The 228887-nt window shown below is 63.8% G+C and carries 212 protein-coding genes, 8 tRNA genes, 1 other RNA gene and 1 pseudogene (2 of these 222 only partly in view); 117 read left to right on the top strand and 105 right to left on the bottom strand.

Going from position 1 to position 228887, the window contains the following annotated elements:
- The 4 genes in view from LHJ54_RS11835 to LHJ54_RS11820 are tightly spaced (at most 26 nt apart) and all read right to left on the bottom strand, a layout consistent with a single transcriptional unit that may run on beyond the window.
- Positions 1-578, bottom strand: partial view of a type-F conjugative transfer system secretin TraK gene (locus tag LHJ54_RS11835; protein ID WP_228244097.1) — the 5' portion only. 178 nt of this gene lie to the left of the window's left edge; only the first 578 of its 756 coding nucleotides appear in the window; it begins with the start codon at positions 576-578; its stop codon lies beyond the left edge, outside the window.
- Positions 575-1144 (bottom strand): type IV conjugative transfer system protein TraE, encoded by a 570-nt coding sequence (locus LHJ54_RS11830; protein WP_228244096.1) that lies wholly within the window; start codon positions 1142-1144, stop codon positions 575-577. The genes LHJ54_RS11835 and LHJ54_RS11830 overlap by 4 nt, the downstream gene beginning before the upstream one ends.
- Before the next feature lie 12 nt (positions 1145-1156).
- Positions 1157-1444: a type IV conjugative transfer system protein TraL gene (gene traL, locus LHJ54_RS11825; protein ID WP_011413833.1), complete on the bottom strand. Its 288-nt coding sequence runs from the start codon at positions 1442-1444 to the stop codon at positions 1157-1159.
- Positions 1445-1470: 26 nt separating this feature from the next.
- Positions 1471-1797, bottom strand: coding sequence for a hypothetical protein (locus LHJ54_RS11820; protein WP_173214078.1), 327 nt, complete (start codon positions 1795-1797; stop codon positions 1471-1473).
- Positions 1798-2160: 363 nt separating this feature from the next.
- On the opposite strand from LHJ54_RS11820, the gene LHJ54_RS11815 reads away from it, so the two are divergent.
- Both LHJ54_RS11815 and LHJ54_RS11810 read left to right on the top strand, forming a co-directional pair.
- Complete coding sequence (locus LHJ54_RS11815; protein WP_029140025.1) at positions 2161-2622, top strand: hypothetical protein; 462 nt, start codon at positions 2161-2163, stop codon at positions 2620-2622.
- A 1-nt stretch (position 2623) separates the two neighbouring features.
- On the top strand, positions 2624-2890 hold the full coding sequence (locus LHJ54_RS11810) for an AlpA family transcriptional regulator (protein ID WP_010412637.1): 267 nt from the start codon (positions 2624-2626) through the stop codon (positions 2888-2890).
- Positions 2891-2937: 47 nt separating this feature from the next.
- On the opposite strand, the gene LHJ54_RS11805 is transcribed toward LHJ54_RS11810, so the two are convergent.
- Complete coding sequence (locus LHJ54_RS11805; protein WP_010412642.1) at positions 2938-3324, bottom strand: helix-turn-helix domain-containing protein; 387 nt, start codon at positions 3322-3324, stop codon at positions 2938-2940.
- 82 nt (positions 3325-3406) lie between these two features.
- Here LHJ54_RS11805 and LHJ54_RS11800 point away from each other — a divergent pair, with 82 nt between their 5' ends.
- The 9 genes and pseudogenes from LHJ54_RS11800 (at position 3407) to LHJ54_RS11760 (ending at position 14749) form a co-directional block, all read left to right on the top strand.
- The gene (locus tag LHJ54_RS11800; protein ID WP_228244095.1) at positions 3407-3769 is read left to right on the top strand and encodes a DUF3703 domain-containing protein; all 363 of its coding nucleotides are present in this window, start codon (positions 3407-3409) and stop codon (positions 3767-3769) included.
- 8 nt (positions 3770-3777) lie between these two features.
- Complete coding sequence (locus tag LHJ54_RS11795; protein WP_228244094.1) at positions 3778-4422, top strand: class I SAM-dependent methyltransferase; 645 nt, start codon at positions 3778-3780, stop codon at positions 4420-4422.
- Positions 4423-4493: 71 nt separating this feature from the next.
- The gene (locus LHJ54_RS11790) at positions 4494-4838 is read left to right on the top strand and encodes a hypothetical protein (RefSeq protein WP_221572383.1); all 345 of its coding nucleotides are present in this window, start codon (positions 4494-4496) and stop codon (positions 4836-4838) included.
- 64 nt (positions 4839-4902) lie between these two features.
- The gene (locus LHJ54_RS11785; protein ID WP_228244093.1) at positions 4903-6141 is read left to right on the top strand and encodes a TolC family protein; all 1239 of its coding nucleotides are present in this window, start codon (positions 4903-4905) and stop codon (positions 6139-6141) included.
- An 11-nt stretch (positions 6142-6152) separates the two neighbouring features.
- A complete protein-coding gene (locus LHJ54_RS11780; RefSeq protein ID WP_228244092.1) occupies positions 6153-7316 on the top strand; it encodes an efflux RND transporter periplasmic adaptor subunit in 1164 nt (387 codons plus the stop codon).
- 46 nt (positions 7317-7362) lie between these two features.
- The gene (locus LHJ54_RS11775; RefSeq protein ID WP_228244366.1) at positions 7363-10584 is read left to right on the top strand and encodes an efflux RND transporter permease subunit; all 3222 of its coding nucleotides are present in this window, start codon (positions 7363-7365) and stop codon (positions 10582-10584) included.
- Positions 10584-13072, top strand: a pseudogene (locus LHJ54_RS11770) (heavy metal translocating P-type ATPase). Before LHJ54_RS11775 ends, LHJ54_RS11770 begins: the two are co-directional and overlap by 1 nt.
- Positions 13069-13707: a cation diffusion facilitator family transporter gene (locus LHJ54_RS11765; protein ID WP_228244091.1), complete on the top strand. Its 639-nt coding sequence runs from the start codon at positions 13069-13071 to the stop codon at positions 13705-13707. Before LHJ54_RS11770 ends, LHJ54_RS11765 begins: the two are co-directional and overlap by 4 nt.
- Before the next feature lie 523 nt (positions 13708-14230).
- Positions 14231-14749 carry a hypothetical protein gene (locus tag LHJ54_RS11760; RefSeq protein ID WP_228244090.1) on the top strand — a complete coding sequence of 173 codons (519 nt, stop codon included), beginning with the start codon at positions 14231-14233 and terminating at the stop codon, positions 14747-14749.
- 47 nt (positions 14750-14796) lie between these two features.
- On the opposite strand, the gene LHJ54_RS11755 is transcribed toward LHJ54_RS11760, so the two are convergent.
- The 6 genes from LHJ54_RS11755 to LHJ54_RS11730 are packed head-to-tail and all read right to left on the bottom strand — an operon-like array spanning position 14797 to position 21334.
- Entirely contained in the window at positions 14797-15879 is a 1083-nt protein-coding gene (locus LHJ54_RS11755) for a glycosyltransferase (protein WP_228244089.1), read from the bottom strand.
- A complete protein-coding gene (locus LHJ54_RS11750) occupies positions 15876-16967 on the bottom strand; it encodes a glycosyltransferase (RefSeq protein ID WP_228244088.1) in 1092 nt (363 codons plus the stop codon). Before LHJ54_RS11750 ends, LHJ54_RS11755 begins: the two co-directional genes overlap by 4 nt.
- Positions 16964-18076, bottom strand: coding sequence for a glycosyltransferase (locus LHJ54_RS11745; RefSeq protein WP_228244087.1), 1113 nt, complete (start codon positions 18074-18076; stop codon positions 16964-16966). Before LHJ54_RS11745 ends, LHJ54_RS11750 begins: the two co-directional genes overlap by 4 nt.
- A complete protein-coding gene (locus LHJ54_RS11740; protein ID WP_228244086.1) occupies positions 18073-19146 on the bottom strand; it encodes a glycosyltransferase family 4 protein in 1074 nt (357 codons plus the stop codon). The genes LHJ54_RS11745 and LHJ54_RS11740 overlap by 4 nt, the downstream gene beginning before the upstream one ends.
- Entirely contained in the window at positions 19143-20225 is a 1083-nt protein-coding gene (locus LHJ54_RS11735; protein WP_228244085.1) for an NAD-dependent epimerase/dehydratase family protein, read from the bottom strand. Before LHJ54_RS11735 ends, LHJ54_RS11740 begins: the two co-directional genes overlap by 4 nt.
- Positions 20222-21334 (bottom strand): NAD(P)-dependent oxidoreductase, encoded by a 1113-nt coding sequence (locus LHJ54_RS11730; protein ID WP_228244084.1) that lies wholly within the window; start codon positions 21332-21334, stop codon positions 20222-20224. The genes LHJ54_RS11735 and LHJ54_RS11730 overlap by 4 nt, the downstream gene beginning before the upstream one ends.
- A 243-nt stretch (positions 21335-21577) precedes the next feature.
- On the opposite strand from LHJ54_RS11730, the gene LHJ54_RS11725 reads away from it, so the two are divergent.
- The 6 genes from LHJ54_RS11725 to LHJ54_RS12780 are packed head-to-tail and all read left to right on the top strand — an operon-like array spanning position 21578 to position 26997.
- On the top strand, positions 21578-22174 hold the full coding sequence (locus LHJ54_RS11725) for a histidine phosphatase family protein (protein ID WP_228244083.1): 597 nt from the start codon (positions 21578-21580) through the stop codon (positions 22172-22174).
- Entirely contained in the window at positions 22171-22992 is an 822-nt protein-coding gene (locus LHJ54_RS11720; protein ID WP_228244082.1) for a TIGR04290 family methyltransferase, read from the top strand. Before LHJ54_RS11725 ends, LHJ54_RS11720 begins: the two co-directional genes overlap by 4 nt.
- On the top strand, positions 22989-23909 hold the full coding sequence (locus tag LHJ54_RS11715; RefSeq protein WP_228244081.1) for a beta-xylosidase: 921 nt from the start codon (positions 22989-22991) through the stop codon (positions 23907-23909). The genes LHJ54_RS11720 and LHJ54_RS11715 overlap by 4 nt, the downstream gene beginning before the upstream one ends.
- 21 nt (positions 23910-23930) lie before the next feature.
- Complete coding sequence (locus LHJ54_RS11710) at positions 23931-25040, top strand: inositol-3-phosphate synthase (protein WP_228244080.1); 1110 nt, start codon at positions 23931-23933, stop codon at positions 25038-25040.
- A 14-nt stretch (positions 25041-25054) separates the two neighbouring features.
- Positions 25055-26011 (top strand): zinc-binding dehydrogenase, encoded by a 957-nt coding sequence (locus LHJ54_RS11705; protein WP_228244079.1) that lies wholly within the window; start codon positions 25055-25057, stop codon positions 26009-26011.
- Complete coding sequence (locus LHJ54_RS12780) at positions 26008-26997, top strand: Gfo/Idh/MocA family protein (protein WP_228244078.1); 990 nt, start codon at positions 26008-26010, stop codon at positions 26995-26997. The genes LHJ54_RS11705 and LHJ54_RS12780 overlap by 4 nt, the downstream gene beginning before the upstream one ends.
- Before the next feature lie 164 nt (positions 26998-27161).
- On the opposite strand, the gene treS is transcribed toward LHJ54_RS12780, so the two are convergent.
- From treS to LHJ54_RS11680, 3 genes are all read right to left on the bottom strand, one after another.
- Positions 27162-30416, bottom strand: coding sequence for a maltose alpha-D-glucosyltransferase (gene treS, locus LHJ54_RS11690; protein ID WP_228244077.1), 3255 nt, complete (start codon positions 30414-30416; stop codon positions 27162-27164).
- A 241-nt stretch (positions 30417-30657) separates the two neighbouring features.
- Positions 30658-32193, bottom strand: coding sequence for an MFS transporter (locus LHJ54_RS11685; RefSeq protein ID WP_228244076.1), 1536 nt, complete (start codon positions 32191-32193; stop codon positions 30658-30660).
- A gap of 96 nt (positions 32194-32289) precedes the next feature.
- The gene (locus LHJ54_RS11680; RefSeq protein WP_228244075.1) at positions 32290-33318 is read right to left on the bottom strand and encodes a LacI family DNA-binding transcriptional regulator; all 1029 of its coding nucleotides are present in this window, start codon (positions 33316-33318) and stop codon (positions 32290-32292) included.
- Positions 33319-33558: 240 nt separating this feature from the next.
- Between LHJ54_RS11680 and LHJ54_RS11675 the strand changes: the two genes are divergently transcribed.
- From LHJ54_RS11675 to LHJ54_RS11650, 6 genes are read left to right on the top strand one after another with little or no spacing between them, the layout of a single operon-like run.
- On the top strand, positions 33559-36324 hold the full coding sequence (locus LHJ54_RS11675; RefSeq protein ID WP_228244074.1) for a TonB-dependent receptor: 2766 nt from the start codon (positions 33559-33561) through the stop codon (positions 36322-36324).
- Positions 36325-36382: 58 nt separating this feature from the next.
- Positions 36383-37885 (top strand): tryptophan halogenase family protein, encoded by a 1503-nt coding sequence (locus LHJ54_RS11670; protein WP_228244073.1) that lies wholly within the window; start codon positions 36383-36385, stop codon positions 37883-37885.
- Positions 37882-39726, top strand: a complete 1845-nt coding sequence (locus tag LHJ54_RS11665) for an alpha-amylase family glycosyl hydrolase (RefSeq protein ID WP_228244072.1) — start codon at positions 37882-37884, stop codon at positions 39724-39726. The genes LHJ54_RS11670 and LHJ54_RS11665 overlap by 4 nt, the downstream gene beginning before the upstream one ends.
- Positions 39723-41348: an alpha-amylase family glycosyl hydrolase gene (locus LHJ54_RS11660; protein WP_228244071.1), complete on the top strand. Its 1626-nt coding sequence runs from the start codon at positions 39723-39725 to the stop codon at positions 41346-41348. Before LHJ54_RS11665 ends, LHJ54_RS11660 begins: the two co-directional genes overlap by 4 nt.
- Positions 41345-43387 carry a glycoside hydrolase family 97 protein gene (locus tag LHJ54_RS11655; protein WP_228244070.1) on the top strand — a complete coding sequence of 681 codons (2043 nt, stop codon included), beginning with the start codon at positions 41345-41347 and terminating at the stop codon, positions 43385-43387. Before LHJ54_RS11660 ends, LHJ54_RS11655 begins: the two co-directional genes overlap by 4 nt.
- Positions 43384-44907 (top strand): tryptophan halogenase family protein, encoded by a 1524-nt coding sequence (locus tag LHJ54_RS11650; protein WP_228244069.1) that lies wholly within the window; start codon positions 43384-43386, stop codon positions 44905-44907. Before LHJ54_RS11655 ends, LHJ54_RS11650 begins: the two co-directional genes overlap by 4 nt.
- Before the next feature lie 6 nt (positions 44908-44913).
- On the opposite strand, the gene LHJ54_RS11645 is transcribed toward LHJ54_RS11650, so the two are convergent.
- Positions 44914-44988 (bottom strand) — tRNA-Gln (locus LHJ54_RS11645).
- 45 nt (positions 44989-45033) lie between these two features.
- Entirely contained in the window at positions 45034-45885 is an 852-nt protein-coding gene (gene yghU, locus LHJ54_RS11640) for a glutathione-dependent disulfide-bond oxidoreductase (protein WP_228244068.1), read from the bottom strand.
- An 89-nt stretch (positions 45886-45974) separates the two neighbouring features.
- Between yghU and LHJ54_RS11635 the strand changes: the two genes are divergently transcribed.
- The 6 genes from LHJ54_RS11635 to LHJ54_RS11610 all read left to right on the top strand — a co-directional run bounded on the left by LHJ54_RS11635 (position 45975) and on the right by LHJ54_RS11610 (position 52636).
- Positions 45975-46991 carry a DNA topoisomerase IB gene (locus LHJ54_RS11635; protein ID WP_228244067.1) on the top strand — a complete coding sequence of 339 codons (1017 nt, stop codon included), beginning with the start codon at positions 45975-45977 and terminating at the stop codon, positions 46989-46991.
- Positions 46992-47003: 12 nt separating this feature from the next.
- Entirely contained in the window at positions 47004-47567 is a 564-nt protein-coding gene (locus tag LHJ54_RS11630) for a CinA family protein (protein WP_373457079.1), read from the top strand.
- Positions 47560-49626, top strand: coding sequence for an NAD(+) synthase (locus LHJ54_RS11625; RefSeq protein WP_228244066.1), 2067 nt, complete (start codon positions 47560-47562; stop codon positions 49624-49626). Before LHJ54_RS11630 ends, LHJ54_RS11625 begins: the two co-directional genes overlap by 8 nt.
- Positions 49627-49785: 159 nt before the next feature.
- A complete protein-coding gene (locus tag LHJ54_RS11620) occupies positions 49786-50826 on the top strand; it encodes a type III polyketide synthase (RefSeq protein WP_228244065.1) in 1041 nt (346 codons plus the stop codon).
- A 38-nt stretch (positions 50827-50864) separates the two neighbouring features.
- Positions 50865-51518, top strand: a complete 654-nt coding sequence (locus LHJ54_RS11615; protein WP_228244364.1) for a methyltransferase domain-containing protein — start codon at positions 50865-50867, stop codon at positions 51516-51518.
- Positions 51515-52636, top strand: a complete 1122-nt coding sequence (locus LHJ54_RS11610) for an NAD(P)/FAD-dependent oxidoreductase (protein ID WP_228244064.1) — start codon at positions 51515-51517, stop codon at positions 52634-52636. The genes LHJ54_RS11615 and LHJ54_RS11610 overlap by 4 nt, the downstream gene beginning before the upstream one ends.
- On the opposite strand, the gene LHJ54_RS11605 is transcribed toward LHJ54_RS11610, so the two are convergent.
- Together LHJ54_RS11605 and LHJ54_RS11600 are read right to left on the bottom strand one after the other, a co-directional pair.
- Positions 52585-53667: a branched-chain amino acid aminotransferase gene (locus tag LHJ54_RS11605; protein WP_228244063.1), complete on the bottom strand. Its 1083-nt coding sequence runs from the start codon at positions 53665-53667 to the stop codon at positions 52585-52587. The two genes, LHJ54_RS11610 and LHJ54_RS11605, sit on opposite strands and share 52 nt — an antisense overlap.
- A gap of 379 nt (positions 53668-54046) precedes the next feature.
- The gene (locus LHJ54_RS11600) at positions 54047-54595 is read right to left on the bottom strand and encodes a hypothetical protein (protein ID WP_228244062.1); all 549 of its coding nucleotides are present in this window, start codon (positions 54593-54595) and stop codon (positions 54047-54049) included.
- A 34-nt stretch (positions 54596-54629) separates the two neighbouring features.
- On the opposite strand from LHJ54_RS11600, the gene LHJ54_RS11595 reads away from it, so the two are divergent.
- The 9 genes from LHJ54_RS11595 (at position 54630) to LHJ54_RS11555 (ending at position 64098) form a co-directional block, all read left to right on the top strand.
- Positions 54630-55367, top strand: coding sequence for a TlyA family RNA methyltransferase (locus LHJ54_RS11595; RefSeq protein WP_228244061.1), 738 nt, complete (start codon positions 54630-54632; stop codon positions 55365-55367).
- Positions 55368-55422: 55 nt separating this feature from the next.
- Complete coding sequence (locus LHJ54_RS11590) at positions 55423-56955, top strand: acyl-CoA carboxylase subunit beta (protein WP_228244060.1); 1533 nt, start codon at positions 55423-55425, stop codon at positions 56953-56955.
- The gene (locus tag LHJ54_RS11585; RefSeq protein ID WP_228244059.1) at positions 56952-57230 is read left to right on the top strand and encodes a hypothetical protein; all 279 of its coding nucleotides are present in this window, start codon (positions 56952-56954) and stop codon (positions 57228-57230) included. The genes LHJ54_RS11590 and LHJ54_RS11585 overlap by 4 nt, the downstream gene beginning before the upstream one ends.
- Entirely contained in the window at positions 57227-57679 is a 453-nt protein-coding gene (gene mce, locus LHJ54_RS11580; protein WP_228244058.1) for a methylmalonyl-CoA epimerase, read from the top strand. The genes LHJ54_RS11585 and mce overlap by 4 nt, the downstream gene beginning before the upstream one ends.
- A gap of 103 nt (positions 57680-57782) precedes the next feature.
- Positions 57783-59936, top strand: a complete 2154-nt coding sequence (scpA, locus tag LHJ54_RS11575) for a methylmalonyl-CoA mutase (RefSeq protein WP_228244057.1) — start codon at positions 57783-57785, stop codon at positions 59934-59936.
- Between the two features lie 85 nt (positions 59937-60021).
- A complete protein-coding gene (bioB, locus tag LHJ54_RS11570) occupies positions 60022-61050 on the top strand; it encodes a biotin synthase BioB (RefSeq protein ID WP_228244056.1) in 1029 nt (342 codons plus the stop codon).
- Positions 61047-61298 carry a hypothetical protein gene (locus tag LHJ54_RS11565; protein ID WP_228244055.1) on the top strand — a complete coding sequence of 84 codons (252 nt, stop codon included), beginning with the start codon at positions 61047-61049 and terminating at the stop codon, positions 61296-61298. Before bioB ends, LHJ54_RS11565 begins: the two co-directional genes overlap by 4 nt.
- Positions 61298-63316: an acetyl/propionyl/methylcrotonyl-CoA carboxylase subunit alpha gene (locus LHJ54_RS11560; RefSeq protein WP_228244054.1), complete on the top strand. Its 2019-nt coding sequence runs from the start codon at positions 61298-61300 to the stop codon at positions 63314-63316. The genes LHJ54_RS11565 and LHJ54_RS11560 overlap by 1 nt, the downstream gene beginning before the upstream one ends.
- Entirely contained in the window at positions 63313-64098 is a 786-nt protein-coding gene (locus LHJ54_RS11555; RefSeq protein WP_228244053.1) for a thioesterase family protein, read from the top strand. The genes LHJ54_RS11560 and LHJ54_RS11555 overlap by 4 nt, the downstream gene beginning before the upstream one ends.
- Before the next feature lie 22 nt (positions 64099-64120).
- On the opposite strand, the gene aroB is transcribed toward LHJ54_RS11555, so the two are convergent.
- The gene (aroB, locus tag LHJ54_RS11550; protein WP_228244052.1) at positions 64121-65263 is read right to left on the bottom strand and encodes a 3-dehydroquinate synthase; all 1143 of its coding nucleotides are present in this window, start codon (positions 65261-65263) and stop codon (positions 64121-64123) included.
- Positions 65254-65823 (bottom strand): shikimate kinase, encoded by a 570-nt coding sequence (locus LHJ54_RS11545; protein WP_228244051.1) that lies wholly within the window; start codon positions 65821-65823, stop codon positions 65254-65256. Before LHJ54_RS11545 ends, aroB begins: the two co-directional genes overlap by 10 nt.
- A 94-nt stretch (positions 65824-65917) precedes the next feature.
- Between LHJ54_RS11545 and LHJ54_RS11540 the strand changes: the two genes are divergently transcribed.
- The 5 genes from LHJ54_RS11540 (at position 65918) to LHJ54_RS11520 (ending at position 71424) form a co-directional block, all read left to right on the top strand.
- Positions 65918-66085, top strand: a complete 168-nt coding sequence (locus LHJ54_RS11540) for a hypothetical protein (protein WP_228244050.1) — start codon at positions 65918-65920, stop codon at positions 66083-66085.
- A complete protein-coding gene (locus tag LHJ54_RS11535; RefSeq protein WP_228244049.1) occupies positions 66085-67947 on the top strand; it encodes a hypothetical protein in 1863 nt (620 codons plus the stop codon). The genes LHJ54_RS11540 and LHJ54_RS11535 overlap by 1 nt, the downstream gene beginning before the upstream one ends.
- Positions 67934-68851 (top strand): tyrosine recombinase, encoded by a 918-nt coding sequence (locus tag LHJ54_RS11530; protein WP_228244048.1) that lies wholly within the window; start codon positions 67934-67936, stop codon positions 68849-68851. Before LHJ54_RS11535 ends, LHJ54_RS11530 begins: the two co-directional genes overlap by 14 nt.
- Positions 68852-68864: 13 nt before the next feature.
- On the top strand, positions 68865-69809 hold the full coding sequence (locus tag LHJ54_RS11525; protein ID WP_228244047.1) for an acetyl-CoA carboxylase carboxyltransferase subunit alpha: 945 nt from the start codon (positions 68865-68867) through the stop codon (positions 69807-69809).
- Between the two features lie 139 nt (positions 69810-69948).
- A complete protein-coding gene (locus LHJ54_RS11520; protein WP_228244046.1) occupies positions 69949-71424 on the top strand; it encodes a M48 family metalloprotease in 1476 nt (491 codons plus the stop codon).
- Between the two features lie 66 nt (positions 71425-71490).
- Here LHJ54_RS11520 and LHJ54_RS11515 read toward each other — a convergent pair whose 3' ends face one another.
- Positions 71491-71676: a Flp family type IVb pilin gene (locus LHJ54_RS11515; protein WP_228244045.1), complete on the bottom strand. Its 186-nt coding sequence runs from the start codon at positions 71674-71676 to the stop codon at positions 71491-71493.
- A 104-nt stretch (positions 71677-71780) separates the two neighbouring features.
- Positions 71781-72077: a Flp family type IVb pilin gene (locus LHJ54_RS12775; RefSeq protein WP_228244044.1), complete on the bottom strand. Its 297-nt coding sequence runs from the start codon at positions 72075-72077 to the stop codon at positions 71781-71783.
- On the opposite strand from LHJ54_RS12775, the gene LHJ54_RS11505 reads away from it, so the two are divergent.
- Together LHJ54_RS11505 and LHJ54_RS11500 are read left to right on the top strand one after the other, a co-directional pair.
- The gene (locus LHJ54_RS11505; protein WP_228244043.1) at positions 72064-72465 is read left to right on the top strand and encodes a (deoxy)nucleoside triphosphate pyrophosphohydrolase; all 402 of its coding nucleotides are present in this window, start codon (positions 72064-72066) and stop codon (positions 72463-72465) included. The genes LHJ54_RS12775 and LHJ54_RS11505 overlap by 14 nt on opposite strands.
- A gap of 51 nt (positions 72466-72516) precedes the next feature.
- A tRNA-Arg gene (locus LHJ54_RS11500) sits at positions 72517-72593 on the top strand.
- Between the two features lie 174 nt (positions 72594-72767).
- Here the strand turns inward: LHJ54_RS11500 and LHJ54_RS11495 are convergent.
- Positions 72768-73166 carry a metallopeptidase family protein gene (locus tag LHJ54_RS11495; RefSeq protein ID WP_228244042.1) on the bottom strand — a complete coding sequence of 133 codons (399 nt, stop codon included), beginning with the start codon at positions 73164-73166 and terminating at the stop codon, positions 72768-72770.
- Positions 73167-73234: 68 nt separating this feature from the next.
- Here LHJ54_RS11495 and LHJ54_RS11490 point away from each other — a divergent pair, with 68 nt between their 5' ends.
- Together LHJ54_RS11490 and folE are read left to right on the top strand one after the other, a co-directional pair.
- A complete protein-coding gene (locus tag LHJ54_RS11490; protein WP_228244041.1) occupies positions 73235-74785 on the top strand; it encodes a phospholipase D-like domain-containing protein in 1551 nt (516 codons plus the stop codon).
- Positions 74782-75390 carry a GTP cyclohydrolase I FolE gene (folE, locus tag LHJ54_RS11485; RefSeq protein WP_228244040.1) on the top strand — a complete coding sequence of 203 codons (609 nt, stop codon included), beginning with the start codon at positions 74782-74784 and terminating at the stop codon, positions 75388-75390. The genes LHJ54_RS11490 and folE overlap by 4 nt, the downstream gene beginning before the upstream one ends.
- Before the next feature lie 147 nt (positions 75391-75537).
- Here the strand turns inward: folE and LHJ54_RS11480 are convergent, their stop codons facing one another.
- Positions 75538-76017, bottom strand: coding sequence for a peroxiredoxin (locus LHJ54_RS11480; RefSeq protein WP_228244039.1), 480 nt, complete (start codon positions 76015-76017; stop codon positions 75538-75540).
- A gap of 173 nt (positions 76018-76190) precedes the next feature.
- Between LHJ54_RS11480 and ahcY the strand changes: the two genes are divergently transcribed.
- The 8 genes from ahcY to trxA are packed head-to-tail and all read left to right on the top strand — an operon-like array spanning position 76191 to position 89002.
- On the top strand, positions 76191-77615 hold the full coding sequence (ahcY, locus tag LHJ54_RS11475) for an adenosylhomocysteinase (protein WP_228244038.1): 1425 nt from the start codon (positions 76191-76193) through the stop codon (positions 77613-77615).
- 54 nt (positions 77616-77669) lie between these two features.
- On the top strand, positions 77670-80018 hold the full coding sequence (locus LHJ54_RS11470) for a PAS domain-containing sensor histidine kinase (RefSeq protein WP_228244037.1): 2349 nt from the start codon (positions 77670-77672) through the stop codon (positions 80016-80018).
- A complete protein-coding gene (gene tsaE, locus LHJ54_RS11465; RefSeq protein WP_228244036.1) occupies positions 80018-80461 on the top strand; it encodes a tRNA (adenosine(37)-N6)-threonylcarbamoyltransferase complex ATPase subunit type 1 TsaE in 444 nt (147 codons plus the stop codon). Before LHJ54_RS11470 ends, tsaE begins: the two co-directional genes overlap by 1 nt.
- Complete coding sequence (locus tag LHJ54_RS11460) at positions 80458-81432, top strand: aminoglycoside phosphotransferase family protein (protein WP_228244035.1); 975 nt, start codon at positions 80458-80460, stop codon at positions 81430-81432. Before tsaE ends, LHJ54_RS11460 begins: the two co-directional genes overlap by 4 nt.
- The gene (locus tag LHJ54_RS11455; protein ID WP_228244034.1) at positions 81429-82148 is read left to right on the top strand and encodes a nucleotidyltransferase family protein; all 720 of its coding nucleotides are present in this window, start codon (positions 81429-81431) and stop codon (positions 82146-82148) included. Before LHJ54_RS11460 ends, LHJ54_RS11455 begins: the two co-directional genes overlap by 4 nt.
- Positions 82141-85173 (top strand): double-strand break repair protein AddB, encoded by a 3033-nt coding sequence (gene addB / locus LHJ54_RS11450; protein WP_228244033.1) that lies wholly within the window; start codon positions 82141-82143, stop codon positions 85171-85173. Before LHJ54_RS11455 ends, addB begins: the two co-directional genes overlap by 8 nt.
- Positions 85170-88622 carry a double-strand break repair helicase AddA gene (gene addA, locus LHJ54_RS11445; RefSeq protein WP_228244032.1) on the top strand — a complete coding sequence of 1151 codons (3453 nt, stop codon included), beginning with the start codon at positions 85170-85172 and terminating at the stop codon, positions 88620-88622. Before addB ends, addA begins: the two co-directional genes overlap by 4 nt.
- A gap of 59 nt (positions 88623-88681) precedes the next feature.
- Entirely contained in the window at positions 88682-89002 is a 321-nt protein-coding gene (gene trxA / locus LHJ54_RS11440) for a thioredoxin (protein ID WP_228244031.1), read from the top strand.
- A 54-nt stretch (positions 89003-89056) separates the two neighbouring features.
- Here trxA and LHJ54_RS11435 read toward each other — a convergent pair whose 3' ends face one another.
- Complete coding sequence (locus LHJ54_RS11435; protein ID WP_228244363.1) at positions 89057-89863, bottom strand: inositol monophosphatase family protein; 807 nt, start codon at positions 89861-89863, stop codon at positions 89057-89059.
- Between the two features lie 2 nt (positions 89864-89865).
- Positions 89866-91092, bottom strand: coding sequence for a bifunctional glutamate N-acetyltransferase/amino-acid acetyltransferase ArgJ (gene argJ, locus LHJ54_RS11430; protein WP_228244030.1), 1227 nt, complete (start codon positions 91090-91092; stop codon positions 89866-89868).
- Positions 91093-91187: 95 nt separating this feature from the next.
- On the opposite strand from argJ, the gene LHJ54_RS11425 reads away from it, so the two are divergent.
- Together LHJ54_RS11425 and secA are read left to right on the top strand one after the other, a co-directional pair.
- Positions 91188-91466 carry a hypothetical protein gene (locus LHJ54_RS11425; protein ID WP_228244029.1) on the top strand — a complete coding sequence of 93 codons (279 nt, stop codon included), beginning with the start codon at positions 91188-91190 and terminating at the stop codon, positions 91464-91466.
- An 89-nt stretch (positions 91467-91555) separates the two neighbouring features.
- Complete coding sequence (gene secA, locus LHJ54_RS11420) at positions 91556-94324, top strand: preprotein translocase subunit SecA (RefSeq protein ID WP_228244028.1); 2769 nt, start codon at positions 91556-91558, stop codon at positions 94322-94324.
- Between the two features lie 349 nt (positions 94325-94673).
- On the opposite strand, the gene LHJ54_RS11415 is transcribed toward secA, so the two are convergent.
- Positions 94674-94748, bottom strand: a tRNA-Asn gene (locus tag LHJ54_RS11415).
- 87 nt (positions 94749-94835) lie between these two features.
- On the bottom strand, positions 94836-95621 hold the full coding sequence (locus LHJ54_RS11410; RefSeq protein WP_228244027.1) for an NAD kinase: 786 nt from the start codon (positions 95619-95621) through the stop codon (positions 94836-94838).
- 169 nt (positions 95622-95790) lie between these two features.
- Here LHJ54_RS11410 and LHJ54_RS11405 point away from each other — a divergent pair, with 169 nt between their 5' ends.
- Positions 95791-97074: a GGDEF domain-containing phosphodiesterase gene (locus LHJ54_RS11405; protein WP_241721444.1), complete on the top strand. Its 1284-nt coding sequence runs from the start codon at positions 95791-95793 to the stop codon at positions 97072-97074.
- Here LHJ54_RS11405 and mfd read toward each other — a convergent pair.
- Together mfd and LHJ54_RS11395 are read right to left on the bottom strand one after the other, a co-directional pair.
- Entirely contained in the window at positions 97071-100577 is a 3507-nt protein-coding gene (mfd, locus tag LHJ54_RS11400) for a transcription-repair coupling factor (protein ID WP_228244025.1), read from the bottom strand. The genes LHJ54_RS11405 and mfd overlap by 4 nt on opposite strands.
- Before the next feature lie 61 nt (positions 100578-100638).
- Positions 100639-100899 (bottom strand): succinate dehydrogenase assembly factor 2, encoded by a 261-nt coding sequence (locus tag LHJ54_RS11395; RefSeq protein ID WP_228244024.1) that lies wholly within the window; start codon positions 100897-100899, stop codon positions 100639-100641.
- A 55-nt stretch (positions 100900-100954) separates the two neighbouring features.
- Here LHJ54_RS11395 and recG point away from each other — a divergent pair, with 55 nt between their 5' ends.
- Positions 100955-103021: an ATP-dependent DNA helicase RecG gene (gene recG, locus LHJ54_RS11390; RefSeq protein WP_228244023.1), complete on the top strand. Its 2067-nt coding sequence runs from the start codon at positions 100955-100957 to the stop codon at positions 103019-103021.
- An 81-nt stretch (positions 103022-103102) separates the two neighbouring features.
- Here the strand turns inward: recG and LHJ54_RS11385 are convergent, their stop codons facing one another.
- Positions 103103-104458 carry an AarF/ABC1/UbiB kinase family protein gene (locus tag LHJ54_RS11385; protein ID WP_228244022.1) on the bottom strand — a complete coding sequence of 452 codons (1356 nt, stop codon included), beginning with the start codon at positions 104456-104458 and terminating at the stop codon, positions 103103-103105.
- Between the two features lie 57 nt (positions 104459-104515).
- A tRNA-Pro gene (locus LHJ54_RS11380) sits at positions 104516-104592 on the bottom strand.
- A gap of 111 nt (positions 104593-104703) precedes the next feature.
- Between LHJ54_RS11380 and LHJ54_RS11375 the strand changes: the two genes are divergently transcribed.
- The 5 genes from LHJ54_RS11375 to LHJ54_RS11355 all read left to right on the top strand — a co-directional run bounded on the left by LHJ54_RS11375 (position 104704) and on the right by LHJ54_RS11355 (position 109944).
- A complete protein-coding gene (locus LHJ54_RS11375) occupies positions 104704-105627 on the top strand; it encodes a thymidylate synthase (protein WP_228244021.1) in 924 nt (307 codons plus the stop codon).
- 67 nt (positions 105628-105694) lie between these two features.
- Positions 105695-106996 (top strand): 3-methyl-2-oxobutanoate dehydrogenase (2-methylpropanoyl-transferring) subunit alpha, encoded by a 1302-nt coding sequence (locus LHJ54_RS11370; protein WP_228244020.1) that lies wholly within the window; start codon positions 105695-105697, stop codon positions 106994-106996.
- Positions 106993-108045: an alpha-ketoacid dehydrogenase subunit beta gene (locus LHJ54_RS11365; protein ID WP_228244019.1), complete on the top strand. Its 1053-nt coding sequence runs from the start codon at positions 106993-106995 to the stop codon at positions 108043-108045. The genes LHJ54_RS11370 and LHJ54_RS11365 overlap by 4 nt, the downstream gene beginning before the upstream one ends.
- 4 nt (positions 108046-108049) lie before the next feature.
- Positions 108050-109411, top strand: a complete 1362-nt coding sequence (locus tag LHJ54_RS11360; RefSeq protein WP_228244018.1) for a dihydrolipoamide acetyltransferase family protein — start codon at positions 108050-108052, stop codon at positions 109409-109411.
- Between the two features lie 456 nt (positions 109412-109867).
- Positions 109868-109944 (top strand) — tRNA-Asp (locus tag LHJ54_RS11355).
- On the opposite strand, the gene LHJ54_RS11350 is transcribed toward LHJ54_RS11355, so the two are convergent.
- The 5 genes from LHJ54_RS11350 to LHJ54_RS11330 form a co-directional block, all read right to left on the bottom strand.
- Positions 109945-110196, bottom strand: a complete 252-nt coding sequence (locus tag LHJ54_RS11350; RefSeq protein ID WP_228244017.1) for a DUF2842 domain-containing protein — start codon at positions 110194-110196, stop codon at positions 109945-109947. It lies immediately after the preceding tRNA gene.
- Positions 110196-110768: a 5-formyltetrahydrofolate cyclo-ligase gene (locus LHJ54_RS11345; RefSeq protein WP_228244016.1), complete on the bottom strand. Its 573-nt coding sequence runs from the start codon at positions 110766-110768 to the stop codon at positions 110196-110198. The genes LHJ54_RS11350 and LHJ54_RS11345 overlap by 1 nt, the downstream gene beginning before the upstream one ends.
- Positions 110769-110806: 38 nt before the next feature.
- A non-coding RNA gene (ssrS, locus tag LHJ54_RS11340) (6S RNA) lies at positions 110807-110977 on the bottom strand.
- 10 nt (positions 110978-110987) lie between these two features.
- A complete protein-coding gene (locus LHJ54_RS11335; protein ID WP_228244015.1) occupies positions 110988-111461 on the bottom strand; it encodes a cell division protein ZapA in 474 nt (157 codons plus the stop codon).
- Positions 111458-111640: a hypothetical protein gene (locus tag LHJ54_RS11330; protein WP_228244014.1), complete on the bottom strand. Its 183-nt coding sequence runs from the start codon at positions 111638-111640 to the stop codon at positions 111458-111460. Before LHJ54_RS11330 ends, LHJ54_RS11335 begins: the two co-directional genes overlap by 4 nt.
- 195 nt (positions 111641-111835) lie before the next feature.
- Here LHJ54_RS11330 and tkt point away from each other — a divergent pair, with 195 nt between their 5' ends.
- The 8 genes from tkt to LHJ54_RS11290 all read left to right on the top strand — a co-directional run bounded on the left by tkt (position 111836) and on the right by LHJ54_RS11290 (position 120324).
- The gene (gene tkt, locus LHJ54_RS11325) at positions 111836-113848 is read left to right on the top strand and encodes a transketolase (RefSeq protein WP_228244013.1); all 2013 of its coding nucleotides are present in this window, start codon (positions 111836-111838) and stop codon (positions 113846-113848) included.
- 15 nt (positions 113849-113863) lie between these two features.
- A complete protein-coding gene (gene gap, locus LHJ54_RS11320) occupies positions 113864-114871 on the top strand; it encodes a type I glyceraldehyde-3-phosphate dehydrogenase (RefSeq protein ID WP_228244012.1) in 1008 nt (335 codons plus the stop codon).
- A gap of 100 nt (positions 114872-114971) precedes the next feature.
- Entirely contained in the window at positions 114972-116171 is a 1200-nt protein-coding gene (gene pgk / locus LHJ54_RS11315) for a phosphoglycerate kinase (RefSeq protein WP_228244011.1), read from the top strand.
- Entirely contained in the window at positions 116168-116635 is a 468-nt protein-coding gene (locus tag LHJ54_RS11310) for a PaaI family thioesterase (RefSeq protein WP_228244010.1), read from the top strand. The genes pgk and LHJ54_RS11310 overlap by 4 nt, the downstream gene beginning before the upstream one ends.
- A 70-nt stretch (positions 116636-116705) precedes the next feature.
- On the top strand, positions 116706-117593 hold the full coding sequence (locus tag LHJ54_RS11305; RefSeq protein ID WP_228244009.1) for a fructose bisphosphate aldolase: 888 nt from the start codon (positions 116706-116708) through the stop codon (positions 117591-117593).
- A 168-nt stretch (positions 117594-117761) separates the two neighbouring features.
- A complete protein-coding gene (gene thiE / locus LHJ54_RS11300) occupies positions 117762-118412 on the top strand; it encodes a thiamine phosphate synthase (protein WP_228244008.1) in 651 nt (216 codons plus the stop codon).
- 56 nt (positions 118413-118468) lie between these two features.
- Positions 118469-119683 (top strand): L,D-transpeptidase family protein, encoded by a 1215-nt coding sequence (locus tag LHJ54_RS11295; RefSeq protein ID WP_228244007.1) that lies wholly within the window; start codon positions 118469-118471, stop codon positions 119681-119683.
- Between the two features lie 17 nt (positions 119684-119700).
- Positions 119701-120324 carry a M23 family metallopeptidase gene (locus LHJ54_RS11290; protein WP_241721443.1) on the top strand — a complete coding sequence of 208 codons (624 nt, stop codon included), beginning with the start codon at positions 119701-119703 and terminating at the stop codon, positions 120322-120324.
- On the opposite strand, the gene LHJ54_RS11285 is transcribed toward LHJ54_RS11290, so the two are convergent.
- Positions 120293-120712, bottom strand: coding sequence for a hypothetical protein (locus LHJ54_RS11285; protein WP_228244005.1), 420 nt, complete (start codon positions 120710-120712; stop codon positions 120293-120295). The two genes, LHJ54_RS11290 and LHJ54_RS11285, sit on opposite strands and share 32 nt — an antisense overlap.
- Positions 120713-120850: 138 nt before the next feature.
- Here LHJ54_RS11285 and efp point away from each other — a divergent pair, with 138 nt between their 5' ends.
- From efp to LHJ54_RS11260, 5 genes are all read left to right on the top strand, one after another.
- Positions 120851-121414 (top strand): elongation factor P, encoded by a 564-nt coding sequence (gene efp / locus LHJ54_RS11280; protein WP_228244004.1) that lies wholly within the window; start codon positions 120851-120853, stop codon positions 121412-121414.
- A 10-nt stretch (positions 121415-121424) separates the two neighbouring features.
- The gene (locus tag LHJ54_RS11275) at positions 121425-122246 is read left to right on the top strand and encodes an inositol monophosphatase family protein (protein ID WP_228244003.1); all 822 of its coding nucleotides are present in this window, start codon (positions 121425-121427) and stop codon (positions 122244-122246) included.
- A 43-nt stretch (positions 122247-122289) separates the two neighbouring features.
- A tRNA-Leu gene (locus LHJ54_RS11270) sits at positions 122290-122374 on the top strand.
- 71 nt (positions 122375-122445) lie between these two features.
- A complete protein-coding gene (locus tag LHJ54_RS11265) occupies positions 122446-124260 on the top strand; it encodes an SLC13 family permease (RefSeq protein ID WP_228244002.1) in 1815 nt (604 codons plus the stop codon).
- Between the two features lie 168 nt (positions 124261-124428).
- Positions 124429-125757, top strand: coding sequence for an amidohydrolase (locus LHJ54_RS11260; RefSeq protein ID WP_228244001.1), 1329 nt, complete (start codon positions 124429-124431; stop codon positions 125755-125757).
- Between the two features lie 63 nt (positions 125758-125820).
- On the opposite strand, the gene LHJ54_RS11255 is transcribed toward LHJ54_RS11260, so the two are convergent.
- Positions 125821-126018 carry a hypothetical protein gene (locus tag LHJ54_RS11255; RefSeq protein WP_228244000.1) on the bottom strand — a complete coding sequence of 66 codons (198 nt, stop codon included), beginning with the start codon at positions 126016-126018 and terminating at the stop codon, positions 125821-125823.
- Between the two features lie 14 nt (positions 126019-126032).
- The gene (locus LHJ54_RS11250; RefSeq protein ID WP_228243999.1) at positions 126033-127616 is read right to left on the bottom strand and encodes an isocitrate lyase; all 1584 of its coding nucleotides are present in this window, start codon (positions 127614-127616) and stop codon (positions 126033-126035) included.
- A gap of 141 nt (positions 127617-127757) precedes the next feature.
- Here LHJ54_RS11250 and LHJ54_RS11245 point away from each other — a divergent pair, with 141 nt between their 5' ends.
- On the top strand, positions 127758-129128 hold the full coding sequence (locus tag LHJ54_RS11245) for a short-chain fatty acyl-CoA regulator family protein (RefSeq protein WP_228243998.1): 1371 nt from the start codon (positions 127758-127760) through the stop codon (positions 129126-129128).
- A gap of 9 nt (positions 129129-129137) precedes the next feature.
- Here the strand turns inward: LHJ54_RS11245 and panB are convergent, their stop codons facing one another.
- Positions 129138-130010 carry a 3-methyl-2-oxobutanoate hydroxymethyltransferase gene (panB, locus tag LHJ54_RS11240; protein ID WP_228243997.1) on the bottom strand — a complete coding sequence of 291 codons (873 nt, stop codon included), beginning with the start codon at positions 130008-130010 and terminating at the stop codon, positions 129138-129140.
- 134 nt (positions 130011-130144) lie between these two features.
- Between panB and LHJ54_RS11235 the strand changes: the two genes are divergently transcribed.
- Positions 130145-131722 carry an amino acid permease gene (locus LHJ54_RS11235; RefSeq protein ID WP_228243996.1) on the top strand — a complete coding sequence of 526 codons (1578 nt, stop codon included), beginning with the start codon at positions 130145-130147 and terminating at the stop codon, positions 131720-131722.
- A 79-nt stretch (positions 131723-131801) separates the two neighbouring features.
- Here LHJ54_RS11235 and LHJ54_RS11230 read toward each other — a convergent pair whose 3' ends face one another.
- Positions 131802-132329 carry a pyridoxamine 5'-phosphate oxidase family protein gene (locus LHJ54_RS11230; protein WP_228243995.1) on the bottom strand — a complete coding sequence of 176 codons (528 nt, stop codon included), beginning with the start codon at positions 132327-132329 and terminating at the stop codon, positions 131802-131804.
- Between the two features lie 163 nt (positions 132330-132492).
- Here LHJ54_RS11230 and LHJ54_RS11225 point away from each other — a divergent pair, with 163 nt between their 5' ends.
- The 3 genes from LHJ54_RS11225 (at position 132493) to LHJ54_RS11215 (ending at position 135932) form a co-directional block, all read left to right on the top strand.
- Positions 132493-133737, top strand: a complete 1245-nt coding sequence (locus LHJ54_RS11225; RefSeq protein WP_228243994.1) for a putative DNA modification/repair radical SAM protein — start codon at positions 132493-132495, stop codon at positions 133735-133737.
- Entirely contained in the window at positions 133734-135176 is a 1443-nt protein-coding gene (locus tag LHJ54_RS11220) for a UdgX family uracil-DNA binding protein (protein WP_228243993.1), read from the top strand. The genes LHJ54_RS11225 and LHJ54_RS11220 overlap by 4 nt, the downstream gene beginning before the upstream one ends.
- Positions 135177-135278: 102 nt before the next feature.
- Positions 135279-135932, top strand: a complete 654-nt coding sequence (locus LHJ54_RS11215; protein ID WP_228243992.1) for an extensin family protein — start codon at positions 135279-135281, stop codon at positions 135930-135932.
- On the opposite strand, the gene phoB is transcribed toward LHJ54_RS11215, so the two are convergent.
- The 9 genes from phoB to recJ form a co-directional block, all read right to left on the bottom strand.
- Positions 135933-136619, bottom strand: coding sequence for a phosphate regulon transcriptional regulator PhoB (gene phoB / locus LHJ54_RS11210; protein ID WP_228243991.1), 687 nt, complete (start codon positions 136617-136619; stop codon positions 135933-135935).
- Between the two features lie 26 nt (positions 136620-136645).
- Positions 136646-137335 (bottom strand): phosphate signaling complex protein PhoU, encoded by a 690-nt coding sequence (phoU, locus tag LHJ54_RS11205; RefSeq protein WP_228243990.1) that lies wholly within the window; start codon positions 137333-137335, stop codon positions 136646-136648.
- Entirely contained in the window at positions 137335-138126 is a 792-nt protein-coding gene (pstB, locus tag LHJ54_RS11200) for a phosphate ABC transporter ATP-binding protein PstB (protein ID WP_228243989.1), read from the bottom strand. Before pstB ends, phoU begins: the two co-directional genes overlap by 1 nt.
- Entirely contained in the window at positions 138120-139412 is a 1293-nt protein-coding gene (gene pstA, locus LHJ54_RS11195) for a phosphate ABC transporter permease PstA (RefSeq protein ID WP_373457078.1), read from the bottom strand. Before pstA ends, pstB begins: the two co-directional genes overlap by 7 nt.
- A complete protein-coding gene (gene pstC, locus LHJ54_RS11190; protein ID WP_228243988.1) occupies positions 139405-140787 on the bottom strand; it encodes a phosphate ABC transporter permease subunit PstC in 1383 nt (460 codons plus the stop codon). Before pstC ends, pstA begins: the two co-directional genes overlap by 8 nt.
- 27 nt (positions 140788-140814) lie before the next feature.
- On the bottom strand, positions 140815-141852 hold the full coding sequence (locus LHJ54_RS11185) for a substrate-binding domain-containing protein (RefSeq protein WP_228243987.1): 1038 nt from the start codon (positions 141850-141852) through the stop codon (positions 140815-140817).
- Positions 141853-141933: 81 nt separating this feature from the next.
- On the bottom strand, positions 141934-143172 hold the full coding sequence (locus LHJ54_RS11180; protein WP_228243986.1) for a cell wall metabolism sensor histidine kinase WalK: 1239 nt from the start codon (positions 143170-143172) through the stop codon (positions 141934-141936).
- Positions 143173-143260: 88 nt separating this feature from the next.
- Positions 143261-143335: transfer RNA gene (locus LHJ54_RS11175), tRNA-Glu, on the bottom strand.
- A 113-nt stretch (positions 143336-143448) separates the two neighbouring features.
- Positions 143449-145242, bottom strand: coding sequence for a single-stranded-DNA-specific exonuclease RecJ (gene recJ, locus LHJ54_RS11170; RefSeq protein WP_228243985.1), 1794 nt, complete (start codon positions 145240-145242; stop codon positions 143449-143451).
- Positions 145243-145328: 86 nt separating this feature from the next.
- Here recJ and LHJ54_RS11165 point away from each other — a divergent pair, with 86 nt between their 5' ends.
- A complete protein-coding gene (locus LHJ54_RS11165; protein WP_228243984.1) occupies positions 145329-145811 on the top strand; it encodes a flavodoxin family protein in 483 nt (160 codons plus the stop codon).
- On the opposite strand, the gene LHJ54_RS11160 is transcribed toward LHJ54_RS11165, so the two are convergent.
- The 4 genes from LHJ54_RS11160 to miaA form a co-directional block, all read right to left on the bottom strand.
- Positions 145767-146816, bottom strand: a complete 1050-nt coding sequence (locus LHJ54_RS11160) for a nitronate monooxygenase family protein (protein ID WP_228243983.1) — start codon at positions 146814-146816, stop codon at positions 145767-145769. The genes LHJ54_RS11165 and LHJ54_RS11160 overlap by 45 nt on opposite strands.
- Before the next feature lie 66 nt (positions 146817-146882).
- Complete coding sequence (locus tag LHJ54_RS11155) at positions 146883-147944, bottom strand: amidohydrolase (RefSeq protein WP_228243982.1); 1062 nt, start codon at positions 147942-147944, stop codon at positions 146883-146885.
- Entirely contained in the window at positions 147944-148597 is a 654-nt protein-coding gene (locus LHJ54_RS11150; protein ID WP_228243981.1) for a YceI family protein, read from the bottom strand. Before LHJ54_RS11150 ends, LHJ54_RS11155 begins: the two co-directional genes overlap by 1 nt.
- Positions 148598-148646: 49 nt before the next feature.
- Positions 148647-149570, bottom strand: a complete 924-nt coding sequence (miaA, locus tag LHJ54_RS11145; RefSeq protein WP_373457077.1) for a tRNA (adenosine(37)-N6)-dimethylallyltransferase MiaA — start codon at positions 149568-149570, stop codon at positions 148647-148649.
- Between miaA and serB the strand changes: the two genes are divergently transcribed.
- A complete protein-coding gene (gene serB, locus LHJ54_RS11140) occupies positions 149569-150450 on the top strand; it encodes a phosphoserine phosphatase SerB (RefSeq protein ID WP_228243979.1) in 882 nt (293 codons plus the stop codon). The two genes, miaA and serB, sit on opposite strands and share 2 nt — an antisense overlap.
- A gap of 57 nt (positions 150451-150507) precedes the next feature.
- On the top strand, positions 150508-151344 hold the full coding sequence (locus tag LHJ54_RS11135; RefSeq protein ID WP_228243978.1) for a ubiquinone biosynthesis protein COQ4: 837 nt from the start codon (positions 150508-150510) through the stop codon (positions 151342-151344).
- A gap of 50 nt (positions 151345-151394) precedes the next feature.
- Here the strand turns inward: LHJ54_RS11135 and purL are convergent, their stop codons facing one another.
- On the bottom strand, positions 151395-153641 hold the full coding sequence (purL, locus tag LHJ54_RS11130) for a phosphoribosylformylglycinamidine synthase subunit PurL (protein ID WP_228243977.1): 2247 nt from the start codon (positions 153639-153641) through the stop codon (positions 151395-151397).
- Between the two features lie 86 nt (positions 153642-153727).
- Between purL and LHJ54_RS11125 the strand changes: the two genes are divergently transcribed.
- From LHJ54_RS11125 to LHJ54_RS11080, 10 genes are all read left to right on the top strand, one after another.
- The gene (locus LHJ54_RS11125; protein WP_228243976.1) at positions 153728-153979 is read left to right on the top strand and encodes an exodeoxyribonuclease VII small subunit; all 252 of its coding nucleotides are present in this window, start codon (positions 153728-153730) and stop codon (positions 153977-153979) included.
- Complete coding sequence (locus LHJ54_RS11120; protein WP_228243975.1) at positions 153966-154889, top strand: polyprenyl synthetase family protein; 924 nt, start codon at positions 153966-153968, stop codon at positions 154887-154889. The genes LHJ54_RS11125 and LHJ54_RS11120 overlap by 14 nt, the downstream gene beginning before the upstream one ends.
- Positions 154890-154891: 2 nt before the next feature.
- On the top strand, positions 154892-155404 hold the full coding sequence (gene coaD / locus LHJ54_RS11115) for a pantetheine-phosphate adenylyltransferase (protein WP_228243974.1): 513 nt from the start codon (positions 154892-154894) through the stop codon (positions 155402-155404).
- 91 nt (positions 155405-155495) lie between these two features.
- A complete protein-coding gene (locus LHJ54_RS11110) occupies positions 155496-156173 on the top strand; it encodes a peptidylprolyl isomerase (protein WP_228243973.1) in 678 nt (225 codons plus the stop codon).
- 19 nt (positions 156174-156192) lie between these two features.
- Positions 156193-157221 carry a tRNA preQ1(34) S-adenosylmethionine ribosyltransferase-isomerase QueA gene (queA, locus tag LHJ54_RS11105; protein WP_228243972.1) on the top strand — a complete coding sequence of 343 codons (1029 nt, stop codon included), beginning with the start codon at positions 156193-156195 and terminating at the stop codon, positions 157219-157221.
- A gap of 42 nt (positions 157222-157263) precedes the next feature.
- On the top strand, positions 157264-158205 hold the full coding sequence (locus LHJ54_RS11100) for an ABC transporter ATP-binding protein (RefSeq protein WP_228244361.1): 942 nt from the start codon (positions 157264-157266) through the stop codon (positions 158203-158205).
- Positions 158202-158966: an ABC transporter permease gene (locus LHJ54_RS11095; RefSeq protein WP_228243971.1), complete on the top strand. Its 765-nt coding sequence runs from the start codon at positions 158202-158204 to the stop codon at positions 158964-158966. Before LHJ54_RS11100 ends, LHJ54_RS11095 begins: the two co-directional genes overlap by 4 nt.
- Before the next feature lie 48 nt (positions 158967-159014).
- Positions 159015-159983, top strand: coding sequence for a YdiY family protein (locus tag LHJ54_RS11090; protein WP_228243970.1), 969 nt, complete (start codon positions 159015-159017; stop codon positions 159981-159983).
- A 7-nt stretch (positions 159984-159990) separates the two neighbouring features.
- Entirely contained in the window at positions 159991-161115 is a 1125-nt protein-coding gene (gene tgt / locus LHJ54_RS11085; RefSeq protein WP_228243969.1) for a tRNA guanosine(34) transglycosylase Tgt, read from the top strand.
- Positions 161112-161810, top strand: a complete 699-nt coding sequence (locus LHJ54_RS11080; RefSeq protein WP_228243968.1) for an SDR family NAD(P)-dependent oxidoreductase — start codon at positions 161112-161114, stop codon at positions 161808-161810. The genes tgt and LHJ54_RS11080 overlap by 4 nt, the downstream gene beginning before the upstream one ends.
- A 5-nt stretch (positions 161811-161815) precedes the next feature.
- Here LHJ54_RS11080 and LHJ54_RS11075 read toward each other — a convergent pair whose 3' ends face one another.
- Complete coding sequence (locus LHJ54_RS11075) at positions 161816-161986, bottom strand: hypothetical protein (RefSeq protein WP_228243967.1); 171 nt, start codon at positions 161984-161986, stop codon at positions 161816-161818.
- A gap of 122 nt (positions 161987-162108) precedes the next feature.
- Positions 162109-162723, bottom strand: a complete 615-nt coding sequence (gene rpsD, locus LHJ54_RS11070) for a 30S ribosomal protein S4 (protein WP_228243966.1) — start codon at positions 162721-162723, stop codon at positions 162109-162111.
- A 214-nt stretch (positions 162724-162937) separates the two neighbouring features.
- Between rpsD and LHJ54_RS11065 the strand changes: the two genes are divergently transcribed.
- A complete protein-coding gene (locus tag LHJ54_RS11065; RefSeq protein ID WP_228243965.1) occupies positions 162938-163258 on the top strand; it encodes a chorismate mutase in 321 nt (106 codons plus the stop codon).
- On the opposite strand, the gene LHJ54_RS11060 is transcribed toward LHJ54_RS11065, so the two are convergent.
- The 8 genes from LHJ54_RS11060 to LHJ54_RS11025 all read right to left on the bottom strand — a co-directional run bounded on the left by LHJ54_RS11060 (position 163236) and on the right by LHJ54_RS11025 (position 171513).
- Positions 163236-163973 (bottom strand): RNA methyltransferase, encoded by a 738-nt coding sequence (locus LHJ54_RS11060; RefSeq protein WP_228243964.1) that lies wholly within the window; start codon positions 163971-163973, stop codon positions 163236-163238. The genes LHJ54_RS11065 and LHJ54_RS11060 overlap by 23 nt on opposite strands.
- 18 nt (positions 163974-163991) lie before the next feature.
- Entirely contained in the window at positions 163992-164210 is a 219-nt protein-coding gene (locus LHJ54_RS11055; RefSeq protein WP_228243963.1) for a hypothetical protein, read from the bottom strand.
- A gap of 3 nt (positions 164211-164213) precedes the next feature.
- Positions 164214-165536: a serine hydroxymethyltransferase gene (gene glyA, locus LHJ54_RS11050; RefSeq protein WP_228243962.1), complete on the bottom strand. Its 1323-nt coding sequence runs from the start codon at positions 165534-165536 to the stop codon at positions 164214-164216.
- Positions 165533-165982, bottom strand: a complete 450-nt coding sequence (rpiB, locus tag LHJ54_RS11045) for a ribose 5-phosphate isomerase B (protein ID WP_228243961.1) — start codon at positions 165980-165982, stop codon at positions 165533-165535. The genes glyA and rpiB overlap by 4 nt, the downstream gene beginning before the upstream one ends.
- Positions 165983-166034: 52 nt before the next feature.
- Positions 166035-166937, bottom strand: a complete 903-nt coding sequence (locus tag LHJ54_RS11040; RefSeq protein ID WP_228243960.1) for a sterol desaturase family protein — start codon at positions 166935-166937, stop codon at positions 166035-166037.
- Between the two features lie 179 nt (positions 166938-167116).
- The gene (gene rpoD, locus LHJ54_RS11035; RefSeq protein WP_373457073.1) at positions 167117-169195 is read right to left on the bottom strand and encodes an RNA polymerase sigma factor RpoD; all 2079 of its coding nucleotides are present in this window, start codon (positions 169193-169195) and stop codon (positions 167117-167119) included.
- A gap of 58 nt (positions 169196-169253) precedes the next feature.
- The gene (gene dnaG / locus LHJ54_RS11030) at positions 169254-171047 is read right to left on the bottom strand and encodes a DNA primase (protein ID WP_228243959.1); all 1794 of its coding nucleotides are present in this window, start codon (positions 171045-171047) and stop codon (positions 169254-169256) included.
- Positions 171048-171057: 10 nt separating this feature from the next.
- Entirely contained in the window at positions 171058-171513 is a 456-nt protein-coding gene (locus LHJ54_RS11025) for a GatB/YqeY domain-containing protein (protein ID WP_228243958.1), read from the bottom strand.
- Positions 171514-171654: 141 nt separating this feature from the next.
- Here LHJ54_RS11025 and carA point away from each other — a divergent pair, with 141 nt between their 5' ends.
- From carA to greA, 4 genes are all read left to right on the top strand, one after another.
- Complete coding sequence (gene carA, locus LHJ54_RS11020) at positions 171655-172821, top strand: glutamine-hydrolyzing carbamoyl-phosphate synthase small subunit (protein WP_228243957.1); 1167 nt, start codon at positions 171655-171657, stop codon at positions 172819-172821.
- On the top strand, positions 172818-173213 hold the full coding sequence (locus LHJ54_RS11015; protein WP_228243956.1) for a hypothetical protein: 396 nt from the start codon (positions 172818-172820) through the stop codon (positions 173211-173213). Before carA ends, LHJ54_RS11015 begins: the two co-directional genes overlap by 4 nt.
- Complete coding sequence (carB, locus tag LHJ54_RS11010; protein WP_228243955.1) at positions 173213-176539, top strand: carbamoyl-phosphate synthase large subunit; 3327 nt, start codon at positions 173213-173215, stop codon at positions 176537-176539. The genes LHJ54_RS11015 and carB overlap by 1 nt, the downstream gene beginning before the upstream one ends.
- Positions 176540-176650: 111 nt before the next feature.
- A complete protein-coding gene (gene greA, locus LHJ54_RS11005; RefSeq protein WP_228243954.1) occupies positions 176651-177118 on the top strand; it encodes a transcription elongation factor GreA in 468 nt (155 codons plus the stop codon).
- 216 nt (positions 177119-177334) lie between these two features.
- Here greA and LHJ54_RS11000 read toward each other — a convergent pair whose 3' ends face one another.
- From LHJ54_RS11000 to LHJ54_RS10980, 5 genes are all read right to left on the bottom strand, one after another.
- Positions 177335-177604: a DUF4170 domain-containing protein gene (locus LHJ54_RS11000; RefSeq protein WP_228243953.1), complete on the bottom strand. Its 270-nt coding sequence runs from the start codon at positions 177602-177604 to the stop codon at positions 177335-177337.
- A 120-nt stretch (positions 177605-177724) separates the two neighbouring features.
- On the bottom strand, positions 177725-178285 hold the full coding sequence (locus LHJ54_RS10995; protein WP_228243952.1) for a hypothetical protein: 561 nt from the start codon (positions 178283-178285) through the stop codon (positions 177725-177727).
- Between the two features lie 33 nt (positions 178286-178318).
- On the bottom strand, positions 178319-178660 hold the full coding sequence (locus tag LHJ54_RS10990) for a hypothetical protein (RefSeq protein WP_228243951.1): 342 nt from the start codon (positions 178658-178660) through the stop codon (positions 178319-178321).
- Complete coding sequence (locus LHJ54_RS10985) at positions 178657-179088, bottom strand: phage holin family protein (RefSeq protein WP_228243950.1); 432 nt, start codon at positions 179086-179088, stop codon at positions 178657-178659. The genes LHJ54_RS10990 and LHJ54_RS10985 overlap by 4 nt, the downstream gene beginning before the upstream one ends.
- A gap of 41 nt (positions 179089-179129) precedes the next feature.
- On the bottom strand, positions 179130-179732 hold the full coding sequence (locus LHJ54_RS10980) for a hypothetical protein (protein WP_228243949.1): 603 nt from the start codon (positions 179730-179732) through the stop codon (positions 179130-179132).
- Between the two features lie 137 nt (positions 179733-179869).
- Here LHJ54_RS10980 and eno point away from each other — a divergent pair, with 137 nt between their 5' ends.
- A complete protein-coding gene (gene eno / locus LHJ54_RS10975) occupies positions 179870-181159 on the top strand; it encodes a phosphopyruvate hydratase (RefSeq protein ID WP_228243948.1) in 1290 nt (429 codons plus the stop codon).
- On the opposite strand, the gene ribH is transcribed toward eno, so the two are convergent.
- The 10 genes from ribH to LHJ54_RS10925 all read right to left on the bottom strand — a co-directional run bounded on the left by ribH (position 181156) and on the right by LHJ54_RS10925 (position 190835).
- A complete protein-coding gene (gene ribH / locus LHJ54_RS10970; RefSeq protein ID WP_228243947.1) occupies positions 181156-181578 on the bottom strand; it encodes a 6,7-dimethyl-8-ribityllumazine synthase in 423 nt (140 codons plus the stop codon). The two genes, eno and ribH, sit on opposite strands and share 4 nt — an antisense overlap.
- A gap of 4 nt (positions 181579-181582) precedes the next feature.
- Positions 181583-182839 carry a 3,4-dihydroxy-2-butanone-4-phosphate synthase gene (gene ribB, locus LHJ54_RS10965; RefSeq protein ID WP_228243946.1) on the bottom strand — a complete coding sequence of 419 codons (1257 nt, stop codon included), beginning with the start codon at positions 182837-182839 and terminating at the stop codon, positions 181583-181585.
- Between the two features lie 115 nt (positions 182840-182954).
- Positions 182955-184142: a zinc-dependent alcohol dehydrogenase gene (locus LHJ54_RS10960; RefSeq protein ID WP_228244359.1), complete on the bottom strand. Its 1188-nt coding sequence runs from the start codon at positions 184140-184142 to the stop codon at positions 182955-182957.
- Positions 184142-184798 (bottom strand): SRPBCC family protein, encoded by a 657-nt coding sequence (locus tag LHJ54_RS10955; RefSeq protein ID WP_228243945.1) that lies wholly within the window; start codon positions 184796-184798, stop codon positions 184142-184144. Before LHJ54_RS10955 ends, LHJ54_RS10960 begins: the two co-directional genes overlap by 1 nt.
- A gap of 112 nt (positions 184799-184910) precedes the next feature.
- Positions 184911-184986 (bottom strand) — tRNA-Lys (locus tag LHJ54_RS10950).
- A 96-nt stretch (positions 184987-185082) separates the two neighbouring features.
- Positions 185083-186198 carry a rod shape-determining protein RodA gene (rodA, locus tag LHJ54_RS10945; protein ID WP_228243944.1) on the bottom strand — a complete coding sequence of 372 codons (1116 nt, stop codon included), beginning with the start codon at positions 186196-186198 and terminating at the stop codon, positions 185083-185085.
- Positions 186195-188279: a penicillin-binding protein 2 gene (gene mrdA / locus LHJ54_RS10940; RefSeq protein ID WP_228243943.1), complete on the bottom strand. Its 2085-nt coding sequence runs from the start codon at positions 188277-188279 to the stop codon at positions 186195-186197. The genes rodA and mrdA overlap by 4 nt, the downstream gene beginning before the upstream one ends.
- Positions 188276-188830, bottom strand: a complete 555-nt coding sequence (locus tag LHJ54_RS10935; protein WP_228243942.1) for a rod shape-determining protein MreD — start codon at positions 188828-188830, stop codon at positions 188276-188278. Before LHJ54_RS10935 ends, mrdA begins: the two co-directional genes overlap by 4 nt.
- On the bottom strand, positions 188830-189714 hold the full coding sequence (gene mreC / locus LHJ54_RS10930) for a rod shape-determining protein MreC (protein ID WP_228243941.1): 885 nt from the start codon (positions 189712-189714) through the stop codon (positions 188830-188832). Before mreC ends, LHJ54_RS10935 begins: the two co-directional genes overlap by 1 nt.
- 77 nt (positions 189715-189791) lie before the next feature.
- On the bottom strand, positions 189792-190835 hold the full coding sequence (locus tag LHJ54_RS10925) for a rod shape-determining protein (RefSeq protein ID WP_228243940.1): 1044 nt from the start codon (positions 190833-190835) through the stop codon (positions 189792-189794).
- A gap of 191 nt (positions 190836-191026) precedes the next feature.
- Here LHJ54_RS10925 and LHJ54_RS10920 point away from each other — a divergent pair, with 191 nt between their 5' ends.
- The gene (locus LHJ54_RS10920) at positions 191027-191479 is read left to right on the top strand and encodes a hypothetical protein (protein ID WP_228243938.1); all 453 of its coding nucleotides are present in this window, start codon (positions 191027-191029) and stop codon (positions 191477-191479) included.
- Positions 191480-191482: 3 nt separating this feature from the next.
- On the opposite strand, the gene LHJ54_RS10915 is transcribed toward LHJ54_RS10920, so the two are convergent.
- From LHJ54_RS10915 to LHJ54_RS10875, 9 genes are all read right to left on the bottom strand, one after another.
- Positions 191483-191941: a MaoC family dehydratase gene (locus LHJ54_RS10915; protein WP_228243936.1), complete on the bottom strand. Its 459-nt coding sequence runs from the start codon at positions 191939-191941 to the stop codon at positions 191483-191485.
- Entirely contained in the window at positions 191938-192735 is a 798-nt protein-coding gene (locus LHJ54_RS10910; protein ID WP_228243935.1) for a DUF1206 domain-containing protein, read from the bottom strand. The genes LHJ54_RS10915 and LHJ54_RS10910 overlap by 4 nt, the downstream gene beginning before the upstream one ends.
- 66 nt (positions 192736-192801) lie before the next feature.
- Positions 192802-193902 carry a redox-regulated ATPase YchF gene (gene ychF, locus LHJ54_RS10905; protein ID WP_228243933.1) on the bottom strand — a complete coding sequence of 367 codons (1101 nt, stop codon included), beginning with the start codon at positions 193900-193902 and terminating at the stop codon, positions 192802-192804.
- A gap of 64 nt (positions 193903-193966) precedes the next feature.
- Positions 193967-194962 carry an SDR family oxidoreductase gene (locus tag LHJ54_RS10900; RefSeq protein WP_228243932.1) on the bottom strand — a complete coding sequence of 332 codons (996 nt, stop codon included), beginning with the start codon at positions 194960-194962 and terminating at the stop codon, positions 193967-193969.
- Between the two features lie 37 nt (positions 194963-194999).
- Positions 195000-195569: an aminoacyl-tRNA hydrolase gene (pth, locus tag LHJ54_RS10895; protein ID WP_228243931.1), complete on the bottom strand. Its 570-nt coding sequence runs from the start codon at positions 195567-195569 to the stop codon at positions 195000-195002.
- Positions 195570-195681: 112 nt separating this feature from the next.
- Positions 195682-196332 (bottom strand): 50S ribosomal protein L25/general stress protein Ctc, encoded by a 651-nt coding sequence (locus LHJ54_RS10890; RefSeq protein WP_228243929.1) that lies wholly within the window; start codon positions 196330-196332, stop codon positions 195682-195684.
- Between the two features lie 133 nt (positions 196333-196465).
- Entirely contained in the window at positions 196466-197398 is a 933-nt protein-coding gene (locus LHJ54_RS10885; RefSeq protein ID WP_228243928.1) for a TraB/GumN family protein, read from the bottom strand.
- Between the two features lie 41 nt (positions 197399-197439).
- Positions 197440-197868 (bottom strand): hypothetical protein, encoded by a 429-nt coding sequence (locus tag LHJ54_RS10880; protein ID WP_228243926.1) that lies wholly within the window; start codon positions 197866-197868, stop codon positions 197440-197442.
- Positions 197855-198049 carry a helix-turn-helix transcriptional regulator gene (locus LHJ54_RS10875; RefSeq protein WP_228243925.1) on the bottom strand — a complete coding sequence of 65 codons (195 nt, stop codon included), beginning with the start codon at positions 198047-198049 and terminating at the stop codon, positions 197855-197857. Before LHJ54_RS10875 ends, LHJ54_RS10880 begins: the two co-directional genes overlap by 14 nt.
- A gap of 284 nt (positions 198050-198333) precedes the next feature.
- Between LHJ54_RS10875 and LHJ54_RS10870 the strand changes: the two genes are divergently transcribed.
- The 3 genes from LHJ54_RS10870 to ppdK all read left to right on the top strand — a co-directional run bounded on the left by LHJ54_RS10870 (position 198334) and on the right by ppdK (position 204174).
- The gene (locus LHJ54_RS10870) at positions 198334-199233 is read left to right on the top strand and encodes a glycine--tRNA ligase subunit alpha (protein WP_228243924.1); all 900 of its coding nucleotides are present in this window, start codon (positions 198334-198336) and stop codon (positions 199231-199233) included.
- A complete protein-coding gene (gene glyS / locus LHJ54_RS10865) occupies positions 199230-201413 on the top strand; it encodes a glycine--tRNA ligase subunit beta (RefSeq protein WP_228244358.1) in 2184 nt (727 codons plus the stop codon). Before LHJ54_RS10870 ends, glyS begins: the two co-directional genes overlap by 4 nt.
- Positions 201414-201486: 73 nt before the next feature.
- Positions 201487-204174: a pyruvate, phosphate dikinase gene (gene ppdK / locus LHJ54_RS10860; protein WP_228243923.1), complete on the top strand. Its 2688-nt coding sequence runs from the start codon at positions 201487-201489 to the stop codon at positions 204172-204174.
- On the opposite strand, the gene LHJ54_RS10855 is transcribed toward ppdK, so the two are convergent.
- Positions 204154-204921: a methyltransferase gene (locus tag LHJ54_RS10855; RefSeq protein ID WP_228243922.1), complete on the bottom strand. Its 768-nt coding sequence runs from the start codon at positions 204919-204921 to the stop codon at positions 204154-204156. The genes ppdK and LHJ54_RS10855 overlap by 21 nt on opposite strands.
- Positions 204922-204968: 47 nt before the next feature.
- On the opposite strand from LHJ54_RS10855, the gene LHJ54_RS10850 reads away from it, so the two are divergent.
- From LHJ54_RS10850 to LHJ54_RS10830, 5 genes are all read left to right on the top strand, one after another.
- On the top strand, positions 204969-205700 hold the full coding sequence (locus LHJ54_RS10850; RefSeq protein WP_228243921.1) for a ComF family protein: 732 nt from the start codon (positions 204969-204971) through the stop codon (positions 205698-205700).
- A gap of 247 nt (positions 205701-205947) precedes the next feature.
- Complete coding sequence (hisI, locus tag LHJ54_RS10845) at positions 205948-206313, top strand: phosphoribosyl-AMP cyclohydrolase (protein ID WP_228243920.1); 366 nt, start codon at positions 205948-205950, stop codon at positions 206311-206313.
- 31 nt (positions 206314-206344) lie between these two features.
- Positions 206345-206782, top strand: coding sequence for a MerR family DNA-binding transcriptional regulator (locus LHJ54_RS10840; RefSeq protein WP_228243919.1), 438 nt, complete (start codon positions 206345-206347; stop codon positions 206780-206782).
- 27 nt (positions 206783-206809) lie between these two features.
- Entirely contained in the window at positions 206810-208615 is a 1806-nt protein-coding gene (locus LHJ54_RS10835) for an acyl-CoA dehydrogenase C-terminal domain-containing protein (RefSeq protein WP_228243918.1), read from the top strand.
- Between the two features lie 180 nt (positions 208616-208795).
- Entirely contained in the window at positions 208796-209179 is a 384-nt protein-coding gene (locus tag LHJ54_RS10830) for a VCBS repeat-containing protein (protein ID WP_228243917.1), read from the top strand.
- 86 nt (positions 209180-209265) lie between these two features.
- Here the strand turns inward: LHJ54_RS10830 and cysK are convergent, their stop codons facing one another.
- From cysK to tyrS, 4 genes are read right to left on the bottom strand one after another with little or no spacing between them, the layout of a single operon-like run.
- Positions 209266-210186: a cysteine synthase A gene (gene cysK, locus LHJ54_RS10825; protein WP_228243916.1), complete on the bottom strand. Its 921-nt coding sequence runs from the start codon at positions 210184-210186 to the stop codon at positions 209266-209268.
- Positions 210183-211484: an MFS transporter gene (locus LHJ54_RS10820; protein ID WP_373457072.1), complete on the bottom strand. Its 1302-nt coding sequence runs from the start codon at positions 211482-211484 to the stop codon at positions 210183-210185. The genes cysK and LHJ54_RS10820 overlap by 4 nt, the downstream gene beginning before the upstream one ends.
- Before the next feature lie 45 nt (positions 211485-211529).
- Entirely contained in the window at positions 211530-211868 is a 339-nt protein-coding gene (locus tag LHJ54_RS10815; RefSeq protein ID WP_228243914.1) for a PilZ domain-containing protein, read from the bottom strand.
- A gap of 52 nt (positions 211869-211920) precedes the next feature.
- The gene (tyrS, locus tag LHJ54_RS10810; RefSeq protein ID WP_228243912.1) at positions 211921-213162 is read right to left on the bottom strand and encodes a tyrosine--tRNA ligase; all 1242 of its coding nucleotides are present in this window, start codon (positions 213160-213162) and stop codon (positions 211921-211923) included.
- A gap of 219 nt (positions 213163-213381) precedes the next feature.
- Here tyrS and LHJ54_RS10805 point away from each other — a divergent pair, with 219 nt between their 5' ends.
- On the top strand, positions 213382-213951 hold the full coding sequence (locus LHJ54_RS10805) for a DOMON-like domain-containing protein (RefSeq protein WP_228243911.1): 570 nt from the start codon (positions 213382-213384) through the stop codon (positions 213949-213951).
- Complete coding sequence (locus tag LHJ54_RS10800; RefSeq protein WP_228243910.1) at positions 213948-215147, top strand: exo-beta-N-acetylmuramidase NamZ domain-containing protein; 1200 nt, start codon at positions 213948-213950, stop codon at positions 215145-215147. Before LHJ54_RS10805 ends, LHJ54_RS10800 begins: the two co-directional genes overlap by 4 nt.
- Positions 215148-215175: 28 nt before the next feature.
- Here the strand turns inward: LHJ54_RS10800 and LHJ54_RS10795 are convergent, their stop codons facing one another.
- Positions 215176-215979, bottom strand: coding sequence for a lipid II flippase Amj family protein (locus LHJ54_RS10795; protein ID WP_228243909.1), 804 nt, complete (start codon positions 215977-215979; stop codon positions 215176-215178).
- An 85-nt stretch (positions 215980-216064) separates the two neighbouring features.
- The gene (locus LHJ54_RS10790) at positions 216065-217246 is read right to left on the bottom strand and encodes a VWA domain-containing protein (protein ID WP_228243908.1); all 1182 of its coding nucleotides are present in this window, start codon (positions 217244-217246) and stop codon (positions 216065-216067) included.
- Positions 217247-217334: 88 nt separating this feature from the next.
- Between LHJ54_RS10790 and LHJ54_RS10785 the strand changes: the two genes are divergently transcribed.
- Positions 217335-218726 (top strand): methyl-accepting chemotaxis protein, encoded by a 1392-nt coding sequence (locus tag LHJ54_RS10785; RefSeq protein ID WP_228243907.1) that lies wholly within the window; start codon positions 217335-217337, stop codon positions 218724-218726.
- 3 nt (positions 218727-218729) lie between these two features.
- Here LHJ54_RS10785 and LHJ54_RS10780 read toward each other — a convergent pair whose 3' ends face one another.
- From LHJ54_RS10780 to LHJ54_RS10765, 4 genes are all read right to left on the bottom strand, one after another.
- Positions 218730-219578, bottom strand: coding sequence for a MoxR family ATPase (locus LHJ54_RS10780; protein WP_228243905.1), 849 nt, complete (start codon positions 219576-219578; stop codon positions 218730-218732).
- A gap of 72 nt (positions 219579-219650) precedes the next feature.
- Positions 219651-219776: a hypothetical protein gene (locus LHJ54_RS10775; RefSeq protein WP_277754168.1), complete on the bottom strand. Its 126-nt coding sequence runs from the start codon at positions 219774-219776 to the stop codon at positions 219651-219653.
- Positions 219777-219834: 58 nt separating this feature from the next.
- A complete protein-coding gene (parE, locus tag LHJ54_RS10770) occupies positions 219835-221829 on the bottom strand; it encodes a DNA topoisomerase IV subunit B (protein WP_228243904.1) in 1995 nt (664 codons plus the stop codon).
- Between the two features lie 82 nt (positions 221830-221911).
- The gene (locus tag LHJ54_RS10765; protein ID WP_228243902.1) at positions 221912-223084 is read right to left on the bottom strand and encodes a penicillin-binding protein activator; all 1173 of its coding nucleotides are present in this window, start codon (positions 223082-223084) and stop codon (positions 221912-221914) included.
- A 37-nt stretch (positions 223085-223121) separates the two neighbouring features.
- Here LHJ54_RS10765 and rsmI point away from each other — a divergent pair, with 37 nt between their 5' ends.
- The 4 genes from rsmI to LHJ54_RS10745 are packed head-to-tail and all read left to right on the top strand — an operon-like array spanning position 223122 to position 225947.
- Positions 223122-223991: a 16S rRNA (cytidine(1402)-2'-O)-methyltransferase gene (gene rsmI, locus LHJ54_RS10760; RefSeq protein WP_228243901.1), complete on the top strand. Its 870-nt coding sequence runs from the start codon at positions 223122-223124 to the stop codon at positions 223989-223991.
- Positions 223988-224338 carry a YraN family protein gene (locus tag LHJ54_RS10755; RefSeq protein ID WP_228243899.1) on the top strand — a complete coding sequence of 117 codons (351 nt, stop codon included), beginning with the start codon at positions 223988-223990 and terminating at the stop codon, positions 224336-224338. Before rsmI ends, LHJ54_RS10755 begins: the two co-directional genes overlap by 4 nt.
- 10 nt (positions 224339-224348) lie before the next feature.
- On the top strand, positions 224349-225332 hold the full coding sequence (gshB, locus tag LHJ54_RS10750; RefSeq protein WP_228243898.1) for a glutathione synthase: 984 nt from the start codon (positions 224349-224351) through the stop codon (positions 225330-225332).
- 6 nt (positions 225333-225338) lie between these two features.
- Positions 225339-225947, top strand: a complete 609-nt coding sequence (locus LHJ54_RS10745) for a DedA family protein (RefSeq protein ID WP_228243897.1) — start codon at positions 225339-225341, stop codon at positions 225945-225947.
- On the opposite strand, the gene LHJ54_RS10740 is transcribed toward LHJ54_RS10745, so the two are convergent.
- The 4 genes in view from LHJ54_RS10740 to rph are tightly spaced (at most 16 nt apart) and all read right to left on the bottom strand, a layout consistent with a single transcriptional unit that may run on beyond the window.
- A complete protein-coding gene (locus LHJ54_RS10740; protein WP_228243896.1) occupies positions 225944-226852 on the bottom strand; it encodes a tyrosine recombinase XerC in 909 nt (302 codons plus the stop codon). The two genes, LHJ54_RS10745 and LHJ54_RS10740, sit on opposite strands and share 4 nt — an antisense overlap.
- On the bottom strand, positions 226849-228000 hold the full coding sequence (hemW, locus tag LHJ54_RS10735) for a radical SAM family heme chaperone HemW (protein ID WP_228243895.1): 1152 nt from the start codon (positions 227998-228000) through the stop codon (positions 226849-226851). The genes LHJ54_RS10740 and hemW overlap by 4 nt, the downstream gene beginning before the upstream one ends.
- Before the next feature lie 16 nt (positions 228001-228016).
- Complete coding sequence (gene rdgB, locus LHJ54_RS10730) at positions 228017-228646, bottom strand: RdgB/HAM1 family non-canonical purine NTP pyrophosphatase (protein WP_228243894.1); 630 nt, start codon at positions 228644-228646, stop codon at positions 228017-228019.
- Positions 228643-228887, bottom strand: partial view of a ribonuclease PH gene (gene rph / locus LHJ54_RS10725; protein WP_228243893.1) — the end only. 481 nt of this gene lie beyond the right edge of the window; 245 of the gene's 726 nt are visible here — the last part of the coding sequence; the start codon falls outside the window, past its right edge; it ends in the stop codon at positions 228643-228645. The genes rdgB and rph overlap by 4 nt, the downstream gene beginning before the upstream one ends.

Genomic DNA, 228887 nt, shown 5'->3' with positions numbered 1-228887 from the left:
CCTTCGTATTCGGCGACCTGCTGGACTTCGAGACTGTCGGTTCGGCGTGGTCGCGAGAGTTCGGCGCGGGCGCGAAAGCCTGGCAGAACGCTGTCGCTCGCCATCGCCTCGATCAGCCGAATCGCGGCCTCGTCGCGGGTCGGGGCTTGGCCTTCCCACTCGCTCGCCTGGGATTTGGCGAGCGCGGGATTGGTAACAAAGAGCTGGCTCGCCTCTTCGCCATCGACGCGGCACGCGAACTTGTAGACATAGCCCGCGCTGCTGGTGGCAAAGAAGCTGACCCTGGCGCTCGCATATTGCAGCGGCACCGAGACATAGATGTCGCCGCGCACCGGCTCGTGGGTCACCTCGAAATCGTTGTAGGGATAGCCGCTTGCCATCTTCGAGACATTGGCAAAACCATCCTCAATGAGGGCGATACGGGTCAGCGCGCCGCGCGCGAGCACGCAGTCGATCGCGGCGCCATCGGCGGCCTCGACGAACTGGTCGGCATGTGCCGGAGAAGCGTAGGCGGTCGTGGCGATTGCCAGCGCGAAGCTGGTCAGCGCGGCAGGGAATGGGCGGGATAGGAGCGTCATGGATTCGCCTCCTCGTTTTCGGTTGGGAGCTGGCGGAAGCCGGTGAGGCCGAGGCTGAGGCCGCGGCGGTTCCAGCTGAATTCGAAGCTGCGCTGCTGGCTCGCGATCACCTGCGCGCCGACAAAGGTCTTGAGCGTTCCGGTGACGGTCGCGGTGAGCGCCTGCGGGTCGACCTCCATCCGCGAGATGACGAAGGCCTGGCTGATGTCCGAGCCGCGTTGCTCGTCGACGATCTTGACGAGCTCGGCCTTGAGGCGGCCGTGCGCAGAAGGATCTGCCACCATGAGAACCTGCTCCATCCAGTAGTCGAGGCTCTCGGGTGCGCGATTGAGCAGCATCAGCGCGGTGTCGCGGGTGACAAGCTCGAGGTAGTGCGCATCGGTCGCGCCGCTGCCGAGCGTCAGGCGCTCGCTCGTGACAGGCACGAGGATCATGTTTTCCTCGCGCGTTGCCGCCGCGCCGACCGCCAGCAGGCTGGTAAGGCCGAGAACGGATGCCAGCGCGGCAAAGCGGTTACGCTGCTTGAGGTGACGCTGCGCTTCCTCGTAGGCGAATTCGTGTTTCATGGATGTCCTCCCTCAGCCTGCAAGCAGGCGACAGTGGGAGGGCGGCGTGGCTTTCAGCCCGAGGAAGCTCCCCGGCAGATACCAGTAGGCAGCATGCACCAGTTTCGACCCTGCACCTGAAGCTTTGGCCTTTCGAAGGGCGAACCAGGTCATGACCGATAGGCCGGTGCCGATGATGATGTGCTGCGCAAGGATGCCCCAGGCGAACGGGACGAGCAGTCCCGCAAACTCGTCGATGGTCCAGAAACCGATGAGCTCCGGATCGTCGAGCCGCCGTGGAACGAGGTATCTGTCGGCCATGCCGCCCTCCCGTCGTTAGACCGCGATCAGATGGTCGCGGTCACGACCGAGGTGACGATCGGCACACCGGTGCCGACGCCGATACCGACACCGACCGGGACCGCGACCTGCCCTAGGGCGAAGCGGCCCGAGGCGAGCGCGATAAGCCCGCCGGCAAGGCTGAGGACGGTGATGATTTTCCCGCCCGAACCTTCGAGGAAGTCGGTAAATTTCTGCAGCGCCGGATCAAAGGTCGTGTCGGCACCGGCATAGGCGGCACCGGCGCAGGCGAGCGCAATCGCGGCCGGAAGAATATAGTCGCGGGCACGAATGCCTTTAACGGATGGGCGGGGAAGGGTGATTGCATTGTTCATCGAGGAACTCCGTTTCGAACATTGGCAGCGATGCGTTCGCTGTATGTTCTTTCCTCGATTGGAAGGCAGGGTGTAGGAAAACGGAAACTGCCGCACGCGGCATTCCGACCAAGAGAAATCGTCGATTCTGGGCAATCTGACCGGGCTTTGCGCGACCGGTGCAGACATTGCGGCCAAGAATACCGATCATTGCGCCACCCATACCGAAATCTGAGATCGAGGGACCGGACTCTGCGCGAATCAAATCGTGTGACGATGAGCCAGTTTCCTACGAGTTCCTTATTTGTTCTTTTTCCTTTCCTACAGTTGGACGCGTCGCGTAGCCTGTTGGCGATTCGCTAAAGATCACCGGAAGCAGGAACAATGGCGCGAAACACAAACGACAAATGGGGAGAACTATCGCGAGGAGTCGCCGCTTTCCTCGACCATGCCGTGGACGAAAGTGGCAAGTCCCGGCGGACGATTGCCGCACAGACGAATATCAATAAGGACGCGCTCCGACGCATCCTCGCCGGGACAAGGTCAGCCACACTGCTTGAGGCGCTGGCCATCCTTGACGCGAGCGGTCACGCGCCGCGCACCTCCCTGATGCTGGCACTCGCGGGGTACTCGCAGCGTAGCAAGGATTGGCAGAATAGCGGCGTGCTGGAATTTCTTGAAACCTTCATAAGCGAGTTGCCGTCTGCTTTGGATCAAGCGCTGGGCGAGAGGCTGCTCGATGTGAGACCGCGCTGGGCAAAGGGGACCGCTCACCGCACCGCCGGTCTCCTGTCGGATCACCTCGCGCAACTGGAGCGGCAGGATGAACAAAGCTTCGCTCTCTGAAATGACGACTGGTCTCGAAACGGACGCGGAAGCCGTTCCTGTCGAGCCAACGCCAGACCGGCTCATTCGTCTTCCCGAGGTCATGGCGCGCGTGGGCCTGCGCCGAACGGCAATCTATCAGCGGATGCGCGAAGGCCGTTTTCCAAAGTCGCGTTCGCTCGGTCCCCGTTGCACGGTTTGGGTCGAAGCCGAGATCGATGACTGGATCGGTTCTGTTGTCGAACGCACCGACGAGATATGTCAGAACACGCCCCGAATTTCGAGATGATCATGTCTTGCGTCCCGTCACCGCTCGAATAAACGCGCGCTGTCCCGCTAGCCGGAAAGCACTTCGATTATCCGGCATTCGCCAACCGCTCCGTGCTGGCAGTCGTCGACCATATGGCGCAGTTCGGTTCGCAGTTTTCGCAAGTCACCAAGCTTCCGATCCACTTCGCGTAGGTGGAGGCTGGCAATAGAGTCCACGGCTTCGCACGATTGCGATGGATCATCCGACAAAGAAAGCAATTGGCGCACCTCCGCCATGGTGAAGCCGAGGTCGCGTGCGCGGCGGATAAACCGCAATCTGGCCAATTCGGTCGGGCCATAGTCCCGGTAGTTTCCGGCGGTGCGTGGTGGTTCCTCCAGCAATCCGGTCCGTTCGTAGTAGCGGATCGTTTCGGCGGTCGTGCCGGTCTTCCGCGCCAGGGCACCAATCTTCATGGGTTTCTCGCAATGCTTGACCTTGTAGCCACTACAAGGTGCATAAGACGATTCGAAGATGCAAGCAGAACGGTAAAACCCTGTGGCAAAGAAGGACATTATTGAACTTATCGAAGCTGAGCGGCGCGTTTTCCGTGCCGCCAGGCAGTCTGGTGACCGGGCTTTGGCTTGGACCGCGCTCGAGCGGGAACATATTCTGGGCCAGGGCTTCTTCGGGCCGCACCTTCGTTCACATATGACGATGCTGGGCTATGCAGTTGAAACCCGCGATGGCCGCGAAGTTCTGGGGCAGGTCATACGTCTTGCGCTCGCTCCCCTTGGTAATCTCACCGGACGGCTCCCCTGGGGCAATACCGGACGCGCAAACGTGAGCGCATTCGCGCCAATGCCATACCCCGATGACCTCGCGGAGGTTCTTACGATCTCTTCGGGCGAAGCTCGCTAGCTCGCGCCATGGCAATTCTATCCAACGAACAGGTTGAACGCCTCTACGACAAGAACGCGGGAATCTATGACCGATTGGTGTCGGGGTTTCGGTGGGCCGGTCTTGGTCGCTGGCGACGCGATCTGGTTAACCGGCTTGAACTCAACGCCGGCGACCATGTGGTCGATCTGTGTGCTGGCACCGGCGCAAACCTCGCGTTTCTGCTTGAGAGAGTAGGACCAAGCGGCAAGGTGACGCTGGTCGACCTTTCGCAAGGCATGCTCGACCAAGCCCGTCGACGAGCGAAGCGCCTGCGAGCTAGCAATGTCGAATTTGTGCAGTCAGACGTAGCCGCCTTCCGCTTTCCGAGCGAGACCAGCGCAGTCATCAGCACCTTTGGACTGGAAATGCCACCTGACTACGCCGCGATCATCGAGCGCGCCTCAGCTGCTCTCCCGACGGGTGGCCGGATGGCCCTGCTTGGCCTGAAGCACCCCGAGCGCTGGCCGCGATGGCTGATTGAAATCGGCATAGTGCTGACCAAACCATTTGGTGTGGCGCGGGAATATGAAGAGTTCCGCCCTTGGCTTCCAGCACGCAAAGTTTTGCGCGAAGTCCACTTCCGCGAGTTTCTGGCCGGTTGTGCGTATGAATTCGTCGGTGCCAAATCGTGATCATGAAAAGACAAGCGCTCAGGCAGCCGTGCTTGCGCAAGCTTTGCAAGGCTCCTAAAGGGTTGAGTAACATGCCGCGTCTTGTGTTCCCCTTCCTTGCGATCATCGCCATTCTTTTCGGTAGTGTCCTATCGTTACCTGACGCGCATGCTTCAGAAGGCGAAAGCTTCGTTCATGCGGCCGATCACGTTTATGCGCATGGGGCGGACCACTTCGATAGCAATGATCCCGAGCCGGACCATGATGGTCAGGACCATTCGGCAACGCATCATCACAATTGCAGCTTCAGCCTCGCCGATAGTGGAGTGTTCCTGGGGTCGCCCTTTGCGCGCACGAATAGCCTGAAGGGTCCGCTTGCGACTTCGATGCTCACCTCGCGCGCGCCGCCGGTTCTGATCCAACCTCCCAAAGCCTGACAGCAAATCATGTGCGAGTGCGCCTGCGCGTGCGCTCGATTGGTTTCAGTCAGGAGATACAATAATGCGGTGCTTTGCACTGGCCGCGGCCTTGGTTGCCGTGTCCACGGGTTCGCCAGTATTGGCACAGGAAACAGTTACACTCGAGCAAGCGCTCGCTCGAGCGGGCGTCGGCGTTGAAGGGGAAGATGACCCTTCCAGCAATCCACGGGTTTACGGCCCTCAGGCGGAGGCCGAAGCCGCGCGTGCGGCTATCGACCAAGCACGCCTCCGACCCAATCCCGAGTTATCGCTCGAGGCCGAGAACATCGCGGGCTCCGGCGCTTTCTCCGGGCTGCGATCGACCGAATATACCCTGGCGATCGGTCAGCCGCTCGAACTCGGCGGCAAGCGAAGCGCACGTATCGCGAGCGCACGCGCATCATCCGATTTCGCCGGCTTGCAGAGCAAATTTGCCTTGTCGCAACTCGCTTTGGGGGTGCGCGAGCGTTATGTGGAGGCTGTAGCCGCAGGCCAACGCCTCGTTCTCGCGCGGCAAATCGTCGAGCGAAACCGTGAACTGACGCGGATCGCCAACGTGCTTGTAGAGGTTGGGCGGGAGCCGCCGCTTCGAGCTATGCGTGCACAAGCTACGCTTGCCGAGGCGGAAGCCGAACTGCAGGCTGCAGAAGCGGCTAATGGGGCGGCTCGTCAGGCGCTCGCGGCACTCTGGGCGACCGGTCAGTCCAGCCCATCTGTTTCTGCCGCGTTTCCCGAACTATCGCCGCCGCTTGACCTGCCGAGTTCGGATGATCCCCTGCCGTTGCGGATTGCAGGGGCGAGAACTGCCTTCGCGCAGGCGGAGATCGCGCGCGAGCGCTCGCTAGGAGTGCCCGATCCCACGCTGTCCGCAGGCGTGCGGCGCTTTGAAGAAAGCAACGATCAAGCCTTCATCGTCGGCATTTCTATCCCGCTGCCTTTCCGCAATCGCAACCAGGGCAACATCGCAGCCGCTGAAGCGCAATATCGCGCGGCAAGCGCAAGCGAGGCAATAGCCGAGGCGGACTACCTGCTCGATTTCGAGCGAACCCGAACGCTTTATCTGGCCGCCGAAACGCGGGTGGAAACCCTTTCCAGCGCATCCCTGCCGCAGGCCGAGGAAGCGCTCAGGCTCGTCGAGATCGGCTACCGCAATGGCAGATTTCCGCTGATCGAAGTCCTGGCAGCTGCCGAAGCGCGCGACGCCATTCGTGAAAATCTGATCCAGGCAGAAGAGACCCGCGGCCTGCTCGCTGCGCGGCTCATCTGGCTCTCCGCACAGTGAGATCCCTTCCCATGAAACGTAACTATTTTATCGCGATAATCGGCATCCTTGTTCTGGTGGCCGTATCTGCTTGGGCCTTCTGGCCTTCAGGGTCAGTCGACCACTCTGAAGACGGGCATAGCGAAGAGGAAGGCGGAGCAGAAACCGCAGGTTCCGAAGGCGTTCTGCTGATAGACGAGAAGCAGATCGTGGCTTCGTCGATAGAAATCGAAGCTGTCCAATTCGGCGCTGCGACGGAGCTTGTATTCCCAGCGACCGTCGCCGCAGCGCCGAATGCCAGCGCGCGGATCGATGCACGTGCTTCCGGTGTGGTGAGGAGCGTGAACAAGACGCTTGGCGACTATGTCAGGCGAGGTGAGCCAATTGCCCGGATCGAAAGCGCAGACGCTGCCGGACTGGCTGCGCAGGTCGCTGCTGCGCGTGCCCGCGTCAACGAACTTTCCGCACTCTATGACCGGGAAAGGCGGCTGTTCGAGGCCAATGTGACGGCTCGGCAGGATCTCGAAGCTGCACAGGCCAATCTGCAGGTGGCAAGGTCTGAACTTTCCCGTGCGCAAGCCGCATCTGCAGCTGCCGGTGTCAGCGGGGATGGACGGTCGCTTGCTGTGACGAGCCCGATTTCAGGGCAGATCACCAGCGCGCCGATCGTGCTCGGCTCCTACGTCTCCGCCGGTGAAGAGATGTTCCAGATCGTGAACGCGAGCGGCTTGCAAGTGCAGGTGGCTCTGCCCGCCAGTGATGCTGCGAGAATTAGGCCCGGCGACGAGGCAACGCTGGAATTCGGAGAGGAGCGGGAGATCGGCGGACGTGTGCGCTCGATAACTCCGGCACTAGATCCGGAAAGCCGCAGCGCAACCGCAGTTATTTCGCTCGCTGGAGCGGTCCCCGGATTGCAGCCAGGCGCATTCTTGCAGGCGCGCATCCGACCCTCAGGTGAAACCGATGCGACCTCGATCTCGGTGCCTGAATCCGCAGTTCAGATGGTCGAAGGCCGGGAAGTCGTGTTCCTTCGCACGCGTACCGGCTTCCGGGCGACGCCTGTCGTGACGGGATCGCGCTCGGGAGGGCGCATCGTGATCGAGTCCGGCCTGCAAGATGGCCAACGGATTGCGACCGAAAACGCCTTCCTGCTCAAGGCCGAACTCGGAAAAGAGGAAGCCGAACATGGACATTGATAGTTCTGAAAGCGGCTTCGAAAAAGAGGCCGACAGCAATGGCGGCTTGATTGGCGGCGTGCTTGACTGGTCGGTGCGCAATCGCTGGGCGGTCGTAGCCCTTGCCCTAGGTGTTGCCATTTGGGGCGCGTTCAATCTTGCAAAACTGCCGATTGATGCGGTGCCGGACATCACCAATGTTCAGGTGCAGATAAACACCGAGGCACCGGCCCTCTCGCCCTCGCAGATCGAAACGCAGGTAACCTTCCCTGTCGAAACCGGACTAGCCGGTATCGAGGGACTTGAGATGACCCGCTCGATCTCGCGTAACGGCTTCAGCCAGGTCACCGCGATCTTCGAAGAAGGCACCGACATCTACTTTGCCCGGTCGCAGGTCGAAGAAAGGATCGCCAACCTGGCCTCTTCGCTTCCTGCAGGTGCGGAGCCGTCAATGGGTCCGATTGCAACCGGTCTCGGCGAGGTGTTGATGTATACCATCGAATTCGAGCATCCGGGTGGAACCGATGCGCCCAAGGGTGGTGCTGTTGGCTGGCAGAAGGACGGCAGCTTTCTCACGGACCGGGGCGAGCGATTGGACACGGCGGTGGCAAGAGCCGCCTATCTGCGCACGGTACAGGATTGGGTTGTCGCGCCGCTGATGCGTACGGCCAACGGCGTGGCGGGCGTGGACTCGATCGGTGGCTTTGAGAAGCAGTACTTGGTGCAGCCAGACCCCGACCGCCTCAACGGCTACGGCGTTTCGCTCGACCAGCTGATTACCGCGCTCGAAGCGGCGAACCAGGCCGAAGGCGCCAACTTTGTCGAACGGGCTGGCGAAGCTCTTCTTGCACGTGTCGATTCCCGGCTGAATTCCGTAGAAGACATTGCGCAGGCAGTGGTGGCAACGCGCGAAGGTGTGCCGATCCGCGTCGGCGACGTGGCAACGGTCGAAATTGGCGGCGATCTCCGCACTGGTGCAGCCTCGCTGAATGGCGAGGAAGCCGTCGTCGGTACTGTGCTGATGCGCGCAGGCGAAAACAGCCGGACCGTAGCTGCGGGTGCTGCCGACAGGCTCGACGAGATACGATCGTCGCTTCCGGCAGGAGTTGAAGCGGAGATCGTCTACAACCGTTCGACACTCGTCGATGCGACCATCGTGACGGTACGCAACAACCTGGTCGAGGGCGCGCTGCTCGTCATCGTCATTTTGTTCCTGCTGCTTGGAAACATCCGCGCCGCGATCATTGCAGCTCTGGTCATCCCATTGTCGATGCTGATGGCAGCTATTGGCATGAACCGGCTTGGCGTATCGGGCAATCTGATGAGTCTTGGAGCGCTTGATTTCGGCCTGATCGTCGATGGCGCTGTCATCATCGTCGAAAACAGCATCGCGCGCCTCGCCGCAAGGCAGGAGCACAAGGGACGTTTGCTCACACTGCGCGAACGCCTTGCCGAGACGCGGGCAGCGGCGCATGAGATGATCAAGCCAACGGTGTATGGCCAGGCGATCATCTTTCTGGTTTTTGCGCCACTCCTCACCTTCACCGGGGTTGAGGGCAAGACATTTTCGCCCATGGCCATCACGGTGATGCTGGCACTTGCCTCGGCATTCATCCTCTCGCTCACGTTCGTCCCCGCGATGATCGCTCTCTTGCTGAACAAGAAAATCAACGAGCAGGAAGCAAAGCCCATCCGAATGACAAAGGAGCGCTATGGTCCGCTGCTGCGCAGAGCGCTTGCCCGTCCATGGCCTGTCATCGGTACCGGAGTCGGCGTGTTCGCGCTCGCGGCGCTTGTCTTCAGCTTCATCGGCAGCGAATTTACACCGCAGCTCGACGAGCGTGATCTTGCTGTCCAGTCATTGCGTATTCCTTCCACCCCACTGGAGCAGTCGCTTACAATGCAGCGCCAGGTTGAAGCGCGATTGAAGCAATTCCCGCAGGTTGAGCTGGTATTTTCGCGCACCGGCACGGCAGAGGTCGCGACCGACCCTATGCCGCCGAACATCTCGGATGCCTATGTTATCCTCAAACCGCGCGAAGAATGGCCTGACCCCTCGCTGTCTAAGGATCAACTTGTAAGCGAGATGGAAGAGGCGCTCGGCAATCTCGTTGGCAATCTCTATGAATTCAGCCAGCCCATCGAGCTGCGCTTCAACGAGCTCATCGCAGGCGTTCGCGGCGATGTCGCGGTCAAACTCTACGGCGATGATCTCACGGCCATGACGGCAGCAGCCAATGAAGTTGCCACAGTTCTCCGCGGCGTTGATGGTGCGGCCGACGTGAAAGTTCAGCAAGTGTCGGGCTTTCCAACGCTCGATATTGCCTTCGATAGACCCACAATCGCGCGTTACGGCCTGACGGTCGAAGACGTGACACAGTCGGTCGCCATCGCCCTTGGCGGTCGCAAAGCGGGTCTCGTGTTCGAAGGTGACCGGCGGTTCGATGTCGTGGTCAGGCTGTCCGATGCGAACCGCAACGACTTTGACCAGCTTGGAACATTACCCATTGTCCTGCCCAATGGCGGAAGCGTCCCGCTTCGTGCTGTGGCAGAATTTCAGGTGATAGATGGGTTGGCCGAAGTCCGGCGCGAGCAAGGGCGCCGACTGGTGATTGTGTCCGCCAACGTCCGTGAACGTGATCTTGGGTCATTCGTCGAGCAGGCACAGTCCGAGGTTGCCGCGAATGTTGATTTGCCGTCCGCATCATTCATCGAATGGGGTGGCCAATATCAGAACCTGCAACAAGCTCAGCAGCGTCTGCTCATCGTGGTCCCGCTTGCCTTCGCGGTTATCCTACTGTTGCTTTATATGGCGGTCGGCGGTTGGGTCCCTGCGCTGGCGGTGTTCAGCGCAATCCCTATGGCACTGGCTGGCGGGGTCTTTTTCCTGGCTCTGCGCGGCATGCCCTTTTCCATCTCGGCAGCGGTGGGGTTCATTGCTCTCTCCGGAGTTGCGACGCTGAACGGCCTCGTCATGATCACAGCGATCAAGCAGCGTCTCGAGCAAGGCTTGGAACTGGGCGACGCGATCATCGAGGGCGCGATCGCGCGGCTGCGGCCGGTGTTGATGACAGCGCTAGTTGCATCGCTCGGCTTTGTTCCGATGGCGCTTGCGACGGGAACCGGGGCCGAAGTGCAACGTCCATTGGCTACGGTTGTCATTGGTGGGTTGATCACCGCCACGGCGCTCACCCTGTTCGTATTGCCAGCCATTGTAAGCCTGATCTTCGCGAGAAAACCGCGCGCGACCCAGGTTGAGACATCAGCAGCAGCGAGGAGCGACAGCTAGTGACACGGAATATCGAACTCGAACTATCGTCGCTTCTCCCGGACATTCCGAGCGACACCGACAGATGTATCGCTCGGCTGCAGTCGTTGCTCAGTTCGCGGGCAGGTGTGCGTGCGGTTGAGGTCGTTGAAGGATCGAACAGTGCACCTGCCCAGCTTGATCTTACGATCCCGATCGTCTCACGATCGCGCGGATCAGAGAACTCGCGCACGTAGCAGGAGCGGAAATTTCCGGGCGCTACGGGCATGTTGTGTGGCAAACCGAGGGCATTAATTCGGTGCGCCGGGCGCAGACAGTCGCAGAACTGGTAGCCCGCGAATCCGGCGTACTTGAAGCAAATGCCGATGCGAGCGGAAAGCTGGTCGCCGAGTTCGACCGCCGGCGTACCGATGAGACCGCGATTGCCAATGCGCTGCAAGAACTGGGGGTTTCAATCAAGGCCGACAAAATCGCCGCAAATGCCAGAGATGCTGAAGAACACCGCCATGACGATAAAGATCATTCCGGGCACAGTCACGGCGGCATCTTCGGCGCTAATACTGAACTCTTTTTCTCGCTCGCTTCGGGCGCATTTCTCGCCATCGGCTTCGGGATCGAGAAGCTATGGGACGGGCATCCGGTCTGGCTGCCGTTCGCTTGTTATATAGTGGCATATTTCTTCGGAGGTTTCTTCACTCTCCGAGAGGCGTGGGACAATTTGCGCCTCCGCCGGTTCGAAATCGACAGCCTCATGCTTGTCGCCGCTGCGGGCGCCGCCTTTCTCGGGGAATGGGCCGAAGGCGCGCTACTGCTGTTCCTGTTCAGTTTCGGCCACGCGCTCGAACACTACGCGATGGGGCGCGCGAAGAAAGCTATCGAAGCGCTCGCCGGGCTTGCCCCGGACACCGCACGGGTAAAGCGCGGAACTGACGTAGTTGAGATCCCGGTCGAGGAGCTTGCGCTAGGCGACGTGGTAATCGTGCGTCCGAACGAACGCCTTCCGGCTGATGGCTTCATCCTGGACGGCGTCAGTGCCATCAATCAGGCTCCGGTGACCGGCGAAAGCGTGCCGGTCGACAAGAGCGCGGTTTCGGATGTTGCTTCTGCGCGCGCCAACCCTGACAATCTTGCGGATGTCAATCGCGTCTTCGCGGGGACGATCAACGGATCGGGCGCGCTCGAAGTGGAAGTGACCCGGCGATCGAGCGATACGACCCTAGCCAAGGTCGTCCAAATGGTGAGCGAAGCCGAGGCTCAGCAATCTCCGACCCAGCGCTTCACGCAGCGCTTCGAGCGAATTTTCGTGCCTGCCGTGCTCGCTCTGGCCGGCCTGCTCCTTTTCGCATGGGTCGTCATCGACGAACCCTTCCGCGACAGTTTCTACCGGGCGATGGCGGTGCTTGTGGCTGCGAGCCCCTGCGCTTTGGCGATCGCGACCCCGAGCGCGGTCTTGTCCGGAGTGGCCAGAGCAGCGCGCAGCGGCATTCTGGTAAAGGGCGGCGCGCCGCTCGAAGATCTCGGTGCGCTCAAGGCCATCGCGTTCGACAAGACCGGTACTCTTACCGAAGGCGAACCCCGCATTACCGATGTCCAACCCGCGCAGGGCGTATCTGAAAACGAACTGCTTGCGATTGCCTCGGCGGCTGAAAATCTGAGCGATCATCCCCTGGCACAGGCGATTGTAAGGGACGGCAAGCAGCGGCTTGGCGATGAGACTCTGCCCGAAGCAACCAATCTCGAAAGCTTCACAGGCAAGGGCATCACCGCGCTTGTCGACGGTGAGCGGGTGTGGATCGGAAAGCTCGAAATGTTCGGGCAAGACGGGGTCCCTGCGCTCAGTGCCGAACTGTCGGATGCTATAGAGTCCATGCGCGAGCGCGGGCGAACGACGATGGGCGTTCGCTCGGAAACGCGCGATCTCGGAGCGATCGGCTTGCTCGACACGCCGCGCGCGGCGGCAAAGGCGACGCTCGAAGCGTTGCGCGGCCTCGGGATCACCCGAATGATCATGATCTCGGGCGACGACCAAAGAGTGGCCGATGCGGTTGGAAAGGAAGTCGGCCTCGACGAGGCCTGGGGCAATCTCATGCCCGACGACAAGGTCAAGGCCATCCGCAAGCTTGCCGGCCAGGACAAGGTTGCGATGGTCGGAGACGGGGTTAATGACGCTCCGGCCATGGCGAACGCAACGGTCGGAATAGCAATGGGGGCTGCCGGCTCGGACGTTGCATTGGAGACAGCCGATGTCGCGCTGATGGCCGATGATCTCGCCCGACTGCCTTTCGCCGTCGATCTGAGCCGACAAACCCGGTCAATCATCCGGCAGAACATGATCGTCAGTCTCGGAATTGTTGTCGTGCTCATCCCGGCAACCATTTTCGGTCTCGGGATAGGCCCCGCTGTCGCGGTTCACGAGGGATCAACGCTAATCGTGGTCGCCAATGCGCTTCGCCTTCTGGCGTATAAAGAGAAGGGCAGCGCAAAAGACATAGCGGAGAAGCCAGTATGAGCTGCAACGATGACTTCGATCTGGATTCGGCGGGCAAGCGACGCACATTGTGGATCGTATTGTGGCTCAACGTCGCAATCGCGGTTGGTTTCTTTGTCGTTGCCTATTTTGCGGACTCGAACGCGCTCTTGGCCAACGGGCTCGACAATTCATCCGATGCATTTGTCTACGCGCTCAGTCTTCTGGCTCTCACCCGTTCGCAATCCTGGAAACGAGGGGCCGCGCGTTTCTCAGGCATTATGCTCCTAGTCTTCGCCGGAGGCGTTATCGCCGATGCCGTCAGGCGTTTCATCGAAGGCTCCGAGCCGGGCGGCCTGATGATGATCGCCATGGCGGCCATCGCGGCGGTGGTGAACCTCATATGCCTGCGCATGCTCCAGAAGCTTCAGCAAAAGGATGTCAATCTGCGCGCAGCGACCACGTTTAGCTTCAACGATTTCATATCGAACGGCGGTATCATCGTCGCCGGGATCATCGTTATGATTACAGGCGCAAATTGGCCGGATCTCGTGGTTGGGATCGCGGTTGCTGGCATCGCCCTGTATGGCGGGATCGATATCCTTCGCGATGCGCACAGGGATAAGCATGAGGAAGCGGGCACCCAACATATCAAAGGCGACGAATTCCGAAGATGATGCTCGAATTTTGCATTTTGGCCGCTGGATTGCCTCGGCTCCTTATTCAGACTCAGCCTGCGGCAACGCATCGCCGTCCTGAAAAAACTGCATCCGGCGACCATCCACTTCCCGATCGCATAACCTGGCGTTTCGCCTTCTGATCGGCCCAAAAACGGCCGACGCTCCTTTCACCTGTCACTACGAATAACATGTCGTCGTTTGCCAAAGGCGCTTTATCTCATCTGTCCGATTTTGGGGGTATTGATGGGGGTATTTGCAAGGCGATTCAGAAAGTTAATAAGGTAAATCAGCACGTTATACGCTCCCTATATTTCCCTCCTCCGCTACCATTGCAGATTGCGCGGCCGATTGTCGCGCCGGCGTTGTCCGATCCCCTTCAATAACGTGCCTGCGGTGGTTGGCTGCCTGTGGCTACGCTGCAGCACAAGCTGTGATTTCTTAAGATTGCGCAGATACCTAGTGGCACCAGCAGCAGCTTCTGTATAGATGCTGCACGGCTTTTGCCAAACAGGGAGGGAACATGAAACGAGTTTTTGCGGCTGCGGTCCTCGCGGCCTCCGTCAGTCTTGCGGGCTGCGCCACGGTGATGAACGGGACGAATCAGCCCGTGGAGTTTCAGTCGGATCCGTCAGGGGCCAACGTGAAGCTGGTGAGCGGGCTGAACTGCGAAGCACCGTGCACCTTTGAAATGAAGCGTGGAAAAGATTCCCAGGCGACGTTCACGATGCCCGGGTACGAACCGGTGTCCGTGTTCATCCAGAGCCGGACTGGCGGCGGAGTTGCTGGGAACATGCTTGCCGGCGGCATCATCGGCGGGATCGTCGATGGCAGCAACGGGGCATCGAACCACCTGTACCCGGATCCGGTGTATGTGCGCATGGTGCGCCTGGGATCTGGCGGCGAAGCGGTGCTCCTCGACAAGAAGGGGGCGATCATCTCCACGGTGGCCGAGTACAACGCGCGGGTCGGCGATGACGTGCGCAAGGGCCTGCAGGAGCAGGGGGTGATGGCCGATGAAACGGCGGTAGCCGCCAAGTAAATCGGATTGAAGCGCCGGGTCGGATATCGCGACCCGGCAATTTTCTTCTAGCTGCCCACGGCTTCGCTACGCTGCCCCGCCGCACCTTCACGCGCCGACAGCAGCTCCGCCTCCAGCGTTGCAGCGCGGTGAGCGGCGGTATGGGCGGACAGGACGACCTGACGTGCCGCCTCTCCGACAGGGTGCAGGTCCCGGTTCAGTGCACTGATCACGTCCTGCGCATTTTCTGCCAGCACGATAGCCTTGCCTGGGGAGAAGAGTTCCTCGATCCCGTCCCACCTGTCCGAGATTACCGGCGTGGCGCACGCCGCTGCCTCGAACAGTCGGACGGAAGGAGACCAGCCCGCTGCAATCATGTCCGCTCGCGTGACGTTGAGGGTGGCGCGCGACTGGGCGTAGAAAGCGGGGTGATCGGCCGGCGGAACATGGTCCAGCCGCTCGACATTATCGGGCCAGGCGATCTGTGCCGGATACTGTGGTCCGGCGACGCAGAAACGTCTGTCCGGCAAGGCCTTTGCCGGTTCCAGCAGCAGTTTTTCCAAGGTCGGCTGCCGGTCGGCGCTGTACGTGCCAAGGTAGGTAAGGTCCCACCGCTTAGGCAAATCGCGTGGTTGATAGACTTGCGCATCGACGGAACAATACAGCGGCCTTGCTGCCGGCGCTCCGAATTCCTGCTCAAGCCGGGTCAGGGTGGGGCCGCCGGTGAAGGAGAAGTAAATGTCAAAGCCAGGGATCACTTCGGGCGAGACATATTCGTGATCGCCCCGCGCCAGTTTGGCGAGAGTGACCGGAGTGTCGATGTCGTAGAAGCAGGTGACCCCCCGCGCCGTCCGCTGTACCCAGCGGCTGACTTCGACGCCTTCCGGTACGTAGGAGCCGACCATGACCGCGTCGGCCGCCATCACCTCTGTGGTCCACTCCTCCAGCCCGCTGAGGCTATCGTAATAGGCGAGGCGGCAATAGTCCGGGTCGGGCAGGTCGCGATGCGCGGCATACCAAGGCTGGTCCCGCTCCAGAAACAGCACCTCGTGACCGCGCGCGGCGAAGGCGGAAAGAAGGGCGCGGAAGGTCGTTGCGTGGCCGTTCCCCCAGGACGACGACAGGCTGAGACCCAAGACGACGAGCTTCATCTTGCAGCTTCCGCCATCACGGGCGCGAGCTGGTGCAGCACCGCGTCGACCTCGGCGGCGCGCAGGTCGTATGTATGTTCCGCCAGAACGCGGCGCAGGGCCGCCTGACCAATTGCTTGCGCCCGTTCGGGGGTCAGTACCGCCAGATGCTCCGCCACGTCCTGACCGTCGCGGGCGACCAGCACCTCCTCGCCGGGCTGCAGGAACTGCTCTATGCCTTCCCACGCGTCGGTAATCAGGCACGCCGCTGCGCCAGCGGCCTCGAACACGCGGGTAGCCGGAGAAAAGCCGATATGCGCCATCGAGTCCCTGGCCACGTTCAGCACGGCGCGTGGAGTGCAGTTGAAGGCATTGTGCGAAGCGGTCCCGACGTGGCCGATTGCCTGCACATTCGCAGGGACGGCCTTGTCGTGCCAGCCGTTCCCACCGAGAAGGAAGCGCTTGCCGGGCAGGGCGGCGGCCGGTTTCAGGAAGAACTCTTCCACCCGCGCCTCGCGGTCGGGCAAACGGTTGGCGAGAAAGCCCAAGTTGGCCGCGAACCGGGAGTCCGGCGGTACGGGCCTGTGGGTGGCGGGATCGAGCGCGTTATAGATGGGTACGCAGCGTTTCGCACCCAGCGCCTCATAAGCATCCACCACCGGCGCTCCGCCGCCATAGGTGAACACAAGGTCGAGGCGGTGCAGGGCGCGGCGGATCGGATGGTCCGGCACCTCGCGAATTTCGTCCAGGGTCGCCGCCGCATCCACATCCCAGAAGGCCGTAAGCGCATCCGGCGCAGCATGACGCAGCACACCTTCGATCAATTCGTCGTCGAAGACACCGACACCGCTCGCTTTCACGACAAGATCTGCTTCTCGAGCGCCCTGCAAAGCCATTCTGAGTCCATCGGCCGTAGCCGGATAGACGACGCTTCTCGCCCAGTTGGGCGGCTCGATATCGCGGTGGCTCTGGCGGTCGAAGGCGTCAGGTTCGTAGAAGGTTATCTGGTGGCCGCGCTTGGCCAGGGCGTGCAGAATGCCCCGATAGTAGGTCGCGGCGCCGTTCCAGTAGGAGGACAGCAGGCTTGAGCCGTAGAACGCAATCTTCAAGCGAATTTCCTTTGCGGGTGTTCGTCGCGCAACCTGGTTGCGATATTCAGCAGTTCGTCGGCGCGGTGCGCACAGGTGTGGCGAGCGAGTATCGTTTCCAGACCATGCCGGGCGAATGATGCGCGCGCGTCCGCATCTTCGGCGAGGGCGCGAAGGTGCTGCTCCATCGCCGCTCCATCCTCCGCCACCAGATAATCCGTTCCCGGGCGAAACAGCCCTTCGCTATCCTCCCATGGCGCCGACACGAGCGGGATTCCGCAGGCCAGCGCCTCGAACACCCTGATCGTCGGGATGCCGGGCAGAATGTCACGATAGAAGCGGCGCGGGACGTGCACGGTGGCCTTGTGCCGGGCAAACAGTTCCGGGGCGTGGGCGTTGGGCGCCCAGCCAAAATAGCGCGCGCCGTATGCGCTCACCATCTGCTTGGCGGCCGAGGTGTAGCGTACGCCATATATATCGAGCGACTGGTTTGCCCGGCGGGCGGGGGCGAGCAGGAATTCCTCGATCTCCTGCGTACGTTCGCCATCGCCCCAGTTGCCGATCCAGATCAGGCCGTTCCGTTCGCGCTCTTCTTCGGGCGGGCGGAAGTGCCGCGTGTCCGCTGCTTCGTGCCAGGTCCACACGCGGTCACTCCACCCCCAGCCGCGGTAAACCTCGCTCAGGGTTTCGCCAAAGGCGAGCACCCCGTCGTAGCCGCTCAGATCGTAAGCCCGCATCTCGTCGGGCGCACTGACAGCGCGGTGATGCGTGTCGTGGAACAGAAGGGTAAAGGCCGCACCCCCCTTGCGCAGCTGACCCACCGCAGCGACCAGATCCGGCTCGTTCCACTCGTGCATGATCACCAGGTCTGCGCCATCGGTCAGCTCGGCGGGATCGGAACCCGGTTGGTAAACAGTGGCCACAAGATCGGGATAGTGTCGCCTCCAGGCGGCCAAGGCGTCGTCACCGTGGTCTTGCAGCAGGTTCTGAAGGCTCCAGGCGTTCGCCGGTTCAAGCGCAATAACATCGTGCCCCCGCGCCTGCAGTTCGCGAAGCACGCCGCGCAGGAAATGGGCATTGCCGTGGTTCCAGCAGGATTGCAGCGAATGGGTGAAGTACGCGATCTTCATGCGGCACGCCTGTGATCGAGCGCGCTTTCGATCACGCCCAGCATCTGGTCCGCCATGGCGGCAACTGTGTAGCGCTCGGCTCGTTTGCGCGCCGCCGCGCCGCTCGCCTGCGGGCGCTCGATGGCCCGGGCGAACCCGGCGGCGTCGTGTGGATCGACAAAGGTGGCGGCGCCGTCCCACAGTTCGCGGAAAGTCGCAATGTCGGCCAGCACGAGCGGACAGCCCGCCTGCGCTGCTTCCAGAACCGCCAGCCCGAACGGTTCGTACACGGCGGAGGAGGCGAAGACCGGCCGTGCTGCCAGAAGCTCGCCCAGGCGAGCCGGTGCCACGCTGCCGAGATATTCGAGATTGGCCATGGCGGCCCGTTCGCCATGGGGGCCGGTGCTGGCGCCCACCGCCCGAATGGGGACGAAGCTCAGCGACGCTGCCGCATCCAGTGTGCCGATGTTCTTGGCGCGGTCCCAGAACCTGCCGACCGTGAGGGCAAAGGCCGGCTCGTTCGAAGATGATGCACGGTCGAGCGGAACGCGGCCGTTGTGCACCGCAACAGGGCTCGCCTCAAGCTCATAACGACGCCTCACCAGCTCGCCGTAAGCGGCCGTCGGCGTCACAATGCGGGTCGCGCGCTTCAAACCTGTCCCGATCAGATCGACCAGCCAGCCGAAAGCGTCATCGATATCCCCGGAACAACCGACCGCATCCCACCACGTGGCGACTTCGCCATGCGCAACGGCGATGACCGGCACTCGGAAACCCCCAGTCGCGGCCAGCGCCGGGCTGTTGAGAAGCGCAAGGTCATAGCCGGCCGACAAGGTTGCCAGCTTGTCACTGCCTTCCCGCACTGCCTCGCCATCGGAGCACAGCCAATCCAGCGGCAACTCGTCGGGCAGGATGGACACACCTGCATCAGCCGCCTGCTCCAGCTGATCCGGCGACGGGGCAGGCCCGCAGATCGCCAAGGTCACGGCATGGCCCCTGCCTTGCAGTGCCGCTGCCAGATCGAGCGCGTAGGTCCACACGCCGCCGACGGCATCGGCGGTCATCAGGATGTCCAGTCTTGCGGCCTTCACGAAGCGAGGGCGATTGCGGACGCCCCTGTTTTGCAATGGACCGATCCGTTGCGTTCTTCGAGCCAGCGAGCCAGATCGCGCACACCTTCGCGCCAGTTCATGCGCGGCGACAGGTCCAGAGCGCGGTCCGCTTTGCGGGTGTCAGCAACGAACCACCGTTGATCTCCCGGACGCCAGTCGGCGAATTCGACAAGCGGCTGGCGGCCGGTCACGACGCCGATTTCCTTCACCAGCGTGAGCAGGCTTACCGCATTCGCGCTACCTCCGCCCCAGTTGAAGGCGCTTCCGCTTACCGCGTCGATCCGTTCCAGCAGTTTGAGATAGGCGTCGCAGGCGTCGGAAACATGGCATACGTCCCGGACCTGCTCGCCATCGCCGAAAAGGGTGATCCGCTTCCCGTTCAGCGCCTGGATCAGGAAATGCGCCACCCATCCCTGATCTTCCGTCCCCAGCTGGCGCGGGCCATAGATGCAGCTCATCCGCATGGCGGCGGTGCGCAGGCCGTAGCTGCGTGCGTAGTCGAGGACGTACTGGTCTGCCGCGCCTTTCGAGCAGCCGTAGGGGGTGTGAAAATCCAGAGGCCGCGATTCCGCGACGCCATGCGCGGCAAGCTCCCTGTCCTGCGGAACGTAGCCGTCGTCAGTCAGGTGCAGGTCGACGTCTGCCAGATCGCCGTAAACCTTGTTGGTGGACGCAAAGATCACCGGCGCGGCGGGCTGATTATGCCGCACTGCTTCCAGCAGGTTGAACGTGCCCTGCAGATTGGTGGCGAAATCGTCGACCGGGTCGTCCATGCTGGTGGTCACCGCGACCTGCGCGGCGAAATGGAAGACCGCGTCCGCTGCCCGCACTGCTGCCGCAACCCGGCTTGCATCGGTTACATTGGCGATCACCGGCTCGATCAGGTCACCGTGACGGCCGCTCAGCCACTGAAGGTTGCTTTCGACCCCTGGCCGCGCAAGCGAGTCCAGTATCCGCACCCGACCGCCTTTGCTGGCGATGCGGTCGGCAAGGTTGCTCCCAATGAACCCGGCACCCCCTGTGACGAGGATCGTTTGCCCTGCGCCCGCCGCCCTCATGCGACCAGACCCCGCCGCTCGAGTTCGCTGCGGGCGGCATCCACGCGGTCGAACGCGGTTTGCGTCGACACCCATTGCGCCAGTTCCTGCAGCCGTTTGGCGAAATCCTCCCGCGCTTCGAAGCCAAGCACTTCGCGTGAAAGGGTTGGGTCGCAGAAGCAGTGGCGGATGTCCCCGGTTCGTGCCTTGCCCACGACTTCCGCTTCGACGTCGCTGTTCATGGCGGAGGCAAGCGCGCTCGCCACTTCCTTGACCGAACGGTTCTGGCCCGACCCGATGTTGAAAGTGCCGCCAACGGCCTGTGGCAGTTCCAGCGCATCGGCAAAGGCGCGGGCCACATCGTTGACATGGACGAAGTCGCGCCGCTGTTCGCCATCTTCGAACACCAGCGGCGGCTGTCCGTTGAGCAGGCGGGAGGCGAAGATCGCCAGCACGCCGGTATATGGGTTGGAGAGCGCCTGACCCGGGCCATAGACGTTGAACAGGCGCAGGCACACGCTTTCGATACCGTAAGGAGCGCCCATGATGTGCGTCGTGCGCTCCTGCACGTACTTGTTCAGTGCATAGATCGAGGAAAGCGAGGGTCGCTTCCATTCCGGTGTTGCCACCGGCTCAAGCGGGCGACCTTCGGCATCGACGGGTTCCCAGGTCGCCTGGCCATCCCGCAGGGCGGCGCGTGATGCATCCTCCACCAGCGCGCCGTCGGCGCTGCGGTACAAGCCTTCGCCATAGATGCTCATGGAGGAAGCGGTGACGACCCGGCGAACCGGCGCATCGATCAACTGCTCGAACAGGACGGCGGTGCCAACATCATTGACGGAGGTGTAGCGCTCCACCTCGTACATGGATTGGCCCACGCCCACTTCCGCTGCAAGATGGATGACGCTGTCGCATCGCCGCACCGCACCGGCGACAGCATCGCTGTCCCGCACATCCGCGGTGATCAGTTCAACTTCGGCCGAGAGATCAGCGGGTCTTCGCCCGTCGCCATGAACTTGCGGGATCAGTGCGTCCAAGGCGATGACCTTGTGCCCCCGGTTCATCAATTCCCGGCTGACCTGCCGCCCGATAAACCCTGCTCCGCCCGTGACCAACACTGTTTCCGCCAAACGCCCACTCCCTCAGCTTCTTCTTCAACACGTCTAAACCTTGGGAGCAACTTTGTTCCCGCTGGCCTGTTCTGATGGCCCTCTTCAGCAATCGCATCATCTTGTAAACAGCCATGTTCTCCTACCAAGAAGAAGGGCGCTCTTTGCACAGCTTTATTCCGATTGTCTTTGAAAAAGAACGTTTCGTCGCAGAAGCGCGATGACCGGGTTGCTTCTACATACCTCATTCTAAACCGAAGACGGATGAGTGCGACCATTCTGCTTATCCGTCATGCCCCGCATGGGCATCTCGGCAGCATCCTGACAGGTCGCATGGAAGATATCGCGTTGACGGCAGAGGGGCGGCAACAGGCGCAGCGGCTGGGTGAGGCGCTGCGGCACGAACCTGTATCCGCCGTTCACTGCAGCCCTGCCCTGAGAGCCAGGCAAACCGCAGCGGCTCTGGCGCAGCTCGTCAACCTCCCGGTTGAGACGAACGGTGCGCTGGCAGAAGTGGACTTCGGCGAGTGGACGGGTCGACGCTTCACCGAACTTGCCTGCGACCCGGCGTGGCGGATGTGGAATGAACAGCGCGGAACCGCGCTGGCGCCGGGGGGTGAGGGGATGCTTGCGGTGCAGGAGCGGGCGTGGAAACATGTCACGGAAACTGCGCGCAAGTGCGGCAATGCCACGATTGCGATGGTCAGCCACTGCGACGTAATCAGGGCGCTTATCGCCCGGGCGCTGGGCCTGTCGCTGAATAATCTGCTACGGTTCGACATAGCGCCGGCGTCGGTCAGCAGGCTGATCATCGGCGAGTGGGGAGAGAGAGTCATCAGTATCAACGAGCGAACCGCGTGAGCGGCCTGTCATTGGCCAGCGCGCCTCTGGACCTGTCTGGGGACTGCCTGAGGGAGCGTGTCGCCGAACTGGCGCCCTGGTTCCAGAACATCGACCTGGGTAACGGGGTTCGGACCGCGCCCGATCATTTCCTTGGCAATTATCCGGCGTTCAAGTTCGATCGGTTCAAGCACGCGTTGCCGGACGACCTCGAAGGCCGCTCCGTTTTAGATATCGGATGCAACGCCGGTTTCTATTCACTCGAAATGAAGAAGCGGGGGGCGGGGCGCGTGGTCGGCATCGACAGCGACGAACGCTACCTGGCGCAGGCACGGCTTGCGGCGGACACTTTGGGATATGGCGATGTGGAATACCGGCAGTTGTCCGTGTACGACGTGGGCGCCCTGGGTGAACGGTTCGACTGGGTCATTTTCATGGGTGTGCTGTACCATCTGCGGCACCCGTTGCTGGCGCTGGACCTGATCAGGGAGCACGTGGCGGGCGGACACATGCTGTTCCAGACGATGCAGCGGGGCAGCGAAGACGTGCTGGATGCGCCGGACAATCACCCGTTCCACAAGCCCGGGACTTTTGACCCGCCGGAGTATTTCGACGATCCGGGCTATCCGAGGATGCACTTCATCGAAAAGGAATACGCCGACGACTGGACCAACTGGTGGGCTCCCAACACGGCTTGCAGCCGCGCCATGTTGCGCGCCGCGGGCTTCGCCGTAGAGTCGCAGCCCGAGGCAGAGGTCTATCTCTGCCGGGTGACTGATGTGCCCTACAGTGAATACGGCCCGGCCGCCGTTTACCCGGCCAGGGGAGCAGGCGCGTGATCGAAGCGGTGATGCTCTGGAACGAGCCGAACAACAAGTCGCACTGGAACCCCGAACTGGACCCCGACTGGTCGATCTACGCCGACACGGTGATCAGGGCGGGGCAGGCTGTGGCCGCAGTGAACCCCGGTTTGACGCGGGTGCTTGGCGGCATGTCTCCGATCGACCCGCACTGGACCGAGCGCATGCGGCGGCACGGGGCGCTCGACGCTGTCGATGTCGTGGCGGTGCATGGCTTTCCGCTCGACTGGAACCTCTGGCCCATTCACTCCTGGCCGGACCGGATCGCGGAGATCGAGGCTGTGGTGCCGGACAAGCCCATCTGGGCGACCGAGGTGGGTGTCGGCAGCTTCGGCGCTGAAGAGGTGCAGGTATTCGGCGTGAACCGGACCGCTGAACTGCTGGTCGGCCGTGTGCCGAACATCTACTGGTATTCGCTGTTCGATCTGCCGCAGAGCTGGGGCGCGGAAACCCGTCATCGGGAAGCGGAAGGGTCCAGCTATTACCGGCATTTCTACATGGGCCTCATCCGCGAGGACGGCAGCCCCAAGCTCGCCCTTGAGCATTACCGCCGCCACGCGGCTGACATGGGGCTGATGCAGTGGTTCCATTTCGAGGATCCGCGATTGGACGATGCGGTGCGCTGGATGAAGGATCTGGGTGTCAGAAAACTGCGCACCGGCCTGTCTTGGGCTGACAGCTTCCGTGAGGGCGCGCTCGACTGGTTCGACCGTCAAATGGAGGCGCTGAGCGATCTCGAGGTGCTGGTGACATACTGCTTTACCCCGGAACATCTGGGTGTCGAAGCGCACCACACCAGCGCCGCGAAGGATCCACAGGCCTTCGCCGATTTCTGCGCCTGGATGACGGAGAGGTACGCTCCGGCGCAGATGCTCCCGCAGGAGAAGCGGGCATGAACAACAGGGACGGAGACTGAAATGCTGGCACCGGACACCAGAGGCATCCGCGTGGCGCTGGTTGGCGTTGGCAATTGCGCCAGCTCGCTTGTCCAGGGGCTCGCCTATTACGAGGCGGGCGGCAACGATGCGACCGGGCTGATGCATCATGACCTCGCGGGCTATCGGCCGGCCGACATTCGCCTCAGCGCCGCGTGGGATATCGACCGGCGCAAGGTTGGGCGCGACGTGTCCGACGCGATCTTTGCCCCGCCAAACTGCACTGCCCGTTTCAGCGATCGCGTTACTCCCAGCGGCGTAGAGGTGCGGATGGGCCGCGTGCTTGATGGCATGGCAGATCACATGGCTCACTATCCTGACAACCGGACCTTCCTGCCGGCCGACGTTCCCCAGCCGCAGCAGGAGGAAGTGGTCGCCGTGCTGCGGGAGACCGAGACGGATGTGCTGGTCAATTACCTGCCAGTGGGGTCGCAGGCGGCGACCGAATTCTATGCCGGATGCGCATTGGAAGCAGGGGTCGCCTTCGTGAACGCAATACCCGTGTTCATCGCGAGCGATCCGGTGTGGGCGCAGCGGTTCCGTGACGCCGGCGTGCCGATTATCGGCGACGACATCAAGGCGCAGCTGGGTGCCACCATCGTGCACCGCGTCTTAACCGACCTTTTCCGCAAACGCGGCGTCAAGCTGGACCGGACGTACCAGTTGAACACCGGAGGAAACACGGATTTCCTCAACATGCTGGAGCGCAGCCGTCTGGCATCAAAGAAGGAGTCCAAGACCGAAGCTGTGCAGTCGGTCGCCGCAGCCCGGCTCGAGGACGAGAACATTCATGTGGGGCCTTCCGACTATGTCGCGTGGCAGAACGACAACAAGGTCTGTTTCCTGCGGATGGAAGGACAGCTGTTCGGCGGCGTGCCGATGAACCTCGAACTGCGTTTGTCGGTGGAAGACAGTCCCAATTCTGCCGGCGTCGCCATCGACATGATCCGCTGCGCCAAGCTGGCGAAGGACCGCGGACTGGCGGGACCGGTGCTCCCTGCCTCGGCATATTTCTGCAAGCATCCGCCCGAGCAGATGACCGACGATCTCGCCTGCGCCGAGCTGGAACAGTTCATCGCGGCCGAGACGTAGGCGTGACTACCACGATGAAGGCGGCGGTAGTGACCGGGCCGGGCGAAATGCGGGTGTTGGACGTGCCGCTGCCGGAGCCCGGGCCGGGCGAGGTGCGGATCAGGCTGGAAGGGTGCGGCGTATGCGCATCCAATCTCGAACCATGGGCCGGACCGGACTGGATGCAATTCCCGACCGAGCCGGGCAGTCTGGGCCACGAGGGCTGGGGTATAGTCGATGCAATCGGCGAGGGCGTCGGCGGATGGGCCTGCGGCGACCGCGTGACCTCGCTTGGTCACCGTTCTTTCGCCCAATACGACCTCGTCGCCGCCGAGGCCTTGGTGCGGCTTCCGCAGGAACTCGACAAATTGCCGTTTCCGGGTGAGCCGCTGGGGTGTGCGTTCAACATCTTCCGGCGCAGCGACGTGCAGGCCGGTCAGACGGTGGCAATCATCGGGATCGGCTTTCTGGGTGCGGTGCTGACCAAGCTGGTGAGCGACGCGGGCGCGCGGGTAGTGGCAATATCACGCAGGCAGGAGTCGCTCGACCTGGCCCGCCACTATGGAGCCGACCAGACGATTGTGATGGACGATCATTACGCCATCATCGAACAGGTGAAGGCGCTGACCGGCGACAGGCTGTGCGATCGGGTGATCGAATGCGTTGGCAAGCAATGGCCGCTCGACCTGGCGGGCGAAGTGGTGGGGTTCGGCGGCAAGCTGGTGGTGGCGGGTTATCACCAGGACGGGCCGCGGCAGGTGAACATGCAGAACTGGAACTGGAAAGGTATCGACGTCGTCAACGCCCACGAACGCGATCCCGCGGTGCAGATCCGCGGGGTGCGCGAGGCGGTTGACGCGGTGGCGAGCGGCCGCCTCGACCCTGCGCCTTTGTACAGCGCCGAATTTCCGCTGGAACGGTTGGGCGACGCGCTGGACGCCACGCGCGACAAGCCGGGCGCTTTCGTCAAGGCTCTGGTGACGTTCGCGTGAACCGGCCGCGGATCGGCTTTCTCGGCACGGGCTGGATCGGGCGCAGCCGGATGGAAGCGATTGTCGCGACGGGCGTGGTGGAGCCGGCGGTAATTGTCGAACCGGATGAAGGCTGCGCGGCAGAGGCGCTGAGGCTGGCGCCGTCGGCCCGGCTGCTGCCGTCCTATGCCGCCATGCTCGATGAGGGGCTTGACGGTATCGTCATTGCCACTCCCAGCGCGCTCCATGCGGAACAGGCGATTGCCGGTCTGCAAAGCGGCGCGGCGGTTTTCTGCCAGAAGCCGCTCGGCCGCTCGGCAGCCGAGGTAAGCGGCGTCTTCGATGCCGCAAAAAGCGCCGACCGCCTTCTGGCGGTGGATCTGTCCTATCGGCACACCGCAGCGATTGAAGCAGTGGCTGATGCTCTGGCGGCGGGCACGCTGGGCTCTGTGTTCGCGGTAGATCTGACGTTCCACAATGCCTACGGACCGGACAAACCGTGGTTCTACGACCGCGAACTGTCAGGCGGCGGATGTGTCATGGACCTCGGTGTCCACATGGTCGACCTCGCCATGTGGCTGCTCGCGTTCCCTCCGGTCGAGCAGGTTGCTTCCTCGCTGTTCGCCAAAGGTCGCCGGCTCGCTGCCGGGGCGCGGGAGGTAGAGGATTACGCCACCGCGACGATTGACCTTGGCGGCGGCGTCACCGTGCGTCTGGCATGTTCCTGGCACCTTAACGCGGGTCAGGATGCGGTGATCGAAGCTGCCTTCCACGGCACCGATGCAAGCGCGGTGATGCGCAATTTGAACGGCAGCTTCTACGATTTTGAAACGCGGATCAACCGGGGCACTCACGCGGAGGTGGTCGCCAGCGCCCCGGACGCGTGGGGCGGCCGCGCGGCTGCGCATTGGGCGCGCAGGCTGGCGAAGGGCGACCGGTACGACGCATCGGCCGAAACGAACCTGAAGGTGGCAGGCGTGCTCGACCGGATCTACGCTGGCGGCTGAGTGCATGCGGCAGACGCTGGCCGAGGCGCTCGCGCGGTAGGCCGCGCAGCGTCTCGGCCAACTGAAATCAAAAGCTAGCCTTCAGCCTGCCCCGCTTGCGAGAACAAATGGCTCGTTACCGGAGCCGCTGTCGGTCGCGCTGATCGGTCCTTTCTTGAAGGGGATCAGAGTGGCTCCCGCGACAACAGTCTTTCTGCAACGCGTATGAAACCGTCGGTTGGCACAGCCACCCAGTCGGGTCGGTTCGCATGCTCGTAATTCATCTCGTAAGCGGCCTTCTCGAGTATGAAGAGGTCGAGCAATGGATCATCCAGGCTGCCTGCATCACCGATGGCTTCGCTGTAGGCGTGAAGAAACTGGTCGGTGCAGCGGGTGCGAAATTCTTCAAGAACCTGCTGAGCGCGCGCCTCCCAGGTTTCTGCCGTGGCAGGCGCGTTACGGCTGGCAACTGCGGCAGCGTAATCGAATGACCGGACCAGGCCGGCGACGTCGCGCAGGGGCAAATCCTTCTTTCGCCGCTCGCTGAGCGGCCGGGCGGGTTCGCCCTCGAAGTCAATGAACATCACATCGTCGCCTGTGACGAGCACTTGTCCCAGGTGGAGGTCACCGTGAATCCGCGTGCGGGAGCGGCCGGTTGCCAGCCCTGCTGTGGCACGTACGCGGGCAAGCAGTTCATCCCGTCTGGCGGGCAAGGTTCTTTCGCCATTCTGCTCCCCACCTTTCCGCTGCATATGCGTCAGGTGGTCCAGCGCGCGATCGACCTCCGCTGTAACCCGCTCGGCAAGCGCGGCTGCGTCGGCGACGGACATGGTTTCAGGCGCAAAGGCGGGATTGTTGCAAGCCCGGCCAAGCAGGGAATGCATTTCGGCCAGCCTTTGACCAAGCCTGCGGGCGAACTGGTCCGTCACAGCGAAGCTCAACGGATTATCTGTGGCCATTCGTCCCAGCGTCGCGAGCGTCCACTGCCAGCCGTCGCCCTGGTTATAGGCAAACCGCTGCGCCAGCATGACGAGAGTTTCTTCCCCGTCGCGGCACTTGGTCACCGTGCCGAGAACGGGAGCAACATGCGCGAAACCTTGCTGCGTCAGGTAATCGATCATCTCGGCTTCCGGATGGATGCCAGCTTCAAGTCGGCGCAAAAGCTTGAGGGTAACCTGCTCGCCGACGGCCATTGTACTGTTCGACTGTTCGGCCGCCAGCCACTCAGGGGTTGCATCCGGCTCCACGTCCAAAGTCGCTCTGGCGGCGAAGCGCAGCATCCCGTCACCGGTATCCACCTCTGTTTCATGGCGCATCGCTGATAATGCCGCGTGGGCAAACTGAGGCAGGGCAAAGCCATCCGTGAGCAGGCCGACGTTCCGTTCGCGCCGTACCCTCGCAAGGGCCAGATTGGTGGCATAGGGGCCATGTTGCCGCCCGTCCCACGCAATGCCGATCGGCAGAGCGTAACGGGCGGTGCCACTGTCGCTGGTGGTGACGGCAATCTCGCCAAGCAGCAGATCCTCGGTATCTGGCATGGGAGCAAGAGAGGTGATCTCCAAATGCACGATCGTCTCGTGCTTGGCCCTGAACCAGCGGCGATGGGGGATGTAGTCAGGCAGAATACCCTGCTCGAGCACGGCGCGGCTTTCTCCCCGCGCAACATCGGCAAGGTCGGGGCGCAGAACAAAGGTGTGCCGCTCTGCTTCGAAATGAGGGGCAGTTGTCGCCCAGGCGGGGGCCGCCACGTCGGCGCTCAGGTGGAACCACAAGAAGCCATAGGGCGGCAGGGTCAGCAGGTAAGGCAGTTGCCCGATGGGCGGGAATGCCGCACCGCCCAGCAGTTCCACCGGCACCTGCCCCTCAAATTCGTGCAGGTCCAGTTCAACTGCCTGTGCGGTGCGCGACAGGTTGGCGACGCACAGGATGGCATCCTCGCCATGCTGCCGCAGATACGCGAGGATCCGGCGGTTGGCCGGCCGCAGGAATGTCTGCGTGCCACGCCCGAAGGCCTGATGCTCCTTGCGGACGGCCAGCATCCGCTTGGTCCAGTTCAGCAACGAATGACGGTCTTGCTCCTGCGCTTCCACGTTGACGGCAGCATAGCCGTAGAGTGGATCCTGGATGACGGGCAGGGTCAGACTGGCAGGATCCGCCTTGGAGAACCCGCCGTTCCGGTCGGGCGACCATTGCATGGGGGTCCGCACGCCATCCCGATCCCCCAGGAAGATGTTGTCGCCCATGCCAATCTCATCGCCGTAATACAGCACGGGGGTTCCCGGCATGGTCAGGAGCAGCGCATTCATCAATTCGATGCGACGGCGATCCCGCTCCATCAGCGGGGCGAGGCGGCGGCGGATGCCAAGGTTGATGCGCGCCCGGCGGTCGGCCGCGTACGTGTCCCAGAGATAGTCGCGTTCCGCGTCCGTGACCATCTCCAGCGTCAGTTCGTCATGGTTTCGCAGAAAGATGGCCCATTGCGCGTCATCCGGGATGGCCGGCGTTTGCCGCATGATGTCCGTTATCGGGAACCGGTCCTCTTGCGCTACGGCCATGTACATGCGCGGCATCAAGGGGAAGTGGAAGGCCATGTGACATTCGTCGGTGCGACCGTCTTTTTCCCCGAAATACTGCTGCGTCTCTTCTGGCCACATGTTCGCTTCGGCCAGCAGCATCTTGCCCTGATAGTGGGCATCGAGGTCAGCGCGGATTTTCTTCAGAACCTGGTGGGTTTCCGGCAGGTTTTCGTTGGAAGTGCCGTCCCGTTCGATGAGATAGGGTATGGCATCGAGCCGAAGCCCATCGACGCCTGCATCCAGCCAGAAATGCATCACCGCCAGTACTTCTTCCAGCACTCTGGGGTTATCGAAGTTGAGGTCCGGTTGATGCGAGTAGAAGCGATGCCAGAAATATGCCTGGGCCTCCTCGTCCCAGGTCCAGTTCGACTTTTCGGTGTCGAGGAAAATGATGCGCGTGCCGGAATACAGCTGCGCATTGTCGGACCAGACGTAGAAATCGCGCTCCGGGCTGCCCGGAGGAGCCTTGCGGGCAGCCTGGAACCAAGGGTGCTGATCGGATGTGTGGTTGATGATCAGCTCGGTTATGACGCGCAGGCCGCGCGCGTGCGCGGCGTCGATGAAGGTCCGGACTTCCTCCATCGTGCCATAGTCTGGCGATACATCGGTATATCTGGCGATATCGTAACCGTCATCGCGCCTGGGTGAGGGATAGAAGGGCAGAAGCCAGATAGCGGTCACCCCGATGTCGGCGATGTAATCCAGCTTGCTGATCAGCCCTGCGAAGTCGCCGATGCCGTCGTTGTTGCTGTCGAAGAAGCTCTTGACGTGCAACTGGTAGATCACTGCGTCCTTGTACCAGTAGGGATCCTCAGCGCCGGTGATCGTCGCTTCAAGCATACAGGTGGTGGCTTCCTCGTTCATGCCGCGCGCCCCGGTTGCAGTAGTCAACCGGAACGACCGGTTTCCAGATACGAAACAATTCGTCTGGGTCGAGCGCGATCTGCTGGTACGCGCCTGGCCAGACAAGAATGTAGCCGCCCAGCCGTTTTCGAAACGCCGGCGACGGCAAACTGGTAACTGGTGGCAAGGACAAATTGATCATGGCGCGACGGGCGGGTTCATTCCACAAAAGTTCGCTCGCGGCATTGTTCCGGCCTGTTCGTCAGCTCGCCTGCGGTTTGAGCATCGCCGGGGCGCCCGGTCTGTTCTCCTCTGCTGCCAGCTTCACGCGCAGCATGGCCAGGGCAGCGAGCGCCAGCGTTACGGCGGCGAATGCCATCGTCCAGATCGGTTCGGTCGGGAAAAACGCCTTCATCACCGTGCCCATCGCGGTTGCGACGATCAGCTGCGGCACGACGACGAAAACGTTGAACAAACCCATGTAGATGCCGAGCTTGTGCCCCGGCAGATTGGATGCGAGGATGGAGTAGGGCATGGCAAGGATCGAAGCCCAGGCGATGCCAATGCCAACTTCGCTCAGGATCAGCCAATTGGCATCCGGCATCACAAAGAAGCTGGCGAAACCGGCTGCCCCGCACATCAGGCAGGTCATGTGGGTCGCAACCTTGCCGATGCGACCGGCAAGCCATGGGATCAGCGTAAGCGCAGCGACGGCGGCAATTCCGTTATAAACTGCGAACAGGATGCCGACCCAGTTGCCGCCTTCCTGGTAGGCTGCGCTCGCCGGGTCGGTTGCGCCGAAGTAGTACTGCCCGACCACGGGAGTGGTGTGGATCCACATGATGAAGAGTGCGGACCAGCTGAGGAACTGCACCAGGGCGAGCCGCTTCATGATGTCCGGCATGGCGGAAAAGTCGCCGATGATACTGCCTAGCATCCCCGGAGCCCCGCCGCCCCGCGCGCGGCGGATGGCCAGCGCGCTGAGCAGGCCGTAGGCGATCAGCAGTGCGCCCAGTAGCAGCACTTCCTGCTCGAAACCGAACGCCTCGACGGCCAGCATGATCGCGGCGCCGATGATGATCCAGATACCTGGCGCGAGGAAGTTTCGGCTGGCAAGTGCGCCATTGCCGGGATCAGATGGCTCCGCATGCGCGGCGGTGAAGCCACGCAAATCGTCGGGCGAGTATTCCTTGGTCGTGATGACGGTCCACAGCACCGCCAGAAACAACGCCAAACCGCCCGCCCAGAAACTGTAGCGAACAGTGTCGGGAATGCCTCCGCCTGCCGCGACGTTGGATACCCCGAACTGATCGAGCAGCCAGGGAAACGCCGATCCCACCACCGCGCCTGTTCCGATGAACGCGGTCTGCACGGCATACCCGGCGGTATGTTGCGACTTGGGCAGCATGTCGCCGACAAACGCGCGAAACGGCTCCATCGACACGTTGAGACTGGCGTCCAGTACCCACAGCAGCAGCGCCGCCATCAGCAGCACACCTGATAACGGCATGAGGAACAGCGAAAGCGCCGCCATGACTGCGCCCAGCAGGAAGTAGGGACGGCGCCGGCCCAGCCGGCCCAGCCAGGTGCGGTCGGACAGATGGCCGACGATCGGCTGCACCAGCAGGCCGGTCAGCGGCGCCGCGACCCACAATGCCGGAAGATCGTCGATGGCGCTGCCCAGCGATTGGAAAACGCGGCTCATATTGGCGTTCTGCAGCGCAAAGCCGATCTGGATGCCGAAAAAGCCGAAGCTGATATTCCACAGGCCCGCAAAACCCTGCCGCGGCTTGTCCATCGATCGACTCTCCCCCTCGACCGGCCTTGCTTGCCGGCCTGTATGTGCCGCGCGGCACGCTGACACTCCGCGAAGCGGACCGCAAGCTGGAAAAGCTCAGCGCACCGGCGCTCTACGGGTGCTGCCGCGCGCGATCAGGCGCGTGGGCAGAACCAGTGTTTCCGGTGCGGAGCCGCCGATCTGCCGGACCAGCGCCTCCGTCAGCTGCTCTGCCGCCCGCGCGGTGTCCTGTTCGATGGTGGTGAGCGATGGAGAGGTGAGGGCGGCGGCCGGGATGTTGTCGAACCCGATCACGGCAGTGTCATCAGGTACGCGCAAGCCATGATCGGCCAACGCACGCAAGGCGCCACAGGCGATGAGATCGCTCCCGGCGAAGATCCCGTCCGGCCGATGCCCGCTGGCCAGCAGTGCCTGCACTGCGGCATAGCCGTCCGCCTCGCTGCTGAGCGCGCCTTGCTGCAATACGCCGTCCCCGACCGCTGCGCACAAACCGTTGAAGCGCGACAGAAACTCCGGATAGCTCGCGTTCGCCTGCCCGAGAAACGCGATGGTCCGGCATCCTTGGGCAAGCAGGTGCTCGCCCGCGGCGCGACCGGCGGCCAGGTTGTCCGACCCTACCACCGCTCCTGCCTCATGCGCCTCCAGCGGCCCCCACCGGACGAACCGCGTACCCTGCGCCGCCAGCTGCTCCAGCCTTTCCTGGTAGAGCATGTTGTCGCCATATCCGAGAAGGATCAGCCCGTCGGCCCGGTGGCTGTCCTGATAGCGGGTGTGCCAGTCATCCTCCATTCTCTGGAAGGACACAAGGAGGTCCAGGTTCCGCGCGCCTGCCGCGCGGGTAATGGAGCCGAGCATGGAGAGGAAGAACGGGTTGATGTGGCTGTCGTCCGGGGCCGGATCTTCAAAGAACAGCAGGGCGATGGTGTTGGCCCGCTGGGTGCGCAGCGCGGATGCGTTCTTGTCCACCGTGTAATTGAGTTCGCGGGCAATGCGTTCGATCCGCTCGCGGGTCGCCGGACTGACGGACCGGTCACCCCGCAGCGCACGGCTCACCGTAGGTTGCGAAACTCCGGCGCGATAGGCGATGTCGAAGCTGGTCACTTTGCCGGTGATGTTGATCGGCATTGCGGGCAAACTTTCCGTTCGGGGCGCTGAGCGAACAATAGCGCGGCATGAGTGTGCAGTCACGCGATTGCGACGTGCCACGATGTTGCAATCCGGTGACATCATGCACTGCAGCATCGATGCAGCATACGTATGCGTCCTGTCGTTCCGCGCGCGAGGCAGGCACACAGCACAGAGCGTTCGTGCACAGCACCGGCAAAGCGCCCGTCCCAGCGACGCTGCCGTGGGGGAGTAGTTTAGATGATCAACCGCAAGTTTCTCGCCGCGCTCGTGAGCGGTTCTGCCGTCGCCCATGCGCTTGCGCCGGCAAGCGCATGGGCGCAGCAAGCCAACACCCAGCCGCCGACCCCGGTCGATGCCGAAGCAGGCGATGACGACGCGGCCCGGCCGGTTGATACCGGCAACGAGATCCTGGTGACCGGTTTTCGCGCCAGCCTGGCCAGCGCCGTTGCCGAGAAGCGTTCCAGCGACCTTATCCTGGAGTCGGTTACCGCAGAGGATATCGGCAAGCTGCCCGACGCATCCATCGGCGAATCCATTGCCCGCCTGCCCGGCCTGACGTCCCAACGGCTGAACGGCCGCGCGAACGTCATCGCGGTACGCGGCCTTGGTCCAGACTTCTCGCAGACGCTGCTGAATGGGCGCGAACAAACCTCCACCGGTGACAGCCGTGCGGTGGAGTTCGACCAGTATCCGGGCGAAGTCGTCAATCAGGTCGTGGTGTACAAATCGCCCTCCGCCGAGCTGGTTGGGCAGGGGCTGGCCGGCACGATCGACATCCGCACCATCCGGCCGCTGGACCTGAGCGAGCGGGTTCTGGCAATCGGCGCCAAGGGTTCGTATGCCGATATCGGCGCCCTGAACGCCGGGTCGAAGGAATTCGGTTACCGCGTCAATGCAACCTATGTCGATCAGTTCGCCGACGACACCATCGGCATCGCCCTGTCCGCCGCCTATACCGACGAGCCTTATCAGCTGCAGGAATTCAACGCCTGGGGCTACGCCGGCGACGGCACGGCCGGCAATCCTTACGTTATCGGCGGTTCCAAGAGCTTCGTCACTTCCACCCAGTTGAAGCGGTTTGGCGTCACCGGCACCTTCCAGGCGGAACTGGCCGAGACGCTCACGCTGACGGTGGATGGCTTCTATTCCAACTTCGACGACGATCAGACGAAGCGCGGGATCGAATTGCCGCTGGGCTTCCAGGCGTTCGGCACCCAGTTCAATCCTGCGACGGCAACGACCAGGAATATTGGCAACGCGCTGTTCGCGACTTCCGGCACGTTCACCAATGTTCAGGGAGTTATCCGCAACGATATCTTCCAGCGCGAAGCCGACCTTTATTCCGGCGGGTTGAACCTCGCCTACGAAGGCAACGATGGCTGGAGCGCGTTTTTCGACTTCGGTTATTCGCGCACCGACCGCAACGAGCTGAGCATCGAGAGCTATTCCGGCACCGGCTACAACGTTGACGGCGGCGCAACGGATACGATCGGCTTCCGATCGGATGCGAACGGCACCAGCTTCAGCCCCGGCCTCAACTACAGCGACACCAATCTGATCCGCCTGACCGATCCGCTCGGCTGGGGCGGCGACCGGGTGCAGGCGGGCTACTACAACAACCGCATCGTCGACGACGAGCTGAAGCAGTTCCGCGTCGGTGTTGAGCGAGAGCTGGAAGGATTCTTCTCCGCCGTAAAGGTCGGGCTGAACTACACCAATCGCGACAAGAGCCTGACCCCGGACGAGTTTTTCGTGCAGCTGCCTGGCGGCGCGACAGAGGCACCGATCCCGGCTGGCTTCCTGCTGCGGCCGACCAACCTCAGCTATCTGGGTCTGGGGCCGATCGTCAGCTATGACCCGCGCGACGTGATCGCGTCCGGCGCGCTGATCCTCAACCCCAATCCCTCGAACGATATTCCGGCCAAGGCCTTCAACATCGACGAAGACCTGATGACGCTGTACGCCCAGCTGGACATCGAACAGGAACTCGGCCTGGGCGTCCTGACTGGCAATGTCGGCGTGCAGGCGATCAACGCCTCCCAGCAATCATCCGGCATCGCGTTCGCCAACGGGCAACAGGTCAACGTCAGCCTCGGTGCGGATTACTGGGATGTGCTGCCCAGCCTGAACCTGTCGCTCCGCTTTGACAGCGACTGGATCATCCGCTTCGCCGCGAGCCGGCAGATCCAGCGGCCGCGGCTCGATGACCTGCGGTCTGCGATCGGATACGGCATCAACACCAACGTCGGCGAAAGCCCGACTGGCGTGGCGCCCTTCATCAGCGGAGGCGGCGGCAACCCGCTCCTGCGTCCGTTCCGCGCCAACGCGCTCGACTTCAATGTCGAGAAGTATTTCAACGGCGGGACGGGCGTCCTTGCGCTGCAGCTGTTCTACAAGGACATCGTCAGCTACATCGACCGCGGGCGCCTGATCTTCGATTTTGCGGGGCTGCCGACGCCTGCCGGCCTTCCGCCAGCCACGACGGTCGGCTTCCTCGACGCCACGGTCAACACGCCCGGCGGCGACTTCTACGGTGTGGAAGCCTCATTTGTGCTTCCCCTGGATACGTTCACCGAGGCGCTTGATGGCTTTGGCGTCACGGGCGGCGTGGGTTACACCGACTCCAAGGTGGAGGACTTCAACGGAAATCTGGCGACCATTCCGGGCTATTCCAAGTGGACCGCCAATGGCACCGCCTATTTCGAAAAGTGGGGCTTCAGCGCGCGCGGCAGCGTCCGCTATCGCTCCTCCTTCCTTGCCGATTTCAGCGGCTTCGGCGGTTCACCGACTCGCCGCCGGGCGCGTTCGGAAATGATCGTCGATGCGCAGATCGGCTATGATTTCAGTGGCGGCGCGCTGAACGGACTGGCCATCTATATTCAGGGCCAGAACCTCACCAACGAGCCGTTCGTGTCGCAGTTCGATGTGCCGGTTCCCGAAGCCGTCATCGATTATCAGGAATATGGCCGCCGCTTCCAGGCCGGCTTCACCTACCGGTTCTGATGAGACAAGGAGGCGCCTGGCCGGTCCCCGGCGCCTCCACCGCGATGGCTTGCGATCAATGACCCACCCTGTCCGCTCTCTGGTAATCGTCGGCGGCGGGACGGCAGGGTGGATGGCCGCCGCCGCACTGTCGCGCTTCACCCCGTTCGCCATAACCTTGGTGGAAAGTGAGGCTATTGGCACGGTGGGAGTGGGCGAGGCAACCATCCCGCAGATCCGCCTGTTCAACGCCGCCCTCGGGATAGACGAAGGCGAGTTCCTGCGGGAGACGAAGGGCAGCTACAAGCTGGGCATCGAGTTCGCCGGCTGGGCGGGGGAGGGGGCCCGCTACATGCATGCCTTCGGCCCGACAGGCCATGCGCACGGCATCCTGCCTTTCCATCAGTACTGGACACAGGCCCACCTTGCCGGTCGAGCCGAAGCATTCGGCGCCTATTCGCTCAACGCAGTTGCCGCCTATGCGCTGAAGATGCAGCCGGACCGTTCAGGCGCGCCGGGGCCGATGCCTTACGCCTTCCACTTCGATGCCGGGCTTTACGCCGCGTACCTGCGCCGCCGAGCGGAGGCTGGCGGCGTCACGCGGCTCGAAGGAATAGTCGCGCAGGTGAACCGCGCCGACGCGGGAGAGCGGATCACTTCCATCACCCTTGCAGACGGCCGCACCGTTGCGGGCGATTTCTTCATCGACTGTTCGGGCTTTCGTTCCCTTCTCATGGAGGCGCTTGCCCCAGGTGAGTTTGCCGACTGGAGCGGATGGCTGCCGTGCGACCGGGCATGGGCGGTGCCTTGCGCGACCAGCGGCGACTTCACGCCCTATACCCGTTCCACCGCCCGGCCAGCAGGGTGGCAATGGCGCATTCCGCTGCAACATCGGATCGGCAACGGTCATGTGTTCTGCAGCCGTTTCATGGACGAGGAGGATGCGCGGACCATCCTCCTCGCAAATCTCGACGCTCGCCGCGATGCGGAGCCACGCCTGCTTCGCTTCACCACCGGCACGCGCGCGCGGCATTGGGTCGGCAATTGCGTCGCGCTCGGGCTGGCGGCAGGCTTCATGGAGCCGCTGGAGTCCACCAGCATCCATCTGGTCCAATCCTCCATCGCGCGCTTTCTCCAGATGCTGCCCGGCCAGCTTGCGGAACCGGCGCTGGCCGCAGAGTTCAACCGGCAGGCGGCTTTCGAATGGAGCCGTATTCGCGATTTCCTCATCCTCCATTACTGGGCCAACGGGCGGGAAGGGGAGCCGTTCTGGGATGCGTGCCGCCGGATGGAACTCCCGGACACTCTGGCCAGCAAGCTCGACACATGGCGCGCCACCGGCTTTCTCCACCGCGAGCATGAGGAACTGTTCACCGTAGAAGGCTGGTCGCAGGTTCTGATAGGGCAGGGCGTGATCCCCGGCGCGGTCAATCCGGCCACGCGGGAGTTGGCAGGCGATCAGCTTTCCGCGATGCTGACCGCGATAACCCAGCGCAACCAACGCGCCGCAGCCGCCATGCCCCTCCACCTCGCCGCGCTGCGCGCAGCGGTAGCGCCCCCGGAATTGAGGAAGACCGCATGAAACACATGACCCTTGCCGCTGTTGCGGCCCTCCTCTCAACGACCGCCTGTGCGCAGACCCCGCCGGTAACGCGCGGCCCGACGGTGCAAGCAGACAGCCAGACATTCCGCAACCGCCTGCCTCAGGACGAGATCATCTATTTCGTCCTGCCCGACCGGTTCGCCAACGGCGATCCGACGAACGATCGGGGCGGCCTGACCGGCGATCGGCTGGTGACAGGGTTCGACCCCACTCACCGCGGCTTCTACCACGGCGGCGATCTGAAAGGTCTGACCGAGCGGCTGGACTACATCCAGGGGTTGGGCGCGACCGCCATCTGGTTTGCCCCCGTATTCAAGAACAAGCCGGTTCAAGGACCGCCGGGGCAGGAGACGGCGGGTTATCACGGTTACTGGATCACCGACTTCACTCAGGTCGATCCGCATTTCGGCACCAACGAGGAGTTCAGGGCATTCGTTGACGCCGCACACGCGCGCGGGATGAAGGTGTACATGGACATCATCACCAACCACACCGCCGACGTGATCCGCTACCGCGAAGGCGACGCGACGAACTACGCTTACCGCAGCAAGGCCGATTACCCCTACTCCACGCGCGGCGGCCCCGATGGTCCTCGCATCAATGAAGGCTTTGCCGGCGACGACGTGCGAACCGGGGAAAACTTCGCGCGGCTGACCGATTCGACCTATGCCTACACGCCCTATGTTCCCGAGGCGGAGCGGGACGTGAAAGTGCCTGCCTGGCTCAACGATCCGATCTACTACCACAACCGCGGCGATACGTTCTGGGTCGGCGAAAGTTCGGTCGATGGCGACTTCGTGGGCCTGGACGACATCTTTACCGAAAACCCGCGGGTCGTGGCGGGTATGATCGACATCTACGGCGACTGGATCGACCGTTTCGGGGTCGACGGCTTTCGCATCGACACCGCCAAGCACGTCAATCCCGAGTTCTGGCAGGAGTTCGTCCCCGCCATGATGGAGCGAGCGCGGGCGCGCGGCATTCCCAACTTCCACATCTTTGGCGAAATCGCCTTCGATGTGCCGCACGCGACCCTGGCGGCGCAGGTCATGCGCGAAAGCGGCCTTCCCTCCGCGCTGGACATGGCGTTCGCCAAGGCAGCGCAGCTGGTCGTGTCGGGCCAGGCCAGTCCGCAGGTGATGGCGGAACTGATGGCGCAGGACGTCATCTATCCGGGTGGCCGGGAAGCGGCGGTGCAACTGCCAACGTTCCTCGGCAATCACGATTATGGCCGCTTTTCCATGTTCGTGAAGGCGGGCAACCCTGCCATGTCTCAGGACGAACTGCTGGCGCGCACCATGCTGGGCCATGCCATGATGCTGACGCTGCGCGGGGTGCCGACCATCTATTACGGTGACGAGCAAGGCTTTGTTTCGGACGGCAACGACCAGCTGGCGCGCGAGAACATGTTCCCCAGCCAGGTTGCGGAGTACAACGACAACGACCTTATCGGCACCGAGGCAACTACGGCGCAGGAAAACTTCGACGTCGCCCATCCGCTGTACCGGCAGATTGCCGGCCTATCGGCGGTGCGACGGAGCAGTCCCGCGCTGCGGCGGGGGCTGACGCAGGTTGCCGGGTTTGATCACGAGGGACCGGGACTGCTGGCGGTGGAGCGGTTTGACGCCGACAGCGGGGAGCGGGTCCTGGTCGCCTTCAACACCTCGGACCAGGCGATCGCCCGCAATGTCGCTGTCAACACCGCGGCCCGGCGACTATCGAGCCTGGCAGGCGAGTGCCCCAATATGGTCAGCGCGCCCGGCTCGGTCCGTTTGGTCATCCCGCCGTTTGGTTACGCTGTGTGCAGGCTGGAACGATGAACATCGACAAGGGCCCTGATGTGACGGCACAAGCCCATGGCGTCGGTGAACCCTGGTGGAAGGGCGCCGCGATCTACCAGATCTATCCGCGCAGCTTCATGGACTTCAATGGTGACGGCATCGGCGATCTGCCCGGCATCACGGCGCGGCTCAATCACGTGGCGCGGTTGGGCATGGATGCGATCTGGATCAGCCCGTTTTTCACCTCGCCTCAACTCGATTTTGGCTACGATGTCAGCGATTACTGCGATGTTGACCCGATATTCGGGACGCTGGATGACTTCGACAAGCTGGTGGCCCGCGCGCATGAACTGGGCCTGCGGGTGCTCATCGACCAGATCTATTCCCACACCTCGGACCAGCACCCGTGGTTTCGCGAGAGCCGAGCGAGCCGCGACAATCCAAAGGCCGACTGGTACGTGTGGGCCGATCCCAAGCCGGACGGCTCTCCGCCATCGAACTGGCAATCAGTTTTTGGCGGGCCGGCATGGCGCTGGGATGCGCGGCGTCAGCAATACTACCTGCACAATTTCCTCAGTTCGCAACCGCAATTAAACGGCCACAACCCTGCGGTGCAGGATGCCTTGCTGGACGTGACACGGTTCTGGCTTGACCGGGGCGTTGACGGGTTTCGCCTCGATGCGCTGAACTTCTTCATGCACGATCCGCAACTGCGCGACAATCCGCCGGCGACGACGCCCGGCAAACGATCGCGACCCTATGATTTCCAGCGCCGGATCCACAACCAGTCGCATCCCGACATTCCGCTTTTTCTTGAACGTATCCGCAGCGTCACCGACGAATACGGCGCAGTGTTCACGGTTGCCGAGGTAGGCGGGCGCGAGTCCATTGGAGAGATGAAGGCGTTTACCAGCGGCGACCGGCGGCTGAACTCCGCCTATGGTTTCGACTTCCTGTACGCGGGCGAACTGACCCCGGACCTCGTCTGCGCGGCAGCGGGCAAATGGCCGGGTGAACCCGGCGAGGGCTGGCCTAGCTGGGCCTTTGAAAATCACGACGCCCCCCGCGCGCTTTCGCGCTGGTGCGGCGCGGAACACAGAGAGGAACTCGCCCGGCTCAAGATTGCGCTGCTGACGGCTTTGCGCGGCAACATCATCCTGTACCAGGGCGAAGAACTCGGGCTGACGCAGGTGGACATCCCGTTTGAACAGCTGCGCGACCCGGAAGCCATCGCCAACTGGCCGCTGACGCTGTCGCGCGACGGCGCCCGCACTCCGATGCCGTGGTGTCGTGACACTGCCGATGCAGGCTTTGGCGCCGTTGACCCATGGCTTCCGGTCGGAGACGAGAACAAGGCGCGGGCTGTCGATGCGCAAGAGGCCGATCCTGCGTCGCTGCTGGCGTTCACCCGGGCGATGCTTGCCCAACGCCGCATGCAGCCGGTTTTGCTGTATGGAGCGGCAAAGTGTCACGCCGAAGGCGCATTGCTGCGCATCGACCGCATCTGGGAAGGGAAAACCATCACGTGCATGTTCAACACCTCCGCCGCGCCATTAACCCTGCCTCCACCGCATCAGGTGAACGGCACCGTGCTTGCCAGCGTGAACGGAGGCGGGCGGGAAGTTTTGCCGCCTTTCGGCGCGCTGATGGTGGCAGCGTGATCCGCCTGATCGCCGCGGCTTTGCTCGCGGGCAGCGCGCTGCCGCTGGCCGCCCAGGAGCAGATCGCATCCCCGGACGGGCGGATCGTGGTGACGCTCAACACCGACAATGACGGCGTCCCCTTCTACGAAGTGGCGCGTGACGCCAAGCCGCTTATCGCGCGTTCGCAGCTGGGTTTCCTGTTGACGGATGCCGATCCGCTGCGACGCAACTTCGCGCTGGCCAGCGCCACCCGAGCCCAAGGCAATGATCGCTGGGAAACATCATGGGGCGAGCGGCGGTTCGTCGATGATCGCCACAATCAGATCACCGTCATCTTCCGTGAAAAGACCCAGACGCCCCGCACGCTGACCGTTACTTTCCGCGTGTTCAACTATGGGGTGGGGTTCCGCTACGAGTTCGGCAACGATGCGGAACGGCCGGTGACGAACATCGGGGAGGAGCTGACCGAATTCAACGTCGCGCCCGAAGGTACCGCCTGGTGGATCCAGGGTGGCGACTGGAACCGCTACGAATACCTGTATCACCGTACCCCGATCGATGCGGTCAGCACCGCACATACCCCGATCACCATGCGGCTGGAGGATGGCACCCACCTGTCCTTCCACGAGGCTGCGCTGGTCGATTACTCGGCCTTCTGGTTCAAGCGCATGGATGGACAGCGGTTCCGCACGCATCTGTCCCCCTCCAGCCGCGGTCCCAAGGTATCGCGCACCGGTGCTTTCAACACCCCATGGCGCACTATCCGCATAGCCGACAGCGCCGCCGGGCTGGTCGAAAGCGACCTTGAACTCAATCTCAACGAACCCAACCGGCTGGGCGATGTATCCGGCTACTTCAAGCCGCAGAAATACATCGGCATCTGGTGGGGGATGATCCGTGGGGACTGGACCTGGGCGCAGGGCGATCGTCACGGCGCGACCACCGCGCGGGCCAAGCAGTACGTCGACTTCGCCGCGCGGCACGGGTTCGCCGGCGTCCTGATCGAAGGCTGGAACTATGGCTGGGACGGCAACTGGTTCGGCAATGGTCGCGATTACAGTTTCACCAGACCCTATCCCGATTTCGATCTGGAAGAGGTTGCCCGGTATGCAAGGTCCAAGGGCGTCCAGATCGTCGGCCACCACGAAACCGGCGGCAACATCAACGTGTATGAAAAGCAGCTGGAAGACGCGATGGCGTTGTACGACCGGCTGGGCATCCGGCTGGTCAAGACCGGCTATGTCGCGGATGCGGGCGGCATCATTTCATGCAACGCGGACGTTGCCGAACCCTGCGGCGCGGAAGTATTTGAGTGGCACGACGGGCAACGCCAGGTGCAGCATCACCTGAAGGTGGTCGAAACAGCCGCGCGTCACCGGATCGCCATCAATCCGCACGAGCCGGTCAAGGACACCGGCCTTCGTCGCACCTACCCCAACTGGGTCGCACGCGAAGGCGCGCGGGGGCAGGAATACAACGCCTGGGCGCGGTTCGGTAACGGGCCGGATCATGATCCGACCCTGGTTTACACGCGGATGCTGGCTGGACCGATGGATTATACGCCTGGCGTCTTGAGCCTGGTCGGCGACCGCGGGATGCCGTTCTCCTCCACCCTGGCAAAGCAGCTCGGCCTTTACCTCGCGATATACTCGCCCATTCAGATGGCAGCGGACTTCATCGAGAACCTGGCCGCGCACCCGCGCGAACTCGAATTCATCAAGCGGGTTCCCGCTGACTGGGCGCAGAGCAGGCTCATCGCGGGCGAGGTCGGGGATTACGCCATCTTTGCGCGGCAGGATCGGGCCAGCCAGGATTGGTACGTCGGCGGCGTGAACGATGGCACCGCCCGCGACCTGACGTTGACCTTCGACTTTCTGGAACCTGGCCGCGCTTACCGCGCGACGGTGTACAAGGATACCGCCGACAACACCTACGAGAACGAAAGCCGGCACGACATCGCTTATGACGACCTGACGATCCGGCAAGGCGACAGTTACTCCGTCCGTCTGGCGCCGGGCGGCGGTCTTGCCATACGGCTGGCACCGGCGCGGCGGTGAACGGGCGACCGCCCCGCTGCGTCGTGCTGGGCGGAGGCAGCGCGGGTTGGATCACCGCCTGCCTTCTCCATCAGGCCTGGGGCGGTCGCGGCGGCAGCGTGACTGTCGTGGAAAGCCCGGAGATCGGCATCATCGGCGTGGGGGAGGGTTCGACCCCGCAACTCAAGGCGTTCTTCGACCAGCTGGGCATCAGCGAGGCCGAGTGGATGGAGCCGTGCGAGGCGACCTTTAAACTGGGGATCCGCTTCACAGGGTGGAGCGAGCGGGCAGGGTTCGACAGCTATTTTCATCCGTTCCCCTCGCCGGTGGATCTGCATACCGAACCGGCGTTCGTCCAGAACTGCACCCTAGCGCGGCGCGGTTTCGAAGTTCCCGCTCACCCCGATGACTGGTTTCTTGCAACTCGCCTCGCGAACGATGCCAAGGCACCCCAGGCATCGCCAGGCTTTCCCTTTGCACCAAGCTACGGCTACCACTTCAACGCCTTCAAGCTGGGCGCGTACCTGCGCGATTGGGCGGTGCGGCGAGGTGTTGTTCACCGTCCCGTATCCGTGGCTCGGGTGGAGGTCAGCGAAGGCGGCGACGTCCAAGCGCTCGTCACCGCGGACGGAGAACGGATCGCAGGCGACTTCTTTGTTGACTGTTCCGGGTTCCGCTCATTGGTGGTCCAGGAAACCCTGGGCGAAAGGTTCATCCCGTTCGGCGATAATTTGTTCAACGATCGCGCCGTCGTCTTGCCGACGCCGCACCGCGGGCCATTGCGGCCGCAGACAGAAAGCATCGCAATGCGGGCCGGGTGGCGCTGGGCCATCCCGCTGACCAGCCGCGTCGGCAATGGCTACGTCTACGCCTCGCGTTACATTTCGGACGAAGAGGCGGAAAGCGAATTGCGCGCCGCGCTTGATACCACGGAGGGCGATGTGCGCTTTCTGCGCATGAAGGTCGGTCGGGTGGAGAACAGCTGGCGAGGCAATTGCCTCGCCGCGGGCTTGGCGCAAGGCTTCATCGAACCTCTGGAGGCAACCGCGCTCCACATCGTGATCGCCACCGCGACCGAGTTCATCCGCGCGCTCGAGGGGGGTGGCTTTACACCCCGGCACCGCGGCGCCTTTAATCGCAGCATCGCCGCGCGCTATGACGGGATCCGCGATTACATCGTCGCGCATTATCGGCTCAACGGACGAAGCGGCCTGCCATACTGGACCGATAATGCCGCCAATCAGAACCTGTCGGATAGGCTGAAGGCGGTCATGACCGCCTGGTTCACGCATCAGGACATGAACGAAGCGCTGCGCCAGATCTACGGGCCACAGTCGGCCTACAGCAGCCTTAGCTGGCATTGCCTGTTTGCCGGGTATGGCGCCTTTCCCGCCGCGGACAAGCAGCAGCCGTTGCCGCCCGGACTGCGAGGCGCAGACGCAGCACAGGTGAAACGGATCTTGACGCAGTCGGCAATGAACTTCGCGGGGTACGACCCGCTCGCCCGCGAGGCGCCGCCTCAGGCTGCTTCAGCGGCCTGATGAAAGTGGCTGGGGTGGGAGGATTCGAACCTCCGCATGGCGGTACCAAAAACCGCTGCCTTACCGCTTGGCTACACCCCAACTGGCGGGCCTCTATAACGCCTCCTTCCTCCTTGTGAAGGGGCGCTAGAGCCGCTTGCCGGCAAAATCGTCAGCCGAATGCCGCTCAGGCAGCTGTTGGTCCTCGTCACCCCAGTTCTTGTTGACGATGCGCCCGCGTTGCACCGCCGGCCGCTGTGCCAGCTCACCCACCCAGCGCCCCACATGCTCGTACTCGTCGATGGACAGGAAGGTGCGCGCATCATTGTAGATGGTGCCTTCCACAAACGGCGCGATCCAGGGAAAGGCCGCCATGTCGGCAATGGTGTATTCGTCGCCGGCCAGATAGCGCGTTTGCGCAAGTCGCTGATCCGCGACGTCGAACAACCGCTTCGTCTCCATGGCGTAGCGGTTGATGGGGTACTCATACTTTTCCGGCGCATAGGCATAGAAGTGGCCGAAACCGCCGCCAATGAACGGCGCACTGCCAACCTGCCAGAACAGCCAGCCCAGCATTTCGGCGCGCTTGGCCTCGTCTGACGGCAAGAACGCTCCGAATTGCTCGGCAAGATACAGCAGGATGGCACCGCTTTCGAAGACGCGCACGGGTTCGGCACCGCGCCTGTCGAGTAGCGCCGGTATCTTGGAATTGGGGTTCACGGCCACAAACCCCGACGTGAACTGATCGCCTTTGCTGATATTGATCAGCCATGCATCGTATTGCGCGTCCTCGTGGCCGGCTTCCAGCAATTCTTCCAGCATGATGGTCGCCTTGACCCCGTTCGGCGTGGCGAGAGAGTATAGTTGCAGAGGATGTGTTCCTACCGGCAAGTCCCGCTCTTCGCGCGCGCCTGCGGTCGGGCGATTGACGGCGGCAAACTTGCCGCCGTTTTCCGCGTCATGGGTCCATACCCGGGGCGGAGTGTACGTGTCGGCCATGATTGCTCCTCTTTGCGCGCAGCCTGCGCGCCTTTAGTGGGTGCGACGCCCAGGAACCGCAAGTCGGTGCCGGGGGTTTGCCCCTCACCATGCCAGACACATCAGCCAAGCTCATCTATGTTGACGACGAGCTCCCCGGCATCACCCGCAAACGCTCTGGCAAGGGCTGGTCCTATTACGATCCCGAAGGAAAACTGATCCGTGATGCGGTCGAACGCCGACGGCTGAATGCCGTCGCCTTGCCGCCTGCCTACAAGGACGCGTGGTTCTGTCCTGCGGGCAACGGGCACATCCTTGCAACGGGTTATGACGACAAGGGGCGCAAGCAGTACCGCTATCACCCGGACTTCCGCGCGCAGCAGGAAAGCATCAAGTTCGACAGCTGCACCGCTTTTGGCAACCTGCTCCCGCTTGTACGGAAAAGGGTGGAAGAGGATCTCGAGCAGGAGGAGATGACCCGCGAACGCGTGGTGGCGAGCGTCGTGCGCCTGCTGGACCTAGGCGCCCTGCGCATCGGAAACGAATGCTATGCCCAGAGGAACAAGAGTTTCGGCGCCACCACGCTGCGCAACCGTCACGCTACGGTCACCGGGCGGCAGCTGCGCCTTCGCTTCAAGGGGAAGCACGGAATACAGCGCGATCTCAAGCTGACCGACAACAATCTGGCCCGTATCGTGAGCGAGTTGCAGGAATTGCCAGGCCAGAGACTGTTTCGTTACGTGGATGACGATCAGGAATACCACGACGTGACATCGGCGGACGTGAACGACTATCTGCGCGAGACGATGGGTGAAGGGTTCACGGCCAAGACGTTCCGCACCTGGCACGGCAGCGTTCTGGCATTCGAAACCTTGGCCCATTCGAGCGGAATATTGACGATCAAGGCATTGACGCAGGAGGTGGCAGACAAGCTAGGCAACACACCGGCTGTCACCCGCAGAAGCTATATTCATCCCGCAGTATTCGAGCTTCTCGATCGACAGGCCGAATGGCGGGCCTCGCTCGAGCTTCCGCGAGCTACCAAATGGCTCACGCGGGAGGAGCGCGGTTTCCTCAAGCATCTGGAAAGCGCGCCTGAAACACTGGAACTGCTGACCGCGGCCTGAGGCCACCCGTAAATTGGACGTAAGAAGACAAGAAGGAGTGAAGCACTGGCTGAGGTTGTCGAGGAAATTCTGTCCCGCAAAACACAACAGCTTGCTCATGATTTTCTGCGCAAGGCCCACGATGCGGAGATCCGGCTAGCAACGGCGGAGAGTTGTACCGGCGGCTTGCTGGCGGCCTTGCTGACCGATGTGGAAGGGTGCGGTCATGTGTTCGACCGCGGTTTCGTCACCTATGAGGCGCAGGCGAAATGCGATTTGTTAGGCTTGTCCCGTGAACTGGTCGACCGAAATGCGGCTGTCACCGAACAGGTTGCGCTGGCCATGGCCGAAGCGGCACTTGCGCGGTCCCAAGCGGACTTGGCGGTGGGGATCACCGGGTTCGCCGGCAAGTGCGCAGACGATCAGGAGGAGGGGCTGGTCTTTATCGGCTGCGCCGCCAACGGTTTGCCCACGGTCGCGCGCGAATGCCACTTCGGCGCCGCGGGTCGTGATGTTGTCCGGCGCGAGGCGCTGCATGCGGCTTTCGAGATGATGGACGAGATGTTGCGTGCGCTGATAGGGCAGCGGAATGACTGATGCTGCCACCGATCACCCGTTCTTCGCTCTCCACACGCATGGCTTCGTCCGCTGCGCCGCGGCGACCCCGCAGGTTCGCACTGCCGATGTAGGCTTCAACACTGACGCCATGCTGGCCGAAGCGCGCAAGGCGCACAAGGATAGCGTCGATCTGGTGGTGTATCCGGAGCTGAGCATCTCGTCCTACGCCATCGACGACCTGCATATGCAGGGCGCGATGCTGGAGGCGGTGGAGCAGGCGGTGGCGCGCATTGTCAGCGAGAGCGCCAATCTTCGTCCGCTTCTGCTGGTCGGCGCTCCGCTGCGACGCAACGGCCGGATCTACAATTGTGCATTAGCTATCAAGGGTGGGCGGCTGCTGGGGGTCGTTCCCAAAAGCTATCTGCCCAACTACCGCGAATTTTACGAGAAGCGGTGGTTTTCCGACGGGCGTGCCTGTCAAGGTGCGACCATCAGGCTTGGTCAAGAGGATGTGCCGTTCGGCACCGACCTCCTGTTCGCTGCTGAAAACTTGTCCTCGTTCGCGGTTCACGCCGAGATCTGCGAAGACTTCTGGGCACCCATTCCGCCGTCGACCTATGGCGCCATGGCAGGTGCGACGATCCTGGCCAATCTGTCGGCGTCGAACATCGTGATCGGCAAGTCGGACGAAAGACATATGCTGTGCCGGTCGCAATCCGCGCGCGCCGCCGCAGCGTACATCTATTCCGCCAGCGGCCACGGGGAAAGCACGACCGATGTTGCATGGGACGGGCAGGGCATGATCTACGAATTGGGTGACCTGCTGTGCGAAAGCGAGCGGTTTACTCTGGAGCCGTCCCTTTGCATCGCCGATGTCGATACCGAACGTGTCCTGCTGGACCGCATGCGCATGGGCACGTTCCGTGACGCGGCGGATCACAGTGGCCGCCCTGAAGACCGGTTCCGCATGATCTATTTCCGGCACGAGGCGGCCGGCAACGTCGGCCTGCGCCGATCCATCCGCCGATTTCCCTTCGTGCCGGACCGGTCCGACAAGCTGGACGAGGACTGCTACGAGGCATTCAACATCCAAATCGACGGGTTGATGCGGCGGTTTCAGGCGACCAGCGGCGACAGCATGGTCATCGGCGTATCGGGCGGGCTTGACTCAACCCACGCGCTCATTGTCGCCGCCAAGGTGTGCGACCGCCTCGGCCTGCCCCGCACCACCATCCGGGGTTACACCATGCCCGGCTTCGGCACTTCCGAGGGGACGAGGTCCAACGCCTGGCGGCTCATGCGCGCCCTCGGCATCACCGCCGAGGAAATCGACATCAAGCCTGCCGCGCGCCAGATGCTGGCGGACATGGATCACCCCTATGCTCGCGGGGAGCCGGTTCACGACGTGACTTTCGAGAACGTGCAGGCGGGACTCAGAACGGACTACCTGTTTCGTCTGGCAGGCCATCACCGCGGCTTCGTGATCGGCACGGGTGATCTGAGCGAACTGGCGCTGGGGTGGTGCACCTATGGCGTGGGCGATCAGATGAGCCATTATGCGGTCAATGCCGGAGTGCCCAAAACGCTGATCCAGTATCTCATCCGCTGGGCCACCCGCACCGATCAGTTCGACCGCGACACCGATGCAGTGCTGGAAGACATTCTGGGACAGGAAATCAGCCCGGAACTCGTGCCCATAGGGGAAGATGGCGAAATCCAGAGCACGGAGGACAAGATCGGCCCATACGAGCTGAACGACTTCTTCCTGCACCATTTCATTCGCTTTGGCCAAAAGCCCAGCAAGGTTGCCTTTCTTTGCTGGCACGCATGGCGCGATGCGGAACGCGGGCTGTGGCCTGCGGGTTTTCCCGACAACCTCAAGAACGCATACGACCTGCCCACGATCGCGCGATGGCTTGACAGCTTTCTTCGACGGTTCTTCGCGTTCAGTCAGTTCAAGCGATCCGCTCTTCCAAACGGTCCCAAGGTTTCGCCCGGCGGCGCGCTGTCTCCGCGCGGCGACTGGCGCGCGCCGTCCGATGCAGTGGCGGATGTCTGGCTTGAGGAGCTTGCCAGGAACCTTCCTGCGGAAGCGTGACCGGCGCTGCTTCGGGTTCCAGCCGGTTGGTGACATGCCGGGGGCGGGCGCCGCCACAATCCTGCGGCGTCGAAGCCGCACAGTCTCCCGCCGCCTTCTTGTTCGGACCCTGCTTTGATCTATGCTGGACCCGAACCTGTTGCCGAAAGTTTCCTGACAATGGCGCGCATCACCCGGATCGCAAGCGCGGTTCCCGACCTGGATTTCGAGCAGGATTACCGGCGCTGGGCAAGCGCGCGGCTCGCCGGCACGCGCGAGGCGCGAGTGTATGCGCGGATGGCGGAACGCTCAGGTATCGAGCATCGCTGGTCAGTGCTGACACCGGAAGATGCCCGGCTGGCGGAAGGCAAAGGCATGTACGGCAGCGCCGAGCAGCCGGGCACCGCGCAGCGGATGGCGATTTACGCCGAAGAAGCGCCAAAGCTGGCGCTCAAGGCCATTGGCAAACTCGGTGACTTGGGGCGAATATCGCATCTGGTTGTCGCCAGCTGCACCGGATTTGTGGCGCCCGGCATCGACCAGATCATCGCCAGGCGGCTTGATCTGGGGGCCGCTGTGGAACGGGTGCTGATCGGCTTTATGGGATGCTATGCGGCTGTCACAGCTCTCAGGACGGCGCGTCATATCGTCCGCTCGGAACCAGCTGCGCGGGTGCTGGTGGTGACGGTGGAACTTTCCTCGCTGCATCATCAGGAAGATACATCGATCGAACCGCTGCTGGCTCGCGCGCAATTCGGTGACGGTGCCGCCGCTGCGCTGGTGACGGCCGAGGGTGAAGGGCTGGCGATCGGGGAGGGGCTGTCCGTGACGCTGGAGGAGAGCGATGAGCTGATCACCTGGCACATCGGGGACACCGGCTTCCGCATGCATCTTTCGGGCGAAGTGCCAGGCCGCATCGCCGCCGCTCTCGCCAGACCTGAAGTACGGGACCGGATATTCGCCGGACAGGCGACAGATGCCTACGCCATCCATGCCGGCGGCCGCTCTATCCTCGACGCGGTGGAACGCGCGCTGGAACTTGCCCCCGATGCACTCGATGCCTCGCGCACGGTGCTGCGCGAGTTCGGCAACATGAGTTCTTCCACTCTGATGTTTGTGCTGGAACGGCTGCTGCGACAGCGACCCGCGCGGGGGGTGGCGCTCGCATTCGGTCCGGGCCTTGCCATGGAAGGCTTCCGCTTCGGCTGGGAAGCGGCTTAGCGTTTGTGCTGACGCACCGTCTCCAGACCGAGGAGCTGATGGACAATCCGGCCTTGCCGGCGGATGTCTATGCGGCGGTGCTGCGGGATCTGGCGCGGGTGAACCGCATCACGCTCGCTTATCGCCCGACGCTCGCATTCATCCGCCGCGCGGTGGGTGGTCGGCAGAGTTTCTCGGTGCTGGATGTGGGCTTTGGCGACGGCGACATGCTGCGCTCGATCGCCAAGGCTGCGGCTGCGCGCGGCCAGCGGGCGCGGCTGGTCGGTGTCGACCTCAACCTCAACAGCGTCGCCGCGGCGCAGGCCGCAACGTCGCCCGACCTGCCGATTGCGTTTCGTCACGGTGACTACGCGGACCTGGCGGGGGAAGGCTGGGATTGCGTCATCTCCAGCCTTGTGGCGCACCACATGAGCCATGACCAACTGATCGCATTCCTGCGCTTCATGGACGCCGAGGCGCAGGCCGGCTGGTTCGTCAACGATCTTCACCGGCACGGATTCGCCTATCTCGGATACCCGGTGCTTGCCCGGTTGATGAACTGGCATCCGATCGTCCGCCGGGATGGGCGTACCTCCATCGCGCGCTCCTATCGTCCTGCCGAATGGCCTGCCATTCTTGCGGAAGCGGAAGTGGGCGGAGCGCGCGTGTTCCGCGCTTTTCCGTTCAGGCTTGGTGTGGAGAAGCTGCGATGAACCCGGTTGTCCTCGGCGCCGGCCCGGCCGGATGTACGGCCGCAATTCTTCTTGCGCGAAACGGTGCGCGGCCGTTGCTGATCGACCGTCATGCCGAGGCAGGGGACGCCCTGTGCGGCGGCTTCGTCAGCTGGCGCACCGCCGCCCAGTTGCGCCAGGTGGATTGCGACCCGGCTGGGCTGGGCGGCTGGCCGGTGCGGCGCCTGCGTTTGTTCGCGGACGGGCGCGCCGTGGAAGCGATGCTGCCGGCAACAGGCTTTGGCCTGTCCCGCCGCGCGCTGGATACCGCCATGCGGGCGGCTGCGGTGAAGGCCGGTGCCGACTTTCAGGTGGATCATGCCCGCGGCGTGGCGGCGGGCCTAGTCCAGGGCCGCAACCGGGATTGGTCCGCCGACGCGGTGTTCCTGGCGGCAGGCAAGCATGACGTGCGCGGCCTACCCCGCCCGCGCAAGGCGGCCGATCCGGCGCTGGGGTTGCGGGTGCGGCTCGACGGCGACCATCGCCTCGCGGCCCTGGTCGATGATGCCATCGAACTGCACCTGTTTCCCGGCGGCTATGCCGGTATCGTTCGCCAGGAGGGCGGCAGCGTCAACATCTGCCTGGCGGTGCGCAAGTCGCTGCTGAGCCAGGCCGGCGGCCAGCCGCTGGAGTTGCTGGCGCAGCTGGCGGTACGCTGTCCGCAGCTTGGCACCCGGCTTGTCGGCTTGAGCAGCGGTCATCGGGTGGATACCATCGCCTCAGTGCCTTACGGCTACGTGACGCAGCGCACTGATGCGGGGCTGTTTCGCCTGGGAGATCAGGCGGCGGTGATCCCGTCCTTGGCAGGCGAAGGGATGGCCATCGCCGTCGCCAGCGGCCTGGCAGCAGCCAGCGCCTATCTTGCGCATGGCCCGGGTGCCGCGCCGGCATATCAGCGCGCCTTTGCTCGAAGAGCGACGCGGCCGGTGCGTACCGCCGAAGTGATCTGGCACATCGCGGAACGGGGCTGGGGTGCACGCGCCCTGCTCGCGGCCGCCGGCTGTGCTCCGTGGCTCAGCCGGGCGGCCATGCAGCTCAGCCGGATCGCTCAGCCCAGCTTGGTCACCCAGCCATGGCAGTCTTCTATCGTGCCCAGTTGAATGCCCAGCAGCCGGTCGCGCATCCGCTGCGCCAGCTGCCCCGGCCCGCCGGTGCCGATGGTGAAGCGGGTGTTGCGGTCGACGACGGTGCCGACCGGCGTGACCACCGCCGCCGTTCCACAGGCAAGCGTTTCGACCAGTCGCCCGCTGCCGGCATCATCGCGCCACCGGTCGATGGAATAGGGTTCCTCTCTGACGGTCAACCCTTCCTCCCTCAGCAGGGTGATGAGGCTGTCGCGGGTGATGCCGGGCAGGATCGTGCCGGTCAGCGGGGGCGTCACGACGCTGCCATCGGCAAAGGCGAAGAACAGGTTCATACCGCCCAACTCCTCGATCCAGCGGCGTTCTACGGCGTCGAGGAACACGACCTGATCGCAGCCCTGAGCCAAACCCTCGCCGATCGGCACAAGGCTCGCCGCGTAATTCCCGCCGGTCTTGGCTGCACCCATTCCACCTGGTGCGGCGCGGGTGTAATCGCGGCTGACCCAGATTGTGACCGCCGGGGCACCCGACTTGAAGTAATTGCCGACCGGAGAGGCGATCAACAGGTACTTGTACTGCCGCGCAGGCCGCACGCCCAGGAACGCTTCGGTGGCGAACATGAAGGGCCGCAAGTACAGTGATCCGCCCGGCACCGGCGGGAACCACTCACCGTCCACCGCCAGCAGTTCGCGGATGGACCGCAGGAACAGTTCTTCCGGAAGTTCGGGCATGGCCATCCGCCGCGCGCTGACGTTCAGGCGGCGGGCGTTCTCCTCCGGCCGAAACAGGGCGAATTGTCCGTCCGGGTGCCGGTACGCTTTCATTCCCTCGAATATTTCCTGGGCGTAATGCAGGACGGCGGCCGCCGGATCGAGCGCGATCGGTTCGCGTGCCCGCAGCCTGGCGCAATGCCATCCGCCGCGATCAGCATCGTAATCGATTTCGACCATGTGATCGGTGAAGACGCGGCCGAAACCGGGATCGGCAATGGCCTGTTCCCGCGTCTCTGTGGAAGCAGGGGCGGGATGCGCTAGATGCTCGAACTGCATGGCCGGGCGGTTAAGCTGCTGCGGCGGAGAGGGCAAGGGGCCGGGCCTTGTGCTCCACATATGAGAAAGGCGGCCCCGGCCAAAGCCGAACACCGCCTTTCACATGGTCAGCGGCCGGAAGTGCCGCTTCGCGAAACCTCTAACGGAAGGAAATCACCGATAGTGCCTCGCGCGGAAACTTGCCGACCCCTCTGCTGAACCATGAGACATCGGATCACCTCCTTTCGCGCTTGTAAGCCAAGACCCGCACCGTTTCACCGGGGGTCAAGGACAGCGTGCACCGCTGACCTCAGGGCGTAATCTGTTGCGGAAGCAGGCGGATTGCAAGACCTGGCGCATCCTTTTCGACAGGGTTGGCTTTTCGACAGAGCTGGCCCGATCAGCCGCGGCAGTCTTCTACCACCCGCGTCACCTCGGGCCACGACGGCAGGTAGAGTGGCGGCTGTCCCGCCGCCTCCACCGCAAAACGACCCCTGCTTAGCGCCATCGCATCGAGCAGCGGATCGGTTGCCGGCAGCGTGACGCGCACGCCCCCAGCCTGGCCGGGAACCGCCTGTCCGGCGAGAGTGCGATTGAGCGCATCCGTGCGCACCACAACGGGCACCGCCCCACTCGCCTGTCCGGGTTGTTCCAGAACGATCTGGCGCTGCGACCGGTCGCAGCGCAGCGTGAAGCGGGTGCCACGCCCAGGATCGGCGTACAGCGCAGTGCCGCCACCCGGCGCAGGAGCATAGCGCCATTCACCGAGGGTTCGCGGCGCGTCCTTCCAGTTGGAAAACGCGGGCGCCGGTCCGGGCGCAGGCGGCAAGACGGTTGGCGCGGGAGCGGCCGGTGCGGGCGCGGGCGGCGCGGCGGCGCGTGGGACACAGGCGGCAACCCCGAAAGTCAGCACGAGGGCGGCGGTCAGGCGGGCGTAAACTGGTTTCATGCCGGCACAATGCCCGTTAATGCCGGCGGGGTCCATGACTAAGAAAATCCGCGTCGATCACCTGCTTGTCTCTCGCGGTCTCGCCGAAAGCCGCACAAGGGCGCAGGCGCTGGTCATGGCCGGTCTCGTGTTTGCGGGCGAGCAGAAGGTGCTGAAGCCGGGTCAAACCGTGCCCGAGGATGCGGCGCTGGAAGTGCGCGGACGCGATCATCCCTGGGTCAGCCGGGGCGGCGTGAAGCTCGCGCACGCGCTGGACCATTTCGCGCTGGACCCGGCTGGCGCGATCGCGATGGATATCGGCAGTTCGACAGGCGGGTTCACCGATGTGCTGCTGCAACGCGGTGCTGCCCATGTGTTCGCGGTCGACAGCGGGACGAACCAGCTGGCCTGGAAGCTGCGGCAGGATGCGCGTGTCACCGTGCTGGAGCAGACCAGCGCGCGTGTGCTGACGGCGCAGCAGATCGACAGGCCCTGCGATTGGGTTGTTTGCGATGCGAGCTTCATCGGCCTTGCCAAGGTGCTGGAAAGGCCGCTGCAGCTGGCCGCCCGGCGATGCACGCTGGTCGCGCTCATCAAGCCGCAGTTCGAGGTCGGGCGCGAAGAGGTCGGCAAAGGCGGGGTGGTGCGCGATCCCGACCTGCATCGGCGGGTCTGCGACGATGCGCATGCGTGGGCGGAACGACTGGGCTTTGTTGTTGCGGGCATCGTGGAAAGCCCGATCACCGGCCCTGAGGGGAACAAGGAATTCCTGATCGCCGCGCAGCGCGATTGACCCTGCGGCACTGTTCCGCCTAGTCGCCGAACTGCAACAAACCACGGAGCGCCCTTTGTCCGCCAACATCGCCGAAATGGAACGCCGCCGCGCCGCCGCCCGCATTGGCGGCGGGGAAAAGCGGATCGCCGCGCAGCATGCCAAGGGCAAGCTGACCGCCCGCGAACGGCTGGACGTGCTGCTCGATGAAGGAAGCTTCGAAGAACTCGACACCTATGTCGAACACGATTGCACCGATTTCGGGATGGATGCGCAGAAGATTCCCGGCGACGGCGTTGTCACGGGCAGCGGCACGATCAACGGTCGGCTGGTGTTCGTCTTTTCCCAGGATTTCACCGTCTTTGGCGGCTCGCTTTCCAAACGCCATGCGGAGAAGATCTGCAAGGTGATGGACATGGCGCTGAAGGTCGGCGCGCCGGTCATCGGCCTCAACGATTCCGGCGGCGCGCGCATCCAGGAAGGCGTGGCCTCATTAGGCGGCTATGCCGAGGTGTTCCAGCGCAACGTGCTGGCCAGCGGGGTGGTGCCGCAGATCAGCCTGATCATGGGGCCATGCGCGGGCGGCGCGGTGTATTCGCCGGCGATGACCGACTTCATCTTCATGGTGAAGGACAGCTCGTACATGTTCGTGACCGGCCCGGATGTGGTGAAGACCGTCACCAACGAAGTCGTGACGCAAGAGGAGCTGGGCGGGGCGGTGACGCACACCACCAAGACCAGCGTTGCCGATGTCGCGTTCGAGAACGATATTGAGACCCTGCTCGCCACGCGCGACTTTTTCGACTTCCTGCCGCTGTCCAACCGGGAAGGCGTGCCGGAGCGGCCGACCGCGGATCCTTGGGACCGGGAGGAGCCGTCGCTCGACACGCTGATCCCGGACAACGCCAACCAGCCCTATGACATGCACGAAGTCATTCGTAAGACGCTGGACGAAGGCGACTTCTTCGAAGTGCAGCCCAAGCACGCGGCGAACATCATCTGCGGGTTCGGCCGGGTGGAGGGGCGCACCGTCGGCGTTGTCGCCAACCAGCCGATGGTGCTGGCCGGCGTGCTCGACATCAACTCTTCGAAGAAGGCAGCGCGATTCGTGCGCTTTTGCGACGCGTTCGAGATCCCGATCATCACCTTCGTCGACGTGCCCGGCTTCCTCCCCGGCACCGCGCAGGAGCTGGGCGGGATCATCAAGCACGGGGCCAAGCTGCTGTTCGCCTATGCCGAGGCGACCGTGCCCAAGATCACTGTGATCACCCGCAAGGCCTACGGCGGCGCCTACGACGTCATGGCGTCCAAGCACCTGCGCGGCGACCTCAACTACGCCTGGCCCACCGCCGAGATCGCGGTGATGGGCGCCAAGGGCGCGGTCGAGATCATCTTCCGCAGCGAGAAGGACGACCCGGAGAAGATCGCCGCCCGGACCAAGGAATACGAAGACCGCTTCGCCAACCCCTTCGTCGCGGCCCAGCGCGGCTATATCGACGAGGTGATTTATCCGCACTCGACGCGCAAGCGTATCGCGCTGGGGCTAAGGAAGCTGCGGACGAAGCAGCTGGAGAACCCGTGGAAGAAGCATGACAATATTCCGCTGTGAGTGATGAACTCAAACAGCTGAAGGCCCTTCTGTGGGAAGAGTGGGACCCTATTGGTGTCAATAATGGCTCCGGTGGGCCTACTGACGAGTACGACAGCTATGCTCTAAAGCTGTACTCGATGCTGCAGTCCAACGCCTCCCGCGACGAGGTTCTGAACTACCTCGTCTGGGTGCGAACTGAGTACATCGGCATAGGTGAGAAGGGCGATCCACCTATTGAAGCAGATTGGATCGTCGCAGACAAAGCAATGCGAATTCACAAGGAAGCGCAATGAAACTCGGCCGCTTGAACCACATCGGGGTCGCCACGCCCTCCATCGCGGACTCGATCGCGTTCTACCGCGACGTGATGGGCGCGACCAAGATCCACACGCCCTTCGACCTCGAGGAGCAGGGCGTGAAGGTCTGCTTCGTCGATACCCCCGGCGCGGACGGGGCGATGAACGGCACGCAGATCGAGCTGATCGAGCCGTTGTCCGAGGCTTCGCCGATCCACGGCTTCCTCGCCAAAAACCCGCTCGGCGGGCAGCACCATGTCTGTTTCGAAGTGCCCGATATCGAGGAGGCGCGCGCGTGGTTCGAGTCCTTAAACAAGCGCATTCTCGGCCCGACCCGCATCGGGGCGCACGGGACGCCGATCTTCTTCCTCCACCCCAAGGACATGATGGGCGTGCTGACCGAGATCATGGAAACCCCGCGCGAGGGTTCGGACTGGTCGAACTAAGATGCCTTCGGCGTCATGCCGGACTTGATCCGGCATCCCGCTTCCTCCAACCCTGTGCTCTGAAAGCTGGACCCCGGATCAGGTCCGGGGTGACGAGAAAGATATGAACGAAAAACCAACTTCAAGCGACTGGCAGTCGGCCGCCGCCAAAGAGGTAAAGGGCCGCGATCTTATCTGGCACACGCCGGAGGGGATCGCCGTCAAGCCGCTCTACACCGCCGACGATACTGCCAACCTCGACCCAGGGCTGCCCGGCTTCGCGCCGTTCACGCGCGGCCCCTACGCCTCGATGTACACCGGGCGGCCGTGGACCATCCGCCAGTACGCCGGCTTCTCCACCGCCGAGGAATCCAACGCCTTCTACCGCCGGAACTTAGCCGCCGGTCAGAAGGGGCTATCCGTTGCCTTCGATCTCGCCACCCATCGCGGCTACGATTCCGACCACCCGCGCGTGGTAGGCGATGTCGGCAAGGCGGGCGTCGCCATCGACACGGTGCGCGACATGGAGATCCTGTTCGACCAGATCCCGCTCGACCAGATGAGCGTTTCCATGACGATGAATGGCGCGGTGCTGCCGGTGCTGGGCTTCTTCATCGTCGCGGCGGAGCAGCAGGGGGTGTCTCAGGACAGGCTGTCGGGGACCATTCAGAACGACATCCTGAAGGAGTTCATGGTCCGCAACACCTACATCTATCCGCCCGAACCCAGCATGCGGATCGTGTCGGACATCATCGCCTACACATCGGCGCACATGCCCCGGTTCAACAGCATCTCCATTTCCGGCTATCACATGCACGAGGCCGGGGCGACCGCGGTGCAGGAACTCGCCTTCACCATCGCCGACGGGAAGGAATACGCGAAGCGCGCCATGGCCGCCGGCCTGTCGCTCGACGATTTCGCGCCGCGCCTGTCCTTCTTCTGGGGCATCGGCATGAACTTCTTCATGGAGATCGCCAAGATGCGCGCGGCGCGCCAGATCTGGCACGACGTGATGACGGATCTGGGCGCGCAGAACCCCAAGTCCAAGATGCTGCGCACCCACTGCCAGACCAGCGGCGTGTCCTTGCAGGAACAAGACCCCTACAACAACGTCATCCGCACCACGGTGGAGGCAATGGCGGCCGTGCTGGGCGGGACGCAGTCGCTTCACACCAATGCACTGGACGAAGCGATCGCGCTGCCCACCGATTTTTCCGCCCGCATCGCCCGCAACACGCAGCTGGTGCTGCAGGAGGAAACCGGCATCACCCGCGTGGCCGATCCGCTGGGCGGTTCCTACTATGTCGAAGCCCTGACAGCTGAGCTGGTGGAACAGGCCGAAGCGCTGATCGCCGAGGTCGATGCGGCGGGGGGGATGACAGCCTACGTCGCCAGCGGCGCTCCCAAGGCCGCGATCGAACGCGCCGCCGCGGCCAAGCAGGCGAGCGTCGACAGGGGCGAGACGGCGGTGGTCGGGGTCAACAAGTACCGTCTGCCAGAAGAAGCGCGGATCGACACGCTCGACATCGACAACCACGCCGTGCGGCAAAGCCAGGTCGCACGGCTGGAGCAGGTGCGCGCCGGGCGGGACGAGGCGGCGTGCCAGGCCGCGCTGGACGCATTGCGGGAAGGCGCGCGAAGCGGAGAAAACCTCCTCGCGCTGTCCGTGGAGGCCGCCCGCCACGACGCGACCCTGGGCGAGATCAGCAGCGCGCTGGAGGACGTGTTCGGCCGTTACGACACGCTGCCCCGGCCCGTACGCGGCATCTATGCCGAGGCGTATGCGACCGACGCCCGTTACGCACAGGTGGTCGAGGGCGTGCAGGCGGTCGAGCGCCGGCTGGGCCGCAAGCCGAAGATCATGGTCGCCAAGATGGGACAGGATGGTCACGACCGGGGTGCCAACGTCATCGCCTCCGCCTTTGCCGACATGGGTTTCGACGTGCTGTCCGGTCCGCTGTTCCAGACACCGTCCGAGACCTGCCACATGGCGCTGGCGAACGACGTGGACGCCATCGGCGCGAGCAGCCTTGCGGCGGGGCACAAGACGCTGATCCCCGAACTGATCCAGCTCTTGCGCGACGCGGGGCGGGCCGACATCAAGGTGGTGGCGGGCGGCGTCATCCCGCCGCAGGACTACGATTTCCTGCGCGAGGCAGGGGTGCAGGGGATTTACGGACCGGGAAGCAATGTGGTGGAGTGCGCGGCGGACATGCTGCGGCTGTTGGGGCACAACATGCCGCCGGCGGGTGAGACGATGGGAGAAGCGGCGGCGTGATATTCTACCGCCTTGTTATTCGTCACCCTGAACCTGTTTCAGGGTCTATGTTGCGGCCGAGAACTAGGGTTGAGGGGATACATTGATGCTGAAACAAGTTCAGCACGACACGGTGCGCACCGACTGGACCCGCGACGAAATAGCCGCGCTCTTCGACCTGCCGTTCACCGAACTGCTGTTCCTGGCGGCCACCGTTCACCGCGCGAACCATCCGCCGGACCAGATCCAGCTCTGCACGCTGCTCTCCATCAAGACGGGCGGTTGTCCGGAGGATTGCGGCTATTGCTCGCAAAGCGTGAAGGCCGACAGCGGGGTTCAGGCGACCAAGCTGATGGAGGTGCAGCAGGTCTTGCAGCGCGCGGCGCAGGCGAAGGATGCGGGATCACAGCGGTTCTGCATGGGCGCCGCCTGGCGCAACCCCAAGGACCGCGACATGCCGGCGATCGTCGAAATCGTGAAAGGCGTCCGCGCGATGGGGCTGGAAACCTGCATGACCCTGGGAATGCTGACCTCGCGGCAGGCGGACATGCTGGCCGAGGCGGGGCTCGACTACTACAACCACAACATCGACACCGGGCCGGAGTATTACGAGCGGGTGATCACCACCCGCCGTTACGAGGACCGGCTGGACACGCTGGCCAACGTCCGCGCGGCGGGGATCAATGTGTGCAGCGGCGGGATCGTCGGCATGGGCGAGACGCGGGAGGACCGCGTCGGCTTCATCCACACGCTCGCCACGCTGCCGCAGCATCCCGAGAGCGTGCCGGTCAACGCCCTGGTGCCGGTGAAGGGCACGGTGCTGGGCGACATGCTGGCCGACACCCCGCTCGCCAAGATCGATGACATCGAGTTCGTCCGCACCGTCGCGGTGGCACGGATCACGATGCCGCTGTCGATGGTGCGCCTCTCCGCCGGCCGAGAGAGCATGAGCGAGGCGACCCAAGCGCTGTGCTTCCTCGCCGGCGCGAACTCGATCTTCACCGGCGACAAGCTGCTCACCGCGCCGAATGCGGGCGACGACAGCGACGCGGCGCTGTTCGCCAAGCTGGGGCTGACGGCGCTTCAGGGCGAGGAGCCGATACGGGCGTGCCGAGTGGCGGAGGCGGCGGAGTGAGTTTTTCCGATCAGCAGCCACTAAGCACAGGACGCAAAATTGGCTGCATCGGCTTGGCGTTCGGGCTTGTCATTTTGAACGGATGGCTGCTTGCGGGGGCGGCAATGGGGCACTGCGCCCCAAAAGTAGATGGGGCAGGATGCGAGCGCGACGAGCTGATCCGCTGGCTCATGTTTCCGGGGTTCCTGTTCGTATCAATAGCCATAATGGTTTTAGCCGGTTGGCTGGCACTGAAGAGAAAAGACTGATGTTCTCCAAAATCCTCATCGCCAACCGGGGCGAGATCGCTTGCCGGGTGATCAAGACCGCACGCCGGATGGGTATCCAGACCGTCGCGGTCTACTCCGACGCCGATGCGCGCGCGCCGTTCGTGCGGATGGCGGACGAGGCGGTGCATATCGGGCCTTCGCCGGCGTCCGAGAGCTACCTGGTCGCGGAAAGGATCATCGCCGCCTGCAAGCAGACCGGGGCCGAGGCCGTGCATCCGGGCTATGGCTTCCTGTCCGAACGCACCACCTTCGCCGAGGCGCTCGAGCGTGAGGGCATCGCCTTCATCGGTCCGCCGGTCGACGCGATCGCGGCGATGGGCGACAAGATCGAATCCAAGAAGCTCGCCAAGCAGGCGGGCGTCAACGTCGTCCCCGGTTTCGTCGGCGAGATCGAGGATACCGAGCACGCGGTCCGCATCGCGTCCGAGATCGGCTACCCCGTGATGATGAAGGCGTCGGCCGGCGGCGGGGGCAAGGGGATGCGCCTCGCATACAGCGAGCAGGACGTGCGCGACGGGTTCGAGGCGGTGAAGCGGGAGGGGCTGAACTCTTTCGGCGACGACCGCGTGTTCATTGAAAAGTTCATCCTCAATCCGCGCCACATCGAGATCCAGATCCTCGGCGACCGGCACGGCAACATCCTCTATCTCAACGAGCGCGAATGTTCGATCCAGCGCCGGCACCAGAAGGTGGTGGAGGAAGCGCCGTCGCCCTTCGTCACGCCGAAGATGCGGGCCGCGATGGGCGAGCAGTGCGTCGCGCTGGCCCGCGCGGTGGGCTACTACTCGGCCGGCACGGTGGAACTGATTGTCAGCGGCGCTGATCCGACCGGCGAAAGCTTCTACTTTCTCGAGATGAACACCCGCCTGCAGGTGGAGCATCCGGTGACGGAATGCATCACCGGCATTGACCTCGTCGAACAGATGATCCGCGTGGCGGCTGGCGAGGAGCTTTCCTTCAAGCAGGACGACATCGGCATCAACGGCTGGTCCATCGAAAACCGCGTCTATGCCGAGGATCCTTATCGCGGCTTCCTGCCCAGCACGGGGCGGCTGGTCCACTATCAGCCGCCGCCGGCCCTCACGCATCAGCAGCCGCTGCTGTCCACGCCTGACGAGGCTTATGTGCGCCTCGACGACGGGGTTGCCGAAGGCGGCGAGGTGTCGATGTTCTACGACCCGATGATCGCCAAGCTGATCACCTGGGCGCCGACCCGCGACGAAGCGGCCGCGTTGCAGGTGCAGGCGCTCGACCAGTTCCGGATCGCGGGACTTGGGCATAATGTCGACTTCCTCAGCGCGATCATGCAGCATCCGCGCTTCCTCGCCGGTGATCTGACCACGGGCTTCATTGCGGAAGAATATCCAGACGGCTTCAAGGGCGCGCCGCTCACAGTCGATCTGAAGCGGGTGCTGGCGGCGGTGGGCGCAATTGTGGCCACTGCCGATGCCGACAGGGCGCGGCGGATTGATCAGCAGCTTGGCGGCGGTACTCTGGCGCCGGGTGACTGGGTAGTGCGGCTGGGGGATGCCGATTATGCTGTCACTCTTGAGGAGGAAGCCGACCTTGTGGACGGGGAACCGGTGGAGGTCAGCTTCGCCTACACGCCAGGAGACCGGATGGTTGAGGTCGACTGGGAGGCGGAGCGGCTGACACTTCAGGTGGATCGGAGCCACGCCGGCTACGCGGTCACCACGCGCGGCGCCCGGCACCACCTGCGCGTCCTGCCGGCGCATGTGGCTCCGCTAGCGCAGCACATGATCGAAAAGGTGCCGCCCGATACGTCCAAGCTGCTCATCTGTCCCATGCCCGGCCTGCTGGTGAAGCTGCACGTGACCGAAGGCGAGGAGGTGCAACCCGGGCAGCCGCTCGCCACGGTGGAAGCGATGAAGATGGAGAACATCCTGCGGGCGGAGAAGCAAGGCACGGTGGCCAGCATCAACGCAGGCGAGGGCGACAGCCTGGCGGTGGACGCAGTGATCCTCGAACTCGCATGAGCTTTGCCGCGGTGATCGCGTCCGCCCGAGAGCGGGAGGGTGGCGGCATGGAATTGACCGTGCCGGAAACCTGGCTGCAGGGACGCACCGCCTATGGCGGGCTTTCGGCCGCCCTGGCGCTGAATGCAGCCAAGCGGAGCAACCCGCAGCTCCCGCCGCTGCGTTCCGCTCAGATCGCGTTCGTTGGCCCATTAAGCGGGCAGGTGTCTGTCGCACCCCGCCTGTTGCGGAGCGGGCGGAATGCCACCTGGATCGCAGTAGAGGTGACGGGTGAAGGCGGTTGCGGCCTCGTCGCGACCTTCGTGTTCATGCACAGACTGCCGAGCGAAACGCAATTAAAGCCCACCGCGGCACCAGCCGGCATCATCCCGCCGGTCGACGCGAGGCCGGTGGGGGGTCACGAACGACCCGCCTTTCTGCAACATCATTTTGAAACCCGCTTCGCGCTGCCGAAGAAGGAGGCGAAAGAGCCGGACATCTGCCTGTGGGCACGCTTGTCGGAGCGTGAGGGGTTAGATGTCGAGACCGAGCTGATGCTGGTTGGTGATGCGCTCCCGCCGGCAGTGGTGCCGGTCATGCCGCAGCGTGGGCCGGTTAGTTCAATGACCTGGCAGATCAACTTTTTCGTAGCGCCCGTCCAGGCTGATGGCGACAATTGGTGGCTGCTGCGCTCCCGCGCGGACGAGGCGGGTGCTGGGACGTCCAGTCAGCACATGATGCTTTGGGATGAAGGCGGCAACGCCCGCGCCGCCGGCACCCAGACGGTCGCCGTCTTCGCCTGACCGGCGCAGCCGTTTTGCGCGTTCAGAACGGCGGATCGCGCAGTTCCGCATCGAGAAAGCTGGCAACATCGTCCAGCGGCACATCGCGCGCGAGATAAGCCGCGCCAATGTCCCGCAGCAGGACGAAAGGCAGGGTGCCGCCTTCCATCTTCTTGTCGTGCCGCATCAACTCTGTCAGTTCCCGGCCGCTGGCGGCAAGGTTGATGTTGTTCAGTCGAACCGGCAATCCTGCCTGTTCCACAGCCCGCTCGATGCGGCTGGCGGCAGATGGAGGCAGATCGCCCCTCTGCACCGAGAAACGTGCCGCCAGCACCATGCCCAATCCCACCGCTTCGCCATGGAGGAGTCGTTCGCCAAATCCTGTCGCCGCCTCCAGCGCATGCCCGAACGTGTGACCAAGGTTGAGCAGAGCGCGCCGTCCGGTGGTCTCCCGCTCGTCCTGCGCGACGATTGCGGCCTTGGCAGCCACGCTGCGGGCCACGGCTTGCGTCAGCCAAGGCTCTTCGCCGGAGATGACCTGGGAACCGTGCTCCTCCAGCCATGCAAAGAAGTCTCTGTCGCCCAGCACACCGTATTTCAGCACCTCCGCATATCCGGCGCGCATTTCCCGAGCGGGAAGGGTGGTCAGGCACGTGGTGTCCGCCAGCACCAGCGATGGCTGGTGGAAGGCGCCGACGAGATTCTTGCCGGCCTTGGTATTGATTGCCGTCTTGCCACCCACCGAGGAGTCCACCTGCGCCAGCAGAGTGGTCGGCAGTTGCACGAAGCCGCAGCCGCGCTTGAGGATGGCGCAGGCGAACCCGGTCAGATCGCCTACCACGCCTCCGCCCAAGGCGAACACACGGTCTTTGCGGGTGATCCCCCGGGCGAGCAGCCAGTCGACAAGGGCTTCCAAGCCTTGCCAGCTCTTTGCCGCTTCGCCCGGCTCGACCAGATACCAGTCGATATCGTAATTTTCGGATGCAAGGGAATGGGCGAGCCGGTCGCCGTGATGTCGGTAGGCGTTCCGGTCCGCCACCACCGGCACTTTGCGCCGCGCGGAGTGTCCGCCAGCATGGTAGGACTCGATGAAGTCTCTCGCCTGTACCATGGCGTCGGCAATGAGGCCGCTGCCGATCAGTACATCGTAACCTGATCCGGCCGTGTCGACCCGCACTATTTCCATGAAGCGAGTGCTTCCAGAATCGCGTGGACGGTGCGGGAATGCGGCCCGCCCTGCGCCTGGACGTGGACGTGCGCCTGCGCGTAAAGTGGCCGGCGCTCTTCCGCGAGCCGCGCCAGCACCTCGCGCCGATCGCCGTCTCTCAACAGCGGGCGAGTGTCCCGCCTGCCGGTTCGTTCAACCAGCGTGTCGACATCGCAGTCGAGCCACACGACGCGGGCATGTTCCAGCAGCATCGCCCTCGTCTGCGGTTGGCAGAACGCGCCTCCTCCGGTCGCGATCACTCCGGCACCCTCGGCCAGAAGGCGCCTGATCACCCGCCGTTCTCCATCCCTGAAATAGGCCTCGCCAAAGGCATCGAAAATCTCGCTTATCGACAGGTGGGCCGCCGCTTCGATTGCGGCATCCGCATCGATGAAGCCCACGCCCAGCTGCGCCGCAAGCCGCCGGCCCACGGTTGTCTTGCCGACTCCCATGAGACCGACAAGCGCGATCGGCCGCAGCGCCAGAGCCGACTGCGCCCTGACGCCGGCTTGAGGGTTTTCTGCACCGGCCACAGTCATTGCAGATGGCGTTAAACATCGGCTAAGGCGGGTGCAAGTTGAACGGGTGATCGTAAGCTTGGACAAAAAATTCGGGGCGTTACGGAGGCCCGGTGTGCTGATTGGCGCGACGTTGCTCCTTCTTATCATCATTGCGGCATATATCGACGGCGGAGACGAGGCTGTGCGCCCCATTGAACACGAAATCCAGGTGCCGCTGCCCTACAAACCGGAACCCTTGACGGCACTTCGGCTCCTTGCGCCGGGCGGGAGCGTCAACTGATGCGTAAGCGCGTTTTCATCGGAGGTGCGGCGCTTGCGCTGGCGTCGGGATTGGCCGTGGCTCAGGATGCACCGCGGTCCATCCTGCCGCCCGGCTTTCAAAGCCCGCCCAGTCCGGCGCCAACCGCCACGGCAACTGCCGCCCCCGCGCCGGCGCCCGGTGGCGAGGAGCCGCCGCGCAGATCGGGCGAGATCGTGCAGCCACTGCCGGAGCCTACCGCACGTTCCACTCCGCGTCCCGTGGCTCCGGTCCAAATTCCGCCTGATGTGCTTCAGTCGCTTCCTACGCTGCAACAGCTGGAAGGACTGTCCACCAGCGAACTGGACGAACTGCTGGGCCTGAAGCCGCGTTCCGACATCCCTCCCGCCGCACGCCGGTCCACTGCGCGAATTGGTGTGGTGGGCGCTGATCTCGGCGGCCTGCCGAGCGAGACGCTGGCGCGGCAGCCGGCACCGCTGGTTCGTGCGGTACTTCAGGGTAACGGGGGGCGCTATGTATCCCGCTGGGGCCACATCGTCATGCGGCGGGCTCTGGTCAGCCGCCTGGCAGCGCCCTCCGGCATGGACCCGGTGGAATTCGCCGCGCTGAGGGCAGCGCTGCTCAACCGGATGGGAGAGTTCCAGGCCAGCCGGTCGCTCGTGCAGGCGGTGGATACCGCCGACTGGAACGGGGCGCTGGCCGGCGCGGCGGTCGCAGCCTATCTCGGCACGGCCGACGTTCTTGGAGTCTGCCCAGCCACAAACACCGGCCGTTTGCAAAGCGCGGGCAGCGAGTGGAACATGCTCTCTGCCATCTGCAGCGCCTATGCCGGGGAAGCAACGCGGGCCCAGGCGGACCTCGAACGGATGCGGCGGCGCGGCGATGCTGAGCGGATCGATATCCTGCTGGCGCAGCGTTATGCCGCCACGGCAGGAGTTGCCCGGCGAGCCTTTAATGTAGAGTGGAACAACGTCGGGGAGGTCACTCCGTGGCGTTTCGCCCTTGCTAACGCACTGAGCGAACCTTTGCCGCAGGAACTGGCCGCCAACCTGCCGCCCGCGTATCGGCGCATGCTTGCCACCATGCCGATGCTGTCCGCATCGGAACGCGCGGCCGCAGCTCCGCTAGCGGCAGAGGTCGGAATCCTGTCGGCAGACGCCATGGTTGACCTGTATTCCCAGCTCTACGCGGATGGAGAAGACCGCAACACCGTGCCGGGCACGGCAGCCGCGAATCTGCGCACCGCCTATATCGCCCCGTCACCTGCGGCGAGGCTGGCCGCAATCCGGCAGATCTGGGGCGAGGGCGATGCAACGGATCATGGCCTGCAGGTGCTGACTGCATATGCGGCTGCTCGCGTCACACCGGCCGAGGAACTGGCGGACGATGCGGCTCCGCTGATCGCCTCGATGCTGACCGCTGGCCTGGACCGCAACGCGTTGCGCTGGCAGGGCGTTGTTGCGGAAGGGAGCAGGGCGTGGGCCCTGATTGCCCTGGCCAGTCCCACCGCCAGCGGCACGGTGCGAACTGGCGCGGTGGACGATTTTCTGGGCGACGATGACAGCACGCAAGGCCGCGCCGGCGCTTTTCTTGTCGCCGGGCTGGCTGGGCTTGGCCGCTTGGACCAAGGCGCGGTCAGCCAGTTCAGCGAGAACTTGCGGTTGGACTTCAGGCCGCACACCCGCTGGGCTCAGCTGATCAGTCAGGCGGCTGCGGCCGACAACAAGGGTCTCGTCACGTTGCTGGCCGGACTGGGCATGCAGGGCGACGGATGGGAGCGGATGACGGCACGGCAGCTGTATCAGATTGTCTCGGCCCTGAACCGGGTTGGCATGTCGGCAGAGGCGCGCTTGATCGCCGCCGAAGCGGTTGCCCGGGCCTGACCCCGACGTGGACAGCGGCACGGGCAAACCTGACCCGATTGCCGCCTTTCTGGTTATGATGGCGGCCGAGCGGGGGGCTGCGGCGAACACCCTCGCGGCTTACGCGCACGATCTGAGGCAGGCCGAAATGGTCATCGGCCCGCTGGCGTCGGCCGACAGGCAGGACATGAAGCGTCTGGGCGCCGCGTGGAGCCAGCTCGCCTCGAGCTCACTTGCCCGCAGGATCTCCGCGATGCGGCAGTTCTACGGGTTTCTGATGGATGAGGGGATGCGCGCGGATGATCCTTCCCGCGCTCTGCCACGTCCTGCTGTTCGTCGCCCACTGCCGTCCGTGCTGTCAGTTGCCGAGGTCGACCAGTTGCTGGGGCGGGCCGAATCCGAAGCAGCCGGCGGAAAAGCGCCTGCGGTACGAATGCTGGCGTTGCTGGAACTGCTGTATGGTTCCGGCCTGCGCGCGACGGAGCTTGTGTCGCTGCCGATCATCGCCGTGCCGCGCGATGCGCCGTTTCTTTCCGTGACCGGCAAGGGTGGTCATTCCCGGATGGTCCCCGTCGGAACCAGGGCGCAGGCCGCCTTGGGGCGCTGGCTGACGCTGCGACCCGCAGGAAGCCGGTTCGTCTTTCCGTCCCGCGCCGGCCACCTGACGCGGGTACGGTTATATCAACTGCTCAAGGAATTGGCGACACGGGCCGGTCTGCCGCCTGAACGGGTGGGACCGCACGTTCTGCGCCATGCCTTTGCCAGCCACCTTCTTGCCGGCGGAGCGGACCTGCGCGTGCTGCAGATGCTGCTGGGCCACGCGGATATCAGCACCACCCAGATCTATACCCACGTGGATGCTGACCGGCTGGTGAAGCTGGTCAACGAGCGACACCCTCTTGCCGCTGGCGTAGCCGTGGACTAGCGCCCGCGAGCTTATGAAATCCTATCTAGAATTCGAGAAGCCGGTCGCGCAGCTTGAACAGCGCATTGCGGAACTGCGCGCCGCCGAAGGCGACGCAGCCGTCGACATCGGTGCCGAGCTGCACCGGCTTGAGGCGAAAAGCGAGGAACTGCTGGCCACGACCTACGCGAATCTGACGCCGTGGCAGAAAACCCAGGTGGCAAGGCATCCGCAGCGGCCGCATTTCCGCGATTACGTGGCGTTTGCCTTTGACGAGTTCATCCCGCTCGCCGGGGACCGCAACTATGGCGACGACCAAGCTATTCTGGGCGGTTTCGCCCGGCTGAACGGCCGCCGGGTGATGCTGATCGGGCATGAAAAAGGCAGCGATACGCAAAGCCGTCTGCGCCACAACTTTGGCATGGGCAAGCCGGAGGGCTATCGCAAGGCGATCCGGCTGATGGAACTTGCCGGACGGTTCGGACTGCCGGTGGTCACGCTGGTCGATACGTCCGGGGCCTTTCCCGGTATCGAGGCGGAAGAACGGGGGCAGGCCGAAGCCATTGCCCGTTCGACCGAGGCGTGCCTCGCCCTGCCGGTGCCGATCGTGGCGGCGGTAGTGGGTGAAGGCGGCTCGGGCGGCGCGGTGGCGCTTGCAAGCGCTGACCGGGTGCTGATGTTCGAACATGCGGTTTATTCGGTCATTTCCCCTGAAGGATGCGCATCGATACTCTGGCGCACGGCGGAAAAGGCGCCGGACGCGGCGGAAGCGATGAAGGTTTCCGCGCAGGATCTGCTGCGCCTCGGCGTGATCGAGCGGATCGTGACTGAACCGGCCGGCGGTGCGCATCGCGACCCCCCGGCGGCCGCGCGCACCCTCGCGAACGCCATCGGGGAAGAGCTGGATACTCTGGCCCAGCTGTCGCCAGCAGATTTGCGCACCGCGCGGGAAGACCGGTTCCTGAAGCTGGGCGCCTGACGGCGTTCGCCGGACTTCGGTTCCCGGCAGCTTCTTCGGGGAACCTCCCCCGGCTACAAACGCTGAACTGCGCAGAACCATAAAGGTCGCGCTGCAACGGGTGGGGTTTGCGCGCGGCGTGAACAAGAGGGCCATTCGCATGCCAAAATCCACAGTTCTTGCCGTATCGTCCGCCACTGCGCTTGCGCTTACTCTCGCGGGTTGCACCAGCTTGGCAGATATCCCAGGACCCAGCGCCCCGATCAGCCAGACAGAAGCGCAGCAGGGCGCGCAGCTGCACCCGCAGCTTCTGGCGGAATTTGGTGGTGCCATGACCGGCCCGCAGGCGCAGTATGTGGAGCAGGTTGGACAGCGGATCGCGGTGCAATCCGGCCTCGGCAACGCGGAGAGCGCGTTCACCGTCTCGCTGCTCAATAGCCCGGTGAACAACGCTTTCGCCATTCCCGGCGGCTATGTGTACACGACCCGGCAACTCGTGGCGCTCATGAACAACGAGGCGGAATTGGCCGGCGTTCTGGGCCATGAGGTTGCCCACGTCGCAGCGCGCCACTCGCAGCGGCGGCAGGCCAATGCGCAGCGCAACACCCTGCTGGGCGTCGGGGGCGCGATCCTGTCCGGCATCCTTTTGGGCAACAGCGGCATCGGCCAGCAACTGGGCCAGGCCGCACTGCAGGGGTCGCAACTGCTGACCCTCAGCTTCTCCCGCTCGCAGGAGATCGAGGCGGATCAACTGGGCATCCGCTATCTTAGCCAGGCGGGCTATGACCCGCGCGCGATGAGCACCGTGCTGGCAAGCCTTGCCGCGCAGAACCAGCTCGATGCGCAGCTACAGGGGCGGGGCGGGGCGTCGCTGCCGGAATGGGCTTCGACCCACCCCGATCCGGCCAGCCGGGTGCGAGGCGCATTGACCACCGCCCAAGGTCTGCCGGGTACGACGACCAACCGCGACACGTTCCTGTCGCGCATCAATGGCCTGCGTTATGGAGACGACCCGGCGCAAGGCGTGATCGAGGGTCGCGAGTTCCTGCATCCGGAATTGCGCCTCGCCTTTGCCGCGCCGCAGGGTTTCACCATGATCAACAGCACCCGTGCGGTCGGAATCCAGGGGCAAGCCGGGCAGGCGCAGTTCACCTTTGCGCCCTACAGCGGCAATCTAGACACCTACGTGCAGAACGTGTTCCGCGCGCTGGGCGGGCAGCAGCAGCAGCTTGCCCCCCAGAACCTGCAGCGCACGACCGTCAACGGCATTCCGGCGGTTGTCGGAACAGCGCGGGTTAACAGCGGCAATCAGCAGGTGGATGTCGTGGTGTTCGCTTACGAATTCGCGCGCGACCGGGCGTATCACTTCACCGCCATCACCCCGGCGGGCCGGGCGGCGGTGTTCAACCCGATGTTCCAGTCGTTCCGCCGGATCACCGCGCAGGAAGCGGCGCAGGTCGTGCCGCGCAGGCTGGAAGTGGTGCAGGTGCGCGCCGGCGACACTGTGCAGTCGCTCAGCCGGCGGATGGCCTACGACAATGCGCAGGAAACGCGGTTCCGCGTGCTGAATGGCCTTGCCTCAACGGACCAGTTGCAGGCTGGCCAGCGCGTCAAGATCGTGGTGCGCGGCACCTGACGATCTGCACGGAAGGAAAGCAAAGAAAAAGGCGGCGGGATCGCTCCCGCCGCCTTATAGAGAATTTTAAACGCCAGCTTGAGTGTTGGCCGTGTTGAGGTCTGTGGACACCTTCTGGAAAGTTCCGCTCAAGCTGGTGCCGAGCGCGCCCAGAGCGGTGATCAGGCCAACGGCGATCAGTGCCGCGATCAGGCCGTATTCGATGGCGGTCGCGCCGTCTTCGTCACGGGCAAGCTTGTTGATGAAAGTCATAATTGTTCTCCTGGTTTAATCTACCCCGCCGTGCCCGCTGTTCCCGGTTCTGGCTGAAGTCGTTCTGCAACAGATTTCTTGAGAAATGTTTAAGGGAAGGAAAATTAGACGCCGATGGCAACGGTGATGCGGGTACTGATTAGATCCCACATATTGTTCACGCTGCCGCCGAAGCTGGACAGAGCCCCAATGATCGCCACGCACAGCAGCGCGATGATCAACCCGTACTCGATTGCAGTCGCGCCTGATGTGTCGTCGACCAGACGGTTCAGTAATGCCGGCATCAGCCGCTCCCCCTCGACCAGCGCGGATGCACCGGCGGCACGAGCATAGGCGCGGGAAGTTAAGATTTGCTTTTGCGCCCGGTCAAAGCCAGTCCGCATTCGCATGATGATCGTCACCGCCGCCGCTCTGGTCGGCCCGGATAACCGCCACTTCCTCCACCGCCGTCCGGCGCACAAGCATCACGGCGGGCTGTGGGAGTTTCCCGGCGGCAAGCTGGAGGCGGGCGAGACGCCGCGCGAGGCGCTGGCCCGCGAACTGTCCGAGGAACTGGGCATCACCGCGGAACCGGGCGACTTCCATCCCGCCGGGTTTGCAGAAAGCGCGGCGGACGGCGCGCAGTCTGCGATACTGCTGCTGCTCTACCGCTGCAATCGCTGGCAGGGGGAGCCGCAGGCGCTGGAAGGCGGCGCGGTCGGCTGGTTCAGCGATACCGAGATGCGGGCGTTGCCGATGCCTCCGCTCGACCGGGCGCTGCTGGCGATGCAGAAAGCCTGTGACGGATGAACACGGGGGATTGCCAAGCCGGACAGGCGCCCGTATGTGCCGCCGCATAGCGCGCCCGTAGCTCAGCTGGATAGAGTACCCGGCTACGAACCGGGCGGTCGGAGGTTCGAATCCTTCCGGGCGCGCCAGAAAGAGCCATCCCGCTGGGGTGGCTCTTTCTGGTTCTGCCTTTGGCAGGTTCGAACGGTTCGGAGTCGAAGCGAAGCGGAGACGGCTGGAGCGCCAGCGAAAGCCTATCCTTCCGGGCGCGCCACTTCCCCAACATCTTCCGCCCCGCTGCGACAAGGCGGCTCGCGCGGGAGCTATGCCTCTTCTTCCAGCCAGTGCATGTCGTCGTCGGAAAAGCCGAAGTGGTGCCCCGCCTCGTGGATTGTCACATGGCGGATGAGGTCATCCAGTTCGACCCGCGTTTCGTGCCATTCGGCAAGAAGCGGTTGCCGGAACAGGGAAATGGTCGGCGGCAGGTCGCCCGAGGACCAGATCGACTGGTCCGGCAAGGGTCGGCCATGATAGAGGCCCGACAGCTCCCACTTGTCCGCCAGGCCCACCGCCGCCAGCTGATCCGCGGTGGCAAACTCGGCCACCTCAAGCGCGATGTCGGTCAGTTGTGCTCGGAAGTGAGCGGGCAGCGCGTCCAGCACCGCGCGGGCCTGCGCCATGAAGTAGGCGGCATCCGGGCCGTGGAGCAGTGGGGTATCCATGCTTGACATTATCGTGCCCCCGCTGTCTCCCGACAAGGTTGCGGCGGTGTTTGCCCGCCAGCGGGAGGGTGAGGGTGATATTCGGCTCGGATAAGGACGACTCATCGCAGGTATCGCGTCTTGCCGACGGGATAGAGCCAGGCGTCTGGCGCTATACCAAGGCAGAGCGGGTCAGCGTGATCGTCGACGCGGCCGATTACTTCGCCGTCATGCAGCAGGCCATGCTGAAGGCGCGCCGGCGGATCTTCCTGATTGGGTGGGATTTCGACACGCGCATTCACCTCGCCAGGGGTCGGCGGTGGTATCAGAAGGGAAGGCGAGGCGGGTATCCGTCGCGGCTGGGCGGGTTCTTCGTGTGGCTGGTCCGGCATCGACCTGAGCTTGAAATCCGTATCCTCAAATGGAGTATCAGCGTATTCCAGTTCGTCTTTCGCGGGGCGATGTGGATGGACCTTGTGCGGTGGTGGCCGCACCGGCAGATCGACTTCAAGTTCGACAACGCGCATCCGATCGGCTGTTCGCATCACCAGAAGATCGTGGTGCTCGACAATCGACTGGCGGTGTGCGGGGGCATCGACATGACAGTGAAACGCTGGGACACGCGGGAACATCTGGAACATGACCGCCGCCGCAGGCTGCCGGGCGGCAAGCGGCATGGCCCCTGGCACGACGCCACCATGATGCTGGAAGGCCCGGTGGCGCGCGATCTGGCCGAACTGGGCGAGGATCGCTGGCTCAGGGCGGGCGGCAAGCCACTGGATGAAGTGACGCCCGCATCGGAAAGCCTGTGGCCCGACGATCTGGCCGTGCAGTTCGAGAACGTGGAAGTCGCCATCAGCCGCACTCGCGCCTGTTATCGGAACTGGAAGGCCGTCCACGAGATCGAGCAACTGTTCGTCCGCCACATCGGCCGGGCGAAACGGTTCATCTACGCCGAAAGCCAGTACTTTGCCTCGCGCGCCATCGCCGAGGCGATAGTCAAGCGTCTTGCCGAAGATGATCCGCCGGAGATTGTCATCGTCCACCCGCCCCATGCCGATGGATGGCTGGAACAGCAGGCGATGGACCATGCCCGCGCGCAGCTGGTCCGCACGATCGAGGCGGCCGACCGGCACGGACGATTTTCGCTGTGGATGCCGTTCACAGGCGAGACGTCGATCTATGTCCACGCCAAGATCTGCATAGTGGATGATGAGATCCTGCGCATCGGTTCGGCAAACATGAACAACCGGTCGCTTGGCCTCGACAGCGAATGCGACGTCAGCATCGACTGCGCGCGTCCGGCGAACGGGCATTGTGGCCCGGCCATCAGGAAGCTGCGTCATTCCCTGCTGGCCGAACACTGCGATGTTCCCGAGGAGGATGTAGACGCCCTGGTACAACAGGCCGGATCGCTGCGGGCCTTCATCGAAAAGGCCGCAGAACAACCGGGCGCCCGCCGGACGTTGCGGCGTTATCATCCGCCGGAACTGACGGCGGTGGAAGAGACGTTGGCCGATTCAGCTCTGCTCGACCCAGAACGGCCGGAGGACATGTTTGAACCCTTTGCCAAAGGCGGGCTGTTTCGTGAAGGTTCGCGCCTGCGCCGCATTCGGGAGCGACTGAGGAGAAAAAGATGAGCAGTCTGGTCGGACCCGACGAAGACGATCAGCGCGGCAAGCCGCCGGTGCCCGCAGAGGTGCAGGACGCGGTGCGCACCCTGATCCGCTGGGCGGGCGACGATCCAACACGCGAGGGGTTGCGGGACACGCCGGCGCGGGTAGCGCGGGCATGGCGCGAATACTGCCTGGGTTACACCGAAGATCCTGCCGTGCACCTTTCCCGCGTGTTCGAGGAAGTGGGCGGCTATGACGAGATCGTGCTGCTGCGGGACATTCCGTTCCAGTCGCATTGCGAACATCACATGGCGCCCATCATCGGCAAGGCGGCCATCGCCTATTTGCCCCGCGATCGGGTGGTGGGCATCAGCAAGCTTGCCCGCGTGCTCCACGGGTTTGCCCGCCGGCTGCAGATACAGGAGCGTCTGACGGCGGAGGTCGCCAACTGCGTCTGGGATCATCTGCGGCCGCACGGGGTCGCGGTGGTGATCGAGGCAAGCCACGCCTGCATGACCGCGCGCGGGGTCAGGACACCGGGCGTGCAGATGGTGACGAGCAAGCTGCTCGGCTCATTCCTGGAGGACGAGCGCAGCCGGAAGGAAGTGCTCAGCCTGATGGGGTATTAGGGCGGCTGCGAGACAGCGGTGCGTGCCCTTCGCACTTAGTGACCTCTGCACTAGATCCCCTGTCCAGCAGGGGTGGCTGGTGTAGCATCTCCCGCTGGCGTTCGCCCGAAAAGGCTTCCGGAGTGCCAGCGGGAGACGGTGAAGTTTTTACAATTGGCCCAGCAGATGCTCCGCGCTCGACACCTCGAAGGCGCCCGGCTGCTCCACGTTGAGTTCGCGTACGACGCCGTCATCGACGATCATGGACCAGCGTTGTCCCCGTTTGCCCATGCCAAAGCCGCTGCCATCCATTGTGAGACCGAGGCTTTCGGCAAAGTCACCGTTGCCATCGGCCAGCATGGTAACCGCGTCCGCGCCATTTTCCTTGCGCCAGGCGGACAGGACAAAAGCATCGTTGACCGCGGTGCAGGCGATTTCGTCCACACCCTTGCCCTTCAACGCGCCGGCCTGTTCGATGAAGCCGGGCAGGTGCTTGGCCGAGCAGGTGGGTGTGTAGGCGCCGGGAACGGAGAAAAGCGCGACCTTCTTGCCGGCGAAGTACTCGGCCGTCTGGATCTTTTCCGGACCGTTTTCACCCGCTTTCACGAGCTGCACATCGGGGAGCTTGTCGCCTACGCTGATTGCCATTGTCTGGAGTTCCTCTGGTTGAAGGGTTGTACCTGGCCGACCAGATAAAGGTGCCGCCGGGCAAAGCAAGCGGAGTGCTCCGGTTGCCCTCCTTCCGCCCTGGCGCTAGTGGCGGCGCCAACAATGCCGCGGCCGGCCTGCTTGCCGCAGGCGGTTTCTTGAAAGGATTTGCTTTGACCCGCACGCTCGACGCCAGCACGAACGACTACGTCATCAAGGATATCGGCCTTGCCCGATACGGCCGCGATGAGATCGCCATTGCCGAAACCGAAATGCCGGGGCTGATGGCGCTGCGCGAGGAATATGGGGTGGCCAAGCCACTTGCGGGGGCGCGGATCACCGGCTCGCTCCACATGACCATCCAGACCGCCGTGCTGATAGAAACCCTGACCGCTCTCGGCGCGGACGTGCGCTGGGCCACCTGCAACATCTTTTCGACGCAGGATCATGCGGCCGCTGCCATCGCCGATACCGGGGTGCCGGTATTCGCCATCAAGGGCGAAAGCCTGGCGGATTACTGGGACTATGTCGGCCGCATCTTCGACTGGTCCACCGACGAGGACCGGGATCGCACCGCCAACATGATCCTGGACGATGGCGGCGATGCGACCATGTTCGCTCTCTGGGGTGCACGTATCGAAGCGGGCGAAACCCTGCCCGACCCGCAGAACGCGGAGGAGATCGAGTTTCAGCGAGCTTTGAAGGCGTTCGTCGCCGATCGCCCCGGCTATCTGACCAAGTCGGTGCAGAACATTCGCGGCGTTTCCGAGGAGACGACCACGGGCGTGATGCGGCTGTACCAGATCGCCAAGCAGGGCAAGCTGCCGTTCCCCGCGATCAATGTGAATGACAGCGTCACCAAATCGAAGTTCGATAACCTTTACGGTTGCAAGGAATCGCTGGTCGACGCGATCCGCCGGGCGACCGACGTTATGTTGGCCGGGAAGGTGGCCTGCGTCGCCGGTTATGGCGATGTCGGCAAGGGTTCGGCGGCTTCGCTGCGCAACGGCGGCGCCCGGGTCATGGTGACGGAAATCGACCCCATTTGCGCGTTGCAGGCAGCGATGGACGGGTTCGAAGTGGTCACGATGGAAGAGGCCGTGAAGCGAGCCGACATCTTTGTCACCGCGACCGGCAACGAGGACGTTATCACCGCCGAGCACATGAAGGCGATGAAGCCGATGGCCATTGTCTCCAACATCGGCCACTTCGACAGCGAGATACAGATCAGCGCCCTGTCGAACTACGACTGGAAGGAAGTGAAGGAAGGGACCGACATCGTCACCTTCCCGGACGGCAAGTCGATCATCATCCTGGCCAAAGGGCGGCTGGTGAACCTGGGCTGCGCGACCGGGCATCCCAGCTTCGTGATGAGCGCGAGCTTCACCAATCAGGTGCTCGCGCAGATCGAGCTGTTCACAAAGGCGGGCGAATACAGCAACCAGGTGTACGTGCTACCCAAGCATCTCGACGAAAAGGTGGCGGCGCTGCATCTGGAGAAGCTGGGTGTGCAGTTGACGCAGCTGAGCCAGCGACAGGCGGATTACATCGGTGTGCCGCAAGCAGGTCCGTTCAAACCGGAGCACTACCGTTACTGAACCGCTCGCGCTTGCCTCTTGCGGAGGCCGGCGGTGGTGAATAGCGGCTAGGGGATGGAAATCTCCGCCACTGTGCTTGTGCTGATCGGCCTCCTGCTGGCGTTGTGGACAGCCGGAGCGGCTTGGCTGATGATCCGGGCAAACGCCCGGGTACTTGGGGCGGACACGGCGCGCCGTGCTGTGGTCCGCCTGTCACGGATCCTTGAGGAGGCGCCTGCCGTTCCGCTTCTTGTCCGGACTGATGGGCGCGTTGAGGCGCCGCAACGGCTCGCCCGCTGGCTGGGTCTTGAACGGATGCCGGAATACTTGACCGAGCTGGCGGGCGACGGCGAAAGCGGTCTGACCGAAGCGCAGGTGGAGCAACTCACCACCATGGTGCGCCGGACGCAGCGCACCGCCGCGCCGTTCAAGCTGGCCCTGACGCCGCCAGGGTCCAAGCGCACCCTGTCACTGCGCGGCGTGATCGCCGACCCGGAAATCTACCCCAGCGCGGCGGCTCTCGTGTGGGTGTTCGACTTCACCGAAAGTCATGAGGAACTGAACTACCTCAGGCAGGAAGCGGACCGCGCGCGCGGCGACTTCGCCGCGCTGGTTGGCCTGATTGAGGCTGCGCCGATGCCGATGTGGTTTCGCGGCCCCGATGCTCGCCTGCGGCTGGTCAACGGCGCCTATATCGAAGCGGTGAACGCGCCGAATGCGGAAGCCGTGATCGCCGAGCAGATCGAGCTGGTCGAGCCGCAGGGGGGTCGAAGCGCCTCTCAAACCGCTCAGCAGGCAGCCGACAAGGGTGCTCCGATAGAACGGATAGTGGCGGCCACTGTGCGGCAGGAACGCCGATCGCTCAGGGTCACTGATCTGCCGCTGGGGGCGGAAGGTATAGCCGGCTATGCCATCGACATCGAGGAGATGGAGGAGCAGTCGCGCCAGTTCCGCGCCTTTCGCGAGGCGCAGCGGCAGATGCTGGACCAGTTGTCGGTCGGCGTCGCCCAGTTCGATCCCCAGCGCCGGCTGACTTTCGCGAACCAGCCGTTTTACCGCGCATTCGCGCTGCCTCCCGCGGCGGTATCGGATCGCCTGCCGTTCGAGCAGGTCCTTTCGCTGGCGAGAGACGCAAACCGCACTCCGGTGGTGCGCGACTTTCCGTCATGGCGGCGCGAGTTGGCGGATTGGTTTGCGCTCAGCTCGGCCCGGGAAGAGGCCTGGCCATTGCCGGACAAGACGCACCTGCGCGTTATTGCCCAGCCAATGCCCGATGGCGGCCTGGTCGTTATCGCGGAAGACCGGACCGAACAGCTTGCCATGTCCGCCATGCGCGACACGCTGTTGCGTACACGCAGTGCGACATTCGACAACCTTTACGAAGCGCTGGCGGTGTTTGCGCCCAACGGAAAGGTCGAGCAGTGGAACCGTAGCTTCGCCGGGACATGGGGGCTCGACCCTGAACTGCTTGAGCAACATCCGGCGGCCGAGGAATTGTTGGCGGCGATCGCGCCCAATCTGCGCAATGCGAAGCAGGCCAAGGTCATAGGCACCACCATTCGCGCCGCCACCCTCGACCGGCAAAAGCGGCATGGCCGGGTGGACATGGCCGACGGGCGCACGCTTGAGTATGCAGGCATGCCGCTGCCCGACGGCAACGGAATGCTGACGGTGCTGGACGTCACCGCCGCGCGGCAGGCCCAGGCCGCCCTGCAGGAGCGCGCGAGGGCGCTAGAAGAGGCCGACGCGGTGAAGACCCGCTTCCTGGCGAACATGTCGTATGAATTCCGCACGCCGCTCACCTCGATCAGCGGCTTTGCCGAACTCTTGGCAAGCGGGTCGGCGGGCCCGTTGACAGAAACGGCGCAGGATTACGTGACCGCTATCCGGGATGCCGCGGGGCGGCTGATAGACCAGGTGGAAAATGTTCTCCACCTGTCGCAGAGCGAGGCGGGACTTCTGCCGCTGTCGAAGGAGCCCGTTGATCTGCTGCCTTTCATGACGGAGACGGTGCGTGCCCGGGAAAGCGACATCGTGGCTGCCGGACAGAAGCTGGATCTCAGGGGAAATCCCGGCCGGACGGTGTCAGCTGACCCGCAGCAGCTGCGCCGCGCGATCAGCCACCTTCTGGACAATGCCCTCAAGGCAACACCCCGGGGCGGCCGCATCCATATCGAACTCAAGGAGAAGGGGGACACCGTCCGGATCGTCATTTCCGACAATGGCCAAGGGATGAGCCAGGCGGAACTTGCCCGTGCAATCGACGGACTGCGGCCACTGACCGACGGGTCGGGGGTGGAGCGGCGACAGGGGCTGGGCATACCCCTGGCCCGCCAGTTGATCGAGGCGCATGGCGGCAGTGTGGACTTTCAATCACGGACCAACGTCGGCACCACTGTCACTATAACTTTGCCGCTGCAGTGATGACACTCGACCTGCCCGATCTGGACGCGATGGCAGCCTTGGGCCGCGCAGTTTCAGCCGTGCTGAGGCCGGGCGACGTGATTGCCTTGTCCGGGGCATTGGGGGCAGGCAAGACCACTCTGGCTCGCGCCATTCTGAACGGGGCGGGGTACGCCGGGGAGGTTCCGTCGCCAACCTTCACCATCATGGAACTGTATGAACCGCCAGCTGTCGATTTCACGGTTATCCACTCCGACTTCTATCGCCTTGCAGATGCTGGGGAACTGGAGGAGTTGGGTCTGTCGAGCCTGAGGGAGAATGCCGCCCTGATCGCGGAATGGCCGGAGCGGGTCGGCGGCTTCGGCCACGAGCCGGGCTGCCTTAGCATAGAGCTGCTATTGAAGAACGGGGGGAGAACCGCAATCGTGACCCGCGGGACCGACTGGGAAGGACGCAAGCTTTGACTGAGTTACCTGAAGGGGCAGCTGCCTTTCTCGAACGCGCGGGCTGGCCGGCCACGGCGGTGCGGCCGTTGCCCGGCGATGCTTCCTTCCGGCGGTACTACCGGATCTGGCGGGACGACGCCTCAGCGATGCTGATGCACGCGCCGCCTCCGCACGAGGATCCGGCCCCGTTTCTCCACGTGGGCCGCTGGCTGCTGGAGCGGGAGATCCGCGCGCCGATGATTATTGCCGAGGATGCCGCGCAGGGCTTTATCCTGCTGGAAGATTTCGGCGACGACCGGCTGCGCGAACGGCTCGACGCGGACAGTACCGTGGAGCGCGCCGCCTACGGCGAAGCCGTGGACGCGCTGATTGCGTTGCAGGGTCACGGGGCCGGACCTTTCCCGCCCTATGACTTTGCCACATACATGCGCGAAGTGGACCTCCTCGTCGAATGGTTCTGTCCAGCGAACGGGCTTGAGGTCGACCGCGCCAGCTGGACAACGGCGTGGGCTGTCGTGCTCGAACCGCTGCTGGAACGGCAGCAGCCAGGTGTGACCGTGCTGCGTGACTACCACGCCGAAAACATCATGTTGCCGCCCGCTGGCGGGCAGGGAATCATCGACTTCCAGGATGCACTGGTGGGTCATCGTGCTTATGATCTCGTGTCGCTGCTGCAGGATGCTCGCCGGGATGTGGCTGAGGAGCTCGAGTCGGCGATGCTGGACCGCTACATCGCTGCCGTGCAGCCGGGCGAGGACTTCCGGTCCGACTACGCCCGGCTGGGGGCGCAGAGGAACGCCAAGATCATCGGCATCTTCGCCCGTCTGGACCGCCGCGACGGCAAGCCCCGCTACCTGTCCATGATTCCGCGCGTGTGGGAACTACTTCAGCGCGATTTGCGTCATCCGGCCTTGCGCCCCGTGGCGGACTGGTTTGCCAGCAACATCCCGCCAGACATCCGCCGACAAGGCGGAGGCGCGTTGCCATGACCGCGAACCTTGCCAGCGACACGGCGATGGTCATGGCAGCCGGCCTTGGTAAACGGATGCGGCCGCTGACCGCGACTCAGCCCAAACCATTGGTGCGGGTGGCGGGCAAACCGCTCATCGACCACGCGCTGGATCGGCTGGCGGCCGAGGGGATTGCCCGGGCGGTCGTCAACGTCCACTACCTCGCCGATGCTCTGGAAGCGCATGTGGCTGACCGCGCCCGCCCCAGGGTGACGATTTCAGACGAACGCGATCAGTTGCTGGAAACGGGCGGGGGAATGGTGCGGGCACTTCCACATCTTCCCGATCCGTTCTTCTGCGTGAACTCGGACAACATCTGGCTAGACGGTCCGACCAGCGCGCTGACGGAGCTGACGCGGCGGTGGCGGTCCGACGAGATGGATGCGTTGCTGCTGGTCGTTGAACACGGCCGTGCGGCGGGGTTCCGGGGGCAGGGCGACTTTTCAATGGATGCAAGGGGCGGGCTGTCCCGACGGCTGCCCGGCCGGGTTGCGCCCTTCATCTATACCGGGATCCAGCTGGTTTCGCACCGCCTGCTTCGCGACGCGCCGGAAGGACCGTTCTCGACCAACGTTCTGTGGAACCGCGCGATGGAGGACGGCCGCCTGTTCGGCGTCGCCTTCTCCGGTCTCTGGTTCGAGGTCGGCACGCCGGAAGCAATCAAGCCAACGGAGGAGGCGCTGGCGAGTGCCTGAGCGCCCCGGCCCCACCGTCTATTCCATCGCTGCTCATCGCGGCTTTGCCGACGCCTTGGTTGCAGGGTTGGTGCCGCGCTACGAGGAGCCAGGTCTGGGTCTTGCGCGCCTGACCCTGTTATTGCCCAGTCGCCGGTCGCAAAGGGTACTGACCGAGGCGTTTACGCGGCTGTACGGTGCCCAGGGGCGCGGCGGGCTGTTGCTGCCGCGCATGGCAGTGGTCGGCGATCTCGATCTCGACGAAACGCTGGGCAGCCTGCTCGACCCTCTGGGTGCCGCCGACATTCCCCCTGCCGTCGATCCGATGCGCAGATGGCTCATGCTGGCCGATCTTCTTGCCGAGGAGATGGGGCGGAACGCTCCGGAAGGCGCGGCGCGCCTGCGCATGGCGCGACAGATCGGACAGACCATGGACCGGCTGCTGGTCGAGGAAATCGCGCCCAACGATCTGGTCGGGCCGCTAGTGCTTGACCTTCTAGGCAATCTTTCCACCCACTGGCAGCGGTCGCTGCGCACCTTCATCGGCGTGCAGGACCGGTGGCTCGCCCAATTGAGGCAGTGGGGGATGGTGGACGCGGCGCAGCGCCGCAATCTGCTGTTCGCACACGCCGTTCGCTGTTGGCGGGAGCGGCCGACCGACAGGCCGCTGGTCGCAGCCGGCGTCACCAGCGCCGCGCCCGCACTTGCCAGAATGCTGCGGGCAGTTGCGGACCTGCCGCAAGGGGCGGTGATTCTGCCCGACCTCGATCTCGCCTTGAGGCCGGAGGTCTGGGATGAGCTGGGCTGCGCTGGCTGCGCTCCGGGCGAAGGTGAACACGTCTTTGCCAGGGGTGATGCCGTGACGCACCCGCAGTACCATCTGAAGTTGCTCCTCAACCGGATGGGGGTGGCGCGCGAAGAGGTGCGGCAATGGCACCGGCGCGGTGTCCGAGCCGCGCCGCCAGAACGGACACAAGCGATCAGCGCGTTGTTCCTGCCCCCGGTCGCCAGCCGCATCTGGGTCGATCTTCCGGCCGGCAAGAGACGATTGGCCGGCGTCAGGACCATGCAGACCGCAAACCCCGACGCCGAGGCTCAGGCGATCGCGGTGCTGGCGCGGGAGGCTCTGGAGGAGCCGGAGAAGCGTGTCGCCATCATCACGCCAGACCGGTCGCTCGCGCGAAGGGTGGTGCAGCATCTGCGCCGCTGGAACATAACCGCCGATGACTCCGCCGGGCAACCGCTGACGCACACCGCCGCAGGCAGGCTGTTCCTGCTGCTCGCCCGTGTCGCGTCGGACCAGGCTGCGCCGGTCCCGCTGCTCGCGCTGTTGCAGCATCCGCTGGTGGGTGCAGGGACGGACCGGCGGCAATGGCTGGCGTTTACGCGCGAACTGGACCTGGCTCTGCGCAAACCGCGACCCGCGCCGGGGCTGCCGCCGCTCAGGCGCATCGTTGAACAACTCACCCGCCTTGAGGACCACTCCGCAATGCTGGATTGGTGGGGTGCGGTAGAAAACCGGCTGAATGCCCTGTTCGCCTGCGCATGCGAAGAGGAAGCGCCCTTGGCCGATCAGGTCGACTGCCTCGCCCGAATCGCGGAGGCGTTCTGCGGACTGGATCTGTGGGCGCGGGAAGATGGACGAGCGCTGTCCACCTTTGTGGAAGCGCTGCGCGAACACGCACGCGCGGCCGGTACCCGTCTTGCCCCGCGGCATCTGGCGTCGGCGTTGCGCGATGAAATGGAATGCATTGCCGTGCGCCCGCCATACTTGGGACATACCCGGGTGGCGATCTACGGCCTCATCGAGGCGCGCATGACCCGTGCCGATCTCGTCATCTGCGGAGGTCTCAACGAAGGCACCTGGGCATCACCGGCAGCACGCGACGCGCTGCTCGCTCCGGCGGTGCTACGGGCGCTTGGCGTGCCAGGCGTTGATCATCGTATCGGCCTGTCCGCCCACGATCTCGCCGGAGCGTTGGGCGCGCGTGAAGTAGTTTTGAGCCGCGCCCGCCGTGATGCGAGCGGTCCGGCTATCCCGTCGCGCTTCCTGCTGCGCGTTCAGGCTCTGCTGGGCGAGCAGGCGGAGGCGCACATTGATGCGCGTACTCCGCTGCTCGGCGAAGCGGTCGATGCGCCAAGGGCATCGCCCAAGCCGTACCCGCGCCCCGCGCCGCGCCCGACCGCCCAGCAGCGCGGCGTGGCAATCGCCGTGACCGCGCTCGACCGGCTGCGCGGCGATCCGTATCAGTTCTACGCCGGCGCCATTCTCGGACTGCGACCTCTGGACCGAATGGACGCCGAGCCGAGCCCGGCGTGGCAGGGCGAGCTGGCGCACAAGATCCTGGAGCGTTGGCACGCGGCGCGCAAAAGCGATCCGGCAGCCAGGCTTCGGCCGATTGCGTCCTGCGTGCTTGAGGAGATGAACGCCCATCCCGTCATGCGTGGATTGTGGCGGCCACGCCTTCTTGCTGCGTTGGACTGGGTGGAAAGTTCGATAGCGGCCGAGCCGCAACGCACCCCAATTGCAGTGGAGCAGCGCGGCAAAATGCGCCACCTTGACGTGCAGATACATGGACGCGCCGACCGGATCGACCGGATGCCTGACGGAACGCTGGCCGTAGTGGATTACAAGACCGGTCGCCCGCCCAGCCGGCAGATGGTGGCAAAAGGGTTCGCCCTGCAACTCGGCCTGATTGGCCTGATCGCGCGCAGTGGCGGGTTTGATGGCGTTCAGGGGGAGCCTGAGTGTTTTGAATACTGGTCACTTGCCCGATCGGAAAAGAGCCGGACAGGCTTTGGCTTCGTCGACACACCGCTGAAGATCGGAAGCAGGAAGACGGGGCTTGAACCGGAACAGTTTCTGCCGCTCACAGAGCAATACCTCGCTGACGCGATCACGCGCTGGATCAAGGGCGATGAACCATTCACCGCCCGGCTGGAACCCGATTACCAGGGCTACAATGATTACGATCAGCTGATGCGGCTGGACGAGTGGCAGGCGATTGCCGAGGCACCTTCTGCCGCGGGAGAGGCGGCCGCATGAGCGGGAGGGTTTATCGGCTGGAAGGCGCACAACGCGCAGCCGTCGACCCTATGGAAAGCGTCTGGCTGTCCGCTTCGGCGGGCACGGGCAAGACGCAGGTTCTGTCCGCCCGCGTCCTGCGCCTGTTGCTGAGACCGGACACTCGGCCCGAAGAAATCCTCTGCCTGACCTTCACCAAGGCAGGTGCGGCGGAAATGGCGGTGCGGGTGAACGAGGTTCTGGCGCGATGGGTACGTCTGCCGGATGAGGAGCTTGGCGCAGAGCTGATCGCTGTCGGCGCGCCCATCGATCAGGCCACGCGGGATCGTGCGCGGTCCCTGTTTGCCAACGTGCTCGATACGCCGGGCGGTGGACTGCGCATCGATACGATCCATGCCTTCGCCCAATATCTGCTGGCCAGTTTTCCTGAAGAAGCACGGCTGACGCCCGGCAGCCGCCCGATGGAGGATCGCGAGCGCGACCTGCTCTCCCGCCAGGTGCTTGCCGATATGCTGACCGAGGCCGAGCGGCACGACGACGTGAACACCCTGACCGCGATCGAGGCGTATAGCTGTCGCTACGGCCCGGACGGGGTGCGCAAGTGGCTGATGCGCTGTGCCGAAGCCATCGATCTTTGGTGCGGGCCGAACGCCTGGGTGCCGCCATTCCGCGACCGCGTGCACCGCACACTGGGGTTGCCCGCTACGGCAACGCTGATCGATGCGGCCACATTGTGCGCCGATGACCGCTTTCCGGTAGGTCATTTGCGGCAGATCAGCGAGGCGTTGCGTGGCTGGGGCACAAAGACGGGACTGTCTGCAGCAACCTTCATCGACGGCTGGCTGGCGGAAGAACCTGCGGCGCGATTGGCGTCGCTGGACGAATTCAACACCACAATCTTCAGAAAGGATGGGGAGCCGCGCGCCTTTGCCAAGATCGAGGCGGGGGATCCGGAATTCGGCGCGCGGTTGCACGATGTTGCGCAGGCGGTGCGCGGCATACGCGAGTTCCTGAGCCTTCTCGCGCTGGCCGATTTTCTCACCCCGGCGCTGGAACTGGGCCGCAGCTTTGCGCTTCGGTGGGAGGAGGCAAAGGAGCGGGAAGGCCTGGTCGATTTCGATGACCAAATCCGTCTCGCCGCGCGGCTTCTTGAGGACAGCGACATGGCGGCGTGGATCCGGTACAAGCTGGACCGCCAGTTCGACCATGTCCTGATCGACGAGGCGCAGGACACAAACGCGGACCAGTGGGCGATCATCTACGCTCTGATCGATGATTTCTTCAGCGGATTAGGCGCGCAGGACGGCAAGGTCCGCACCATTTTCACAGTTGGCGACTACAAACAGGCGATCTTCGGTTTTCAGGGGACGTCGCCGCGCAACTTTGCGGAGGCACGCGACCGGGTGGCCGGATGGATGGCCAGCACGGCGGAGGCTGCCGCACAACTGCGCGGCGGACCCCAGCCGCGCTATCTTCAGGACTACGACCTTGACCAGAGTTACCGCACGGCTGCGCCGATCCTGACATTTGTGGACCGGGCCATAGCCGCGGTAGGTCCGCAGGAGTTCGGACTTGATCACGCAGCGGAGCCGCACCGCGGCATGGAACGGCCCGGTCTCGTGACCCTCTGGAACCCTGTTGCGACGGGCGGCGATGGCGATGAAGAGGCGGACGAAGGCGAACAGGACTGGCTTGCCAAGCACGACCGGCAAATGGCGGACCGGCTGGCGCAACAGATCGCCGGGTGGTTGCGCGACGGATATCCGCTGCACAAGCCCGCAGTGGCCCGCAACGCCGGGCCGGGCGACATCATGGTGCTGGTGCAGCGGCGGCGCGATCTCGCCGCGCTGATCGTGGCGCGGCTGCATGCCCGGGGAGTTCCGGTCGCCGGGGTTGACCGGCTGCGGCTGGGCAATCCGCTGGCGGTGCGCGATCTGATGGCGGCGCTGCGGTTCGGCGCGCAGCCGCTCGACAATCTCACACTGGCAGCGCTGCTAGTATCTCCGCTGCTGGGTTGGACACAGGATGATCTGCTCAGCTACGGCTATCGCCCGGAAGGCGTGCCCCTGTGGCACCACCTGCGCGACAGCAAGGAGCCGGCGGTGCAAGCGACGGTCGCGCAACTGCGCGACCTGCTCGCGAGGGTGGACTATGAAACACCGCTCAGCCTGCTGCACTGGATCCTGGTCGGACCGTGGTCGGGCCGCCGTTGTCTGGTGGAGCGTCTGGGCCACGAGGCGAATGATCCGATCGACGAGCTGCTGAACGCTGCCGAGGCGTTCGGCGCGACCCAGTTCATCAGCCTGCAGGGCTTTATCCACTGGTTCGACGCAGGCGACGGAGAGCTGAAGCGCGAGGCGAGCGAGGCCGGCGGCCAGGTGCGGGTGATGACCGTGCACGGGTCCAAGGGGTTGCAGGCGCCGATCGTGGTTCTGGCCGATGCAACCGGGGTTCCGGGCGGCGCGGGTCAGCTGACTTTGACCGAACCGCTGCCGCCGTCAGCCGACGCCTCGCCCCCCGTTCCACTGCCGCCGCTCGGAAAGGACGAACGCGTGGGCCCGGTCGCCGCCGCATACGCGGCCGCGACCGCTGCCCTTATGCAAGAACATTGGCGGCTGATGTATGTCGCTATGACTCGGGCCGAGGAGGCGCTGTTCATCGGTGGATCGCTGACGCCGCGGGAAAAGGGGCAGCCCCACCCCGACAGCTGGTACGCCCGCCTGCGGCCGCTGTTCCGGGAAGAGCCGGTGGAAGACGCGATCTGGGGCGCTCGCCTGGAATGGGGCGTCGCGCCGGCACCCGTCAGCACGGCGCCGCGTGCCGCGCAAATTGTACCGCCGGCGGTGCCTGACTGGCTGCTGAGTCCCGTGGCGCCCGAACCGCGTCCGCCGCGCCCTCTCGCGCCGTCAGGGCTCGGGGACATGGAAGCGCCGGACCCACCGTTTGCGGCAGACGCGGGGGCCGTTGCTGCCCGCCGTGGGGTGATGATCCACCGGCTGCTTGAAAGGCTGCCTGACGTGGAGGCGGCCGAGCGGGACGAGCGCGCCCGGATGTGGATGGACCGTCAGGCGGCTGATCTGCCGAAGGACGTGCGGGATGAGGTCGTGCGCTGCGCCTTGGCGGTTCTGCAGGAGCCAGGGTTCGCTGAGGTGTTCGGCCCAGGCGCGCTGGCGGAGGTGCCGTTCTCGGCCGTCGTCGGCGGAGCGGTGGTCGCAGGCTCTGTGGACCGGCTGCTGGTGACGGACGAGGTTGTGCGGGTGGTCGACTACAAAACCGCCCGCCGTCCGCCGGAGCGGGTCGAAGACGTGCCCCCAACGACCTTGCGGCAGATGGCCGCCTATGTCGCCGCGCTGGAAGTGATCTACCCAGGCCGCCGGGTGGAGGCCGCTGTCCTCTATACCCAGAATGCGCGCCTGTTCACCCTTCCCGGCAGCGTGCTGGAACCATTCACGGGCGATCTTGCTGGTTGAGGAAGGGTCATTGGCAATCGCGCGCCAGACCACCAGATAACAGTTGAAGGAGAACAAGAATGCCAACCAAGGCCGTCACAGACAGCAGTTTCCAATCCGATGTTCTTGATGCGGATAAGCCGGTGCTGGTTGATTTCTGGGCCGAGTGGTGCGGCCCCTGCAAGATGATCGCTCCGGCTCTGGAAGAACTCAGTGACGAGCTTGGCGGGCGGGTCACGATCGCCAAGATGGATATCATGGACAACCCGGAAACGCCGGGACAGCTGGGCGTGCGCGGCATTCCCTATCTGGTGCTCTACAAGAACGGGCAGAAAGCCGCCGAACTGCAGGGTGCCCGGCCGAAGAGCCAGCTGAAGGCGTGGCTGGAAGAGCAGCTGTAGGCTGCCAAAGGTGCTTGGCAGAACAGCCGGCGCTTTGCTCAAAGATGCGCCGCGCTAGGCAGACAAGGCATAGCGCGCGGCCAGTTCTTCCCACAGGACCGGACTGGCCGCGCCCAGCAGGCCGGTTCGCGATCCCTCATCCACTCGGTAAGGCGACCCGTCCGGCCGGGCGGCCTTGCCGCCGGCCTCGTTGAGCCACAGCACACCGGCGGCGTGGTCCCAGGGCAGGGCGCGCTCAAAGACGGACACGTCGTTCACGCCCAGCGCCAGTCGGGGATACTGCTCTGCCGCGCAGCGCGGAATGTCGACCAGGTCGTAATGCGGCATGATGTGGCGGCGCAGCGCCTGCCGCCTGGCTTCTTCTGCGAATACCAGCGAAATGGCGGCAACCGGCGGCGTGCGCCCGCTTGGCCGCGCCACCACCCGTTCACCGTCAACGAATGCACCGCTGCCGCTGTGCGCGGCGCAGAAACGGCCGGTCAGGCAATCGTAGATCCATCCCGAGCGGGGAATGCCACCGTCGGCGAGCGCGATAATGATGCCGAACGGCGGCTTGCCGGCGGCGAAGTTGTTCGTGCCGTCCAGAGGATCGACGATCCAGCAGGAACCCGCAAGCGCCGCCAGCACGCCTGCGTCCGCATGCGCGGCCTCTTCGCCGACGATGGCGATGCCCGGATTAAGCTTCGCCAACCCTTCGGCCAGCATGGCCTCTGCTTCGGTGTCGGCCACGGTGACGACGTCGATGACACCGCTCCTGTCGGGCTTGCGGGCAATGTCCTTGGTGGCCAGTTGCTGGTAACGGGGAAGGATTGCCGCTTCACTGACCTGCCGCATCAGGGCGAGCAGTTCCCGGTCCAGCATGCTCACGAACGGTAGTCCGCGTTGATGGCGACGTAGCCATGGGTGAGATCGCACGTCCACACCGTCGCCTGCCCGTCGCCAAGGCCAAGGTCCACCGCGAGGTCGATTTCCTGTCCCTTGAGATGCGCGGCAACGGGCGCTTCGTCAAAGCCCGCGACGACCTGTCCCGCGCGCGCGACCCAGTGTCCGCCGAACGCGATGGCCAGACGATCGCGGTCCGCCGGCTCGCCCGCCTTGCCCACCGCCATCACCACCCGACCCCAGTTGGCATCCTCTCCCGCAAGCGCGGTCTTGACCAGCGGGGAATTGCCGATCGCAAGGCCAATCCGCCGCGCGCTGTCATTGTTGACCGCGCCGGTGACGCGGATGGTGACGAACTTCGTTGCTCCCTCGCCATCGCGCACCACGAGCTGCGCCAGCCGGCGACATACATCGAGCAACGCGGCGAAGAAGGCATCGGCACCGGGGCTGTCCCACCCTTCCAGCCGGACGTTGCCTGCTGCGCCGGTGGCAAACAGCAGCACGGTGTCGCTGGTCGATGTGTCGCCGTCGACAGTGATGCAGGAAAATGTCTGCGCATTTGCCGCGAGCAGCATCTCCTGCAGCAAAGCTGGGTCGACAGCGGCGTCGGTAGCGATATAGCCCAGCATGGTGGCCATGTCCGGCGCGATCATGCCGCTGCCCTTGATGATCCCGGCCACATCGACCCTGACGTCGCCCAGGATGGCTTGGGCGTTCGCGCCTTTGGCAAACGTGTCGGTGGTGCCGATCGCCTGCGCTGCTTCTTGCCAACCGCAAGGCTCCGCCGCGAAGGCTGCGGCGAGGCCAGTGCGGGCCAGATCCTGCGGAAGCGGGACGCCGATGACGCCGGTTGAAGAGACGAATACTTCGCCTGTGTCGCATCCCATTTGCGCCGCCACTGTGCGTTGAATCACTTCCACTGCCTGCCGCCCGCGGTGCCCGGTGAAAGCGTTTGAATTGCCGGCATTCACCACCAGCGCCCGCGCCCGGCCTTGGCGCACCTGCTCGCGGCCGGACTCCACCTCGAAAGAGGCGCAGGCGCTCCGGGTGAATACGCCGGCGACGCAGGTATCTGCCGCCAACGTCGCCAGCGTCAGGTCGGGCCGGTTCCAGGCCTTGTACCCGGCTCGCGCGACACGCCACTCAAGGCCAGCGATCACTGGCAGGTGCGGGAACGGAAGAGCCAGAGGAGAGGGGGCAAGGTCCATGCTCACCGCACCTAGCGGGGCCGTGGCGCGACGTAAATCGGCCGGCAGAGCAAAGCAGTCAGTGGACGATTAACCCATTCTCTCTATATAGGCGCATGATGCTCCATCGTCTGCTTGCCTGCTTTGCGCTGCTGACCGGCCTTGCGATCGCCGGTACACCTGCCCTGGCGCACCGCTCGGACATGGCTCATTCGGCCGTCGAGGGGCAGGCATGTTCCTCTATCGTAGCCGCACAAGGTGTGGCCGCTCTCGTGCTGGAACAGCAGGGCGCTGCTGGCGGAACGCCCGATGATCGTGTGCGCCCCGCCGCATCCGGACAGTCGACGACGCAGACTGATTGCGTGCTGCTAGGGATTGACCGCGCGCACGAATAGGCGCCGACGCCCGCCGCAGCTTTTTTGTTCTCCGCAGCCCGATGGCCGGGGGACGTTTCCCGTTTCTTCAGCGCCAGGAGCGCCGTTTCATGTTTCAGACCATCGCTAAATCCATCTTCGGTTCCTCCAACCAACGCTACGTCAAGTCGCTGGGCAAGATCGTCGCTCAGATCAACTCGCTGGAGCCGCAGCTCCAGGCTCTGTCGGACGAGGAGCTGTCAGCGCAGACGGACAAATTCCGTCAGCAGCTTGCCGGGGGCAAGAAGCTTGACGACATTCTTCCCGAAGCCTTCGCAACGGTGCGGGAGGCGTCCGTCCGCGTACTGGGTATGCGGCACTTCGATGTGCAGTTGATCGGCGGCATTGTCCTCCACCGCGGAGAGATCGCGGAAATGCGCACCGGCGAGGGCAAGACCCTCGTGGCGACGCTTGCCACCTATCTCAACGCCATCGAGGGCAAGGGCGTCCATGTCGTAACCGTCAACGACTACCTCGCGCGCCGCGACGCTGAATGGATGGGGCAGATTTACCGGTTCCTTGGTCTGAGCGTCGGCGTGATCGTGCCGAACCTGGACGAGCAGCAACGGCGCGAGGCGTATGGTTCCGACATAACCTACGGGACGAACAACGAGTTCGGCTTCGATTATCTGCGCGACAACATGAAGCACGACCGGAGCCAGATGGTCCACCGGCCGTTCAATCACGCGATTGTGGACGAAGTGGATTCGATCCTCATCGACGAAGCGCGCACACCGCTCATCATTTCCGGTCCGACCGAGGACAAGCAGGATCTGTATATTTCGATCGACGAGATCGTGAAGCAGGTCGACCCCTCTTTCTACGAGGCGGACGAAAAGACCAAGAATATCAGCTGGACCGAGGAAGGCACGGACGCCATCGAACGGATGCTGGATGAGGCCGGGTTGTTGCAGACGCCCAACCTGTACGATGTCGAGAACACGCAGGTCGTCCACCACCTGGACCAGGCGCTCAAGGCCAATGTCATGTTCAAGCGTGACATCGATTACATCGTCAAGGACGATAAAATCATCATCATCGACGAGTTCACCGGCCGGATGATGGAAGGTCGCCGCTGGTCCAATGGCCTCCACCAGGCGGTCGAGGCCAAGGAGGGAGTGAAGATCGAGCCGGAAAATCAGACAATGGCGTCGATCACCTTCCAGAACTATTTCCGGATGTATCCCAAGCTGTCGGGCATGACCGGCACCGCCGCCACCGAAGCCAGCGAGTTCTGGGACATCTACAAGATGAACGTGGTGGAGATACCCACCAACGTCCCGGTCCAGCGCATCGACGAGGACGACCAGTTCTACAAGGACACGCAGGACAAGTTCAAAGCTATCGCCAAGGCGATCAAGGAAAAGAACGACATCGGCCAGCCGGTGCTGGTGGGGACCGTCTCCATCGAGAAATCGGAGCTGCTCTCCAGCTTCCTCAAGAAGGAGGGGGTCGAGCACGAGGTTTTGAATGCCCGCTTCCACGAACGCGAGGCGCATATCGTGGCTCAGGCGGGCAGGCTGGGTGCTGTCACCATCGCCACCAACATGGCCGGGCGCGGCACCGACATCCAACTCGGCGGCAATGCCGAGTTCCGCATCGAGGACGAGCTGCGCACTATGCCCGACGGTCCCGACCGCGACGCAGCCGTCGAGCGGATCAAGGCAGAAGTCGCGGCAGAACGCCAGAAGGTAAAGGATGCCGGCGGACTGTTCGTGCTGGGCACCGAACGCCATGAATCGCGCCGTATCGATAACCAGCTGCGCGGTCGGTCGGGCCGGCAGGGCGATCCCGGCCTGTCGCGCTTCTACCTGTGTCTTGAAGACGATCTGCTGCGCATCTTCGGCCCTGACACCCTGTTCTCCAAGATGATGAACTCCACTCTTGAGGATGGAGAGGCCATCGGTTCCAAATGGCTCTCGAAAGCTATCGAAACGGCGCAGAAGAAAGTCGAAGGGCGCAATTACGAGGTGCGCAAGCAGGTCGTTGAATACGACAACGTGATGAACGATCAGCGCAAGGTCATCTACGAGCAGCGTTCCGAGATCATGGATGCCGAAAGCGTCTCTGAGACGGTCGTCGACATGCGGCGTGAAACCGTTGCGACCATCGTAACCGCAGCATGCCCGCCCGGGTCCTACCCGGAACAATGGGATATCGACGGGTTGAAGCAGCAGCTTGAAGAAAAGCTGGGACTCACCATGCCGGTCGATGCCTGGATGCAGGAGGACCAGGTCGAACCGGACCTGTTCGAGGAGCGGATCAACGCCGAACTCGACACCCGGATGGACGCCAAGATCGAGAAGCTCGATCCATCGCTGTGGCGCTCGATCGAAAAGTCGGTGCTGCTTCGCCGCCTCGACCACCACTGGAAGGAGCACCTCGCCACGCTGGACGCGCTGCGTCAGGTTATCTGGTTGCGAGGGTTGGCGCAAAAACAGCCCATCAACGAGTACAAGCAGGAAGCGTTCATCCTCTTTGAACGGATGATCGAGTCGATGCGCGAGGACGTCACAAGTGAACTTGCCAAGCTCGACTTCCGTCTGCCCGAGCCGCAACCGCGGATGGCTCTGCCCGATCTGCCGGCGTTTCTCACCGGCCATATCGATCCCCTGACCGGGCTGGATAACAGCGACGACGGTGATGGTTCGGAACGGCGGCCCGAACTGTTCGGCGCCCTGGCTGGCAGTCCCATGGCGGCGGCAGGCCCGGGCGGCGCCTTTGTCGAGGATCTCTACGCCGGGCAGAATGTCAGCCGCAACGCCCCGTGCCCGTGCGGATCGGGCAGCAAGTACAAGCATTGCCACGGCGCTGTGGGGCAAAAAGCGCCTGCGGCATGATCGTGGAGCGGCTCCATTCCTGGAAAAACCAGGATCGGAGCCGCTCACGCCAGGCGATCTGCCACTGAAGAGCTGGCTGACGATTTTACATGGGTTTGTCCGCGTCGGCGGACAGCGCTGTAACGTGCGCGCAGCAGCCAACGGCCGCTCAAGTTGTGCCGGGCGCTTCCGAGGGCGAATGGATTCGGCCTCCTCCGTCATGTCGAGCGGTTAGCCTGCGCTCAGAAAATGAGTAGAGGGTGAGGGTTAGGCTGTCCTTTGGACAGGCGCGTCGGAACGTGAGCGCCGAACACTTGCCGAGTGGCGCTCGTTCTGGGTGATGACTAATCTGATGAACTAAGAAGAAATATGGCTCCCCGAGTTGGATTCGAACCAACGACCAAGTGATTAACAGTCACCTACTCTACCGCTGAGCTATCGGGGAGCAGCCCTCCAAGCGGTATGGAGGAGGGCAGGCCGGCGCTATATGAAGGGCAACGGCGCTTGGCAAGGGGGCGTGTGCCCTCTGGCATTAAAACTGGAACTGTTCGGCGACGATCCGTTCATCCAGGGCGTGGCCCGGATCAAACAGCAGGTGGAGCGGGTCGCGTTCCGCTACAGCCAGGGTGACTTCGGCCACATCGCGTACCTCCTTCTGGTCGGCAACGACGGAGACCGGCCGCTTGGCCGGCTCAAGCACACGGAAAGTCACCTGACTACGGTCTGGCAGGATTGCGCCCCGCCACCGGCGAGGACGAAACGGGCTGATCGGCGTCAACGCCAGCGTTCGTGATCCCAGCGGCAGGATGGGTCCGTTGGCCGAGTAGTTATAGGCGGTCGACCCGGCTGGCGTGGCCAGCAGGACGCCGTCGCACACGAGCTCTGGGATGCGCACCTTGCCATCCACCTCTACCGCAATCTTGGCGGTCTGACGCGTCTCGCGCAGCAGCGACACTTCGTTGATGGCGCAATATGTCTCTTGCTGGCCATTGCGTGTGGTGATCTGCGTGACCAGCGGTGCGACCGCGACTGATTTCGCTTTGCCAATTCGCTGCAAGGTTTTTGCGGCATCGCGGTACCGGTTCATCAGAAAGCCGACCGTGCCCAGGTTGACGCCGTAGGCGGGAACAACCCGTCCGTGGTCGAGCATGGCGTGCAATGTCTGCAGCATCAGCCCGTCGCCGCCCAGGACCACGACGAGGTCTGCATCTTCCAGCGGGTGCCACTCGGCGAGCGCACGAAATGACGCCGCCGCCTCGGCGGCGCGGGGCGTGTCCGCCGCGACCAGCGCCAAGCGGTGATAGTCCGGCTGTGTCATTGACGGCCAATCCCCCGCTGCCGACGTGCTGCCACGCCATTCTTTCGGCGCGATTTAACTAAGCGGCAAGACCTTGTTTGGCAATAACGGCGCCGATGAGACAGGGCGGCTCCTTTTCAGGCGGGCGGACATGATCCCGGCGCCTTCCGCCGCGCAGCCAACCGGGCCCATGGGTGCTGCAGACAGCTTGACCGGACTTCTTGACGAGGTGCAGGCCAGAACGAAGCTGGGACAGTGGCAGGCGGTCGACGGGGGAAATGTTCAGGCGATGCTGATCGCTCTGGGAGAGTTCGGCGCGCTCAATACTGCCTTTGGCCGCAAGGCTGGCGATGCGATCCTGATGGAAACCGCGCGCAGGATAGCATGGTTCGCGGCAGAAGAGTTCGCGGGGCGTCCCGTGCTTCTGGCCCGCCTTGGCGGCAGCAGTTTTCTGGTCGCGGTGCAGGGGGATACCAGCCGCAAGAAATGGCAATGGCTGGCCGAGGCGCTGGCCGATCTGCTGGCAAGGCCGCATCAGGCTGGCGAGAACACGGCCAGCATCCGGTTATGGCCGCGTGTGGTGCTGGCGCGGGCGGGCTGGCAAGAGGCACCGGCGGATCTGCTAGACAAGCTGGCCGAAGGGTTGAACCGCCTGAAAGAGGCTGGTGCCGCGCGAACAGCATGGGTGGGGGGAGAGTCCGGCCTGTTCGGCGCGGTAAGGCGCCAGCTGGAAACCGACCTTCTCTCCGCCCTCGATCGAAATGAGATCAGTGTTGTTTTTCAGCCTCAGTATTCTTGCCGCGATGGACGTCTGATCGGGGCAGAGGCGTTGGCCCGGTGGAACCATCGCGAGGCCGGCCAACTGGGTGCCGCAACTCTGTTTGCCGTGGCAGAACGGATCAACTTCGGCGCTCACTTGTCGCGGCACATCATTGCTCTTGCACTGCGGGAGGCGGCCGGTTGGGCAGGCCAGATGCGCCTGTCGGTCAATGCCACTGCCGGCGACCTGGCCGCTGGCAGCTTCGGAGACGAACTGGTTCGCCTGGCCAGCGCTGCGCGTTTTCCGCTGCACCGCCTGACGGTAGAGATCACCGAGGAAAGCCTGTTGGGCGACATCGCCGAGGTTAGCGCATCACTGGCGAGGCTAAGCGCGCAAGGTGTCTGCATCGCACTTGACGATTTTGGCGCCGGCTTCTGCAACTTCCGCTACCTCAAACTTTTGCCGCTCGGTCTGCTGAAGCTGGACCGCGCCATGATCGATGGCGTTGTTGAAGATGCGCGCGATCTGGCAGTGCTGCGCGGCATCATCGCCATGGCCAAAGCGCTCAGCCTCGACGTGATGGTCGAAGGTGTGGAAAACGAGGAGCAGCGCGCGCTCGCCGCCGCCGAGGGCTGCGTGTACTACCAGGGCTTTCTGGGTTCCGGCCCGGTGGATGGGCAAACGTTCGTCAAACTGGCGGCAGCCAGCGTTTAGGCCGGCTCGCGCTGTTTCGAGGGCTGGCCCTTGGCGGCCGCCTTGCGAACAATTCCGCTCAACCCCTTGGTGAGTTGCAGCAAGCCGTTCAGGCGGGACTGGGGGTCGTTCCAGGCACGGTTGATCACCAGTTTCATGTCGGGGCGCAGCTTGGCCGTGCCTTTAAGGCGTTCGACATAGGCAAGCAGGCCGGCAGGATCGGCAAACTCGTCCTTGTGGAACGTGACCAGCGTTCCCGCCGCTCCGACGTCGATCTTGGCGATGTTCGCGACGATGGCCTGCGCCTTTATCTCCAGCAGTTTGACCAGATTGGCGGTAGCTTCGGGCAAGGGGCCAAAGCGGTCGATCATCTCCGCCGCCAACGCATCGATTTCCGCCGGATCGGCAGCATCGTTCAGCCGCCGGTAAAGCGCCATTCTGACGGTCAGATCGGGAACGTAGTCGTCGGGTATCATGATCGGCGCATCGACGGTGATCTGCGGGCTGACGCTTTCCCGCCTCGCTTCCAGCCCGGCCTCACCGGCCTTGACGGCCAGAATCGCATCCTCAAGCATCGACTGATAAAGCTCGAACCCGACTTCGCGGATGTGGCCGGACTGCTCGTCGCCCAACAGATTGCCGGCTCCGCGGATGTCTAGATCGCGGCTGGCAAGCTGAAAACCGCCGCCCAGCGAATCCAAATCCGACAGCACTTTCAAACGTTTTTCCGCCACGTCGGACAGTGCAGTGCCAGCCTCCCAGGTAAGGTAGGCGTAAGCGCGCAGCTTCGCCCGCCCGACGCGCCCGCGTAGCTGGTACAGCTGTGCCAGGCCGAACCGGTCGGCGCGGTGGATGATGATGGTGTTGGCGCTGGGGATGTCGAGACCGCTTTCCACGATGGTGGTGGAAAGCAGCACGTCGTATTTGCCTTCGTAGAAGGCGCCCATGCGGTCCTCGACCTCGTTGGCGCCCATCTGACCGTGCGCGGTGATGACCTTTACCTCCGGTACATTCTTGCCCAGCCACTCTTCGATGGGGGTCATGTCGGCGATGCGCGGCACCACGATGAAGCTTTGACCGCCCCGATGATGTTCACGCAACAGCGCCTCGCGCATGATAACGTCGTCCCACTCACTGACGTACGTACGCACCGCCAGCCGGTCGACCGGCGGGGTCTGGATGGTGGACAACTCGCGCAAACCGGTCATGGCCATCTGCAGCGTGCGTGGGATCGGTGTGGCGGTCAGCGTCAGCATGTGCACGTCTGCGCGCAGCTGCTTGAGCTTCTCCTTGTGGCTGACGCCAAACCGCTGTTCCTCGTCAACGATGACCAGACCGAGATTTTTGAAGGCGGTCGATTTGGACAGGATTGCGTGGGTGCCGATGACGATATCGATGTCGCCATTTGCCAGCCCCTCGCGCGTTTCCTTCGCCTCCTTGGCGGGAACCAGCCGGGACAAGCGCCCCACCTTGAGGGGAAAGCCGGCAAAACGTTCCGAAAAGTTGCGATAGTGCTGCCGGGCGAGCAGGGTGGTGGGCGCGATCACCGCGACCTGATGACCGTTCATCGCGGCAACGAACGCCGCCCGCAAGGCTACCTCCGTCTTGCCGAAGCCGACATCCCCGCACACAAGGCGGTCCATCGGGCGACCTTCTTCCAGGTCGCTCAGCACATCACTGATCGCGCGGTCCTGATCGTCCGTCTCTTCCCAAGGAAAGCGGTCGGTGAATTGCCCGTACGGCCCTTCCTCGACCTCCAACACCGCTGCCTTGCGCAGGGCGCGGGCGGCGGCCGTATGCATCAACTCGCCGGCGATGGCGCGAATACGTTCCTTCAGTTGCGCGCGGCGGCGTTGCCACGCCTCGCCACCCAGCTTGTCGAGCCGAACCGCTTCCTCCGTGGAGCCGTAGCGGGACAGCACCTCCAGGTTCTCCACGGGAATGTAGAGCTTGTCCCCGTTGAGGTATTCCAGCATTACGCAGTCATGCTGGGACTTGCCGACCTTGATCGGCTCCAGCCCTAGATACTTGCCGATCCCGTGGTCGGTGTGCACGACCAGATCGCCCATCTCCAACGCCGCCAGCTCCGCGAGGAAAGCGTCGGAATTCTTGCGCTTCTTGCGCCGACGCACCAGGCGGTCGCCGAGAATGTCCTGCTCGGTCAGCAGTTCCAGTTCGGCATTGGCGAACCCGGTATCAAGCGGCAGGATAAGGGCGGCAGTCTTGCCCTTGGCCGCCAGACCAAGCGCCTCTTGCCAGCTATCTGCGGCGACAGTGTCCGCGCCTGCCTCGCCTAGTATGGAGGCAAGACGCGCCCGCGAACCTTGCGAATAGGCGGCGAGCAGGGATCGCTTGCCGGATTGGCCGACTGCCTTGAGGTGGCTGGCCGCGGCCTCGTACACGTTTTCTCCCCGACCCCGCTCGGCCGAAAACTCCCGGGCGGAGGAGAAGCCGAAGTCGACGGTCTGGGTCCCTTCGGCCTGGTCGAAGATGACGGCGCGGTGCACCGGGGCGCTCTCCAACGCAGCGCTGAACTCCTGTTCCGACAGATACAGCGCGTCCGCGCCGAGCGGGCGATAGCTGCCGGCCTTTTGTCCCGTTGTCGCTGCACGGGCCTCTCGAAAATCGGCAATGTCGGACAGGCGGTCGCGTCCGGCCTGCACCGCTGCCTGGTCAATCACCACCACATCGTGCTTACCCAGGTGGTCGAACACCGTGGCGAGACGTTCCTCGAACAGTGGCAGCCAGTGTTCCATGCCCGCCAGGCGGCGACCTTCGCTCACCGCCTCGTACAGCGGATCCTGCGTCGCCACGGCTCCGAACTGTTCGCGGTAGCGGCTGCGGAAGCGCTTCACCGTGTCATCATCGAGCAGCGCCTCGCTGGCAGGCAGCAGGAGATGGCTTTCCAGCGTGCCGGTTGTCATCTGGGTAGATGGATCAAACAGCCGCAGCGATTCCAGTTCGTCACCGAAGAAGTCCAGTCGCAATCCGCTGCCGAGCCCTGACGGATAAATGTCCACGATGGATCCGCGCACCGCGTATTCGCCCGCATCGACCACTGTGTCGACCCGGCTGTAACCTTGCCGGGTCAGCAGTGCCGCCAGGCTGTCCCGGCCAATCTCTGTGCCGGGTTTGAACTCGCGCACGGCTTCGCGGATGCGGAACGGGGTGAGTACCCGCTGCAGAACGGCGTTCACCGTCGTGACCAGCAGCTGGTTTGCGGAACCCTTGTGCTGGAGGCGGTAGAGTGCAGATAATCTTTCGGCGCTGATCGTCAGCGCAGGGCTGGCGCGGTCGAACGGCAGGCAATCCCATGCCGGAAGCTCTATGATCTCAAGCTCAGGCGCGAAGTAAGCTGCCGCATCCGCTACGCTGCGCATCCCTGCCTCGTCCGGCGCGATGAACACCGCGCGTTGCTGCGCGGCGCGGGCGAGATCGGCCATGACGAGAGGCTGGCTGCCGCGGACCACGCGGGCCAGGGTCAGCGGCGCCTTGGCGGACAGAATACGGGCTATGTCGGGCATCAACGTTTCAGCGGCTCACGTGAAAAAAGGTTTCCGGCCCGGACTGTGGGACCGGATGTAATCAGATGGTGACGTAGTCGAGTTGCTGCAGCAGCTTGAGCTGAGGCCCGATGAGATGTTCCGGCGGCTCCTGCGTGCCCAGAGCCCATGCCATCGCATCAACGTCGTCAGCGTCCAGCAGCGCCTCGAACCAGGCGAGATCGTCCATTGACCAGGTGGAATGATAGCGGTCGAAGAAGCCGCCGATCATGTAATCGGCCTCGCGTGTGCCACGGTGCCAGGCGCGGAAACGCGCGCGGGCGAGGCGGGTCTGGTCAGGCATGGCGCGGCGGTACGGCACTCGCCTTGCGCGTGCAAGCCGGTATACAGGACCGCCGATGCGCCCCGCAATTCTCAATCCGCTGTTTACCGAGGTGGAGACGCTGGAGGGTGTCGGGCCCAAACTGAAAAAGCCGCTGGCGCGCCTCGGTCTGGAGCGCCTGCGGGACATGCTCTACCACCTGCCGGAACGGTTCGTGACCCGGCGTGCAGTGCGCGATCTGGACGAAGCCCGGGTGGGTGAGCACATCGTGGTCGCGCTCACGCCGACAGAGCATCGGAGCAGCGGTTCAGGCCGTGGCCCTTACCGGGTGCTGGCGGCGGACGCGGCCGGCAACATCTGCGCGCTGACCTACTTCGGCAAGGCGATGTACACCGCCAAGAAGCAGTTGCCGGTCGGTGAAAAGCGCTGGGTTGCGGGACGGCTCGACCAGTACGGGCAATCGCTGCAGATCGTGCATCCCGACCACGTGCTGGAGGCGTTCGAGGAATCTGGCAGCCGGCTCAGCGAGCCTGTTTACGCGCTTTCCGAGGGGCTGACGCAGCCGAAGGTCGCGCATCTTGTGGAGCAGGCCCTGGACCGCGCCCCCGTCTTGCCGGAATGGATCGAACCAACGCTCCTGCAGCAACGCGGCTGGCCCGCATGGCGCGACGCGCTCGGCCTTGCCCATGCAGGTGAACATTCAGCGGCGCGGGATCGGCTGGCCTATGACGAACTGCTGGCCAACTCGCTGGCGCTGTCACTGGTGCGGGCGGACCGAAAGCGCAGGAGAGGAGTGGCGCTCAAGGGTGATGGACGGTTGCGTTCGCGCCTTGATCTGCCCTTTGCGCTGACGCAGGCGCAGAAGCGGGCCATTGCAGAAATCGACGGCGACATGCGGCAGGAAGCGCCCATGCTGCGGCTGCTGCAGGGAGATGTGGGTGCAGGCAAGACGGTTGTCGCGCTGGAAGCGATGCTGATTGCGGTGGAGGCAGGCGCTCAGGCGGCGATGCTGGCGCCGACTGAACTGCTGGCCCGCCAGCATTTTGCGACATTGCGGCAGCTCGCGACGCCTACCGGCGTCACCATCGCCCTGTTCACCGGCCGCGACAAGGGACGCGCGCGAGAGTCGATCCTGATGGGGCTGCTCGATGGCTCCATCGACATCGTCGTCGGCACCCACGCCATCTTTCAGGAAGCCGTCAGCTATCGCAATCTCGGGCTTGCCGTCATTGACGAGCAGCACCGTTTCGGGGTTGCGCAGCGGCTTATGCTGGCAAGCAAGGGCCGCCGGACGCCGCATACCCTCGCCATGACCGCAACCCCCATCCCGCGCAGCCTCACCCTGGCACAATATGGCGAACTGGATGTCAGCCGACTGGATGAGTTGCCTCCGGGACGCCAGGCCATCGACACCCGCGTCGCTCCGCTCGACAGGCTCGAAGAGGTCGTGGAGGGGCTCGCCCGCCACATATCCGACGGCAAGCAGGCTTATTGGGTGTGTCCGATGGTGCGCGAGGCCGAGGATCTGCCCGAAGACATCGCTGCCGCAGAAGCGCGCTACGCCGCCCTCAAGGAGCGGTTCGGTGACGCGGTGGTGTTGGTGCACGGCCAATTGCCCGCTGACATCAAGGATGCTGCGATGGAGCGGTTTGTGTCCGGGGATGCCAAGCTGCTCGTCGCCACCACCGTTATAGAGGTTGGGGTCGATGTGCCCAACGCGAGCCTGATGGTGATCGAACAGGCGGAACGGTTCGGCCTGGCGCAGCTTCATCAGTTGCGCGGGCGGGTGGGGCGCGGAGCGGCAAAATCCGTGTGCCTTCTTCTACGCGGCGAGACATTGTCGGACACCGCGCGCGAGCGGCTGGCGCTGATGCGGCAAACCCAGGATGGTTTCCTGCTGGCCGAAGAGGATCTGCGCCTGCGCGGTGGCGGCGAACTGCTGGGCACGCGCCAGTCCGGCGATGCGCCGTTCCGGATCGCCACCATGGACCAGGTGCGCGACCTTCTTCCTGTAGCGCATGACGATGCCCGCCTGCTGATGGAGCGCGACGGCGGCCTGACAAGCTCGCGGGGCGAAGCGGCCCGAGTTTTGCTCTACCTGATGGAACGCGACTGGGGTGTGCAGCTGCTTCGGGGCGGGTGAGGCGAGGTCTCCCCTATCACCTCGCTCGCCCGACTGTCGCTTCTACTCTGCCTTGCGGCGCAGCCCGGCATCTTCGCCCATCTAACCGAAAGCGGATTGACGCTCACTTTCCCGCAACGCCCGCGTCAACACTGCGCGAACATCCACCCGAGCCTTCAGCCGGGCACCGAGCAGCGCCGTGCCGCTCACCTTTCGCTGCACGAACAGGGTCTCGACCGGCGGAAGGTGCCAGCTTTGCCGATCCTGCGCCATCGGCATCGCGAGTTCACGGATCTGCGGAACGAATGAACGATCACCAAAGTCGAGCGGGCCAGGCCGGTTCATTTCAGTTACGACGATTTCGATGATCTGGTCGAACGCTGTCCGGTGACGTTCGGCCGCGCTTTCGTTGATGAACCCTGCGGCAATCACCTCGCGGCGGACGCGTGCATTGTCACGCGCCAAACCAGCTTCGACAAGCTTGCGGTACACGCCCGCGATGTTCGCGGCGACCGGCCGCGCCGCGCCAAAGTCAAGCAGCACGATCCGACCCGTCGCGCGTTGAAAGCGGTAATTCGCGAAATTAGGGTCAGTCTGCATCAGCCCGAACACGAACAGCTCACGCGCGACCAGCTCGATCAGGTGGCTGAACACCTCATCGCGGAAAGCCTGCGGCTCACTCGCCAGCGCTTCAATTGGGTCTCCTTCGATAAATGCCATTGCAAGAACGCGCGACCGGGTGTGCTCCGCATCCAGCTTGGGCACGATGAACCGGGCGTCATCATCCAGCAGCGCGCCATACCGCTCCATCATCCGCCCTTCGCGCAGATAATCCGCCTCCTCGTGCAACTGCTCCTTGGCCGCGGCAAGCAGCGGGGCGACATCCAGCTCCTTTGGCAGGAGGCCTGAGACGTGCAGCAGGGTTGCGATGTTGTCCACATCCGAGTCGATGCTCCGCGCGATGCCCGGATATTGCACCTTTATCGCCAAGTCGCGCCCGTCCAGCGTCTGCGCCCGATGTACCTGGCCGATTGACGCCGCCGCAAGCGGGCGCGGATCGAAGCGCCTGAACCCCTTGCGCCAGTCCGCGCCCCATTCCTCTCGCAGCACGCGGTCAAGCTGCGCCGGGGGCATGAAGTTCGCCCTGTCGCGCAGCGTCGCCAGGATGTCCGCCAATTCCGGGGGCAGGAGATCGCCCGCATCGAGAGAGAGCATCTGGCCCATCTTCATCGCGGCGCCACGCAGCTGCGACAGCTGTTCGGTCAAGCGGGTGGCATTGGCCGGCGTGAGAAGCAGCTGGTTCATGCTGGGCCGCTGGCCCCGCGCCAGCTGTTGTGCCCCGCCGGTCAGGACGCTGCCGGCGACCCCTCCGGCGAGTTTACCGAAGCTGGACAGGCGGGACAGCCTACCCGCCGGAACGGCGCGGTGGCGGGCGGGACGGTCATCATCATCGGCCATGCGCAGCGATATGGCCACGCCGGTGCCCGGGGCAAGATCACGGCAAAGAAAGTGAAGTGGTCGGGGAGAGAGGATTCGAACCTCCGGCCCCTGCCTCCCGAAGACAGTGCTCTACCAGGCTGAGCTACTCCCCGACCGATGCCGCCACACCAGCATCGCTGGCTTGGTGGCGCAAGGCAGGGCGGCGCTATAGGAGGGTCAAGGCAGGGTGGCAAGGTGGCAATCCACACGCTAGGCGACCAGTGATGAACAGGCACTACGAACACCAGTACCTCGACCTGATGCGGGATGTGTGGGAACGAGGAAGCGAGCGGATGGACCGGACGGGGATCGGCACAAGGTCGGTGTTCGGAGTGACGCTGCGTTTCGACCTTGCAGGCGGCGCAATGCCGCTTGTCACCACGAAACGGGTTTACTGGAAAACAGCGACGCGGGAACTGCTATGGTTCCTCAGCGGCTCAACAAACATCCGCCCGCTGGTCCTGCAGGGCGTGAAGATCTGGAACGAGTGGCCGCACGCGCGCTATCTGCGTGAAACTGGAGAAGACATCAGCCTGGAGGAGTTCGTCGGACGCATCGGTGATGACGAGGCCTTTGCCGTCCGGTGGGGAGAGCTTGGGCCTGTCTATGGCAAGCAGTGGACCGACTGGCCCACGTGGCGCTACCGCAAGGACGGCCTGTATGAACGGGGCCATGGCATCAACCAGGTGGCCGAAGTGGTGCGTTCCTTGCGGGAAAATCCCGGCAGCCGCCGGCATATCATTGAAGGGTGGAACGTTGCGGAACTCGACCGGATGGCCCTTCCGCCATGTCATAAGACATATCAGTATCATGTTGCCGATGGGCGGCTGAACTGCGCCCTTTACCAGCGCAGCTGCGATGTGGCGCTGGGTTTGCCGTTCAACCTGTGGGCTGCGGCTTGCCTGCAGCGGATGCTGGCGCAGCAGACGGAACTGGAGCCGGGCGAGCTGGTGTGGATGGGCGGCGACGTGCATCTGTATCTGAACCATGGCGCGCTGGTTGAAGAGCAATTGTCACGCCAGCCTTCGGGCAATCCCAGGCTGGATCTGACCCGGAAACCGCCATCGATCTTCGACTACGCGATAGATGATTTCGTGGTCCGCGACTACGCGCCGCAGCCGCCGATACAGGCGCCTGTCGCCGTTTGATGGCGCCACTCTCGACAAGGCGGCGCAATCATATTAGCGCCCTGCGACATGAAGTTAGAGCCTCGCGATGACTGACCCGGCTGATCCAATGGACGGCAAGACAAACCGGCCCGCATTGTCGCTGCACGTGCCGGAGCCGCGTTTCCGGCCCGGTGACGCAGTTGACTACAGCCACCTGGCCATTCCACCCGCAGGGGCGCAGCCGCGGCCTGACGAAGGATGCGCCGCGGCAGAGACGGCACCCCTGTGCCACGACCTGATCCGCGTGTTAGGCGATGACGACCGCGCGCATGGGCCTTGGGATCCGAAGCTGGACGCGGATACCTTGCGCACGATGCTGGGGCACATGGCGCTGACCCGCGCGTTCGACGAACGGATGTTCCGGGGGCAGCGCCAGGGCAAGACCAGCTTCTACATGAAGTGCACCGGGGAAGAGGCGACCAGCATCGCTGCCGGCATGGCTCTGGCGGCCGACGACATGGTGTTCCCGTCGTACCGCCAGCAGGGCATCCTGATCGCGCGCGGCTATCCGCTGGTCGAGATGATCAACCAGATCTATTCCAACCGCGGAGACAAGCTGAAGGGGCGACAGCTGCCCATCATGTACTCCAGCCGGGAACACAGCTTTTTCAGCATCAGCGGCAATCTGGCGACGCAGACGCCGCAGGCGGTTGGCTGGGCCATGGCCAGCGCGATCAAAGGCGACAGCCGCATCGCCGCGACCTGGGTGGGTGAAGGGTCAACCGCCGAAGGGGATTTCCACAGCGCCTGCACCTTTGCCGCCGTGTATAACGCACCGGTTATCCTCAAGGTTGTCAACAACCAGTGGGCGATCAGCAGCTTTAGCGGGTTCGCCGGTGCGGAGCGCACCACCTTTGCCGCACGCGCTTTGGGATACGGCCTGGCCGGGCTGAGGGTTGACGGCAACGACGCGTTGGCTGTCTATGCCGCGGAGCGCTGGGCGGCGAACCGTGCCCGCGCAAACGCGGGGCCCACGCTAATCGAATATTTCAGTTACCGCGCGGAAGGGCATTCTACTTCTGATGATCCCTCCGGATACCGCAGCGCGCAGGAGCGCGAGGAATGGCCGCTCGGCGATCCGATCATGCGGCTTAAACGTCATCTCATTGCTCTGGGAGAATGGGACGAGGAGCGGCAAGAGGCGATGGACCGGCAATGCGCCGAACAGGTCAAGGCCGCGACCAAGGAAGCCGAAAAGAACGGCATTCTGGGCCACGGGATGCATCAACCGTTCCGCACCATGTTCGAAGATGTTTTTGAAGAACTGCCGTGGCATCTGCAGGAACAGGCGGAGCAAGCGGAGCGCGAACGCAAGATCAAGTTTCCCGAAGGATTGCCCCGGCAATGACCCAAGTTGCGGAACGTGAGGCCGAGGCGGACACCGATCGCCGCCTCAACATGATTGAAGCCATCAACGAAGCGCTCGACATCATGCTCCAGCGCGACTCGGACGTGATCGTCATGGGCGAGGATGTCGGCTACTTCGGCGGCGTGTTCCGCTGCACGGCAGGGCTGCAGGCCAAACACGGCAAGACGCGGGTCTTTGATACGCCGATCAGCGAATGCGGCATCATTGCCGTTGCGGTTGGAATGGGCGCTTACGGCCTGCGCCCCGTGCCGGAGATCCAGTTCGCCGATTACATCTACCCCGGTCTTGATCAGCTGGTCAGCGAAGCCGCGCGACTGCGTTACCGTTCGGCGGGGGAGTACATTTCGCCGATGACGGTGCGGTCCCCGTTCGGGGGAGGCATTTTCGGCGGGCAAACGCACAGCCAAAGTCCGGAAGCGATATTCACCCACGTCGCCGGTCTGAAAACGGTGATCCCCGCCACGCCTTATGACGCCAAAGGACTGCTCATCGCGGCGATAGAGGACAACGACCCCGTTATCTTCTTCGAACCCAAGCGCATCTACAACGGTCCGTTTTCCGGCTATTACGACAGACCGGTGGAGCCGTGGAAGCGGTTCGATGATGCGCGGGTGCCGGGCGGGTACTATCGTATACCGCTGGGCCAGGCGCGGACCGTGCGCGAAGGCGAGGCGATGACCGTGCTGACCTACGGCACCATGGTCCACGTCACCGAGGCGGTTGCGCGGGAGAAGGGCGTAGATGCCGAGATTCTTGACCTGCGCACGCTTGTGCCGCTCGACATAGAGGCTGTGGAAAAGTCTGTGCAGAAAACGGGGCGGTGCCTCATAGTGCACGAGGCGACCCGGACCTCCGGCTTCGGCGCTGAACTTTCCGCATTGGTGCAGGAACGCTGCTTCTACCACCTCGAGGCGCCGGTCGAGCGGGTTACAGGTTTCGACACGCCGTACCCACATAGCCTTGAGTGGGCATATTTCCCCGGTCCCGTCCGCATCGGCGAGGCGATGGACAAACTGCTTCAGGATTGAGCACATGGCAAAGTTCACCTTCAACCTGCCCGATATCGGTGAAGGCATCGCCGAAGCCGAGATCGTCGCGTGGCACGTAAAGCCCGGCGATCGGGTGGAAGAGGACGACCAGCTTGCGGACATGATGACCGACAAGGCGACTGTCGAAATGGAATCGCCGGTCAGTGGAACTGTCCTTGAAGTCGCCGGCGAGGTGGGTGACACCATTGCGATCGGTTCCATGCTGGTGGTGATCGAAACGGATGCGCAGGGCGACGGTCAGACAGTACCTTCCGCCCGAGACACGGCGCCTGCCCCGGCGCCCACAGCGCCGCAGGTGGAAGAGCGGATCGAGGTTGAGAACCCCGATGCATCGGACGCTGACAATGCCATTGCCGCCGAAACGTCCGCCGCACAGTCCGTTCGCGACGAACCCGCCGCAGAAGCGCCGACGTCCGTTGCCGCGGGTTCTGCGAAGAAGGCTGACGCACCCGATCCCGCACGGGATCAGTCCGGCGCAAGGGTGCTTGCATCGCCCGCGGTGCGTGCGCGGGCGAAAGACCTTGGAATCGACCTTTCCCAGGTAAAGCCGGCAGACGAAGGGCGGGTGCGGCACAGCGACCTGGACCAGTTCATCGCCTACTCCAGCGGCGGCTTCGCGCCCGCTGGCAGCGCCCGTGCGGACGAGCAGATCAAGGTCATCGGCCTGCGCAAGCGCATTGCGCAGAACATGGCCGCCGCCAAGCGGAACATCCCGCACTTCACCTATGTGGAGGAATGCGATGTCACGGAACTCGAACGCATGCGGGCCCAGCTGAATGACGGGCGGGGCGATCGGCCCAAGCTGACGATGTTGCCGCTGCTGATCACCGCCGTATGCAAGCTGATCCCCCGCTACCCCATGCTCAACGCGCGCTACGATGACGAGGGCGGCGTCGTCACCCGTCACGGCGCGGTGCACCTGGGAATGGCGACGCAGACCGACGGCGGTTTGATGGTGCCCGTTATCCGCAACGCCCAGGCAAAGAACCTCTACCAGCTTGCCGGCGAGATCACCCGCCTGGCCGCCGCAGCGCGCGAAGGTTCGGCCAAGTCCGAGGAGCTGAGCGGCTCCACCCTCACAATCACCTCGCTGGGGCCGCTGGGCGGAGTGGCGACAACTCCGGTCATTAACCGACCGGAAGTGGCGATCATCGGGCCAAATCGCATCGTCGAGCGTCCGATGTTCGTGCCTGACGGAATGGGCGGCGAGCGGATCGAGAAGCGCAAGCTGATGAACATTTCGATCAGCTGCGATCACCGGGTGGTGGACGGCTGGGACGCAGCAAGCTTCATCCAGGACGTGAAACGCCTGCTCGAAGCGCCAGCCGGGCTCTTGATGCCCTGAGCGGCGCGGCGCGCCACCCGGGCGGCTGTCTGTATCGCCTGGCCCGCTTTCTGCCTGCCCAGACCCATCTGACATCCGCTTGTTGTGGAGCAAGGCCGCGTTGCGGCGGGACCAGGCTGGCAGATGGTGCGTACAGCATCACAAGCTCGTGACGAAGCGCGTCAGCAGTGGCCGATGTTTCGGCCGGGGTGGCTGATCAGCGGGCGCTCGAGTCCCTTCGCGCGCCAGGTCGAAAGAAATGCAATCATTCTTTGCTGATCGCCACAACGAGTGCCCACCGCCGTTCGGTGCGGCTAACTGGACGGTGCGGGCAGGATGCTGCGCGCTTCGTCAAGCAAGCCGACAACCGTCCCTCAATCAGCGAGAGGCACACTATTTTTGCGCGCTTGATGCGTTGACACTCCGCAGTGCTTGGCCTAGTGGCGCGGCTCCCTAGCGGTGCTTCCGCCTTAATGCGCGGGTGTAGCTCAGTTGGTTAGAGTGCCGGCCTGTCACGCCGGAGGTCGCGGGTTCGAGCCCCGTCACTCGCGCCACTAGGGTTCTTCTGCGGCTTCTGTCTCAATGGGCGGAGCCGACAGGCGTCCTGTTTCCATCCAGATGAGAAAGCGTCTGAGTGGAAGCAGCCATGCGAGACCGAGGGCAAGGTACACCAAGGTCTGCAGCAAAACCGGCCAATCAGCGATAATGTCCGGCAGATAGCGGGCGATCACGACCCCATAAACCGTCAGCGCTGCCAGCAGAACGAGCAGACCGACCGGGATCCGCCAGGTTGGTTCACTGCGCATCAGAACGGTCCATACAGACGTGTCGGGGTGACGACGTAATTCATTCGCATGTCGTGCTCCTCGATCGGCAGTTGCGCCACAAGCTGCGCATCCCAGGCCAAGCCGATGGTCACAGCGTCGGGGTGTTTCGCAAGATAACGATCATAATGTCCTCCGCCTTGGCCGATCCTTGCTCCATCCTGGGTAAAGCCCAGGAGCGGAACGAACAGCACCCCGGGCTTCAATGCCTGGGCGTCTGGCGCCGGCTGCAGAACGCCGAACGGACCGATCTCCAGATCGCTCTCCCCAAAAGGATCGGTATGCCGGGCGAACACCATCGGCGCGCCACGATGTGCGAAGCGCGGCAAGGCGACGGTCCAGCCCTGTTCAGCGAAGTACCGCGCATAGCCAGCCGCAGGCGCCTCATGCGGCGTCGCGCTGTAGATGCCGATGATATTGCCGGACAGCAGCGGGATGAGCGGCGCTGGCGGGCGCCGGAACAGCAGGGCGCGCGTGGTATCCTCCAGGGCTGCCACATGCGCCCGCCGGGCCAGTCGCAATTTCCTGCGCAATTCGGTCTTTTCGCTCTTCACCCGGCCTCCATGTTTCCGGACTTGCCTGGCATGCGAGTGACGGAACCACCGTGGGTCGTTGCCGGGAAATCCTCTGACGCCTTCACGTCAGGTGGGCGCCGTGTACCCCGGTCCCCGGGACAAACCCGGTCGCCAAGGCAGGGACAGCTCCCAAGGATTGCTTATAGCCTCAGGGATGTTCGCTGACGGCTCGTGCCGAGCAGTCCCGCCACCGCCAACTTAGTGCGCGCCGCGCGCGCTCTCAAGCAACAATGCGCATCGTTCCAGCTTTTCCGCCAAACCTTCGATCTGGTCGGCTACCTCATCTTCACGTTCGGTCGACGACGAAGCAGCCTCCAGCGCGCTGCTTTCTTTCAACCTGGCATTGGCGTTCGCAAGGTGCAGGCGCAGCCGCTCCGTTTCATCCTCGGCTTCGCTCAGCCGTTCTTCCAGTTCGGCAATCCGGGTATCAGAGCCGTCGGCCACTTCATCCATGCCGGCTGCACCAGCCTGCAGCCGCAATTCCTGCAGTTCGTCAGCCAGCATCAGGGCCGCGAAAAGCATGTTCTTCGCGTCGTTGAGGGAAAGGTTCGCGCCCAGCCGGCGCAGACGCGCATCGACTTCATCGCCCAGAGAACGCACATGATCTTCTTGCCCTGGATCGCAGCGCAAGGTGTAAGTACGCCGGGCGATCTCCAATGTCACCTCGCTCACCTTGCCAGTCCTTCAAGCAGGGTTTCCAGTTCGCCCAAGGCGTCTCGCACCGCCTGTCGCTGCGAACTGTCAAGAGGTTGTTGAGACTTGCTCGCCCGCAGATTGTGCGTGGCCGCTTCGATGCGTTCTGCGGCACTTGCCAGGCGCGCAAGGGCGATGGTGGTACGGTCGTGATGCATTTGCCGGAAAGACTTACCCTGCTAGTTTCGGAGTGGCAAAGGCGGCCACTGTGCCCCCTACAACTGTCCAAAGGTCGAACAGGTCCAGCGCGGCCACCTTGACCCCTGCTTGCTGGTCCGCAAAGGCAGGCTGCATCAACGAATCATGCCGGCGTGGCTCGTTTTGCCGTCCCGCCGTTGCCTGGAGCCATCTGCATGGAACTCGACACCGCCCGGCTCAAGCGTATGGCCGATGCCGTACGAATGTTGTCGATCGATGCGGTGGAGGCGGCAAATTCCGGCCATCCGGGCATGCCGATGGGCATGGCCGATGCGGCAACGGTTCTGTGGACCCGCTATCTGAAGTTCGACCCGGACGCACCCGCATGGCCGGACCGTGACCGGTTCGTGCTCTCTGCCGGGCACGGCTCGATGCTGCTTTACGCCCTCCTGCATCTTAGCGGCTACCAACGGCCGACCCTGGACGATATCCGCAACTTCCGGCAACTGGGCAGCCCCTGTGCCGGGCATCCTGAGAATTTCCTTCTGCCCGGGGTGGAAGCGACCACCGGACCACTGGGGCAAGGGCTGGCCATGGCGGTCGGCATGGCGATCGCAGAGCGGCACCTTGCTGCGCGACTGGGTTCCGATCTGGTCGACCACCGCACCTGGGTGATCGCAGGCGACGGGTGCCTGATGGAAGGGATCAACCACGAGGCGATCGGCCTGGCCGGTCATCTGCGCTTGGGGCGCCTGAATGTCCTGTTCGACAGCAATGCGATCACCATCGACGGATCGACCGACCTGTCGACGTGCGAAGACATCGCAGCCCGATACCGGGCAACCGGGTGGCACGTTACGGGATGCGACGGCCACGACTTTGCCGATGTGGACCGCGCGCTGGCAGAGGCAAAGGGCCATGGGGATCAGCCATCGCTGGTCATCTGCCGCACGGTGATCGGCAAGGGCGCGCCAAACCTGCAGGGCACCGAGAAGCTGCATGGCTCTCCCCTGGGTGCAACAGAAGCGGCCGCGACGCGGGCGGCGCTGGACTGGACCGATGCCGCTTTCATCCTGCCCGCCGATGTGCGGCATGATTGGCGCGAAGCGGGCCGACGCGGGCAAGCAGCGCACCGCGAGTGGCAGAAGCGAGCATCAACCAACCCGGACGCGCCGGCTTTGCTGGAGTCCGGCACAGATGTGTTAATACGGGCGGCAGAGGCGCTGCAGCCGCTCATCCGCGACCTCGCCGCCAAACCCCAGGCAGTCGCCACTCGCAAGGCATCGCAGATGGCCCTGGAGGTGCTCAACCCCGCGATCGAGCAGTTGATCGGGGGATCAGCGGATCTGACCGGCTCCAACAACACCAAGACCGCCGCGCTAAAGGCGCTCACCAGCGAGAGCTTCGGCGGGCGCTATGTTTATTACGGCATTCGCGAGTTTGGCATGGCGGCCGCCATGAACGGAATGGCGCTGCACGGCGGAGTCATACCGTACGGGGGCACCTTTCTCATCTTCAGCGACTATTGCCGCAACGCGATACGCCTGTCCGCCCTTAGCGAGGCGCGGGTGGTTTATGTCCTGACGCACGATTCTATTGGCCTGGGCGAGGACGGTCCAACCCATCAGCCGGTCGAGCAGCTGATGAGCCTGCGCCTCATACCCAATCTCAACGTCTATCGCCCGGCAGATGCGATCGAGACGGCGGAATGCTGGGCATTGGCGCTTGCCACCACCGGAACGCCTTCAGTGCTCGCCTTGTCCCGCCAGAACCTGCCGCAACTGCGGGGGGACGGGGACGAGGCATGGGACGCGGTCAGCAACCGTTCGTCCCGCGGTGCCTACCGGTTGCGATCAGCCAAGGCAGAGCGCAAGGTTGTTCTGATCGCAACCGGGTCCGAAGTGCAGCTGGCCGCAGACGTCGCTCAGCGGCTTGAAGATCAGGGTATAGGCGCGGACGTCATCTCGATGCCCTGCATGGAGCTGTTCGCGCAGCAGGACGAGGCGTACCGGCGTGACTTGCTGCCGGACCTTCCGCCCGAACAGCTGCTGCGCGTGTCCATCGAGGCAGGCGCCACACTGGGTTGGGAAAGATATACCATGGCCAATGGCCTCCAGATCGGATTGGACCGGTTCGGGGCATCGGCACCGGCGGAGGATCTGTTCGCCAAGTTCGGCTTCACCGTGGACGCTATTGTCCCCAAAATCTTGCAGAAATTGAACAGCTAAACGGGAGTTCTTTTTATGGCGACTAAGGTTGCGATCAACGGGTTCGGACGCATCGGCAGATTGGTGGCACGAGCCATTCTGGAGCGGGATGATCACGATCTTCAGCTCGTCTCGATCAATGATCTCGCCGACACGAAGAGCAATGCGTTGCTGTTTCAATACGACAGCTCTCACGGCCGCTATCCCGGCAAGGTGGAAACCGACGGGGACGATCTGGTGGTGGATGGTCACCACATACGCGTGACCGCGGAACGGGATCCGGGCAAGCTGCCGCACAGGGAGCAGGGCATCGATATCGTTCTGGAATGCACCGGCTTCTTCCAGTCGGACGAGGCATCGCGGCCACACTTGGCCGCCGGAGCTAAAAAGGTTCTGATCTCGGCCCCGGCCACGGGCGTGTCCAAGACCATCGTTTTCGGCGTCAATCAGGACACCCTGACAGCAGACGATGACATCGTGTCGAACGCCAGCTGCACGACCAACTGCCTCGCGCCGGTGGCCAAGGTGCTACACGACGCGATTGGCATCGAACGCGGCTTCATGACGACGATCCACTCCTACACCAACGACCAGCGTATGCTTGACCAGATCCACAGCGATCTGCGGCGTGCTCGGGCGGGTGCGCAGAACATGATTCCAACCACGACCGGTGCAGCGCGAGCCGTCGGGCTGGTTCTGCCGGAATTGAAGGGCAAGCTGGACGGGTCGAGCGTGCGGGTGCCGACGCCCAACGTCAGTCTGGTCGACCTCGTCTTCGTGCCGGGGCGCGACACTTCGGTAGAGGAGATCAACGGCGCCCTGAAGCAAGCGGCGGAAGGGTCCATGAAGGGCGTGCTCGACTATACCGACCAGCCGCTCGTTTCCTCGGACTTCAACCATTATCCGGCAAGTTCCACTGTAGACAGTCTGGAGACATCTGTGCTGGAGAACAAGCTGGCCCGGGTGGTCAGCTGGTACGACAATGAATGGGGTTTCTCCAACCGGATGATCGACACCGCGGGAGTGATGGCGAAGTTCATCTGATCCTCGACCTGCCTGCGGCGACCGGCATTGCCTCCGGTTCGCCAAGCGGCCTTTCCCATGTTCCGGCTGCGGACCATGGGAGGGCATCACGGAGTTGCACATGCCCTTCAAGACTCTTGACGACCTTCCGGCCGATCTCACTGGCAAGACGGCACTGGTCCGCGTCGATCTGAACCTTCCCATGCACGAAGGCCGCGCCTCCGACCTGACGCGGGTCGAGGCCGTCAAGCCGACCATTCTGGAACTGGCTGACAAGGGTGCCAAGGTGCTTTTGCTCGCGCACTTCGGGCGGCCCAAGGGGCGGCGTCATTCGACGATGTCCACCAGCCTGGTGCAAGGCGACCTTGAACGGGCGCTTGATCGCGAAGTGATGTTCATACCGGAAGTCGCAGGGCCAGTGGTGGAACAGGCTGTCGGCATTCTGCGGCCAGGTGACATTGGCCTGCTGGACAACGTCCGGTTCTGGCCCGGTGAGGAGGCCAATGACCCGCAGTTTGCCAGTGCCGTAGCCGCGCGTGGCGATATCTACGTAAACGACGCTTTCTCGGCAGCGCACCGCGCCCATGCGTCGACGGAGGGTCTCGCTAAGCTGCTGCCCGCTTTCGCCGGCCGCGCGATGGAACGCGAACTGCAGGCGCTGGAGCGCGCGCTGGGCAGTCCCGAACAGCCGGTGGCTGCGGTGGTCGGAGGGGCCAAAGTGTCCACCAAGCTGGCAGTGCTCGAAAATCTGGTGGGTAGGGTGAGGCATCTCATCATCGGCGGAGGCATGGCCAACACCTTCCTTGCAGCGAGAGGCGTGGACGTCGGCCAATCGCTGTGCGAGCACGACCTGACGGAAACGGTGATCGCGATCCTCAACCGGGCAGACAGCGCGGGATGCATCGTGCACCTGCCGTACGATGTCCTGGTCGCGAAGGAGTTTGCGGCAAATCCCCCGTCGATGCGCATTGTTAACGTGCATGAAGTTGCGCCAGACGAAATGATCCTCGACATCGGACCGCAGGCGGTAGAGGCACTCGCCGATGTGCTGAAAACATGCCGGACGCTGGTGTGGAACGGACCGCTCGGCGCTTTCGAATTGCCACCTTTCGACCAAGCGACCGTGGCGCTTGCCCGGACGGCTGCAGCGTTGACGCAAGATGGCTCGCTCGTTTCGGTGGCGGGCGGCGGGGATACCGTCGCTGCGCTGGCCCATGCCGGCGTAGCGGACGAGTTCACCTATGTTTCCACTGCCGGTGGCGCCTTTCTAGAATGGATGGAAGGCAAGCGGCTGCCCGGCGTAGCGGCCTTGACGCAATGAGCGAGAACGAAGGGGTTGGCGAGCCGGTGGGCGCGGGTGGCGGACTGGTTCTCGTCACCCAGGGCGATTGGGCCGGCTGGCATGTCTGGCAGAGCGACGCGTTCGAACAGCGCGCCGGTCCCTTTTACGAGCGCGTTGATGCATCAGGTCGCCGCGTCTCCGCGTTCCGGGCCGAAAAGCGCCACATGAACGGCGGCGGTTTCATGCACGGCGGGTGCCTCATGACGTTCGCTGACAGCGCAATCTTCACGATTGCACGGGATGCGCTTGGCGGCTCCCACGGTGTGACCATGAACCTTTCAGGCGACTTCCTCGATGCCGCGCGCGAAGGGCAGCTGATGGAGGCGCGCGGTGAAGTAACTCGCGGAGGCGGCAAGACGATTTTCGCGCGCGGCCTGATCACCGCCGACGCGAACCCGGTGCTCAGCTTCACCGGGATCATTCGAAAAGTCGGCAACCGTTGAGGTCCGCGCGAGCGCGCCACTAGGGGCGTACCGGGTACAAATCGTAAGTGACAGAACAGGGAAGATGACGATGACCTTCGAAGAGATGAAGCAGCAGATGGCAACCGGGCAAGGCTTTATTGCCGCGCTCGATCAGTCGGGCGGCTCCACCCCAAAGGCGTTGCGCGGCTACGGCGTGGAAGACAGCGAATGGTCGGGCGAAGAGGAGATGTTCGGTCAGATTCACAAGATGCGTTGCCGCATCATCAACAGCCCCAGCTTTGGCAGCGGAAAGGTAATCGGGGCCATCCTGTTCGAACGGACCATGGAAGGCTGCAGCGATGATGGCACTCCGATCCCGGCCCTGCTTGCCCAGCGCGGAGTTGTGCCGTTCCTCAAGGTAGATCAAGGCATGCATGAGGCGGAGAACGGGGCGCAGCTGATGAAGGATATGCCGCGCCTCGCAGAGATGTGCGCGCGTGCCAGGGAGCTGGGCGTGTTCGGCACCAAGATGCGCTCGGTCATCCATGACGCCAACAAGGAAGGCGTTCGCAACAACATCGCCCAGCAGATGGATTTCGGTCTCGAAATACTGGACCATGGCCTCGTCCCGATCCTCGAACCGGAGGTTTCGTTGCAGAGCGAGACACGAGCCGAAGCCGAAGCCATGCTCCTTGACGCCGCGCTGGAACAGCTTGACCGTGTACCTGACGGCCAGCAAGTCATGTGGAAGCTGACGATACCGGCGGAGGCGAACGCCTACAGCGCGTTGATCGAACACCCCAAGGTATTGCGGGTCGTGGCCCTGTCGGGCGGTTACAGCCGGGAAGACGCCTGTCGCGAATTGGCGAAGAACAACGGCATGATCGCCAGCTTCAGTCGCGCTCTGCTGCAAGAACTGCGCGTCGGCATGGACGACGCGGAGTTCGACCGGGTGCTGGGCAACGCCATCAATTCCATTGCCGACGCCAGCTGCTGAGAGAGAACGAATACGCCATTTGCCAGGGCCCGGGTGGCGATTACACCCGGCGCTCTGCGCGGACATGATGCTGCACTGGCCGTGTGCGTAGGCTGGCGCCCGCAACTGCCACCATCTCGTTCCGCAGCCGGAACTTGCCGATTCGATGGGGTTCGCTAGAGCGGCCTCATGGCAAACCAGAAATCAGTATCGGGTGGTCAGCTCTATCTAATCTCGCCACCCGAAGTCGGTGGATCATTTCCGGACCGGCTGGAGCGCGCCGTCCGAGCGGGCAAGGGCTTGGTTGCCGCTTTTCAGCTCCGCCTGAAGGGGGTCGACAGTCACGAAGCCGCTCGGCTGGCCGGACCTCTGCAGGAAATCTGTACCGCGCATGATGTGGCCTTCATTGTCAATGACTCGATCGCGCTCGCCAAACGTCTGCAGGCCGACGGAGTGCACCTCGGGCAAGGTGATGGTGACGTGCGCGAGGCGCGCGATGTGCTGGGGCGGGAGGCGCAGATCGGCGTCACCTGCCACGCGAGCCGGCACCTGGCGATGGAGGCGGGCGAAGCCGGGGCCGATTACGTCGCGTTCGGCGCATTTTTTCCCAGTCTCACTAAAAGCAGCGAACACCGACCTGACCCCGAAATCCTTGCCTGGTGGAGCCGGTTGTTCGAACTTCCCTGTGTGGCCATCGGCGGCATCGACCCATCCAATTGCGCCCCGCTGGTCGCGGCGGGCGCGGACTTCCTGGCAGTGAGCGGCGCGGTATGGAGCGGAAACGAAAGCGAAGCCGTTGAACGGTTCCGACAGGTGATGGACGCAACATCAGGAGGATAGTTTCGCGTCCTGAGGAGTTTAGAGACGAACGGTTCTGTCAAAGGATGCTTTCACCGATGCGTTTATCTCTTCTGTTTGCCTCCACGCTGGTTCTGGCGGGTTGCAACATCAACTTTTCTGATGAGCCCGATGGCGCGGCGCAGCAATCGTCCACTGCCCCCGCGCAAACGACCGACAACCTTGCCGACAGCATGGCATCCGCCGACTACGGTGCGCGCGATGGAGACGTGCCTGATATTGCCGATCCTGAGCAGCGCCCGATGATGCAGGCGCAGGTCACACTGGACCGGCTGGGGTTCGGTCCCGGGGTAATCGACGGGCAAATGGGCATCTCCACACGCAATGCCCTCGAAGGGTTTCAGGAAGCGTCCGGTCTGCAGGTGACAGGCCAGCTGGATGAGCCAACACGCCAGGCTCTAGGGCAGGGGCAGCAATTTGCCGCGACGCGCATTGTCCGCATTCCACAGGATTGGGCGCAGGAGCAGTATCGACCGCTTCCCGACGATCCGGCCGATCAGGCGCAGCTTGACCGGATGGGCTACACCTCGCTCGATGAACGCTTGGCGGAGCGGTTCCATACGACCGTCGATGTGCTGCGGGCTCTCAACCCGGGTGGCACTCCGGCTGGTATGACCCTACCGCAAACCGGCGGCACGGGCGGGCAGACGGCATCCCCGGCGCCACAGGGAACGCGCTCGTCAGCGAGCGAAGCGGGAACGGTGGGAGCTGCAGTTTTCCGTCCGGGCCAGCTTGTCAGGGTTCCAAATATCGGGGCGGACCGCATCGTGCCCGGCGCGGTGCAGGATGAAAGCTGGCAGGCCACCCTTGCTTCTCTCGGTGTCGGATCGGATCAGCCAGAGGCAGCTCGCATCGTAGTGAGCAAGAGCAAGAACACGCTGCGCGCTTATGATTCCAACGATCGGTTGATCGCGCTGTTTACCGTCAGTTCGGGTTCGGAACAGGATCCACTGCCTTTGGGTGACTGGAAGATCCTGGGCAAGGCGTATAACCCGGACTACTCCTACGATCCGACGCTGCTCCGTAACGCGCCAGACAGCGACGACAAGCAGCGGTTGCCCCCCGGACCCAACAACCCAGTAGGAGTCGTGTGGATCGACCTGTCCAAGGAGCATTACGGCATCCACGGAACGCCCGAGCCGCAAACAATTGGACGCGCGCAAAGCAACGGGTGTGTGCGCCTGACGAATTGGGATGCTGCCAGACTGGCGCAAATGGTCAGCACAACGACCAAGGTCGAATTCGTCGCATGACGGGGCCAAGCTGAACCATGCGGCTGAGGGAGCATCTCAAGACAGCGTTTGTGACCTTTCTGCTCACCTCAGCCGGGTGGATCGTTGCGGGTATCCTGCTCGTTGGCCCCAGTGTGCAGGTTTCGGCGCCCGCAAACTTCCTTGCCAGGGAGGAGAGTGCCGCTCCTGCCAGATCCTCGAGGACGGCTGACGCGATCGCCGGCAGTGGCCAGTGGATTATACCCGTGGCCGGGGTAGAGCGCGGCCAACTGGTCGACACGTATACCCAGTCACGCGGCGGCGGTGCGCGCGTTCACAACGCCATCGACATCGCCGCGCCGGCCGGTACTCCAATCGTGGCGGCGGCTGCGGGCCGGGTAGAGAAGCTGTTCCTGTCGAATGACGGCGGCAACACTGTATATATCCGTCTGCCTGGCGGCGAAATCCTCACCTATTATGCCCATCTCGATGCCTATGCGCAGGGGCTGCGAGAAGGGCAGCCGGTGAAGCAAGGTCAGTTCATTGGTACGGTCGGCAGCACAGGGAATGCAGATCCCGCTGCGCCGCACCTGCATTTCGCCATTTACCGCATGGCACGGGGGAGTGCCTGGCACGATACCGGTGAGCCGGTTAATCCCTTTCCGCTTCTGACCCAGCGTTGACGGCGCTGTCGATCCGGTAGGCACGGCGGTTGCATACCAACTGTTCGTTGGTTTCCGCCGCCGCGACAACAAGGCGCAGGCGGTTGCGGTCTTCACGCTGCAGCGACAAACCCTTCAACGGTCCGCGCGTGAACGTCACCGTCGTTCCGGTCAGCAGGTAGGTGCCGCTCCCCTCGCGCGTGTAATATGCCGAATTACGCCTGGTGACAAAGCTGCGCCGATCGTCGACGATCAGGGCGGAACCCATCGCATCGCCCGGAACCCCGCACTGCCAAAAGCCCAGCGGCAGGACGCCAAGCCTCCCGCCCGGTGCAGCGGCGGCAGCGTCGATGGTCGGAGCGGGCAGAGTGGTCAGAGCGGTCAGAAGCAGAATGCGGAATATGGTCATCGTCGCGTCTTAGCGCCCGGTTTGTCGCGCCGCCAGCCGCCTTGCCGTCCGCGGCACGAGCCGCTAAGGCCGCGCCTTTCATGCCGAGGCGCGACATGCGCCCTCAGGCAGCATCCTCAGTCCGGAGCCAGCAACTACATGAAAATCAGCGGTGTCGACATTCGCCCCGGCAACATCCTCGAATATGAAGGCGGGATCTGGAAAGTTGCCAAGATCCAGCACACGCAGCCCGGCAAGGGCGGGGCATACATGCAGGTGGAAATGAAGAACCTGCAGGATGGACGCAAGACCAACGTGCGCTTCCGCAGCGCCGACACGGTGGAGCGGGTGCGGCTCGACACCAAGGAATACCAGTTCCTCTACGAAGACGGCGAACAGCTGGTGTTCATGGACGGCGACACGTTCGAGCAGATCAATCTTCCATCCGACCTGCTGGGCGATGCCCGCCCCTTCCTGCAGGACGGGATGCAGGTAACGCTGGAGCTGTGGGACGAAAAGCCGATCAGCGTCGCGCTGCCGGAACAGGTGGAGGCCACCATTGTCGAGGCGGATGCCGTGGTGAAGGGGCAGACGGCGTCCTCCAGCTTCAAGCCTGCAATCCTGGAGAACGGGGTGCGGGTCATGGTTCCGCCGCATATCGAAAGCGGAACGCGCATCGTGGTTGACGTGTACGAGCGGACCTACATCGGCAAGGCGGGCTGAGGGGCAGATCATGGCCCAGCTTCCTGGCATCATCCGCGTCATGGAGCGCGCCGCGCGCAAGGCGGGCGGTCGGCTCAGGCGCGACTTCGGCGAGGTCGAGCATCTGCAGGTCAGCCGCAAGGGGCCGGCGGATTTCGTTTCCAAGGCAGACCAGATCGCCGAACGGACCTTGTGGGACGAGTTGCGAGAGGCGCGGCCTGGCTGGGGCTTCGTACTGGAAGAAGGCGGCGTGATCGAAGGGGAGCCGGACAAGCCGCGCTGGATCATCGATCCGCTCGACGGCACCAGCAACTTTCTGCATGGAATTCCGCACTTCTCGATCTCCATCGCCGTGCAGGAGCCGAAGCTGGGAGGTGGCGGCTGGGGCGAGGTGACAGCAGCCGTGGTGTATCAGCCGGTGACGGACGAAACTTTCTGGGCAGAGAAGTCCCGCGGTGCGTGGCTGCACGACGGCCGGCTGCGCGTGTCTGCCAGGTCGCGCATGGATGAAGCGCTGGTCGCGACGGGCATCCCCTACGGCGGGCACGGAGACTTTGCCGAGTGGAGCAGGATCTTTGCCGCCATCGGCCCGCAAGTGGCCGGCATCCGCCGGTTCGGTTCTGCGGCACTGGATCTTGCGTGGGTGGCGGCCGGCAGGTTCGACGCGTTCTGGGAAAGCGACCTGTCGATCTGGGACACGGCGGCCGGCTGTCTGCTGGTGCGCGAAGCGGGTGGCTTTGTCACCGATTATCGCGGCCGTTCCCAGCCGGTTCATTACGAACAGGTGCTGGCGGGCAACGACAAGCTGCATTCCAAGCTGCACAAGGCTCTGGTGGCTTCGCTCAAGACTTGAACGAGATAGAGCCTCCCGCTAGAGGCGCGGCTTCCCCGACAGTGCCCCTGTGGTGGAATTGGTAGACGCGTTCGACTCAAAATCGAATTTCTTCGGAAGTGCCAGTTCGAGTCTGGCCAGGGGCACCACCGCAGCAGATGGTGCAGCACTCTGTGAATGCGCTAGCGGCTTGCCCTGCTTGTGGCCATAGGCCGCCGTGATGTCTCTCCTTCCCGAATCGTGGCACGCGGCGTACTCTGCGCAAATTGGTCTCATCATCTTGGCAATGGTTTTTGCAGCCTTTGCCACCGAACGGCGGCCGCCGGTCGTGATCGCAGTCGTAGGTGCGGGCCTGATGATGGCTCTTGGCTTTTTGCCAGTGAGCGACGCGTTGAACGTGTTCGGCAACTCCGCGCCCATCACGATCGCCGCAATGTTTGTGCTGTCTGGCGCGCTTCTTCGCACCGGCGCACTGGAAGAGGTGACGGGCTGGGTGATCCGGCGCACCATGCGCAGACCCCGCGTGGCACTGGCAGAGGTCGCCGGCGGCACCATGCTGGCGTCCGCCTTCATGAACAACACGCCAGTGGTCATCGTCATGATCCCCATCATCCAGCGGCTGGCGCGGGTTCTGAAGACATCTGCCACCCGGCTGCTCATTCCGCTGTCCTACGTCTCGATCCTGGGTGGAACTTTGACGCTGATCGGAACCTCAACCAACCTTCTGGTCGCCGGCGTGGCGGAGCAGCAGGGCTTGGCACAATTCGGCATTTTCGAGATCACCGGCGTCGGCATGTTCGGTGCGGCGGCGGGACTGCTGGTGCTGGGCCTGCTGGGGCGCTGGCTTCTGCCAGATCGCGGGCCCCGGGCGACGGACGAGCAACGTGAAAGCGATATGTACCTGTCGCATCTGGTGGTGAGTGCGCAAAGTCCGCTGGATGGCAAGATGCTGACGGATACTTCCATTTTCCGCCGCTCCGGCGTGCGTGTCATCGGGGTGCAGCGCGGCAAGCAGGTGGAGCGCAAGCAATACGACAACTGGGAACTGAGGGTTGGCGATCAGTTGATCGTCGCCGCCAACCCTGCCGAGCTCGCGTCGCTGGCTGAAACAAGTGGCTTTCGCACAGGTCTCACAGGGGTTGGCGGCGATGTCGCGATGGCCGGACCCAATCGTCCTGCGGACCTGCGGCTGGTTCACGCGGTGATCTCGCCATCGCATCCGATCATCGGGCGGCGGCTGGCCGAAATACCGCTTCTTTCGCGCTTGCGGGTGCGCGTGCTGGGCCTCTCCCGGCCGCGCCACCTCGCCGGCCCCGATCTGGCCAATGTGCGCGTCCGGGCGGGCGACCGTTTGCTGATCGCCGGAGGAGACGATGCGGCGCAGGCGCTTCAGGCAAACATCGGGTTGGCTGATGTGAGCGAAGCACCGGTGCGGGCGTTCCGACGCGTTCGGGCTCCAGTCGCCATCGGGACGCTGGCGGGCGTGGTCGTGCTGGCCGCGCTGTTCAATATTCCCATAGTCGGGCTGGCGATCGTAGGGGTGGCGGTGGTGCTGGCCACCCGCTGCATCGAACCGGAGGAGGCTTGGGCGGCGATCGACGGCAACACGCTGGTGTTGATCTTCGCGATGCTGGCGTTCGGGCAGGCTCTGGAGAACGCGGGAAGCCTGAAGCTGATCGTGGAAACCTTGCGCCCGGTGCTGCTGGCCAGCTCTCCGTTTATTCTGCTTGTAGCGGTGTATGCAGTAACCAGTGCACTTACCGAGGCGGTAACCAACAATGCGGTGGCCGTCATCATGACGCCCGTTGCCATCGGCATAGCGGAAACCGCCGGCGTCGATCCGCGCGCCATCGTGTTCGTGGTGATGTTCGCGGCGAGCGCCAGCTTTGCGACGCCGATCGGCTATCAGACGAACACGCTGGTGTACGGGGCGGCGAACTATCGCTTCATGGACTTCGTTAAAATCGGTGTTCCGATGAATATCGGGGTTGGGCTCGCCACGTGTTTCGCGATCAGCATGCTCAAGATGGGATAGGCATCCACCCAGCGAAACCGGACGGCGGCGCTGGCTTGCCGCCTGCATCCGCACCTCGCTGGGGGTGCAGGTTGCGGCAGAGCAACAAGGTTCTATCGTGACGGTGTCCGCGACTCGAGCAGCGCGATGCGCGTTGCCCCAGCGGCGCTGGCTCGAAAGGAACATCGGATGAAAGCACGCTTGTTGATCTGCGCCTTAATGCTGAACGTCGGGATCAACGCGCCGGCTGCCGCCCAGGATCTGCGCACGGCCATCGCGGCCGATATGCCGGACCTGATGACGCTCTACCGCGACCTTCATGCAAATCCTGAACTCAGTTTCGAGGAGCGGGAAACGGCCGCCAAGCTGGCGCAGCGGATGAAGGCTTTGGGTTTTGAAGTAACCGAAGGGGTGGGCAAGACCGGCGTGGTCGCTGTGATGAGGAATGGCGGTGGGCCGACCGTCCTCCTGCGGGCCGACATGGATGGGCTACCGGTGGTGGAACAGACCGGCCTGCCCTTTGCATCAAGGCGACTGGCGACGCCGGCCAGCGGCGTAGAAACCGGCGTCATGCATGCCTGTGCCCATGACACGCACATGACCGCGTTCATCGGAGCGGCTCAGTTACTCAGCGAACGCAAGGCTGAATGGCAGGGCACGCTGGTCATGGTGCTTCAACCTGCCGAGGAAGTGGGGCTTGGCGCGCTCGCCATGCTGGAGGACGGGTTGTACACCCGCTTTCCCAAGCCCGACTACGCCGTCGCATTCCACAATGCCGCGCAGTTCCCCGCCGGAACCATCGGCTATTCCCCGGGCTACGCGCTCGCCAATGTGGACAGCGTCGATATCACGGTAAAGGGTGTTGGGGGTCACGGCGCCTATCCGCACACCGCGAAAGACCCGATAGTGCTGGCCAGTGCGATCGTCATGAAACTGCAGACGCTGGTCAGCCGCGAATCCAGTCCGCTTGACCCCGCCGTCGTCACCGTTGGCAGCTTTCACGCCGGAGCCAAGCACAACATCATCCCGGACGAGGCAAAGTTGCAATTGACGGTGCGTTCCTATTCCGACGAATCGCGCAAGCTGCTGCTCGATGGAATTGCCCGCATCGCGCGGGGCGAGGCCATCGCGGCCGGTCTGCCCAGCGACCGTATGCCGGTGGTGACGGTGGAGGATACATACACGCCCGCCACCTTCAACGATCCCGACTTCACGCAGGAAGTCATGGCGCGTTTTCGTCAACGGTTTGGGGAAGATCGGGTGATGCAGGTTCCATCGGTCATGGGTGGGGAGGACTTCGGACAGTTCCGACGTGCTGCCCCCGACGATGTGCAGTCGCTCATTTTCTGGGTCGGCGGGGTGCCGCAGGAACAATGGCAAAAAGCGCAGCGGGGCGAGGTGGAATTGCCATCCCTCCATTCCCCGTTCTGGGCGCCTGATGCCGAGGCGGTGATCGCAACCGCCACCGAAGGGTTAGCGGCAGCGGCCCTCGATCTCATGCCCCGCCCCGGCGGGTAAACCGATGGCGCCGCCGGAGGGTTCACCCCGGCGGCGCGCTTCTCCTCCCCAGGAGAAACCTGCTTATTCGGTATCCGGCACGTAATTGCCCAGCCGGTGGTGAAGCGCATTGATCTTCGCCAGTTCCTCACGGTCATCGGTCTGCCGGGCGTGGCTGGCGAGAGCCGCGCGCAAAAGGCGGAAATCCGCGGTTGAAAACAGCGCGCGGGCACGCCCTGGCTCGGCAGAAGTCTGGGAGTGCGGGTCGGTGGCAGCTTGCATTTCCTGTCTCCTTGTCAGGCGGCGAACTGATTCATCGTGTTGTGCTTGCCGCCGGCCTTCAGGGCCGCTTCGCCGGCAAAATACTCCTTGTGGTCGTCGCCGATGTCCGATCCCGCCATGTTCTGGTGCTTCACGCAGGCAATGGCCTGCCGGATTTCCTCGCGCTGCACGTTCTTTACGTAACCGAGCATGCCGGCGGCGCCAAAGTACTCGCGCGCCAGGTTGTCGGTGGACAGCGCGGTGGTGTGGTATGTCGGCAGGGTGATGAGGTGGTGGAAAATGCCCGCCTCCCGCGCTGAGTCCGCCTGGAATGTCCGGATCCGCTCATCAGCTTCGGCGGCGAGGTCCGTTCCGTCATAATCCACACTCATCAGCCGGCTGCGATCATAGCCGGAGACATCGCGGCCGTCCTGTGCCCAGGCGTCATACACCTGCTGGCGGAAGTTGAGGGTCCAGTTGAAGCTGGGCGAATTGTTGTAAACGAGCTTTGCGTCCGGAACTGCTTCGCGGATGCGCCTGACCATGCCGCCGATCTGGCCAATGTGCGGCTTCTCCGTCTCGATCCACAACAGGTCCGCGCCATGCTGAAGTGCCGCGATGCAGTCCAGCACGCAGCGATCCTCCCCTGTGTCCGGGCGGAACTGGTAAAGGTTGGACGGCAGCCGCTTTGTCTTCATGAGTGCTCCGTTCCGGCTGATCAGAACATCGCCATGGCCCACGCTGGCCGGATCGACCGCGTCGCAATCGAGGAAAGCGTTATACTGGTCCCCCAGGTCGCCGGGCTCGCGCGAATACGCGATCTGCTTGGTCAGCCCGGCACCAAGCGAGTCCGTGCGGGCCACGATGATGCCATCCTCGACGCCCAATTCTAGAAACGCGTAACGGATGGCGCGCAGCTTCTGATGGAAGTCTTCATGCGGAACAGTGACCTTGCCATCCTGGTGCCCGCACTGCTTCTCGTCGGAAACCTGATTCTCGATCTGGATCGCGCATGCACCCGCCTCGATCATCTTCTTGGCAAGGAGATAAGTCGCCTCGGCATTACCGAACCCAGCGTCGATATCGGCGATGATTGGCACCACATGGGTCTGAAAGCTGTCAATCGCCCTGAGGATGCGCTGCTCCTCCACCTCGTCACCGTCATCGCGCGCCTTGTCGAGGCTGCGAAACAGCATTCCCAGTTCGCGCGCATCTGCCTGGCGCAGGAACGTGTAGATCTCTTCGATCAGCGCAGGAACGCTGGTTTTCTCGTGCATTGACTGGTCGGGCAGGGGACCGAACTCACTGCGCAATGCGGCGATCATCCAGCCGGACAGATAGAGATAGCGGCGCTTCGTGCTGCCGAAGTGTTTCTTGATGGCGATCATCTTCTGCTGAGCCACGAACCCGTGCCAGCACCCCAGCGACTGCGTGTATTTGGCTGGATCCTGGTCATAGGCGGCCATGTCGTCGCGCATGATGCGGGCGGTGTACCGGGCGATCTCCAGCCCCGTTTGAAAGCGGTTCTGCAAGCGCATGCGGGCGATGTTTTCCGAGCCGATGTTCCCGGCAGTCGTGTTGCTGGCCGCCAGATCGGCTACAGTCTGATAATAGGTCATTCATGGCTCCCGTGTGTGTCTGCACATCTAAAGCATGACCGGCACCTCACGAACGACCGGAAGTTACAAAAAGTTTGTTCATTGCGGGACAGAGCCCGCTGCATCTCTTGTCCGAATGTCATAATTGATACAAACGGGGTTATGACACGAGCAGACCTGTATGCCGGGCCCGCTTTGCGGAAGCTGCGCCGGCACGCGGACCTCACCCAAGGTGCGATGGCCGCCCGCTTGGGCATCTCAGCCAGCTATCTCACCCTGCTTGAGCGTAATCAGCGGCCACTCAGCGCCCGCGTTCTGATGCAGCTTGTATCCGAATTCGAAGTTGATCCCTTGTCACTGCGGCCCGATGACAGCACCGGCGGCATCGATGGCATGGCCCGGCGTCTGACCGACGCGCGGTTTGCTGATCTCGCGATCGACCGGCGTGAGGTCGAGGAATTGCTGGCGACAGCACCCAGCGTCGCTGCGGCTTTTGCTCGTCTGTACGATGGCCAATCGCCTGCGGCCGGCGCGCCGGACGACCCGGGGGCCATTGCCCGCCAGGCGATTGAACAGTGGCGCAACCACTTCGCCGATCTGGACCATTCCGCCGAACAGCTCGCCGACGAGCTGCGATTGTCGCGGGGCGACAGCGCAACCGCTCTGATCGAACATCTGCGGCAGCGGCACCAGCTGTCGGTCAGGGTGGTGCCGGAGAGCGTGATCCCGGGCCTGACGCGGCGACTGGACCTGCATGCACGGCAGGTGCAGTTGTCCGAGATGCTGGCACCAGCGGCGCGGACCTTCCAGCTTGCCAAGCAGCTCGCCATCCTTGAACAGCGCAGCGCAGTGGAGGCAATCGCCGCCGGATCGGGCATCGCGCCAGGCAGCACTGCGCGCATCCTGTTCGAACGATACCTGTACAGTTATTTCGCCGCCGCTCTCGTGATGCCCTACAGCCGCTTCGTGCGGGCGTGCCAGGCCACCGGCTATGACCTGCCGATCCTGCAGGGGCGGTTCGGCGTCAGTTTCGAACAGCTTGCCCACCGGCTGACCACTCTGCAGCGGGTGGGAGAGCGCGGCTTGCCGATCTTCATGGTCCGGGTGGACGCGGCCGGGCAGTTTTCCAAGCTGCTTGCCGGAGCAAGCGGGGCCACCTTCCTGGATGTGAGGGGGAGCTGCCCTCTGTGGCGTCTCCACAGCGCGCTGGGGCGGCCGGGTGAGTGGCATGTGCAGCAGGTGGAGGTCGACAGTGCCAGTCCGGCAGACTGGATCACCATCGCCCGCTCTTCCGGCGACACCGACCGCGACAGGCGGTTCGCCATTGCCATCGGACTGGAAACCCGGTTTGCGGGCGAACTGGCTATGCTACAGCGCATGCCTCAGCTTGTCAGGACACCCACCGGAATGGGCTGCATCCGCTGCCGCCGGGTGGGCTGCCATCAACGCTCCCTTCCGCCAACCGGGTTGAAGCTGGCGCCTGACCGCATGACACAGGGCGCCACGCCTTTTTCTGCCGTATCGTCCGGCTGACACAAGGCGTCAGGTGGTCGGCTGATAAGTCTGCGCCGCACCGGGAAATTGGCGGCTGCGCACTTGGGACGCGTATGTTGAAGCGGCCTCCTCAATGATGCTTGCCAGATCGGCGTAACGCTTAACAAAGCGGGGCACCCGTTCGAACAGGCCGAGCATGTCTTCGGAAACGAGCACCTGCCCATCGCATTGGGCCGACGCGCCGATGCCGATCACGGGGGCGCAAACGGCCTGCGTCACTTCCAGCGCGGTGGGTTCGACCACCCCTTCTGCAACGATCGCAAACGCCCCGGCGTCATCCAGCGCTTTGGCATCGCGCACGATCTTCTGCGCCTCCGCGTCGCTCCGGCCGCGCGCCGCATAGCCGCCCAGCACATTGACCGCCTGCGGGGTGAGCCCGACGTGCCCCATGACCGGTATGCCGCGCTGTGTCAGGAAGGCGACCGTTTCGGCCATCGCCTCGCCGCCTTCCAGCTTCACCCCTGCCGCGCCGCTGACCTTGAGAAGGTGCGCGGCGCTGGCGAAAGCGGCTTCGGGCGAGGCTTCGTAGCTGCCGAACGGCATGTCGACGATCACAACGGCATGGTATGATCCGCGCACCACCGCCGCAGCATGGTTCGCCATCATCTCAAGCGTGACCGGCACGGTGGACGGAAGGCCGTAAATCACCTGACCCAGCGAGTCCCCTACCAGCAACAGGTCGCAATGCGCGTCCAGCAGTTGCGCCATGCGCGCGGTATAGGCGGTCAGCATCACGATCGGTTCGGCAGTGACGCCGTCCGTCTTGCGCTTTCTGATGGCGGGGACTGTCAGCCGCTTCATCGGCTGCGGCGTGGGAGAGGCGCGACTGGTCGCGGTGTCGAGCTGGAAGGTGGTGGACATGGCCGTGCTAGTTACACGCTGACTCCTATCTGTAAAAGCGCGCAGTTCTGCCTTGCCAAGCAGCAGCTTTTCGCTAGCTTCCGGCCAAACATCGGACGGGCGGCGCCCTGCCGCGCCGTATGGGGGATAAACGAATGCTGTTTGGCCGGGTAAAGCCGCTTGATGCAATTTTGGCGACTGCCAGGAAAAAGGCGTTGCCGCGTACGCTGGGTGCGCTGCAGCTGACTTTGTTCGGGATAGGCGCCGTGATCGGCACCGGGATCTTCGTTCTCACTTCGGAAGGCGCGCAGAAAGCCGGACCCGGCCTGATGCTGGCGTTCGCCATCGCGGGGGCGATCTGCATCGTTGCCGCCCTGTGCTATGCGGAAATCGCCTCGATGATACCCGTGTCGGGTTCGGCGTACACCTACACCTACGCCACAATGGGCGAACTGCTCGCCTGGACGGTGGGTTGGGCCCTCGTTCTGGAATACGCGGTTGCGGCATCGGCTGTATCGGTGGGATGGTCCGGCTATTTCGTTGGAACATTACGCGAATTAACGGGGCTGGCATTGCCGACATGGCTGACTGCCGGTCCGCTGGTGCTGGGCGGGGCGGAAGGCGGGTTCATCAACCTGCCGGCGGTCGTGATTGCCCTTGCTGTTACATGGCTGCTGGTTATCGGCACCACCGAAAGCGCGCGTGTCAACGCCGTGCTGGTTGCGATTAAGGTGATCGCTCTCACCGCCTTCATCGCCTTGACCCTGCCGAGCGAGGAATTCAGCACCGGCCGGTTCAACCCGTTCCTGCCCGCCGGCGTCTTTGGCGGCTTTGGAACAGGCCTTGGCGCGGTGGGCGCAGCCGCGATCATCTTCTTCGCCTATGTCGGTTTTGACTCCGTCTCAACCGCGGCGGAAGAAACCAAAAATCCTCAGCGCAACGTGCCTATCGGATTGATCGGCAGTCTGCTGTTCTGCACCGTGTTCTACATTCTGGTGGCAGCAGGCGCCATCGGGACAATCGGCGGGCAACCCATCATGGGGCCCAACGGCATACCGTTTCCGGCAGGCTCTGCGGAGCTGGCCCGGCAGTGCGCGCTGCCGCAGTATTCCGAAATGCTGGTCTGCTCTAACGAAGCACTGGCGCATGTCCTGAGGCAGATTGGCTATTCGACGGTTGGCAACTTCGTCGGCCTCGCCGCGTTCATCGCGCTGCCCTCCGTGATCCTCATCCTGCTGTATGGCCAGACGCGCATCTTCTTCGTCATGTCGCGTGATGGCCTTCTGCCGGAAAGGCTGTCGACCATTCACCCCAAATGGAGGACGCCGTACATCGTCACGATGATCACCGGCTCGGTCGTGGCATTCGCCGCCGCGTTCCTGCCCGTAGGCAAGCTGGCCGAGATTGCGAATACCGGCACGCTATATGCCTTTCTCATGGTGGCGGTTGCGGTCCTGATCCTGCGCGTGAAGGAACCCCACCGCGAACGGTCGTTTTCCGTCCCCGGCGTATGGTTTGTCGCCCCGGCATCGATCCTCGGCTGCGCCTTCCTGTTCTTCAACCTTCCGTATCACGCCATGCTGGTCTTCCCGGTTTGGGGCGCGGTTGGACTGCTCATCTACTTCTCTTACAGCCGCAGCCGCAGCCACCTGGGCCGCGGCATCATCGAAGTCGTGGACGATATCGAGGGCGAGGAAACCATGCTGCCGATCGATCCGCCCCGCGCGGTCTGACGCGCAACGAAAAACGCCGCCCGGTCGACCGGGCGGCGCTTGTACGGCAAGGCAGATCTATTCGCCTTCGTACGAGAAGCTAGAGTTGAACCTCTGCCGTGTGTTTGGGCATCTGGTCACGGACATCACCGCCCAAAATCATCTTCGTGTTGTAATAGAGCCCCAGATCGCTGTCCCAGATCTGCGCCTCTCCAAGGTCCATCCTAAGCATGAGGAGGTTAGGGTCATCCTTCCCGCCGTCGAACCACGCGGCGGTTATCCGGTCCCATTCCTTGTCTAGCCGTTCGCGGCTTGTCTCTTCGGACAGCCGGCCATCGAACCGGGCGAAGACGTCATGCCCCTTGCTCGCGAACGTGCACACTGCCTCACCCATCTGAGCGAGTGAATTGCTGCGCTGGGTAAAAAACCAGATTGCGCTGTTCGCGTCCGGGTCGAGCTTTGCCGTCATGACCACACCTTCGCCGGGTTCGGCCTTTCGTTCCAGAAACACGAAGGGCGAATCCGCCAACGCCTTCCAGAATTTCTGCTTCAACTCTTCCGGGTCGGCTTCATTGTGATGCATCGCTTTATTCCTCCTTTGCAGGGCGGAACGGGCGGTGCCGGGCATTAGTTCCTCCACCTGCGGACCAGTCTTGCCCCGCGACGGCCACGGTCCCGCGCTGTACCGCAGGAACGCGCGGGCGCCGCAAGCGCTTTCGTCAGGAACGTCGCGGCAGCGGAGCCAATGATTAGCTCTGGCCAAACACGCGGCAAGAACATACATAGAACGAATGACCGAACAGACGATCCTTCAGAAGCTGGAAATCCTCGCCGACGCGGCGAAATACGATGCGTCCTGTGCGTCTTCAGGCACCGCTAAGCGGGATTCCCGCAGCGGGAAGGGTGTTGGTTCGACTGAGGGAATGGGCATTTGCCACGCGTATGCTCCGGACGGCAGGTGCATTTCCCTGCTGAAGGTTCTGCTGACAAACCATTGCATTTTCGATTGCCATTACTGCATCAATCGAAAAAGCTCGAACGTGCGACGTGCCCGGTTCTCGCCGCAGGAGGTCGTGGACCTGACGCTGAACTTCTATCGGCGCAATTATATCGAAGGTCTGTTCCTGTCGTCGGGTATCATCAAAAGCTCCAATCACACCATGGAACAGCTGGTTGAGGTTGCCCGCCTGCTACGTGAAGAGCATGATTTTCGCGGCTATATCCACCTCAAGACCATCCCCGATGCCGACCCGGAACTGGTTCATCAGGCGGGATTGTATGCAGATCGCGTTTCCATCAACGTCGAACTGCCGACCGACGCCGGACTAACTCGGCTGGCCCCGGACAAGGACGCTCGCCAGATCGAAGGCGCGATGGGCGGCGTGAAATTGGCGATCAGTCAGGCTCGGGACGAAAAGAAGCGGTTTCGACATGCCCCGCGGTTTGCTCCCGCCGGCCAATCAACCCAGATGATTGTTGGGGCAGACAGTGCGACGGACGCAGATATCGTTGGCAAGGCTAGCCGACTGTATGACAGCTATCGGCTGCGCCGGGTCTATTATTCCGCGTTCTCGCCCATTCCTGATGCCAGCGCGGTCTTGCCCCTGAAGCGGCCGCCGCTGATCCGCGAACATCGCCTTTATCAATCCGACTGGTTGATGCGGTTCTACGGTTTCGCGCCTCGCGAAGTGATGCAGGCAACGGAAGATGACGGCAATCTTCCGCTCGACATCGATCCGAAACTGGCCTGGGCGCTCAAGTTCCGGGAGCAGTTTCCGCTTGATGTAAACCGGGCGAGCAGGGAGCAACTGCTCCGCGTACCGGGGTTGGGCGTTCACGCTGTCGATCGGATCCTTGCGTCCCGCCGTCATCGCAACCTGCGGCTGGAAGATGTTGGCAAGCTGACGGTTTCCATTGGCAAGGTGCGCCCTTTCATCTGCGCGGCCGATTGGCGTCCGACCGGGTTGACGGACAAGGTCGATCTGCGCCGCCTGCTGGCGCCTAAAGCCGAGCAGCTGGAGCTGTTCGCCGCATGAGTGCCGGGCACCCCGCGCTGGCAAGCGACGTGGCCGGCTCCTATACTGTTGAACTACCTGCACCGGACGACTTCGATTTTTGGCGGGATCGCGCACGCGTTCTGTTGCAGTGCGATGTACCGCCCGATCAGGTCGTCTGGATTGAGCCTGGGGCAGGCGGAGATCTGTTCGCAGTTACCGCTCGCTCTCTTCCCGTGCCGCAGGATCCGCACAGAACGGTGCGCGCTTCCAAGCGGTTCCTAACCCTTGCCAAGAATGTTGCCCTTCATTCCGATGCGGACCGGTTCGCGCTGCTTTACCGGCTGTTGTGGCGCCATCGTAGCAATCCCCGCATCATGGAAGACAGGGCGGACCCAGATGTTCGGCGCGCGGAAGAGCTCGACAAGGCGGTGCGCCGCGACAGCCACAAGATGCACGCCTTTGTCCGATTTCGCCTGCTCGATGAGGGAGGGGAGGAGCATTACGTCGCTTGGTTCGAACCTGAGCACCACATTGTCCGGGCCAACGCCGGTTTCTTCATGCGCCGGTTTGCCAACATGCGCTGGTCGATCCTGACGCCCAAAGGCTGTTTGCATTGGGACGGGGTCACGATGCGAGAAGGACCTCCTGCGAGCCGCTCTGATGCACCTGACGGGGATCCGGTGGAGGACCTTTGGCGCAGTTACTACGCGTCGATTTTCAACCCGGCGCGTTTGAAGGTCGGCGCCATGCTGAAGGAAATGCCCAAGCGGTATTGGAAGAACATGCCGGAGGCGTCGTTGATTCCGGCACTCGTCGCCGGGGCACAGGCAAGGGAAAGCCGGATGGTGGAAGCCGGAGCGCTGGAGTTCGAGGAAAAGCCGGACACGCTGGAGGGGGTCAGCAAGGCGATCCATGGTTGCCGCAAGTGCCCGATAGGCTTGTTGGAAAACACCGCCGTGATGGGCGAAGGGCCGCGCGAAGCCATGCTGATGATTGTCGGCGAACAGCCGGGCGATCAGGAAGACCAGAGCGGACGGCCATTCGTCGGGCCAGCCGGTCAGCTACTCGATTTTCATCTGCAGAAGGCCGGGATCGACCGCAGCCAGGCTTACGTCACGAACGCCGTGAAGCATTTCAAGTACACGCCGCGCGGGCGTCGCCGCATTCACCAGTCGCCCGCGGCGAAGGAGATCGACACGTGCCGGTGGTGGCTGGAAAGCGAGCGGGCGTTGGTTCGTCCCAAGCTGATCCTGGCCATGGGGGCCAGCGCGGCGCGCGCACTGCTGGGCAAGACGGTCAGCATCGCCCGGGTCAGGGGGCAGCCGCAGATGCTGGAGGACGGGAGCGAGTTGTGGATCACGGCGCATCCGTCCTACCTGTTGCGCCTGGACGGGCCCGCGCGTGACGCGCAAACCGGCATGTTCGATGCAGATCTGCACGCGGTGCGGGAACGATTGCGGGAGCTGGAGGGTGTATAAGAGCTAACCCATCGAGCATCAAAAGGCGCCTCAAGTCTGAAGTTCTCCCGTCACATCGGCCGTTTCAGGGGTGATCGCGCGGTTTTAGGCGTGCTCGTAATCATGGCTGGAGTGCTAGCGGCGAGAGCTTGGCTGGCGGCCCATCCGCAGCACAACCCGTGGGCGCCGCTCGACCTGGGCGATCCGCCCGGTTGGGCGACAAGTTCCAAGCTGGTTTCGCTGAAGGAGGATGCGGAGCTTTGCCGAACGGTTCTGACCAACAGCGAGATCGAGTTTCGCCTCCTACCACCGGCGGGAGATGGCGAATGCCTGCGTGAAGATCGTCTGCAGCTGACGCAGTTTCCCCTGCAACCTCAGGAGCCCGTTGCGACCTGCGCCGTCGCCGCCGGAATGGAATATTGGCGGCGTCACTCCCTCGACCCCGTGGCTCAGGAACTGTTTGGGACGGGCGTGGAAGAAATCATGCATCTGGGCACGTTTTCCTGCCGCCGGCTGTACGGCAGATCGGACGGCGCCTTCAGCGAACATGCGACCGGCAATGCGATAGACATTTCCGGCTTCCGACTTGAAGACGGAACCGTAATCAGCGTGTTGAACGACTGGGAAGACCCGGCCGCAAAAGGCGCGTTTCTCAGACAGGTGCGTGATGGCGCCTGTTCCGCTTTCGCAACGGTGCTTTCACCCGACTACAACGCCGCTCACGCCGATCATTTCCACTTCGATCAGGCGTCGCGCTGGGGCTCGTTCTGCCGCTGATCAGGGTTCCAGTGCGTAGCCCGCGGAACGTACGGTGCGGATCGGGTCGTCGACCCCTTCTATTTCGATAGCTTTCCTGAGACGGCGGATGTGCACATCGACCGTGCGCAGTTCGATGTCGCTGCCGGTGCCCCAGACGCCGTCGAGAAGCTGCCCGCGGCTGAACACCCGGCCTGGACTTTCCATGAAAAACTTCAGAAGCCGGTATTCGGTTGGGCCAAGCTGCAAGGCCTTGCCGCGGCGCTCTACCTTGTGGCCGACCGGGTTGAGACGGATATCGCCCACCTCGATGATTTCGCCGGCTAGGGCAGGGCGGATTCGCCGCATCACCGCCGCCACCCGGGCCAGCAACTCGCGGGGTGAAAAAGGCTTGGTGATGTAGTCGTCGGCGCCCGTGTCCAGCCCCCGTATGCGATCGTCCTCGTTCTCGCGGGCGGTCAGCATGATGATGGGGGTGCGCGCGGTCGCCTTGTCGCGCCGCAACCGGCGGCAGACCTCGATCCCGCTGGTCCCTTCGATCATCCAGTCGAGGATGATTAGGTCTGGCGTTTCCTCAGCCGCCATGACCAACGCTTCGTCACCGTCGGCGGTGGTGCGAACCTTGTACCCTTCGTTGGTGAAGCGGTATTCGAGCAGCTCGGACAACGCCGGGTCGTCCTCTACCAGCAGCAGTTTCGCGGCGCTCATTTCGATCCCCTCCGAACGCTGGCAGACTAGTCGTTCACGGGCGTCATGCGCTCGTCGCTGTCGGGCGGGTATTCGCCGGTGGCGGCGTAGTGCACCATTTCAGCCACATTGGTCGCGTGATCGCCAATCCGTTCGATGTTCCTGGCGATGAAGAGGAGTTGTGCCGCGCTGGAGATGGTGGAAGGGTTTTCGACCATGTGGCTGACCAGGTTGCGGAAGATGCTGTTGTAGAATGCATCGACCTTCGCGTCGGTACGGATCACTTCCAGCGCCAGTTGCGGATCGCGCGCAGCATATGCGGTAAGAACGTCGTGCACCATTTCGCCTGCGATCTCGGCCATTGCGGGCAACAGCGTCAGCGGCTCGAACCGGCCTCGCCCTTCGATGCGGCCGACCCGCTTGGCGATGTTCTTGGCGTAATCCCCAATCCGTTCAACCACGCCGCCGATCTTCAGCGCGGCGATTACCTCGCGAAGGTCGTCTGCCATGGGCGCGCGCAGCGCGATGATCCTTACCGCCAGCCGGTCGACCTCGGCCTCCAGCGCATCCAGCTTCTTATCGCGGGCAACGACGGTGTTGCCGAGCTGCTCGTCCCCCTTGACCAGAGCTTCCAACGCTTCCTGAAGGGCGACTTCGGCGAGGCCGCCCATCTCAGCGATCAATCCCCGCAGCCGGGTAATGTCTTCATCAAATGCCTTGACGGTGTGTTCAGCCATTACCCGTAACGTCCTGTGATGTAGTCCTGGGTCCGTGCTTCCCTGGGATTGGTGAAAATTTCCGAGGTGGGACCATACTCGACCATGCGGCCGAGGTGGAAGAAGGCGGTGCGTTGCGACACCCGTGCGGCCTGCTGCATGGAGTGGGTGACGATCACGATGGCGTACCGTTTGGCCAAGTCTGCGATCAGTTCCTCGATCTTGGCAGTCGCAATCGGGTCTAGGGCGGAACAGGGTTCATCCATCAGGATGACTTCCGGGTCAACCGCAATGGCGCGCGCAATGCAGAGCCGCTGTTGCTGCCCGCCGGACAGCGCGGTGCCAGGTTCGGTCAGCCGATCCTTCACCTCATCCCACAAGCCGGCCCGCTGCAGCGAGCGTTCGACCACTGTATCGAGTTCCGCCTTGGTTTCCGCAAAACCGTGGATGCGTGGTCCATAGGCGACATTTTCATAGATCGTTTTGGGAAACGGGTTCGGCTTTTGGAACACCATACCAACCCGCGCCCGCAACGCGACCACGTCCATACCGGACTGGTAGATATCTTCTCCATCGAGCAGGATCTGCCCTTCCATGCGCGCAGACGCGATGGTGTCGTTCATCCGGTTCAGCGAACGAAGAAAGGTCGACTTGCCGCAGCCGGACGGACCGATGAACGCGGTAACGAAGGCGCCGGGAATGTCGATCGATACATCATCGATCGCCTTTTTGGTGCCGTAATAGATCGATACGTCGCGCGCCTGCATCTTCACGTCGGCGCGTACGTCCACGTCTTGAATCGCTGTCACCATCTTTTCTCAAACTTGTTGCGCAGGTAGATTGCCGACGCGTTCATGGCGAGGAGCACCAGCAGGAGCACGATGATAGCCGCGCTGGTGCGTTCCACAAAGCCCCGGTTCACCTCATCCGACCAGAGATAGATCTGAACCGGCAGGACGGTTGCCGGCGAAGTGAAGCCATCGGGTGGATTGGCGACGAACGCGCGCATGCCGATGAGCAGCAGGGGTGCGGTTTCGCCCAACGCCCTGGCCATTCCGATGATCGTGCCGGTGAGGATGCCCGGAAGAGCCAGGGGAAGAATGTGGTGGAACACCACCTGCACGGGACTCGCGCCAAGTGCTAGCGCCCCGTCGCGAATGGACGGAGGCACCGCCTTGATGGCGTTGCGTCCGGTGATCACAATCACCGGCATGATCATCAGCGCCAGTGTCATGCCCGCGATCAGCGGCGCGGACCTGAGGTTGGGGAACAGGGTAAGAAAGACCGCCAGACCCAGCAAGCCAAAGATGATCGACGGCACCGCGGCCAGGTTGTTGATCGACACTTCGATAATGTCGGTCCAACGGTTCTTGGGGGCGTATTCCTCCAGATAGAGGGCGGCGAGCACCCCGATCGGGAACGCCAGCACCAGCGTGACGATCATTGTCAGGATGGAGCCTTTCAGCGCCCCCCAAATGCCTGCGTCCTGGGGTTCAGTCGCGTCGGAACGGGCAAGGAACCCAGCGTCGAACCGCTTGTCCAGCAAGCCTTCTGACTTCAGCCGCGCCGCGAGCCTCTGCAGCTGCGGATCTCCCGCGCCCGAGTACGCTTCGGCAAGGTTGCCTTCGACGGGGAGCCAGAACGTCTGCTGGGTGCGCAGCAGCGCGGGGTCGTCGGCAATCTTCTGCGCGACGGCGCGCCAGGCTCCTGGCTGAACGTATTCGGCAGCCGCCGGGTCCAGCCGCTCTGCCGCGGCGGACACGACCTGCGGCAATCCCTGCGCCTCCAGCGACTGGATGGCGCCCGAACCTGCCAGCGTAGTGGCGTCTCCCGCGATGCCTGAATTGGCGAGGTCGACCGGAACCGCCAATTCGACCCGCTGAAAACCGCCCACGCCCTTGACCGCGATCGTGACCAGCAGCACCACAAGCATGGCTATCGAGATCGCGATGGCTGTCAGCCCGGCGACGCGAAACCGCCTTTCCGCGGCATAGCGTTGCCGCAGCCGCTTCTGAAAGGCGGCGCTTCGCGTCGGGCCAGCGTCGCCCGGCGTGAAGCCGGGTTCCATCGTTGCAGGGGAGGGCAGGCGATCACTCATACGCTTCACGGAACCGTTTCACCACACGCAGGGCGATGAAGTTCAGCGCCAGCGTCACCAGGAACAAGACGAATCCAAGCGCAAATGCGGCCAGCGTCGCGGGATGATCGAAACTGCCTTCGCCTGTCAGCAGCGCGACGATCTGGAACGTCACCGTGGTCATCGCCTCCAACGGGTTGGCGGTCAGGTTCGCGGCCGCGCCCGCCGCCATCACCACGATCATGGTTTCACCGATGGCGCGGCTGACCGCCAGCATGATGCCCGCGACAATGCCGGGCAGAGCGGCGGGAATGAGAACGCGGCGAATGGTTTCCGAACGGGTCGCGCCAAGCGCGTAGCTGCCGTCGCGCATGGCGCTGGGCACTGCGGCAATGGAATCGTCAGCCATGGAAGACACAAAGGGGATGATCATGATGCCCATCACCAGGCCGGCGGCGAGGGCGCTTTCGCTCGACGCGTTGCTGATCCCCGCGGACACGGCAAGGTCGCGAATGGCCGGAGCCACGGTCAGCGCGGCGAAATAGCCGTAAACCACCGTCGGCACCCCTGCCAGCACTTCAAGCGCCGGCTTGATCCAGGTGCGCCAGCGCGGCGGCGCATACTGCGTGAGGTATATCGCGCTCATCAGTCCCAGCGGAATGGCCACGATCATGGCGATGATCGCCCCGATGTAGATAGTGCCCCAGAACAGGGGCACCGCCCCGTAGCGGTCCGACCGGATCGCATCCGGCGCGACCATAGGATCCGGCCCCCACTGGAACCCTGTCAGGAAGCCGAGGGGGGACACCATGCCGAAAAAGCGGATCGTTTCGAACAGCAGGCTGGCAAGGATGCCGAAGGTGGTCAGGATCGCCACCAGCGATGCCAGAAGGAGGATGCGCATCACCAGCGTCTCCACCTTTGTGCGCGCGGCGAAGTCGGGCTTCAGCCGAAGAAATGCATGCGCGCCTCCGGCGAAGGCGATGAGTATGGCCGCGACGAACCCGATCCATTCGTATCGCCCCAGCGCCGCCCGAAACGGTTCGACCAGAGGCTGCGCCGCCGGGTTGAACACGGCCGGCGCCGCCCCGGAAGCGACCGCGCGCGCTTCGGACAGGATGGCTTCACGCTGGAAGCCGAAGGCCGGCAACTGGCTTGCGGCGGGATCGGCCAGAACCGCCTGCATCACCAGCTGCGGCTGCGCCCATCCCCAGACCGCGATGAACGCGGCCAGGGGCAGGACGATCCAAGCGGCGACATACCAGGCATGGTATTGCGGCCGCGCCCGCAGTCTGGCGGAACCTTCCGTTTGGAAGCTCCACGCGCGCGCACGTCCGGCCAGCCACCCGGCGAGTCCGAAGCCAAGCGCAAGCAGGAAGAGCAGGCTCAACGACACGATCTGCGCCCTAGGCCGGTTTTCAGCTCAACTCAATTCGTTCGCCGCAAGCGAGGGAAACTCTGTTGCGCGGCGGGCATTTTCCGCTGCCACGTCCGGCGGCGTGGCGACGAGGCCCCTGCGCGCGAGAGTGCCATCGCGACCCCAGCTCGCCGCCCACTGGGCAACGAACTGCCGCAATCCGGGAATGGCATCGAGGTGCGCCTTCTTGACGTAAATGTACATCGGGCGCGCGCCGAGGTACTCGCCCGACGCGATGTTGTCATAGTTGGCGGCGACGCCGTTCACCGGCAGATCCTGCAGCCGGTCGAGGTTCGCTTCGAGGTAGGAAAAACCGAATACACCAACGGCCTGCGGATTACCTTCGATCTTCTGGACGATCAGATTGTCCTGCTCGCCCTGTTCGACATAGGCGCCGTCATTGCGCACTTCTGTGCAAATCCGCTCATGTTCATCCGCGTTCTGATCCTTGAGCTGCGCCATGGCCGGGTTGGTGTCACAGCCGGGGATAAGCACGAGTTCTTTCAGCGAGTCACGCGTACCCGATGTCGCCGGCGGCCCGTACACAAGGATGCGCTGGTTGGGCAGCGAGGGATCGATGTCGGACCAGTTGCGCGCGGTCTGTTCCTGTCCGTACGGGCGAGCAGCCAGGGCGCGATAGATGATGTCGGGCGTCAGGTTCATCGTGATGCCGTTCTTCGCCGACGCGAAGGCGATGCCGTCCAGTCCGACGTTGATTTCCACGATGTCAGTAACGCCATTGGCCTGACAGGTCGCGAACTCCGACGGCTTCATGCGACGCGATGCGTTCGCGATGTCCGGTGTGTTCGGCCCGACCCCCTGGCAGAACAGGGCAAAGCCGGCGCCCGTCCCGGTCGATTCGATGATCGGGGACTTGAAGTTGGTATTGGCGCGAGTGAAATCCTCGGCGACGATCTTCGCGAACGGCAGAAGCGTTGATGAGCCGACCGCGCGTACCGAGTCGCGTGAGGTTTCGGCGGTTCCGCACCCCGCCAGCATGAGCGCTGGCAGCGCGGCAATCGCGAGCTTGGTAAAAACAGACATGCAGAAAGGTCCACTTGCAAAGGGGTTCCAGACCCTAAACGCTGGCATTGTTACAACTTGGAGACAAGCGGGGGAGGCTAGTTACCCCGGCTCCGCAAGGTTCGACGGAACGATAGTCTCAGCGCCGGCATCCGTGTTCCCGATGTGTCCAACCAGCGGCAGGCGCACGGTCACGGTGGTTCCCAGTCCGACCTCACTGCTGATATCCAATCTGCCGCGATGCCGTTCCACAATGTGCTTTACGATGGCCAGGCCAAGGCCGGTGCCCCCGGACGTGCGGCTGCGCCCAGGGTCGGTTCGGTAAAAGCGACGGGTGAGATGCGGGAGATGCTCCTTGGGGATGCCGGCACCTTCGTCCGCCACGGTCAGGCGAGCATAACGCATGCCGTCCGCAGTCAGTCCGACGCGAACCCGGCCGCCCTCCGCGGCATATTTCAATGAATTGTCGACGAGATTGCGGACAAGCTGTTCGAGTTGCGGCTCATCCCCGGCAACCAGCAGACCGCTGTCCAGGGAGAGATCCACCCGGGCGGCGCGGTCGGGCCCTGCCGCATCCATCGCGGCGCGCCGGACGGTACCGGCAAGCGCCACCCGGGACGATGGCGCGTCGTGCTTTTCCGCCTCGACACGGGATAATGACATGAGGTCGCTGACCAGATCCTGCAGCCGCCGCGCTTCCCTGTGAATATGCGACAAGAAGCGGTCTGCCGTGGCTGGCGCAATGGCGCCATCACCTTCGCGCAGGGTTTCGACATAGCCGATGATCGCAGCCAGCGGGGTGCGCAGTTCGTGGCTGGCATTCGCCACGAAGTCAGTGTGGGCGCGTTCGACCACCACCTCTGCCGTCCGGTTGGCCAGTTCAATCAACGCCAGTCGCTCGTCAATGATCTGGCGCCGCATCTGCCAGCAGTCCTGCGGCCGGGCGAAGTTGCGAATGGTGCACACGCCGCTGTCTTCGCTGTTGAGTAGTTCGATGGCTTCCGGGTGGCGGAACGCCACGCGGGCGTCCTGGCCTGCGATGTGGGCGCCGATGATCTGACGTGCCGCCTCGTTCACCACGACAACCTTGCCGTTTTCCGTGAGCAACTGCGGCGAAGCGGATAGCGCTAGCACCGCTTCCACATTGTCCTGGGAAAACGGCGACGGCTCTCGCCGCGGCGTTGATCGCGGCGGTTTGGCAGTGCTGAGCCAGAGCGAGCCGAGCCAGATCAGCAAGATCGCTGCCGCCACCGTCCACGGCCAGCCGCTGCCAATCAGGGCAACGGCCGTGGCGATGGCACACGCTGCGCCGAACCATGAAAATGCGCGCTGCCGTTCCATCGCGGCCGGGCTGTAAACGCAAGCGGGCGAGAGCGCCAGCCCACCCACACGCATGCTGACGATTACCGGAGTTCCGCCGGTCCGGTGGTGGTGACCCCTACGGGAATCGAACCCGTGTTTCAGCCGTGAAAGGGCCGCGTCCTAACCGCTAGACGAAGGGGCCAGCTTGCCTTTGCTGCCAAAGGTCCGGTGGCGTGGCACTTAGGCGGCGGGCCGCGAGCCGTCAACCCTGTCGAGAACGGCAACAGGCGATTGTTGCCCCGTCCTTGCCCGCATCTAGTTGACCCCAGCGAAGGCGGCGTCGTCGAGATGCAGTTCGGCGGCCGGGTGACTGCCCCAGTCGTCCACCTTGACGCGCCCGGCAAGCCACAGGCGCCGCTGTGCGCTTCCATGCAGCAGGGTTTGCCCAAGTTCGCTTTCCGCCATGCGGAACCCGATCGCCTTGAAGCTGTGCCCGTCATCGCCGCGCGCGATCAGGCGAACGTGGGACTGCCCGACCACATCCGCCCTGATCAGGGAAACCGACCCGACGGCAATCCGCGGCGACGGCCAGCCCACGCCATACGGCCCGGCCCCCTCCAGCTGTTCTGCGAGATACGGGTTCAACCCGCGCGGCGCAACGGTGAGGTCAAGCGCGACCGTTTGTCCCATCTGCGCGTCCGCCACTCGGGACGCGAGACGCTCCTCCATAAAATCGGCAAATTGGCCGAGCTTGTCGGCGGAAACCGTCAACCCTGCCGCCAGGGCGTGACCGCCACCGGCCACGAGAAGGCCGGCCTCGCGCGCGGCGATAATCGCGGCGCCAAGGTCCACACCGCTGATTGAGCGGCCGGACCCTTTTCCGGTCGCACTGGCCGGATCAAGCGCGATCACCAGTGCGGGCCGTCCGGTCTTTTCCTTGATTCGTCCGGCGACGATGCCGATCACCCCCGGATGCCAGCCTGCACCGGCAAGCACGTGGACCGCCCGGTCCTGCTGCCCGGTGAGTTGCGCCTCTGCCTCTTCCTGCACCGTCTGCTCGATGGCGCGGCGCTCTTCGTTGAGCCGCGACAGCTGTTCGGCCAGAGCGCGGGCTTCGTCCGGGCTTTCGGTGGTCAGCAGGCGGACACCCAGAGTTGCCTCTCCCACGCGACCGCCGGCGTTGATGCGGGGGCCGAGCGCGAACCCCAGATCGCTGCACACCGGAGCGCGCGACAGCCGCGACGCATCGATAAGCGCGGCAATGCCGGTATTGCGGCGCTGCGCCATGATCTTGAGGCCCTGCGCCACGAAGGCGCGGTTGAGCCCGTGGAGGGCGGCCACGTCAGCGACAGTGCCGAGCGCCACAAGATCAAGGAGTGCACGCAGATCGGGTTCTTCCCGGTCAGAGAAGAAACCGTGTGCGCGCAGCGTGCGCACGACCGCCACCGCCAGCAGGAAAGCCACGCCGACTGCCGCCAGATGCCCGTGTCCGGCCGCTTCGTCACCCTCGTCCAGACGGTTGGGGTTCACCAGCGCCACGGCGCGGGGCAGGGCGTGTGCACATTTGTGATGGTCCACCACCACCACGTCGAGCCCGGCGTCATGCGCCTGCGCCAGCGCCTCGTGCGCCATGGCGCCGCAATCGACCGTCACAACCAGGCTGGAGCCATTGTTCGCCAGCCGCACCAGCGCCTCTCCCGACGGGCCATAACCTTCCAGCAGGCGATCGGGGATGTAGAAACCTGCGCTATGGCCGAGCATGGCGAACAGCCTGACCAGCAGCGCGGCACTTGTCGCGCCGTCGACATCGTAGTCGCCATAGATGGTCACGGCTTCCCGGCACAGCACGGCCTGCGCGATCCGTTCCGCCGCCACGTCCATGTCGCGGAAGCAGGAGGGATCGGGCAGAAACGTGCGCAGCGTGGGACTGCGGTGGCGCAGCAGGTCGTCCGGACCGACGCCGCGTGCGAGCAGCAGCTGGTCGACCAGCGCATCGCCCGCCAGGCCGCCGCCGTGCGACAGGTCCATGTTTCCACCGCGCCAAACCCATCGTTTTCCGCTGATGGACCGGGCGACGCCGCAGGCATGTTGACGGGATTCGGTTGTCATCTGCCGGACACTAGCGTTGCCTGCGCCCAGAACAAAGGTGGAAACCTTGGCTTGGCGCGCTTGCCCCGGTGCGATAGGAAGCGGGCATGGCGGCCCCGCTCCTGATCGTATGGCACAGCCGTACCGGAGCCAGCGAACAGTTGGCGCAGGCGGCAAAGGCGGGTGCGGCCGATCTGGCAACGCTGGTTCCGGCTGCGGAGGCGTCCCCCGCGCATTTCATGGCTGCGGCCGGCTTTCTCTTCGTCTGCCCCGAGAACCTGGGCAGCATGAGCGGGCTGATGAAAGAGATGTTCGACCGCTGCTACTATCCATTGCTGGGTGAGCTGGAAGGCCGCGCCTATGCAACGGTGACGGCGGCGGGGTCGGACGGCAGCAATACCGTGCGCCAGATCGACCGGATCGTCACCGGCTGGCGATTGCGGCGGGTGGCGGAGCCGGTCATCGTCAACCTCCACGCGCAGACAGCCAGCGCCATCCTGGCCCCCAAACGGGTGGAGGGCGCCATGCTGGATGACGTCAGTCGACTAGGCCAGGCGCTCGGCGAGGGGTTGGCGAGCGGCATCTTCTGACTGCGCGCCGTCCCGTTCACCCCAGCTGCGGCTGAACGGCCGGGCCGCGGCATCAAGCGCCGTGCGGGCGTGGTGGTATTCGCGCTCGATCCGGGCGACGAGTTGCTCGACCGGCTCGACGCTCTTCACCGGACCGATGCCCTGACCAGAGCCCCAGATGTCCTTCCACGCCTTGGCCTGCGTGTTTCCGCCGCTGCCGAAGTTCATCTTGCTGGGATCGCTTTCCGGCAGGCGGTCCGGGTCGAGTCCTGCCCCCTCGATGGAGCTGCGCAGGTAATTGCCATGCACGCCGGTGAACAGGTTTGTGTAAACAATGGCTTCGGCGCTGCCCTCAACGACTGCCTGCTTGTAACGGTCGTCTGCCCGGGCCTCGTCAGTGGCGATGAAGGCGCTGCCGATATAGGCGAAATCGGCGCCAAGCGCCTGTGCGGCCAGAACAGAGCGGCCATGCGCGATGGAACCGGACAGGGCGACCGGCCCGTCGAACCACTCGCGAATCTCCTGCATCAGCGCGAACGGGGATTGGGTCCCCGCGTGACCGCCCGCGCCCGCCGCCACCGGAATGAGGCCGGTCGCTCCCTTCTCGATCGCCTTGCGCGCAAACCGGTTGTGGATGACATCGTGCAGCGAAATACCGCCCCAACCCCGGACCGCCTGAAACACCTCCTCGCGCGCGCCAAGCGAGGTGATCACCAGCGGCACCTGCCACTTGGCGCAAGTGGCCATATCCTCTTCCAGGCGGTTGTTCGACTTGTGCACGATCTGGTTTACGCCGAAGGGCGCCGCCGGCCTGTCCGGGTTTGCGCGATTATGCGCGGCCAGTTCTTCGGTGATCTGATGGAGCCATTCGTCCAGCTGCGCCGCCGGCCGTGCGTTCAGCGCCGGGAACGACCCGACGATTCCCGCCTTGCATTGCGCGATGACCAGTTCAGGACCCGACACGATGAACAGAGGCGATCCGATCACGGGGAGGCGCAGGCGGTCGAACGGTGCAGTGAGGGGCATGGGCAACTCCGCTTGGGACAAGGCACGCCTGCCTATGCCTCCGCCGGCACGCTGTCGAGAGTGCCGTTACGTAAGCAGATCGGACAGACCGTAGAACCGCGCAGCGGTTCCGGCGAATAGCTCGCGCTTTTCCTGGGCCGAGGCACCGCGCGCCAGATGCTTGAAGGCATTCCAGATCGTCCGGTACTCGCCCGCCCAGCGATCGACCGGATAGTTGCTTTCGAACATGGCGCGTGACGGTCCGAACGCCTCGATGCAGGTTTCGATGTAGGGCCGCCACAATCGGGCAAGTTCGGCGGCATCACGACGCCGGGCCAGCCCGTCTTCGGGCAGGGCGCAGAACGACATCCCCAGACCGCCGAGTTTCACAACCACGTTTTCGCACCGGGCGAGCTCGCGCACCTGATCGCGCCAGATACCGAACCGTTCCGACAGCCTGCCCCCGTATGGCCCGCAGCCAAGCGGGGTTCCGCAGTGGTCGAGGCAGATCGGCTGACGGGGAAACGCGCGGGCGAGGGCGATCACGTCACCCAGCTGCGGCTCCAGCACCCAGGCGTCGAAGGTGCATTGAAAATCGCCCAGCGCGGAAAACCCCCGGCGAAACGCGTCGGAAAGATAGAGGCCGGCCGGCGCATGGAACGGCGGCCCGAGCACCTCAGGATCGGCGTCCCATGCGCCCTGTTGCCGGATGCCCCGAAAGCGCGGGAATCGCTGCGTGATCTCGGCAAGCGTGTCGCGGACGCAATGTTCATCCGCCGTAAGATCGACATGACCGACGATGCCTGCGCATGGCCGCACCGGGCCATACAGGCCGCTCGCCCCCTGTGCCGCGACACCGTTCACAAACTCGATCTCACCCAGAACCTTGCGCGCTTCGCCGTAGGTTGGGTTGTAGAAGGCGCCGCATTCCATGAACACTGTGGCGATGACATTGTGGCCGCTGCGCAGATCGGTCAGGAGCTGGTCGAAGGTGTAGTGCGCCGCCCCGGCTATGGTTTCGATGAAGGAATGACGCGGCTGCGGAAAAGCGGGCAACAGCGCACGCAGGTCCCACAGGTGATGATGCGGATCGATGATGGGCAGGTCTGGCTCGAGGATTTCCTCGGCGACCTGCCCCGCACCGCTCATCACTGTTGCCGTTCGAAAGCGGCGGTAATCTGCAATTCAACCTCGTCGCCGATCATCGGAACGGCATAGGGCATATTGAATTGCGAGCGCATAATCGATGTCGTGCCGGTGAAACCAACAGTTTGTTTCTCGTTCATCGGATTGGCGCCGGCGCCGGTAAACTCGGCGCTGATGGTTACCTGCCGCGTCACACCGTTCAACGTGAGATCTCCCGCTATGTCGGCGGTGAGATCGCCAGTGCGACGCACCTCGGTGGAAACAAAGCGGGCGGGCGCGGGCGACGGACCGAAAAAGTCCGGTTGGCCGCCATTCTCGCCGGGACGAAGCATGTGCTCGCGCAACCCTTCGCTGACAACGGCCAGCGAGGTGATTGGGAGCGTCACCTCCAGCCTGGTCGCTCCAAGGTTGGTCGGATCAAGCTGCAGCGTGCCTTCCACATCGCCGAATAGTCCGTAATAGGGATTGAAACCGAAATGGCTGACGCTCCACTGCACCAGCGTATGGGCGGCATCGACGGTGTAGGTGCCGGCCGCGACGCGGGAGGGATCAACCTGCCCTGGCATCTGCTGCGTGGCAGGCTGCGCATTGATCGCGGCGACACTGCCCAGGCCGGCAAGCATGGCTATCGGGATGAGCTTTTTGGATAACGGCACGGTTCTTCTCCTGCGGGCAAGACTGAAGGTATAGGAACGGTCAGCGGCATCAAGGGTTCACGGGTGCTTCGATAATCTGCCGCCAATCTGCGGGCGGTTGCCGCCGGAACCAGGTGTACTGCCGCTTGGCGTAGCGCCGTGTCGCCATCTGTCCCGCCGCAATGGCCTCGTCCAGCGACCGATCGCCTCTGACATAGGCTGCCAGTTCCGGCACTCCGATGGCGCGCATCACCGGCAGGGCCGGGTCGAGGTTGCGGGCGAGCAGCGCTTTCACCTCGTGCACGGCGCCGCGTTCTACCATCTGGGCAAAACGTGTGTCGCAGCGTGCATACAGCGTCTCGCGGTCGGGCAACAGAATGCGCGCGTCGAGCGATACGTGGGGGCCGATACCGCCCGCCGTTTCCGCCCGCCAGGCGGAGATGGGTCGCCCGGTGGAGCGCACCACTTCGAGCGCGCGCTGGGTACGGGCCCGGTCGGCAGGTGCAAGGCAGACAGCGCTGTCAGGATCCTCATGTTCGAGCGCCAGACGTGCCGACGCCTGCGGCAGCGCGCGCACCTGCGCCCTCACATCCGGATCGATCGGCGGCACCGGCGCCACGCCGTCGAGCAGGGTGCGCAGGTACAGCCCGCTCCCGCCCACCAGCACAGGCACCCCGCCAATCGCGTGCACCGCTGCAATCTCGCGCTTGGCGGCCGTGGCCCAGTCGGCGGCGGAACAGGCGCTCGCGCCGTCCCAGGTGCCGAACAGCCGATGGACGATTCCCCCCATCTCGCTGTCAGATGGCCGCGCGCTCAGAACGGCGAGGTCGGCATACATCTGCGCGCTGTCGGCGTTGATCACGACTGCAGTAACGCCCGCAGCCTGGACGCCCTGCGCCAAGGCCACGGCATAGGCGCTCTTGCCGCTGGCGGTCGGCCCTGCGATGACCGCGACCGGCGGCTTGTCGCCGGTGAATTGCAGAGGTTCATGAATGCCCACAGCCCGTGTGATAGCAGAGCCAGCCCGGCTTGAGGCAAGCCTTGAACAAGCGACCGCCGCTTTGGCCCGGCGCGGCTGGGCGGTCGCTGTCGCGGAGCTTCTGGAACATGACGGCGCCGTGCTGCAGATCGGGCTGCCTGCCGGAGACGCGGTGGCGGTGAGGGAGGTGCTGTCGCAAGCCTTTGCTCCGTGCGACGCGTTGGCGGCGGCGGGCCCGATCGAACCGCCGCAGCTTTTAGTATCCGACATGGATTCCACCATCATCGGGCAGGAATGCATTGACGAACTGGCGGATTATGCCGGGCTGAAGCCGCAGATCGCCGCCATCACCGAACGGGCGATGCAGGGGGAACTCGATTTCAAAGCCGCGCTGCGGGAGCGAGTCGCACTGCTCGCCGGACTTGAGGAAGCCGCCATCACGGCCTGCCTTGCCGAGCGGATCAGGCCGACGGCGGGAGCAGGAGAACTGGTGCAGACGCTGAAAGCGAACGGGTGCCGCACAGTGCTGGTCACTGGCGGGTTTCACCATTTTGCCGATGCGGTGGCGGATCAGCTTGGCTTCGACAGGGTGGTGGCAAACCGGCTGGCCGTGACGGATGGCAGGCTGACCGGGCAGCTGGTGGGTCGAATCATCGGTGCGTCAGCCAAGGCCGCAGTGCTGGTCGAGGAGCGCCGGCAGCTGGGTGCCGACAGCATTGTTCTTGCCCTGGGTGACGGAGCCAATGACGCGCAGATGCTGAAGGAGGCGGATTACGGCATTGCTTATCATGCCAAGCCCGCTGCGCGGCAGGTGGCCAATGGTGCCATCGATCGCGGTGATCTGACCAGCGTGGTGCAGCTGCTGGGGCTTTCGCCAACGAACATGCCGACTTGAGGGTTGGCACAAGGGTCGTCACGTCTTATTAACAGGTCTGTCAGTAGTGGAGCCGCTATGAACGACCTGAGCCGATCCGTACCCGAGGCGCTGGAATGCGCCAGCGATGGCACCATTCTGCGCGACCCGCGCCGGACCCCGCCGCGCTACAGCCTGCCGCGCGCGGTGCATCACTTCCGCGAGTTGCTGAAGGATAAGGAAGAGACGAGCCACGTCTTCCACATCTTTGACGCGTTGCCTTCGCAGACATTCATGCCGCGGGTCAGCAGGCTGGGGCTGTCTCCCCATGGCGAGGCGCTCCGCCGGTCAGAGCCGTCGCTGCCGCCATTGCTTGACGATCATGCCGCATTGCGCCGTACTCCGCCCGGCAGCGTCGGCCATGCTTATTGCGACTTCATGGAGCGTGAGGGTCTGACCGCGGCCGGGCTTGTGGCTGAGGCGGAGAAGCTGAACCGCCCGAAGTTCGACGATCTGGTGCAGTGGTACGCCGACCGCAGCCGCGACGTGCACGACCTCATGCATGTGCTCACCGGATACGGCCGAGACCCTCTGGGCGAACAGTGCGTGCTGCTGTTCACCCACGGACAGCAGCCGAGCCAGGGGCATCTGCTGATCGGCTGGGCGGGCGCGGCGCACATCAAGCGCATCACCCGGAGCAGTGCTCCGGTGTTCAAGGCGGCATTGCAGGCGCAGCGGACGGGCAAGGCGTGCCCCCCGCTGACGTGGCTGCCGATCCGCGATATGCTGGAACTGGATTTACGTGAGGTCAGGACGATGCTCGGCATACCCGATCCGACCTGGTATCAGCGGTGCCACGCTGTCTGGCGGAGCGAGGGGATCGATCCCTACAAGCTGATCGCTCCCGAAAAGGATCAGAACCGTCTGATGGCCTGAGCGTCCTTGCTGGCGCTTTGCAGGGGTTGGGCGGACGCAGGCCTGCTCTTTTATCCCTCCATCCAGTCCCGGAAGAAGCTGTCGTGCGCTTCCCGCATGTCGTGCAGCGGAACGCCGAGCAGGCTGCGTCCCCCGACGGTTCCGATCCTGCGGAAGCCGATCTGCGCCGTTTCGCTGTCCCTCGTGCCCCGGGCCACCGCGGCGTTGAGCGCATCTGTGTCCGGTACGCTGATCACATACCGTCCCTGATCCTCGCCGAACCACCATTGCGCGGGTGTGTAGGCGTCGTTGGCTTCGACTTCGGCACCTATATCGCCCGCCAGCGCCATTTCGGCCAGAGCGACTGCCAGACCGCCATCCGACAGGTCGTGTACCGCGTTCACCAAGCCGTCGGCAATCAGTTCGCGGATGATCTCGCCCGCATTGCGTTCGATGGTAAGGTCGGTCGGCGGGGCGCGGCCAGCATCCATCCCCTTCACCTCGCGCAGCCACAATGACTTGCCAAGGTGCGAACGGGTCGGGTCCGGCCGCGCCCAGTGTTCCGGGCCGACGAGGTAAAGCGTGTCGCCTGCGTTGCGGAAGGCCATCGTCATCATGGCGGCATGGTCCGCGATGAGGCCGACGCCGCCGATCGCGGGCGTGGGCAGGATTGCCGATCCGCCGCCGGTGGCCTTGCTTTCGTTGTAAAGCGAGACATTTCCGCTGACCACCGGGAAGTCGAGCACCCGGCAGGCATCCGCCATCCCTTCGATGCAGCCGACGAACTGCGCCATGATTTCCGGACGCTGCGGATTGCCGAAGTTGAGGCAGTTTGTAATCGCCAGCGGCTTTGCGCCCACCGCGCAGAGGTTCCGGTACGCTTCGGCCACCGCCTGCTTGCCGCCCTCGTAGGGATCGGCGTAGCAGTAGCGCGGCGTGCAATCCGTGGTCATTGCCAAAGCCTTGCGAGTGCCATGCACCCGCACTACCGCTGCATCGCCGCCGGTCTGCAGCGTATCGGCGCCCACCTGGCTGTCATATTGCTGCGCGATCCAGCGCCTGGATGCCAAGCTAGGCGACGCCAGCAACGTCAGCAGGTCCGCACCCACGTCCGTGCTTTGCGGAACCTCGGCCAGCGGCTTTACCCCGGCCCAGGCCCTGTACTCCTCTCGCGTCATGGCCGGACGGTCATAGAGTGGCGCGTCCGCCGCCAGCGGACCGAGCGGAATGTCGCACACCACGTCGCCGTTCCACTCCAGCACCATGTGGCGGGTATCGGTGACTTCGCCGATGATCGCGAAATCCAGTTCCCACTTGCGGAAGATCGCCTCCGCTTCGGCTTCCCGGCCGGGCTTAAGAACCATCAGCATGCGTTCCTGCGATTCGGACAGCATCATCTCGTACGGCGTCATGCCGTCTTCGCGGCAGGGCACCTTGTTCATGTCCAGCCGGATGCCCGCCTTGCCATTGGTCGCCATCTCGACCGATGATGACGTGAGGCCTGCCGCGCCCATGTCCTGAATGGCCACTATGGCGTCCGTTGCCATCAGCTCCAGGCATGCCTCGATCAGCAGCTTCTCGGTGAACGGGTCGCCAACCTGCACGGTTGGCCGCTTGGCCTCCGCGTCTTCGGCGAAGTCTGCGCTGGCCATGGTGGCGCCGTGGATTCCATCGCGCCCGGTCTTGGACCCCACATACACAATCGGGTTGCCCACGCCGCTGGCGGCTGAATAGAAAATCCGCTCGGCATCCGCGATTCCCACCGTCATCGCATTCACCAGAATGTTGCCGTCGTATGCAGGATCGAAGTTCGTCTCCCCGCCAACCGTGGGTACACCCACGCAGTTGCCATAGCCCCCGATGCCGGCAACCACACCTTTCACCAGATGCTTCATCTTGGGATGGTCTGGGCGCCCGAAACGCAGCGCGTTGAGGTTCGCCATCGGCCGCGCGCCCATGGTGAACACGTCGCGCAGAATGCCGCCGACGCCCGTCGCCGCCCCCTGATACGGTTCGATGTAGGAAGGGTGATTATGGCTCTCCATCTTGAAAATGGCCGCTTGGCCATCGCCGATGTCGATAACCCCGGCATTCTCGCCCGGTCCGCAGATCACCCACTCGGCCTCGGTTGGCAGTTTCTTGAGGTGGATGCGGGAGGATTTGTAGGAGCAGTGTTCCGACCACATCACCGAAAAAATGCCGAGTTCGACCACATTGGGTTCCCGGCCGAGAGCGTGCAGAACACGCTGGTATTCTTCCGGTGAAAGGCCGTGCTGTTCGACGATTTCCGGGGTGATTTGCTGCGCCGTGTCGTTCATGCCCGCGTCTTAGCGAGGCAGCGCGCGATGCGCTACTCCTCCACGGCGCTTGACCGTGCCAAGCTGTCGAGCCATTGCTTGGCGCGATGCAGGACCATGGCGCGCCGATAGACAAGCTCAGTTTCGAGGAGGCGCTGACCGCGCTGGAGCAGGTGGTCAAGCGGCTGGAAAGCGGGGAAGAGCCGCTGGACCAGTCGCTGGCGCTCTACGAACAGGGCGAGCGGTTGCGGCGACACTGCCAGGCGCGGCTCGATGCGGCGCAGATGCGCATTCGGCAGATCGTGACGGACGGCGATGGTCGCGCGGCGGGAACCAAGCCCTTCGATGAGGACGGTTGAGGCGGTGGGCGGCGACGCAGCTTCGCCATCGCTGACCCAGGCGATGGCGGCGATACAGCAGGAGATCGACACGGCGTTCGACCTGCTGCTGCCCGTCCCGGATGATGCGCGCGCGCAGTTGGTGGAAGCGATGCGCTATGCCACCATCAACGGCGGCAAACGGGTTCGTCCGCTCCTGCTGACCGAAGTGGCGGGATTGTTCAACGTCGATCGCAGCACGGCAATTCGCGCCGGCTGCGCGGTGGAAGCGATCCATGTCTATTCGCTGATCCACGACGATCTTCCGTGCATGGACGATGATGCCATGCGCCACGGACGCCCCACGCTCCACATCCAGTATGACGAGGCGACCGCGGTGCTGGCCGGAGATTCGCTGCATGCACTGGCCTTCGAACTGCTGACCGACAGCCGCCTGACCGGCGATCCCTTTGCCCGCGCAGAACTGGTGGAGTGCCTGGCCAAGGCCAGTGGGCACAACGGCATGGCCGGCGGGCAGATGATGGACATGCAGGCTAGCGCTTCCGAATACGACCTGGCCGCCGTTACTCGCCTGCAGCAACTCAAGACGGGCGCGCTGTTGGGCGCGGCGGTCGAGATGGGGGCGATCCTGGGCCGCCTGCCCGCGGAGGGGCGTGGACCTTTGCGGGCTTATGCGCGCGACATCGGACTCGCGTTCCAGATTGCCGACGATCTGCTCGACGTTGAGGGCGACGAAGGGTTGGCGGGCAAGGCGCTGCGCAAGGATGGCGAGCAGGGCAAGCAGACCTTCGTCACCCTGCTCGGGGTGGAAGGCGCGCGGGCGCGGGCGCGGTTGCTGGCAGAGCAGGCGGCCGCACACCTTGGCAGCTTCGGCGACAAGGCCGACGTGCTGCGACAGCTGGCGTTTTTCATCGTGGAACGGGATCGCTGAGGATGGGTGAACGGATCGGCATCTATCCCGGCACTTTCGACCCCATGACGCTGGGTCACGCCGACATCATCCGGCGCGGCAGCAAGCTGGTGGACCGCCTGATCGTCGGCGTCACAACCAATCCTTCCAAAAACCCCATGTTTTCCACGCAAGAGCGGCTTGCCATGACGCAGCGGGAAATCGCGGCGATCGGTCTGGAGAACGTGGAGGTACAGGCGTTCAACGCCCTGCTGGTGAAGTTCGCCCGTCGCATGGGTGCAACCGTGTTGATCCGCGGACTGCGCGCGGTCGCGGACTTTGAATACGAGTACCAGATGGCGGGCATGAACCAGCAGCTCGACCATTCCATCGAAACCGTTTTCCTGATGGCGGACGTGTCCCTGCAACCCATCGCCTCCAAGCTGGTAAAGGAGATAGCCATCTTCGGCGGGGATGTGTCGCCGTTCGTCAGCGAAGCGGTCGAGAGGGACGTTGTTGCCCGCGTGGCCCAGTCAGGTCGAAAGGGCGATTACTGAGGCAAAATGTTCATGGCCACGAAAGTCGCCGCCAGCTAGGGGCGCCAGATTACGCGGGCTGTCGAACCGCTCCACTTGACCGGGATTGTGTATGCTGAAGCAGATTACCACGGCGATTGCCGCCGCAACCCTGTTTGCAATGCCTGCTGCCGCGCAGGAACAGGCCGCGGCGCCCGCGGCGGCAGGAGCCGTAGATTACACGGCGAGGGTGAACTTCGATCTGGCGGCCGACCGTGACAACATTCTGCTGCTGGACCTTTCGACCGGGCAGCGGGTCGCCATCCGATTGATGCCGCAGTGGGCGCCAAACCATGTCGACAGGATCAAAACGCTGGCTCGGCAGGGTTTCTACGACGGGATCGTATTCCACCGCGTGATCGATGGCTTCATGGCGCAGACCGGCGATCCCACGGGCACCGGGCAGGGCGGATCGCCGCTCCCCGACCTTGCGGCCGAATTCAACCCGATGCCGCACGTTCGCGGCACGGTGGCGATGGCGCGGGCGGCGGCTGACGACAGCGCCAACAGCCAGTTCTTCATCGTCTTCTACCCTCGGTTCAGCCTGGACAAGCGTTACACCAACTTTGGCCGGGTAATTGCCGGAATGGACGCGGTTGACGCGATTGAACGAGGCGAGCCGCCGGCCAACCCGACGCGCATCGTGCAGGCATCCATCGCCAGCGACAACCGGCCTGTTCCGCCGCCGCAGCCGGTCGCGCAGCAGCCGGTAATTACCGCCGACGACCTGAACGCGCCGCTGCCGAACTGATCGGCGGCGGAGCACGGCCATGCGGGTGGAGCTGTTCGATTTCGACCTCCCGCCTGAACTGATCGCGCTTCGCCCCGTCAGTCCGCGCCATGCGGCGCGGCTGCTGGTGGCCGGCTCTGCCGGGCCCTTGCAGGACCGGCGTGTGCGCGATCTGCCGGAAGTGCTGCGGCGTGGTGATGTGCTGGTGTTCAACGACACCCGCGTGATCCCCGCGCAATTGGAGGGGCGCAGGGGAGAGGCCCGGATCGGCGCCACCCTGCACAAGCGTGTGGACCTGCGCCGGTGGCAGGCGTTCATCCGTAATGCGAAGCGGCTGAAACCGGGCGATCGGATAGCGTTCGGGGGCGATGTGAACGCCTTGGCCGAACACCGCCTGCCTGATGGTGCGTGGCTGCTGTTCTTCGAAGGTGACGAGCCGGTCGAAGCCTTGCTGGATCGGGCCGGCACCATCCCCCTGCCGCCCTACATCGCGGGAAAGAGGCCCGCGGACCAGCATGATCGCGACGATTACCAGACGATGTTCGCGCGGGAGGACGGTGCCGTTGCCGCGCCGACGGCATCGCTGCATTTCACTCCCGAGCTGATTACCGCGCTGGATGCGGCGGGTATTGAGCGGCACACGCTGACGCTGCATGTCGGGGCCGGCACGTTTCTTCCGGTCAAGGTCGACGACACCGCCGACCACCGGATGCATTCCGAATGGGGCCGCATCGATCCGGCGGTTGCGGCAGCGCTGAACCGTGCGAAGGAGAGGGGAGGCAGGATCATCGCTGTCGGAACCACCAGCCTGCGCCTCCTCGAAAGTGCGGCAGCCGAGGACGGCAGCCTGCACCCGTTCGCCGGTGACACCGACATCTTCATCACCCCCGGCCATCGTTTCCGCGTGGTGGACGGGCTGATGACGAACTTTCACCTGCCCAGGTCCACCCTGATGATGCTGGTGAGTGCGCTGATGGGGCGCGAGCGGATGATGGAAGTCTATGCCCATGCCATCGCGCAGGAATACCGTTTCTATTCGTATGGCGATTCCTCGCTGCTCATCCCCTGACATGCTCTTGCTATTCGCCTCTGCGTGGCCGATGTGGCAGCGGTGGCGGACCCGATCCTCAAAATCGACAAGCTGAGCAAGATCTATCCCGGCGGCCTCAAGGCGCTGGACGAGGTCAGCCTCGAGATACGCCGTGGCGAAATCTTCGGGTTGCTGGGCCCGAATGGCGCGGGCAAGACGACGCTGATTGGCGCGGTATGCGGCATGGTGCGGCCCACTTCCGGCACTATCCACGCCTTCGGATCAGATCTGGCCCGGAACTGGAGGGGGCTGCGGAGCCGTATCGGGCTGGTGCCGCAAGAACTTGGTTTCGACATGTTCGACACGGTCGAACGACAGGTTGGCTACTCGCGCGGTCTGTTCGGATGCGCACCGGATCGCGGCCGCGTAGAGGAAGTGCTGCGCTCCCTGTCCCTGTGGGACAAGCGGGGAGAGCAGATCAGGAAGCTGTCGGGCGGCATGAAGCGGCGCGTGCTGATCGCGAAGGCTCTGGCGCATGATCCCGATCTCCTGTTCCTGGACGAGCCGACCGCCGGGGTCGACGTCGAACTGCGCCGCGACATGTGGCGGCAGATCGATACGCTGCGCGAACAGGGCGTGACGATCATCCTCACCACCCATTATCTGGAAGAAGCGGAGGAGATGGCCGACCGCATCGGCGTGATCGACAAGGGGCGTGTGCTGCTGGTCGACGACAAGCATGCGATGATGCGGCGGCTTGGCCGGACGGAGGCGCGGTTCACCCTGGCGGATCGTATGGACGTGCTGCCTGCTTATCTCGACCCGTTCGGCCTGACCCTTGATCCCGCCGGCACCACGCTGTGCTATCGCGGCGGGGACGGCACCGGACGGGGGAAGCAGGAAGTGGCGCAGATTGCCCGCCTGCTGACACAACAAGGCATCCTGTTCACCGCTATCGAGCAGCGGGAGTCGACGCTGGAGGATATTTTCGTCGATCTGGTCGAGAACGGGGTGGCGGCATGATCAACTTCCGTTCGACCTGGGCGATCTACCTTAACGAATTGGCGCGCTTTCGCCGGACCATCTTCGGCTCTTTGGTGGGGCCGGTGCTTACGACCAGCCTGTACTTCATCGTGTTCGGGGCCGCGATCGGCGGACGCATGACCGACATCGGCGGTGTCGAATACGGCGCCTTCATCGTTCCCGGTCTGCTAATGCTGACGCTGTTGTCGGAAAGTACCAGCAACGCGAGCTTCGGCATCTACATGCCGCGCTTCACTGGCGCCATTTACGAATTGCTGTCGGCGCCGGTGGGCGTTGCCGAAACGCTGATCGGGTTTGTGGGCGCGGCGGCAACCAAGAGCCTCATTCTCGCGGCCGTCATTCTGGTAACCGCCATGCTGTTCGTGGATTACCGGATTGCGCATCCGTTGCTGGCCCTGCTGTACATCATGCTGGTGGCGGCGAGTTTCTCCCTGCTCGGCTTCATCCTGGGTATCTGGGCGGAAGGATTCGAGAAGTTGCAGCTGGTCCCGCTCCTCATCCTGACGCCGCTCACCTTTCTGGGCGGCACTTTCTACTCAATCGACATGCTGGCAGAGCCGTGGCGGACGGTCGCGCTGTTTAATCCTATAGTCTATCTCGTCAGCGGGCTGCGCTGGACCTTCTACGGTCAGGCTGATGTGAATATTCTCGTCTCGTTCGGCGTCACAGCCCTGTTTCTGGCGGTATGCGTGACCATCATCGCTGTCATTTTCAGAACCGGTTGGCGGCTGCGCAGTTGACAGCGGGCTTGATGCGCGGTGCTTCGCCGCGCTAGCCGTGGGGTGCCCATGCCGAGACTCTCTTTGCCGATCGCCGCCCTCTGCTTTCCCGCGCCCGCCGCGGCGCAACTGGCAGAACCGGTGCGCGCCATGGTCGAAGCGGCCATCGCCAATGGGGATCCAGCCCAGATAGAGGCCGTCGTCGCCATCGCCAGGCAGACCCAGCCGGAGGGCCACGCCGAGATCGACGCCCTGTACCAAGCATGGGTCGAGGCACGTCAGCGTGCGGAGGCGGAAACGGACAGCGCGACGCCCGCGACCAAACTCGCCGCCGCAGAACCGGAGGCGCCAGCCCAAGCGCAACAACCGACACGCTGGTCGGGCAGGGGGGAAATAGGCGCTTTTCGGGCCACCGGCGGCAGCAACGATATCGGCGCATCAGGCGCAATCAACGCGACCTGGCAAGGCGACAGATGGAGTCACAAACTGAGCGGCCGGGCCGATTATCAGGCGGCGAACGGCCGCACCACGCGCGAGCAGATGCTGCTCGCCTACGAGCCGCGCTACACCTTCAGCGATCGCCTGTTCGCCTACGGTCTTGCGCAGTATGAACGAGACAGGGTGCAGGGATTTGCCGCGCGCTACGCCCTATCCGGGGGCGTCGGATACCGCGTGATTGATGCCGACGATATGGACCTGTCGTTGAAAGCCGGCCCGGCAGTTCGCGTCAATCGGCTCATAAATGGCGGGGGAGAAACCCGTCTTGCCGGCTTGCTGGGCGTGGATTTCGACTGGCGCATCACCGACCGGCTGACGTTCACCCAAGACACCAACGCGGTTGCCGAGACCGGCGGGTCGGCGCTGCTGATCGTGGATTCGAATAATACCAGCCTGAATCTGGTGACCGGGCTTGAGGCAAAGATAAGCGACGCGCTGTCGACCCGCATGACCTATCAGGTTGATTACAACAGCAACCCGCCCGCCGGACGGGTGAATACCAGCACGTTGTCGCGTTTCACGCTGGTGTACGGGTTCTGAGGCGCATGTGACACGCTTTTTGTTCAGCATCGCCGCCACCGATGGCCTTGCGCGGACCGGCGCCGTGACGATGGCGCGCGGCGTCATCCGCACACCCGCCTTCATGCCGGTGGGGACCGCCGCAACGGTGAAGGCGATGCGGCCTGCCGATGTGCGGGCCACGGGTGCGGACATCATCCTGGGCAACACGTACCATCTCATGCTGCGTCCGGGGGCGGAACGGATGGCGCGGCTGGGCGGGCTGCATCGCTTCATGGGGTGGGACCGACCGATCCTGACGGACAGCGGCGGCTATCAGGTGATGAGCCTGTCTGACCTGCGCAAGCTGACAGAAAACGGTGTTGAGTTCCGCAGCCATGTGGACGGATCGCGCCATCTGCTGACGCCGGAACGCTCGATGGAAATCCAGCGGCTGCTCGGCTCGGATATCGTCATGGCCTTCGACGAATGCCCCCGCGCCGACCAGCCGCGCGAGGTGATTGCCCGCAGCATGGAGCTGTCGATGCGCTGGGCGAGGCGCAGCCGCGATGCCTTCGATGCAGGCGCGGAACACGCGGGCCGCGCGGCGCTGTTCGGCATTCAGCAGGGCGCCCTAGACGAGCAGTTGCGCAGGCAGTCGGCGGACGCGCTGGTGGAGATCGGCTTCGATGGTTACGCGGTGGGCGGGCTTGCGGTCGGCGAAGGACAAGAGGCAATGTTCGCCACATTGGACTTCGCGCCGCAGCAGCTACCCCGTGACCGGCCGCGCTACCTGATGGGGGTCGGCAAGCCCGACGACCTAGTCGGGGCGGTGGAGCGCGGCATCGACATGTTCGACTGCGTGCTGCCGACACGTTCGGGCCGCAATGGGCAGGCATTCACCTGGGCCGGGCCGATGAACCTGCGCAACAGCCGTTTCGCGGAGGATCAGGAGCCGCTGGACGCGCGCTGCACCTGCCCGGTTTGCGCCACGTGGACGCGCGCTTATCTGCATCACCTGATCAAGGCCAAGGAGATGCTGGGGGCCATGTTGCTGACCCAGCACAACCTTTCCTTCTACCAGCAGCTGATGGAGGGGATGCGTGGCGCCATCGCCGGTGGCAGGATGGGCCAGTTTGCGGGCGAATTCAGGCGGAACTACTTCGGGACATGATTTGGCGACGGGCGGCGGTGATTGGCGCCAGCGGCGGTATTGGCGGCGCGCTGGCCGATGCGCTTGAGCGGCGCGGATGCGAGACGATACGGCTGTCGCGCACGGCCGCTGCGACAGATCATCAAATTGATCTGGAGGACGAGAGCAGCATAGCCAATGCAGCAGGGCAGTGCGCAATGGGCGGTGCCCTCGATCTCGTGATTGTCGCGACGGGCGTGCTGCAGCCGGACGGACGGCCGCCGGAGAAAAGCTGGCGCGATCTCGACCCCGCCAGCCTGGCCCGCATCTTCGCCCTGAACGCGTCCGGTCCCGCGCTGGTCGCCAAACATTTCCTGCCGCTTCTTCCGCGGGAGGGACGGGCGGTCTTCGCCGCCCTGTCGGCCCGGGTGGGAAGCATCGGCGACAACCGGCTGGGCGGCTGGTACGGGTATCGCGCCAGCAAGGCGGCCTTGAACATGCTGCTCCGAACGCTGGCGATCGAGCTCGCCCGCAAGCGACCGGATGCGGTGTGCGTCGGGCTGCACCCGGGAACCGTGGACACGGCGCTGTCCAGACCGTTCCAGCGCAACGTGCCGACTGACAAGCTGTTCACTCCCGCGGATTCAGCGCGCAGTCTGCTCAGGGTTCTCGACAAGCTGGACCCTGAAGATAGCGGCGGGTGCTTCGCGTGGGATGGGCAGCGGATCGCTCCCTGAACGGATCACGAGCGGCCGCTGTCCCGCAGTTCCAGCACCGTGCCGCGATAGGGCGTGAACGAGCCGGCTGGACAGAGAAATCCAGCGCCGATCGCCATCGCCGATCGCTGCGCGTCGGCCAGGGATCGATACCATTTGCCGACCCTGTTGGGGGTGATGAACCGGTACTGCATCATAGTATTGAAGGAATGATGAAGCTGCGGCCCGGGTTCCCACCGCCAGTGGTTGTTCGTCGCACCATTAAGGCATGAAAAAGGCGGCAAAAAGGCCGCCTTTTTCCTTCAAATATGGCTGCTACTCAGCGCGAGTAGAACTCGACCACCAGGTTCGGCTCCATCGTGACCGGATAGGGTACTTCATCCAGCTTTGGCACGCGGGTGTAGGTGACCTTGTCGGTGCCGTCAGGCGCGACGTAATCGGGGATGTCGCGCTCAGGCAGGCTCTGTGCTTCGATGATGAGCGCCATCTCCTTGGCTTTGCTGCCGAGGCTGATCACATCGCCCACATCGACCCGCCGGCTGGCGATGTTGCACTTCTCGCCGTTAACCAGAATGTGACCGTGGTTGACGATCTGGCGTGCCGCAAAGATCGTGGGCGCGAACTTCGCACGGTACACCACCATGTCGAGACGCCGTTCCAGCAGGCCGATCAGGTTTTGCCCCGTGTCGCCCTTCATCGCGCTGGCATCCTTGTAGGCGCGCTTGAACTGCTTTTCGGTAACGTCGCCGTAGTAACCCTTCAGCTTCTGCTTGGCGCGCAGCTGAAGGCCGAAATCGCTGACCTTGCCCTTGCGGCGCTGCCCGTGCTGGCCGGGGCCGTACGAACGCTTGTTGACCGGGCTGTTCGGCCGGCCCCAGATGTTTTCGCCCATGCGGCGATCGAGCTTGTGCTTGGCGCTGGTGCGCTTTGTCATGGTATTCTCCGTATCTGCTGACCAGACCTGGCGTCTGGCGTCCAACCCGGCATCGCACCGCCCGGACAGATGCCGGGCGCGGCCGCCGCTTCACCGGGGTGCGGGGCCAATTCGCGTGGCCGTGCCCTTAGCAGACACTGGCTGCGGGTCAAGGTTGACCGGGCTGCGCAGCCGGGCCTCGACAACCGCGGCGCAGCGCGGCAGTTGAGGTGGCATGAAAACCAGCATTCTTCCCGAACAGTGCCACTGCATGTCCGAAGTCCGCCGCGGCGTGGATGCGACGGATCGCGAACTGTTGCAGCTGCTCGCCCGAAGGTTCGGCTATATGCGGGCGGCCGCGCGCATCAAGGAGGAGCGGGGGATGGTGCGGGACATGGACCGCAAGGCCCAAGTGATCGCCAACGCTCGTGCCGATGCGCAGCGGCTTGGCGTGCCCGTGGAAGTGATCGAAAGCTTGTGGGACCAGCTCGTCGAAGCATCCATTGCCTACGAGATGGACGAATGGGACCGGATCAGGAACCGATCTGCCGTTTGACGGCAGACAGCACTCCGCGCAGGGTGCGTACTTCCAGATGATTCCAGGCGGGCTTGGTCAACAGGTTGCGCAATGTCCGGCGGGTCGCCTCCGCCCGATCTTCCGGATGGAAGTATCCGGCCGGCTCCAGCATGCCTTCCAGCTCCGCAATCAGCCCCTCAAGCTCAGCTTGCGGAGCCGGCGGCAGACTTTCTTCCGCGGTTGGTTGCTCCAGCCGATTGGCGCCCGCCGCGGTCTTGGACCACTCGTAGGCACACAGAACGACAGCCTGGGCAAGGTTGAGCGAACCGAACGCAGGGTTGATCGGCACGGTGATGATGCTGCGCGCAAGCGCCACGTCCGCCGTTTCAAGGCCGGAACGCTCTGGACCGAACAGGATCGCGCTTTGTCCCTGTACCTCGTGGATCTGCCGGGCCGCCTCTTCGGGCGTGAGTACCGGTTTGGTGACTCCGCGCTTGCGAACCGTGGTGGCATGGACATGGCTGCAGTCCGCGACAGCATCCGCAACGGAGGCGAACAGCCGCGCCCCCGTTAGCACTTCGTCCGCACCGGCCGCGGCAGGTCCGGCGGCAGGGTTGGGCCAGCCGTCGCGCGGTTCAACCAGCCGCAGGTCCGTAAGGCCGAAATTCAGCATGGCGCGCGCTGCCTTGCCGATGTTCTCACCCAGTTGTGGGCGCACGAGCACTATCGCAGGCTGCTTCGCGCCCGCTGTCATTGCCGCCTTGACCCCGGATCAGCGTTTGATGCGATTGTAGAATGCGTAGCCAGCGCCCGCCAAGACGCCGATCGGCAGCGTCACCACCGGCAGCAGCGCACCTGCAAGTCCGCCAATCACGGCACCGGCAAGGACGGGCTTGGTCGACGGGTGGCTCATCCCTCCCTTGGCCATTGCGGACGCTTCCGCCTTGGCATCATCAAGGAGGTTCGGCTTGCGATAGGGGTCGTTATTCATGGCTTACATTCCTGGATAGACGGGGAAACGCCCGCATAGTTGAGTGACCTGGGTCCGTACATCTTCCTCTATGGCGGCATCACCGTCCGGGCCATTTGCGGCCAATCCATGCACCACCTGAGCGATCAGATGTCCGATCTGGCGGAACTCTGTCGGACCGAAACCGCGGGTCGTGCCGGCCGGCGTTCCCAGCCTGATGCCACTGGTGATGAATGGCGAGCGGGCATCGAACGGGATGCCATTCTTGTTGCACGTCAGCCATGCCCGATCGAGGCCATGTTCGGCGGCCTTGCCGGTGACGCTGCCGTCGCCTGCGCCGGTCAGGTCCACCAGCATGGAATGATTATCCGTCCCGCCGGAAACGATCCGCAGGCCGTGTTCTTCCAGGCTGGCGGCAAGGGCGCGGGCATTGTCGACCACCCGGCGAGCGTAGAGCTTGAAGTCCGGCCTCAGCGCTTCGGCGAAGGCCACTGCCTTGGCGGCGATTACATGGACCAGCGGCCCACCCTGCAGGCCAGGGAAAACGGCCGAGTTGAATTTTTTGGCCAGCGCCTCGTCATTGGTGAGGATAACGCCCGATCGCGGGCCGCGCAGGCTCTTGTGCGTGGTCGTCGTGACGACGTGGGCGTGGGGGAAGGGCGATGGATGTGCTCCACCGGCAACCAGGCCGGAGATGTGGCTCATGTCGCACAGGAGTGTCGCGCCGACCTCGTCCGCGATCGCGCGGAACGCCGCAAAGTCCCACAAGCGTGAGTAGGCTGTGCCGCCGCAGATGATGAGCTTTGGCCGGTGCTCCCGCGCGGTTGCGGCCACGGCGTCCATGTCGATCAACTCGTCTTCACGCCGCACGCCATAGCTGACCGGGTTGAACCACTTGCCGCTGATGTTGACCGGGGAACCATGGGTGAGGTGTCCGCCGGAGTTGAGATCGAGCCCCATGAACGTGTCGCCCGGCTCCAGCAGGGCCAGGAACACCGCCTGGTTCATCTGGCTGCCGCTGTTCGGCTGCACATTGGCGAACTGGCAACCGAACAGACGCTTCGCCCGTTCTACGGCAAGGTTTTCCACCGCGTCAGCGTATTCGCAGCCGCCATAGTAACGCTTGCCCGGATAACCTTCGGCATATTTGTTGGTAAAGACGCTGCCCGTCGCTTCCAGCACCGCACGGCTTGCGATGTTTTCCGACGCGATCAGTTCGATGCGCTCCTGTTGCCGCTTCAGTTCGCCCCGCACTGCGGCGAACACCTCCGGGTCGGCCTGTTCCAATGTGTCGGTCCAGAAGCCGCTGTTCGGCAGGTCGTCTGTGTAGGCGGCGGCGGTGCTCATGATCGGGCCTCGGCAGATGGATGGGAGAGCTTGTCAACGCGCCGCTGATGCCGGCCGCCGGCAAACTCCGTCTGAAGGAATGCACTAACACACGCCTTGGCCATGTCGAGGCCAATCAATCGCGCCCCCAGCGCCAGCACGTTGGCGTCGTTGTGTTCCCGCGCAAGCGTGGCGGACAGCGGCTCTCCCACAAGGGCGCAGCGGCAGGCTGGGTGGCGGTTCACACTGATGGAAATGCCGATGCCCGACCCGCACAGCGCGATCCCGCGATCGGCGGTGCCGTCCGCAACCACACCCGCAAGCTGATAGCCGTAGTCGGGATAATCAACGCTGTCGCCATCATGGGGGCCAAGGTCGGCCACCTGATGCCCTTCCTCGAGCAACCACTCGTAAAGAGCTGCTTTCAAGGCCAGGGCCGCGTGATCGGAAGCAATCGCTATGCGCATGCGTGCCACCTAGTGAATTGGCGGCGGAAACTCCAGCGGCGAAGCTTGCCCGTCAGGCGGTCGCCTGCATCGCACCGTATTTGGGGCACTCGCTGCGACATACGCCGTCATGCGTCCACTCAGGCGGCCGCCAGAGATAAGCCAGCTTGTCCTGCCACCGGTCGGCCATGTCGATGCGTTCCTTGAGCTGCTTCAGCCCCGCGAACTGCGCGGTGAAAGGATTGTTGTCGTCCACCGGCTTGACCAGCCCGACCACGGGTTCCCGTTCGATGAGAGTGTAGCTGTCGAACAGCCGGTCGTAGAGCAGCGTCACCTGACTGTAATTGCGATCGATGTACTCCGGCTGGTTGGCGTGATGCACCTTGTGCATCTTGGGCGTCATCAACAGCCGGTCAAGCAGGCCGAGACGCGGAACATAGCTGGCATGGTTCCAGATACCGTAAGCATTCATGACCACCGTGACGGCAATGTACACGACCGGATCCACTCCGATCAGCGCACCAGGCAGGGCGAGCAGGTGCTTGATCTGACCATCCAACGCGAAACCGCGCGCCGCCGTCGAATGGTTGAACTCGTTGGAGGAGTGATGAATGGCATGAAACGCCCATAGCAGCCCCACCCGGTGCGCCAGCCGGTGATCCCAGTAGTAGGCGAATTCCTGGATCAGCCATGCCAATGGAATGGCCAGCCACAACGCCATGCCGTCGACCAGTCGGAGGTTGTCAAAGACCAGAACATACAGCGCCAGCGGAACCAGCACTGCGAAGATCAGGTTCAGCGTGCTGGAAATGAGGTTCAGGCCAACGCTGCACCAGGCGTCCGCGCTGTTGTAGCTTTGCTGTTTGACAACGTACCAGACCCGTTCGGCCACAAGCAGTCCGAAATAGACACTGGCCAGGATCCACAGAGCGGCCGGTCCGCCGATGAAGTCAATTGCGTCGCGCAAGCTGTCCATGTTGTTTAGCTACGCAAATCTTCCTTAATGTGCAATCTTTATACACCGCCGCGAGCTCAGAAATAGATATCGTGCGTCGAAGCAGGCGAGGCGGGTCTTCGGCAATCGAACCGGTCCGGCCAACCTACAGCGGGCCACCGCCCCGTTCCCGCATAGAGCGTAGCCCGCCGCGTGAACCGCTACTGATCCAGGAAGCTGCGCATTTTGCGGCTGCGGCTGGGATGCTTCAGCTTGCGCAGCGCCTTGGCTTCGATCTGGCGAATGCGTTCGCGCGTCACGCTGAATTGCTGCCCCACCTCTTCCAGGGTGTGATCGGTGTTCATGCCGATCCCGAACCGCATCCGCAGAACGCGCTCCTCGCGCGGGGTCAGCGAGGCGAGTACCCGTGTCACCGTTTCCTTCAGATTAGCCTGTATGGCCGCGTCGACCGGAATGATGGCGTTCTTGTCCTCGATGAAGTCGCCAAGGTGCGAATCTTCCTCGTCCCCGATCGGCGTTTCGAGGGAGATCGGCTCCTTGGCGATCTTCATCACCTTGCGGACCTTTTCCAGCGGCATCGACAGCTTTTCAGCCATCTCTTCCGGCGTTGGCTCCCGCCCGAAGTCGTGCAGGAACTGGCGGGATGTGCGCACCAGCTTGTTGATCGTCTCGATCATGTGCACGGGTATGCGGATCGTGCGCGCCTGATCGGCAATCGACCGGGTAATCGCTTGCCGGATCCACCAGGTGGCATAGGTCGAAAACTTGTACCCGCGCCGGTATTCGAACTTGTCGACCGCCTTCATCAGCCCGATGTTCCCTTCCTGGATGAGGTCAAGGAACTGCAGGCCGCGGTTGGTGTACTTCTTGGCGATGGAGATGACCAGGCGCAGGTTTGCCTCAACCATCTCCTTCTTGGCAATGCGGGCCTCGCGTTCGCCCTTCTGCACCATGTTAACGATGCGGCGGAACTCGGGCAGCGCCATCCCGGTTGCGCCCGCGATGTCCGCGATTTCCAGCCGGATGCGTTCGATTGCGTCCGCCTCCCGTTCTGCCAGAGCGGCCCACTTCTTGTCCTTCTTCGCCCGCTCCGTCAGCCAGTTCTCGTCAAGTTCGTTGCCGACATAGGCGTCCAGGAAGTCCCGCCGTTTCACCTTGTGCCTTTCGGCCAGACGCAGCATCTGGCCGCCCAGGGTCGTCAGCCGGCGATTAAAGGCGTAAAGGTTGTCGACCAGAAACTCGATCTTGTTGGCGTGGAACTGCACGCTTTCCACCTCGGCGGTCAGTTCTTCGCGCAGCGCCTCGTACTTGCGTTCCTTGGCTGCGGGGTATTCATCGCCCCGGCCGAGCACGTCGACGCGTTCCTGCTGAATCTTCTCGAATTTGCCGAACAGATCGGCGATGCGCGCGAACCGCTCCAGTGCCTCCGGCTTCAGAGCGGCCTCCATCTGGGCGAGGCTCAGCGTATTGTCTTCCTCCTCGTCATCGTCGCGGCGCTGCGGCTTGCCTTCGCTCTCACCATCCTCGTCGCCGGCTGCTTCGGAGTTATCCTCGTCCTCGTCCTCATCGTCCCGGATCGTGGGACCGGCGGTCGCTTCGGAAATCTCGCCGTCGTCTTCCTCGTCGTCGGCATCATCGGTCATCTTCTCGACCGGAGGCTCCTTAGACAGCATCGCATCAAGATCGAGTATCTCGCGCAGCTGCATCTCCCCGTTGTTCAGCGCTTCCGACCACTGGATGATCGCGTGGAAGGTGATCGGGCTGTCGCACAGGCCCATGATCATCATGTCCCGGCCTGCTTCGATGCGTTTGGCAATGGCGATCTCGCCCTCGCGGCTGAGCAGTTCCACTGCGCCCATTTCGCGCAGGTACATCCGGACGGGATCGTCGGTACGCCCTTCCGTTTCCTTCTTCTTTACCGGTGCCGCCACCTTGCGCGGTTCGAGTGACAGTTCGCCGTCCTCGTCATGCGGGCCGCCTTCGTCCTGATCTTCTGCGTCCGGGTCACCGTCGCCTTCGCCTTCCGCGTCGGCCTCGTCATCATGTTCGACGATCTGAACGCCCATTTCCGACAGGGCGGTCTGGATATCCTCGATCTGATCGGGGCTCATCTGATCCGACGGCAACGCTTCGTTCAGTTCGTCATAGGTGACGAAGCCGCGCTTCTTCGCTCGCGCAATCAACTTCTTGATGGATGCTTCGTTGAGATCGATGAGAGGAGCGTCATCTTTTTCGGCGATATTGGTGTCGGCTGCCATGCGTTGTTCAAATCCGTTCATTTCCGCGCGCCTCGAAGGCGGCGACAATCAAGGGGTGGTGGCCTGAAGATCAGGGTGTTCAGCTGCGTATGTGGCGCACTCGCGAGTCGATTTCCAGCTTTCGTTGCAAAAGCCGCTGTTGTTCCGCGAACGCGCCTTCCGGATCTTCGGCGAAGCGGGCGGTCGCGGCGGCGAGGGCGAGTTCCATCTCCGGCGCTTCCACCAGCAAGGTTACCGCTTCGCGCAGGGCGGATCTGGCGTCCTGTTCGTCGACACCATCGGCAAGGAAGCGATAGCGGCCGGGTTCGGCGGGCGCGGGCAGGTCAGGAACCAGCTGGGGCGACTCGCTTGACTCCACCTGCTGCGACTCAGACAGCTCCAGCAACTGTTCAACCGCGGGCGCATGATCGGGGTGCCGTCGCGCATACCGGATCAGCAGTTCGGCGCAGGAGTCGATAAGGCCGGGGTGGCGCGCAAAGCCGTGCACTACAGCACAGGCAAGCTCATCCTGCCGCGACAGACCCAGATGGCGTTTCAGGGCCGCCGACGCGGATTTTGCGACCGGGAAACCGGCGGTGCGTTCCGGCCGTTGCTGCCGCGCGGTACGGGGAGGAAAGGCAAATTCGGAGAAACGGGCCAAAAGGTCGCGGCGGTACAGCGCTTTAATGTCGGGATGGGCGATCGTCTCCACGTGACCCAGCAGTCGCTCCTTCAGCCCGGCCTTTGCTTCAGGGCCATCCAGTGGCGCTGCACCGAATTCACCGTGCCACAGCAGGTCGGCAAGGGAAACCGCCTTCGCCAGCACGGCTTCGACCGCCTGCCGTCCCTGTTCCCGGACGAGATCGTCGGGGTCCTTGCCAGCGGGCAGACGCGCGACGCGCAGGGTATGGCCGGGGCGCAGCAGGGGCAGGGCGCGGATGGCCGCCCTCATCGCCGCGCGCTGTCCGGCCGCATCGCCGTCGAAGCACAGCACCGGGCATTCGGTCTGGCGCCACAAGAGCTCGATCTGCGTTTCCGTAAGAGCAGTGCCCATCGGCGCAACGGCTTCGGCGATCCCCGCGTTGGCCAGCGCGATGACGTCCATGTAACCTTCCGCCACGACAATCCGCCCGGTCTGCCGCGCCGCCGGTGCCGCGCGGTCGAGGTTGTAAAGGTTGCGCCCCTTGTCGAACAACGGCGTGTCGGGAGAATTGAGGTATTTGGGTGCGTTGTCGCGCTGCTCCAGCAGGCGACCGCCGAAAGCGATCACCCGCCCGCGCACGTCGCGGATCGGCAGCATCAGCCGGTCGCGGAAGCGGTCGTAGGGCGGCTTGCCTTCCACCTGGATGAGCAGGCCTGCTTCGATCAGCAGCGCGTCCCCGAACTGGGCCAGAGCCTCTTTCAGGCCGGTCTTGTCCGCAGGCGCGTAGCCGAAGCCAAACGCCTTCAGCGTGTCGGGTGTAAAATTGCGCGTGGCAAGGTAGTCCCGTGCCCGGGCACCCGCCGACGATTGCAGGTTCAGCGCGAACCATTCCTGTGCCGCCGCCATGACGTCGTGCAGGCCGGCGCGGCGCTGGGCCTGTTCCGCCGTGCGCGGGTCGGGTACGGGCAGCTCCATGCCGGCCTCCACCGCCAGTTCCTTCACCGCGTCGATGAAGGGAAGGCCGCGCTGGTCGGTCAGCCAGCGGATGACGTCGCCATGTGCCTCGCACCCGAAACAGTGGTAAAAGCCCTTGGCGTCATTGACGTAGAAGCTGGGTGTCTTCTCCTCGTGGAAGGGACAGCACGCCCGGTATTCCCGTCCCGCCTTCTGCAACCGGACTGTCCGCCCGATCACCGTGCTGAGCGTCACCCGCGCGCGCAACTCGTCCAGCCATTGCGGGGAAAGCGTCATGGCCTTCAGCTTACGCGGAAAGCGACTCTTTCACCAGCGCGCTAGCCCGCGTCATGTCCAGCGATGCGCCATGCCGCGCCTTCAGTTCCGCCATGACGCGCCCCATGTCTTTGAGGCCGGCGGCGGCAAGATCGCTCTTGATCGCGGCGATCGCGGCTCTGGTTTCGCTCTCGTCCATCTGCCGTGGCAGGAACTCTTCGATAACGGCAAGTTCGAAGCGCTCCTGGTCCGCCAGTTCCTCGCGCCCGCCATCGTCATACATGGCAATCGACTCGCGCCGCTGCTTCGCCATCTTGAGCAGCACATCCTGCACCAGTTCGTCATCGGCCGGGGTGCTTGCGGCCGTCCGCTGCTCTATATCGCGGTCCTTGATCTTGGCCGTGACAAGGCGCAGCGCGGCCGTGCGCTTCCTGTCGCCGCCTTTCATCGCCGCGACGACTTCCTTCTGGATGGTTTCCCTGATCATGTGCGTTCCTGTGGATGAGTCTGCTTGAGGGCGGCATAGCCTATCCCCGCGCGGTGTCACAGGGTTGACGGGTCCGGGCCGAAAGCCTAGCGGCTGGGACTTAGCGCACATCGCTGGTCCACCTCTTCAACGGAGCGCCCCATGGCCCCTTCCGCACCCGCCCACGCGCAGCCGCCCGGCGCGACCGGGTGTCTTGTTATGGCCGATGGCACCGTGATTTGGGGTCACGGGTTCGGCGCTGTCGGAGAAGCCGTCGGCGAAGTCTGCTTCAACACCGCCATGACCGGTTATCAGGAGGTGATGACCGACCCGTCCTATGCCGCGCAGATCGTCTGCTTCACCTTTCCGCACATCGGCAATGTCGGCGCCAATCCGGACGATATCGAAAGCGAGGGGCACGGCGCGGTCGGGTGCATCGTGCGCGAACGGGTCACGCCCCACTCATCATTCCGTGCAGAGACGCACTTTTCCGACTGGCTGCGCGATCATGGGCGCATCGGGCTCGCGGGGGTGGACACCCGCGCGCTCACCCGGCGGGTGCGGCTGCACGGCGCGCCGAACGCGGTGATCGTGCACAATCCCCGGCGCGAGTTTGACATACCGGCGCTGATCGAACGGGCGCGGGCCTGGCAGGGGCTGGAGGGGCTGGATCTGGCCGCCCTGGTCACGCGCGACGAGAACACGCGCTGGCTGGGCGGTCCGTGGTCGCTGAACCGGTCGGGTGAAACGCCGGAAGGCGGTGACGAACGGCCGCACATCGTCGCCATCGATTACGGGTCCAAGGACAACATCTTCCGCAATCTGGTGCGCGCCGGCGCGCGGGTGACGGTGGTGCCGGCGCGCGCGACGCTCGACGAAATCCTCCGGCTTCAACCGGCGGGCGTGTTCCTGTCCAATGGTCCCGGCGATCCGGCGGCCACCGGCGAATACGCGGTGCCGGTGATCCGCGGCCTGCTGGAACGCGACGTGCCGATCTTCGGCATCTGCCTCGGCCACCAGCTCCTCGGCCTCGCCGCCGGTGCGAAGACGGCCAAGATGCACCAGGGGCACCGCGGCGCCAACCACCCGGTCAAGCGGCTGTCTGACGGCGCGGTGGAGATCACCAGCATGAACCACGGCTTTGCTGTGGATCGCGACACTCTGCCCGAAGGGGTGGAGGAAACCCACGTCTCGCTCTTCGACGGCTCCAACTGCGGTATCAGCCTGCGCGGCAAGCGCGCCTTCGGGGTGCAGTACCACCCGGAGGCGTCGCCGGGGCCGCAGGATAGCTTTTACCTGTTCGAGAGGTTTGTGGGGATGGTGACGTGAGTCCCTCTTTTCGGCAGTTTGCTGATGATGTTCTTTGTCATGCCGCACATCTTCAGCGGTTGCATGAAGTTTCTGAGGTCGACCTTATCCATGCATTGTCGAGTATGAAGGTTGATTACGATGACGAGTGGAGTGGTATTGCAATCCAGTACTTGGTTCAGCAAGGCTTTGCGGTTGATGGAAGCACTATGATCGATCGTCGACTACGTGTCACAGGCGAGGGCTTCGCTGAAGTTGAGAGGATACACGAGAGAAGAAAGCCTCCCACGATCTCAGATCGTTTAGCAAGCGACAAGTTTCAGAAAGTTGGAGGTCTCGCGGTTTCAACCCTGTCGCTTCTAATTTCCATCGGAGCGCTGCTGGTAGCCATTTTTGCTTTGAGTAAAACTTGATGCCTAAACGCACTGACATCTCCTCCGTCCTCGTCATCGGCGCTGGCCCCATCATCATCGGGCAAGCGTGCGAGTTCGATTATTCGGGCACGCAGGCGATCAAGGCGCTGAAGGAGGAGGGGTATCGGGTCGTCCTGGTGAACTCCAACCCGGCGACGATCATGACCGATCCGGACATGGCCGACGCCACCTATGTCGAGCCGATCACGCCCGCCATCGTCGCCAAGATCATTGCCAAGGAACGGCCCGACGCGCTGCTGCCCACGATGGGCGGGCAGACGGCGCTCAATTGCGCGCTGGCGCTCTACAACGACGGCACGCTGGAGAAGTACGGCGTGCACATGATCGGCGCCAACGCCGACGCCATCGACAAGGCGGAGAACCGCCAGCGTTTCCGTGAGGCGATGGACCGCATCGGCCTTGAAAGCGCGCGCAGCGGGGTGGCGAACACGGTGGAACAGGCGTTCGCCGTTCTGGAACGCACCGGGCTGCCCGCAATCATCCGACCTTCCTTCACGCTCGGCGGCACGGGCGGGGGCATCGCTTATAACCGGGCCGAGTTCGAGCGGATCGTGCGCGAGGGTCTCGCTGCGTCGCCGACCACCGAGGTGCTGATCGAGGAGTCGCTGCTCGGGTGGAAGGAGTTCGAGATGGAGGTGGTCCGCGACCGGGCGGACAGCTGCATCATCGTCTGCTCCATCGAGAACGTCGACCCGATGGGGGTGCACACTGGAGATTCGATCACCGTTGCCCCCGCGCTGACCCTGACGGACAAGGAATACCAGATCATGCGTTCCGCCAGCATCGCCGTGCTGCGCGAGATCGGGGTCGAGACGGGCGGGTCGAACGTGCAGTTCGCGGTCAATCCCAGGGACGGGCGCCTGATCGTGATCGAGATGAACCCGCGCGTATCGCGCTCTTCCGCGCTGGCGTCCAAGGCGACCGGCTTTCCCATCGCCCGCGTCGCGACCAAGCTGGCGGTGGGTTACACGCTGGACGAGATTACCAACGAGATAACCGGCGCCACTCCGGCCGCGTTCGAACCGACGCTGGATTACGTGGTGACGAAGATCCCCCGCTTCGCTTTCGAGAAGTTCAAGGGCGCGGACAATTCGCTGTCGACGGCGATGAAGTCGGTCGGAGAGGTGATGGCCATCGGGCGCAACTTCGCCGAATCGCTGCAAAAGGCTCTGCGCGGGCTGGAGGCGGGTCTGGATGGCTTCAACCGGGTGGTGGAGCTGGAGGGCGCGGCGCGCGACGTCATTACCGCTTCGCTCGCGCAGCAGACGCCCGACCGGCTGCTGAAGGTCGGGCAGGCGTTCCGCGAAGGGCTGACCGTGGAGGAGATCCACGCGGTCACGGCATACGACCCGTGGTTCCTGCGTCAGATCGAAGCGATCATCTATGAAGAGCGGATGCTGGGCCATAACGGTTTGCCCAATACGGCTGACGATCTGCGGCGGCTGAAATCCATGGGTTTTTCGGACAAGCGGCTGGCAACGCTGGCGGTGCGTTCCGTCGGGGTAGCAGGCGGGCTGGGCGAAACAAAGGCGCGCCATTCCGGGCTGCTGCACACGGCGCTGCGCGCAATGGCCGGCGCCACCAGCGAGGCCGAGGTGCGGCAACTGCGGCACAGGCTGGGTGTGCGTCCCGTGTTCAAGCGCATCGACAGCTGCGCGGCGGAGTTCGAGGCGGTGACACCGTACATGTACTCCACCTATGAAGCGCCATGCTTCGGCGGCGAGGAGGACGAGGCGCAGCCCAGCGACCGGCGCAAGATCGTCATCCTTGGCGGCGGACCGAACCGCATCGGGCAGGGGATCGAGTTCGACTATTGCTGCGTCCACGCCTGTTTTGCCCTGGCAGAGGCCGGGTTCGAGACGATCATGGTGAACTGCAATCCGGAAACCGTCTCCACCGACTATGACACTTCAGACCGCCTGTATTTCGAGCCGCTGACCGAAGAGGATGTGCTGGAAATCCTGCGGGTGGAGCAGTCCCGCGGCGAGCTGGTCGGCGTGGTCGTGCAGCTTGGTGGACAGACTCCGCTCAAGCTGGCGAAGGCTCTGGAGGACGCGGGTATCACGATCCTCGGGACGTCGCCGGACGCCATTGATCTGGCGGAAGACCGCGAACGCTTTGCCCGCCTGGTCAGCCAGCTCGGGCTTGAGCAGCCGGAAAACGGCATCGCCCGCAGCCGGGACGAAGCGGCCGCAGTGGCCCGCAAGATCGGCTACCCGGTGCTGCTGCGGCCTTCTTATGTGCTGGGCGGCCGCGCGATGGAGATCGTCGACAGCGAGGCGCAGCTGGACAACTACATCGCCACTGCGGTCAGCGTGTCCGGCGACACTCCGGTTCTGGTCGATCAGTATCTGCGCGATGCCGTCGAATGCGATGTGGACGTGCTGTGCGACGGCGAGGAAGTGCGCGTCGCGGGCGTGATGCAGCACATCGAGGAGGCTGGCGTCCACTCCGGCGACAGCGCGTGTTCGCTGCCGCCATACAATCTCCCCCAGGAACTCATTGCCGAGATGGAGAGGCAGGCCGCAGCGCTGGCAAGAGCGTTGAACGTGCGCGGCCTGATGAACGTGCAATTCGCCATCAAGGACGGCGCCGTTTACCTGATCGAGGTAAACCCCCGCGCGAGCCGCACGGTCCCGTTTGTGGCAAAGGCGATCGGCGCTCCCATTGCCAAGATCGCGGCAAGGATCATGGCAGGCGAAAAGCTGAGCGGCTTTGCACAGTTTGACATCACGCCGCCCTATATGGCTGTTAAAGAAGCGGTCTTTCCGTTTGCCCGCTTTCCCGGCGCTGATCCTGTCCTGTCGCCGGAGATGAAATCGACCGGCGAGGTGATGGGCATCGACACTGATTTTGCGACCGCCTTCTACAAGTCTCAGCTGGGTGCAGGGGTGACACTTCCGGATCGCGGAACGGTGTTCGTGTCGGTCAAGGATGCTGACAAGGCGGCGATTGCACCGGCCGTCGCGATGCTGCTGCAACAAGGCTTCAGCGCCATCGCAACAGGGGGTACGCAGGCTTTCCTGGCAGCCCAAGGCCTGCAAGTGGAACGGGTCAACAAGGTTGCCGAGGGGCGGCCGCATGTGGTGGATCGCATCATCGACGGCGACGTGGCGCTGATCTTCAACACGACAGAGGGGTGGCAGAGCCACCTTGACTCCCAATCGATCCGTTCTTCCGCGCTGGCGGTCAAGGTGCCTTATTTCACGACGGCCACCGGATCGCTGTGCGCTGCGCAGGCAATCGTTTCGGTCGACCCGGTCGCGCTTGAAGTCACGCCATTGCAGGCTTACTATAACCGCTGAAATTTAATCAGCTTATCTTCCGACAACTCCGGTCCATGTGGTCTAGCGATGAGCGGGCCCGTTCGGTTCTGGTCGGAGGAGCAGCTGTTTGCCTAGGAAAGGTCCGGTTCGATGGAAAAGGTTCCCATGCTGGCAGAAGGCTATGAAAAGCTGACCGCCGATCTCAAGCAGTTGCGGGCGGAACGGCCAAAGATCGTGGATGCAATCGAGGAAGCGCGGGCACATGGCGACTTGTCCGAGAATGCCGAGTACCACGCGGCGAAGGAACGTCAGGGACAGGTCGAAGCACAGATTGCGGACATCGAAGACAAGGTGACGCGGGCGCAGATCATCGATCCGGCCGCGCTTTCGGGAGACAAGATCGTGTTCGGCGCGACGGTCCACCTGCTGGACGACGATGACAAGCCGGTAAAGTACCAGATTGTCGGCCAGACCGAGGCAGATGCGACCAACGGACGCATCTCCTACAATTCGCCGCTTGGACGTGCGTTGATCGGCAAGAAGGTTGGCGAGGACGTTGAAGTCACCGTGCCGGCGGGCGACAAGTTCTACCACATCGAGAAAATCGAATTCATCTGAGATACTCCGGGGCCGCGCTTGACGGGCGCGCTTGGCTGGCCGGAAGAACCGCCGCGCCTGCAGGCTGACTTTGCCCCTGCTGCTGAGCGAACTTGAGGCACTTAAAGCACCCTTCTTGAACCTTAGGACCAGAAAACGGCATGCTAATGCATGCCGCCTGCGCCAGAGGCGTGCCCGGTTCTGACCGGCAAGTCGCCTCTGACGCCAGGCATTAAGCTAGGCCTGCTGGTTTCCGCCAGGCTCCCCACGGCTTGCGGGAATGCCGGGGTCGAGTATCTTCTGCAGGTCGACGATAACGTACTTCATTTCGGCGTCGTCAACGGTCCGCTGCGCATTGGCGCGCCATGCGTTTACTGCATCGTCATAGGCCGAATAGATACCGGCGACGTGGATGCTTTCCGGGTCGCGAAAACGGATGCTGCGCGGATCGGTGACACGCCCGCCCATCACCAGGTAAAGCTGTTGCCTGTCGCCATTCTTGTCCATGGTGGTCGCCTGCCTCCTAGCTATAAAGAGAAACGTCCGCCTGTTCGGGCGGACGTTTCAGCTCGCGATAGCGGAGGCTCGGTGTAATTTAAAGGATCATTGCCGAGCCGCCGGTTCCTGTCATTTCAGGTCACGCAGCCGGCGGGACAATGATCTTCCCGCAAGCCGCGACGTCGTTGAAGCACGATCGTGAAGGGAGCGGGCGTAATGATCGGCATCCCGCTTCAACTCGCGTGACTTGAACGCGAGGCGGTCGCCGGCATCAACTGCCTTGTCGCGGCCGTGGCGGGACATGTCTTCAATATCGTCCAGCAAGCCGAGGCCGAACGCAACCACCGCGTCCGATGCCGAACTTGCCCAGCTTCCCGCGCGCCGTCCCGCACGTCGCCCGCTGCGAGTCATCGAGCCGATCAGCAAGCCGACCGCTAATCCACCAACGATCGTCGCAACAGGATGCTCCTTGACGAAGTCGACCGCAGTGTCGGCCGCGTCACGTGCCTGTTCGCCCAGGCTCCGCTGTTCATGCCGGCGCTGCCCGGCCGCGATGCGAGCCTTCAACTCGTCACGCTTGTCATCGCCGGTAACACCAGTCGATGTCCCATGCTGGTCTGCCTTGCCCTTCAACGTCTCTCCATGCTCGGCATTCTCGCGATTGACGGTGTCCTGCAAACGGTCTGTCATTTTTCAGTCCTTTCCAAGCTACGTCGCAGCAACCTACTGGTCGCTGCGGTAGCGATGATGTCCATAATCCTCATCCTGATCGTCAGCGTCATCGTCACGGCGGCCGAGCAGCAGGTTCAGGATTGGGTTGCGGGCGAGCCAAATCAGCAAAGCGGCGATCACCGCAGCGGCGACCCCGCGGTGGTCGCTCGCGACTTCTGCCGCTTCTTCATACACGTCGGTCGCGCCCCCAATGATGCGCTCCTTGGCCCGCTCGCCAATTCCCTTCTCCGCATAGTCTGCCTTAAGATGTTCTATGTCGGCTTTCACCAAAGCGAGAGCCTGATCCCGTACCAGACGGTCATCCCGCAAACGACTTTCGAGAGTGGCTGTCACGGCTTCTCTCCAGCGAAGGTGCTTGAAATGGCCTCGACCCTGCTCTTGGCCATTACGGCGAAGATGGCCGCGCCGGCCAGTAGCAGAACACCAACAATCAGAGTGGCCGCCAGCGGCCCGACCAGAGTAGCAAGAGCCAGCACGGCACCAACCGTCAGTGCGATCAATGCCAGGTGCAGCAAGGCAAGGGCGCCAAGGCCGAATACCGCAGCCTTGGAACCCTTTTTCCCGACATAGCTGGCCCGCGTCTTCTGAAACGCCAACTCAGCCGAAATATACGTCTTGCCGTCTTCATACAGAGCCGACACGCCGTCGATAAGCGACCGATCTTCAGACAGATCGTCAGAAGCGGTGGCGAAGGCCTGCGGTCCGTCGTCGTTATGCCACACGGGCTTGCCATCAGCGGCGTTTCTTGTCTGGTCGAGCAACGCTTCGCTCCTTGTATATTTCTGGAGAAGGGCGCTGCGCCTTACCTGCGCGAACCGAAGGTGCGAGCAAGGATGTAGCCGGCAAGCGCGGCTATTCCGACCGCCGTGCCCGGGTTCGTGCGGATGTACTGGCGGGCATCGTCCCCCAGTTCCTCGATGCTGCGTTGATCCAGCTTCTCAGCCGATTCCCGCAACGAACGCGACGCGCTGCGCGCATAGTCGCCGTACTTGGCGCCGAGGGAGCTATCCACCGAAGCGGCATTGTCGTTCACCATACGGCTGAGGGCCAACAACGCCTCGCTGGCCTTGTTCTTGCCCTCGATCGCCAGCTCGGATGCCTTCGTGCGGACCTGATCCGAATAATCATGACCGCGGTCCAGCGCCTGTGTCCGGTACCCGCTCGCCCGCTCGCCGGCTTCAGCCTTGAGTGCGGCGGCACCCGCCTTCGCTTCGTCAAGAGCAGCATTGAAGCGTGACTTGGCTTCGGAACGATGCTCGTTCGAATGGTCGGCGGATGAGGTGGAACCCGACGGCGTTCCGCTCGTGGTTGTGCCGCCTACCCCCAAAGGTGCCGAACCACCACCGGCAGTCGTGGTTTTGGTGGTCGCTCCGGTGGAGGAAAAGTCGTTGTCGGTATTGGCCATGATCTGTCCTCTTTTTCCTGGTGGCGACCAACAGCATACCCAGCCGGCGGCCGCATTCAGGAAAACAATGCAGCTTGCGTACCTTCGTTCCGCTCCATAGAGCCGGCGGCGAAATTCATTCATTTCAGGAGTATGCCGTGACCGCTATCATCGACATCCACGCGCGCGAGATCCTCGACAGCCGAGGCAACCCCACAGTGGAAGTCGACGTACTGCTGGAAGATGGCAGCTTCGGCCGCGCCGCCGTTCCGTCCGGCGCATCCACCGGAGCGCATGAGGCGGTTGAACTGCGCGACGATGACAGTGCCCGCTATGGCGGCAAGGGCGTGACCAAGGCTGTCGAGGCGGTCAATGGCGAGGTGGCCGAGGCGTTGGCTGGTCTCGACGCAGAGGATCAGCGCGATGTGGACACCGTGCTGGTCGACTTGGACGGAACGCCGAACAAGGCGAGGATCGGCGCAAACGCAATCCTGGGAACCAGTCTGGCCGTCGCCAAGGCAGCGGCGGACGCCCGGGGCTTGCCGCTCTATGCCTATGTGGGCGGCGTATCGGCGCACCTTCTGCCGGTCCCGATGATGAACATCATCAACGGCGGCGAGCACGCCGACAACGCCATCGACATTCAGGAGTTCATGGTCATGCCCGTCGGCGCGGCCTCGTTGTCCGAAGGGGTTCGCTGGGGTGCCGAAATCTTCCACGTTCTGAAAAAGAAGCTGACCTCCAAAGGCTTGTCGACGGCCGTGGGCGATGAAGGCGGCTTTGCCCCCGCTCTGGCCAGCACGCGTGCAGCTCTCGACCTCATAATGGAAGCTGTCGGCGAGGCAGGTTTCACGCCAGGCGGTGATGTCGTCCTGGCGCTGGATTGCGCCGCGACCGAGTTTTATCGCGACGGCCGCTATGACATATCGGGTGAGGGGCTGAGCCTGTCTGCCGAAGAAATGACAACCTATCTGGCTGACCTCTGCCGCGATTACCCGATCCGGTCGATCGAGGATGGAATGGCAGAAGATGATTTTGCTGGATGGCATGCGCTGACCCAGCGCCTGGGCGGCGAAGTCCAGCTCGTCGGTGACGACCTTTTTGTGACCAACCCCGCACGGCTGGAAGATGGCATCAAACGCGGGCTGGGCAATTCCCTGCTCGTGAAAGTCAACCAGATTGGCACCTTGAGTGAAACACTTGACGCAGTCTCCATTGCGCAGCGATCCGGTTACACCGCTGTGATGAGCCACCGGTCCGGAGAGACCGAGGATGCGACCATCGCTGATCTGGCAGTTGCGACGAACTGTGGGCAGATCAAGACGGGCAGTCTGGCGCGGTCGGACAGGCTTGCCAAGTACAACCAGTTGATCCGTATCGAAGAAGAGCTCGGCGGCAGTGCGCGCTACGCCGGTCGCGCATGCTTCGGGCAGCTTGGTTCCGCCTAGACGGAGAACCTATCGCGCAATTCGAGCAGGGCGAGCGCCGCCGCAGCGGCTTCGCCGCCCTTGTTCTTCTGTGCCGGGTCGGCCCGCACCATCGCCTGTGCCTCGTTCTCTACGGTGAGGATGCCATTGCCTACGGCAATGCCGTCCATTGTCAGCGCCATCAAACCCCGCGCGCTTTCCCCCGCGACAATCTCGAAGTGATACGTCTCTCCCCGGATTACCACGCCTATTGCGACAAACCCGTCGTAGCGGCCGCTCTCCGCTGCCAGAGCGATCGCGCCGGGCAGTTCCAAGGCGCCTGGGACAGTCAGCACCTCGACCGTGTGCCCGGCGTCTGTCAGCCGCCCCTTGGCGCCTGCAATCAGCAGGTCATTGAGATGTGAATAGAACCGTGCCTCGGCGATCAAAAATCTAGCCATCTGTTCACTCCGGAATTGCCTGCTCGCCCGCGATGTGCAGGCCGTATCCTTCGATCGCAACCACATTGCGATGTGAGTTGGTCAGCAGGATCATGCTCTGTACCCCCAGATCAGCCAGTATCTGGGCACCGATGCCGTAGGCGCGAAATTCTCCGTCAGCAGCGCCGGTTCGCCCACCGTTCTGCGGCTGCGACTGGATCAGGATCACGATTACGCCAGACCCGTGATCGCCGATCGCCTTCATGCTGCGCTGCAGGCTCCGCTTGTTCGGTCCGGCGCGGCCCAGCACGTCGTCAAGCAGCGACAGGGTGTGCATCCGCACCAGAGTGGGTGCGTCGCTGCTGATCTCCCCTTTCTGAAGAACATAGCTGGCGCTGTTATCGATCGTGTTACGATAGGTGAGAAGCCGCCATTCGGCCCCGTAATCGGACACAAAGCCCGTGTCCTCCGCCCGCTCCACCAGATGGTCGTGACGACGACGATATTCGATGAGATCGCGGATGGTGCCGATCTTCATTTGATGCCGGCGCGCAAATTTCATGAGATCATCGAGGCGGGCCATTGATCCGTCCTCGTTCATGATTTCGCAGATCACACCAGACGGATTGAGGCCAGCCAACCGCGCAATGTCCACCGCCGCTTCCGTGTGGCCGGCGCGAACCAGCACACCTCCCTCGCGCGCGGTAAGGGGGAACACATGACCGGGACTGACGATGTCCTGTGGCCCATGCGCGTTATCTATTGCGACCGCTATTGTGCGTGCCCTGTCGGCGGCACTGATCCCGGTCGAGATGCCTTCGCGCGCTTCGATGGAGGTGGTGAATGCAGTACCGTGTTGCGACCGATTGCTCTGGCTCATCGGTTGCAGGCCCAGTGTTCGCACACGATCTGCCGACAAGGCGAGGCAGATCAGCCCCCGGCCGTGTTTGGCCATGAAGTTGATCGCGTCGGGCGTCGCCATTTGCGCCGGGATGATGAGATCGCCCTCGTTCTCGCGATCCTCGTCATCGACCAGAATGAACATCCGGCCGTTTCGCGCTTCGTTGATGATTTCCTCAATCCCGACCAGAGCAGGCCGCTGGTCGTTCTCGTCCAGAAAGCGTTGCAGCTTGGCTAGCGTTTCAGCGGTCGGGTTCCAGCCAGCCTCGGTACACTCGCGCAGAGAATTAGCATGGAGGCCGACTGCCCGGGCAAGTCCCGCGCGCGTCATGCGCCCTTCCGCGATGATGGACCGCACGCGGTCAACAACAGAATTGGTCATGAGCGGGGCGCTATCACATTAGAATGTGATAAACAATGTGTTTGCTGGGTTGGGGCGGCTGGATCGACGAGCTACATGCGACCCGTCAATCCAGCCACGTCAGTAACGGTTTGTGTCAGGCGGCTTTAGCGGCATCTGTTTTCAACACCACTTTTGTCCATTCATTCTGATTGTTGAGGAAGTTGTCGTAACCCTTGGGCGCGTCTTCCAGCGGAAGATGGTGCGAGATCAGGAAGGTGGTGTCGAGCGAGCCATCTTCGATCTTGGCAAGCAGATCTTTCATGTACCGCTGCACATGCGTTTGTCCGGTGCGCATCTGGATACCCTTTTCCATGAATGCGCCGGTCGGAAACTTGTCTGCCAGACCGCCATACACGCCGGGAACAGACACGCGCCCGGCCTTGCGTACGGCAGTGATTACCTCGCGCAGCACATGTGCCCGGTCAGCGCCGATCCCGACTTTCTGCTTGGCCATGTCCAGCAGATTGTCGGGCGCCATCCCGTGGGCTTCCATGCCCACCGCGTCGATCGCGCAATCGACGCCAATGCCGCCGGTCATTTCCATCAGCGCTTCGAGGACATGCGTTTGCTTGAAATTGATCACCTCGGCGCCGAGCTGGCGGGCCAGCTCCAGACGGCGCGGGTGCTCGTCGATGGCGATGACCCTGGCGGCACCCATGACAATGGCGGATTGCACCGCGAACAATCCGACCGGGCCGCAGCCCCATACGGCCACCGTATCTTCAGGCTCAATCTGCGCGTTCTCTGCTGCCATCCAGCCTGTGGGCAGGATGTCCGACAGGAACAGCACCTTGTCGTCCTCCAGATGGTCGGGAACGACGATCGGTCCCACATCTGAAAAGGGTATGCGCACATATTCGGCCTGACCGCCCGAATATCCGCCAGTCAGATGCGAATAGCCGAAGATGCCGCTCATCGCGTGGCCGTACAGCAGTTCGGACGCATCCTGTTTTTCAACCGGGTTCGAGTTGTCACAGCAGGAAAACTCCTGCCGGCTGCAAAAGAAGCATGACCCGCACGAAATGGGGAAGGGCACCACGACGCGCTGACCCTTCTTCAGAGTGCTTTTGGCGCCGATCTCCACTACCTCGCCCATGAATTCATGGCCAAGGATGTCACCTGTCTTAACGCCGGGAATAACGCCGTCGTAGAGGTGCAGATCGCTGCCGCAAATGGCGGTGGATGTCACTTTGATGATGCAGTCGCGCGGGTTGATGATCTCGGGATCAGGAACCGTGTCCACGCGAACGTCTTTCTTGCCGTGATAGGTGAGGGCGCGCATCATGCATTCTCCTGCTGGGCGGCCCGGGTATCTTCCCGTCGCCGTGCCGAGGTGGCGATTTCGCCAGTTTCCATCAGCATCTTGAACCGTTTGAGGTCGTGGCGTGCCTGGACCGATGGCTCCCTCTGGAACAGCTTCGCCGCAAGGCGCCCCAATTCGCCCGCAGGCGGCTTGTAGGCGATGATCAACTGCACCTGTGTACCCCGGTCACCGGGCGCATCGCGGAACTTGACGCGACCTTCCGTGTCGATGTCTGACCCTTCGACAGAACGCCAAGCGATCAGTTCACCATCTTCCTCGCGCACGATCTCTGTTTCGACGTCCACCGTTTGCCCCAGCGGCGCCTTGATCTTCCAGATATTGCGTCCTTCCGCGCCCGCAGGCACTACGCTTTCCAGGTTTTCCATGAACTTTGGCAGATTCTGGAAGTCGCGAAAGAAGGCGAACAGTTCCTGGCGCGGCTTGTCGATCGTGACGGTACGGCCGGTCACGTCATACGCGCCGGTTCCCTGCCGCATGGTATAGCCGGGTGAGTCGTCAGGATGCTTCTTGCGCTTGTTATCGCGTGTGCTGAGGTACGCGGCAAGGGCCGCTCCTCCCACGGCAAGGCCAAGCCCCGCCAACCCGGCAATCGTGCCGTCGCGTCTGTCGTTCATGGTAACCTCTCGCTGCTACTCGAGCAGTGAACGGGTGCATGTAAGGAGATGTTCCCGGCGTCTCAGGCGGTTAGCACAAAGAGAGCGTAGATGCGTGCAGGAGAGAAGGGGGTGGTGGACGCACTAGGGCTCGAACCTAGGACCCGCTGATTAAGAGTCAGCTGCTCTACCAACTGAGCTATGCGTCCAACCCGGCAGCGAGATGCGGGAACCTTGCCCGAATCAGCGCGACGCACCCGCATATAGCCTGCATCGCGTCAGATGGAAGAGCTTGTCCGCGCGAGCTAAAGCAACCGCCCGCCGGACGGCCTGCGGTTCCAGCGGTTGACCATCATGAGCATGCCGAGGCAAATCATGTTGGTCAGCATGGAAGAACCGCCATGGCTCATGAAGGGCAGCGGGATGCCGACCACGGGCGCGAGGCCCATGACCATCATCAGGTTGACCGCGATATAAAAGAATATTGTCGCAACCAGTCCTGCCGCCAGCAAACGCCCGAACCGGTCCTCTGCCGACCAAGCAACCTGCAGCCCCCAGCGCAGGATCAGGAAGAAAGCGAGCAGCACCAGCAGTCCGCCCACGAAGCCCCATTCTTCCGCCATGGTGGCGAACACGAAGTCGGTGTGCGGTTCCGGCAGGTAATTGAGGTGGCTTTGCGTTCCCTCGCCAAAACCCTTGCCAGACAGCCCGCCGGAGCCGATCGCTATCTTTGACTGGGTGATGTGGTAACCCGCGCCAAGAGGGTCGCTTTCCGGATCCATGAAGGTCGTCACGCGGCGCTGTTGATAGGGTTGCAAGGCGAAGAAGTAGGCCAGTGGCGCGATTACGGTTCCGACCAGTCCGGCAGTAACGAACCAGCGCAGCGGCAGCCCGGCGAGGAACATGACAACCGCGCCGCCGAACATGATGGCCAGCGCCGTTCCAAGATCCGGCTGTAACAGGACGAGCCCCATCGGCAGCCCGATCACCACGCCAGCCGGCACCAGCGCGCGCCAAGTGTTTATCATGCCGATGGGCAAGGCATCGTAGAAGCGGGCCAAGGCTAGAACCAGGGCTGGCTTCATCAGTTCGGACGGCTGAAGAACGATGATCCCGAGGTTGAGCCAGCGCTGGCTTCCTCCGCCCAGCGCGCCGACGGCCTCCACCGCGATCAGGAGCAGGAGCACCAGCACGTAAACCGGATACGCGATCAGCTTGATGAATTGCTTGGGCATCAGCGTGATGATCGCGGCCACACCCGACAAAGCTATGAAGCGGATCAGATGCGAACTGGCATACAGGCTGAAGTCGCCTCCGCCGGCCGAGTAGAGCACCGCCGCGCCGAACAGGACGAGCAGGATCAGCGGCACCAGCATTTGCCAGGGCTGGCGGCCAACCGGTTCGGGAATGATGCCCTTCATCGCGGTTCCGCATCCGATGGTGCGGCAGGCGCGGGCTCGTTCGGCGGGGTAGCGGCCGCAGGCCCGGCTTCACCTTGGGTTGGCATGACCTCTTCACCGGCGAGAGCGGCCTTGGCTTGCGCGCTCAGCCGCGATTCAGCCGCCACGGCATCGATCGGCTGCCGGGGGCGGGGTGGGGAGGGTGCGACGGATTGCCCGCGGGCGCTGGCATAGGCACGGTACTGCTGCTCAAGCCGCTGCTGCGCGGTGCCGCCCCATTCCTTCTCCAGTGCATGCAGCGCGTCCATCCCTTTCTGCGGATCGAACAGGTAGGTCATGACGTCCTTGGCAATCGGCGTGGCAGCCCCCGAACCGCCGCCATGTTCAACCACGATTGCCCCGGCGTAGATCGGGTTGTCGACTGGTGCGAAGAATACGAAGAGCCCGTGGTGGCGGAACCGCCAAGCCGTGTTCCTGCCATCGCCGCGGTTCAGGCCGACAGCCTGCGCGGTGCCGGTCTTTCCCGCCATCAGCACGTTTTCCAGCGGCAGCCGGGCCCGGCCCGCCGTGCCGGGGCCGTTTACCGTGTCGCTCATCGCCTGGCGGATATGCCCGATCTGCTCGCTGTTGAAATCGAGCGAGGCGAAAGGTGCCCGCTCTCCTGTTTTCAGCAGCGCCGGCTCGACCACCCGGCCGGTGGCAAGCCGTGCCGCCATGACGGCAAGTTGCAGCGGGCTGGTCAGGTAATAGCCCTGTCCGATAGAGGAGTTCACCGTGTCATAGGACTGCCAGGCACTGTGGTGCTTGCGCATCTTCCACCGGCTGTCGGGAACGGTGCCAAAGAACTGGCTGACGACGGGCAGGTCGAACCGCTGGCCCAGCCCGCAGTCTTTCGCGAAGTCGGCAACGTTGTCAAAGCCGACCCGCTGCGCGAAATAATAGAAGTAGCTGTTGCAACTCTGGTGAATGGCCCTGTTCATGTCGACGCGGCCGTGATTGCCGTGGCATCGGAAGAAGCGGTTGCCGACCCGCAGGCCGCCGCCGCAGGTGATCGCCTCGGAGGGGTCGATCCCGTTGCGCAGGAAAGCCATGGCGTGCATCGGCTTGATGGTGGAGCCGGGCGGATAAAGGCCTTGCAGCACCTTGTTGCGCAGCGGCACCCGCTCGTTTTCGCGCAGCATGGCGTATTCCACACTTCCGATACCGGCCGAAAAGCTGTTGGGATCGAAACTTGGCATGGACGACATGCACAGCAGGTCGCCCGTGCGGCAATCCATGACTACGACCGAACCGCTTTCGGGGCCAAGGCGGCGGGCCGCGAAATCCTGCAGCGGCCCATCAATCGTCAGCTGAACCGGATTTCCCTGTATGTCTTCCCGGGTGCTAAGATCGCGCACGATGCGCCCGGAAGCCGTCACCTCGACGCGGCGGGCGCCTGGAACGCCGCGCAGCCGCTGCTCGAACACCTTTTCGGCGCCATCCTTGCCGATCTTGTAGCCCGGCGTGACGAGCAGCGGGTTCCGGTCCGCCTCGTATTCTTCGCGCGAGGCGGGGCCGACATAGCCGAGCAGATGGCCCACTGCTGGACCGGTCGGATAAAAGCGGGAGAAGCCGCGCTGCGGCACGACCCCCGGCATTTCCGGCAACCGCACGCTGATGGCGGCGAACTGCTCGTAACTCAGCCCCTGTCCCACCTCGACCGCCTGGAAGCCGCGCGCTTCCGCGATGCGGGTGGACAGATCGTGCTGATCCGTGGCGCTCATGCCGAGAATCGACCCCAGCAGGGCGACCGACTGTTCGGGCCTGACCATTCGCTCGGGGATCACGTCGACACGGAAATCGGCGCGGTTGGAAGCGAGCGGATTGCCGTTGCGGTCGAGGATCCACCCGCGCCGGGGCGGAATCAGCGAGAGATTGACCCGGTTGCTTTCCGATTCGAGTTCGTACTTCTCGTTCTCGGCAATCGCGAGGTAGCCCATACGCGCCGCCAGCAGAACGCCGACGCCGCCCTGCAACGTGCCCAGCAGCATGCTGCGACGGTCGAAGCGGTTCTTGAGCGTCGCCTGGTTGATCAGCTCCTTGGAGCGCCGGCGCCACCTCATGCGGCTCGCCTCCAGCGTCGCAACCGCAGCCGGTCGAGCGCGGCGACCAGCCGGGCAGCCACCGGCACCAGCAGAACTGACAAGACCAGTTGCGGGATGACGGCGACAAACAACGGGCCCGCCAGAACCGCGCCCGAGACGATCATTCCCGCAAAGATGTACAGCAAGATCAGCAACGCGGCGGTCATCCAATCCAGTCCGAAGCTACGCCACGGAAAGCGCGCTTCAACAGCGTCAATAGCGAGTACTGCGAGGGACCAGAATAGTATAGCAAAGCCAAATGGCTGCCCGTTGAACAGATCATCAAAGATGCCCAAAGGAACCCCTGCCCAGGCCGGCAGCAGGCCGGGCCTGACCAGTCGCCAGCACACGAACATGATGAAGCCGACGGGTGGCGCGATGGGCATCGCGGTAGCGATGACAAAGATTGGCAGGACCGAGCCAAAAGCTATGCTGAGCCATGGCACCACCGATGCAACGAGAGCGGAATGGCGCCTACCGACCCGGCTGCCATACGGATCGCGGCGTGCTGACGGGGCGAGTCGTTCCATTATTCTGTCAATGATGGCGGCTCTGCCGCCGCCGCCCGCACCGCCTGGGGCTGAAAGATTGGTTCGACCGCCACGAAGTCGGACGCTGCGGGATCAGCGATGATCCGCGCCAGAGCGCCATCATCCGTCACTTCCTCCACCAGCGCGACCGCGATTCCAGGAGGAAAGTAACCTCCCGCCCCGCTGGTCACGAACATGTCACCCCTCTTCAGCGGATTGAGGCCCAGATTGATGAGGCGAATGCGCAGCAGGCTGTCCCCGCGTCCATGCGCGAAGGCGACTGCTTCGCCATTGGCAAGTCGCACGGGTAACACGCTTTCGCTGTCTGTCAGGAGCAGGATGCGCGCCGTCGACCGTCCTGTTTCAAGGACCCGGCCAACGACGCCGCGCGCGCTGCGCACCGGCATGCCGGGCGTCACCCCTCGGCTGCTGCCCACCCCGATGTAACCGAAGCGCCGCGGGCTTGCGGCGGTTGAGCTGACCAGCCGGGTCACCGCGACCGGCTCGCTTCCCTCCTGCGCGAGCCCCAGCAAGCCACGCAGCCGCTGGTTTTCCTGCTGCACTGCAGCCGCTTCTCCCAAGCGGATGCGCGCCAATTCAACTTCGCGTTTCAGCCGCGCGTTCTGCGCCCCGGCGCGGAAGTAACCCTCGATGCCCGCCAGGATACCCAGTGACCCGCTGCGAACCTCTCCGCCGACGGTGGTTACGGGACTGACCGCATCCTGCGCAACTCCGCGAGGGCCGGAAAAGAGGGTAGGGCGCAGCAGGGACAGCACGAGCAGTGCCGCACCCAGCAACGCACCCGCTGCAGCCAGCGCATAGCCGGCAAAGATGTTGAGGCGGGCGCGCTTTGAACTGCTGGAAACGCGGGAGCCTGCCGCCATGACAGTGAATTGCCTTCTTCAACGTCGCCTGTGGTCTGTCGCTATCCTGCCGCAGCGGGCGACGGCAGCGGCCATTATCACGCCGTCATCAAGACGCCGCGATAAATCGGATCTTCCATTGCGCGGCCGGTTCCCACCGCAACGCAGGTGAGTGGATCTTCGGCGACGCTGACAGGCAGGCCGGTTTCTTCGCGCAGGAAATCGTCAAGACCCTTGATGAGCGCGCCGCCGCCGGTGAGCACGATGCCCTGATCAACGATATCGGCCGCGAGTTCCGGTGCGGTGTTTTCCAGCGCGATGCGTACGCCTTCCACAATGGCGCCGATCGGCTCGCTCATCGCTTCGGCGATGTGGCCCTGGTTGATGATGATTTCCTTGGGCACTCCGTTCACGAGATCACGCCCCTTGATGGTGATCTGTTCGCCGATACCGTCTTCCGGTGCGCGGGCGATACCGTAATCCTTCTTGATCCGCTCGGCAGTCGCGTCGCCGATCAGCAGGTTGTGGTGTCGGCGGACATAGGAGACAATCGCCTCGTCCATCTTGTCGCCGCCGGTGCGCACCGAGGTGGTATAGGCCAGTCCGCGGAGCGACAGCACCGCGACCTCGGTCGTGCCGCCACCGATGTCGACCACCATGGAGCCGACCGGCTCCGTCACCGGCATGTCCGCCCCGATGGCCGCCGCCATGGGCTCGAGAATGAGGTAAACCTGCGTTGCACCCGCATTGGATGCGGCGTCGCGGATCGCGCGCCGCTCCACTGACGTCGATCCGGACGGCACGCAGATGGTGATTTCCGGGTAGCGCAGCAGGCTCTTGCGGCCATGCACCTTGCGGATGAAGTGCTTGATCATCTCTTCCGCGACGTCGAGATCGGCAATGACCCCGTCGCGCAGCGGGCGGATCGCCTCGATGCTGTCGGGCGTCTTGCCCATCATCATTTTGGCATCGTCGCCGACTGCCTTGACCCGCTTCATCCCATTGATCGTTTCAAGCGCAACGACGCTGGGTTCATTCAGCACGATGCCGCGGTCTTGCACGTAAACCAGGGTGTTGGCCGTACCCAGGTCAATGGCGATGTTCTGGGTACCGAATTTCAGCAGGTTAGAGAAAAAACCCATGGTCGAGCACTATCCGTCAGCTTTGATGACCGCTTTGGCAGCGGCATATCGGGAAAAACCGGCGCGTCGGCTGATGCGGCCGGGAAGGCTGTGCTGTAAAGGCACATGGTGAAAATATCCAAAAGTATTTGCGTGCCGTGCGAGTTTTTGCACATTCGCCGACGCAGTGTCGGCAAAGCAGGAAGCGAGCCATGCGACCCAGGCTTTTCGTAAGCGTCCTCGCCTTGTGCGCCGCCGCGTGCGGCCAGAGCGGCGAACGAGAGGGCGCTGTTCCGCAAGCGCTGGAACTGGAGGCAATTACCTTTGCCGACATCGAGCGTGAGGACATGTTCGGTGCAGGGTGCAGTTTCGCGCCTGCAGGCGGGGGCATCGCCGCGCTCGCCATCGCGCAGAGCGACGCGGGTTATCTGAAGATTGCCGGCGAGGTCGTCCGCTTCACCCCCGATACGACCAGCGATGAACTGCCGCTTGGCGCCCGGGAGCGCTATGCCGGCTCCTCCATGACGTTTCAGCTTCTGGTGCGGCAGGAAGAGGCGAGCCCGTCTGGTTACGAAACCGTGAACTATCCAGGCCGCCTCATTGTGCAGGACAGGGCGGCGACGGTGCGGTACGATTCTGCAGGAACCGTGCAATGCGGAGCGTAGCGCTTAGCTTTCGACACCTGGATCGCGCACCCGGATGAGGCCATTCGACACCATGTCGAGCACGAGTTCGTCGTTCTGGTTGAACGTCTGCGCCCGCGACTTGAACAGGCCGAGCCACGGTTTCGATTGACTGCGCCGCTTGTCGATGACTTCTGTCCGCACGCGCAGCGTATCTCCCGGATAAACCGGCTTTACCCAGCGCAGGTTATCGATCCCCGGCGATCCAAGGCCTGCCTGCTGCACTTCGGTCATGCTGTCGACCAGCATCCGCATCGTCATGGCACAGGTGTGCCAACCGCTTGCCGACAGTCTGCCGAAATGCGTTGCAGCGGCGGCTTCATCGTCAAGATGGAACGGCTGCGGATCGTAGCGGCGGGCAAACTCCATCACCTCTTCGCGCGTCACCTGATAGCGACCGAATTCCCGGACTGCGCCAATTTCAAGATCTTCGAAATAGATCATGCGCGAAACGCCGGCACCTTACCACGCGGATCCATGTCAGGGATGATCCTGTATCGCGCGAGGATCAGGCTGAAGATGCCGAACACCAGCAGTCCAACGGCGACGAGCGAGAACACGATGCCGTTGCCCGCCAGGCTGGCAAGCGCTTCACCCAGGGTTTTCACCTGCGCCGATCCCGCTGACAGGAAGCCGGCACGGATAAGCGACCAGCCGATGATGGCGAAAACCACTGCTCTGGCCGCAAAACCGATACGCCCCAGCGTCTCGGTGTAGTCAGGCGCGCCGGCGGCGACCCGCTGCATGAACTCTGCCGTCCATGCCCTCTTCGCCTGATGCGCCGCAGCAACGAAAAAGGCGATGCCCAGCAGTCCCAGTACAGCGCCGCCGAAATCGTATGACAGAACGCCTGCGGCAGCTTCCTGCGCCCCGCCGCCTGAACTGTTCCCGGCAGTGGCGAATTTGTAGGCGGTATAAGCAAGCGCGAAATGTCCGATCCCGCTGCCAAGATGGCCCAGCCGCTTGCCCCATCCTTTGGCATCCGAACCGCTGTTCTCGATATCGAAAGCCGGCGAAGCGAGACGAAACAACCCGTACGCCGACAGCCCGATCACCAAAATCCACAGCAGGGCAGTGCCGCCGGGAAAATCCCGTATCGCGCGGAACACGCCATCGGTTCCTTCGGCAAAGGCGGCGGCGCCCATCAACGCGATCACCCCCAGCACGGAATACATGATAGCGCGGGAGAAATACCCCACACGTACCAGCGTCTCGAACTTTTCCGATTTATCGACCATCTAGCTGCCCCTTTTCAGCGTCCCTTTCCCTGAACGGGTCGAGCGGGTGTTTGTGCCGCAACCGCCTCAGACATTGAACTTGAACAGCATCACATCCCCGTCCTGCACCAGATATTCCTTGCCTTCCTGGCGCAGCTTGCCGGCCTCGCGCGCGCCAGCTTCGCCGCCGAGGCCGATGTAGTCGGCAAAAGCTATCGTCTCGGCCCGGATGAAGCCGCGTTCGAAGTCGGTATGTATTTCCCCTGCCGCCTGCGGTGCCTTGGCCCCCTGCGGAAAAGTCCATGCGCGGGCTTCCTTGGGCCCGGCGGTGAAGAAGGTGTTGAGGCCGAGCAGCTTGTATCCCGCCTTGATGATGCGGCTTAGCCCCGATTCGGACAGCCCGAGTTCCGCCAGGTACTCGGCGCGCTCGCCCGCTTCCATCGTGACCAGTTCCGCTTCTATCGCGGCCGACACCACTACCGCCTCTGCCCCTTCCGCGTGCGCCTTGGCGAACACCTGCTCGCTCATGGCATTGCCGGTGGCCGCGTCTTCTTCCGCGACATTGCAGACATACAGCACAGGCTTGGCGGTCAGCAGTTGCGCCTGCGCGAACAAGCGCGCTTCCTCGTCGTCGCGCGGCTCGGTAAGGCGGGCTGGTTTGCCATCGCGCAGAAGCTCAAGCGCCTGCCCCAGCACGGAAGCCATGGCCCTGGCCTCCTTGTCGCCGCCGGTTGCCCGCTTCGCGGCGGCGGGCACCCGCTTCTCCAAGCTGTCCAGATCCGCCAGCAGCAGCTCCGTTTCGACAATCTCTGCATCCGTCAACGGATCGACCCGGTTCGCGACGTGCTGGATGTCGTCATCCTCGAAACAGCGCAAAACGTGCACGATGGCGTCGACTTCACGGATGTTGCCAAGAAACTGGTTGCCCAGACCTTCGCCCTTGCTGGCCCCTTTCACAAGACCGGCAATGTCGACGAAGGCGAGCTGCGTGGGCACCACCTTGGCCGACTTGGCGATAGCGGCGATCTTGTCGAGCCTCTCGTCCGGAACGGCAACCTGGCCCACATTGGGTTCGATGGTGCAAAACGGGTAATTGGCCGCCTGGGCGGCCTGCGTCTCGGTTAGCGCGTTGAACAGGGTCGACTTGCCAACATTGGGCAGGCCGACGATCCCGCAGCGGAATCCCATGATAATCTCCGGTTGAAGGGCAGGTCGCGCGCTTTACCCGCACGGGCGTCCCTTGGCCATAGGCTCAGTCGTGGACCGCGCGGATCATCGGGCCCACCGCGGGGGATTGGCCCAGCCATTCCTGCTGCACTCGGGCGCTTACCTCGTTGATCGGCACCTGCGGCTTGGGGCCGGGATGCACCGGCACGCGCACCGGGCGGGTTCCCGCCGGCATGGCGATCAGGCGGGCGATTTCGCGCGGAACGTCCATCGGATCGGCGCTGCGGCCAGAGCCGTCCTCTTCGCCCATGCGTGCGATCACCTGCGGATAGGCCGCGGCATACTCTTCTTCTATCCGCTGTCTCAGCGCACCGGTGTACAGGTTGCGATTGCGCCAGACGTTCGTGGGATACCCGCCGGGCTGTATGATGGTGACATCAATCCCATGCGGGACCAGTTCGTAAGCCATGGCCTCGTTCATCGCCTCGAGCGCGAATTTGGTTGGCGAGTAGTGGCCGGAGAACGGCGCGATGACCCGGCCCAGCTGGCTTGAAATCGGAATGATGTAGCCGCTGCGGCGCGCGCGCATGGCCGGCAAGGCAGCGCGGGCGACACGGTGCGGCCCATAGACATTGGTGTCGAAGGCGAGGCGGGTCGCTTCCATGTCCTGCACCTCGACAGGGCCGGAGATCCCGATGCCGGCATTGTTGATGACGACATCCAGCGCGCCGCCAGCCAGCCTTTCCGCCTCGCGCACAGCCTCTGTCACCTGCCCATCATGGGTCACGTCAAGTTCCAGCACCGTGATGTCCAGCCGGTCCCGTGTGGCAAGCTCCCGCAACTCCGTCGCTTCGGATCGCCCCATGTTCCGCATGGTCGCGAACACTTTTGCCCCTAAGCGGGCATAGAGTTCCGCCCCCAGCCTGCCGAAACCGGTCGCGGCGCCGGTGATGAAGATTGCCTTACCGCCCAACTCGGGCAGCGCAGAAGTGTCGTTCGTCTGGGCCGTGGCGCCAGTCGCCATGACCGCGCCTGTGGCGACGGCTCCGGCCAGCAGCGTGCGGCGCGTTATCTGCGTCATCCCGATATCTCCTTTGTGAATTGCGGGGGGCAGGATGTCAGTCCTGCATGCGCCGCGCAACATCGCTCATGAAGCGGGCATCGTCGCCCTTTGCCAGCCACTCGGCCTCTGCTCCGATAGCGGCCAGCATGTTGACCAATCCGTCGATCTCTGCCTTGGCGTAATTGCCGAGCACGTGGCCATGCACTCGTTCCTTCTGACCCGGATGGCCGATGCCGATGCGCACGCGCCGAAAATCAGGTCCGAGATGCTGATCGATCGATCGCAGGCCGTTATGGCCCGCGAGGCCTCCGCCGATGCGCACCTTCACCTTGCCGGGGGCAAGGTCCAACTCGTCATGGAAGACGGTAAGGGCGTCGGTTTGCAGCTTGAAGAAGCGCAGCGCCTCGGCCACCGAGCGGCCGCTCTCGTTCATGAAGGTAGCGGGTTTCAGGAGCGTGATCCTCACGCCGCCAATCCGCCCTTCCTGCACCCATCCCTGGAATTTCTTCTGGACCGGCCCGAAATCGTGCATCTCGGCGATTACATCCATCGCCATGAAGCCCACGTTGTGCCGGTTAAGCGCGTATCGCGGACCCGGATTGCCTAAACCTGCCCATATCTGCATCGCCCCGCCTTAGCCGGATCGACGCAAAAGCAAAACGCCGGCTCCCCCGCGGGAACCGGCGCTGCTTTTCTAAGGCCACTGTCACCCAGGACGGCTCGCGTCTGGTCAGAAGCTAGGCGTTCGAACCTTGTTCGCTTGCCGTCGTGTCCGCGGCATCGGCGTCACCGCCCGCCTGCTCGCCCTCGCTCCGCTTCAGGGCCGACGGGGCAACCAGCGTCGCGATGGTGAAATCGCGGTCGGTGATCGCGCTGCTGGTGCCTTCGGGCAAAGTGACTTCGCTGATATGCAGCGAATCGCCGACATCCTTGCCGGTCACGTCGATCTCGATTTCCGCCGGAATGTTGCTGGCGTCGCAGATCAGCTGCAACTCGTGCCGCACGATGTTGAGCACGCCGCCCTTCTTGAGACCTGGCGCCGCTTCCTCGTTGATGAAGACCACCGGCACCGCGACTTCGATGCGGGAGTCGGCAGACACGCGGAAGAAATCGACGTGCAGCGGGCGGTCCTTGACCGGGTGCATGGCCACGTCCTTGGGAAGCGCGCGAATGGTCTTGCCGCCAAGCGTCAATTCGACAACAGAGTTCATGAAGTGGCCGGTATTCAGCTGCCGGACCAGTTCCTTTTCTTCCAGATGGATTGGCTGGGGTTCTTCCTTGCCGCCATAGATCACGGCGGGGACACGGCCTTCGCGACGCAGTGCCCGGGAGGCTCCCTTGCCCGCCCGGTCGCGCGTCTCGGCCGGCAGGGTCAGAGCGTCGCTCATTCGACTTACCTTTCAAGATACGTGGATTGCTGTTGTCATCCGCCGCCCCGCCTCCAGGGATGACCAGAGCCGCGGAAGCGGGCGCAACTACAGGAGGTACGCCCGCTTGGCAAGGTTCGGGTGATCCTGCAGCTCAGCGGGTGGCGGCGATGTTCTGCTGAACCAGGTAATCCTGCACGCTGTTCTCACCCGCGAGATGGCCTGCGCCAACAGCCATGAACACGGTTCCCGGCTGTTGCAGCCGCTGGTCAATCCACTCTGCCCAATTCCGGTTCCGTTCGTACAGAAGGCGTTCGGCCAGCAGAGGGTTCGATTCCATGCCTTCGTTCATGATGCGCGCGAGAAGGTCGGCATCTCCGGCCATCCAGGCGGCGACCATGCGGTCGAGCATCGGCTTGATGTTTTCGGCATCCTGCGCTGTTTCGACCAGAAAGGCTATCTGCGCGGCCTGCGGCATCTGGTCGAACACGGCAATCTGTTGTTCCACCGTTTCCAGCGCCGCGCGTTGCAGATCCTGTCCAGCTGCCTGTTCCAGCGCCTTTTCGACGCCGGCCTCGGGATTGTAGCCCTGCTGGATCAGGGGCAGAAGCGACAGGGTCATCGCCGCCATCCACGGCTTGAACTGGTCAAACGTCTCTGCCGGAATGTTCAGTTTCTGCAAGGCCGTCTCGTAAGTTGCCCGCTGCTCGGCATTGAGCAGGCTGCGCAGCGTCTGTCCCTGCGGGAGCATACCCAGCTGCATCATCCGCTGCTGCATGGCCGCGTCGCCCATCTCCGAGGCGAGGATCTCGGTCACCATTACATCCGAAGAAGAAAGCGCCTGGCTGACTGCGGGGGTGAGCCATTGCTTTCCCTCGGGGAGGATGTGAACGGTTCCGAAGAGAAAAATTGTCGTATCCTCGTCAGCGACCTTCCACAGGGCAGGGCCGGCGGTCTGGATCCGTTCCAATGTGGCGGCCGGTACCGCAGCGGCGCCTGCGACGCGTTGATCGGCGGTGGAAGCGGTGCAACCCTGAAGCGAGAAAACCAGGGCTGCGCCCGCGAGCAACGCTGTAATTCTCTTCATAATCAAGCTCCTTCGAAATCGGGTGTCCAACGAGAGAATGCTTACCTGAGGCCCAGCTTGCGCAGGAAGTAAGCCAAAAACATGACGGCTGTCGTGCCGCCCCACAGGAGCCAGTTGTCCACTGGCGGAGCGAGGCCGAACTGATGCAGGCTGTTCCAGATGGGAAAAGCCGCGAAATAGACATAGAAGCCGATGAGGCCCGCCCACAGATTGTCCAGCAGATCGTATTCATCGACGCGCCGCAGGTAATCGCGGGTGAACCAGGCGAAGGCGAGCAGGAAGGCCGCTGTCGTCCCATAGATCAGTCCGCGTGGCAGAGTGCCCTGTGCCACCAGCGCGCCGAGATATCCGCTCGCCATGCCTGCCACCAGGGCGACAGCGAAGGCCAGCAGGCAGTAGCGGGCGAATTTTCGTCGTCGCGCCCGCAGCCGTTCTTCCCCGGTCGGTGGCGTCAGCTCAGTGGCCGTCATCGAAGATCTCCTCAATCGACAGGTTGAACAAGCGTGCGATGCGGAAGGCGAGGGGCAAAGACGGGTCGTGCTTCCCCGTCTCAATCGCGTTCACCGCCTGCCGCGAGACATCGAGCCGGCCGGCAAGTTCCGCCTGGCTCCAGTTCCGTTCAGCGCGCAGTACTTTTAGCCGGTTGTTCAAGGTTCAGCCCGTGGTGAGGGCCAGCCACTTGCCGACTTGATAGCCAAGCATGCCCATTATGACGCCGGCAGCGAACATCCAGAAAACTAGTCGCGTAGTGAGTTCCAGTTTCATCGCCAATCCTCCTTGCGGTGGTTGTTTGCGTGTCAGATTTCCCTGACTAACTGTCAAAGATGCATGACTTTGTCAAGCTAACCTTACAAGCATGGAGTTCGCGAGACGTCGCGGAACCGCTGATGACGCGGGATTGACCGCCTTATGACCTTGCGCCATTGCCGCGCCCGATGACCCGCAACCCTGCGACCAGTTTCCAGGAGATGATCCTGGCCCTCCACGACTTTTGGAGCAGGCAGGGCTGCCTCATTCTCCAGCCCTACGACATGCGGATGGGAGCGGGCACGTTCCACACCGCCACCACCCTGCGGGCCTTGGGGCCGGAGCCGTGGAATGCTGCGTTCGTGCAGCCGTGTCGGCGCCCAACCGATGGCCGTTATGGCGAGAACCCGAACCGGTTGCAGCACTACTACCAATATCAGGTCATCCTGAAGCCATCGCCGCCCGACATCCAGGACCTGTATCTGCGCAGCCTGGAGGTCATCGGCATCGACCCTCTCAAGCACGACATCCGCTTCGTGGAGGATGACTGGGAAAGCCCCACGCTGGGTGCCTGGGGGCTGGGGTGGGAAGTGTGGTGCGACGGGATGGAGGTGACGCAGTTCACCTATTTCCAGCAGATGGGCGGGTTCGATTGCAAGCCGGTGGCCGGCGAACTTACCTACGGCCTCGAACGTCTCGCCATGTATATTCAAGGCGTCGACAATGTGTACGACCTGGCGTTCAATGACCGCGGCGTGACTTACGGCGATGTGTACCTCGAGAACGAGCGGCAGATGTCGAAGTGGAACTTCGAGGTCGCCGACACCGCCGCCCTGTTCGAATTGTTCGCCCGGGCCGAGGCGGAATGCCGCAACGCGCTGGCAGCGGATGTTCCCATTGCCGCCTATGAACAGGCGGTGGAGGCGAGCCATGTGTTCAACCTGCTTCAGGCACGCGGCGTCATCAGCGTGCAGGAACGGGCCAGCTACATGGGACGGGTGCGCGATCTCGCCCGCTCTTCCTGCGAAGCCTATGCGGCCAAGATGACGCCGCAGTGGCAGCAAGCCTGTCCGGGGTGGACGTTGTGAGCGACTTCCTGCTCGAACTGCGCTCGGAAGAGATACCTGCGCGGATGCAGGCCGTTGCCCGGACGGAACTGGCGCGGTTGTTCCGGCGGGAAATGGACGCCGCCGGGATCACGGTTGCCGAACCGTTGGTCTATTCCGGCCCGCGGCGTCTCGCACTCATCGCGCGTGACCTGCCCGACCGCACCGAAGCCGTCCGGGAGGAAGCGAAGGGTCCGCCAGAAGGCGCGCCTGACTCCGCGCTGGACGGCTTCTGCCGGAAGAACGGTGTCACCCGCGAGCAGCTGGAACTGCGCGAGGTAAAGGGGCGTGCCACCTGGTTTGCGGTATCCGAGCGGCCGGGCCGCGAAACCCGCGATGTCTTGGGCGCCGCGATCCCGAACATCATCCGCGATTTCAGCTGGCCCAAGTCGATGCGCTGGGGCGCGGCCTCGATCAGCACCGAAAGCATCCGGTGGGTTCGCCCGCTGTCTGGCCTAGTGGCGCTGCTGGGCGAAGAGATCGTCCCTTGCACCGTCGCTGACATCGTCGCGGGTGCGGCGACTGTGGGCCACCGCTTCCACCATCCCGGACCGATCACCATCGGCGGAGCGCATGATTACGTGGAGAAGCTGCGCGCGTGCCAGGTGATCGTCGATCACGAAGAACGCGCCCTGCTGATCCGTGAAGGTGCCCGCAGTGTGGCGGCACAGGCCGGATTGCAGCTGGTCGAGGACGACGGGCTGGTGACGGAGAACGCGGGCCTGACCGAATGGCCGACCCCGCTGCTCGGGTTCTTCGACGAGACGTTTCTGGACGTTCCGGCCGAGGTGATCCAGCTGACCGCGCGGGTGAACCAGAAGTATTTCGTGTGCGAGGATGCCGGCGGCAAGCTCGCCAGCGCGTTCATCTGCACCGCCAATATCGAGGCCGCGGATGGCGGCGCGGCGATCGTGGACGGCAACCGCCGCGTGCTTGCCGCGCGGCTTGCCGATGCGCGCTTCTTCTGGGAACAGGATCGCCGCAAGACACTGGCGCAGCACGCCGAAGGGCTGGCGCGGATCACCTTCCACGAGAAGCTGGGCACGCTCGCGGACAAGGTGGAGCGGGTGGCCAAGCTAGCCGAGTGGCTCGCCAGCGAAGGCATCGTTCCCCGCTGCGACCCGGCACTGGCACGGCAGGCGGCGGAATTGTGCAAGGCCGATCTCGTCACGGAAATGGTTGGCGAGTTTCCCGAGCTGCAGGGCGTCATGGGCGGCTACTACGCCCGGGCCGAGGGGCTGCCCGATGCAGTCGCAGACGCCATCCGTGACCACTACAAGCCGGTCGGGCAGGGCGATGAAGTGCCCACCGCGCCCGTGACGGTGGCGGTGAGCTTGGCGGACAAGCTGGATACGCTGGGCCGCTTTTTCGCCGCCGACTTGCTGCCGACCGGTTCGAAAGATCCTTTTGCTCTTCGGCGCGCTGCTCTGGCTCTTCTTGCTCTTGTCACCACCGGTCGACTACGCGTCTCCTACCGGCGGCTGCTTGAGGAGGCGGGTGCCGCGGCGACCTACGACGCGCTTGGACCGTTTCTCATCGACCGCCTCAAGGTCCAGCAACGCGAGGCCGGAGTCCGCCACGATCTGATCGACGCGGTGTTTGCATGCGAAAAAGAAGATGGGGGGAACGAAGATGACCTCGTGCGGCTTCTTGCACGTGTGAATGCGCTGCAATCCTATATCGAGACGCCGGATGGGCAGAACCTTCTCGCCGCCTACAAGCGGGCTGCCAACATCCTGAAGAAGGAAGGCTGGTCCGCACCCTCCGGGAAAGGCGAGGCGTTGAACACGCAGGGTATCGCCCGCACAGGCGAGGAAGATCCCCTGGCCCTGGTCGACGATCCGGACCTTGGCCCTGCGCTGCGCGCTGCGGCGCGGGAGCGGCGTGCAAACCGGCTGTCCTACACGCCCGAACCGGACGAAGATGCGCTGATCGATGCGCTCGACGCGGCGGAGCCGAAGGCCGAGGCCGCAGTCGCGGCGGAGGACTTCGAAGGCGCAATGCAGGCGCTGGCCAGTCTGCGCGCGCCGATCGATCGGTTCTTTGACAATGTGACGGTGAACGACCCGGATCAGGACAAGCGGGCAGCGCGACTGGACCTGCTTGCGCGGTTCCGCGATGCGGTCGCGAAGGTCGCGGATTTCAGCCGCATCGAAGGTTAGGTTTTTTGGCTCAGGACCGTGTAACATGCGGTCCATGTCTCCGGATCGGGCCTGGTCACACACGGGGGAAGACATGAAGACGGTGTATGCGTTTGGCGGCGGTGCCGATCACTCGGACCCCCGGCAGAAGGACAAGGCCGTCACCGGAGGGAAGGGCGCCAATCTCGCGGAAATGGCCAGCATCGGCCTGCCCGTCCCGCCCGGCTTCACCATCACGACCGACGAATGCCTGCGCTATCTGAAGCAGGGCGCCGACTTCACCGCCGACCTGCGGCAGGCGGTAGCGGAAGCGATGGCCCATGTGGAACGCTCGGTCGGCAAGGGCTTCGGCGACCCCGCCGACCCGTTGCTCGTCTCGGTGCGGTCCGGTGCGGCGGTGTCGATGCCCGGCATGATGGACACGGTCCTGAACCTCGGGCTGAACGACGCGACCGTGGAAGGGCTGGCGCGGGCAGCGGGTGACGAGCGCTTCGCCTGGGACAGCTATCGACGCTTCGTGCAGATGTACGGCGACGTGGTGCTGGGCGTTGATCATGGCCTGTTCGAGGAAGCGCTGGAGATCGCCAAGGAAGATAACGGGTACCTTGCCGATACCGAGATGACCGCCGACGACTGGCGCGCTCTCGTTGCGGAATACAAGGCGCTGGTGGAGCGGGAACACGGCCGGCCGTTCCCGCAGGATCCGCAAGAGCAACTTTGGGGTGCCATAGCCGCCGTCTTCGCCAGCTGGGACACCGACCGCGCGCGGACGTATCGGCGCCTCAACGACATCGCGCATGACATGGGTACCGCGGTCAATGTGCAGGCGATGGTGTTTGGCAACATGGGCGATGACAGCGCCACCGGCGTTGCCTTCACCCGCGATCCGTCCACCGGTGAGCGGGTGTATTACGGCGAATGGCTGGTGAATGCACAGGGTGAGGACGTGGTCGCCGGCATCCGCACGCCGCAATACCTGACCCGCGCCCGCCGCGAAGCTGCGGGCGCTGCCGCGCTCAGCATGGAAGAGGTCATGCCGGACACCTACGCTGAACTGGCGGAGTTGTTCGACCTGCTGGAACGCCACTACCGCGACATGCAGGATATCGAGTTCACGGTCGAGCGGGGCAAGCTGTGGCTGCTGCAAACCCGCTCGGGCAAGCGGACTGCCAGTGCTGCGCTCAAGATCGCGACCGATATGGTTGCCGAAGGGCTGGTGGATGAACGCACGGCGATCTGCCGGATAGATCCCATGGCGCTGGACCAGCTGCTGCATCCGACGCTTGACCCCGACGCTCCGCGCGACGTGTTGACCACGGGTCTGCCCGCTTCGCCGGGGGCGGCTTCGGGCAAGGTCGTGCTGGACGCCGCCACGGCGGAACGATGGGCAGAGCGCGGTGATCAGGTGATCCTGTGCCGGGTCGAAACTTCGCCGGAGGACATTGGCGGCATGCACGCCGCTCAGGGGATCCTGACGGCGCGCGGCGGCATGACCAGCCACGCCGCTGTGGTCGCGCGCGGCATGGGCCGGCCCTGCGTCTCTGGTGCGTCGGCCGTGTCGATCGACCTCGGCGCTCGAACATTGCGGATTGGCGGGCGCGACCTCAGGGAAGGCGATATCATCACGCTCGACGGTGGGACGGGACAGGTGATGGCGGGTGAGGTCGCTTCTCTCAAGCCGGAGATGGCGGGCGACTTCGCCACACTGATGGAGTGGGCCGATCGGCACCGCCGGATGCGGGTGCGCTGCAATGCCGAAACACCGGACGACTGCCGCACGGCGCGTGCTTTCGGTGCAGAAGGAATCGGTCTGTGCCGCACCGAACACATGTTCTTCGAAGCGAGCCGGATCAGCGCGGTGCGGCAGATGATCCTGGCTGAGGACGAGGCGGGACGGCGGGCCGCCCTGGCCAAGCTGCTGCCCGAACAGCGCAGCGACTTCCGCGCCATTTTTGAGGTAATGGCGGGGCTGCCCTGTACCATTCGTCTGCTCGATCCGCCGCTGCACGAGTTCCTGCCCCATGCCGATGCAGACTTCGCCGATCTGGCGGATGCGACCGGCCTGCCTGCCGAGCGGCTCAGGGCACGGGCGGCGCAGCTTCACGAATTCAACCCGATGCTGGGCCATCGTGGGTGCCGTCTCGGCATCACATTCCCCGAAATCTACGAAATGCAGGTGCGGGCGATCTTCGAGGCGGCGTGCGACGTCGCGCAGGCTTCAGGAGCAGCGCCGCTACCCGAAATCATGATCCCGCTGGTTGCGACCGCACGGGAACTTGCCATCCTGCGAACACTGGTCGAACGGGTTGCCGAGGAGGTGTTTGCGGAGAGGGGGCACTCTCTCGCCTATCTGACGGGCACCATGATCGAACTGCCCCGGGCGGCGCTGATGGCGGGAGAAATCGCCGCTGAGGGCGCGTTCTTCAGTTTTGGCACGAACGACCTGACGCAGACAACGCTGGGCATCAGCCGGGACGACGCGGGCAAGTTTCTGGATTGCTATATCGATCAAGGTGTATTCGCGCGCGACCCCTTCGTCAGTCTGGACATAGCCGGAGTGGGTCAGCTGGTCCGTCTGGCTGCCGAACGCGGGCGGGCGGCGCGAGGCGACCTCAAACTTGGCATCTGCGGCGAGCATGGCGGCGATCCGGCCAGCATTTCCTTCTGCGAAGAGATCGGTTTGGATTACGTCAGCGCCTCACCCTATCGGGTTCCCATTGCCAGGCTGGCGGCCGCGCAGGCCATTCTCAAAGCTGAAAAATTAGTCGCGCCAGGAGGTTAGCGTGACAAACTCGAAACGCTCCGACACGCGGCCGTCATCATCCGCCAAAGCGGCGAAGGCTTCCTGGGTTCGCCGGTAAGCGGTCCGCGACAAAGCCGGAGGACGGCTGGCGAGCACGCTTCCAAGCCCCTGATCCCGCAGGTCGGCGACGAGCGAGGAAAGCTGCGCGTAGCGTACCGTCAGTGTGTTCGTATCCACCACCTGACGTGCGAAACCGGCGCGCTGGAGCAGTGCGCTGGCCGTGCGATTGTCGATCTGCGGATGGATGCGGGCATGGGGGCGATCAGGCTCTGCGGCCAGCATTGCGCTTCGCAGCCGAGGGAGGCTTCCCGCTCCAATAATGCTGGCGATCAGCAATCCGCCAGGCCGCAACACCTGCCGCAGATGCAGCAGCGCGCCCGGAAGGTCGTTGATCGTGGCAAGGCTGCTGTCGCAAAGGATCAGATCCGCCGCCGGCGTGGTCAGCGGTTCATCTCCATGCCAGACGCCGGACGCGATGGCGGCCACCTGCGTACCTGCCAGCCTCAGTTCCTCTGCAAGAAGACCTGCCGGGTCGCCGATCACGATGGCTGTGGGCGGCTGGAACTGCATAAAGGACAACCGCTCCTTTACGTCTTCGCACATATGCAGGAGCAGGTGATCGGCGGCGTCGCCCCGCTTCTGGTGCGCAACAGCACGCTGGAAGGAGGCGGCTCGTCGCGCCGGCGAGAAGATGCGCGGTGGCGCGTTGGGCGCTGCGGTCGGCATGGACGGTCTGGTGACGGTGGAGGAAGAGATTGGCAAGAGGCGCAGCGATGATGGGCCGGGCCGGCAAGGTGCTGGCTGAAGCGCTGGGTCCGGTAACTGACTTCATCTATCCTCCACGCTGTCCGGCCTGCGGCGCAGGCATAGGCGGGCAGAACGGTCTGTGCCTCGGTTGTTGGGGGTCGCTGGAGGTGCCGGACGCGGGGGCAGCGGACCCCGGGGAGGTGATCGCGGCAACGATATATTGCGATGTTTCCCGCAAGCTGATCCTCTCCTTCAAACATGGTCGCAAGTTCGCGCTCGCCCCGCTGCTTGCCCGGTTGATCGCTGCGAGACTGAGTGAGCCGCGACCCGACCGGCTGATTGTGCCGGTGCCGCTGCATCCACTGCGGCTTTGGCAACGTGGCTACAACCAATCCGCGCTGCTGGCGCGCGAACTGGCCAGGCTGGGTCACGGAACACTTCTCGTGGATGGATTGCAGCGGGTGAGACATACCCCATCCCTGGATCGACGCAGCGCTCAGCAGCGGGATGCGCTGCTTGCCGGCGCCATAGACACAAGCCCCAAGCGCCGCTGCCTGATCGAAGGTCGGAACATACTGCTGATCGACGACGTGCTGACAAGTGGCGCAACCACTCGGGCCTGCACCGCCGCATTGCGGCAAAGCGGCGCCAGCTCGGTCAGTATCGCTTGTTTTGCCCGCGTTCGTCCGGCGTCAAGTGCTCGGCATGAAGTCACCGAAACTGACGCCCGGGACTTGGTGATCCCGGGCGTAGCGTGACGAACCAGACCGGCCTTCCGGCGAGGCGGCGATTCCCCCGATCCCGCCCAGCCTGTTCCCTCAAATCTGCCGGCTGCGGTGTCGCAGACGACTGCTCCTGAACCCGGACCATTGCGGATGCCGAGACTGCAAGCTTCTTGAACCGGCTTGCTGACCCGCAGCTTCTCATTGAAACAATAATCCGCAAAGAACCTTCTGAAGCCATTCCGTCTTTTCAATCCACTCTGTTACCGGCATGCAACAAGTCATGAGCCTGTTGCATGAAGAAAAATCACCCTTTCTCCCGAAATTCGACGGCAGCGGCCTGTTGACGGCGGTGGTGCTTGATGTGGTCGACCGGGCAGTCCTGATGGTCGGCCACATGGATGCCGAAGCCGTACGGGCGACACAGCAGACGGGCCTGGTGCATTTCCATTCCCGGTCCCGACAGAAGCTGTGGCAAAAAGGTGAAACGTCCGGCCATGTCCTGGAGGTGCGAGAAATCCTCGTCGACTGCGATCAGGACGCCTTGCTGATCATGGCCGAGCCGGCCGGCCCGACCTGCCACACTGGTGCGCGCAGCTGCTTTTATCGCCGGCTGCATGGCGATACTCTCGTGAACGTAACTGATTGACGCGCGCGTAAGGGGAGGTATATGGCGCGGTATGGAATTGCACGCCGCGTCCAAGCAATTGCAGCCCGGTGGCCATCTTGACCGCCCGGATGGCAACGCTCGTGAACATTACTCCATTTCTCAGCTGACCGCAGAGTTCGGCTGTACCGCACGCGCCTTGCGTTTCTACGAAGACGAAGGGTTGATCGCCCCCACCCGGGTCGGCAACGCCCGCATTTACTCGAAGCGGGATCGGGCCCGTCTGGCGTGGATCATGCGCGCCAAGAACGTGGGCTTCTCACTTGCCGAGATACGGGAGATGATCGATCTTTACGATGTCGGAGATGGGCGGGCCATGCAGCGCCGCGTCACCATCGACCGGTGCCGCGCGCACGTTGCCAAACTGACGCAGCAGCGAGAAGACATCGATGCTTCCATTCGCGAGTTGACCGACTTCATCCAGTACATCGAACAGCTGGAGCGCACCTGAGCGCGAAGGCCCTGAAGGACACAAGTCATGCCAACCTATACCGCCCCTACGCGAGATGCCCGCTTCGTTATCAACGAAGTGCTCGACCTGCCGAGTCTCAACAATCAGGCTGGATTTGAAACGGCCACGCCGGACCTGGTGGAAACCATTCTGAGCGAAGCGGGCAGGTTTACGGCCGAGGTACTCGCTCCGCTCAATCGGGTCGGCGACGAGGAAGGGTGCGTTCGGCACGAGGACGGATCGGTGACCACCCCACCCGGGTTCAAGGATGCGTATCAGCAGTTCGTCGAAGCGGGCTGGGGTACGCTGACTGCTCCTGAAGAGTTTGGCGGGCAGGGCTTGCCCCACGTAATCGGGTTCGCGGTGGAGGAGTTCATCTCCGCCGCCAATCAGGCTTTCGGCATGTATCCGGGCCTGGCCAACGGTGCTGTTGCGGCGTTGATCGCGACCGGCAGCCAGGCACAGAAAGAGCAGTACTTGCCGCGCATGGTGGCCGGCGAATGGCTCGGCACGATGAACCTGACCGAACCCCAGTGTGGCACCGACCTCGGCATGATCCGCACCAAGGCGGAACCGCAGGCAGATGGCAGCTATGCAATCACCGGCACGAAGATTTTCATTTCCGCCGGCGAGCACGATCTGACGGACAACATCATCCACCTGGTGCTTGCCAAGACACCAGGCGCGCCGGATTCCACCAAGGGTATTTCTCTGTTCGTGGTGCCTAAGGTTCTGGTGAATGAAGACGGCTCGCTGGGCGAACGCAACGGCGTCACCTGCGGCTCCATCGAAGAAAAAATGGGCATCCACGGCAACTCTACCTGCCTACTCAACTACGACGGTGCCAAGGGCTGGCTGGTCGGCGAGGAGAACCGCGGCCTTGCCGCCATGTTCATCATGATGAACGCCGCGCGTCTGGGTGTAGGCATCCAGGGGTTGGCCCAGGCCGAGGTATCGTATCAGAACGCAGTGACCTATGCGACCGAGAGGCGGCAGGGCAGAGCGCTGACGGGGCCAGCCGAACCGGAAGCGCAAGCCGATCCGATCTTTGTCCATGCCGACGTGCGCCGGATGCTGATGGATGCCAAGGCCTTCAACGAAGGCATGCGGGCGCTGTGCCTGTGGGGGGCTCTTCTGGTCGATCTGACGCATCGCGCCCAAACGGAAGAAGAGCGGGCCGAGGCGGACCTCCTGATCGGACTGCTGACCCCAGTCATCAAGGGCTACGGCACGGACAAGGGGTACGAGGTCGCCACCAACATGCAGCAGGTCTATGGCGGGCATGGTTATGTGCGCGAATGGGGGATGGAGCAGTTCGTGCGCGATGCGCGGATCGCGCAGATCTACGAAGGCACCAACGGCGTGCAGGCGATGGATCTGTGCGGGCGCAAGCTGCCGCAAAAGGGCGGCGCGGCAATCCAGGCATTCTTCAAGCTGATCGGAGACGAGATCGCCACGGCCAAGAATGATGAAGGTCTCGCCGCGCTCGCCGCAAAGCTGGAGAAGGCTGTGGGCGATCAGCAAGCCGCAACCATGTGGTTCATGCAGAATGCGATGCAGAATCCCAATCACCTGGGCGCTGGAGCGCACAACTACATGCACCTGATGGGGATCGTCACGCTTGGTTACATGTGGCTGCGCATGGCCCGGATTGCGCAGCAGCAGTTGGCGAGCGGGGCCGGCGACGAGGCTTTCTACCAGGCTAAACTGACAACGGCGCGCTATTACATGGAGCGTTATCTGCCCGACACCGGATCGTTCCGCAGGAAGATCGAGGCGGGCGCAGACAGCATGATGGCTCTGCCCCAAGAGGCTTTCGCGACCGCGGCGTGACCTCAGATCTCCAGGCCCCTCGCGTGTGAAACGGTGGGCGGAGCCGCAGGAAAGACGGGCGGGTTGCAAAACTCGCCCGGTCCCTGAAGGCTGACGCACTGGCGCAAAGCACTTCCCTTGCCCTGTGCTGCTGCCTCACCTTGCCGCTCAGCAGGGGATAGTTGAGCGAGGATTAAGTTGATGCGAAACTTGAAGTATTTGGCCGCCGCGGCCGTTGCTGCGGGAGGACTGGCGATTGTGCCAGCCAGCCTCGCGGCGCAGGACGCGGGCACGCCGCCGGAAATTCGGCACGAAGGTCACGTTACAACCGCACCCCCAACGACAGCTCCCGTAGCGCCTGGTCAGACGCCTTCGCCGACGCTGGACACCGACGGCGACGGCAAGCCCGATGCGTGGGATACCACCGGCGACGGACGTGCGAACCTGTGGGATCTTGATGGCGACGGCGAGCCGGATGCAGCAGACACCGACGGCGACGGCAGACCGGATCAATACAGGACCGGCTTCGAAGCGCCTGCTGCCGGCGTCGGGAGCGTAGAGGAGCCGGCTGAGCCGCCGCGCTGACGCTGAAATAGCCGTTTGCGCCGCGTTGCCTGAGCGGCAGGCCGCTGTTGATCAACTCCGCCTGCCGCTCCTTTTCTCGTGCTGTGTCAGCCTTCTGGGAGGAAATCCGGGACTGACAGATACCGCTCTCCGGTATCGTAATTGAAGCCGAGAATCCGGCTGCCCGGCGCCAGGTCCGGCAGCTTCTGCGCGATGGCGGCGAGCGTCGCTCCACTGGAGATGCCGACAAGCAAACCTTCTTCCCGCGCACAACGTCGGGCCATCTCGCGGGCAGCTTCGGCTTCCACTTGAATGGCCCCATCGATCGCGTCCGTGTGCAGGTTGTCCGGTACAAAGCCCGCGCCGATGCCCTGGATCGGGTGCGGGCCGGGCTGTCCGCCGGAGATGACTGGCGATGCCGCAGGCTCCACGGCATAGGCCTTCAACTGCGCCCAGCTCTTCTTCAACTCTTCGGCGCAGCCCGTGATGTGCCCCCCGGTGCCTACGCCGGTGATTATCACATCAACCGGTGTGTCGGCGAAGCTGTCCAGAATTTCACGCGCCGTGGTCTGCGCATGCACCCGCCGATTGCTGTCGTTGTCGAACTGGCTGGGCATCCATGCGCCGGGTGTTTCGTCCAGCAACTCTTTCGCGCGGGCAATGGCGCCCTTCATGCCGCCTTCTTTCGGCGTCAGGTCGAACGTTGCACCGTAGGCGAGCATCAGACGGCGCCGTTCCAGGCTCATACTCTCGGGCATCACCAGCACCAGCTGGTAACCCTTGACAGCCGCCACCATGGCCAGACCAATGCCGGTGTTGCCGCTGGTCGGCTCGATAATCGTGCCGCCCGGCTTCAGCCTGCCGTCGGCTTCCGCATCTTCCACCATTGCGAGTGCGATACGGTCCTTGATCGATCCGCCGGGGTTCGCCCGCTCGCTCTTCACCCAGACCTCATGATCGGGGAACAGGCGGCCAAGACGGATATGAGGCGTGTTGCCGATGGTGGCGAGGACAGAGTCGGCTTTCATGGAATGCGTTCCTGCAATTTGTGTTCGGGAAGCTCATCTAGCAACGAATCCGGCGGGTCAAAGGTCCGAGTGGTTCTGAGGACCGGAAACAGGCGGCTCCACAGGATCACTGTGACGACCGCGGCGGTCCCGCCGAGCGCGAGGGCTGCGACCGGGCCGATGAACGATGCGAGCTTGCCGGTGAAGTAATCGCCAAATTCGTTCGACGCGCTGACGGTCAGCAGGCTGACTGCGGACACTCTTCCGCGCTTCTCATCGGGGGTGTGCAGCTGGATCAGGGACGAGCGGATATAAACGGAAAACATGTCGGCCGCCCCGATCACGAACAGCAATGCAAGGCTGAGCGGCATGGACGTTGAGACCCCGAAACCGATCGTCGCGGCCCCGAATACGGCCACCGCCCACAGCATCTTGGGGCCAACGCCGTTTTTCAGCGGACGGAACGAGAACCACGCAGCGGTCAGCGCGGCGCCGATGGCGGGTGCCATCGCCAGTTGGGCGAGGCCGGTTTCGCCCACCTGCAGGATGTCGCGGGCATAGACCGGCAGCAGTGCATTGGCCCCCGCGAGAAACACGGCAAGCAGGTCAAGCGTAATCGCGCCCAGCACCATCCTGTTGTGCCCGACATAGCGCAGCCCCTCGATCACCTGTGCGATTGGTCGCCGCGTTCCAGTGATTACTGAACGGGGTACATTCCCGATAAGGCCCATGGCGATGATTGCCAGCGCAAACAGCACGCCAGCGGCGGCGTAGGGTAGGGCGGGCGCGACGGCATAGAGGTAGCCGCCGATCCCCGGACCTGCGATCATGCCGGTCTGCCAGGCGATCGACGACAGGGCGATGGCATTGGGCAGGATGGCGCGCGGCACGAGATTGGGCGCGAGCGCCGACATCGCCGGTCCGTTGAAGGCGCGCACCACTCCCAATACTACGGCCACCGCGAACAGCCAGAACAGGTCCAGCCTGTCCTGCCACGTCAGGTAGCCCAGCACCCCCGCGCACAGCAGCTGCAGCACCAGCGTGCCCTGAGCCAGCCGGCGCCGATCCAGCCGGTCCGCCGCCAGGCCCGAAAACGGGGTCAGCACGAACAAGGGGATGAATTGCAGCAGGCCGATCAGCGCAAGCTGCCCCGTCGCCTCGTTGACGGTCAGCCCGCTGTCCCGCGCAAGATTGTAGGTCTGCCACCCGATGACCAGCATCATGGCGTACTGGCCCAGGGTCATGGACAACCGTGCCAGCAGGTAGGCGCGGAAGTTCGGGTTTCTGAACGGGCTTTGCAGCTCTGGAATGTTGCTCACGCCGGTGCCTTGGCACCGGCGGTGGTGGATGTGAAGCTTTGCCGCCTAGCGCGCCTGGCGCAGGCGTGGATTGGGTTGCAGTTCGTTGATCATGGCAAGGTAGTTGTCCTGCCGGATGATCCGTTCAAACTGGAAGCCCGCCCGGTGGTCCTTGGTCCAGATGACATAGGCTTCGATCCGGCCGATCACCGGAAAGCGCACGATCACCCGGTCGCCCCGTGCCAGATCGGCCGCATCATCGATCATGAACCCGTGGGCAGAGATGTTGGCGATCCGCATCTGCATGTCGCCCAGGGTGCGATGTTCGGCCACCACTGGGTAGTTCACCGGGTGCCGCGCGGCTGCCCGCAAGTCCGTCACGCTTAGCTGTGCGCCAAGTGCCATCAACCTCGTCCTGTTTTACGCCTGACAAGCCGCTGGCATACGTTGAAAGGGGCTAAGAACCGGTTAAACCGCGCAGAACCGCGTGTTTCTTGCGGCCGAGGCTGAGCCTGGCGGTCTCTCCGGCAGGCAGTTCCACAATGGCGCCGATATCCGACACTACCGCATCGTCCAGCCGCACGGCGCCCTCGGCCACCTTGCGTTTCGCCTCTGCATTCGAGGCGGTGAAGCCGAGCGCGGTCAGGATGGCGCCGATCCGCTCGCCTTGATCGGGTAGGTCATAGGCAGGTAGGTCGCCCCCCGCGCCCGCGTTGCTGAATGTGGCCGTGGCCGTGTCCTCGGCGCTGCGGGCGGCGTGCGGTCCGCGGATCAGCGAAGTCACCTCGTTCGCCAGCGCGATCTTGGCTGCGTTGATTTCCGCGCCCTGCAACGCTTCGAGACGGGCGATCTCGTCCAGCGGCAGATCCGTGAACAGGCGCAGGAAGCGGCCGACATCCCGGTCATCCACATTCCGCCAGTATTGCCAGAAATCATACGCGGGCAGCTGCGCTTCGTTCAGCCACACTGCCCCCGCGGCCGTTTTGCCCATCTTCGCGCCGTCGGCAGTAGTGAGCAGGGGTGTAGTCAGGCCGAACAGCTCCAGCCCCCGCGTACGGCGGCCCAGCTCAAGCCCGTTGACGATGTTGCCCCACTGGTCGCTGCCGCCCATCTGCAAGCGGCAGCCGAACCGCTGCGCAAGCTCGACGAAGTCGTACGCCTGCAGGATCATGTAGTTGAACTCCAGAAACGTCAGCGGCTGTTCCCGGTCTAGCCGCAGGCGCACCGAATCGAACGTCAGCATCCGGTTGATGGTGAAGTGCGGCCCTACCTCGCGCAGCAGTTCGATATAGCCGAGTTCGGCCAGCCATTCGTCGTTGTCGACCATCACCGCGTCGGTTGGGCCATCTCCGAACGTCAGGACGCGTTCGAACACAGCGAGGATGCCCGCGATGTTGGCGGCGATGTCTTTATCCGTCAGCATCCGCCGGCTTTCGTCCCGGCCCGATGGATCGCCGATCCGCGTGGTGCCGCCGCCCATCACGACGATCGGCTTGTGACCCGTTTGTTGCAGGCGTCGCAGCAGCATGATCTGCACCAGGCTGCCGATGTGCAGCGAAGGTGCGGTCGCATCGAAACCGATATAGCCGGGTACGATCCCTTCTGCGGCCAGGGCGTCGAGCGCGCCTGCATCAGTGACCTGATGAATGTAGCCACGTTCGTCCAGCAGCCGGAGAAGACCGGAGCGGAAGGCGGTCACGCGCCACCTCCTTTCGTCGCGCGGGCAGAACACATGGACCGCATGTTACACGGTCCAGAGGCAGAAATACCGCTGCATGGAAAAAGCGCGAAGTTGGCTACCTGAAACTGGTCAAAAGCATGTGTCATGCGCGCCCCTCTAGCCGACTAGGCGGGGGGTAGGACAGCCCCTGTGACAGCGCGCGATTGCCGGACGGGCAAGGCAGAATTATCAGGCCGGGTGGTGATCACAGATGACGAACACACGGACGGCGCGATCCTCACCCCGCATCCCGCGCACCCGCCCTTGCTGGTGGGCCGTGTCGCGGTCATGCTGGATGCGCGCGATCCTCACTGGCTGCGTCTTCGCTGGCGGATCGAAGGGGCGCAGCGATTGTGCGTGCCTCGCCTGACCGGACGCCGCCGCGCGGACGAACTGTGGCGGACCACCTGTTTCGAACTGTTTGTCCAGCCTGAGGGCGGTTCGTCATATCAGGAATGGAACTTCTCCCCCTCGCAGTCGTGGGCGAGTTACGATTTTGTCGGGTGTCGTTCCGGCATGACGGCGCCCGATGTACCTCGTCCGCCGGTGATCACGTGGCGCGGGGGTGCGTCGGGACTGCGGCTGATGGATGTGGCGATTGCCCGCGCCGGCCTGCCGCCGCTTCCGTGGCGGTACGGCCTCACCGCCGTGCTGGAGGAGGAGGGCGGACGGGTGAGTTTCTGGGCAGCGGTACATCGGGCGGAGAAGCCTGACTTCCACGATCCGGCTTGCTTCACAGGCAGGCTTGCGGCACCGGCGGCGGCATGAACTTCGGCATCGACCGGCTTCTGGCCGACCGGCAACTTCTCGATCAGCTGAGCGGCCGCCGCGTGGCCTTGATCGCGCATCCCGCGTCCGTGGCGCGCGATCTCACCCACAGTCTCGACGCGCTGATCGCCGCCGGGGTCAACGTTGCCAGCGCGTTCGGACCGCAGCACGGGCTGAAAGGCGACAAGCAGGACAACATGGTCGAAACCGCGGATGAAGTTGATCCGCGCTCCGGCATACCCGTATTCAGCCTGTACGGCAAAGTGCGCCGCCCGACCGGGCAGATGATGACCACCGCCGACGTGTTCCTGTTCGACCTGCAGGATCTGGGCTGTCGCATCTACACCTTCGTCACCACCCTGCTGTACGTCCTCGAAGAAGCGGCGAAGCACGGGAAAGAGGTGTGGGTGCTTGACCGGCCCAACCCTGCCGGCCGCCCGGTGGAGGGCACGTTGCTGGTGCCGGGGCAGGAAAGCTTCGTCGGAGCTGCAGCCATGCCGATGCGGCACGGGCTGACGATGGGCGAGATGGGGCGTTGGTTCATCGACCATTTCGGTCTGGACGTGGCGTACCGCGTCATCGGCATGGAGGGGTGGCGACCGGACGAGGCGCTTGGCTTCGGCTGGCCGCAGGATCGGATCTGGATCAATCCGTCGCCCAACGCCGCCACGCTGAACATGGCGCGCGCCTATGCCGGGACCGTGATGCTGGAAGGGACGACGCTGTCCGAGGGGAGGGGTACCACCCGCCCGCTCGAAGTGCTGTTCGGCGCCCCCGATGTGGATGCGGATGCCGTGCTGGCGCAGATGCACCAGATCGCGCCGCAGTGGTTGGCCGGCTGCGCGCTTCGGGAATGCTGGTTCGAGCCGACCTTTCACAAGCATTCCGGCAAGCTGTGCCACGGCCTGTTCATCCATGCGGAAGGCGGCTTCTACGACCATGCGGCGTTCCGGCCCTGGCGCCTGCAGGCGCTCGCCTTCAAGGCGATCCGCACTCTGTACCCGACATACGACCTGTGGCGCGATTTTCCCTATGAGTACGAGCTGGAACGCCTTGCCATCGACGTGATCAATGGCGGCCCGGCACTGCGCGAATGGGTCGACGACGCCGCTGCCCAGCCCGGCGACCTGGATCGGATGGCATCAGCCGACGAAATGGAATGGGCGGCGCAGGTGCAGGAATATTTGCTCTACTGATCGGGCCCAGTCGCTTCTCCGCAGCGCGTCAGACGTGCACGGCGATCCACGCGATCGCCGCCGCTGCGGGCAGGAAGACGATCTGTGCCAGGATCGTTCCTGCCAGCCGGCTAAGCGAAATCCAGGTGATGGTGCGCCGGAACAGTGCTTCGTCCAGGCGACCTTCGGCCACATCGTCGGTCATCACCGACAGTTGCGGATCGATCAGCGCGAACAGCAGGATGGTCGCAAAACCGTTCACCACCGCCGACAGTTGCGAGGCGGTGACGCGGAACTCGGGGGCGAGGTAGCCTGCGTACAGCGACGCCAGCACCCCGACCACCAGCAGCGCCTGAGCCAGCATATTGGCCAGAAGAACCCGTTTCGACACGCCCAGCGGGCGGCGCAGGGCGGCCAGGTGCGCGCGGGCCGGAACAACGGCTGCATCGCGCAAGGTGGCCAGCCCGGCGGGCGTTGCGCTGCGCAGCAGCAGCCGGGTGGTCGAACGGTGCCGCTGGAAATGGCCGATGGCGCTCGCAAACAGGCGCTGCGCCGTGGGTACCAGCACGATGCCGATCGCGACCGCCAGCGTCGCGGTGCCCAGCACGATGCGGAAGTCGTCCGCAAGCTGCGCGCCACCGCCATCCAGGAGCCGCGTCTCTATCCGCTTGGCGAGGAACGGCCCCAGAAAGCCGTTGGAGGTGCGTGAGATCAGGACCAGAATGTTGAACAGCGCAAAGCTCATGGCGATCCGCCGCGTCCTGACCCCCGCGATGCGTGCGGCATAGGCCAGCGTGCCGATGAGGTGGATGACAAAGGTCAGCACGCAGATGACGAACAGCTGAAGGTCCATCGCCGCTCAATATAGGCAAGCCACGGTGGACGCTATCGACGAATTGCGTGTCCGGAAAAATGGTGCCGCAACGTCCCTGCCGCCGCTAGCCCTGCTTGCGACTCAGCTCCCGCATTGCCGCGTCCAGCCCGTCGAGCGTCAGCGGGTACATCCGGTCATTTACCAACTGCCTGATCATCCTGGTGGATTGGGAATAGCCCCATTGTGTTTCCGGCACAGGGTTCAGCCAGACAGTCGCTGGATAGGTGTTTGTCACGCGCTGCAACCACACCGCGCCTGCTTCCTCGTTCATGTGCTCGACGCTGCCGCCGGGGTGGGTGATTTCGTAGGGACTCATCGCGGCATCACCCACGAACACGACCTTGTAGTCGTGGCCATACTTGTGGAGCACGTCCCAGGTTTTCGTCCGTTCCTGCCAGCGGCGCCGGTTGTCCTTCCACACGCCTTCGTACAGGCAGTTGTGAAAGTAGAAGAACTCCAGGTTCTTGAACTCGGCGGTTGCCGCGCTGAACAGCTCCTCGACCAGACGGACGAACGGATCCATCGACCCCCCCACGTCCAGAAACAGCAGCAGCTTGACCGCATTGCGCCGTTCGGGCCGCATGTGGATGTCCAGCCATCCCTGCTTGGCGGTGCCGCTGATGGTGGCGTCGAGGTCCAGCTGATCCGCCGCCCCTTCGCGGGCAAAGCGGCGGAGGCGTCGCAGCGCCATCTTGATGTTGCGGGTGCCCAGTTCGCGCGTGTTGTCGAGGTTCCTGAACTCGCGCTTGTCCCATACCTTGATCGCGCGCTTGTGCCGGCTTTCGCCGCCGATCCTGACGCCTTCGGGGTTGTAGCCGGAATTGCCGAACGGCGATGTGCCACCCGTGCCGATCCACTTGTTGCCGCCCTGATGGCGTCCTTCCTGTTCCTCCAGCCGCTTCTTCAGCGTGTCCATGATCTCGTCCCAGTCACCCAGCGACTTGATCTGCTCCATCTCCTCGGGCGTCAGGAACTTCTCGGCGACTGCCTTCAGCCATTCTTCGGGAACATCCACCGGATTCTGACCATAATCGGTCAGCACGCCCTTGAATACCTTCGCAAAAACCTGATCGAACCGGTCCAGCAGCCCTTCATCCTTAACGAAAGTGGCGCGCGACAAGTAGTAGAACGCTTCGGGCGTCTGCTCGATGATGCCGCGGTCCAGCGCCTCGAGCAGGGTGAGGTGCTCCTTGAAACTGGCGGCAATCCCTGCGGCGCGCAGCTCGTCGACGAAGTTGAAGAACATGACTGCCCTGCTGCCTCAAGCCGTCGCTTTAGTCAAAATTAACCGGCAGCCGCCTACATCACGCCGCAACCAGCGAGGCACTATCAACATGTTGCAGCAACACGACTTCGTTCCGGCCGCGCTTGAGGCGATTCCTCACCGGTGCGCCGATGTGACGATCGGGTGCAGCGATGTGGCCGGCATCCTAGACGGCGTGCTCGCCACGGGGGAGCGGCTGCGCGAAGAACACCGCGCCCTGCAGGAAACGGTACGCGCTCTCAACGATGACCAGGAACGCGTCAGCCACGCCAGTGACGAAGCGCGCCTGTTGTCCGCCCGCGCGATTGCCCGGCTGGGTGAAGGGTCGGACCTCATTCAGGCGTCGCTGGTGCAGATCACCGAACTGCTTGATCTGGTCGAAGCGTTGGGCACCCACGTGACTGGCTTCGCCTCCGCGATGAGCCAGGTGCGGCGCAGCGCGCTCGACATTGAAGACATCGCGGAAACCACCAACATCCTTGCGCTGAACGCCACAATCGAGGCGGCGCGGGCCGGGGACGCAGGGCGCACTTTCGCGGTGGTCGCCGGCGAGGTCAAGAATCTGGCCGCACAGACGCGCAAGGCCACGGACGAGATCGGCCGGACGGTCGAGGCGTTAGGAGTGGAAGCGGGCGAGGTCGTCCAGCGCATCGAACGCGGAACTGAAGCAAACCAGCAGGCGCGCACGTCCGTCAACAGCATCATGGCAACCATTTCCGGGGTGACCGGTCTTGTGCATGAAGTGGACGGCCACAACGAACAGATCGCACGGGCGACCGGCACCATCACCGCCCATGTGGCTGCCGTGCACCAGGTCCTGACCAGTTTCGACCAGGCGTCCGACACCAACGAGGCGAGCCTGCGCCAAGCCGGCCGGCGGGTGGACGAGCTGGAAATCACCGCCTGCGAGATGTTCGACCGGATCGTCCACGCCGGCCTTTCTCCCGATGACAGCCGCATGGTGGACGTGGCGCACCAGTTCGCGGCCGCTGTCGAAGAGGCGGCCGAAGCAGCGCTGGCAGAAGGATCGTTGACCCTTCACCAGCTGTTCGACACCGATTATCGCAACATCGCGAACAGCCGCCCCCAGCGGTTTGAGACAACGCTGACACTATGGGCCGATCGCAACTGGCGCCCGCTGCTGGATCGCGCGGTCGCGGCGGACCCGCGTATCTTTGCCGCGGCGTGCACCGACATGAACGGGTATCTGCCCACCCATATGTCGCGGTTCTCTCAACCGCCGACGGGCGACCTTGCCCACGATACGGCGAACTGCCGCAACGGGCGCATCCTGTTCGACACAATGGATCGCAAGGCCAAGAAGAGCGAGGCACCATACATGATGGCCGTTTACCGTCAGGAAAACGATGGGCAGACGTATCAGGTGGTGCGCAACGTGTACCGCCCGCTCAGGATCGGCGGCCGCCGATGGGGCGATCTGGAAATCGCCTACCGGCTGTAGCCGTCAGCTCTTGCGCCGCGCCATGAAGGCGAGCCGTTCGAACAGCATCACATCCTGTTCGTTCTTGAGCAGCGCGCCATGGAGCGGCGGGATCGCCTTGGTCGGATCGCGATCCTGCAGCACTTCGAGCGGCATGTCCTCGTTCAGGAGCAGCTTGAGCCAGTCGAGCAGCTCGCTGGTGGATGGCTTCTTCTTCAACCCCGGCACTTCGCGCAGGTCATAGAAGATGTTCATCGCCTCGGCCACCAGGCGTTTCTGGATGCCGGGGAAGTGCACGTCGATGATGGCCTGCATCGTCTCGCGGTCGGGAAACTTGATGTAGTGGAAGAAGCACCGGCGCAGGAACGCGTCGGGCAGTTCCTTTTCATTGTTCGACGTGATGACAACGATCGGCCGTTCGCGGGCGGCCACCCGCTCTCCTGTCTCGTACACGTCGAAGCTCATCCGGTCGAGTTCCTGGAGCAGGTCGTTGGGAAATTCGATATCCGCCTTGTCGATCTCGTCGATCAGCAGGACGGGCAGGCGTTCGGACGTGAACGCATCCCACAACTTGCCACGCTTGATGTAGTTGCCGATGTCATGCACCCGCTCATCACCAAGCTGCCCGTCGCGCAGGCGGGCGACCGCGTCGTATTCGTAAAGACCCTGCTGCGCCTTGGTCGTGGATTTCACGTTCCACTCGATCAGCGGAGCGTCGATGGCACGGGCGATTTCCTGCGCCAGCACCGTCTTGCCCGTGCCTGGTTCACCCTTGACCAGCAGCGGGCGGCGAAGCGTCACCGCCGCGTTGACGGCAACCTTCAGATCTTCGGTCGCGATGTAGGATTGCGTGCCTTCGAAACGCTGTGTCATCTGGTATCCTGGCTTGGGGACATGGTGCGCGCGTAACGGGCATGCGGGCGCGTGGCAAGTTGGCCGGCCGCATCATTCCGGTCCAAGCGCCAGCGATTCTTCCGCATCCGCGGGGAGGAGGGGAATGCCCGACGCGTCGGGCGGGCCGAACCACCCGGTTGCGCTGACCGGCAGCGCCGCCAGAGAAGTCACTACCATCGGCACCGCGGTGGCAAAACATGCCCTCCACATCTTCGTTCCTCCCCCAAAAGGTTCCTCAGGCGTCGATAAGTTCGCGGTCCACTTCCCCGGCGCGGTTCTGAATGAAGTTGAAGCGGTGTTCCGGGTTGCGTCCCATCAACTGATCGACCAGCTCCTTTACCGCCGCGCGTTGTTCGAACTCTGGCGGCAGGGTGATGCGGATCAGGCTGCGGCTTTCGGGCGCCATGGTCGTCTCGCGCAGCTGTTGCGGGTTCATCTCGCCCAGACCCTTGAAGCGACCGACTTCGACCTTTTTGCCCTTGAACACCGTTGCTTCCAGTTCGGCCCGGTGCAGATCGTCGCGGGCGTACCGGCTCTCCTTGCCGTTCGTCAGGCGGTACAGCGGCGGCTGCGCCAGGAACAGGTGTCCGCGCCGGACCAGTTCCGACATTTCCTGAAAGAAGAAGGTCATCAGCAAGGTGGCGATGTGCGCGCCGTCCACATCGGCGTCCGTCATGATGACGATGCGGTCGTAGCGCAGCGCATCGGGATCGCAATCCTTGCGGGTGCCGCAACCCAGCGCCTGGATGAGATCGGCAATCTCGTTGTTGGCGTAGATCTTGTCGCGCGAGGCGGAGGCGACGTTCAGGATCTTGCCGCGGATCGGCAGGATGGCCTGCGTCTTGCGGTCGCGCGCCTGCTTGGCGCTGCCGCCGGCGGAGTCGCCTTCAACGATGAACAGTTCGGTTTCGCCGCCCCCTTCGCCGGAACAGTCCGTCAGCTTGCCCGGCAGGCGCAGCTTCTTGGCGCTGGTGGCGGTCTTGCGCTTAATCTCGCGCTCCGCCTTGCGGCGCAGGCGTTCGTCCATCCGCTCCATCACCTGGCCGAGCAGCGCCTTGCCGCGTTCGGGATTGTCGGCGAGGAAGTGGTCGAAGTGATCGCGTACCGCGCTTTCGACCAGGCGCGCCGCATCGGGTGAGGTCAGCCGGTCCTTGGTCTGCGACTGGAAAGAAGGGTCGCGGATGAAGACGGAGAGCATCACCTCCGCCCCGTTCATCACGTCGTCGGCAGTGATGTCCTTGGCCTTGCGCTGCCCCACGATGTCGGCAAAGGCGCGCAGCCCCTTGGTCAGGACGGCGCGCAGACCCTGTTCATGGGTGCCGCCATCGGGCGTGGGCACGGTGTTGCAGTACCAGCTGGTCGCGCCGTCGGAATAGAGCGGCCAGGCGATCGCCCATTCGACCCGTCCCTGATGCTCACCGCTGTCGTTCCTGGGAAAGTCCTGCCTGCCCGCGAACGGTTCCGCTGTTACGCATTCCCGCCCTCCGATCTGTTCGGCGAGGTGATCGGCCAGGCCGCCGGGAAAGCGAAAGACGGCCTCTGCGGGCACGTCTTCGCTGGCCAAGCTGTCGGCGCAGCGCCAGCGGATTTCCACTCCGGCAAACAGATACGCCTTGGACCGGGCAAGCCTGAACAGGCGCTTTGCGCTGAACTGGCGGTCGCCGAAAATCTCGGGGTCGGGGGTGAACGCTACAGTGGTGCCCCGCCGGTTTGGAGCTGCTCCGGCGCTTTCCAGGCGGCCGAGCGTCTGCCCCCGGCTGAACTCCTGCACCCAGAGTTGCCGGTCGCGCGCAACTTCGACCCTGGTATGCTTCGACAGCGCATTGACCACACTGATCCCGACGCCGTGCAGGCCGCCGCTGGTGGCGTAGGCCTTGCCGGAAAACTTTCCGCCAGAATGGAGTGTGCCCAGGATCACCTCCAGCGTGGACTTGCCGGGAAACTTCGGGTGTTCGTCGACCGGAATGCCGCGGCCGTTGTCGCTGATAGTCAGCCGATTGCCTTCGTCCAGACGCACTTCGATGCGGCTGGCGTGACCCGCCACCGCTTCGTCCATGGCATTGTCCAGCACTTCGGCGGCCAGATGATGCAGGGCGCGGTCATCGGTTCCGCCGATGTACATGCCTGGTCGCCGCCGCACCGGCTCCAGCCCCTCAAGCACTTCGATGGAAGAAGCATCGTAGCTGCCGTCGCTGGCACTTGGCAGCTTGTCGAACAGATCATCGGTCATGTGAGGCAGTATATCGACAGCCGGATGGCGTCTGACAAGAACGCAAGTGGAACGCTCGGGGTTTTCTCCCCCGCAAACTGCATCACTGGCGGAAGTTTGCCGGAGTGGGATCGAGAACCGTCACGCCATTTGCGCGCACCTGCCTGACTTCCATTCCGCGTTCGCCCACGCCCTGCCGGGTGAACCGGAACGGGCCGTCCAGGCCAAGGAAGCCGCCGTCGTCGACCAGCGCCCTGACCGGGAACGGGGTTCCCACCCGCCAGTCTTGCGCGACATTCAACGTCAGCAGCACCGCGTCGTACCCCAGGGTCGCGATGCGGAAGGGAGCCGATCCGAAACGCGCGCGATAGCTTTCCGCGAAACGCGCGAAATTGTTGTCCGGGACGCTGGCGAATATTGCGTTCCTGAGCGCGCTGTTCCTCGCCAGATTGTTGTCGCCCGCCCACAACTCATTGCCGATGATCCGCACACCTGCACCCAGCTCGGGCGCGGCCCGGGCGGCAAGTGCGGCGCTGTCCGCGATGAACACCGCGTCCACCGCCCCCGCCGCTCTGACCCGGCGCGCCGCGCTGACGATGGAGGTGTTCTGCCGGGCGAATGTTTCCACCGCCGCGACCCGTCCGCCCGCCGCCGCAACACTTTGGCGAAAGGCGGCTTCTGCGCGGGCGCCATAATCCCCTTCCGGGATAAGCGCGGCAAACGTTTGTGCCCCCTGCGCACGCGCGAAGCGGATGGAGCGGGCCACCGACTGTTCCGGACTGATCCCCATGATGAATGCACCCGACCCGGCGACTCCCGTGTCATTGGAAAAACTGACGACCGGCACATTGCGGCTGCGCGCAGCCTCCACCACCGGGCCGACATGTTCACGCAGCAAGGGGCCGAGTATCAGCGCATTGCCATCGCGCACTGCCCGCTCCGCCGCGGCGGCCGGTCCACCGTTGCCGGCCGTGTCATAGGTCGTGATCCGCAGATTGTCGGCATCGGTGTCGAGCAGCGCCATCGCCGTGGCGTTGGCAAGCGACTGACCCACGGCCTGGTTCTCGCCCGACAGCGGCACGAGGAGAGCCACGCGGTGCCGCGTTTCGCCGCTCGGGGGCAGCACGGTTTCACCCGGTAGCGGGGCCGGTGGACGATCTGCCCGCGGCAGGGGAGCCGTGGTTTTCGGCACCACGGCGCAACCCGCCAGCATCGCCGCGATGCCGAGCGCAGCGGCGCGCCTTGTAACTCCAATGGTTCCAGCGGTTCTGTTCATGCTTGCCGCCTCTCCCTGGCATGTTCAAAAGGGCTCGGTGAGCAGCCCTGATACCTCTGCGTGCGGTCGTGACACTGGACCACGCCTCGAACCGGGGCTGTACATCGTCGCGACCCCGATTGGCAATCTTGGCGACATCACAAGCCGGGCGGTCGACGTGTTGACAGCATGCGATATTGTGGCCTGCGAGGACACGCGGGTAACCGGCAAGCTGATGAAACATCTCGGCTTGTCCAAACGGTTGTGGCGCCACGACGACCATGCCTCGGCCGCAGCGCGGGCCGACCTCATCGCGCAGATGCGGGATCAGGCGGTTGCCCTTGTCAGCGATGCGGGTACTCCGCTCATTTCCGACCCTGGATACCGGCTGGTGCGCGAGGCGCGGGAGGCCGGTGTCGCGGCTACGACCTTGCCCGGACCCTGCGCGGCCGTTGCAGCGCTGACGGTGGCCGGTTTGCCAACTGACCGGTTCCTGTTTGCAGGATTCCTTCCAGCCAAGGACAGCGCGCGCCGGCAGACGCTGGAGGAACTTGCCGGGATTCGGGCGACGCTGGTGTTCTATGAAAGCGGCCCCCGGCTCGTTCGCAGCCTCGATGCTGTCGCGGCCCTTTGGCCCGATCGCGAAGTGGCCATCGCGCGGGAACTGACCAAGCTGCACGAGGAGTGCAGGACCGGGCCGGCAGCGACCCTGGCGCGGCATTACGAAACCGCTCCGCCGCGAGGCGAGATTGTGTTGCTGGTCGGACCTCCAGCACCTCAGGCACCGGACGAGGTGAACGCTGACGCCCTGCTGCGGGCTGCGCTGCAAACCAGCAAGCCGTCGCAGGCGGCGGCGCAGGTCGCGCGTGAGACCGGTCTCGATCGCAAGACGCTTTACCAGTTGGCGCTTGAGTTGCGTCAATCGTGAAGCGGCAACAGGCGGAGCAGGCGGGCCGGCGCGCGGAAGATGCCGCCGCCGATTACCTGCAGCAGCAGGGTTGGGAGGTGCTGGCCCGGCGGCGCCGGACGCCGGTTGGCGAAATCGACCTTGTCGTGCGCCGCCCCGGGCTGGTGGCGTTTGTTGAAGTCAAGTGGCGCCGGGCAGCGGCGCAGCTGGCGGACGCCATCGACGAACGGCGCCTCAGCCGGGTCGCGGCTGCGGCCGAGGCGGTGGCGCACGATTACGTGCAGCAGGGTGACAACCTGACTGTTGATGTTCTGCTGCTTGCGCCGGACGCGGAGCCGCGCCACATCCGCAATGCCTGGCAACCCTGAAAGCTGTTTAATGACCCTTCGCGCCGCCTTCCAGATGGACCCCATCGCCTCGATCAACATTGCGGGCGATTCCAGCTTCGCGCTGATGCTGGCGGCGCAGGCGCGCGGACATCAGATCTGGCATTACGATGTCAGCAGCGTGGCGCTGCGGACTACCGCAGACGGGGCGGAAATGCTGACCGCACTGGCGACGCCGGTGGAAGTGCGCCGGGTCGACGGCGATCATTACACGGCGGGCGATGCGCGGCGTGTCGATCTGGCCCGCGACATGGACGTGGTGCTGATGCGGCAGGACCCGCCGTTTGACCTCGGCTACATCAGTACCGCCCTTCTGCTCGACCGGTTGCGCGGACAAACGCTGGTGGTGAACGATCCGCGCGAAGTGATCAACGCGCCGGAAAAGATGTTCGTGCTGGATTTCGCCCGGTTCATGCCGCCGACGCTTGTCACCCGCGATACGGAGGAAATCCGGCGTTTTCAGGCGGAGCACGGGGCGGTGGTGGTCAAACCGCTGCACGGCAACGGCGGCAAGGCGATTTTCCGTATCGAAGCGGACGGAACCAATCTGGCCGCCCTGTCAGAGGTATTCGACCGCATCTGGCCCGAGCCGCACATGGTGCAGCCGTTCCTGCCGGAGGTGGCAGAGGGGGACAAGCGCATCGTCCTCATTGACGGCGAGTTCGCGGGCGCCATCAACCGGAAGCCCGGGGAGGGGGAGTTCCGTTCCAACCTGGCGCAGGGCGGCTATGCCGAGCCGGCGGTGCTGACCGCGCGCGAGGAGGAGATCTGCGCCGCCATCGGCCCGGAATTGCGGCGGCGCGGGCTGGTCTTCGTCGGCATTGACGTCATTGGCGGCAAGTGGCTGACCGAAATCAACGTCACTTCTCCCACCGGCATCGTTGCCATCGACCGGTTCAACGGCACCGATAGCGCCGGCAAAATCTGGGATGCAATCGAACGCCGACATGGAACCATGAGAGCCCAACGGGCCTGATTGGCCATGCACGACTTCGTAATCGATCTCATCGACCGGCTGGGTCTCATCGGCATTGCGGTGATGATGGCCCTGGAGAACATCTTCCCGCCACTTCCCTCCGAAGCGGTCATGGGCAGCGCGGCGCTGGCCATAGAGCAGGGGCGGATGGAGTTCTGGCCTGTCCTCATCGCCGGCACGCTCGGCACACTGGCGGGCAATTTCGCGTGGTTCTGGCTGGGCCACAGGCTGGGGTACGAGCGGCTGGAACCGTTCGTGCGGCGCCACGGACGCTGGCTGACGCTGGAGTGGCAGGACGTCGAACGGGCAAGCGACATCTTCCGCCGGCATGGGCACTGGATGGTGCTGATCCTGCGCACCACGCCGGTCATGCGCACGATGATCTCGCTCCCCGCTGGCCTGGCGCATATGGGCGTTGTGCGGTTCTGCGTCTTCACTGCCATAGGCGCGGCGGCGTGGAACGCGATCCTGATCGGCGGGACGACCTGGCTGGTGCGCACATTCCCCTTTGCCCGGGAGTGGATCGGCTATCTCATAATTGCGATCACGGCGCTGGCAGTGGTGGGGTACCTGTACCGCGTAATCACGTGGAAGCCGCGGGCCGAGCGGACCTAGCCAGCCTTCTCGCGCGGATGGGCAGCGCGATAGACATTCAGCATTTGCGCGGCATCCACGCGGGTATAGATCTGCGTCGAGCCGAGGCTCGCGTGGCCCAGCAATTCCTGCAGTGAACGAAGGTCCGTTCCGCCCGACAGCAGGTGCGTGGCAAACGAGTGGCGCAGCGCGTGGGGGGTTGCACTGGGCGGCAGACCCAGCGCGCGGCGCGCCTGCGCCACCACCTTCTGCACCATTCCCTGGTTGAGCGGGCCTCCCTTGGCTCCGCGAAACAGGGGTCCGGCCGGATGGAGGGGATACGGGCAGGCGGCGGCATAGGCGGTGATGGCATCCTGCACCACCGGCAGGACGGGGACGATCCGCTGCTTGCCGCCCTTGCCCTCCACCAGCAGCGTCTCGGCGGGCGTGGCGGCCGCGCCGGTCAGCGACAGCGCCTCAGCGATGCGCAACCCTGCGCCGTACAGGAGCAGCAGCACGGCCCGGTCGCGCAGACCGATCCAGTCTTCCGTCGCGCGCGCCACGACGTCCTGGGCCAAATGCACTGCTTCATCGGGTGTCAGAGGGCGCGGCAGACCCTTTTTGAGGCGCGGGCCGCGCATTCGCGCAATGGCCGTGTCGCCGTCTTCTCCGGCGGCAAAGGCGACGAAGGCTTTCACCGCCGACAATTCGCGCGCGGCAGACGCGTTGCCGATGCCCTCCGTACGGCGCCGGGTCAGGAAGCGGCGCATGGCGGACACGTCCAGCGCCGCCACGGCGTTCCAATCGGATAACGAACATTCCACGAGCACCCGCCGCGCCGCTGCGGTGTAGGCGCGCACCGTATGCGGAGAACGGCGCCGCGCGTGGATGAGATGCTCGCGCCATTCGGCCAGCAGGGCGGCCTGTTGCGGCGTTGGTTTGGTCATGCCGCCAGCGCGCTTGTGGTCAGAAGCTCCGCCAGCACGGCGTCCAGCAACGGCGCGCCTGCATCGGTCAGGCGGATGCGTCCGGCCTGATGCGAGATGAGGCCCAGTTGCCCCAGCCTGTCGAGCCTGGACTGGTCAAGAACCTCCAGCGCGGCTGTTCCGAACCGCCGCTCCAGCGCGTTCAGATCCACCCCTTCGCCAAGCCTCAGCCCCATCATCAGCGCTTCGCCCACGGCCTCCGAGGCGGTCAACGGGCGCTGTTCGGCAATTCCGTGGTGCGAGGCGGCGATGGCGCCCAGCCAGTTTTCCGGTTTTTTGTGCCGCACCGTCGCAAACCCGCCGCGCCGGCCGTGCGCTCCGGGACCGATGCCGAGATAGTCGTCATACCGCCAGTAGGCGAGGTTGTGGCGGCTTTCCTCACCGGGCCGGGCATGGTTGCTTACCTCGTACGCGGGGAGACCGGCAGCGGCTGTCACCTCGCGCGTGACGGCAAACAGGTCCGCCTGCGTGTCGTCGTCCGGCATCCGCAATCGGCCCAGCCTGTAATCCGTGGCGAAGCGCGTCCCTGCCTCTATGGTGAGGTGATAGAGCGACAGATGCCCGGTGCCCAGAGCTATCGCCCGCGTCAGTTCCGTGCGCCATTGGGCCAGCGTCTGCCCCGGACGCGCGTAGATGAGGTCGAAGCTGACGCGCTCGAACTGCGCCTGCGCGACGTTCAGCGCCTGCAGCGCTTCGTCCACACCGTGCAGCCGCCCAAGGAACTTCAGCGCGGCGTCATCCAGCGCCTGCACCCCCAGCGACACCCGGTTCACGCCCGCTGCCGCGAGGTCGGCAAACCTCTGCGCTTCCACTGATGACGGGTTGGCTTCAAGCGTGATCTCAACATTGGGTGCCAAACCCCACAGCCGTTCCGCCTCCTCCAGCAGGGCGGCGACGGTTCCCGGTGGCATCAGGCTGGGCGTGCCGCCGCCGAAAAAGATGCTGGTGAGCGGCCCGTCACTTGCCAGCGCAGCCTCGTGACGCATGTCGGTCAGCAATCCCTGACGCCATGCCCGCTGATCGACGGACGCGCGGACGTGGCTGTTGAAGTCGCAATAAGGGCACTTCTTCAGGCAGAACGGCCAGTGGATGTAGAGCGAGCGAGCCATAGCGTTGTCTTATGTTCTAGCCGCCAAACTGCTCCGCCACCAGCTTGGCGAACGCATCGGCGCGGTGCGAGATGCCGTGCTTTGCCTCGGGCTCCATCTCGCCAAAGGTCTGGTCGCCGTGCTGCGGAACGAAAACGGGGTCGTAGCCGAAACCTCTGCTGCCACGCGGCGGCCACACCAGGGTGCCGTGCGCCTGCCCTTCGTAAACGGCATAAGCGTCATCCGGCCAGGCAATCGCCAGGACGCAGTGGAAGGCGGCTGTCCGGCTGACCTGCGGCCCCTGGGCCTGAAGCAGCCCTTCGACCTTGCCCATCGCGAGGTACCAGTCGCGGCCCGGCGCGCCTTCGAACCACTGCCGCTCCGCCCAGTCGGCGGTATAGACGCCCGGCCGCCCGTCGAGCGCCGCCACTGCCAACCCGCTGTCATCGGCGAGGGCAGGCAGGCCGGACGCCGCTGCCGCAGCGCGCGCCTTGATGAGAGCGTTCTGCACAAAGGTCGTGCCGGTCTCCGCCGGTTCGGGCAAGCCCAGCGAGCCGGCCGACAGGCACTTCACTCCGTAAGGGTTCAGCAGCGCACCAATTTCCTTCAGCTTGCCGGCGTTGTGCGTGGCGATCACCAGCGCGCCGGAGCCGAGACGGCGTGTCACGCGGCGTTCTGCCGCGATGCGGCATCCTGCGCGCTGAAGATCCGTTCGCAGCCCATCCTGGCGAGCCGCAGCAGGCGCAGCAACGCTTCCTCGTCATAGGTTGCGCCTTCGGCTGTCGCCTGCACTTCTGCGATGCGGCCGCCTTCCAGAAGAACGAAGTTGGCGTCCGCATCGGCGCCGGAGTCTTCGTGGTAGTCGAGGTCAAGCACCGGCACGCCGCCGACGATGCCGCAGGATACCG

The sequence above is a fragment of the Porphyrobacter sp. GA68 genome (assembly GCF_022605525.1).
Classification (GTDB): Bacteria; Pseudomonadota; Alphaproteobacteria; order Sphingomonadales; family Sphingomonadaceae; genus Qipengyuania_B.
The sequence above is the reverse complement of the archived record's forward strand: the minus strand, read 5'-3'. Positions and strand labels throughout refer to the sequence as shown.

Coding starts and splice junctions, on each gene's coding strand:
- efp (WP_228244004.1), top strand. CDS start 120,851: ATGAAAATCAGCGGTGTCGACATTCGCCCCGGCAACATCCTCGAATAT.
- LHJ54_RS11090 (WP_228243970.1), top strand. CDS start 159,015: ATGCCGAGACTCTCTTTGCCGATCGCCGCCCTCTGCTTTCCCGCGCCC.
- LHJ54_RS11520 (WP_228244046.1), top strand. CDS start 69,949: ATGCCAAAATCCACAGTTCTTGCCGTATCGTCCGCCACTGCGCTTGCG.
- LHJ54_RS11765 (WP_228244091.1), top strand. CDS start 13,069: ATGAGCTGCAACGATGACTTCGATCTGGATTCGGCGGGCAAGCGACGC.
- LHJ54_RS11435 (WP_228244363.1), bottom strand. CDS start 89,863: ATGCTGGACCGGGAACTGCTCGCCCTGATGCGGCAGGTCAGTGAAGCG.
- LHJ54_RS11295 (WP_228244007.1), top strand. CDS start 118,469: ATGCGTTTATCTCTTCTGTTTGCCTCCACGCTGGTTCTGGCGGGTTGC.
- LHJ54_RS11495 (WP_228244042.1), bottom strand. CDS start 73,166: ATGGATACCCCACTGCTCCACGGCCCGGATGCCGCCTACTTCATGGCG.
- ppdK (WP_228243923.1), top strand. CDS start 201,487: ATGAAGACGGTGTATGCGTTTGGCGGCGGTGCCGATCACTCGGACCCC.
- folE (WP_228244040.1), top strand. CDS start 74,782: ATGAGCAGTCTGGTCGGACCCGACGAAGACGATCAGCGCGGCAAGCCG.
- LHJ54_RS10925 (WP_228243940.1), bottom strand. CDS start 190,835: ATGGGTTTTTTCTCTAACCTGCTGAAATTCGGTACCCAGAACATCGCC.
- queA (WP_228243972.1), top strand. CDS start 156,193: ATGCGGGTGGAGCTGTTCGATTTCGACCTCCCGCCTGAACTGATCGCG.
- carB (WP_228243955.1), top strand. CDS start 173,213: ATGCCTAAACGCACTGACATCTCCTCCGTCCTCGTCATCGGCGCTGGC.
- LHJ54_RS10900 (WP_228243932.1), bottom strand. CDS start 194,962: ATGACGCAGATAACGCGCCGCACGCTGCTGGCCGGAGCCGTCGCCACA.
- LHJ54_RS11310 (WP_228244010.1), top strand. CDS start 116,168: ATGAGCGAGAACGAAGGGGTTGGCGAGCCGGTGGGCGCGGGTGGCGGA.
- argJ (WP_228244030.1), bottom strand. CDS start 91,092: ATGGACCTTGCCCCCTCTCCTCTGGCTCTTCCGTTCCCGCACCTGCCA.
- LHJ54_RS11625 (WP_228244066.1), top strand. CDS start 47,560: ATGACTGATGCTGCCACCGATCACCCGTTCTTCGCTCTCCACACGCAT.
- LHJ54_RS11255 (WP_228244000.1), bottom strand. CDS start 126,018: ATGCAAGCTGCCACCGACCCGCACTCCCAGACTTCTGCCGAGCCAGGG.
- LHJ54_RS11635 (WP_228244067.1), top strand. CDS start 45,975: ATGCCAGACACATCAGCCAAGCTCATCTATGTTGACGACGAGCTCCCC.
- LHJ54_RS10890 (WP_228243929.1), bottom strand. CDS start 196,332: ATGAGCGACGCTCTGACCCTGCCGGCCGAGACGCGCGACCGGGCGGGC.
- LHJ54_RS11670 (WP_228244073.1), top strand. CDS start 36,383: ATGACCCACCCTGTCCGCTCTCTGGTAATCGTCGGCGGCGGGACGGCA.
- bioB (WP_228244056.1), top strand. CDS start 60,022: ATGCTGAAACAAGTTCAGCACGACACGGTGCGCACCGACTGGACCCGC.
- mreC (WP_228243941.1), bottom strand. CDS start 189,714: ATGGCGGCAGGCTCCCGCGTTTCCAGCAGTTCAAAGCGCGCCCGCCTC.
- LHJ54_RS11675 (WP_228244074.1), top strand. CDS start 33,559: ATGATCAACCGCAAGTTTCTCGCCGCGCTCGTGAGCGGTTCTGCCGTC.
- LHJ54_RS10790 (WP_228243908.1), bottom strand. CDS start 217,246: ATGTTCTTCAACTTCGTCGACGAGCTGCGCGCCGCAGGGATTGCCGCC.
- coaD (WP_228243974.1), top strand. CDS start 154,892: ATGGGTGAACGGATCGGCATCTATCCCGGCACTTTCGACCCCATGACG.
- gap (WP_228244012.1), top strand. CDS start 113,864: ATGGCGACTAAGGTTGCGATCAACGGGTTCGGACGCATCGGCAGATTG.
- LHJ54_RS11055 (WP_228243963.1), bottom strand. CDS start 164,210: ATGAATAACGACCCCTATCGCAAGCCGAACCTCCTTGATGATGCCAAG.
- LHJ54_RS11360 (WP_228244018.1), top strand. CDS start 108,050: ATGGCAAAGTTCACCTTCAACCTGCCCGATATCGGTGAAGGCATCGCC.
- LHJ54_RS11805 (WP_010412642.1), bottom strand. CDS start 3,324: ATGAAGATTGGTGCCCTGGCGCGGAAGACCGGCACGACCGCCGAAACG.
- LHJ54_RS11760 (WP_228244090.1), top strand. CDS start 14,231: ATGAAACGAGTTTTTGCGGCTGCGGTCCTCGCGGCCTCCGTCAGTCTT.
- LHJ54_RS11135 (WP_228243978.1), top strand. CDS start 150,508: ATGAACGACCTGAGCCGATCCGTACCCGAGGCGCTGGAATGCGCCAGC.
- LHJ54_RS10915 (WP_228243936.1), bottom strand. CDS start 191,941: ATGATCTATTTCGAAGATCTTGAAATTGGCGCAGTCCGGGAATTCGGT.
- LHJ54_RS10880 (WP_228243926.1), bottom strand. CDS start 197,868: ATGACGGCCACTGAGCTGACGCCACCGACCGGGGAAGAACGGCTGCGG.
- gshB (WP_228243898.1), top strand. CDS start 224,349: ATGACCCTTCGCGCCGCCTTCCAGATGGACCCCATCGCCTCGATCAAC.
- LHJ54_RS11080 (WP_228243968.1), top strand. CDS start 161,112: ATGATTTGGCGACGGGCGGCGGTGATTGGCGCCAGCGGCGGTATTGGC.
- LHJ54_RS10745 (WP_228243897.1), top strand. CDS start 225,339: ATGCACGACTTCGTAATCGATCTCATCGACCGGCTGGGTCTCATCGGC.
- pth (WP_228243931.1), bottom strand. CDS start 195,569: ATGCAGATATGGGCAGGTTTAGGCAATCCGGGTCCGCGATACGCGCTT.
- mrdA (WP_228243943.1), bottom strand. CDS start 188,279: ATGAGGTGGCGCCGGCGCTCCAAGGAGCTGATCAACCAGGCGACGCTC.
- dnaG (WP_228243959.1), bottom strand. CDS start 171,047: ATGACGCTTTCCCCGCAATGGCTGGACGAGTTGCGCGCGCGGGTGACG.
- tkt (WP_228244013.1), top strand. CDS start 111,836: ATGGAACTCGACACCGCCCGGCTCAAGCGTATGGCCGATGCCGTACGA.
- LHJ54_RS11605 (WP_228244063.1), bottom strand. CDS start 53,667: ATGCAGTTCGAGCATCTAGCGCATCCCGCCCCTGCTTCCACAGAGACG.
- LHJ54_RS10800 (WP_228243910.1), top strand. CDS start 213,948: ATGAACTTCGGCATCGACCGGCTTCTGGCCGACCGGCAACTTCTCGAT.
- LHJ54_RS11180 (WP_228243986.1), bottom strand. CDS start 143,172: ATGGAACGGCAGCGCGCATTTTCATGGTTCGGCGCAGCGTGTGCCATC.
- LHJ54_RS11725 (WP_228244083.1), top strand. CDS start 21,578: ATGAGTGCGACCATTCTGCTTATCCGTCATGCCCCGCATGGGCATCTC.
- LHJ54_RS10995 (WP_228243952.1), bottom strand. CDS start 178,285: ATGACAGACCGTTTGCAGGACACCGTCAATCGCGAGAATGCCGAGCAT.
- LHJ54_RS11785 (WP_228244093.1), top strand. CDS start 4,903: ATGCGGTGCTTTGCACTGGCCGCGGCCTTGGTTGCCGTGTCCACGGGT.
- LHJ54_RS11290 (WP_241721443.1), top strand. CDS start 119,701: ATGCGGCTGAGGGAGCATCTCAAGACAGCGTTTGTGACCTTTCTGCTC.
- LHJ54_RS10885 (WP_228243928.1), bottom strand. CDS start 197,398: ATGAAGAGAATTACAGCGTTGCTCGCGGGCGCAGCCCTGGTTTTCTCG.
- scpA (WP_228244057.1), top strand. CDS start 57,783: ATGAACGAAAAACCAACTTCAAGCGACTGGCAGTCGGCCGCCGCCAAA.
- recG (WP_228244023.1), top strand. CDS start 100,955: ATGCGCCCCGCAATTCTCAATCCGCTGTTTACCGAGGTGGAGACGCTG.
- LHJ54_RS10815 (WP_228243914.1), bottom strand. CDS start 211,868: ATGGCACTTGGCGCACAGCTAAGCGTGACGGACTTGCGGGCAGCCGCG.
- LHJ54_RS11370 (WP_228244020.1), top strand. CDS start 105,695: ATGACTGACCCGGCTGATCCAATGGACGGCAAGACAAACCGGCCCGCA.
- LHJ54_RS11615 (WP_228244364.1), top strand. CDS start 50,865: ATGGACAATCCGGCCTTGCCGGCGGATGTCTATGCGGCGGTGCTGCGG.
- treS (WP_228244077.1), bottom strand. CDS start 30,416: ATGAACGAGGAAGCCACCACCTGTATGCTTGAAGCGACGATCACCGGC.
- LHJ54_RS10835 (WP_228243918.1), top strand. CDS start 206,810: ATGCCAACCTATACCGCCCCTACGCGAGATGCCCGCTTCGTTATCAAC.
- rpiB (WP_228243961.1), bottom strand. CDS start 165,982: ATGCGCATAGCGATTGCTTCCGATCACGCGGCCCTGGCCTTGAAAGCA.
- LHJ54_RS11755 (WP_228244089.1), bottom strand. CDS start 15,879: ATGAAGCTCGTCGTCTTGGGTCTCAGCCTGTCGTCGTCCTGGGGGAAC.
- carA (WP_228243957.1), top strand. CDS start 171,655: ATGGCCCCTTCCGCACCCGCCCACGCGCAGCCGCCCGGCGCGACCGGG.
- LHJ54_RS11455 (WP_228244034.1), top strand. CDS start 81,429: ATGACCGCGAACCTTGCCAGCGACACGGCGATGGTCATGGCAGCCGGC.
- LHJ54_RS11515 (WP_228244045.1), bottom strand. CDS start 71,676: ATGACTTTCATCAACAAGCTTGCCCGTGACGAAGACGGCGCGACCGCC.
- phoU (WP_228243990.1), bottom strand. CDS start 137,335: ATGGCTGAACACACCGTCAAGGCATTTGATGAAGACATTACCCGGCTG.
- LHJ54_RS11525 (WP_228244047.1), top strand. CDS start 68,865: ATGAAATCCTATCTAGAATTCGAGAAGCCGGTCGCGCAGCTTGAACAG.
- LHJ54_RS11555 (WP_228244053.1), top strand. CDS start 63,313: ATGAGCTTTGCCGCGGTGATCGCGTCCGCCCGAGAGCGGGAGGGTGGC.
- LHJ54_RS10935 (WP_228243942.1), bottom strand. CDS start 188,830: ATGGAACGACTCGCCCCGTCAGCACGCCGCGATCCGTATGGCAGCCGG.
- LHJ54_RS11470 (WP_228244037.1), top strand. CDS start 77,670: ATGGAAATCTCCGCCACTGTGCTTGTGCTGATCGGCCTCCTGCTGGCG.
- LHJ54_RS11000 (WP_228243953.1), bottom strand. CDS start 177,604: ATGGACAAGAATGGCGACAGGCAACAGCTTTACCTGGTGATGGGCGGG.
- LHJ54_RS11745 (WP_228244087.1), bottom strand. CDS start 18,076: ATGAAGATCGCGTACTTCACCCATTCGCTGCAATCCTGCTGGAACCAC.
- ychF (WP_228243933.1), bottom strand. CDS start 193,902: ATGGGATTCCGCTGCGGGATCGTCGGCCTGCCCAATGTTGGCAAGTCG.
- LHJ54_RS11480 (WP_228244039.1), bottom strand. CDS start 76,017: ATGGCAATCAGCGTAGGCGACAAGCTCCCCGATGTGCAGCTCGTGAAA.
- LHJ54_RS11125 (WP_228243976.1), top strand. CDS start 153,728: ATGCAGGACCATGGCGCGCCGATAGACAAGCTCAGTTTCGAGGAGGCG.
- LHJ54_RS11260 (WP_228244001.1), top strand. CDS start 124,429: ATGAAAGCACGCTTGTTGATCTGCGCCTTAATGCTGAACGTCGGGATC.
- LHJ54_RS11735 (WP_228244085.1), bottom strand. CDS start 20,225: ATGAGGGCGGCGGGCGCAGGGCAAACGATCCTCGTCACAGGGGGTGCC.
- LHJ54_RS11075 (WP_228243967.1), bottom strand. CDS start 161,986: ATGATGCAGTACCGGTTCATCACCCCCAACAGGGTCGGCAAATGGTAT.
- LHJ54_RS11815 (WP_029140025.1), top strand. CDS start 2,161: ATGGCGCGAAACACAAACGACAAATGGGGAGAACTATCGCGAGGAGTC.
- LHJ54_RS11780 (WP_228244092.1), top strand. CDS start 6,153: ATGAAACGTAACTATTTTATCGCGATAATCGGCATCCTTGTTCTGGTG.
- LHJ54_RS10910 (WP_228243935.1), bottom strand. CDS start 192,735: ATGGTCGATAAATCGGAAAAGTTCGAGACGCTGGTACGTGTGGGGTAT.
- LHJ54_RS11795 (WP_228244094.1), top strand. CDS start 3,778: ATGGCAATTCTATCCAACGAACAGGTTGAACGCCTCTACGACAAGAAC.
- rpoD (WP_373457073.1), bottom strand. CDS start 169,195: ATGAACGGATTTGAACAACGCATGGCAGCCGACACCAATATCGCCGAA.
- LHJ54_RS11505 (WP_228244043.1), top strand. CDS start 72,064: ATGATGATCGTCACCGCCGCCGCTCTGGTCGGCCCGGATAACCGCCAC.
- ribB (WP_228243946.1), bottom strand. CDS start 182,839: ATGACCAATTCTGTTGTTGACCGCGTGCGGTCCATCATCGCGGAAGGG.
- LHJ54_RS10840 (WP_228243919.1), top strand. CDS start 206,345: ATGGAATTGCACGCCGCGTCCAAGCAATTGCAGCCCGGTGGCCATCTT.
- hisI (WP_228243920.1), top strand. CDS start 205,948: ATGAGCCTGTTGCATGAAGAAAAATCACCCTTTCTCCCGAAATTCGAC.
- glyA (WP_228243962.1), bottom strand. CDS start 165,536: ATGAGCACCGCCGCCGCCTACACAGACGACCTGCCGAACAGCGGCTTC.
- tsaE (WP_228244036.1), top strand. CDS start 80,018: ATGACACTCGACCTGCCCGATCTGGACGCGATGGCAGCCTTGGGCCGC.
- yghU (WP_228244068.1), bottom strand. CDS start 45,885: ATGGCCGACACGTACACTCCGCCCCGGGTATGGACCCATGACGCGGAA.
- LHJ54_RS11215 (WP_228243992.1), top strand. CDS start 135,279: ATGGCTGGAGTGCTAGCGGCGAGAGCTTGGCTGGCGGCCCATCCGCAG.
- LHJ54_RS10855 (WP_228243922.1), bottom strand. CDS start 204,921: ATGCCGACCGCAGCGCCCAACGCGCCACCGCGCATCTTCTCGCCGGCG.
- LHJ54_RS11425 (WP_228244029.1), top strand. CDS start 91,188: ATGATGCTCCATCGTCTGCTTGCCTGCTTTGCGCTGCTGACCGGCCTT.
- LHJ54_RS11395 (WP_228244024.1), bottom strand. CDS start 100,899: ATGCCTGACCAGACCCGCCTCGCCCGCGCGCGTTTCCGCGCCTGGCAC.
- thiE (WP_228244008.1), top strand. CDS start 117,762: ATGGCAAACCAGAAATCAGTATCGGGTGGTCAGCTCTATCTAATCTCG.
- serB (WP_228243979.1), top strand. CDS start 149,569: ATGCCCACAGCCCGTGTGATAGCAGAGCCAGCCCGGCTTGAGGCAAGC.
- LHJ54_RS11545 (WP_228244051.1), bottom strand. CDS start 65,823: ATGACTGTGGCCGGTGCAGAAAACCCTCAAGCCGGCGTCAGGGCGCAG.
- LHJ54_RS11120 (WP_228243975.1), top strand. CDS start 153,966: ATGAGGACGGTTGAGGCGGTGGGCGGCGACGCAGCTTCGCCATCGCTG.
- LHJ54_RS11155 (WP_228243982.1), bottom strand. CDS start 147,944: ATGAGCGGTGCGGGGCAGGTCGCCGAGGAAATCCTCGAGCCAGACCTG.
- LHJ54_RS11330 (WP_228244014.1), bottom strand. CDS start 111,640: ATGCATCACGACCGTACCACCATCGCCCTTGCGCGCCTGGCAAGTGCC.
- LHJ54_RS11535 (WP_228244049.1), top strand. CDS start 66,085: ATGCGTAAGCGCGTTTTCATCGGAGGTGCGGCGCTTGCGCTGGCGTCG.
- LHJ54_RS11660 (WP_228244071.1), top strand. CDS start 39,723: ATGAACATCGACAAGGGCCCTGATGTGACGGCACAAGCCCATGGCGTC.
- LHJ54_RS11165 (WP_228243984.1), top strand. CDS start 145,329: ATGGCGGCCCCGCTCCTGATCGTATGGCACAGCCGTACCGGAGCCAGC.
- rpsD (WP_228243966.1), bottom strand. CDS start 162,723: ATGACAAAGCGCACCAGCGCCAAGCACAAGCTCGATCGCCGCATGGGC.
- addA (WP_228244032.1), top strand. CDS start 85,170: ATGAGCGGGAGGGTTTATCGGCTGGAAGGCGCACAACGCGCAGCCGTC.
- LHJ54_RS11830 (WP_228244096.1), bottom strand. CDS start 1,144: ATGAAACACGAATTCGCCTACGAGGAAGCGCAGCGTCACCTCAAGCAG.
- LHJ54_RS10830 (WP_228243917.1), top strand. CDS start 208,796: ATGCGAAACTTGAAGTATTTGGCCGCCGCGGCCGTTGCTGCGGGAGGA.
- LHJ54_RS10740 (WP_228243896.1), bottom strand. CDS start 226,852: ATGACCAAACCAACGCCGCAACAGGCCGCCCTGCTGGCCGAATGGCGC.
- LHJ54_RS11365 (WP_228244019.1), top strand. CDS start 106,993: ATGACCCAAGTTGCGGAACGTGAGGCCGAGGCGGACACCGATCGCCGC.
- LHJ54_RS11095 (WP_228243971.1), top strand. CDS start 158,202: ATGATCAACTTCCGTTCGACCTGGGCGATCTACCTTAACGAATTGGCG.
- LHJ54_RS11350 (WP_228244017.1), bottom strand. CDS start 110,196: ATGCGCAGTGAACCAACCTGGCGGATCCCGGTCGGTCTGCTCGTTCTG.
- LHJ54_RS11610 (WP_228244064.1), top strand. CDS start 51,515: ATGAACCCGGTTGTCCTCGGCGCCGGCCCGGCCGGATGTACGGCCGCA.
- phoB (WP_228243991.1), bottom strand. CDS start 136,619: ATGAGCGCCGCGAAACTGCTGCTGGTAGAGGACGACCCGGCGTTGTCC.
- LHJ54_RS10765 (WP_228243902.1), bottom strand. CDS start 223,084: ATGAACAGAACCGCTGGAACCATTGGAGTTACAAGGCGCGCCGCTGCG.
- LHJ54_RS11405 (WP_241721444.1), top strand. CDS start 95,791: ATGGGTGCTGCAGACAGCTTGACCGGACTTCTTGACGAGGTGCAGGCC.
- mfd (WP_228244025.1), bottom strand. CDS start 100,577: ATGCCCGACATAGCCCGTATTCTGTCCGCCAAGGCGCCGCTGACCCTG.
- secA (WP_228244028.1), top strand. CDS start 91,556: ATGTTTCAGACCATCGCTAAATCCATCTTCGGTTCCTCCAACCAACGC.
- hemW (WP_228243895.1), bottom strand. CDS start 228,000: ATGGCTCGCTCGCTCTACATCCACTGGCCGTTCTGCCTGAAGAAGTGC.
- LHJ54_RS11710 (WP_228244080.1), top strand. CDS start 23,931: ATGCTGGCACCGGACACCAGAGGCATCCGCGTGGCGCTGGTTGGCGTT.
- LHJ54_RS11560 (WP_228244054.1), top strand. CDS start 61,298: ATGTTCTCCAAAATCCTCATCGCCAACCGGGGCGAGATCGCTTGCCGG.
- LHJ54_RS11235 (WP_228243996.1), top strand. CDS start 130,145: ATGCTGTTTGGCCGGGTAAAGCCGCTTGATGCAATTTTGGCGACTGCC.
- greA (WP_228243954.1), top strand. CDS start 176,651: ATGGAAAAGGTTCCCATGCTGGCAGAAGGCTATGAAAAGCTGACCGCC.
- LHJ54_RS11305 (WP_228244009.1), top strand. CDS start 116,706: ATGACCTTCGAAGAGATGAAGCAGCAGATGGCAACCGGGCAAGGCTTT.
- recJ (WP_228243985.1), bottom strand. CDS start 145,242: ATGACAACCGAATCCCGTCAACATGCCTGCGGCGTCGCCCGGTCCATC.
- trxA (WP_228244031.1), top strand. CDS start 88,682: ATGCCAACCAAGGCCGTCACAGACAGCAGTTTCCAATCCGATGTTCTT.
- LHJ54_RS11810 (WP_010412637.1), top strand. CDS start 2,624: ATGACGACTGGTCTCGAAACGGACGCGGAAGCCGTTCCTGTCGAGCCA.
- LHJ54_RS11375 (WP_228244021.1), top strand. CDS start 104,704: ATGAACAGGCACTACGAACACCAGTACCTCGACCTGATGCGGGATGTG.
- LHJ54_RS11385 (WP_228244022.1), bottom strand. CDS start 104,458: ATGGCCGATGATGATGACCGTCCCGCCCGCCACCGCGCCGTTCCGGCG.
- LHJ54_RS10920 (WP_228243938.1), top strand. CDS start 191,027: ATGCGACCCAGGCTTTTCGTAAGCGTCCTCGCCTTGTGCGCCGCCGCG.
- LHJ54_RS11620 (WP_228244065.1), top strand. CDS start 49,786: ATGGCGCGCATCACCCGGATCGCAAGCGCGGTTCCCGACCTGGATTTC.
- panB (WP_228243997.1), bottom strand. CDS start 130,010: ATGTCCACCACCTTCCAGCTCGACACCGCGACCAGTCGCGCCTCTCCC.
- LHJ54_RS10980 (WP_228243949.1), bottom strand. CDS start 179,732: ATGGCCAATACCGACAACGACTTTTCCTCCACCGGAGCGACCACCAAA.
- LHJ54_RS10850 (WP_228243921.1), top strand. CDS start 204,969: ATGATGGGCCGGGCCGGCAAGGTGCTGGCTGAAGCGCTGGGTCCGGTA.
- pstB (WP_228243989.1), bottom strand. CDS start 138,126: ATGGTGACAGCGATTCAAGACGTGGACGTACGCGCCGACGTGAAGATG.
- LHJ54_RS11160 (WP_228243983.1), bottom strand. CDS start 146,816: ATGCCCCTCACTGCACCGTTCGACCGCCTGCGCCTCCCCGTGATCGGA.
- LHJ54_RS11790 (WP_221572383.1), top strand. CDS start 4,494: ATGCCGCGTCTTGTGTTCCCCTTCCTTGCGATCATCGCCATTCTTTTC.
- pstA (WP_373457078.1), bottom strand. CDS start 139,412: ATGAGTGATCGCCTGCCCTCCCCTGCAACGATGGAACCCGGCTTCACG.
- aroB (WP_228244052.1), bottom strand. CDS start 65,263: ATGGAAATAGTGCGGGTCGACACGGCCGGATCAGGTTACGATGTACTG.
- pgk (WP_228244011.1), top strand. CDS start 114,972: ATGCCCTTCAAGACTCTTGACGACCTTCCGGCCGATCTCACTGGCAAG.
- LHJ54_RS11250 (WP_228243999.1), bottom strand. CDS start 127,616: ATGACCTATTATCAGACTGTAGCCGATCTGGCGGCCAGCAACACGACT.
- LHJ54_RS11110 (WP_228243973.1), top strand. CDS start 155,496: ATGCTGAAGCAGATTACCACGGCGATTGCCGCCGCAACCCTGTTTGCA.
- LHJ54_RS11060 (WP_228243964.1), bottom strand. CDS start 163,973: ATGACAGCGGGCGCGAAGCAGCCTGCGATAGTGCTCGTGCGCCCACAA.
- LHJ54_RS11065 (WP_228243965.1), top strand. CDS start 162,938: ATGAAAACCAGCATTCTTCCCGAACAGTGCCACTGCATGTCCGAAGTC.
- LHJ54_RS11220 (WP_228243993.1), top strand. CDS start 133,734: ATGAGTGCCGGGCACCCCGCGCTGGCAAGCGACGTGGCCGGCTCCTAT.
- LHJ54_RS10795 (WP_228243909.1), bottom strand. CDS start 215,979: ATGGACCTTCAGCTGTTCGTCATCTGCGTGCTGACCTTTGTCATCCAC.
- rodA (WP_228243944.1), bottom strand. CDS start 186,198: ATGAAGGGCATCATTCCCGAACCGGTTGGCCGCCAGCCCTGGCAAATG.
- mce (WP_228244058.1), top strand. CDS start 57,227: ATGAAACTCGGCCGCTTGAACCACATCGGGGTCGCCACGCCCTCCATC.
- cysK (WP_228243916.1), bottom strand. CDS start 210,186: ATGAAAGCCGACTCTGTCCTCGCCACCATCGGCAACACGCCTCATATC.
- purL (WP_228243977.1), bottom strand. CDS start 153,641: ATGAACGACACGGCGCAGCAAATCACCCCGGAAATCGTCGAACAGCAC.
- LHJ54_RS10960 (WP_228244359.1), bottom strand. CDS start 184,142: ATGCGCGCCCTCACCTATCACGGCAAGAAAGACGTTCGCGTGGACACG.
- LHJ54_RS11275 (WP_228244003.1), top strand. CDS start 121,425: ATGGCCCAGCTTCCTGGCATCATCCGCGTCATGGAGCGCGCCGCGCGC.
- LHJ54_RS11285 (WP_228244005.1), bottom strand. CDS start 120,712: ATGACCATATTCCGCATTCTGCTTCTGACCGCTCTGACCACTCTGCCC.
- ribH (WP_228243947.1), bottom strand. CDS start 181,578: ATGGCTAGATTTTTGATCGCCGAGGCACGGTTCTATTCACATCTCAAT.
- LHJ54_RS10780 (WP_228243905.1), bottom strand. CDS start 219,578: ATGACACAGCGTTTCGAAGGCACGCAATCCTACATCGCGACCGAAGAT.
- LHJ54_RS11665 (WP_228244072.1), top strand. CDS start 37,882: ATGAAACACATGACCCTTGCCGCTGTTGCGGCCCTCCTCTCAACGACC.
- LHJ54_RS11680 (WP_228244075.1), bottom strand. CDS start 33,318: ATGCCGATCAACATCACCGGCAAAGTGACCAGCTTCGACATCGCCTAT.
- LHJ54_RS10775 (WP_277754168.1), bottom strand. CDS start 219,776: ATGGTAGTGACTTCTCTGGCGGCGCTGCCGGTCAGCGCAACCGGGTGG.
- LHJ54_RS11600 (WP_228244062.1), bottom strand. CDS start 54,595: ATGAAACCAGTTTACGCCCGCCTGACCGCCGCCCTCGTGCTGACTTTC.
- LHJ54_RS11245 (WP_228243998.1), top strand. CDS start 127,758: ATGACACGAGCAGACCTGTATGCCGGGCCCGCTTTGCGGAAGCTGCGC.
- LHJ54_RS10785 (WP_228243907.1), top strand. CDS start 217,335: ATGTTGCAGCAACACGACTTCGTTCCGGCCGCGCTTGAGGCGATTCCT.
- LHJ54_RS11595 (WP_228244061.1), top strand. CDS start 54,630: ATGACTAAGAAAATCCGCGTCGATCACCTGCTTGTCTCTCGCGGTCTC.
- LHJ54_RS10955 (WP_228243945.1), bottom strand. CDS start 184,798: ATGAACGACAGACGCGACGGCACGATTGCCGGGTTGGCGGGGCTTGGC.
- LHJ54_RS10870 (WP_228243924.1), top strand. CDS start 198,334: ATGACCCGCAACCCTGCGACCAGTTTCCAGGAGATGATCCTGGCCCTC.
- LHJ54_RS11230 (WP_228243995.1), bottom strand. CDS start 132,329: ATGCCCGGCACCGCCCGTTCCGCCCTGCAAAGGAGGAATAAAGCGATG.
- LHJ54_RS11225 (WP_228243994.1), top strand. CDS start 132,493: ATGACCGAACAGACGATCCTTCAGAAGCTGGAAATCCTCGCCGACGCG.
- traL (WP_011413833.1), bottom strand. CDS start 1,444: ATGGCCGACAGATACCTCGTTCCACGGCGGCTCGACGATCCGGAGCTC.
- LHJ54_RS11410 (WP_228244027.1), bottom strand. CDS start 95,621: ATGACACAGCCGGACTATCACCGCTTGGCGCTGGTCGCGGCGGACACG.
- LHJ54_RS11025 (WP_228243958.1), bottom strand. CDS start 171,513: ATGATCAGGGAAACCATCCAGAAGGAAGTCGTCGCGGCGATGAAAGGC.
- parE (WP_228243904.1), bottom strand. CDS start 221,829: ATGACCGATGATCTGTTCGACAAGCTGCCAAGTGCCAGCGACGGCAGC.
- LHJ54_RS11820 (WP_173214078.1), bottom strand. CDS start 1,797: ATGAACAATGCAATCACCCTTCCCCGCCCATCCGTTAAAGGCATTCGT.
- LHJ54_RS11265 (WP_228244002.1), top strand. CDS start 122,446: ATGTCTCTCCTTCCCGAATCGTGGCACGCGGCGTACTCTGCGCAAATT.
- LHJ54_RS11040 (WP_228243960.1), bottom strand. CDS start 166,937: ATGGACAGCTTGCGCGACGCAATTGACTTCATCGGCGGACCGGCCGCT.
- LHJ54_RS11185 (WP_228243987.1), bottom strand. CDS start 141,852: ATGTCTGTTTTTACCAAGCTCGCGATTGCCGCGCTGCCAGCGCTCATG.
- LHJ54_RS11685 (WP_228244076.1), bottom strand. CDS start 32,193: ATGGACAAGCCGCGGCAGGGTTTTGCGGGCCTGTGGAATATCAGCTTC.
- LHJ54_RS11705 (WP_228244079.1), top strand. CDS start 25,055: ATGAAGGCGGCGGTAGTGACCGGGCCGGGCGAAATGCGGGTGTTGGAC.